General features: G+C 60.7%; 194 protein-coding genes, 1 CRISPR repeat array and 2 riboswitches (2 of these 197 cut by a window edge). Of the genes, 116 read left to right on the top strand and 78 right to left on the bottom strand.

Annotated features, from left to right (window positions below; genetic code table 11):
* Positions 1-608: the 3' portion of a histidine phosphatase family protein gene (locus tag CS919_RS04320; protein ID WP_099298252.1), read on the top strand. 193 nt of this gene lie to the left of the window's left edge; 608 of the gene's 801 nt are visible here — the last part of the coding sequence; its start codon lies off the left edge, out of view; its stop codon occupies positions 606-608.
* Here the strand turns inward: CS919_RS04320 and CS919_RS04315 are convergent.
* Entirely contained in the window at positions 605-955 is a 351-nt protein-coding gene (locus CS919_RS04315) for a metallopeptidase family protein (RefSeq protein WP_099298251.1), read from the bottom strand. The two genes, CS919_RS04320 and CS919_RS04315, sit on opposite strands and share 4 nt — an antisense overlap.
* Before the next feature lie 30 nt (positions 956-985).
* A complete protein-coding gene (locus tag CS919_RS04310) occupies positions 986-2,008 on the bottom strand; it encodes a septum formation family protein (protein WP_234990802.1) in 1,023 nt (340 codons plus the stop codon).
* 124 nt (positions 2,009-2,132) lie between these two features.
* Here CS919_RS04310 and serS point away from each other — a divergent pair, with 124 nt between their 5' ends.
* From serS to CS919_RS04215, 18 genes are all read left to right on the top strand, one after another.
* Positions 2,133-3,407, top strand: a complete 1,275-nt coding sequence (gene serS, locus CS919_RS04305) for a serine--tRNA ligase (RefSeq protein WP_099298250.1) — start codon at positions 2,133-2,135, stop codon at positions 3,405-3,407.
* 26 nt (positions 3,408-3,433) lie between these two features.
* Entirely contained in the window at positions 3,434-4,363 is a 930-nt protein-coding gene (locus CS919_RS04300; protein ID WP_234990801.1) for a lysophospholipid acyltransferase family protein, read from the top strand.
* Positions 4,360-5,232 (top strand): HAD family hydrolase, encoded by an 873-nt coding sequence (locus CS919_RS04295; protein ID WP_099298249.1) that lies wholly within the window; start codon positions 4,360-4,362, stop codon positions 5,230-5,232. Before CS919_RS04300 ends, CS919_RS04295 begins: the two co-directional genes overlap by 4 nt.
* A 69-nt stretch (positions 5,233-5,301) precedes the next feature.
* Positions 5,302-5,730 (top strand): TIGR02611 family protein, encoded by a 429-nt coding sequence (locus CS919_RS04290; protein WP_306345842.1) that lies wholly within the window; start codon positions 5,302-5,304, stop codon positions 5,728-5,730.
* A gap of 83 nt (positions 5,731-5,813) precedes the next feature.
* Positions 5,814-6,983, top strand: coding sequence for a UDP-galactopyranose mutase (gene glf, locus CS919_RS04285; protein WP_099298247.1), 1,170 nt, complete (start codon positions 5,814-5,816; stop codon positions 6,981-6,983).
* A gap of 248 nt (positions 6,984-7,231) precedes the next feature.
* Positions 7,232-8,080 carry a GDSL-type esterase/lipase family protein gene (locus tag CS919_RS04280; protein ID WP_099298246.1) on the top strand — a complete coding sequence of 283 codons (849 nt, stop codon included), beginning with the start codon at positions 7,232-7,234 and terminating at the stop codon, positions 8,078-8,080.
* Positions 8,081-8,190: 110 nt separating this feature from the next.
* Positions 8,191-10,248 (top strand): arabinofuranosyltransferase AftB family protein, encoded by a 2,058-nt coding sequence (locus tag CS919_RS04270; protein ID WP_143341751.1) that lies wholly within the window; start codon positions 8,191-8,193, stop codon positions 10,246-10,248.
* 129 nt (positions 10,249-10,377) lie between these two features.
* A complete protein-coding gene (locus CS919_RS04265) occupies positions 10,378-12,441 on the top strand; it encodes a glycosyltransferase (protein ID WP_099298243.1) in 2,064 nt (687 codons plus the stop codon).
* Between the two features lie 135 nt (positions 12,442-12,576).
* Positions 12,577-13,110: a phosphatase PAP2 family protein gene (locus CS919_RS04260; RefSeq protein ID WP_099298302.1), complete on the top strand. Its 534-nt coding sequence runs from the start codon at positions 12,577-12,579 to the stop codon at positions 13,108-13,110.
* An 8-nt stretch (positions 13,111-13,118) separates the two neighbouring features.
* Complete coding sequence (locus CS919_RS04255; RefSeq protein ID WP_099298242.1) at positions 13,119-14,144, top strand: decaprenyl-phosphate phosphoribosyltransferase; 1,026 nt, start codon at positions 13,119-13,121, stop codon at positions 14,142-14,144.
* A 161-nt stretch (positions 14,145-14,305) separates the two neighbouring features.
* Positions 14,306-15,331 (top strand): alpha/beta hydrolase, encoded by a 1,026-nt coding sequence (locus CS919_RS04250; RefSeq protein ID WP_099298241.1) that lies wholly within the window; start codon positions 14,306-14,308, stop codon positions 15,329-15,331.
* 448 nt (positions 15,332-15,779) lie between these two features.
* The gene (locus CS919_RS04245; protein WP_099298240.1) at positions 15,780-17,777 is read left to right on the top strand and encodes an alpha/beta hydrolase-fold protein; all 1,998 of its coding nucleotides are present in this window, start codon (positions 15,780-15,782) and stop codon (positions 17,775-17,777) included.
* 134 nt (positions 17,778-17,911) lie between these two features.
* Entirely contained in the window at positions 17,912-18,517 is a 606-nt protein-coding gene (locus tag CS919_RS04240; RefSeq protein ID WP_143341750.1) for a DUF732 domain-containing protein, read from the top strand.
* Between the two features lie 52 nt (positions 18,518-18,569).
* Positions 18,570-19,502, top strand: a complete 933-nt coding sequence (locus CS919_RS04235) for a cutinase family protein (protein WP_099298238.1) — start codon at positions 18,570-18,572, stop codon at positions 19,500-19,502.
* 163 nt (positions 19,503-19,665) lie between these two features.
* On the top strand, positions 19,666-21,522 hold the full coding sequence (locus CS919_RS04230) for a FadD32-like long-chain-fatty-acid--AMP ligase (RefSeq protein WP_099298237.1): 1,857 nt from the start codon (positions 19,666-19,668) through the stop codon (positions 21,520-21,522).
* Between the two features lie 194 nt (positions 21,523-21,716).
* On the top strand, positions 21,717-26,729 hold the full coding sequence (gene pks13 / locus CS919_RS04225) for a polyketide synthase Pks13 (protein WP_099298236.1): 5,013 nt from the start codon (positions 21,717-21,719) through the stop codon (positions 26,727-26,729).
* A 92-nt stretch (positions 26,730-26,821) separates the two neighbouring features.
* Positions 26,822-28,378, top strand: coding sequence for an acyl-CoA carboxylase subunit beta (locus CS919_RS04220; protein ID WP_099298235.1), 1,557 nt, complete (start codon positions 26,822-26,824; stop codon positions 28,376-28,378).
* A 108-nt stretch (positions 28,379-28,486) separates the two neighbouring features.
* The gene (locus CS919_RS04215) at positions 28,487-30,199 is read left to right on the top strand and encodes an AMP-binding protein (RefSeq protein WP_234990800.1); all 1,713 of its coding nucleotides are present in this window, start codon (positions 28,487-28,489) and stop codon (positions 30,197-30,199) included.
* A 12-nt stretch (positions 30,200-30,211) separates the two neighbouring features.
* On the opposite strand, the gene CS919_RS04210 is transcribed toward CS919_RS04215, so the two are convergent.
* A complete protein-coding gene (locus CS919_RS04210; protein ID WP_099298234.1) occupies positions 30,212-31,456 on the bottom strand; it encodes an MFS transporter in 1,245 nt (414 codons plus the stop codon).
* 84 nt (positions 31,457-31,540) lie between these two features.
* On the opposite strand from CS919_RS04210, the gene CS919_RS04205 reads away from it, so the two are divergent.
* Complete coding sequence (locus CS919_RS04205) at positions 31,541-32,425, top strand: LysR substrate-binding domain-containing protein (RefSeq protein WP_099298233.1); 885 nt, start codon at positions 31,541-31,543, stop codon at positions 32,423-32,425.
* Between the two features lie 72 nt (positions 32,426-32,497).
* Here CS919_RS04205 and CS919_RS04200 read toward each other — a convergent pair whose 3' ends face one another.
* The 6 genes from CS919_RS04200 to trmB form a co-directional block, all read right to left on the bottom strand.
* Positions 32,498-34,597 (bottom strand): PhoX family protein, encoded by a 2,100-nt coding sequence (locus CS919_RS04200; protein ID WP_099298232.1) that lies wholly within the window; start codon positions 34,595-34,597, stop codon positions 32,498-32,500.
* A 185-nt stretch (positions 34,598-34,782) separates the two neighbouring features.
* Complete coding sequence (locus CS919_RS04195) at positions 34,783-35,202, bottom strand: DUF3054 domain-containing protein (protein ID WP_099298231.1); 420 nt, start codon at positions 35,200-35,202, stop codon at positions 34,783-34,785.
* A 21-nt stretch (positions 35,203-35,223) separates the two neighbouring features.
* Positions 35,224-36,285 (bottom strand): lysylphosphatidylglycerol synthase transmembrane domain-containing protein, encoded by a 1,062-nt coding sequence (locus CS919_RS04190; RefSeq protein ID WP_234990799.1) that lies wholly within the window; start codon positions 36,283-36,285, stop codon positions 35,224-35,226.
* Positions 36,285-38,567 (bottom strand): MMPL family transporter, encoded by a 2,283-nt coding sequence (locus tag CS919_RS04185; RefSeq protein ID WP_099298230.1) that lies wholly within the window; start codon positions 38,565-38,567, stop codon positions 36,285-36,287. The genes CS919_RS04190 and CS919_RS04185 overlap by 1 nt, the downstream gene beginning before the upstream one ends.
* 83 nt (positions 38,568-38,650) lie before the next feature.
* On the bottom strand, positions 38,651-39,313 hold the full coding sequence (locus CS919_RS04180) for an NYN domain-containing protein (protein WP_099298299.1): 663 nt from the start codon (positions 39,311-39,313) through the stop codon (positions 38,651-38,653).
* A complete protein-coding gene (gene trmB, locus CS919_RS04175; RefSeq protein WP_099298229.1) occupies positions 39,310-40,119 on the bottom strand; it encodes a tRNA (guanosine(46)-N7)-methyltransferase TrmB in 810 nt (269 codons plus the stop codon). The genes CS919_RS04180 and trmB overlap by 4 nt, the downstream gene beginning before the upstream one ends.
* Positions 40,120-40,152: 33 nt before the next feature.
* On the opposite strand from trmB, the gene CS919_RS04170 reads away from it, so the two are divergent.
* The 4 genes from CS919_RS04170 to CS919_RS04155 all read left to right on the top strand — a co-directional run bounded on the left by CS919_RS04170 (position 40,153) and on the right by CS919_RS04155 (position 44,955).
* Entirely contained in the window at positions 40,153-41,004 is an 852-nt protein-coding gene (locus CS919_RS04170; protein WP_099298228.1) for an AtpZ/AtpI family protein, read from the top strand.
* A complete protein-coding gene (locus CS919_RS04165) occupies positions 41,004-41,372 on the top strand; it encodes a DUF6802 family protein (RefSeq protein ID WP_099298227.1) in 369 nt (122 codons plus the stop codon). Before CS919_RS04170 ends, CS919_RS04165 begins: the two co-directional genes overlap by 1 nt.
* Positions 41,373-41,479: 107 nt before the next feature.
* On the top strand, positions 41,480-43,303 hold the full coding sequence (locus CS919_RS04160) for a phosphoenolpyruvate carboxykinase (GTP) (protein ID WP_099298226.1): 1,824 nt from the start codon (positions 41,480-41,482) through the stop codon (positions 43,301-43,303).
* A 206-nt stretch (positions 43,304-43,509) separates the two neighbouring features.
* On the top strand, positions 43,510-44,955 hold the full coding sequence (locus CS919_RS04155) for a YeeE/YedE thiosulfate transporter family protein (RefSeq protein WP_099298225.1): 1,446 nt from the start codon (positions 43,510-43,512) through the stop codon (positions 44,953-44,955).
* Between the two features lie 12 nt (positions 44,956-44,967).
* Here CS919_RS04155 and CS919_RS04150 read toward each other — a convergent pair whose 3' ends face one another.
* The 5 genes from CS919_RS04150 to CS919_RS04130 form a co-directional block, all read right to left on the bottom strand.
* Entirely contained in the window at positions 44,968-45,690 is a 723-nt protein-coding gene (locus CS919_RS04150) for a DedA family protein (protein ID WP_306345841.1), read from the bottom strand.
* A gap of 31 nt (positions 45,691-45,721) precedes the next feature.
* Positions 45,722-46,381: a lipase family protein gene (locus tag CS919_RS04145; protein WP_099298224.1), complete on the bottom strand. Its 660-nt coding sequence runs from the start codon at positions 46,379-46,381 to the stop codon at positions 45,722-45,724.
* Positions 46,382-46,573: 192 nt separating this feature from the next.
* Positions 46,574-48,844 (bottom strand): 3-hydroxyacyl-CoA dehydrogenase NAD-binding domain-containing protein, encoded by a 2,271-nt coding sequence (locus CS919_RS04140; protein ID WP_099298223.1) that lies wholly within the window; start codon positions 48,842-48,844, stop codon positions 46,574-46,576.
* A gap of 53 nt (positions 48,845-48,897) precedes the next feature.
* On the bottom strand, positions 48,898-50,127 hold the full coding sequence (locus CS919_RS04135; RefSeq protein ID WP_099298222.1) for an acetyl-CoA C-acetyltransferase: 1,230 nt from the start codon (positions 50,125-50,127) through the stop codon (positions 48,898-48,900).
* Between the two features lie 245 nt (positions 50,128-50,372).
* Positions 50,373-51,200: a class I SAM-dependent methyltransferase gene (locus CS919_RS04130; RefSeq protein ID WP_099298221.1), complete on the bottom strand. Its 828-nt coding sequence runs from the start codon at positions 51,198-51,200 to the stop codon at positions 50,373-50,375.
* Between the two features lie 52 nt (positions 51,201-51,252).
* On the opposite strand from CS919_RS04130, the gene CS919_RS04125 reads away from it, so the two are divergent.
* Positions 51,253-52,431 carry a glycosyltransferase family 4 protein gene (locus tag CS919_RS04125; RefSeq protein ID WP_099298220.1) on the top strand — a complete coding sequence of 393 codons (1,179 nt, stop codon included), beginning with the start codon at positions 51,253-51,255 and terminating at the stop codon, positions 52,429-52,431.
* On the opposite strand, the gene CS919_RS04120 is transcribed toward CS919_RS04125, so the two are convergent.
* Together CS919_RS04120 and pgfA are read right to left on the bottom strand one after the other, a co-directional pair.
* Positions 52,346-54,046, bottom strand: a complete 1,701-nt coding sequence (locus tag CS919_RS04120; protein ID WP_099298219.1) for an MmpA family trehalose lipid delivery protein — start codon at positions 54,044-54,046, stop codon at positions 52,346-52,348. The genes CS919_RS04125 and CS919_RS04120 overlap by 86 nt on opposite strands.
* A gap of 158 nt (positions 54,047-54,204) precedes the next feature.
* Positions 54,205-55,428: a cell envelope lipid trafficking protein PgfA gene (gene pgfA / locus CS919_RS04115; RefSeq protein ID WP_099298218.1), complete on the bottom strand. Its 1,224-nt coding sequence runs from the start codon at positions 55,426-55,428 to the stop codon at positions 54,205-54,207.
* A gap of 164 nt (positions 55,429-55,592) precedes the next feature.
* On the opposite strand from pgfA, the gene CS919_RS04110 reads away from it, so the two are divergent.
* Positions 55,593-56,768: an acyltransferase family protein gene (locus tag CS919_RS04110; RefSeq protein WP_099298217.1), complete on the top strand. Its 1,176-nt coding sequence runs from the start codon at positions 55,593-55,595 to the stop codon at positions 56,766-56,768.
* On the opposite strand, the gene CS919_RS04105 is transcribed toward CS919_RS04110, so the two are convergent.
* From CS919_RS04105 to CS919_RS04095, 3 genes are read right to left on the bottom strand one after another with little or no spacing between them, the layout of a single operon-like run.
* Positions 56,699-60,205, bottom strand: a complete 3,507-nt coding sequence (locus CS919_RS04105; protein WP_099298216.1) for a DUF3367 domain-containing protein — start codon at positions 60,203-60,205, stop codon at positions 56,699-56,701. The genes CS919_RS04110 and CS919_RS04105 overlap by 70 nt on opposite strands.
* A 45-nt stretch (positions 60,206-60,250) precedes the next feature.
* The gene (locus CS919_RS04100) at positions 60,251-60,460 is read right to left on the bottom strand and encodes a DUF2613 domain-containing protein (RefSeq protein WP_099298215.1); all 210 of its coding nucleotides are present in this window, start codon (positions 60,458-60,460) and stop codon (positions 60,251-60,253) included.
* Between the two features lie 53 nt (positions 60,461-60,513).
* Complete coding sequence (locus CS919_RS04095; RefSeq protein ID WP_099298214.1) at positions 60,514-61,089, bottom strand: universal stress protein; 576 nt, start codon at positions 61,087-61,089, stop codon at positions 60,514-60,516.
* Between the two features lie 38 nt (positions 61,090-61,127).
* Here CS919_RS04095 and CS919_RS04090 point away from each other — a divergent pair, with 38 nt between their 5' ends.
* Together CS919_RS04090 and CS919_RS04085 are read left to right on the top strand one after the other, a co-directional pair.
* Entirely contained in the window at positions 61,128-62,381 is a 1,254-nt protein-coding gene (locus CS919_RS04090; RefSeq protein WP_099298213.1) for a glycoside hydrolase family 3 N-terminal domain-containing protein, read from the top strand.
* Positions 62,382-62,536: 155 nt separating this feature from the next.
* Positions 62,537-64,273 carry a VanW family protein gene (locus CS919_RS04085; RefSeq protein ID WP_442333885.1) on the top strand — a complete coding sequence of 579 codons (1,737 nt, stop codon included), beginning with the start codon at positions 62,537-62,539 and terminating at the stop codon, positions 64,271-64,273.
* Between the two features lie 128 nt (positions 64,274-64,401).
* Here CS919_RS04085 and CS919_RS04080 read toward each other — a convergent pair whose 3' ends face one another.
* Together CS919_RS04080 and CS919_RS04075 are read right to left on the bottom strand one after the other, a co-directional pair.
* The gene (locus CS919_RS04080) at positions 64,402-64,785 is read right to left on the bottom strand and encodes a hypothetical protein (protein WP_099298212.1); all 384 of its coding nucleotides are present in this window, start codon (positions 64,783-64,785) and stop codon (positions 64,402-64,404) included.
* 49 nt (positions 64,786-64,834) lie between these two features.
* On the bottom strand, positions 64,835-65,185 hold the full coding sequence (locus CS919_RS04075) for a hypothetical protein (protein ID WP_099298211.1): 351 nt from the start codon (positions 65,183-65,185) through the stop codon (positions 64,835-64,837).
* 641 nt (positions 65,186-65,826) lie between these two features.
* Between CS919_RS04075 and dcd the strand changes: the two genes are divergently transcribed.
* The 5 genes from dcd to CS919_RS04050 all read left to right on the top strand — a co-directional run bounded on the left by dcd (position 65,827) and on the right by CS919_RS04050 (position 71,031).
* Positions 65,827-66,393, top strand: a complete 567-nt coding sequence (gene dcd, locus CS919_RS04070; RefSeq protein WP_099298210.1) for a dCTP deaminase — start codon at positions 65,827-65,829, stop codon at positions 66,391-66,393.
* 84 nt (positions 66,394-66,477) lie between these two features.
* Positions 66,478-67,290, top strand: coding sequence for an ABC transporter ATP-binding protein (locus CS919_RS04065; protein WP_099298209.1), 813 nt, complete (start codon positions 66,478-66,480; stop codon positions 67,288-67,290).
* On the top strand, positions 67,287-67,976 hold the full coding sequence (locus tag CS919_RS04060; RefSeq protein ID WP_099298208.1) for an ABC transporter permease: 690 nt from the start codon (positions 67,287-67,289) through the stop codon (positions 67,974-67,976). The genes CS919_RS04065 and CS919_RS04060 overlap by 4 nt, the downstream gene beginning before the upstream one ends.
* Positions 67,969-69,588 (top strand): glycine betaine ABC transporter substrate-binding protein, encoded by a 1,620-nt coding sequence (locus CS919_RS04055; RefSeq protein WP_099298207.1) that lies wholly within the window; start codon positions 67,969-67,971, stop codon positions 69,586-69,588. The genes CS919_RS04060 and CS919_RS04055 overlap by 8 nt, the downstream gene beginning before the upstream one ends.
* Before the next feature lie 108 nt (positions 69,589-69,696).
* Positions 69,697-71,031 carry a UDP-glucose dehydrogenase family protein gene (locus CS919_RS04050; protein WP_099298206.1) on the top strand — a complete coding sequence of 445 codons (1,335 nt, stop codon included), beginning with the start codon at positions 69,697-69,699 and terminating at the stop codon, positions 71,029-71,031.
* 96 nt (positions 71,032-71,127) lie between these two features.
* Here CS919_RS04050 and CS919_RS10945 read toward each other — a convergent pair whose 3' ends face one another.
* The 5 genes from CS919_RS10945 to CS919_RS04030 form a co-directional block, all read right to left on the bottom strand.
* Positions 71,128-71,262 (bottom strand): hypothetical protein, encoded by a 135-nt coding sequence (locus tag CS919_RS10945; protein ID WP_268803746.1) that lies wholly within the window; start codon positions 71,260-71,262, stop codon positions 71,128-71,130.
* A 27-nt stretch (positions 71,263-71,289) separates the two neighbouring features.
* On the bottom strand, positions 71,290-71,568 hold the full coding sequence (locus CS919_RS10820; RefSeq protein ID WP_234990798.1) for a hypothetical protein: 279 nt from the start codon (positions 71,566-71,568) through the stop codon (positions 71,290-71,292).
* A 105-nt stretch (positions 71,569-71,673) separates the two neighbouring features.
* Positions 71,674-72,927 carry a pyridoxal phosphate-dependent aminotransferase gene (locus tag CS919_RS04040; protein WP_099298205.1) on the bottom strand — a complete coding sequence of 418 codons (1,254 nt, stop codon included), beginning with the start codon at positions 72,925-72,927 and terminating at the stop codon, positions 71,674-71,676.
* A gap of 66 nt (positions 72,928-72,993) precedes the next feature.
* Positions 72,994-73,665 carry a hypothetical protein gene (locus CS919_RS04035; protein ID WP_099298204.1) on the bottom strand — a complete coding sequence of 224 codons (672 nt, stop codon included), beginning with the start codon at positions 73,663-73,665 and terminating at the stop codon, positions 72,994-72,996.
* A 156-nt stretch (positions 73,666-73,821) separates the two neighbouring features.
* Positions 73,822-74,784, bottom strand: coding sequence for an alpha/beta hydrolase (locus CS919_RS04030; protein WP_099298203.1), 963 nt, complete (start codon positions 74,782-74,784; stop codon positions 73,822-73,824).
* Between the two features lie 261 nt (positions 74,785-75,045).
* On the opposite strand from CS919_RS04030, the gene dnaK reads away from it, so the two are divergent.
* Positions 75,046-76,896 (top strand): molecular chaperone DnaK, encoded by a 1,851-nt coding sequence (gene dnaK / locus CS919_RS04025; protein WP_099298202.1) that lies wholly within the window; start codon positions 75,046-75,048, stop codon positions 76,894-76,896.
* Positions 76,896-77,537 carry a nucleotide exchange factor GrpE gene (gene grpE / locus CS919_RS04020; RefSeq protein WP_099298201.1) on the top strand — a complete coding sequence of 214 codons (642 nt, stop codon included), beginning with the start codon at positions 76,896-76,898 and terminating at the stop codon, positions 77,535-77,537. The genes dnaK and grpE overlap by 1 nt, the downstream gene beginning before the upstream one ends.
* Before the next feature lie 78 nt (positions 77,538-77,615).
* Here grpE and CS919_RS04015 read toward each other — a convergent pair whose 3' ends face one another.
* Positions 77,616-78,716, bottom strand: a complete 1,101-nt coding sequence (locus CS919_RS04015) for a hypothetical protein (RefSeq protein ID WP_099298200.1) — start codon at positions 78,714-78,716, stop codon at positions 77,616-77,618.
* A gap of 272 nt (positions 78,717-78,988) precedes the next feature.
* Here CS919_RS04015 and dnaJ point away from each other — a divergent pair, with 272 nt between their 5' ends.
* Both dnaJ and CS919_RS04005 read left to right on the top strand, forming a co-directional pair.
* The gene (dnaJ, locus tag CS919_RS04010) at positions 78,989-80,215 is read left to right on the top strand and encodes a molecular chaperone DnaJ (RefSeq protein ID WP_099298199.1); all 1,227 of its coding nucleotides are present in this window, start codon (positions 78,989-78,991) and stop codon (positions 80,213-80,215) included.
* Positions 80,216-80,228: 13 nt separating this feature from the next.
* Positions 80,229-80,684, top strand: a complete 456-nt coding sequence (locus CS919_RS04005; protein WP_099298198.1) for a heat shock protein transcriptional repressor HspR — start codon at positions 80,229-80,231, stop codon at positions 80,682-80,684.
* Between the two features lie 23 nt (positions 80,685-80,707).
* Here the strand turns inward: CS919_RS04005 and CS919_RS04000 are convergent, their stop codons facing one another.
* The 3 genes from CS919_RS04000 to CS919_RS10705 are packed head-to-tail and all read right to left on the bottom strand — an operon-like array spanning position 80,708 to position 83,990.
* Positions 80,708-82,300, bottom strand: a complete 1,593-nt coding sequence (locus tag CS919_RS04000) for an amino acid permease (protein ID WP_099298197.1) — start codon at positions 82,298-82,300, stop codon at positions 80,708-80,710.
* 59 nt (positions 82,301-82,359) lie between these two features.
* A complete protein-coding gene (locus CS919_RS03995) occupies positions 82,360-83,670 on the bottom strand; it encodes an alpha/beta hydrolase (protein ID WP_159460952.1) in 1,311 nt (436 codons plus the stop codon).
* Positions 83,667-83,990 carry a hypothetical protein gene (locus CS919_RS10705; protein WP_159460951.1) on the bottom strand — a complete coding sequence of 108 codons (324 nt, stop codon included), beginning with the start codon at positions 83,988-83,990 and terminating at the stop codon, positions 83,667-83,669. The genes CS919_RS03995 and CS919_RS10705 overlap by 4 nt, the downstream gene beginning before the upstream one ends.
* 187 nt (positions 83,991-84,177) lie before the next feature.
* Between CS919_RS10705 and CS919_RS03990 the strand changes: the two genes are divergently transcribed.
* Positions 84,178-85,086 (top strand): carbon-nitrogen hydrolase family protein, encoded by a 909-nt coding sequence (locus tag CS919_RS03990; RefSeq protein WP_099298296.1) that lies wholly within the window; start codon positions 84,178-84,180, stop codon positions 85,084-85,086.
* On the opposite strand, the gene CS919_RS03985 is transcribed toward CS919_RS03990, so the two are convergent.
* Positions 85,087-86,481 (bottom strand): ferredoxin reductase domain-containing protein, encoded by a 1,395-nt coding sequence (locus tag CS919_RS03985; RefSeq protein ID WP_099298195.1) that lies wholly within the window; start codon positions 86,479-86,481, stop codon positions 85,087-85,089. It abuts the gene before it with no gap.
* 22 nt (positions 86,482-86,503) lie between these two features.
* A complete protein-coding gene (locus CS919_RS03980; protein WP_143341748.1) occupies positions 86,504-87,196 on the bottom strand; it encodes an AMIN-like domain-containing (lipo)protein in 693 nt (230 codons plus the stop codon).
* Between the two features lie 186 nt (positions 87,197-87,382).
* Between CS919_RS03980 and clpB the strand changes: the two genes are divergently transcribed.
* Positions 87,383-89,986, top strand: a complete 2,604-nt coding sequence (clpB, locus tag CS919_RS03975) for an ATP-dependent chaperone ClpB (RefSeq protein WP_234990797.1) — start codon at positions 87,383-87,385, stop codon at positions 89,984-89,986.
* On the opposite strand, the gene CS919_RS03970 is transcribed toward clpB, so the two are convergent.
* Entirely contained in the window at positions 89,987-90,658 is a 672-nt protein-coding gene (locus CS919_RS03970) for an alpha-ketoglutarate-dependent dioxygenase AlkB family protein (protein WP_099298193.1), read from the bottom strand. It abuts the gene before it with no gap.
* Positions 90,645-91,133: a Cys-tRNA(Pro) deacylase gene (gene ybaK / locus CS919_RS03965; RefSeq protein WP_200818336.1), complete on the bottom strand. Its 489-nt coding sequence runs from the start codon at positions 91,131-91,133 to the stop codon at positions 90,645-90,647. Before ybaK ends, CS919_RS03970 begins: the two co-directional genes overlap by 14 nt.
* A 311-nt stretch (positions 91,134-91,444) precedes the next feature.
* Here ybaK and exaC point away from each other — a divergent pair, with 311 nt between their 5' ends.
* The 4 genes from exaC to CS919_RS03945 all read left to right on the top strand — a co-directional run bounded on the left by exaC (position 91,445) and on the right by CS919_RS03945 (position 95,814).
* Entirely contained in the window at positions 91,445-92,965 is a 1,521-nt protein-coding gene (gene exaC, locus CS919_RS03960) for an acetaldehyde dehydrogenase ExaC (RefSeq protein WP_099298192.1), read from the top strand.
* Positions 92,966-93,180: 215 nt separating this feature from the next.
* Positions 93,181-94,491, top strand: a complete 1,311-nt coding sequence (locus CS919_RS03955; RefSeq protein WP_228073476.1) for a sodium/glutamate symporter — start codon at positions 93,181-93,183, stop codon at positions 94,489-94,491.
* 11 nt (positions 94,492-94,502) lie between these two features.
* Entirely contained in the window at positions 94,503-95,360 is an 858-nt protein-coding gene (locus tag CS919_RS03950) for a sulfurtransferase (RefSeq protein WP_099298190.1), read from the top strand.
* 10 nt (positions 95,361-95,370) lie between these two features.
* Entirely contained in the window at positions 95,371-95,814 is a 444-nt protein-coding gene (locus CS919_RS03945) for a hypothetical protein (RefSeq protein ID WP_099298189.1), read from the top strand.
* Here the strand turns inward: CS919_RS03945 and CS919_RS03940 are convergent.
* Complete coding sequence (locus tag CS919_RS03940) at positions 95,792-96,649, bottom strand: SDR family oxidoreductase (RefSeq protein ID WP_099298188.1); 858 nt, start codon at positions 96,647-96,649, stop codon at positions 95,792-95,794. The genes CS919_RS03945 and CS919_RS03940 overlap by 23 nt on opposite strands.
* A 107-nt stretch (positions 96,650-96,756) precedes the next feature.
* Positions 96,757-96,850: riboswitch (glycine riboswitch) on the top strand.
* A gap of 182 nt (positions 96,851-97,032) precedes the next feature.
* Here CS919_RS03940 and gcvP point away from each other — a divergent pair.
* The 11 genes from gcvP to CS919_RS03885 all read left to right on the top strand — a co-directional run bounded on the left by gcvP (position 97,033) and on the right by CS919_RS03885 (position 108,990).
* Positions 97,033-99,933 (top strand): aminomethyl-transferring glycine dehydrogenase, encoded by a 2,901-nt coding sequence (gene gcvP, locus CS919_RS03935; RefSeq protein WP_099298187.1) that lies wholly within the window; start codon positions 97,033-97,035, stop codon positions 99,931-99,933.
* A gap of 41 nt (positions 99,934-99,974) precedes the next feature.
* Positions 99,975-101,153 carry a glycine cleavage system aminomethyltransferase GcvT gene (gene gcvT / locus CS919_RS03930; RefSeq protein WP_099298186.1) on the top strand — a complete coding sequence of 393 codons (1,179 nt, stop codon included), beginning with the start codon at positions 99,975-99,977 and terminating at the stop codon, positions 101,151-101,153.
* A gap of 75 nt (positions 101,154-101,228) precedes the next feature.
* Positions 101,229-101,612 (top strand): glycine cleavage system protein GcvH, encoded by a 384-nt coding sequence (gene gcvH, locus CS919_RS03925; RefSeq protein WP_099298185.1) that lies wholly within the window; start codon positions 101,229-101,231, stop codon positions 101,610-101,612.
* 16 nt (positions 101,613-101,628) lie between these two features.
* Positions 101,629-103,152, top strand: coding sequence for a TtfA family protein (locus CS919_RS03920; RefSeq protein ID WP_099298184.1), 1,524 nt, complete (start codon positions 101,629-101,631; stop codon positions 103,150-103,152).
* A gap of 61 nt (positions 103,153-103,213) precedes the next feature.
* Positions 103,214-103,762 (top strand): orotate phosphoribosyltransferase, encoded by a 549-nt coding sequence (gene pyrE / locus CS919_RS03915; RefSeq protein ID WP_099298183.1) that lies wholly within the window; start codon positions 103,214-103,216, stop codon positions 103,760-103,762.
* On the top strand, positions 103,755-104,444 hold the full coding sequence (locus tag CS919_RS03910; RefSeq protein ID WP_234990796.1) for a lysoplasmalogenase family protein: 690 nt from the start codon (positions 103,755-103,757) through the stop codon (positions 104,442-104,444). Before pyrE ends, CS919_RS03910 begins: the two co-directional genes overlap by 8 nt.
* Position 104,445: 1 nt before the next feature.
* Positions 104,446-105,114: a TrmH family RNA methyltransferase gene (locus CS919_RS03905; RefSeq protein ID WP_099298182.1), complete on the top strand. Its 669-nt coding sequence runs from the start codon at positions 104,446-104,448 to the stop codon at positions 105,112-105,114.
* A 53-nt stretch (positions 105,115-105,167) separates the two neighbouring features.
* Complete coding sequence (locus CS919_RS03900; protein ID WP_306345840.1) at positions 105,168-106,331, top strand: glycoside hydrolase family 76 protein; 1,164 nt, start codon at positions 105,168-105,170, stop codon at positions 106,329-106,331.
* Positions 106,332-106,460: 129 nt separating this feature from the next.
* Positions 106,461-107,495, top strand: a complete 1,035-nt coding sequence (gene fbaA / locus CS919_RS03895; protein WP_099298181.1) for a class II fructose-bisphosphate aldolase — start codon at positions 106,461-106,463, stop codon at positions 107,493-107,495.
* Between the two features lie 7 nt (positions 107,496-107,502).
* On the top strand, positions 107,503-107,952 hold the full coding sequence (locus tag CS919_RS03890) for a DUF3151 domain-containing protein (protein WP_099298180.1): 450 nt from the start codon (positions 107,503-107,505) through the stop codon (positions 107,950-107,952).
* A 9-nt stretch (positions 107,953-107,961) separates the two neighbouring features.
* A complete protein-coding gene (locus CS919_RS03885) occupies positions 107,962-108,990 on the top strand; it encodes an endonuclease/exonuclease/phosphatase family protein (RefSeq protein WP_099298179.1) in 1,029 nt (342 codons plus the stop codon).
* A gap of 174 nt (positions 108,991-109,164) precedes the next feature.
* On the opposite strand, the gene CS919_RS03880 is transcribed toward CS919_RS03885, so the two are convergent.
* Positions 109,165-110,196, bottom strand: a complete 1,032-nt coding sequence (locus tag CS919_RS03880; RefSeq protein WP_099298178.1) for a putative endonuclease domain-containing protein — start codon at positions 110,194-110,196, stop codon at positions 109,165-109,167.
* Between the two features lie 333 nt (positions 110,197-110,529).
* Here CS919_RS03880 and CS919_RS03870 point away from each other — a divergent pair, with 333 nt between their 5' ends.
* Positions 110,530-111,771: an FUSC family protein gene (locus CS919_RS03870; RefSeq protein WP_099298177.1), complete on the top strand. Its 1,242-nt coding sequence runs from the start codon at positions 110,530-110,532 to the stop codon at positions 111,769-111,771.
* Here the strand turns inward: CS919_RS03870 and CS919_RS03865 are convergent.
* Positions 111,768-112,637 (bottom strand): hypothetical protein, encoded by an 870-nt coding sequence (locus CS919_RS03865; protein WP_200818335.1) that lies wholly within the window; start codon positions 112,635-112,637, stop codon positions 111,768-111,770. The two genes, CS919_RS03870 and CS919_RS03865, sit on opposite strands and share 4 nt — an antisense overlap.
* A gap of 172 nt (positions 112,638-112,809) precedes the next feature.
* Between CS919_RS03865 and CS919_RS03860 the strand changes: the two genes are divergently transcribed.
* A complete protein-coding gene (locus CS919_RS03860) occupies positions 112,810-114,099 on the top strand; it encodes an adenylosuccinate synthase (RefSeq protein WP_099298291.1) in 1,290 nt (429 codons plus the stop codon).
* On the opposite strand, the gene CS919_RS03855 is transcribed toward CS919_RS03860, so the two are convergent.
* From CS919_RS03855 to CS919_RS03805, 10 genes are all read right to left on the bottom strand, one after another.
* The gene (locus CS919_RS03855; protein WP_099298176.1) at positions 114,096-114,275 is read right to left on the bottom strand and encodes a hypothetical protein; all 180 of its coding nucleotides are present in this window, start codon (positions 114,273-114,275) and stop codon (positions 114,096-114,098) included. The genes CS919_RS03860 and CS919_RS03855 overlap by 4 nt on opposite strands.
* 225 nt (positions 114,276-114,500) lie before the next feature.
* A complete protein-coding gene (locus tag CS919_RS03850; protein WP_099298175.1) occupies positions 114,501-114,731 on the bottom strand; it encodes a hypothetical protein in 231 nt (76 codons plus the stop codon).
* Positions 114,732-116,098: 1,367 nt separating this feature from the next.
* Positions 116,099-122,230: direct repeats of the CRISPR family, unit length 29 nt; unit sequence GGGATCATCCCCGCGTGAGCGGGGAGCAC.
* Between the two features lie 44 nt (positions 122,231-122,274).
* Entirely contained in the window at positions 122,275-122,628 is a 354-nt protein-coding gene (gene cas2e / locus CS919_RS03840) for a type I-E CRISPR-associated endoribonuclease Cas2e (protein WP_099298173.1), read from the bottom strand.
* Positions 122,625-123,584, bottom strand: coding sequence for a type I-E CRISPR-associated endonuclease Cas1e (cas1e, locus tag CS919_RS03835; RefSeq protein WP_099298172.1), 960 nt, complete (start codon positions 123,582-123,584; stop codon positions 122,625-122,627). The genes cas2e and cas1e overlap by 4 nt, the downstream gene beginning before the upstream one ends.
* Positions 123,581-124,237, bottom strand: a complete 657-nt coding sequence (gene cas6e, locus CS919_RS03830; RefSeq protein ID WP_099298171.1) for a type I-E CRISPR-associated protein Cas6/Cse3/CasE — start codon at positions 124,235-124,237, stop codon at positions 123,581-123,583. The genes cas1e and cas6e overlap by 4 nt, the downstream gene beginning before the upstream one ends.
* Positions 124,237-124,935 (bottom strand): type I-E CRISPR-associated protein Cas5/CasD, encoded by a 699-nt coding sequence (gene cas5e / locus CS919_RS03825; protein ID WP_099298170.1) that lies wholly within the window; start codon positions 124,933-124,935, stop codon positions 124,237-124,239. The genes cas6e and cas5e overlap by 1 nt, the downstream gene beginning before the upstream one ends.
* Complete coding sequence (gene cas7e / locus CS919_RS03820; protein ID WP_099298169.1) at positions 124,932-126,071, bottom strand: type I-E CRISPR-associated protein Cas7/Cse4/CasC; 1,140 nt, start codon at positions 126,069-126,071, stop codon at positions 124,932-124,934. Before cas7e ends, cas5e begins: the two co-directional genes overlap by 4 nt.
* 76 nt (positions 126,072-126,147) lie before the next feature.
* Positions 126,148-126,783: a type I-E CRISPR-associated protein Cse2/CasB gene (gene casB / locus CS919_RS03815; RefSeq protein WP_099298168.1), complete on the bottom strand. Its 636-nt coding sequence runs from the start codon at positions 126,781-126,783 to the stop codon at positions 126,148-126,150.
* Positions 126,776-128,467 (bottom strand): type I-E CRISPR-associated protein Cse1/CasA, encoded by a 1,692-nt coding sequence (gene casA / locus CS919_RS03810; protein ID WP_099298167.1) that lies wholly within the window; start codon positions 128,465-128,467, stop codon positions 126,776-126,778. The genes casB and casA overlap by 8 nt, the downstream gene beginning before the upstream one ends.
* Positions 128,468-128,535: 68 nt before the next feature.
* Positions 128,536-131,301 carry a CRISPR-associated helicase/endonuclease Cas3 gene (locus tag CS919_RS03805; RefSeq protein ID WP_099298166.1) on the bottom strand — a complete coding sequence of 922 codons (2,766 nt, stop codon included), beginning with the start codon at positions 131,299-131,301 and terminating at the stop codon, positions 128,536-128,538.
* A gap of 477 nt (positions 131,302-131,778) precedes the next feature.
* Here CS919_RS03805 and CS919_RS03800 point away from each other — a divergent pair, with 477 nt between their 5' ends.
* Complete coding sequence (locus tag CS919_RS03800) at positions 131,779-133,404, top strand: AMP-binding protein (RefSeq protein WP_099298165.1); 1,626 nt, start codon at positions 131,779-131,781, stop codon at positions 133,402-133,404.
* Here CS919_RS03800 and CS919_RS03795 read toward each other — a convergent pair.
* Positions 133,401-134,024 (bottom strand): TetR/AcrR family transcriptional regulator, encoded by a 624-nt coding sequence (locus CS919_RS03795; RefSeq protein ID WP_234990795.1) that lies wholly within the window; start codon positions 134,022-134,024, stop codon positions 133,401-133,403. The genes CS919_RS03800 and CS919_RS03795 overlap by 4 nt on opposite strands.
* Before the next feature lie 19 nt (positions 134,025-134,043).
* On the opposite strand from CS919_RS03795, the gene CS919_RS03790 reads away from it, so the two are divergent.
* Positions 134,044-135,006 carry a nucleoside hydrolase gene (locus CS919_RS03790; RefSeq protein ID WP_099298163.1) on the top strand — a complete coding sequence of 321 codons (963 nt, stop codon included), beginning with the start codon at positions 134,044-134,046 and terminating at the stop codon, positions 135,004-135,006.
* Between the two features lie 65 nt (positions 135,007-135,071).
* Here the strand turns inward: CS919_RS03790 and CS919_RS03785 are convergent, their stop codons facing one another.
* Entirely contained in the window at positions 135,072-135,296 is a 225-nt protein-coding gene (locus CS919_RS03785; protein WP_099298162.1) for a hypothetical protein, read from the bottom strand.
* Positions 135,297-135,586: 290 nt separating this feature from the next.
* Between CS919_RS03785 and CS919_RS03780 the strand changes: the two genes are divergently transcribed.
* Positions 135,587-135,793, top strand: coding sequence for a hypothetical protein (locus CS919_RS03780; RefSeq protein WP_099298161.1), 207 nt, complete (start codon positions 135,587-135,589; stop codon positions 135,791-135,793).
* Here the strand turns inward: CS919_RS03780 and CS919_RS03775 are convergent.
* Both CS919_RS03775 and metE read right to left on the bottom strand, forming a co-directional pair.
* Entirely contained in the window at positions 135,790-137,328 is a 1,539-nt protein-coding gene (locus CS919_RS03775) for an SDR family oxidoreductase (protein ID WP_099298290.1), read from the bottom strand. The two genes, CS919_RS03780 and CS919_RS03775, sit on opposite strands and share 4 nt — an antisense overlap.
* 128 nt (positions 137,329-137,456) lie before the next feature.
* A complete protein-coding gene (gene metE / locus CS919_RS03770; protein ID WP_099298289.1) occupies positions 137,457-139,739 on the bottom strand; it encodes a 5-methyltetrahydropteroyltriglutamate--homocysteine S-methyltransferase in 2,283 nt (760 codons plus the stop codon).
* A gap of 28 nt (positions 139,740-139,767) precedes the next feature.
* Positions 139,768-139,927, bottom strand: a riboswitch (cobalamin riboswitch).
* Positions 139,928-140,134: 207 nt separating this feature from the next.
* On the opposite strand from metE, the gene CS919_RS03765 reads away from it, so the two are divergent.
* Genes CS919_RS03765 through CS919_RS03755 form a run of 3 tightly spaced genes read left to right on the top strand, consistent with a single transcriptional unit; the run spans position 140,135 to position 142,684 of the window.
* The gene (locus CS919_RS03765; protein WP_099298160.1) at positions 140,135-140,881 is read left to right on the top strand and encodes a glycosyl transferase family 9; all 747 of its coding nucleotides are present in this window, start codon (positions 140,135-140,137) and stop codon (positions 140,879-140,881) included.
* Positions 140,878-141,558, top strand: a complete 681-nt coding sequence (locus CS919_RS03760) for an energy-coupling factor transporter transmembrane component T family protein (RefSeq protein ID WP_099298159.1) — start codon at positions 140,878-140,880, stop codon at positions 141,556-141,558. Before CS919_RS03765 ends, CS919_RS03760 begins: the two co-directional genes overlap by 4 nt.
* 10 nt (positions 141,559-141,568) lie before the next feature.
* Positions 141,569-142,684 carry an ATP-binding cassette domain-containing protein gene (locus CS919_RS03755; RefSeq protein WP_200818334.1) on the top strand — a complete coding sequence of 372 codons (1,116 nt, stop codon included), beginning with the start codon at positions 141,569-141,571 and terminating at the stop codon, positions 142,682-142,684.
* Here the strand turns inward: CS919_RS03755 and CS919_RS03750 are convergent.
* Positions 142,653-143,063, bottom strand: coding sequence for a Rieske (2Fe-2S) protein (locus CS919_RS03750; protein WP_099298157.1), 411 nt, complete (start codon positions 143,061-143,063; stop codon positions 142,653-142,655). The genes CS919_RS03755 and CS919_RS03750 overlap by 32 nt on opposite strands.
* A gap of 83 nt (positions 143,064-143,146) precedes the next feature.
* On the opposite strand from CS919_RS03750, the gene CS919_RS03745 reads away from it, so the two are divergent.
* Positions 143,147-143,920 (top strand): MerR family transcriptional regulator, encoded by a 774-nt coding sequence (locus tag CS919_RS03745; protein ID WP_099298156.1) that lies wholly within the window; start codon positions 143,147-143,149, stop codon positions 143,918-143,920.
* Positions 143,921-143,931: 11 nt separating this feature from the next.
* A complete protein-coding gene (gene purT, locus CS919_RS03740; protein WP_099298155.1) occupies positions 143,932-145,143 on the top strand; it encodes a formate-dependent phosphoribosylglycinamide formyltransferase in 1,212 nt (403 codons plus the stop codon).
* Here purT and trhO read toward each other — a convergent pair.
* Genes trhO through CS919_RS03725 form a run of 3 tightly spaced genes read right to left on the bottom strand, consistent with a single transcriptional unit; the run spans position 145,130 to position 148,097 of the window.
* Positions 145,130-146,068, bottom strand: a complete 939-nt coding sequence (trhO, locus tag CS919_RS03735) for an oxygen-dependent tRNA uridine(34) hydroxylase TrhO (protein ID WP_099298154.1) — start codon at positions 146,066-146,068, stop codon at positions 145,130-145,132. The genes purT and trhO overlap by 14 nt on opposite strands.
* A gap of 45 nt (positions 146,069-146,113) precedes the next feature.
* On the bottom strand, positions 146,114-146,659 hold the full coding sequence (locus tag CS919_RS03730; protein WP_099298153.1) for a GNAT family N-acetyltransferase: 546 nt from the start codon (positions 146,657-146,659) through the stop codon (positions 146,114-146,116).
* A gap of 22 nt (positions 146,660-146,681) precedes the next feature.
* On the bottom strand, positions 146,682-148,097 hold the full coding sequence (locus CS919_RS03725) for an FAD-dependent oxidoreductase (RefSeq protein WP_099298152.1): 1,416 nt from the start codon (positions 148,095-148,097) through the stop codon (positions 146,682-146,684).
* Between the two features lie 215 nt (positions 148,098-148,312).
* On the opposite strand from CS919_RS03725, the gene CS919_RS03720 reads away from it, so the two are divergent.
* The 9 genes from CS919_RS03720 (at position 148,313) to CS919_RS03680 (ending at position 157,926) form a co-directional block, all read left to right on the top strand.
* Positions 148,313-149,989, top strand: a complete 1,677-nt coding sequence (locus CS919_RS03720) for a nitrite/sulfite reductase (RefSeq protein ID WP_099298151.1) — start codon at positions 148,313-148,315, stop codon at positions 149,987-149,989.
* Entirely contained in the window at positions 149,986-150,201 is a 216-nt protein-coding gene (locus CS919_RS03715; RefSeq protein ID WP_099298150.1) for a hypothetical protein, read from the top strand. Before CS919_RS03720 ends, CS919_RS03715 begins: the two co-directional genes overlap by 4 nt.
* 265 nt (positions 150,202-150,466) lie before the next feature.
* Positions 150,467-151,309 (top strand): phosphoadenylyl-sulfate reductase, encoded by an 843-nt coding sequence (locus CS919_RS03710; protein ID WP_099298149.1) that lies wholly within the window; start codon positions 150,467-150,469, stop codon positions 151,307-151,309.
* The gene (gene cysD, locus CS919_RS03705) at positions 151,309-152,235 is read left to right on the top strand and encodes a sulfate adenylyltransferase subunit CysD (protein WP_228073446.1); all 927 of its coding nucleotides are present in this window, start codon (positions 151,309-151,311) and stop codon (positions 152,233-152,235) included. The genes CS919_RS03710 and cysD overlap by 1 nt, the downstream gene beginning before the upstream one ends.
* On the top strand, positions 152,235-153,473 hold the full coding sequence (locus CS919_RS03700) for a sulfate adenylyltransferase subunit 1 (protein ID WP_099298147.1): 1,239 nt from the start codon (positions 152,235-152,237) through the stop codon (positions 153,471-153,473). Before cysD ends, CS919_RS03700 begins: the two co-directional genes overlap by 1 nt.
* Positions 153,474-153,478: 5 nt before the next feature.
* Positions 153,479-154,174 (top strand): sirohydrochlorin chelatase, encoded by a 696-nt coding sequence (locus tag CS919_RS03695; RefSeq protein ID WP_099298146.1) that lies wholly within the window; start codon positions 153,479-153,481, stop codon positions 154,172-154,174.
* Positions 154,171-155,154, top strand: a complete 984-nt coding sequence (locus tag CS919_RS03690; RefSeq protein WP_099298145.1) for a sulfite exporter TauE/SafE family protein — start codon at positions 154,171-154,173, stop codon at positions 155,152-155,154. Before CS919_RS03695 ends, CS919_RS03690 begins: the two co-directional genes overlap by 4 nt.
* A gap of 219 nt (positions 155,155-155,373) precedes the next feature.
* Positions 155,374-156,702: a phosphate acetyltransferase gene (gene pta / locus CS919_RS03685; protein ID WP_370737745.1), complete on the top strand. Its 1,329-nt coding sequence runs from the start codon at positions 155,374-155,376 to the stop codon at positions 156,700-156,702.
* 9 nt (positions 156,703-156,711) lie between these two features.
* Positions 156,712-157,926 carry an acetate kinase gene (locus CS919_RS03680; RefSeq protein WP_099298144.1) on the top strand — a complete coding sequence of 405 codons (1,215 nt, stop codon included), beginning with the start codon at positions 156,712-156,714 and terminating at the stop codon, positions 157,924-157,926.
* Here the strand turns inward: CS919_RS03680 and CS919_RS03675 are convergent.
* From CS919_RS03675 to CS919_RS03665, 3 genes are read right to left on the bottom strand one after another with little or no spacing between them, the layout of a single operon-like run.
* Positions 157,923-160,220, bottom strand: a complete 2,298-nt coding sequence (locus tag CS919_RS03675; protein WP_099298143.1) for a serine/threonine protein kinase — start codon at positions 160,218-160,220, stop codon at positions 157,923-157,925. The genes CS919_RS03680 and CS919_RS03675 overlap by 4 nt on opposite strands.
* On the bottom strand, positions 160,213-161,316 hold the full coding sequence (locus tag CS919_RS03670; protein WP_099298142.1) for a transporter substrate-binding domain-containing protein: 1,104 nt from the start codon (positions 161,314-161,316) through the stop codon (positions 160,213-160,215). The genes CS919_RS03675 and CS919_RS03670 overlap by 8 nt, the downstream gene beginning before the upstream one ends.
* The gene (locus CS919_RS03665) at positions 161,316-162,689 is read right to left on the bottom strand and encodes a GlnX family signal transduction membrane protein (RefSeq protein ID WP_099298141.1); all 1,374 of its coding nucleotides are present in this window, start codon (positions 162,687-162,689) and stop codon (positions 161,316-161,318) included. Before CS919_RS03665 ends, CS919_RS03670 begins: the two co-directional genes overlap by 1 nt.
* Before the next feature lie 89 nt (positions 162,690-162,778).
* Here CS919_RS03665 and CS919_RS03660 point away from each other — a divergent pair, with 89 nt between their 5' ends.
* Both CS919_RS03660 and CS919_RS03655 read left to right on the top strand, forming a co-directional pair.
* Complete coding sequence (locus CS919_RS03660; protein WP_099298140.1) at positions 162,779-163,810, top strand: ABC transporter ATP-binding protein; 1,032 nt, start codon at positions 162,779-162,781, stop codon at positions 163,808-163,810.
* A gap of 3 nt (positions 163,811-163,813) precedes the next feature.
* On the top strand, positions 163,814-164,623 hold the full coding sequence (locus CS919_RS03655; RefSeq protein WP_099298139.1) for an ABC transporter permease subunit: 810 nt from the start codon (positions 163,814-163,816) through the stop codon (positions 164,621-164,623).
* Positions 164,624-164,629: 6 nt separating this feature from the next.
* Here the strand turns inward: CS919_RS03655 and CS919_RS03650 are convergent, their stop codons facing one another.
* The 5 genes from CS919_RS03650 to CS919_RS03630 form a co-directional block, all read right to left on the bottom strand.
* Complete coding sequence (locus CS919_RS03650; RefSeq protein ID WP_099298138.1) at positions 164,630-165,163, bottom strand: MarR family winged helix-turn-helix transcriptional regulator; 534 nt, start codon at positions 165,161-165,163, stop codon at positions 164,630-164,632.
* A gap of 203 nt (positions 165,164-165,366) precedes the next feature.
* Positions 165,367-166,893, bottom strand: coding sequence for a cardiolipin synthase (gene cls, locus CS919_RS03645; protein WP_099298137.1), 1,527 nt, complete (start codon positions 166,891-166,893; stop codon positions 165,367-165,369).
* An 8-nt stretch (positions 166,894-166,901) separates the two neighbouring features.
* Positions 166,902-167,666, bottom strand: a complete 765-nt coding sequence (locus CS919_RS03640; RefSeq protein WP_099298136.1) for an exodeoxyribonuclease III — start codon at positions 167,664-167,666, stop codon at positions 166,902-166,904.
* Between the two features lie 10 nt (positions 167,667-167,676).
* Entirely contained in the window at positions 167,677-168,750 is a 1,074-nt protein-coding gene (locus CS919_RS03635; protein ID WP_099298135.1) for an N-acetylglutamate synthase, CG3035 family, read from the bottom strand.
* A complete protein-coding gene (locus CS919_RS03630; protein ID WP_099298134.1) occupies positions 168,743-169,393 on the bottom strand; it encodes a peptide deformylase in 651 nt (216 codons plus the stop codon). Before CS919_RS03630 ends, CS919_RS03635 begins: the two co-directional genes overlap by 8 nt.
* A 61-nt stretch (positions 169,394-169,454) precedes the next feature.
* Between CS919_RS03630 and CS919_RS03625 the strand changes: the two genes are divergently transcribed.
* The 3 genes from CS919_RS03625 (at position 169,455) to CS919_RS03615 (ending at position 171,750) form a co-directional block, all read left to right on the top strand.
* Positions 169,455-169,682: a DUF3263 domain-containing protein gene (locus CS919_RS03625; RefSeq protein WP_234990793.1), complete on the top strand. Its 228-nt coding sequence runs from the start codon at positions 169,455-169,457 to the stop codon at positions 169,680-169,682.
* Between the two features lie 75 nt (positions 169,683-169,757).
* Positions 169,758-170,504, top strand: coding sequence for a LytR C-terminal domain-containing protein (locus CS919_RS03620; RefSeq protein ID WP_099298132.1), 747 nt, complete (start codon positions 169,758-169,760; stop codon positions 170,502-170,504).
* A gap of 67 nt (positions 170,505-170,571) precedes the next feature.
* Entirely contained in the window at positions 170,572-171,750 is a 1,179-nt protein-coding gene (locus CS919_RS03615) for a glutamate--cysteine ligase (RefSeq protein ID WP_099298131.1), read from the top strand.
* Here the strand turns inward: CS919_RS03615 and CS919_RS03610 are convergent.
* A complete protein-coding gene (locus CS919_RS03610) occupies positions 171,747-172,388 on the bottom strand; it encodes a hypothetical protein (RefSeq protein ID WP_099298287.1) in 642 nt (213 codons plus the stop codon). The genes CS919_RS03615 and CS919_RS03610 overlap by 4 nt on opposite strands.
* Before the next feature lie 205 nt (positions 172,389-172,593).
* Complete coding sequence (locus tag CS919_RS03605; protein WP_200818333.1) at positions 172,594-174,003, bottom strand: dipeptidase; 1,410 nt, start codon at positions 174,001-174,003, stop codon at positions 172,594-172,596.
* 234 nt (positions 174,004-174,237) lie between these two features.
* Between CS919_RS03605 and groL the strand changes: the two genes are divergently transcribed.
* The 3 genes from groL (at position 174,238) to ppk2 (ending at position 177,629) form a co-directional block, all read left to right on the top strand.
* Positions 174,238-175,881 (top strand): chaperonin GroEL, encoded by a 1,644-nt coding sequence (gene groL, locus CS919_RS03600; RefSeq protein WP_099298130.1) that lies wholly within the window; start codon positions 174,238-174,240, stop codon positions 175,879-175,881.
* A 456-nt stretch (positions 175,882-176,337) separates the two neighbouring features.
* A complete protein-coding gene (locus tag CS919_RS10700; RefSeq protein ID WP_159460950.1) occupies positions 176,338-176,475 on the top strand; it encodes a PorACj family cell wall channel-forming small protein in 138 nt (45 codons plus the stop codon).
* A 254-nt stretch (positions 176,476-176,729) separates the two neighbouring features.
* Positions 176,730-177,629 (top strand): polyphosphate kinase 2, encoded by a 900-nt coding sequence (gene ppk2, locus CS919_RS03595; protein WP_099298129.1) that lies wholly within the window; start codon positions 176,730-176,732, stop codon positions 177,627-177,629.
* Here the strand turns inward: ppk2 and CS919_RS03590 are convergent.
* The 3 genes from CS919_RS03590 to CS919_RS03580 form a co-directional block, all read right to left on the bottom strand.
* Complete coding sequence (locus tag CS919_RS03590) at positions 177,626-181,609, bottom strand: Pls/PosA family non-ribosomal peptide synthetase (RefSeq protein WP_099298128.1); 3,984 nt, start codon at positions 181,607-181,609, stop codon at positions 177,626-177,628. The genes ppk2 and CS919_RS03590 overlap by 4 nt on opposite strands.
* On the bottom strand, positions 181,610-182,089 hold the full coding sequence (locus CS919_RS03585) for a MarR family winged helix-turn-helix transcriptional regulator (RefSeq protein ID WP_099298127.1): 480 nt from the start codon (positions 182,087-182,089) through the stop codon (positions 181,610-181,612).
* A gap of 120 nt (positions 182,090-182,209) precedes the next feature.
* The gene (locus CS919_RS03580; RefSeq protein ID WP_099298126.1) at positions 182,210-182,524 is read right to left on the bottom strand and encodes a rhodanese-like domain-containing protein; all 315 of its coding nucleotides are present in this window, start codon (positions 182,522-182,524) and stop codon (positions 182,210-182,212) included.
* A 91-nt stretch (positions 182,525-182,615) separates the two neighbouring features.
* Here CS919_RS03580 and CS919_RS03575 point away from each other — a divergent pair, with 91 nt between their 5' ends.
* The 5 genes from CS919_RS03575 to CS919_RS03555 are packed head-to-tail and all read left to right on the top strand — an operon-like array spanning position 182,616 to position 186,256.
* Complete coding sequence (locus tag CS919_RS03575; RefSeq protein ID WP_159460949.1) at positions 182,616-183,239, top strand: DUF4178 domain-containing protein; 624 nt, start codon at positions 182,616-182,618, stop codon at positions 183,237-183,239.
* Between the two features lie 4 nt (positions 183,240-183,243).
* The gene (locus CS919_RS03570; RefSeq protein WP_099298124.1) at positions 183,244-183,789 is read left to right on the top strand and encodes a DUF2617 family protein; all 546 of its coding nucleotides are present in this window, start codon (positions 183,244-183,246) and stop codon (positions 183,787-183,789) included.
* Positions 183,786-184,199, top strand: a complete 414-nt coding sequence (locus CS919_RS03565) for a DUF4247 domain-containing protein (protein WP_099298123.1) — start codon at positions 183,786-183,788, stop codon at positions 184,197-184,199. The genes CS919_RS03570 and CS919_RS03565 overlap by 4 nt, the downstream gene beginning before the upstream one ends.
* A gap of 45 nt (positions 184,200-184,244) precedes the next feature.
* Entirely contained in the window at positions 184,245-184,691 is a 447-nt protein-coding gene (locus CS919_RS03560) for a DUF350 domain-containing protein (RefSeq protein WP_099298122.1), read from the top strand.
* A complete protein-coding gene (locus CS919_RS03555) occupies positions 184,679-186,256 on the top strand; it encodes a polyamine aminopropyltransferase (RefSeq protein ID WP_099298121.1) in 1,578 nt (525 codons plus the stop codon). Before CS919_RS03560 ends, CS919_RS03555 begins: the two co-directional genes overlap by 13 nt.
* A 22-nt stretch (positions 186,257-186,278) precedes the next feature.
* Here CS919_RS03555 and CS919_RS03550 read toward each other — a convergent pair whose 3' ends face one another.
* Positions 186,279-186,761, bottom strand: a complete 483-nt coding sequence (locus tag CS919_RS03550; RefSeq protein WP_099298120.1) for an inorganic diphosphatase — start codon at positions 186,759-186,761, stop codon at positions 186,279-186,281.
* 113 nt (positions 186,762-186,874) lie between these two features.
* Here CS919_RS03550 and dacB point away from each other — a divergent pair, with 113 nt between their 5' ends.
* The 21 genes from dacB to CS919_RS03445 all read left to right on the top strand — a co-directional run bounded on the left by dacB (position 186,875) and on the right by CS919_RS03445 (position 209,744).
* Positions 186,875-188,275: a D-alanyl-D-alanine carboxypeptidase/D-alanyl-D-alanine endopeptidase gene (gene dacB, locus CS919_RS03545; RefSeq protein ID WP_099298119.1), complete on the top strand. Its 1,401-nt coding sequence runs from the start codon at positions 186,875-186,877 to the stop codon at positions 188,273-188,275.
* A gap of 10 nt (positions 188,276-188,285) precedes the next feature.
* Positions 188,286-189,386 (top strand): tRNA lysidine(34) synthetase TilS, encoded by a 1,101-nt coding sequence (gene tilS / locus CS919_RS03540; protein ID WP_099298118.1) that lies wholly within the window; start codon positions 188,286-188,288, stop codon positions 189,384-189,386.
* Positions 189,387-189,403: 17 nt separating this feature from the next.
* Positions 189,404-190,030 carry a hypoxanthine phosphoribosyltransferase gene (hpt, locus tag CS919_RS03535; RefSeq protein ID WP_370551560.1) on the top strand — a complete coding sequence of 209 codons (627 nt, stop codon included), beginning with the start codon at positions 189,404-189,406 and terminating at the stop codon, positions 190,028-190,030.
* A 58-nt stretch (positions 190,031-190,088) separates the two neighbouring features.
* Positions 190,089-192,545: an ATP-dependent zinc metalloprotease FtsH gene (ftsH, locus tag CS919_RS03530; RefSeq protein WP_099298117.1), complete on the top strand. Its 2,457-nt coding sequence runs from the start codon at positions 190,089-190,091 to the stop codon at positions 192,543-192,545.
* Positions 192,545-193,129 carry a GTP cyclohydrolase I FolE gene (gene folE / locus CS919_RS03525; protein WP_099298116.1) on the top strand — a complete coding sequence of 195 codons (585 nt, stop codon included), beginning with the start codon at positions 192,545-192,547 and terminating at the stop codon, positions 193,127-193,129. Before ftsH ends, folE begins: the two co-directional genes overlap by 1 nt.
* Positions 193,130-193,209: 80 nt before the next feature.
* Positions 193,210-194,094 (top strand): dihydropteroate synthase, encoded by an 885-nt coding sequence (folP, locus tag CS919_RS03520; RefSeq protein WP_099298285.1) that lies wholly within the window; start codon positions 193,210-193,212, stop codon positions 194,092-194,094.
* 33 nt (positions 194,095-194,127) lie between these two features.
* Complete coding sequence (folB, locus tag CS919_RS03515; RefSeq protein WP_099298115.1) at positions 194,128-194,496, top strand: dihydroneopterin aldolase; 369 nt, start codon at positions 194,128-194,130, stop codon at positions 194,494-194,496.
* A 10-nt stretch (positions 194,497-194,506) separates the two neighbouring features.
* Positions 194,507-195,100, top strand: coding sequence for a 2-amino-4-hydroxy-6-hydroxymethyldihydropteridine diphosphokinase (gene folK, locus CS919_RS03510; RefSeq protein WP_234990792.1), 594 nt, complete (start codon positions 194,507-194,509; stop codon positions 195,098-195,100).
* Positions 195,101-195,105: 5 nt separating this feature from the next.
* Complete coding sequence (locus tag CS919_RS03505; RefSeq protein ID WP_099298114.1) at positions 195,106-195,591, top strand: DUF3180 domain-containing protein; 486 nt, start codon at positions 195,106-195,108, stop codon at positions 195,589-195,591.
* Positions 195,588-196,742 (top strand): DUF6779 domain-containing protein, encoded by a 1,155-nt coding sequence (locus CS919_RS03500; protein WP_099298113.1) that lies wholly within the window; start codon positions 195,588-195,590, stop codon positions 196,740-196,742. The genes CS919_RS03505 and CS919_RS03500 overlap by 4 nt, the downstream gene beginning before the upstream one ends.
* 29 nt (positions 196,743-196,771) lie before the next feature.
* Complete coding sequence (locus tag CS919_RS03495; RefSeq protein ID WP_099298112.1) at positions 196,772-197,683, top strand: Rossmann-like and DUF2520 domain-containing protein; 912 nt, start codon at positions 196,772-196,774, stop codon at positions 197,681-197,683.
* Positions 197,684-197,688: 5 nt separating this feature from the next.
* On the top strand, positions 197,689-198,651 hold the full coding sequence (gene panC / locus CS919_RS03490; protein WP_099298111.1) for a pantoate--beta-alanine ligase: 963 nt from the start codon (positions 197,689-197,691) through the stop codon (positions 198,649-198,651).
* Between the two features lie 56 nt (positions 198,652-198,707).
* A complete protein-coding gene (panD, locus tag CS919_RS03485) occupies positions 198,708-199,133 on the top strand; it encodes an aspartate 1-decarboxylase (RefSeq protein ID WP_099298110.1) in 426 nt (141 codons plus the stop codon).
* A 102-nt stretch (positions 199,134-199,235) separates the two neighbouring features.
* Positions 199,236-199,718, top strand: a complete 483-nt coding sequence (locus tag CS919_RS03480) for an RrF2 family transcriptional regulator (RefSeq protein WP_099298109.1) — start codon at positions 199,236-199,238, stop codon at positions 199,716-199,718.
* A gap of 57 nt (positions 199,719-199,775) precedes the next feature.
* Positions 199,776-200,981: a globin domain-containing protein gene (locus CS919_RS03475; RefSeq protein ID WP_099298283.1), complete on the top strand. Its 1,206-nt coding sequence runs from the start codon at positions 199,776-199,778 to the stop codon at positions 200,979-200,981.
* A gap of 69 nt (positions 200,982-201,050) precedes the next feature.
* Positions 201,051-202,673, top strand: coding sequence for a lysine--tRNA ligase (lysS, locus tag CS919_RS03470; protein WP_099298108.1), 1,623 nt, complete (start codon positions 201,051-201,053; stop codon positions 202,671-202,673).
* Between the two features lie 291 nt (positions 202,674-202,964).
* A complete protein-coding gene (locus CS919_RS03465) occupies positions 202,965-204,383 on the top strand; it encodes an acyl-CoA dehydrogenase family protein (protein WP_099298107.1) in 1,419 nt (472 codons plus the stop codon).
* Between the two features lie 51 nt (positions 204,384-204,434).
* A complete protein-coding gene (locus CS919_RS03460) occupies positions 204,435-205,646 on the top strand; it encodes an acyl-CoA dehydrogenase family protein (protein WP_099298106.1) in 1,212 nt (403 codons plus the stop codon).
* A gap of 96 nt (positions 205,647-205,742) precedes the next feature.
* Positions 205,743-206,777 carry a pyridoxal-phosphate dependent enzyme gene (locus CS919_RS03455; RefSeq protein ID WP_099298105.1) on the top strand — a complete coding sequence of 345 codons (1,035 nt, stop codon included), beginning with the start codon at positions 205,743-205,745 and terminating at the stop codon, positions 206,775-206,777.
* The gene (locus CS919_RS03450) at positions 206,765-208,288 is read left to right on the top strand and encodes an FAD/NAD(P)-binding protein (RefSeq protein WP_159460948.1); all 1,524 of its coding nucleotides are present in this window, start codon (positions 206,765-206,767) and stop codon (positions 208,286-208,288) included. Before CS919_RS03455 ends, CS919_RS03450 begins: the two co-directional genes overlap by 13 nt.
* A gap of 16 nt (positions 208,289-208,304) precedes the next feature.
* Positions 208,305-209,744 (top strand): type III PLP-dependent enzyme domain-containing protein, encoded by a 1,440-nt coding sequence (locus CS919_RS03445; RefSeq protein ID WP_099298103.1) that lies wholly within the window; start codon positions 208,305-208,307, stop codon positions 209,742-209,744.
* A 7-nt stretch (positions 209,745-209,751) separates the two neighbouring features.
* On the opposite strand, the gene CS919_RS03440 is transcribed toward CS919_RS03445, so the two are convergent.
* The gene (locus CS919_RS03440) at positions 209,752-211,515 is read right to left on the bottom strand and encodes an AMP-binding protein (RefSeq protein ID WP_099298102.1); all 1,764 of its coding nucleotides are present in this window, start codon (positions 211,513-211,515) and stop codon (positions 209,752-209,754) included.
* A 429-nt stretch (positions 211,516-211,944) separates the two neighbouring features.
* On the opposite strand from CS919_RS03440, the gene CS919_RS03435 reads away from it, so the two are divergent.
* Positions 211,945-214,626 carry an ATP-dependent Clp protease ATP-binding subunit gene (locus CS919_RS03435; protein WP_099298282.1) on the top strand — a complete coding sequence of 894 codons (2,682 nt, stop codon included), beginning with the start codon at positions 211,945-211,947 and terminating at the stop codon, positions 214,624-214,626.
* A gap of 144 nt (positions 214,627-214,770) precedes the next feature.
* Positions 214,771-216,294 (top strand): PepSY-associated TM helix domain-containing protein, encoded by a 1,524-nt coding sequence (locus tag CS919_RS03430; protein ID WP_099298281.1) that lies wholly within the window; start codon positions 214,771-214,773, stop codon positions 216,292-216,294.
* Positions 216,295-216,355: 61 nt separating this feature from the next.
* Here CS919_RS03430 and CS919_RS03425 read toward each other — a convergent pair whose 3' ends face one another.
* Together CS919_RS03425 and CS919_RS03420 are read right to left on the bottom strand one after the other, a co-directional pair.
* Positions 216,356-217,879 (bottom strand): lipase family protein, encoded by a 1,524-nt coding sequence (locus tag CS919_RS03425; RefSeq protein WP_099298101.1) that lies wholly within the window; start codon positions 217,877-217,879, stop codon positions 216,356-216,358.
* A 133-nt stretch (positions 217,880-218,012) separates the two neighbouring features.
* Complete coding sequence (locus CS919_RS03420) at positions 218,013-219,014, bottom strand: HhH-GPD family protein (RefSeq protein ID WP_099298100.1); 1,002 nt, start codon at positions 219,012-219,014, stop codon at positions 218,013-218,015.
* 61 nt (positions 219,015-219,075) lie between these two features.
* Here CS919_RS03420 and CS919_RS03415 point away from each other — a divergent pair, with 61 nt between their 5' ends.
* Positions 219,076-219,726, top strand: coding sequence for a carbonic anhydrase (locus tag CS919_RS03415; protein ID WP_099298099.1), 651 nt, complete (start codon positions 219,076-219,078; stop codon positions 219,724-219,726).
* Positions 219,727-219,801: 75 nt separating this feature from the next.
* Positions 219,802-220,482, top strand: coding sequence for a hypothetical protein (locus tag CS919_RS03410; RefSeq protein ID WP_099298098.1), 681 nt, complete (start codon positions 219,802-219,804; stop codon positions 220,480-220,482).
* On the opposite strand, the gene radA is transcribed toward CS919_RS03410, so the two are convergent.
* Both radA and CS919_RS03400 read right to left on the bottom strand, forming a co-directional pair.
* Complete coding sequence (gene radA / locus CS919_RS03405; RefSeq protein ID WP_099298097.1) at positions 220,479-221,879, bottom strand: DNA repair protein RadA; 1,401 nt, start codon at positions 221,877-221,879, stop codon at positions 220,479-220,481. The genes CS919_RS03410 and radA overlap by 4 nt on opposite strands.
* Before the next feature lie 77 nt (positions 221,880-221,956).
* A complete protein-coding gene (locus CS919_RS03400) occupies positions 221,957-222,544 on the bottom strand; it encodes a hypothetical protein (protein WP_143341746.1) in 588 nt (195 codons plus the stop codon).
* Between the two features lie 238 nt (positions 222,545-222,782).
* On the opposite strand from CS919_RS03400, the gene CS919_RS03395 reads away from it, so the two are divergent.
* Genes CS919_RS03395 through cysS form a run of 4 tightly spaced genes read left to right on the top strand, consistent with a single transcriptional unit; the run spans position 222,783 to position 226,173 of the window.
* Entirely contained in the window at positions 222,783-223,379 is a 597-nt protein-coding gene (locus tag CS919_RS03395; RefSeq protein WP_099298095.1) for a CarD family transcriptional regulator, read from the top strand.
* Between the two features lie 18 nt (positions 223,380-223,397).
* A complete protein-coding gene (locus CS919_RS03390) occupies positions 223,398-224,234 on the top strand; it encodes an IspD/TarI family cytidylyltransferase (protein WP_099298094.1) in 837 nt (278 codons plus the stop codon).
* A gap of 9 nt (positions 224,235-224,243) precedes the next feature.
* Positions 224,244-224,732, top strand: a complete 489-nt coding sequence (gene ispF / locus CS919_RS03385; RefSeq protein WP_099298093.1) for a 2-C-methyl-D-erythritol 2,4-cyclodiphosphate synthase — start codon at positions 224,244-224,246, stop codon at positions 224,730-224,732.
* A 4-nt stretch (positions 224,733-224,736) separates the two neighbouring features.
* Positions 224,737-226,173, top strand: coding sequence for a cysteine--tRNA ligase (gene cysS, locus CS919_RS03380; protein WP_099298092.1), 1,437 nt, complete (start codon positions 224,737-224,739; stop codon positions 226,171-226,173).
* On the opposite strand, the gene CS919_RS03375 is transcribed toward cysS, so the two are convergent.
* Positions 226,170-227,570 (bottom strand): MFS transporter, encoded by a 1,401-nt coding sequence (locus CS919_RS03375; protein ID WP_099298091.1) that lies wholly within the window; start codon positions 227,568-227,570, stop codon positions 226,170-226,172. The two genes, cysS and CS919_RS03375, sit on opposite strands and share 4 nt — an antisense overlap.
* A 69-nt stretch (positions 227,571-227,639) precedes the next feature.
* On the opposite strand from CS919_RS03375, the gene rlmB reads away from it, so the two are divergent.
* The gene (rlmB, locus tag CS919_RS03370; RefSeq protein WP_099298090.1) at positions 227,640-228,620 is read left to right on the top strand and encodes a 23S rRNA (guanosine(2251)-2'-O)-methyltransferase RlmB; all 981 of its coding nucleotides are present in this window, start codon (positions 227,640-227,642) and stop codon (positions 228,618-228,620) included.
* A gap of 87 nt (positions 228,621-228,707) precedes the next feature.
* On the opposite strand, the gene CS919_RS03365 is transcribed toward rlmB, so the two are convergent.
* The 3 genes in view from CS919_RS03365 to CS919_RS03355 are tightly spaced (at most 33 nt apart) and all read right to left on the bottom strand, a layout consistent with a single transcriptional unit that may run on beyond the window.
* On the bottom strand, positions 228,708-229,631 hold the full coding sequence (locus CS919_RS03365) for a metal ABC transporter permease (protein ID WP_099298089.1): 924 nt from the start codon (positions 229,629-229,631) through the stop codon (positions 228,708-228,710).
* On the bottom strand, positions 229,628-230,329 hold the full coding sequence (locus CS919_RS03360) for a metal ABC transporter ATP-binding protein (RefSeq protein ID WP_099298088.1): 702 nt from the start codon (positions 230,327-230,329) through the stop codon (positions 229,628-229,630). Before CS919_RS03360 ends, CS919_RS03365 begins: the two co-directional genes overlap by 4 nt.
* A gap of 33 nt (positions 230,330-230,362) precedes the next feature.
* A protein-coding gene (locus CS919_RS03355) for a metal ABC transporter solute-binding protein, Zn/Mn family (RefSeq protein ID WP_099298280.1) crosses the window boundary here: on the bottom strand, positions 230,363-230,686 show its 3' end. The gene runs 654 nt beyond the window's last position; 324 of the gene's 978 nt are visible here — the last part of the coding sequence; its start codon lies beyond the right edge, outside the window; its stop codon occupies positions 230,363-230,365.

Here is a 230,686-nt window from a genome sequence, read left to right as displayed (position 1 = left end):
CAGCGGTGCTGCTCGCGGACAGTTTCGTGGCGGGCGGAGGCACGCTGGCGTCCACTGCGGAGGGGTCGGATTTCGCCTCCGGGTTTGCGGGCAGCGGCCTTTCTCCTATTTCCGACGCCACCTCCACCGGCTTCGGCTTGAGTCACACCGAGCAGGTCTCCACACTCAGCGATATCGCGGAGATCGCCGCCGGCGACTACGAGATGCGTAACGACGAAGACGCCCACGAGGCCTACCACCGCGTGCTATTCCGCTGGCTGCACGGCGAGCTGGAGGTGCCGGTAGATGGGGCAAAAAACGGCGCGGAGATCCTGAGCGCATACATCGCGCAGATCATGAGCGTGCTGAACGCGTTGCCGGAAGGCACGGACGTGGCGGTGGTCAGCCACGGCGCGATCATCCGCTTCATCGCCCGCTACTTGGGCGGGCTGGATCCGGAGTGGGCGTTTGCGGGATACCTGGCGAACACGCACTTCGTGGAGCTGGACGTGCCGGACAACGTTCGCGAGCTCGCGGAGGCAGCGCAGGACGAACCTGACGCAGTGGAGGGAGCTTTTAACATCGCAGAGTGGGGAACCCTAGGCACGCCGGATAAGCTAGAGTGCTAGCCCCAACCGAGTTCGTGGAGGCGGGCATCGTCGATGCCGAAGTGGTGCGCGAGCTCGTGAATCACCGTGATGGCCACCTGCTCTATGAGTTCTTCCCGGCTGTTCACGGCCTCGCACAGGGCGAGCCGGAAGATGGTGATCTTATCCGGCAGTACGGAGGTGTATTCGCTATCGCGATCCGTCAGCGCGATGCCCTCGTAGAGCCCCAAGATGTGGGGATCGAATTCGTGGTAGTCCTCCGTGATGATGGCCACGTTGTTGACGTTGTGCAGCAGTTGTTCCGGAATTCGACGCAAACCTTCGTCCACCAAGTCTTCGAACTCTTCTTCGGAAATGTCGATGGACACGGCTGCCTCCGGGGGTTTGAAAACTGACGCTTAGGGCGCAGCTGGGGCAGGGGAGGCAGCCGCGGCGTTATTGCGCAGCGGGTTGCGCGGAGGCTGCTTGGCCGGTGGGTTGCCGTCGATGGTGAACCCTTGGCGTACGTCACCATTCAAGTTGGCGAATCCGCCGTCCGGGCGGCCGAACGTCAGCGCACAGTTGACGGTGCGGGAACCTGCGGCCCAAGACTGGGATTGGATGGTGGTCCAAAACGGGGTCAAGGTGGAGTTGTACAGCGCGTCATCGCCGCCCAAGTAGTTGCGAGCTGCCTCGGTACACCGCTGGTTGAGGTACTCGTTTTGCTTGCCGATATCTGGCCAGTCCTGCGGGAAGTCCTCGCCCAGATTGACAACATCCGTGACCTGCCAGGAGTGATCCTCGTTACAGGGGACTTCCACAGGAGAATCGTTGATGACCTGCACACAGGTATCGGCGGGGAAGGCGCGGGCCTGGTCGGATTCTGCAGCCAGGCCGACGGTTTCCGTGGAACGACCCTGCGCATCCTGCACCATGACTCCGCACAACATGGTGCGGTCGCCCTCTGCCCAAGCGCTGGCCGGAGGCAGGATGGGGGAGATCGTGTAACGGCCCTCTGGATCCAGCTTGCCGTTCAAGTAGTCGAGGGTGGGGCCCACGCAGAGCTCTTCGGTCAATTGTTGCTGGCGTTCGAGGCTGGGGTGCTCAGCGTCTTCGTCGAACTCACTGGTGGGGTACTGGGAGAGATCCTCGCGCGCGCTGATCTCAAAGCGGTGCTGCTCGGCGCATCCCACGGTGGTGAAGTCAGAGTTGGAGCCATTTTCGCCTGGTCGCCAGTTCAAGCACGAACCCGTGTCCGCATCGGTGAAGGCTGCCAGTTCCGCTTCTGCGGGTTCAGAGGTGGGCGTGGTGGCCAATGGGGTGGAGCCCTCGGGAGCCATCGATCCGTAGGCCGCTGCGCCTACGCCGCCGCAGAGCGCAGACACGAGAATAACGGTGGCGGCGCGCGAACGTCGCTTCCATGTCGGCTGGCTGATGCTCACAGGAATCCACTTCCGGTCGGGGAATCACTCTTACTTTGATGTTTCATTCAACACCCAGTGGGGCAGCCCCACCAACTGTGGAGTAAGTGCGTCTAGTGCGACCACTATAGCTAAGCTATGGGACATGATCGATCTTAAGTTCCTGCGTGACAACCCTGACTTGGTCCGCGCCTCTCAGCGCACCCGCGGAGAAGACGAGGGGCTGGTGGATCAACTACTCGAGGCAGACGTGCGCCGCCGCGATGCCATTGCCGCTGCTGATGCTGCTCGCTCCGAGCAGAAATCCTTCAGCAAGGAGATGGGCCAGCAGATGCGCACGGCCTCTGACGAGGACAAACAGCGCCTACGCGAAGAAGGCAAGGCCAAGGCTGAGCGCGTCAAGGAGCTGGAGGCCGTGCTGGCCGCCGCCGAGCAGGATGTCCACGACTTCCAAATGAAGCTGTCCAACGTGGTGGAGGACGGCGCTCCCGCCGGCGGCGAGGATGACTTCGTTGTCCTCGAGCACGTGGGCACCCCCCGTGAGTTCGACTTCGAGCCCAAGGATCACCTGGAGCTCGGCGAATCCCTGGGTCTGATCGATATGAAGCGCGGCACCAAGGTCTCCGGCGCCCGCTTCTACTTCCTCACCGGCGACGGCGCTCTGCTGCAACTGGGCATGCTGCAGTTGGCTGCGCAGAAGGCAGCCAAGGCAGGGTTCACGTTGATGATCCCACCCGTGCTGGTACGTCCAGAGATCATGGCCGGAACCGGCTTCTTGGGCGCGCACGCAGACGAGATCTACCACCTCGAGCAGGACGATCTGTACCTCGTAGGTACCTCGGAGGTTGCCCTAGCCGGTTACCACTCAGATGAGATCATCGACCTTTCCGAAGGTGCTATGCGCTACGCGGGATGGTCGTCCTGTTTCCGTCGGGAAGCCGGCTCCTACGGCAAGGACACCCGCGGCATCATCCGCGTCCACCAGTTCGACAAGCTGGAAATGTTTGTTTACTGCAAGCCCGAAGAGGCTCGCGAACAGCACCAGCAGCTGCTGGCGATGGAAAAGGAGATGCTGGAAGCCGTACAGGTTCCGTATCGCGTGATCGACGTGGCAGGTGGAGACCTCGGCTCGTCCGCTGCCCGCAAGTTCGATACTGAGGCATGGGTGCCTACCCAGAACACCTACCGCGAGCTGACCTCCACTTCGAACTGCACCACGTTCCAGGGACGCCGTCTCAAGACCCGCTACCGGGACGAGGCGGGCAAGGCACAGACCGTGGCTACCCTTAACGGCACGCTGGCCACTACCCGCTGGTTGGTCGCCATTCTGGAGAACAACCAGCAGGCAGACGGATCCGTGGTGGTCCCCGAAGCGCTACATCCGTTTGTGGGCAAAGATATTCTTTACCCCAAGAAATAAGCCCACCAACTAGGGAGCATCGCAACGTGGCTACATTCGATTTCGCCGAGGGCTTCACCCCGTCTTCTGGGCACCCAGAAAGCAAAGAGCCCATCTACGGGCGCACCATCATTCCGCTGGCCAAGCTGTGGATGCGCTTCGGCCAGCGGCTGCAGATCTTTTTGAAGAACCCGGAGAACCTACCGCGGGAAGGCGGCGCGATTCTCGCCGTCAACCACACCGGCTACTGGGACTTCGTCTACGGTCCCATCCCGGCTCACTTCAACGGTGGCCGCCTGGTGCGCTTCATGGCGAAGAAGGAAATCTGGGACTCTCCCGTGGCCGGCCCGCTGATGAGCGCCATGCGCCACATTCCTGTGGACCGTGCTGATGGCGCAGCGTCCGTGAAAGAGGCGGTTCGCCGCTTGCGCGGTGGTGAGCTGGTGGGCATCTTCCCTGAGGCCACCATTTCCCGCTCCTTCGAAATCAAGGAACTGCGCCAAGGTGCTGCTGTCATCGCTGAAGAAGCTGAGGTTCCGCTGATCCCGATGATCATCTGGGGTTCCCAGCGCATTTGGACCAAGGGCCACAAGCCCACCTGGTTCCCCAAGGACGCCAAGCTGGTGATGGTTGTTGGCAAGTCGGTTCCTATTTCCGACGACAGCGTCGAGACCACCGAACGTCTGCGCGCAGCTATGCAGAGCCTGCTGGAAGAAGCCCGTGAGGAATACGTCAAGCGCTTCGGCCCCATGCCGGAGGGCGAGTTCTGGGTGCCCAGTGTTCTAGGAGGCTCGGCTCCCACCTTGGAGGAAGCCACCATCCAGGATCGCCAGGATCACGAGAATCGTAAGAAGCAGCGGGCAGAAGCTGAAGCGGCTGCGAGTGGGCGTCGAAAAGAAGAACAACAACCTCAGCCCACGGGCATTAATAAGGTGTTGGCGCCTGTGACGCGATGGATCAAGAAACTGCGCAAATGAGGCGGCAGCTGCGCACCTTGCATGCAGCGTTAGAGCTGGTGCCGGCGCCGTTGTTCGTGGTCTCTGACCTGGACGGCACGCTGCTGGACAGGCGAGAAAGAGTCAGCCCCCACATGCGCGAGGTGGTGGGGCGCATGGCCGAACAAGGAACCGTGTTTACCCTGGCCACCGGTAGGCCCGCGCGCTGGGTGCTGCCCGTGATTGAGCAACTTCCGGTGCAGCCTCTGTGCGTGTGCGCTAACGGCGCGGTGGTTTACGACAGCGCCAAGGACGAGATTGTCCGGGCGATGGAACTGGATTCCGCCACGCTGCGCACGGTGATTCAGCGGCTGACCGCGGGCGCGGAAGGCACTGCGTTGCACGGTGCAGGGTTTGCGGTGGAACGTGCCGGGACCAGCGCTTTTGACCGCGCGGACGAGCTGTTCTGCGTGACCGAGGGCTACGATCACGCGTGGCTCTCGGACGAGCACAAGGTGCTCAGCACCGAAGACCTCATCGCCCAACCGGCGGTCAAGCTGCTGGTACGCAATGAAAACGTCAGCTCCCAAGAGCTCTTTGACGCCGTGGCACCGCGGCTGGATCCGCGGGAAGTGCACGCGACGTTTAGCTGGGGCGGCGGCCTGGTGGAGATCAGCGCGCCGGGCGTGTCCAAGCGCACCTCGCTGGAGTGGATCGCCGAGCGACTGGGCGTGCAGGCCACGGAGACCATCGCGTTTGGAGATATGCCCAATGACCTGGAGATGCTGGGATGGGCTGGCACCGCCGTGGCGATGGGCAATGCGCACGACGACGTGAAAGCGGCCGCGGATTTGGTGACGGCGAGTAACAACGACGATGGTGTGGCTGCGGTGCTGGCGCGGTGGTTCTAACAGGCGTGCTTCCAGCGGGAATGATCCGGGCAGCGGAGTTCGGGGAGTAGATTCAACACCGTGTCAAAAATGGGCGAGGCAGTCACGCGCAAGGTGGATCAGATCCACCGTCACCACGCGCGGATGAAAGACCGCAAGTACGGGTGGGCGGTGCGCCCTGTAACGCTGATTATCGGCTGGCTCGTGGTGATAGTGGGGCTGGTCACCATTCCTTTCCCCGGCCCGGGCTGGTTCACCGTCTTTGTGGGCATTGGCATTTTGTCTTTGGAACTGGAGTGGCCCAACCGGCTGCTGCGGTGGGGGATCCGGCAATATGACCGCTTCGAGGCATGGTGGAAACGGCAATCCCGCGGCGTGCGCATCCTGGGCATCGTCCTGCTGGTGATGCTGATCTGGGTAGTCTTCGCCTGCATTTTTTGGGTGATGTGGCAGTGGGGAATGCTGGACTGGGCCAAGCCCGCCCTGCAGCCGTGGGTGGACAAGCTGCCCTGGGCATAACTGTGGTGAACAGCATCCACTGAAGAGCAACCGCGGCTGTGTCGGCACCGTGCGAATGTGTTTCTGGGCGGTAGTCTGTCCGCATGAGCGAAAACGGCAAGTATGACCTGATCGTCGTGGGAAGCGGCTTTTTTGGCCTCACCGTGGCAGAGCAAGCGGCAAGCAAGAAGGGGGCGCGCGTTCTGATCGTGGAAAGGCGCCCCCACATCGGTGGCAACGCTTATTCCGAAGCAGAGCCACAGACGGGTATCGAAGTTCACAAGTACGGCGCCCACCTGTTCCACACCTCCAACAAGCGAGTGTGGGACTACGTCAATCAGTTCACCGATTTCACTGATTACCAGCACCGCGTCTTCGCGATGCACAAGGGAACGGCCTACCAGTTCCCCATGGGACTGGGCCTGATCAACCAGTTCTTTGGCAAGTATTACAGCCCAGATGAGGCACGCCAGCTGATCAAGGAGCAGACCGATGGCCTGAACCCAGATGATGCGCAGAATCTGGAAGAAAAGGGCATCTCCCTGATCGGCCGCCCGCTCTACGAAGCGTTCGTCCGCGATTACACCGCCAAGCAGTGGCAAACGGATCCGAAGGAACTGCCGGCGTCGAATATTTCCCGCCTGCCCGTGCGTTACACCTTCAACAACCGCTACTTCAATGACACCTACGAGGGCCTGCCTGTCGAGGGTTACACCGCGTGGCTGGAAAACATGGCCAAGCACGAAAACATTGAGGTTCGCCTGGACACTGACTGGTTTGAGGTGCGCGACGAACTGCGTGCGGAATCCCCAGATGCTCCCGTGGTCTACACCGGCCCACTGGACCGTTACTTCGACTACTCCGAAGGCCGCCTGGGCTGGCGCACACTGGACTTTGACATGGAAGTGCTGGATACCGGCGATTTCCAGGGCACCCCGGTGATGAACTACAACGATGCCGAGTTCCCGTACACCCGTATCCACGAGTTCCGTCACTTCCACCCGGAGCGCGAGGACAAATACCCCGCGGACAAGACGGTCATCATGAAGGAGTTCAGCCGCTTCGCGGAAAACGAAGACGAGCCGTACTACCCAATCAACACTCCGGATGACCGCGAGAAGCTGCTGGCCTACCGCGAGCTGGCCGACCAGGAGACCAACCAAAGCAAGGTGTTCTTCGGCGGACGCTTGGGCACCTACCAGTACCTGGACATGCACATGGCCATCGGCTCCGCGCTGAGTATGTTCGATAACAAGCTGGACGAGTTGCTTTAAGCTCTGCCGCTTGTGATCGCCTGCGCTGTGCGCGGGCGATTTTTGGTTCGGTCGAGAAAACCAGTGTCCTGGGGTTAAGATTTGAAGAACTGCAGACATAACATTGTGCGGCGCTGAATCGATCTAAGAAACGGTGCCCACAGCCGGCATGGCATGTGAAGAGGACATCGCCTGCGGTACGTTGTGGCTCAACGAGCCGGTGCGCAGACCACCGGCACACATGACGTTTTCTGATCGGAGATCTATCCATGCATTCACAGCGCATTGGCCTGCCCGCCAAGCTCGTTGCCGCGTTGGTGGCAGTGTTCAGCTTTGTGGCACTCGCCCCGGCTGCTCAGGCTGCTCCCACCAACATTGTCCTTTTTGGCGATTCCCTGATCGCTAATCCAGCGTTCAACATCGCTGAGGTCATGCAGGGCCCCGGCAAGGTGACCCCCAACGTAGCTACGGAAGGACGTTGCCCTCGCGGCGCCAAGCGCATTGCTTCCGAGCTGCAGGCGCAGACCGGCATCAAGGTGGAGGACTTCGCCTGCACCGGTGCGGCTGCCTTCGCGCCACTGTCCGGCGAGAAGCGTCTGGTGACCCAGGTCAACCAGGCCTTGTCCCAGGGCAAGCTGAATGCAGGAACCCGCAACGTCATGGTGCAGATTGGCATCAATGACACGTGGAAGGCTCCGAACCTCTACGACGTGCAGCGCGATGAGTACGTCAAGGAAGTTCGTCGCCAGATGGATCGTGTCCGCGCCGCTGCGCCCAACGCGAAGATCACCATGCTGGGTTACCCGGAGATTATCGATCGCGCTGGTAACTCCTGCTGGGTGCACTGGAATGGTGTGAATCAGCCCCCAATGGTGATTCCTCCGCTGAACAGCGCACTGGCTGCGGCACATGATTGGCAGCGCCAGGCTGCGCGCGCCGTTGGCGGCAACTGGCTCAACCTCGAGGCTGCTACTCGCGGCCACGGTTCGTGTGCGCCGCGTGACCAGCGATGGGTTGCCGGAGTGATCGATAACTCCTCTAAGCCGTACAACATCACTACTCACTTGACTCACGAGGGCAACCGCGGCGTTGCAGAGGTTCTCGCTCGCAATCTGTAAGTAGTCTGAACAACTACGTTTTGTCGGGGAGCCCAACTACGGTTCCTTCTTTTTCGTGAGTGGGCGCGATCCACGCGCCGTGCTCCTGGGTCAGTAAGGCCAGCCAAGTAATGACTGTGATTGAGGGAAACCCTTCCTCTCCAAAGGCCTCTCCGCGTGCGAGGTCGGCGAAGCAGCCGAAGAATCTCACCATGCTCACCACGGTGGCGTGGGCTGTGCCTCTGCTGATCATTGCGCTGATTGCGGGGTGGCAGCGCCGGTGGATCAGCGATGACGGATTGATCGTCCTGCGCACCGTCCGCAACCTGCAGGCGGGCAACGGTCCGGTGTTCAACGCGGGCGAGCGCGTGGAGACCAACACCTCCATGCTCTGGCAGTACTCCATTTATCTGTTAGCCGAAATGACCGGCGGACGCTTGGAGACGGTTTCCCTGTGGATGGCCCTGATCCTGACGGGCCTTGCGGTGCTCATTGGGGTGCTGGCCACGGGCTTGCTCTACCGTTCCCGCAGTCTGATTTTTGTTCCGCTGGGCATGGTGGTCTACCTGGCCATCCCCGCCGCCCGTGATTTTGCGACGTCCGGCTTGGAGTGGGGACTGTCCATTTTTTGGCTGTCCGTGCTGTGGTTGCTGTTGGCGCTGTGGGTACGGGAAGGCGCGCCCGCTAGCTACCAAGCAGCACCTTTGAGCAGGCACGCGAAGGTGAGCGCGCAAAAGCCCCGAGCAATCTACGGCCTCGCATTCTGGGCCGGCGTGAGCTGGTTGGTTCGCCCCGAGCTCGCCTTGTATGGCGGAATCACCGGGCTGATCATCCTCATCGCGGCCCGTTCGTGGGCGCAGCGCGCGGTGATCCTGGCCGTGGCTCTGCCCGCTCCTCTGGCGTATCAGATTTTCCGCATGGGTTACTACGGGGCGATCGTGCCGCAGACCGCGGTGGCGAAGTCCGCCAACGAGGCCCTGTGGGGACGCGGCTGGGATTATGTGGGCAACTTCGTCAATCCTTATGGCCTGTGGTGGGCGTTCGGTGTGTTGGCGTTGGTCACCGTCGCATTGGTCTGGTTCGGTCTGCGTACCCAGCCGGTTGTTTTTTCCGACGCCAGTCTCCCCTCGCCTCCCCGCCTCCAGCGTCCAGCCACGGCGATCGCCATTCTGGTGGTGTGTGCGCTGCTCCATTTCACCTACGTGATCCGCGTGGGTGGAGACTTCATGCACGGCCGTATGTTGCTCATTCCGCTGTTCGCGATCCTGTTGCCACTGTCCGTGGTGCCGTGGGTGGACCTGCGCGGAACTAGCATGGTGATCCAACCGGTGCTGGTGGGGGCTGGTTTTCTGTTCTGCCTCGGGTGGGCCATCTTTGCGATCAATCATCCCGTGACGTATTCCTCGGCAGGGGTTGAAGGCATGAATGATTTGCATGTGGTGGACGAGCGCACTTATTGGATGTACACCACGAAGAACTCGATGGAGCAGCCGCCCTTGTACGCCTCCGATTACATGGACATGGCCTTGATGAATGGCTACGCCGAGGCGAACGAGGAGTGTGCGGAGCAGCGTGAAGGCGATCCCGCATCCCCTGAGGCCCGGCAGTGCTCCGGAGCGCTGTTGTCCGTGGGCAACGTGGGGCCGAACGGTGAAGATGACTGGATTCTGGTGGGCGCCGTGGGCTTAAACCCTGCAGATCAGCCCGTGATTCCGGGGCCGGTTCAGGGATTTGAAGACCTGCAATATCACCCCATGACGGTGAGCTTTTTGAACCTGGGCATGACGGGCATGATGGCACCGTTGGATACCCGCGTGGTGGACCCGATGGGCCTGGCCAATCCGTTGGCCGCACGCATGCCACAGATTGAAAATGGGCGCCCCGGTCACGATAAGTATCTGCCGCTGGAGTGGCAGATGGCTGATTCCAGCGTGTATATGCCCTTCCTGCCGAGCTACATCGATGGGGAAGAAGTCACTGAGATCCGGTCGATCCTCTACACCGAAGACTTCGTGGAACTATTCCACGTCTACCGCGAGCCGATGAGTGCGCACCGGTTTTGGGACAACCTCAAGTACTCTCTGACCACGTCGCGGACGCTGAAAATCTCTGACGACCTGGACGATTACGAGGGGGTGCAACCTATTCCGGATGCCCAGATTGTGTGGCCGCAGGCCGACCACAAGTAATTGATCGGGTCGCCTGCGTGCGACCAGCGTGATCGCGTCAAGGGGTGTGGCGAACAAAGCCATCCTGGGGCGCATGGGGGATAATCGAGACTGTTCTATTGTCTACTCGCAAAGGTCAGCGCTCCTCACATGTCTGATTCCACCCTAGGAACTGCACACAAAGCATCCGCTGCGATCGATACCACCCGCCTGGGCCGCATCATCTTGCCTAAGCGTGGCGAACCGTATGACGTGCGTTCGCTTTACATCGTGGAAAACGAGGCCGTACCCGGCCGAGTCACCGCACTGTCCCGCACCGAGGCAGTCATCCCTGCTGGCATCGAGGTCTCCTTCGAGACGTACTTCAATGCTTTCCCCGCTAGCTACTGGCGCCGCTGGTCGCAGCTGACCGAGGTGGAACTGCGAGTAGACCTCACTGGCGATGCTCGCATCGACCTGTACCGCTCCAAGATCGATGGTTCCCGCATCGCTGTGACCGGCGGAATCGTGGAAACAGACGAGTCCGGACGTGGCCAAGCCACCTTCGTCATCCCCCTGGACCAGTTCGAGGATGGCGGATGGATTTGGTTCGACATCACCTGTGAGACGGAAACCGTCATCCACTCCGCTGGTTGGTACGCCACCAAGGAGGCCGAAGGCCAGGTTCTGAAGTCCGAGGCGACCGTTGTTGACGTCGAAACAGGAGAAACCACAACCTACGCCGCCGGTGACGTGCTGCCCGCCGCAGCACCACAGGTCACGGTGGGCATCCCCACCTTCAACCGTCCCACGGATGCCGTCGCCGCACTCGAGGCGTTGGCCAGCGACCCGGAAGTGGACGCGGTGATCGAGGCGCTGATCATGCCGGACCAGGGCAATCAGCACCCCGCCGATCAACCGGGATTCCCTGACATGGAGCAGCACTTCGGCGATCGTCTGCGCATCGTCGAGCAGGGCAACCTCGGCGGCTCCGGCGGCTACTCGCGCATCATGTACGAAGCACGCCACAAAACCCGCGGTACCAAGAGCCCATTCATCCTCTACATGGACGATGACATTGCCATCGAGCCAGACTCCGTGCTGCGCTCCCTAGCCGCCGCCCGCTACGCGAAGTCCCCGATGCTCATCGGTGGACAGATGCTCAACCTGCAGGAACGTTCCCACCTGCACACCATGGGTGAGGTCATCGACCGCGGATCCTTCATGTGGACCGCCGCACCGCACACGCACTACGACCACGATTTCTACAAGCACCCCTTGCGCGACCGTGGACGCAGCAATCCTGAGCGCGATGCCAAGGGCAACGTCATCGGCGAGACGAACTCCCGTGACCTGCACCGTCGCATTGACGTGGACTACAACGGCTGGTGGATGTGCATGATCCCGCGCGTGGTCGCGGATACGATCGGCCAGCCTTTGCCGCTGTTCATCAAGTGGGACGACGGCGAGTTCGGTCTGCGCGCCAAGGATGCCGGATTCCCCACCGCCTCGTGGCCTGGCATCGCGATCTGGCACATGGCTTGGTCTGACAAGGACGACGCCATCGATTGGCAGGCGTACTTCCACCTGCGCAACCGCCTGATCGTGGCCGCCATGCAGGGGCACGATAACCCCCGTGGCCTAGTCATCTCCATGGCGAAGGCCACCGCCAAGCACCTGCTGTGCTTGGAATACTCCACCGTAGCCATCCAGAACGAGGCGATGAAGGACTTCCTCGCTGGCCCGGAGAACCTTTTCGGAATCTTGGAAACCGCGCTTCCTCGCATCAACACGTTGCGCAAGAATTTTTCCGACGCCACGGTGATCCGTTCCGCCTCCGATTTGCCTGCCCCTTCGGGCGGACCAGCTGGTTTGCTGAATATCCCCGTCACCCCAGTGTCCAAGGTCAAGACTTTGGCGCAGGGCTTGCTGAACAATACGCGCCCAGCTGAGGCTCGTCACCACGAGGTGCCGCAGGTGAACCTGCCACCGATAGAGGCCCGGTGGTTCAGCTTGTCTCGCATTGACGGCGCAACTGTCACCACCGCTGATGGCAAGGGCGTGGTATTCCGCAAGCGCGATCGCGGACAGATGCTGGCTTTGGCCAAGGAATCTGCGGCGCTGCAGAAGCAGGTAATGGATCGTTTCGACGAGATGCGTGAGCGCTACCAAGCCGCTCATGCGGAGCTGACCAGCCGCGAAGCGTGGAAGCAGATCTTCGAGCCAGAAGCCTGAAAGTCAGCGCGAGCAGAAAGAGGAGAGAAGACCCGTACCGTGAGTAGTCACACCGATGTTCCGAAGCAGTTCCGTCAGCTTCCATCCGTGGCAGTGCGCGCCGCCGCGGCGCTGCCCGCCGTTAAGGGCGACCCTATGGGGGAGACCCGCATTCTGATGGAGTTGCAGCGAGCACTGGGCACCAAGCCCGGCGTACTGCCTGCCGCACGAGGCCTCAGCCACTTCGGCGAGCACGCCTTGGGCTGGTTTGCCCTGAGCGGACTGGGCTGGGTGACAGAAAAGGAGGAGGCCAAGAAGCAGGAATGGCTGGCGATGGGTGTTTCTGCCTTCTCTGCACACGCGGCTTCGGTGCTTCTCAAGCGTGTGGTGCGCCGCCCTCGGCCACATGCCCGTGGCGTGCAGATCGGTGTGGCAACGCCTTCTAAGCTGAGCTTCCCTTCATCCCATGCCACTAGCTCTACCGCGGCGCTGGTCTCGCTTTCCGATATCACCGGAAACCCCGCTCCACTCGTGGGCGTGCCAGTCATGGCGCTGTCCCGACTGGTGCTGGGCGTACACTACCCCTCGGACGTTGCGGTGGGCAGTGTGATCGGCTGGGCTACTTCAAAGGCCACGCGCCGCATGATGGTCAACAACGACGAACCACAACAACCGAACCTCAACAACTAGGAGAAACGGTGAGCGAAAGCACCAGTGAGCCGAAGGCAGAGTCGTTTTTGGGCTCTGAGCCTCACACCTCTGGCTTGGAAGCCAACCGGAACACGAGCGTTGGCACGGATGCCAAGGGGCCGCAGGCGCCGAAGAATCTGCTGGACGGAATGATCAAGGCACTTCGCCCCAAGCAGTGGGTGAAGAACGTCTTGGTGGTCGCCGCTCCGTTGGCCGCTGGTGGCGAGGCGTTGTTCTCCACGCGCGTTGTACTGGACGTGGTCATCGCATTCGTGGCTTTCTGCTTTGCAGCAAGTTCGATCTACTTGGTCAATGACGCGCGTGATGTGGAAGCCGACCGCGCGCACCCCACCAAGCGTTTCCGCCCGATCGCCGCAGGTGTGCTGCCTGTGGGGCTGGCCTACACGATGGCGGTGGCGCTGATCCTGGTGGCCATCGGCGGCAGCTTCTTGGCTAGCTCTGGTGCTGGACTGGCGATCGTGGTGAGCGTGTATATTGCGCTGCAGCTGGGTTATTGCTTCGGTTGGAAGCACCAGCCGGTGATCGATATTGCTCTGGTCAGCTCTGGTTTCATGTTGCGTGCGATGGCTGGTGGCGTGGCCGCGGACATTGAGCTTTCCCAGTGGTTCTTGTTGGTCGCAGCGTTCGGCTCGCTGTTCATGGCGGCGGGTAAGCGGTACGCGGAACTGAAGCTCTCGCTGCGTTCCGGTGCCAAGATCCGCAAGTCCCTCGAAAGCTATACACCGACCTACCTGCGCTTCGTGTGGACGCTGTCCGCGACTTCCGTGGTGCTGTGTTATGCGCTGTGGGGCTTTGATCTTTCGCAGACCGTCGATGGGGCAGCGGCGGTGTGGTACCAGGTGTCCATGGTTCCGTTTACCGTGGCGATCCTTCGCTACGCGGCGGACGTGGACCGTGGAGAAGGCGGTGCGCCGGACGAGATCGCACTGTCTGACCGCACCCTGCAGATTCTCGCTGTGGCATGGCTGGCTACGATCGCCATCGCTGTCTACGTGGTGCCTGCCCTAAATTAACCAACACGTGACCTTTTCTTAGAGGTTGTTTTTAAGTTGTGACCTGCGCCGTCTTCGGATTCTCCGGAGGCGGTTTCTTATGTCTTTCTTAGCAACTAGTTGATTAGGTAACTTTTTGGTAACGTACTAAGCCGTTCATTGATGTGTAGAGAGAAGATCATATGACTACTTCGTCTAGAAAGCTTGGAGCACCCAAAAAGCTGGTGTCCCTGCTGCTCGCTTTAGCGACTGCGCTGGGAATGGCTGTGGTGTCCGCTCCGGCTGCCTCCGCTGACAATCGCGGCCTGCTGCGTTCGGGCTGTTCATGGAGTGACTACAAGTTCTACGTGCAGAACTGCAGCGTGTGGTCCCCTGCCATGGGAGAGCGTATTGACGTGCAGATCCAGGCTGCCGCAGGTGGCGGCAATGCTGGTCTCTACCTGCTGGATGGACTGCGCGCCCGCGATGACTGGAACGCGTGGACGTGGGACGGCGGAGCCCCGCGAAAGTTCGTGGACGATAACGTGACCCTCGTCATGCCAGTAGGTGGACAGGCTCAGTTCTACGCGGACTGGATTGGTCCGTGGAACGGCACCAATGGTCCAAGCAAGCCTCGTTGGGAGACCTTCCTGACTCGCGAACTACCGGGATACCTGCAGCAGAACTTCGGCGTCTCGCGCACCAACAACGGCATCGTTGGTCTGTCTATGGGCGGCACCGCTGCCATGAACCTGGCTGGCTACCACCGAAACCAGTTCAAGCACGTCACCTCAATGTCCGGCTACCTGAACCCCACCTGGCCAGGCATGTACCTGGGCATCCAGGCGGCAATGCTGGATTCCGCCGGCCCGGGCGCGCAGATCTGGAACATGTGGGGCGGCCCGCTGGACCCACTGCGCTGGCGCAATGACCCAACCATTCAGGCGGCATCCGGCCGATTCGCCGGTATGCCGATGTACATCTCTTCTGCTGCCGGCGTCACCGGCCCCCGGGAGAACATCTTGGCTGACCCTATTGGTGTGACCTCCGGCGTGCTGTTGGAGTGGCTGTCCCGCACCTCTACCGCCAAGTTTGAGCTGGCGGTGCGCGCTGGTGGCGCTAACCCTGTGGTGAGCTACCCTACCGTGGGTATTCACTCCTGGCGCTATTGGAGCGATGAGCTTTCCAAGGCTCGCCCAATGATTAATAGAACCCTGGGCGCCCTCTAGTCTTCGGATCTGGGTCTCAGGGTAGAGATCCGTAGACCTCAACAAAATGCCGACTAACCACATGGTTAGTCGGCATTTTCCGTAGCTGTAGGGAGGTTGGGGAGTAGGGTTGTTAACTAACTGTGAGAAACATTCCCTAATGTTTGACCCCACAAAGCGCTTTGCTAGACTAACCTTAAACTTAACCTTGAGGTTTACGGTGTGTTGCGCCAACAAAAGTACGTTTGCTTGCCATAATGGCTAGCGTTACACGCCGAGAGTTGTAGTCGGAGCAGGCGGGGAACCTGTTCCGGTGGCAGCGAATCGTTAGTTACTGCTGGGCATGACTGGTTGTGCGCAAAACTTTTCACGCGATCCAACCAGCGCACTCGCCGGCTTTATGTAACGATTTCATATATTCATCACGTTTTAACGCTTGTAAAACTGACGCTCAGAAGGAAGTCCGAACATGCGCTTTGCCGCGATCCTTTCCCGCCGCACCCGCACCGCTGGGATGCGTAATGGCCGCCGCAAGCCGGTAGCCGCACTGGCCCTGCCCGTCGTCGCTGCACTGGCCCTGCCTCTGCTTCCAGCAGTCGGCGGCCAGCCGGTACTACCTTCCGCTCAGGCCCAGGGCCTGAGTAGAAACCTGGGCCCAGGCTTTGACACTGACTACCTCAAGCCGGACTCCATCCCAGATCGCACCCCAATTGACGTCACCGAGCAGGTTCTCGACGGCCTGCCAGAGGGCGTGTCCGTGGACCGCGTGGAGTGGATCACCGACCGCTGGGCAAACGTCTTCATCAACTCCGCAGCCATGCCTGGCGAGCCAATCAAGGTGCAGATCCTCCTGGCTCGCGACTGGTACTCCAACCCAAGCAAAACCTACCCATCCGTATGGGCGTTGGACGGCCTGCGCGCCCGCGATGACGAGTCCGGTTGGACCCTAGAGACCAACATCGCCTCGTACTATGCAGACAAGAACGTCAACGTCGTCATGCCAGTCGGCGGCGAGTCCTCTTTCTACTCCGACTGGCAGCAGCCAGACAAGGGCAAGCACTACAAGTGGGAGACCTTCCTGACCAAAGAACTGCCAGCCGTGCTGCGCGAAGGATGGCGCTCCACTGACAAGCGTGCAGTGGTCGGTCTGTCCATGGGCGGAACCGCCGCGATGAACCTCGCCGAGCGCCACCCAAGCATGTTTAACTTCGTGGGATCCTTCTCCGGCTACCTAGACACCACCTCCTACGGCATGCCGCAGGGAATCGGTGCAGCTACCCTGGATGCTGGTGGCTACGATGCCCGGAAGATGTGGGGCCCCTACGGCTCCCAGGGATGGATTGATCACGATCCAAAGCTAGGCGTCGAAAATCTGAAGGACATGTCCGTCTACGTCTCCTCCGGAAACGGCAACGCAGGACCATTCGACCGTCCCGGCCCGCTGCCTGGCATGCCTGACAACTACGCCGGCATGGGCTTGGAGGTCATGTCCCGAATGACCACCGAGACCTTCCTGCGCTACGCCAAGCAGAAGAACGTTAACGTTACCTCGGCATTCCGGCCATCCGGTACCCACTCTTGGCCATACTGGCAGTTCGAAATGACCCAGGCGTGGCCACACATGGCCAATGCCCTGGGTGTGCCACAGGAAGACCGCGGCACCGAATGTTCAGCGAAGGGTGCTATTGGCGCTGGTCTGAGAAAGGTACCGCAGCTGGGCGCATGTACCTCCAACGAGTACAACGGCCCACGCGGCGGCAAGATCCAGGACTTCCGCGGCGGACGCGCGTACTGGTCTCAGGCCACCGGTGCTCACTACCTGTGGGGTCGCATCGGTGCCCGTTACTCCGAGATGGGCGGACCGACCTCCTGGCTGGGTTACCCACTATCTGAGGAAATTCAGGTTCCAGGCCGCAACGGCTACTTCGTGAGGTTTGAAAACGGCAACATCTACTGGAACGCCAACACCGGTGCGTACGCAGTCAGCAAGGACATCATGGCTGTTTGGGGACCGGCTGGCTGGGAAGGCGGCAAGCTGGGCTACCCAATCGCCCAGGACGAGCCAATCGCTGGCAAGGGTGTGCAGCAGAAGTTCCAGAACGGTGTCATCGCCGTGGGAACCGATGGCAAGGGCAACTACGTCCAGGGCGAGATCGCCAAGAAGTACACCGAACTGGGCGGACTGAACTCCCCACTAGGCGTGCCAACCTCCGGCGAGCTCGATGCGAAGGGCGGAAAGTTCTCCAACTTCACCGGCGGCGCCATCTACTGGAGCCCAACTACCGGCGCGCACGTGATCTACAACGGAAAGATCCGCGATGCATGGGCGCAGGAAGACTGGGAGCGGGGCAAGTACGGCTTCCCAATCTCCGACCAGACCGCAATCCCTGCCGGTGGCAACGAGGTCAAGTTCCAACACGGCGTGATCCGCGAGGTCAACGGCAAGGTTCAGAAGACCCTCAACTAGTAGTCACCACCGCTGGCGCGTCTGAACTGAAGCGCGACAGGCTTGCATGACCCCGAGCGTCAGCTTCTTTTCACCCAGGGAAGCTGGCGCTTGGTTTTTACTCCAATCCCTCCAAAGATTCCTCGGGAGAGCACGTGAATACTGTCCGACAGTCCACCGCACCATCCACTTGCAATGACTCGGTGTCCGCACCCCGGTCGCGCCGTTCCTGGCGGCTGGCACTCGTGGCTGTGACCACCCCTGTCTTGCTGGCTGCCACCGCCGCCTGCGGTGATGATTCCACCGTGGACAACTCCGAGCAGGCTACCAACACCGGCGTGCCCAGCGTGAGCTCCAGCGCCTCCCCAGAATCTGACGCTCCAGAGTCCTCCTCCAGTGCCGCTGCTCCAGCTCCCGAAGCGGGTAACTCCGCCCCGGATGCCAATGACTCCGGTGCGGAAGAAGTGGACCAAGTCCCCGCAGGCACGGGCCGCAGCGAAGAGGACCAGAAGTACCTCGAAGAGCTGAAGAATAATGACATCGACCTCTCCAAGGTGGACGGTGCCTCCGATCCAGGCGGCGTGGAAGACCAGCTCATTGCCGCAGGCCGCGGCTACTGCACGGCTAAGGCAGAAGACCGCCCAGACGTCTTCACCGCGCTGGCAGCAGGGCAGCTACAGACCCAGGGCATCGTAGACAAGGATCCGCAGGAGATCGAAAAGGTCATCGTGGATGCCGCAGACTCCGCGTACTGCAGCTAGATCACATCCGATTCACCCCGGCCACAACCGGGACTAAGGACAATCACCCATCATGCGTAAGCTCCTCACAGTGATCGCTGTGATCATCATTTTGCTGGCCATCGTTGTTGGCGTCGGACAATGGATGAACTCCAACAACAACGGACCGAACAACCCCATCCCCGGTGCGCCCAACGGCGGCACGGAAGAAACCGAGGCGCAAAACCCACCCGGATGTTCGGCCTACGAGTTCATCTCCGCGCCCGGAACCTGGGAATCCAGCGCCACGGATGACCCGATGGATCCCACGGCCAACCCGCGCTCGCTGATGCTCTCCGTGACCAACCCGTTGAAGGAGCAGCTGCCGGAAGACCAGGTCAAGGTGTGGACGCTGCCGTACACCGCGGAATTCCGCAATGTCAACGCGATGCAGGAGATGTCCTACGACGATTCTCGCCGCGAAGGCTTTGACCGCATGGCCGCCGAGCTGCGCGCGACCCACGAGGCGTGCCCTGCCACCAAGTTCATCATCTCCGGCTTCAGCCAGGGTGCAGTGCTTTCCGGTGACATGGCCGCTGAGATCGGAAACGGTCGCGGGCCTGTTCCGGCGTCTTCCGTGGCCGGTGTTGCTTTGATTGCCGACGGCAGATTCGAGCGTGACAAGGGCAATTTCATTGGCAACACCAAAAACACCGGCGTGGGTGCGGAGATTTCCCTCAACATCGTCAATGGCTTGGTCCAGCCGATTGTTCCCGGGGCGACGATGCGCGGCCCGCGCCCGGATGGCTTCGGCGAGCTGAGCGACCGAGTGAACAACTTCTGCGCGCCGGGGGACATGATCTGCGATTCGCCACGCGACTTCGGAAATGCGCTGCAGCGAGCCCGCGAGCTGGTGGGCGATAACGCGGCGCACGCGCTCTATGCCTCCAACCCGAACGTGATTCCGGAGCAGACGGTTCCGCAGTGGATTGTGGATTGGGCGCGAGGAATCGTCACGGCTGGCTAGCCGGAATGGTCGAACTCGGCCAGTAGTTGTGATCTACTAACTAACTAGAAGCGTGAACGCATTCGGATGGGGTAAACCCTCGTCCGGATGCACCACGAGGTGACACCCCAAGCACCACTGACAAGCACTCCGTTTTACCCACCTACTAGCAGGAAGTTCCAGTATGGATATCAATGCGGCAATGTCCCAGTTCTTCGACGAGCAAGGCAAGATCAACGTGCCGGAGCAGCTGACGCTGTCCGGCATGTGCGAGATGCTCTACACCATGGCGCAGATGGAAGGCGCCACGGAAGAGACTCTGATTCGCTACTGGGACTTCAGCCAGTCCCGTGAGGGTCAGGTCCATGAGATCACTCGTGCGCAGGTCAACACCCGCATCAAGGCCGTGTGCGTGCGCCTGCAGCAGGTGGCGCAGCCGGGGGACCGCGTGGCCATTCTGGCCAACAACTCACCGGAGTACCTCTATGCGTTCCTGGGCGCCATGTACGCCAAGATGGTGCCAGTCCCGCTGTACGATCCGAACGAGCCGGGCCACACCGGCCACCTGAGCGCGGTGCTGGGTTCCTCCGAGCCCACCGTGGTACTCACCAACAAGCAGTCCGCGGCCGCTGTGCGCAAGCACTTCGCGTCCACCCCAGCGGCAGAGCGCCCTCGCGTGCTGACCGTGGATGCGCTGCCGGATTCCCTGGCTGACGAGTGGGTGAACCCGATGATGGCGATCATGGCGGATCCGTCCCTAGCGCCAAAGTCCTCGGACGAGGCTTTCCTGCAGTACACCTCCGGATCTACTCGTACCCCAGCCGGCGTGATCCTGACCCACAAGTCCATCGTGACCAACGTGCTGCAGATCTTCTCTGCGGTCAACCTGCAGTCTCCGATGCGCTTGGCCACGTGGTTGCCGCTGCACCATGACATGGGCATCATCTTGGCGGCTTTCGTGGTGCTGCTGGGAGTTCCATTTGAGCTGATGAGCCCTCGCGATTTCATCCAAGACCCAGCGCGTTGGGTGCGCCAGATGAGCAAGCGCAATGATGAGGAAAACCTTTACACCGTGGTGCCTAACTTCGCCATGGAGCTGGCAGCACGTTACGCCAATCCGGAGGATGTCGCGGAGCTCAAGGACCTGGATCTCAGCCGCGTAGACGGTGTGATCAACGGCTCCGAGCCCGTATCCAAGGCAGCCGTGGATAAGTTCATGGAACTGTTCGGCAACTACGGCCTCAAGCGCGAGGCAATGCGCCCTTCTTACGGCCTAGCAGAGGCCACTCTCTTGGTGACCACTCCGCACATTGGCGAGCGCCCTGTCACCCGCTGGTTGGGCCGCGATGCGCTGGCAGCTGGTACTGCGGAGATCGTGGAAGCAGACGGAGAAAACGCAGTGCCACTGATGTCCGTGGGCCAGGTGTGTGCACCGCAGGTTTTGGCCATTGTGGACACGGAAACCGGCCAGGAGCTGGAAGATGGCAACGTCGGTGAAATCTGGGTGCACGGCGATAACATGGCTGCTGGCTACCTGAACCGCGAAGAGGAAACCAAGGAGACCTTCCGTAATGAGCTGCCGAAGGGCAAGCGACTGGCGGAAAACTCCCGCGCGTATGGAGCCCCAGAAGATAACTGGATGCGCACCGGTGACCTCGCCGTGATTGTGGACGAGAACGTGTTCATTACCGGCCGCCTCAAGGACCTCATCATCGTGGCCGGCCGCAACCACTACCCGCAGGACATCGAGGCCACGGCGGAAGAGGCCACTAAGCAGATCGCGCCGGGCGTGCTGGCTGCGTTCTCCATCAGCACCGACGATGTCGAAGGCCTGGTGATCATCGCCGAGCGCGATCCGGAGGCCGACGAGTCCGGGGACGCACAGGCCATCGATGCCGTGCGCGCCGCCGTCACGAAGAAGCACGGCGTGCAGCCAGCTGATGTGCGCATCATTGGCGTTGGAGAAATTCCCCGCTCCTCGGCACACAAGATTGCCCGCCGCGTGGCCGCGAAGGCTTACAACGAGGGTGTGTTCAACTAAAGCTGTCTCGCTGCGCACTACGATGTAGCGTGGCAACCGCTAAAAAACGATAGTTTCCCTGTGGCCTGAAAGACACGGCTCGCACACCAGCGATCATGAGATCTTTTGAGCCTCGTCAGCGGGGCGTTCTGATCCCGACACCCAAAAATAAGATCGACGACCCGCGATCACCGCGAAGGAAGGAATTGGTCCGCATGGCAGATAGCAGCGTGACTCCACGTCCCACGACAGTTCAGCAGATGCGCGAATGGCTGCGGAACTGGGTGGCGGAGACCACTGGACTGCCTGCTGATCAGATCACTGATGACCGCGCGATGGAGGAGTTTGGGCTTTCCTCTCGCGATGTCGTGGTGCTTTCGGGTGATCTGGAACGCCTGATGGGCGTGTCTCTGGACGCGACCGTGGCGTATGAGTTCAACACGATCAATGCGCTGTCTGACTTCGTGATCAACGGCCGTCAGCGTCCCACTGCCTCTACTGGTCAACGTTCGCACTCCGGCGCGCAGCTGAGCCCGGAGGATCGCGACGTAGCGATCGTGGGCATCGCGGGCCGGTACCCGGGAGCAAACAGTGCACGCGAGATGTGGGACATGTTCGTGGGTTACAAGTCCGGCGTGGGCGAGCTACCTGCCGGCCGTTGGTCGGAGTATGCCAACGATGAAGAGATGGTTCGTCGCATGGACGAGGCCGTCCTGACCGGCGGTTACATCGAGGACATCGCTTCTTTCGATGCGGAGTTCTTTGGCTTGTCGCCGTTGGAGGCCGCGAACATGGACCCGCAGCAGCGTATGACGCTGCAGCTGACGTGGGAGGCGCTGGAGGACGCGGGGATTCCTGCGAACACCTTGCGCGGCCTTCCCGTGGGCGTGTTCATGGGTACCACCAACAACGATTACGCCATGTTGATCAGTGCGGATCCCAAGGAAGCGCACCCGTATTCTCTGACGGGCAATTCCTCGTCCATCATCGCCAACCGCATCTCATATGCCTTTGATTTCCGTGGCCCGTCCGTGGCGCTGGACACGGCGTGTTCTTCTTCCTTGGTGGCCATCCACCAGGCAGTTCGTTCTTTGCGCGATGGTGATTCTTCCGTGGCGATCGCCGGCGGCGTGAACCTGCTGGCCAGTCCTTTTGCCACGGTTGCATTCTCTGAATTGGGCGTGCTGAGCCCCACGGGTGGCATCCGCGCTTTCTCCGAGGATGCAGACGGCATCGTGCGTTCGGATGGTGCTGGTGTGATCGTGCTCAAGCGTCTTTCGGATGCTCGACGCCAAGGCGATCACGTCCTGGCAGTGATCAAGGGCTCTGCAGTCAATTCCGATGGACGTTCCAATGGCCTGACCGCGCCTAATCCTGATGCCCAGGTAGATGTTCTGCACGCAGCGTATAACGATGCGGGAATCGATCCCACGCTGGTGGATTACGTGGAAGCCCACGGCACGGGCACCATTCTCGGTGATCCGATCGAGGCCACCGCACTCGGCGCCGTGCTGGGCGAGGGGCGCGATGCCGCCTCGCCCACACTGCTGGGCTCCGCCAAGACCAACTTCGGGCATACGGAAGCCGCTGCGGGCGTGGCCGGAGTGATCAAGGTGGCCATGGCGATGCGCGAGGGCATGCTGCCGCCGTCCTTGAACTACACGGGCCCCAATCCGTACATTGATTTCGACCGCACCCGCTTGGAAGTAGTCGAGGACGGCCGCGAATGGCCGGAGTACTCCGGCCGAGCCGTTGCGGGTGTGTCCGGCTTCGGCTTCGGTGGTACGAATGCGCACGTGGTGCTGGCCGCCCCGGATGATGCTGATGCCAATGGGCAAGCCCACGCGCAGGATCAGGATGAGACCGCCACCGCTCCCGTGGGTTTGGATACCGCGGATTCGGCGGGCGTGGAGCCCACCTACCTGTTGCCGGTGAGCGGACTATTGCCGTCCCGGCGTCGGGCTGCAGCCACTGACCTGGTGGCGTGGCTGGAGGAAAAGAAAAACAGCAACCCACAACCAGCGCTTGCGGACGTGGCCCGCGCCCTGGCCGGGCGCAACCACGGCCGCTCCCGCGGCGTGGCCCTGGCGAAGACCTGGGACGAAGCACTCGACGGACTGCAGCGCATCGCGGACGGCAAGCAGACGGGACAAACCAAGTCCGCGGACTCGCCGAACGCTCTGGGCTCCGTGTGGGTCTACTCCGGCTTCGGCTCCCAGCACCGCAAGATGGGCAAGGACCTCTACGAGCTCTCGCCTTTGTTCGCGCAGCGTCTGCAGGATATCGACGAGGTTGTCCAGCAGGAATCGGGCTGGTCGATCGTGGAGAAGATCCTCGATGACGAGCAGAACTTTGACTTGGAATCCGCGCAGGTGGGTATCACCTGCATCCAGATCGCGTTGACGGATCTGCTGCGCCACCTCGGCGCGCGTCCTGCGGCTGTGGTGGGGCAGTCCATGGGCGAGATCGCTGCGGCCTATGCCGTGGGTGGTCTGAGCATGTCCGATGCCGTGCGCATCGCCTCCCACCGCTCCCGCCTGATGGGTGAGGGCGAGCAGCTGCTGCCAGAGGACAAGCAGGGCGCGATGGCCGTGGTGGAATTCGGTGTGGACGAGCTGGCCAAGTTCACCGAGAGCCACCCAGAGTTCTCTACCGTGGAGCCTGCGGTGTTCGCCGCGCCGGGCATGACCACCGTCGGTGGCCCGCGCGAGCCGGTGAGCAAACTGGTGGAGCACCTCGAGGGCGAGGGCAAGTTCGCTCGTCTGTTGGACGTCAAGGGTGCGGGTCACACCTCGATGTTGGACCCGATCCTGGGCGAACTGCACTTCGAGATCTCCGACATCGAGCCGCAGCCAATTTCCGTGCCGCTGTACTCCACGGTCGATCGCGGCCGAGTTTATCAGCCGGGTGAGACGCTGCACGATGCCGAGTACTTCGTGCGATGCACCCGCCAGCCGGTGTGGTTCTCTGAGGCCTCGGGCAAGCAGTTTGACGACGGCTACCGCACCTTCGTTGAGTTCGCTCCCAACCCCGTGGCGCTGATGCCGCTGATGAACAACGCGTTCGCCCACAACGCGGGTGAGTCCAAGCTGCTGTTCGCGCTCAAGCGGAAGGAGCCGGTCTCCGATACCGTCAGCAACCTGCTGGCCGAGCTCTACGTGCAGGGTCAGGACATCGATCTCAAGGCGCTAGTGGGCACCGGCGAGTCTGCCGACGTGCCGGGCGTGCGGTGGAACAGCAACGCGTACTGGACCAATGCACGTCCTTCGTCTGGTACCTCCGTGGATCTGCCGGGCACCCGCGTGAACCTGCCGGGCGGATCGATCGCCTATTCCGTGTCTGCGGACATCGTTCCTTCGATGCTGGCGTTGAGTGAGGCGATTGCCGCGGATCTGGATTCCTCCGCCGCAGTGGTGGCCTCCCAGGAGCATTCCCCGTTGTTGACCTCGGGCATGCTGACCGCTGTGGTGTCCAAGTCCTTGGGTGGTTGGGCCGTCAATATTCACGACGCCGAGTCCTCCGCCATGCCGCTTCTAGGCGAGGCTTTCATCTCTACCTCCTTGCGCGACGCCGCCCCCGATGCCGTCTCCGGTGTGGCTGGCGCTACAGGTGCAGGATCGACCGCAGGTAGCACGGGCAACGTATCCGCCGGTGTAGCAGAATCCGCGAAAAAGGGCGTGAACGCCAACCGGCTGCCGGAGGTGGATGCAGATGCGCAGCGATGGAACCCAGACTCCGGACAGAGCGTCGCGGATCGCCTGCGGGAGATCGTCGGCGAGGCCATGGGCTATGACGTGGAAGATCTGCCCGGCGAGCTGCCGCTGATCGATCTGGGTCTGGACTCCCTGATGGGTATGCGCATCAAGAACCGCGTGGAATACGATTTCGATATTCCTCCGCTGCAGGTTCAGGCGCTGCGTGACGGTTCCGTGGACGATGTGATTGCCATCGTGGAGCAGATGGTTAATGAACGGCACTCGGCGGGCGCCGGTGCAGCTACCGAGGCCGAACTCGAAGGCGCGCCACACGCAGCGGCTGCTGAGTCCGCTGAGACTACCGAGTCCTCCACGTCGCCGGACGCCTCTGAAAAAACCACGGACTACACCGCCACCGCGGGCGGAGTGGCTCCGCGTGATGCCTCCGAGCGCATGGTGTTCGCTACCTGGGCAAAGATAACCGGCAAGGCTGCCGGAGGTGTCACCTCCGAGCTACCAGATATCAGCCAAGAGCAGGCAGAGGCACTGGCCTCACGCCTGTCCGAGCGCTCCGGCGCCACCATCGAAGCTGCTGATGTTCTGTCCGCCACCACCCTGGAGCCACTGAGTGACAAGGTCCGCGAGGAGTTGGAAGCCGAGGTAGAAGGCAATATCCGCGTGCTGCGCGGACGCTCCGCAGAGGCTGACGAAGCAGGCATCTCCTCGGTGTTCATGTTCCATCCCGCCGGTGGATCCTCCGTGGTCTACCAGCCGCTGGTGAGACGACTAGCTGAGAACATGCCAGTGTTTGGCGTCGAACGACTCGAAGGACCGCTGGCCGAGCGCGCCGAGGCCTACCTTGACGAAATCATCGAACTGTCCGGTGGCCTACCCATCGTGCTCGGTGGATGGAGCTTCGGTGGCGCCTTGGCTTACGAAGTCGCCGCGCAGTTGGAGAAGCGTGCCGCAGCAGGGGAGAAGACCGCAGAAGTGCAGCGCATCGTCCTGCTGGACACCGTGCAGCCGAAGAACCCCGCGCAAGATACCGCCGAGGAAATGCACGCCCGTTGGGATCGCTACGCGGACTTTGCGCAGCGCACCTATGGGCTGCCCCTCGAGGTTCCCCATGACTTGCTCGACGAAAAGGGCGAAGACGTCATGATGGAAATGTTCCAGGACATGCTGGCCTCCCCAGCCCTGGCGCAGATGGGGCTGCCCGCCGGTGTGCTCGAACATCAGCGCGCCAGCTTCGTGGACAATCGCATCCTGGAATCCCTGAGCTTTGCCCAGTGGTCTGAGGTCAACGTTCCCGTGACGCTGTTCCGCTCCGAGCGGATGCACGACGGAGCCATCGAGCTGGAGCCGGCCTATATCGAGGTTGCTCCGGACGGCGGATGGGGACAGATCGTCGCAGACCTGGAAATCGTGCAACTCCATGGCGATCACCTCGCTATCGTGGATGAACCAGAGATCGCCACCGTGGGTGCGGTGATCAGTAAGCACCTGCAGGAAGACGCGCAGAATAGGACGTAGTTGGCGTCGGAAAAAACACCGATTCCATCCGCGTCCGTGCGCCCACCAGCCCGCACCTAGACAAGACCGACGAGAAGGAAGCCCCAAGCACCGTGACTGACACCACAGCAACGACGGCGGAAAAGCTCGAAGAGCTGGGTCGACGCCTCGAAAAGGCCCAAGACCCCGGCTCGGAGAATGCGAAGGCCAAGCGCGACGAAGCTGGCCTGACCACGCCGCGCCAGCGCATCGACGCGCTGCTAGACGAGGGCACCTTCATCGAAATTGGCGCGCTGGGGCGTACCCCGGGAGACCCGAACGCGCCCTACGGCGACGGCGTGGTGACCGGATACGGCCAGATCAACGGCCGGACCGTGGCCATTTATGCGCACGATAAGACTGTCTACGGCGGTTCGGTGGGCGAGACCTTCGGCAAGAAGGTCGTGGAGATCATGGACATGGCCCAGCGCATCGGCTGCCCCATGATTGGCATCAATGATTCCGGTGGCGCGCGTATTCAGGACGCAGTGACGTCCCTGGCGATGTACTCCGAAATCGCCCGACGTCAGCTGCCCCTGTCCGGCCAGAGCCCCCAGATTTCCATTCTGCTGGGCCCGTCTGCCGGTGGTGCGGTGTACGCGCCCGTGACCACGGACTTCCTGGTAGCAGTGGATAAACGCACGCAGATGTTCGTCACGGGCCCCGCCGTGATTGAGTCCGTGACTGGCGAGAAGGTCTCCCACGAAGAGCTCGGCGGCGCTCACGCGCAGGCCCGCAACGGCAACATTTCCTACGTGGCACCCAGCGAGGAAGAGGCGTTCAACTACGTCAAGGACCTCATGGAGTTCCTGCCGATGAGCGTTTACGACGAGACACCAAAGTTCTGGGCGCCCTCCGATGACCCTACCGAGCGCGACGAAGAGCTCTCCAGCGTGATCCCCGATGATCCGAACGCGGGATACGACATGATGGAAGTCCTCACGCGTATCTTCGATGACGAAAACGTGCTGGAAGTCCAGGACGAGTACGGACAGAACGTGTTCACGGGATTCGCTCGCGTGGATGGGCAGGCCGTGGGCGTGGTGGCCAACCAGCCGATGGTGCTTGCCGGATGTCTCGACGCAGACGCCGCGGACAAGTCTGCGCGATTCATTCGTATCTGCAACGCGTACAACATTCCGCTGGTCTTCGTGGTGGACACCCCGGGCTACCTGCCTGGCGTGGAGCAGGAGAAGGCGGGATTGATTCACCGTGGCGCGAAGCTGGGCTTTGCCATGGTGGAGGCCTCTGTGCCGAAGGTGACTGTGGTGGTGCGCAAGGCCTTCGGTGGCGGTTATGCGGTGATGGGTTCCAAGAATCTCGGCGCCGATGTGAATCTGGCGTGGCCAACCGCGCAGATCGCCGTGATGGGCGCGGAGGCTGCCGTGGTGATGATGCAGGGCAAGCAGCTGGCGGCCATGCCGGAAGAGCAGCGCCCCATGGCCAAAAAGATGTTCATGGACTTCTACAATGCCAATATGACCAGCCCATACGTGGCTGCAGAGCGTGGTTACATCGACGCGGTGATCGAGCCGTCCGAGACCCGCCTGCGCTTGCGGCAGTCCATGCGCCAGCTGCGCAACAAGAACTTGCTGGAGCCGGAGAAGAAGCACACCATCATGCCGATGTAGCCAGGTCTGAAATCCGCCAGGACGGTGTGCTTCTTGGCAGTAACACTTTTCTGGGCAAAAACGTTATATGCATAGTAGTTCGTTCGACGTTTGTACAAGGAAAAATTTGTGGCTATTGGAATTCCCAGTATCTCGTCTGTCCTCAACCGCGCTAAGAAGGCGGTGTATACAGCTGAAGGTCTAGCACTGGACGTCGCGACAGTCTCTACCGGAATCTGGGGAGTGCTGCGCTCCGGCATGGTGGTGCAGGGCACGGGTCTGTGGGGGAAGATCGTGCTGGGGGGTGGCATCGCGAAGTATGGCTTCACTTGCGGTCGCCAGGTCTGGTACGCGGCCTATGCGGAGCCAAACCGCACGGCAATTATCGATGACATGGGTGAGATCACCTACCGCGGGCTTCGCGATGACGCGCAAGCTTTGGCACGTGTATTTCAGTCTAAGGGTATTGGCAAAAAAGGTCGTGTGGGCGTGATGGCCCGCAACTCTCGCGTCATCCCAATGGTCCTGGCCGCCAAGGCCTACTCGGGGGCGTCCATCTACTTGCTGAATGTGGCGAGTTCGCCTTCTCAGCTGCAGGAATTGATCCGCGAGCACCATCTGGATGCAGTCTTCGTGGATGAGGAATTTGGCCAGCATCTGCCCGCGGAATGGAATGAGTGTGAGGTCTTCATCGCACACGCTGAAGACCTGCAGAATCCGCAGGGCGCCAACCCGCAGTGGAAGAGCTTTCAGCAGCTGATCGATACTGCTCCAAGCAAGAAGGAAGAAAAGCTTCCGTTCCGCCCGCACCAAGGCAGCATCGTGATCATGAGCTCTGGCACCTCGGGCACGCCGAAGGGCGTTCGCCATCGTGAGCCCCTAGTGCCGATTCCGCTCATCTCCATCATCCCGCGCATCGGATGGCAGGCGAATCTGACTGTGCAGCAGACCGCCTCGTTGTTCCACAGCTGGGGTTGGGCTAACGTCAACATCTTGATTGCGCACCGCTGCACGGTGATTTTCCGTCGCAAGTTCGACCCAGTACAGGCCATGGAAGACCTGCAAAACTACAAATGCCAGGCCATCATCACCTCTCCGATCTTCATAAAGGAGCAGCTCAAGGTCGCCCAAGAGGGTAACTACGAAGTCCAGCCGCTGGAGTTCATCGTGTCCTCCGGCAACGTGATGCACGAGGATTTGGTCACCGGCCTGGTCGAGGAATTCGGTCCTGTGGTGCGAAACTTCTACGGCTCCACGGAGAACTCGGTGGCTACCATAGCCGATGCCAATGACATGGTGAATACCCCCGCCACAGTGGGCAAGCCTGTGGCGGGCGTGCGCCTGCGCATCTTGGATGAAAATGGCAAGAGCCTGGGGCCTAATCAGCCCGGCCGCATCTACTGTCGCGGTATTATGAGCATGCGTAACTACACCAACGATCGGGACAAGATGGTGGAGCAGCGTGGCCTCCTCGAGGTGGGAGACCGCGGTTACCTGGACGAGGAAGGCCGCCTCTACGTTCTAGGTCGCGCCGATGACATGATCATCGTTGGCGGTGAGAATGTTTACCCTCGCAGCGTGGAAGAGGTTCTGTTTTCCATGCCGGGTATCCGTGACCTCTACGCCAAGGGTGTTGATGACGACGACACCTTCCAGCGCATCAAGCTTTGGGTAGTCCGCGACGATTCTCCAGAAGGGGAAGCGCTGACGGAAGAGTCCATTCAGCAGTGGGTCCGAGAGAATCTCTTGGAGCCTGCGGTTCCTCGTGACGTGGTCTTCATGGTTCGTCTGCCGCGCAACCCGACCGGAAAGGTTATGCCGCGCGAATTGCCAGTGGGCTAGACCCTATTCTAATTATCGGCGGGCGAAGCGTGCGCGTACTGAGCCCGGTCCGCCGAGGGTCAGTGAGACAACAAAAGCGATCGCAAAGAGCGCGCAGAGCCATGCAATCAATGCAGGCCATCCGTGGTGGAAAAAGAATCCGGATACCCAGCCGATGAGGGACGAGCCCAAGTAGTAACTGAGAATGTACATGCTCGAGGCTTCCGCTCGATCGGAAGTAGCTGCCAGCCCCACCCACGAACTGGCAGTGGAGTGCGCCGCGAAAAACGATGCAGTAAACAGCAGCGTGCCTACTAGCGTGGCCCACAGCCACGGCGCAAGCAGCAGCGCCAGTCCCGCGATGGCGATGAGTAGGGACCATGTGAGCACCGCGCCTCGGCCGAACTTCTCGATGTAAGTTCCAGCACGCGCAGATGACCACGTGCCGGACAAGTACATGATGAAAACGAAGGCGGCCAGCGATGCGGGAAGCCCGAATTCACTGATCAGGCGAAACCCCAGGAAGTTGTAGAGCGAGACGAATGCGCCCATCATCAGAAAGGGCAGAAGAAAGAGCTTGAGCAACGAGTGGTTGCGCAAATGCCCGCCTAGGGCGGAAAGCTCATGCGAGAAGGTGATCTGCTTCGGATGAAAGTTGCGTTGAGCTGGTAGCATGACGGCCGTCAGGATCGCGGTGAGGAAAGCGAATATAGCGCCCGTGAATACTGCTCCGCGCCATTCGAAAAACTCCAGCGCGGTTCCTGGAATGAGGCGGCCGATGAGCCCGCCCAGTGTATTGCCCGCGATATAGAAGCCCATCACTTTGGACAGGTGCTTCGAACTGATTTCCTCAGACAAATAGGCCATGGCCACTGCAGGCACGCCTGCGATCGCCAAGCCTTGAACCGCACGAACAGCGATGAGTGAGCCTATCGATGGCAGGAATGCCAACAGCAGAGAAATCAGCGTGGCCACCAGCACAGAAATTTGAATGACCCGGCGCCTACCGAAGCGCTCGCTGATGATGCTGGTGGGAATCACGGCGACGGCCAATGCACCGGTGGTGGCGCTGACCGTTAGTGCTGCAAGGGTGGGGTTGATGCCAAAGGACTCGGTCAAATTCGGCAGTACTGCTTGCGTCGCATATAAGGCGTTGTATGAGGCCAGCCCGGCACACAGCGCACCAACCATCGCCCGACGATAACCTGGATCCTCCGGGGTCAAGCCGTCGGCGGGCGAGAAGTCTGGGGAAGTCTCTTGCGCTGAGTGCGAAGTCATACGTTCCATTGTGAAGGACGGCGATAGTTTCTATAAATGCAACGATCGTGTCTATATGTCCCGATCTCTGCAATAATATTGCCCATGAAAGAACTGAGGTGGTTCCTCGACATGGCGGAGACCCAAAACATGGTCGATTCCTCCGTCAAGCTGGGCGTGAGCCAGTCTGCACTCTCTCGAAGGCTCGCGGCACTGGAAAGCGAAGTGGGAGCGCCGTTGTTTGATCGGCACGGCAGGCACCTATCGATCAACGAGTGCGGCAAAGCGCTAGCCAAAAGTGCGACCGAGGCCACCGGAGTGTGGCAACGCGGAGTGGAGGAAGTCCATCGGCTGATGGACCCAGAGCGTGGAACCGTGCGCCTGGATTTCATGCACTCGTTGGGAACGTGGCTGGTGCCGGATTTGGTGCGCTCCTACCGGGAAGATCACCCTCATGTGACATTCCAGTTGGTCCAAGGTGCGGCACAGACTCTCATAGACCACGTCTTAGCAGGAGAGGCTGACGTGGCGCTGGTGGGGCCCAAGCCCACGGCGTTCGTGGAATCAGGGGAGCTGGGGTGGAAGCAGCTCGCCACACAGCGGCTCGCGCTTGCCGTTCCGGCGCAGCACATGTGGGCGGATCGCGAAAGCATCAACTTGAGCGAGGCCGCATACGAAGACTTTGTGGCAATGCTGCCGGGCTATGGCACTCGCATGTTGCTGGATGAGCTCACTGCGCGCGCCGGGTTCCGCCCCCACCTGGTGTTCGAATCTATGGAGCTGACCACCTTAGCGGGGCTCGTTTCTGCCGGGCTGGGCGTGGCCTTGCTTCCGCTGGGTGATCCGAACATCGTGACCCCAGGAATGCACCTGATTCCGCTGCGAGAAAAGCGGGAGCGGGAATTGGGGATGGTGTGGAAAGCGAAAACCTCAGCTGCGCTAGCAGCCGAGGCGTTTCGAGACTTTGTGTCCGAGAGGGCAGAGGTCTAGAGAGCTCTACTCATCCCTCGGAGTGACCCCCAGAGAATTCACCGGACCATCCACCGGGGGCCAGCGGAATAACTAGGCGCCGATGGTGCCCATGTCATCCTTCCATGCCACCACGGTGGCAGGGCGAGTGAGGGAATCGCCACCATCTGGCCAGTGGGAAGAGGTGTTTTCCACGGTTGCTTCGTCGTCTTCACCCGGGTGCTGGACGTTGACCAGGACGCGCTTTTCGAAGACCAGCGGGCCGCAGGTCTCTGCACCGGCAGGAACGGTGAGGAACTGCTTGGTCAGGCCGCGGGCATCGCCCTCGAGGGCCACGGCGAACAGGCCGTCGTTGGATTCCAGGGCGTTTCCGTCGGTGGACACCCACAGGTTGCCGAAGGAATCGAAAGTGAGGTTGTCCGGGCAGGAGATCGGGGAGACCTTGGACTTATCAAAGCCACCGAAGTAGGTCTCAGCTGCCTCTGGATCGCCACAGACCAGCAGCAGGTTCCAGGTGAACTTCTCGCCGGTGTGATCGTCATCCAGCTCCAGCACCATGCCGTTCTTGTTCTCCTGGATAGGAGCCCACTCGGCGATAGGCGCATCGTCCTTGCCTTCGCGGTTGGCGCCGCGGTACTTGTTGTTGGTCAGTGCTGCGTAGACCTTGCCGGTGGTTGGGTGCGGCTCAACGTCTTCTGGGCGGTCCATCTTGGTGGCGCCGGCCTCATCGCCCGCCAGGCGGGTGTAGATGATGACCTCTTCAGCAGACATGCCATCGATGTGAGACTCAGCGGAGCCGTCAGCCTTTACGGTGACCAGCTTCTTCCACTCGCCGTCGCCATCATAAGCGCCGTCTTCTGGCAGCTTGCCGGACTCGGAGAAGTCATCGGAGTTGCCGTTGAAGGTCGCCACGTACAGGGTGCCTTCGTCCAGGATCTTCATGTTCTCTGCGCGGTCAGCGTCCGTATTGCCGGAGCGCATCTTGCGGGAAGAGACGAACTTGTAGAGGTACTCGAAGCGGGAGTCATCGCCGGAGTACGCAATCACGGAACCGTCGCCAGTGACGTGGATGTTGGAGCCCTCGTGCTTGAAGCGGCCCAGCGCGGTGTGCTTCACCGGGGTGGACTCTGGATCCCAGGGGTTGATCTCCACCACGTAGTTGAAGCGGTTGGGCTCGTTTGGCTCCTTGCGAACGTCCCAGCGATCTTCGAAGCGCTCCCACTTGCGCTGGGACTCTGGGTCCTCGATGCCGTAGCGCTTGAGGCGGTCGCGGGTCTTTTCGTCCTTGACCTCCTCGCCTCCGGCGAAGTACTGGTCCACGTTTTCCTCACCGGACAGGATGGTTCCCCATGGGGTCACGCCACCGGAGCAGTTGTTGAAGGTGCCCTCCACCATCTTGCCCTCGGGATCCTTGGTGGTCTTGACCAGGTCATGGCCCACGATTGGTCCGCGCAGTTCGAACGGGGTGTGGCCGTGGATACGGCGGTTGTACTTGCCCATGACCGGCTTGAGGCTGCCGTCCTTGTCGTTGCCCTCAACCTCCACGACAGACAGGCCGTGGTTGGCCATCTCGATCATGACCTGTTCTTCGGTGGGGTTGTCCGCATCGTAGTCGCGGAACATCTGCTGTGGGGTGGTGTACTCGTGGTTGGAGACCAGCAGGAAGCGGTTGTCCTGACCCTCGATTGGCAGCAGGGCGGCGAAGTCATTGTTGAAGCCGTACTGGCGCTTGGCATCTTCCACGTTCTGGTTGTCCACGGACCATTCGCCCGCGCCGTCTACCACCTTGTCGCCCCAGCGGATGACGACCTTCTGGGAGTAACCGTTGGGAACGGTCACTGCGTCCTCGGTATTGGGTGCAACCATCTCGAAGTTAAGGCCCTGTGGGGTAGGGACATCTGCAGCGGAGCTGGAGGTCGCGGAGGCATCGGAGGAGTTGGCGTCGAGCCCATTGCCATCCGAACATGCGGCGATGAAGGACGCACCACCCACGGTGACCACAGCGGCGCCACCGGTGCGCAACGCGCTACGGCGGGTGAACTCACGGTCCATCAGATCGCCGAAGTAGGTGTTTTTCGACGTGTTCGGAACTGGCTTGCTGCAGGCATCACCACACTTGTACAGGCAGGTGCGGTGGGAACGGCTGGAACGGAAGTCCAGCTTGGTCAGCAAATTACGGCCCTTAAGACCCATGGAAATCTCCTCGTCACAGGAGCACCGTCGATTGCGGTGCGGTAAGTAGTCAACTTGAACGAGGTAGAGCCTATGGGATCAGTAAGAACTGACTTTGGATTCAATATGTACGTTGGGTAACCGAAAAATGGCGAAATAGTAACTTAAGGGGAACTTTCGCCTCGGGTAAAGATTTTTTCCCGACGTCAGGAGCGCCCCGCCCGCGCCCTGAACAAGCGCGCCACAAGTCGCCATCCCCACAGCAGAAGAGCGCTCATTACGCAGGCCACGATCACAAAAGACCAGTGGGGGAGGCTTCCGTTACGCAAAGTCCACACGCCCAGTCCCACCACGACAGCGCCGACCCACACCGGCAGCACCGTGGACAGCTCATGGCCAGAACGGCTCCCCATCATTCCCCACCACAGCAGAGCCCACGCGACCAGCACGCCCAGCCAAAACGGCCAGGTGGTGTTCAGCCAGCCCAGCACGTTGAGTGGCATATCCGCACTCTGGTGAGCCACGCGAGCGAACAGCCCAAAGGCGGCGATGGCGATGAGATCTGCGACAAAAGCCGTCAGGACTGTCTTACTGCGAGCTGGTTCCGTGCTGGCGGAGGTAGTCATAACCTCATTGTAGGACGCGGGTTAGGCCGCGCTCGAATATTTCGCCTCGTCCGAATGCAGCGGCTCCGTATCCAGCACCGGCTTGGCCAACTTCGCGCCGAAGTACACCAGCCACCCCACCAGGGTGAGGCCGAAGAAGTTCAGCATGCGGTAGACCAGCACCGCCGCGAAAGCGTGCACGGAAGTCATCGCCGCCAGACCCACCAGGGAGGTAGTCAGAGCCACGTCCACAGTTCCGAGCCCGCCGGGTGTGACCTGTACCTGGCCCACCAGTTTCGACGCCAAGAAGCTCAACACCACGCCCGCGATGGGTGGCTCGCCGCCGATGGCCATGATGCAGGCCAGCAGGCAGGCGATCTCTAGCGCCCAATTCATCATTGAGTAGAAAATGGCGGCCGTCAGCTTGTTCAGCGGCAACTCCACGGCGGAGAGCTGATCGGAAAAGCTCTCGATGGCCGGGGTGAAACGATCCTCCGGCTGGTTGCGCCAGCTGTTGAATGCGCGCGCCCGCGCTACCAGCCACGCCTCGACCTGTTCGGGGTGCTTGGCCACCCAGTTGGTGGCGAAAGCCAGCGCCAGCAGGCCTACCAGAGAGAGTGCGAGGGTGACAGGTTTGACGGTCAGCCCCAAGAAAAACACGCTGCCCAAGGCCAGTACGGCCATGCCGGCACCGGCCAGGGCGCCGGACAGGATCATGTACCAACTGGCGATAACCGGGGTGGCGCCCCACTTCATTTGCTCGCGAAAGATCATCGCGGCGCTCAGCGCGGGACCACCGGGGAACGAGGAGCTCCACGCGTTAGCGGCCAGGCCCAAAACGTTGACAGCTCGCCGCTTGACGTTGACTCCCGCCGTACGCAGCAGTACCACCATGACTTCGGCCTGAGCCATCATGGATAGTCCCACCAGCACAATTGCGGCCAGCACCCACCGGAAGTCCGCATCCTGCAGTTCCCGCCAACCATCGCCAATGAAGTGCAGGTGATCGCGACCAAAAAAGACGAGGGCGGCCAGGACAATCAAGACGAAGCACGCTTGAAAGCGCTTTGTCTTGACTACCTTCCGCACTGTCTGCCAATTCACTACCGGGCGCCGCCTTCGTCGTTCATCCGCTTCATCAGTTCAGAAAAAGGCACGTTGCGAGTGTGCTCCACCACGCCGCCATCACGGCGGCCAGCGGTCAGGGCCCGCTGCTGCCGCGTTGCTGCCAGCTCAGCCACGGTCAGCCGAGACTCGGAGGAAGCCAGCTGCTCGTTGTGCCCCACCTTCTCGGAGAGCTTCTTGACCCAACCAGGTGCCCACCAGTTGTCCTCGCGCAGCATGTGCATCACCGCTGGTACCAACAACATGCGGATGACCGTGGCATCCAGGATCAGCGCGATCACCATGCCGAAGGCAATGTACTTCATCATCACGATGCTGGAGAACCCGAACGCACCACACACTACGATCATGATCAGCGCCGCAGCGGTGATGATGGAACCAGTGGTGGCAGTACCAAAGCGAATGGCCTGATCTGTTGTGGCCCCGCGGGCCCGGGCCTCCACCATGCGGGAAACCAGGAACACCTCGTAGTCCGTGGATAGGCCAAACACGATGGCAACAATCAACACGAGTACAGGACTCATCAGTGGGCCTGCGGTGTAGCCAAAGAAGTCGGCGCCCATGCCGTCGACAAACAACAACGTGAGCATGCCTAACGTGGCACCCGTGCCCAAGACATTCATGATCACGGCTTTGGCAGGAATGATCAGGGAACCGAAGATCATCGCCATGAGAACGAAGCTGACCAGCACGATGTACAGCAGCATCCACGGCAGCTTCTCGAACAGCGCGTTGATGGACTCCACCTCGAGGGCTGGGGTGCCCGCGACCATCACGTTGGCGCCATCGACCTTCAGATCATGCAGGTAATCCACGATCTCGCCGTAGTCATCGCGGTCGGCGATGGATGCAGACAACACCGTGACGTTGTCCTTGGTCGCCTGGGCCACCTGGAATGGCGCAGCCAGGCCCTCCACCTGATTGGCCTGCTGGTAGACCTGGCTGACCAACGCAGGCTCGCCTTCGATGACCAGCTTCACCGGATCGGTGCGGAAGGTAGGGAAGTTCTCGTCGAAGTGCGCCTGCGCCACGCGCGTGTCATTAGCGGGAGGCAGGTAGGTCTCGTTGAGGCCACCCAGCTTGATGCCGGACAGCGGAATGGACAGAGCCAGCAGGCCCGCCACCAAGAAGAACGTCACCAGCTTGGAGTGGCGCATGGCGAAGCTCGGGATCTTGCCCCACACGCCGCTGACCACCTCAGAACGCTTGCGTGTCTGCTTCTTGATAGCCCACCGGTCAATGTTGGATCCGAGCATCGCGAAGATGCTGGGCAGCACAGCAACAGACAGAATCGCGGCCAAGCCGACCGCAGACATTGCGCCGAAGGCCACGGATTTGAGGAACGCCTGCGGGAAAATCAGCAGGCCGGACAGCGCAACCGCCACCATTAGCGCACTGAACACCACCGTCTTGCCCGCCGTGGCCGTGGTGTTGCGCACGGCCACCCGCACGTCATTGCCCTCGGCCATCTCCTCGCGGAAACGGGAGACCATGAACAGGCCGTAGTCGATCGCCAGACCCAAGCCCAGCAGCGTGACCACGGATTGGGCGAACACGTTGATCTGCGTGTACTCGGCCAAAATAGCCAGCACACCCGCCGAGCCCATGATGGACAAGATGCCCACCAGCAGCGGCATGCCGGCAGCAATCACACCGCCAAACACCAGCAGCAACAGCACACCCACCGCAGGTAGAGCCACCAGTTCGGCGCGCTTAATATCCTTCGACATTCCCTCGTCGAGGGCATCAGAGACGGCAGTCGCGCCCGCCACTTCAACGCTCACACCGTCGACAGAAATGTTGCGCAGGTCATCCTCTACCGCCCGAAAGTTGGTGAGGACGTCCTCTCCCGTTCCTGCCATCGCGATCGACGCAAACGCCGCCGTGCCATCTTCGTTAGCTAGCTGCCGCGGACCGTTATCGAAGAAGCTGGTGATGGGACCCAGATTCTCTGCATGCTTTTGTTGCACCGCGTCCAGCTGCTCCGTGACGGAGCGCTTAACCTCGTCTGTGACCGCTCCGCCAGGCTGCTCGCTGCGCACCAACAGAATGACGTCGCCGGAATCATCGCGGCCAAAGACCTCTTCCTCCACCGCCGCAGCCTGCGTGGACTGGGAGTGAGGATCGTCCCAACCCTCTTGGCTCATCCGATCGCCCAACTGGGTGCCGAAGATAGCGAAGAGCGCCACGATGGCTGCGATGATCACCAGCGGGATGACTCGGCGGAATCGGTATGCGATATCGCCCCAAGTGCTGAACATCCGTTGGGTCTCCTTATGAATAGAGGTCAATCACGTCATATTTGCGGGTGCGCGGTCACGAGGGCACGCAGCCAGGCAATTTTTTAGTCCAGCAGGGTCAGCAACGAACGGAATGGTTGCAACCACGCACCGGCTTCTGGCAGCGACTCAAGGTTCACGCGAGGTAGAGGTTCTCGGAAGACTCCCTCGATCTCCTCCAGATCCACAAAGTCTATGACTGAAGAATCTACAGCCCAAGTGGTGTGTTCTTGGAAACCAATGACCGTCACCGGTATGTCGTCTGCCAGTTGCTCCAGCAGTTCCTTGAAGTTTCGGCCGTCCGCGCTGGCAACGATCACACCGTCTAGAACGCCTTCGGCTTGGCGTCGACGAATATGGGCCACCATATCCTCATCAACGTCCGTATCTTCCTCCACCTTGGGTTTGGCAAACACCGCAAAACCCACGTTGCGCAGGGCATCCACCCATGGACGGATCACATCGGCATTACCCGGAACCACGTTGGTGAACACCGTGGCCTCAGGGATGACCGGGCTGCCGAACTCCTCCTCCATGTCCTGGGCCAGATCGATCAGCCAACGCCCCACCGCATCGAAACGCGGGCGGAAAGAGGAGGTGGGGCGATTGCCTAGAATCGAACCCAAACCCATGTCCATGTTGGGCGCGTCCCACACCAGCAGCAGGCACGGATCCTGCTGCGTGGAGGAGCCGAGACGGTGGGAAAACTCGGAATCGTGGTCATTCATCGCTTCCGCCACAGGTACTCCTTGATGACGTGATCCTTCTCCAAGCCCTTGCCCTCAAACTTGGTAATGATCTGGCGATCCGTGAGTACGGGAATATCGGATTGATCCTCCGGCCATCCCAGATACTCCAGCTGTGGCTCAACCTCGACGAGCTCGTCGATCCACTCCGCGTAGTCCGCGTGATCCGTGGCCACGTGCAAGATGCCACCCGGGCGCAAACGCTCCGCGATCAGGTGCAGCGTGCCCGTCTGGATGATGCGCCGCTTGTGGTGACGAGCCTTAGGCCACGGATCCGGGAAGAACACCCGCACTCCCGCCAGCGAGTTCGGCTCGAACATGCGATGCAGCACTTCCACGCCATCGCCGCGAACCAGGCGAATGTTGTCAATGCCTTCGCGCACGGCCGCGCCCAGCAGCTTGGCCAGGCCCGGACGATAGATCTCCACGGCCACGATATTGGTGTCCGGTTCTAGCGGCGTCATCGCCGCAGTGGACGTGCCCGTACCAGATCCGACCTCCACGATGGTGCCGCCAGGGGCCTGCCGTCCGAACCATTCGTCCAGGTCAATGACCTCATCGGAGAGCACTTTGCCACGCTGTGGCCAGTTCTCTTCCCACATGGCCTCTTGGTTATCCGTTAGCGTGCCCCGGCGGAAGCTGAAGCTGCCCAGTCGCGGATAGTCGCGACCATCGTTAAACTCAGTCTGCGGAGGGCGACCATGGGGGAGTGCGCCCGCGCTATCGGCAGACTGCATATCCGATGCGTGTACTTCTGGGGAGTTTTCGGGTTCATTCATCCCGTACATTGTTGCAGATTACGGGGACTATTAGGGGATCACATGAAGAAGATTGCGGTCATTGGGCCGGATCAACGCACGGTGCATGCCGTGGCCAGCCAACTGACGCGGTGCCGAGCCGTGGTCGGGGCTGGTCCGCAGGACGATTTAAACGGGGTAGTTGCCGTGGTGGGGGCGTGGACCCCGGAGGACCAAAAGGTGGTGGATGCCGTGTCCCAGGCCATGGGCGCGGTGATGCTTTACCGGCCGCCGCGCTCTCGCTCCGCGGAGCCGGAGGGACGGGCCTGGCAGGAGCAGCCAGGCGTGTATCACTGCGCCACCGTCGCGGACGTGCAGGAAGCCGTGGACACCATCGTCTTGAATTCTCAGCGCTGGCTGGCCGATGCGCGCCGGGCGGACCTGGAGAGGTCAGAGCGGGTGCGCGTGGCGGTGAAGTTGGAGATGAACAGGGTGGCGTCAGAAATCATTCAAGACCCACAGCTCGCCGATTCCGCCGCTGCTCACCGCACCTACACGCAACATCTGCGGGTGGCGCTGCTGCGGCAGGGAGTTGCGTGCCCCACGTTCACGGAGCCGGAATCGCGCGAGTTGGATGCAGGCCGGGAGGCGCGCGTGCAGCAGATCATTGCGCTGGTAGCGGGCCTGATTGGTGGACTGGCGCTGGGCTTTGCCATCGGGCGTGCGCTGGGGCAACCGCTGTGGGGTGTGTTGGCTGGCGTGGTTCTGGCGCTGTTCGGCGCGGTGGCTCGCGTGTGGATGGTGCAGGCTGCGGAGCGCAAGGCGCGGGCGGCGCAGCGAGCGGTCGCGCTCAAGGAGGCGTGGAATGCCCTGACTGCGGACGTGCTCGCTCGCGTGCAGATTCCTCGCGTGGCCGATGCAGTGGGTGGTCGGTGATGTTCTTTGATTTCGACGCCAACCCCTTGGCCCCGCAACTTCCCCTCGAACCGCACTCCGGACAGCCCGGGGGTGAGCACGGGCTCGTCATGGACGTGCACGGCACGGACTACCGCGTGCCCGCGATGGAAGACGAGGAATCCGCCACCTTTACCGATGAAGAGGGCATGAGCATTCTCGCGGATACCGACGGTGACGGGCGCATTGACTACGTCTCACATGTGACTTTTGACGGGCAGTGGTCCGCATGGCGGTGGAACGATCCCGCCCAACACGCGCTAGCAAATCCCCCCGAAAATGCCACGACTCGTGCCGAAACATGGCACGAGGAGAGGTGGATATGTGTTGAACGGGGGGAATGGGGCTAGGCTGTTAGGGAATGCCACAGTGTATGGGCTCACAAAGTTATTTCTTGTGCGCCTTATATAGATAATCTGGGTGTGAGAAGCAGCATCCAACCCGAGGGAGAGATTCAATGACCATCCGTGGGCTCGTGGGCGAAGCGCCAACCAACCACAAGGAAATGCTGGAGTGGATCGAGAAGAGCGTTGAGCTTTTCCAACCGGACGCTGTGCGTTTCTGTGACGGTTCTGACGAAGAGTGGAACCGGCTCGCGGAGGAGCTAGTCGAAGGCGGCACCTTGGTGAAGCTGAACGAAGAAAAGCAGCCAAACTCTTACCTCGGTCGTTCGAACCCAGCCGACGTGGCGCGCGTGGAATCCCGCACCTTCATCTGCTCCAAGAATGAAGAAGATGCTGGCCCTACCAACAACTGGGTAGAGCCAGAGAAGATGCGTGAAGAAATGCGTGAGCACTTCGCCGGTTCTATGCGTGGCCGCACCATGTACGTCGTGCCTTTCTGCATGGGACCCATCACCGATGAGGATCCCAAGCTGGGCGTGGAGATCACCGATTCCCCATACGTGGTGATGTCCATGCGCATCATGACCCGCATGGGCAAGGAAGCCCTGGACAAGATCGGCGAAAACGGCGGCTACGTCAAGGGCTGGCACTCCGTGGGCGCACCTCTGGACGAGGGCGAGCAGGACGTTCCTTGGCCATGCAACGAGACCAAGTACATCACTCACTTCCCTGAGGATCGCGAGATTTGGTCTTACGGCTCCGGCTACGGCGGTAACGCCATCCTGGCGAAGAAGTGCTACGCCCTGCGTATCGCTTCCGCCATGGCTCGTGACGAGGGATGGATGGCTGAGCACATGCTCATCCTGAAGCTGGTCTCCCCAGAGGGCAAGGCCTACTACATCTGTGCTGCTTTCCCCTCTGCGTGTGGCAAGACCAACCTCGCGATGATCCAGCCCACCATTGAGGGTTGGACCGCCGAGGTTGTGGGCGATGACATCGCGTGGCTGCGCTTCGGCGAGGACGGCCGCCTGTACGCCGTGAACCCAGAAAACGGTTTCTTCGGCGTGGCTCCAGGCACCAACTACTCCTCCAACCCGGTTGCAATGAAGACCGTGGAGCCAGGAAACACCCTGTACACCAACGTTGGCGAGACCGACGAAGGCAGCGTGTGGTGGGAAGGCCTGGAGAACCGCCCAGATCACCTCATCGACTGGTTGGGCAACGAGTGGACCCCGGATTCCGGCGAGAATGCTGCGCACCCGAACTCCCGCTACTGCGTGCCTATCGCGCAGTGCCCAACCGCAGCGGAAGAGTTCAACGATCCCAAGGGTGTTCCTGTGGATGCGATCCTGTTCGGCGGACGCCGTCCGGACACCGTGCCACTGGTGACCCAGGCTCGCGACTGGAACCACGCCACCTTCATCGGTGCCACCCTGGCTTCCGGTCAGACCGCTGCAGCTGCTGAAGCTGCTGTGGGCTCCCTGCGCCACGATCCAATGGCCATGCTGCCGTTCATCGGTTACAACGTGGGCGATTACCTGCAGCACTGGATCAACATGGGCAAGAAGGGCGGCGACAAAATGCCGGAGGTCTTCTTGGTCAACTGGTTCCGCCGTGGCGAAGACGGCCGCTTCCTGTGGCCAGGATTCGGCGAGAACTCTCGCGTGCTCAAGTGGGTCATCGACCGCATCGAGGGCAAGGTGGATGCCAACGAGACCGTGGTGGGCAACACCGCCTGCTTCGAGGATTTGGACACCGACGGCCTCACTGAGACCGAAGAGGACATTCGCGAGGCTCTGTCCGTGAACCCAGAAGAGTGGGAGCGTGACCTCGCGGATAACGAAGAGTGGCTGAAGTTCATGGGTCCAAAGGTTCCATCCGAGGTCTGGGATGAGTTCGAGGCTCTGAAGAAGCGCATTGCGGAAGTAACTCAGTAACAGCTGGTTTTCTTTCTCAAGTCGGTGTGGATCGCCTTCGGGTGATCCGCACCGGCTTTGTGCTGTGTGTGGGCAGTTGGCGTGGCGGTGGGTACCTGCGGGCAGGAACTAGACAGATCGGTATGTCTGGAATAGGGTGGCACTCCTGCGACGTTGATAAGAGTCTGCAGGAAAGAGACCCCCGAAACATCCACGAAGGACTCCCCATGCTTCTCACCGGCCTTGCGCTCGGCGCAGTCCTAGGCTTCGTCATGCAGCGTGGACGCTTCTGCGTCACCGGCATGATCCGAGACATCTTTACCCAAAAAACTTGGCGTGGCTTCAATGCCCTGCTCATCGTCATCGCCGTGCATGCGGTGGGCTTGGCGGTTCTGAGTAGTGCCGGTGTCATCGATGCGCAAGCAGATACGTTTGCGCCGCTGGCCGTGGTGATCGGCGGTGTGATTTTTGGCATGGGCATCATCCTGGCGGGCGGTTGCGCATCGGGTACGTGGTACCGCTCCGGTGAAGGCTTGGTGGGTAGCTGGATCGCCCTGTTCATGTACGGCGTGTCCGCAGCAGCTATGAAGTCCGGAGTGCTCACCGGATTCTCCGACGCAATGAAGTCTTGGAGTTTTGAGGCGACCTCGGTGCAAGCAAGCCTGGGCATTTCGGTGTGGTGGCTCGCCATCCCATTTGCGGCGCTGGTCGCAGGCTTGACCGCGTACTTCCTCAAGCAGGAAAAGGCTCGTCCACAAATGGCCCAGCTCGCGCCGAAGAAGCAGGGTCTTGCACACCTGTTGGCCGAAAAGCCGTGGCACTTCTACTCCACCGCGCTGATCGTGGGCCTGCTGGGCGTTATCGCCTGGCCGTTGTCCGCCGCCACTGGTCGTGACAGTGGCTTGGGCATCACCACTCCTACCTCGGATACATTGCGCTTCCTCGTCTCCGGTGACAGCGAGCGCTTGAATTGGGGCACGTTGTTGGTGCTCGGCCTGCTGGCGGGCTCCTTCGTGGCAGCAAAGGTTTCCGGCGAGTTCCGCGTGCGCGTGCCGGATGCCACTCAGTCCGTGCGCTCCGTCTTCGGCGGTCTGATGATGGGTGTGGGCGCTTCCCTGGCCGGTGGCTGCACCGTGGGCAACGGAATGGTGCAAACTTCGCTGTTTGGCTACCAGGGCTGGGTTGCGCTCGCATTCATTGCTGTTGGTGTGTGGCTGGGTGCCAAGTTGTGGCTCAAGCCAGCAGAGTTTGCGGTGGCGGGCTCTGAGCCTGAGCTTGATGATGCCGATCCACGTGGAAGCAGCAAGGTCACGGTTGATTTCTCCCGCGCTCCGCAGGGCATCCTCGACGGTGGTTCCGGTGTTCTTACCGCGCAGGGTCCTGTGGTTGCTGTTAATTCTTCTTCGTCCGACGCCACACTCGCCTCCGGTCTACGTGTTATCGAACCGGGTCGCTACGCCCTCGATACGCTCGGCGCGGTGTGCCCATTTCCGCTGATCGAGGCCAAGGATGCGATGAGGCATTTGGACTCCGGCGAGGAGCTGGTCATCGATTTCGATTGCACCCAGGCCACAGATGCCATCCCTCGATGGGCCGCTGTAGATGGTCATGAAGTCACGAACTTCGAGGCCACGGGGGATGCTGGCTGGACTATCTCGGTGAAGAAGGGCTAGTGGTTTTAGGCCCTAGCCTTCTTCAGTCTGGTTCTTCTGGTGCTTACGTTCCATCTTGGCGTACGCCTCGTAGGTTTCGCGGGCGCGTTGCTCGCGCTCTGCGCGCTGTTCGGGGGACTCGTGACGTCGTTTATAAGAACGGCGAACCAAGAAGAACACGGCGACCACGATGATAAGAATCAGAACCACATAAATCACAGTGGAATACTGATCCATGAAATCCGTGACCTGGTGCCAGTTGGCGCCCAGGCTCACGCCCAACCAAATCAGCAGTGCGTTCCATAGCGCGGAACCCGCTGTGGTCCACAGTAGGAATTTGCCCATCGGCATCCGATCCACACCCGCGGGAATGGAAATCAAACTGCGTACGCCGGGGATCAGACGTCCGGTGAATACGGAAAAAGAACCGAACTTGTCGAACCAGAGGATCGCCTTGTCCACATCTTCGCCCTCGGTGAGGGGCATTTTTTCCGCGATGGCTCGCAACCTGTGGGCGCCCACGGCCGCGCCCAGCCAGTAGAGGATCAAAGCGCCGACAACCGAACCAACGGTGGCCCAAATAAAGGCTGCAATGGCATTGAGATCACCTTGGGTTGAGGTGAAGCCAGCCAGCGGTAGGACTAGCTCAGAGGGGATGGGAGGAAACACCGTCTCCAGGAAGATGGCTAGGCCCACTCCCGGGGCTCCGAGCAACTCCATCAGATGTACAACCCAGTTGACGATATTGTCGAACAAACTTAAAACCCTCTGTCTACTTAATTCGCGTTCACGGCAGTAGCCCCCATATTAGGGCAACATGCTTTTCGAAAAGTAACCAGAGGGTCCGAGCGGGGGATCTGTGCGGAAGTTGTGCGGTTAGTGGCAGACAGTGCCGGGGGATGGGGTGGTCTCGCCAGATGGGCGTTCCAGCTCCCACTTGGTCAGCGCCGGTGGTGTCCAGCACCTGCTGGCTGAACTCCGATTCGCCCTCGGCGCTAGCGTTGATGTCCGTCACTTCACCAAGGAACGGCACCATGCCCTGGGCACTGCCTCCGCCCTTGCCGCAGGTCTCGCCCCAGGTGCAATAGCCTTCCGCCTTGAGCTGCTTGTCTAGAGCCACTAAAGCTCCGATGTTTTCGATGGTGCCGTGGAGGAACACCACGGGACGTGGGTGTTCTGGTGCGGGGTGGCAGGTGGGATCGTTCATGACCTTCGACGCCGCCCTCGTGCCATCCAGCGATCCGATGGATCCTTCGGCCGAGCCGTCTGCTGCGGAGCCGGACAGGGATCCGGACGAAGCTGAAGAATCTGCCTGGGTTGGGTTGTCGGCCGGAGTGTCCGTCTGCGCGGCAGCGGTTCCGAAGGTGCTGAGGCCGAGTGAGGTTGCCAAGATCATGGCGGATGCCATGCGGGACATGCCCTTGTGAGGCTTGCGTGGTGTGATCATAGATGGGTCATAAGCACTGTTCAGGGCGCATTTCTCTCCGAGCGTTACTGAGAATTCACCCCTGAAAGCTGAGAAAACCCCACCGGCAACAATCTGAAAATATTCAGACGTGCTGGTGGGGAATTCTGGTTCCTGAGAGTGGCCTGCCACCCCCGTATCCTCTGGTTAAGAGGAGAAGAGAGTGTGCGGGACCTAGTTCTTCAGGGAAGCAGGAGGGTTGAAGCGCTCGCCGTACTTGGCTGCCAGCTCCTCGGCGCGAGCCACGAAGCCCTCGATGCCGGTGGTTGGGTAATCGCCACCATCGGCCACTGCAACCTTGCCCTCAGGCAGCGCAGCCTCGGCAGGGCGGTCGTAGTTCTTGATGTACTGGCGGGTACCGCCGGTCCACGCTGGGAAACCAATGCCCATGATGGAGCCGATGTTGGCATCCGCATCGGACATCAGAACGCCTTCGTCGACAACCTTCTGGGTTTCCAGAGCCTCGGAGAACAGCATGCGCTCGATCAGGTCGATCAGCACTGGGCCGTCGCCGTGTGCGGTCTCTAGGCCGGTGCCGGATACGGCAGTCTCGGCGTCGGGAACAGAAACGGAACCCGCACCCAACTTGTCCCACAGACCGCGCCACAGACCTGCACGGCGGCCGTCCTCGTTGTACTCGTAGAAGCCCTTGCCCTCGAGCTTGCCTGGGCGGTCGTACTCGTCCAGCATCTTGTCCACGATCGCGGTCACTCCACCATCGTCGACGGTCTCGCCAGCAGCTTCCTGAGCAGCCTTGGTCTCCGCACCGATCTTGCGGGCCAGCTTCAGGTTCAGCTCGTCCTGCAGCTGCAGTGGAGGAGCAGGGTAGCCAGCCTGGCGGCCAGCAGCCTCGATCACGGCAGGATCCACGCCCTCGGCCAGCATGCGCATAGCCTCGTTGAGGAAGAAGCCAATCACGCGGGAGGTGTAGAAACCGCGGGAATCGTTGACCACAATCGGGGTCTTGCGGATCTGCTTAGTGAAGTCCAAAGCAGCTGCCAGGGTCTCATCGTTGGTCTGCTCGCCGCGGATGATCTCCACCAGAGGCATCTTGTCCACAGGGGAGAAGAAGTGGATACCGATGAACTCCTTCGGGCGGGAAACGCCCTCGGCCAGCTCGGTGATCGGCAGGGTGGAGGTGTTGGAGCCCAGCACGCAATCGCTAGGAACAGCAGCCTCGATCTCCGCCCAGACCTTGTGCTTGAGCTCGGTGTTCTCGAAGACAGCCTCGATGACGATGTCGCAATCGGACAGGTCAGAGTAGTCGGTGGAAGGCTTGATGCGATCCAGCAGAGCCTTGGACTTCTCTTCGGTGGTCTTGCCACGGGACAAGGCCTTTTCCTCCAGCTTGACGGAGTAATCCTTGCCCTTGTCAGCAGCTTCCTGCTTGATGTCCTTGAGGACAACCTCCATGCCGGACTTTGCCGCCACATAAGCAATGGCAGCGCCCATCATGCCGGCGCCCACCATGCCCAGCTTCTTGAACTGCTTCTTTTCCACGTCCTTCGGACGGGAGCCTCCACCGTTGCAGTACTGCAGGTCAAAGAAGAATGCCTGCATCATGTTCTTGGAGGTGGAGCCGGTGATCAGGTCCACGAAGTAACGAGTCTCCACCGCGGTGGCTTCCTCGATGTTCTTCAGCTGGGCACCTTCCACAGCAGCCTTGAGGATGGCCTTTGGCGCTGGCATGGGAGCGCCCTTGATCTGCTTGGTGATGGTGGCTGGGAAGCTGGGCAGAATGGCTGCCAGCGCTGGAGTGGTAGGGGTACCACCGGGGATCTTGTATCCCTTGACGTCCCATGGCTGTGCAGCTTCTGGGTTTTCCTGGATCCACTTCTTGGCTGCATCCAGCAGCCCGTCTGCGGAGACCACGTCGTCGATAAGACCGGTCTTCTGCGCATCGGCAGCACCGAACTGGCGGCCGGTGGTCAGGACCTTCATCAGGGCTTCCTGCAGGCCGAGCATGCGAACCACGCGGGTCACGCCGCCGCCACCTGGTAGCAGGCCGAGGGTGACCTCTGGCAGGCCGATCTTGATGCCCCTGGCATCGGAGGCGATGCGGTGGTGGGTCGCCAGGGCGATCTCCAAGCCGCCGCCCAGGGCAGCGCCGTTGATCGCTGCCACGACAGGCACGCCGATGGTCTCCAGCGCGCGCATGGTGGCCTTGCTGTCATTGAGCTGCTTGGTGAGCTCTTCGGCGTCCGCTGGGGTGGACTTGATCATGTTCTTGATGTCGCCGCCAGCAAAGAAGGTGGACTTGGCAGAGGTCAGGATGATGCCCTTGATCTCTCCGGACTCCACTCCAGCCTTGGCCTTGTCCACGATTTCCGGGAAGTCCTGGAAGAACGTCTGGTTCATCGTGTTGACCGGCTGGTTGGGGTCATCCATGGTCAGGGTGAGGATGCCGTCTCCGTCAATCTCCCACTTGAACATGTTCTCGCTCATTGTTTCTCCTGTGATGTTTCGTGCTTGTCTCGAAAGAAAAGGGGAGTGTGCGCTTAGACGCGCTCGATGATGGTGGCCACGCCCATGCCGGCTGCGACGCAGAGGGTGATCAGGGCGTAGCGGCCGCCGGTGCGGTGCAGCTCATCCACGGCGGTGCTGGTGATGATCGCGCCGGTAGCGCCAAGTGGGTGGCCCATGGCGATGGCGCCGCCGGAAATGTTCAGCTTCTCGTCGGGGATGTTCAGCTCGCGCTGTGCGCGCAGAACCACGGAGGAGAATGCCTCGTTGATCTCCCAGACATCGATGTCTTCTGGCTTCAATCCGGCCTTGGCCAGTGCGGCGCGAGAGGCTGGGGCTGGAGCGGTGAGCATAATGGTGGGTTCCACGCCGTAGGTGGCAACGGAGACCACGCGAGCGCGAGGCTCGAGGCCGAAGTCCTGGCCAGCCTTTTCGGAGCCGATGGCCAGCAGGGCTGCGCCGTCGACGATGCCGGAGGAGTTACCAGCGTGGTGCAGGTGGTCGATCTGCTCGATCTGTGGGTACTTGGTCTGGCCGACTGCGTCGAAGCCACCCTGCTCGCCGATGGTGGCGAAGGCGGGGCGTAGGCCGGACAGGGATTCGACTGTGGTGCCAGGGCGGACGGTCTCGTCGCGGTCCAGCAGGGTCACGCCGTTGATGTCCTTTACGGGAACCACGGTGCGGTCGAAGCGACCTTCCTGCCATGCCTGAGCGGCGCGCTCGTGGGAACGTGCGGCGTAGGCGTCCAGGTCATCGCGGGTCTTGCCATCCAGCGTGGCGATGATGTCTGCGGAGATGCCCTGCGGGATGAAATCGTTGTAGAAGTTGGAAGCTGGGTCGAGTGCCAGTGCGCCACCGTCAGATCCCATTGGCACGCGGGACATGGACTCCACGCCGCCGGCGAAGACCATGTCATCCCAACCGGAGCGGATTTTCTGCGCCGCGAGGTTCACGGCGGTCAGACCGGATGCACAGTAGCGGTTGATCTGCAGGCCGGTGGCCGAGTACGGAAGGCCAGCGTTGAGGGCGGCGGTGCGGGCGATATCCATGCCCTGGTCGCCGACGGGGGTTACACAGCCAGCGATGATATCGCTGATGCGGGTGGGATCAATGCCTGGGTTGCGCTCGATGAGCGCTTCGATCAGTCCACTGAGCAGGTCGACTGGCTTTACCGTGTGGAGGGAGCCGCCTGGCTTGCCCTTGCCACGTGGGGTGCGCACTGCGTCGTAGATGAAGGCCTCTGGGGCGCCAGTGTTACTGGTCATGACGTTCCTTAGGTTCCAATCGTCGGAGGTTGGGAGCCTGTGTTTGGGTGGTTGAGGTCCGTCTTTGTGTATCGACGTTTCTTATTGACGCCACTTCGGGCATCTCAGCGTGTCTCACACCCTTGCACGGGCATCCTTGTGTCATGGATCACTGTACCGAACAATGCTGAAAATAGTTGTATCTTAATCAGCTTACGTACCCCCACGTGTCGCCTTCGGGCGTCGGGTGCCCACGGTAACGCGCACTAGTTCTTGCGGAACACTAGAACCAAGTTAGAAACAGCAAACTCCCGCAACCCCGGAACGTGAACCATCCACCACGCCCACCACGGGTGATAGCGCGGGAACGCGGCCAGTAGTTCCACATCGTCCGCCGCAGCCCGCTTCCCGGCCGTGACGTCCTCCGCGTAGCGCAGCCCCTCGCCGCAGCCCACGTCGAACAGGCTCTCGCCCCACCGGTTCTTCGGCTCCTTTCCGTGCTTCTTCTTATAGCGCCGAGCCGCAAATTCACCGCCCACGTAGTGCTGCCACAACCCAGTCTCGTGGCCGCCGAATGGGCCCAGCCACACGGTGTAGCTGTAAATCACTACGCCGCCGGGCTTGGTCACCCGCAGCATCTCGTCCGCCATGCGCCACGGGTCCGGAACATGCTCGGACACATTGGAGCTATAGGTGACATCGAAGGAGTTGGATCGAAAAGGCAGATCCAGGCCGGACCCCCGGACGGAGGATTGCAGTTGGATACCCGCGGCAGACATTTCTCCCACGTCGGGTTCGCAGGTGATGTATTCCGCCCCAGCGTCGGAAAATGCCACCCCGAAGTACCCCGGTCCACCGCCCACGTCGAGGATCCGGGTTCCCCGCAGGGTGGCATGACCAGCGGGATCGGCACCTTGCCACAGTGCGGAGATCAGCTCGACTGTGTCGCGCGCCAGCAGTCCGTAGAACTTGCCCGGGGCTGTCTGCTCGAAGCGGAAGGCGCCCAGCAAGCCCAGCGCGCGCGTGAGGGTGGCGCGCTTTCTCCAGGTGCGCAGTGCCGTGGGGGTCAACCATTCCGGCAAGTTTTTTCTCATTGTGGGCAATCCTCCAGCGCAACGTCGGTTTAGCGGTAAGGTACTACACATCATGAAAGTAGTACTTCTTTGCTGGCGAGACACCGATCACCCCGAGGGTGGAGGCAGCGAGACGTACCTCGAGCGCGTGGCGCAGTACCTGGCTGATCAGGGCCATGAAGTGGTCTTTCGTACCGCGATGTACCCGGGGGCGCAGCGGTGGGAGATGAAGGGCCAGCCCAATGGCCCCACCGTGCTGTTTTCCCGCGGTGGCGGCAACCTGACGGTGTACCCTCGCGCCTGGCTGGCACTGCTCGGCGCGCGTTTCGGCATCGGCCCGCTGAAGGATTTCCGCGATGCAGATGTGGTGGTGGACACGCAGAACGGGGTGCCGTTTTTCGCCTCGATCTTCGCGGCCGCGCCCACGGTGGTGCTGACCCATCATTGCCACCGCGAGCAGTGGTCTGTGGCTGGGCCATTCCTGTCCCGCTTGGGCTGGTTCATCGAGTCGCGAATCTCCCCGTGGGTACACCGCGCGTCCCGCTGGGTCACGGTGAGCGCGCCGTCCGCCGACGAACTCGTTGAACTGGGCGTTCCTGCTGGCCAGTTGGATATTGTGCGCAACGGAGTGGATCCCGTTCCCCATGTTCCTTTTTTGCCCGACGCCAACAAAGACACCGTCCACCTCGTGACCCTGTCCCGCCTGGTGCCACACAAGCAGCTGGAGCACGCCATGAACGCTGTGGCGGGTTTGCGCAACCGTCACCCGAACATCCGCTTGGACATTATCGGCGATGGCTGGTGGGCAAAGAATCTGCGCGAATACGCCCGCGAGCTGGGCATGGAGGGCTTGGTTCGCTTCCATGGACACGTGTCCGAGGAGATGAAGCACCGGATCTTGGAGCACGCTGACCTGCACGTGATGCCCTCCCGCAAGGAAGGCTGGGGCCTGGCTGTGGTGGAGGCCGCGCAGCATGCGGTGCCGACAGTGGGATATAGCTCGTCAGCTGGCCTGCGGGATTCCGTAGTGGATGGAACCACTGGATTGCTGGCCGGCAGCGAGGGCGGTTTCATCAACGCGGTGGAGTGGATGATGGATCATCCGGAACAGCGCGTGGAGATGGGCCGAGCAGCGCAGGAACGAGCTGCGCAGTTTAGCTGGGAGGCTACTGGTCAGGCGTGGGAGCGAATTCTTTTCGACGCCACAGCACAATCTGCCACACGCTCAAGCACAGGCCGAGGCCAAAAATAAACCAGTAAAGTCCCACGCCGAGGAAGATCGGCAGGGAAGAGTTTTCGTGGGCGTGGGGCGTGGCATCCGCGATGTGGTAGAGCTCGTAGCGGTCTGACTTCACCACCACCTGGTGCTGAGCCAACAGCTGATCCATTGCGCTGGTGTCCGTGCCGTTTGCGATGGAATCGCGGTCCACGAGGACCCAACCCACGCTGTTTTCCGCGAGGTGATCCTCGCCGTTCATCGTGTCCTGCAGCAGGGCGATGGCTGTAGGGTCGCCGTCCACGAGTTTGTCGTCGACGATAAGGAAACCTGGATCGATGGGGTTGCCTGGGAGCAGCTTGAGGGCGGGGTCCACGACGGGTCGTCCATCCTGCACGCGGTAGTTGCCCGGCGGCAGTAAAAGGGTGGAGGAGTGCGTGGGTTGGGATACTGCGTTGACGATCTGTGTCCACTCCGGGGCCAGGCGCTGAGCTTTCAGCGGGGACATCTCCGCAGGCAAGGCAGGCACGGTGAGCACAATGAGTATGCCCGTGGCGGAGGAAACCAGCCAGCGCCCTGAATTCAGCCACCCGGCGATCACTTGCACCGCGCGTGCCAGCAGTAGCGTCATCCCCGGGACGGCCAATGCCACGAACTTCTGGGAATCCCGCAACAGTCCAGCTCCCGGCATGCTGTCCATCAGCAGTCCCATCACTGAGACCCCGGCGGACGTGGACAGGAGAAACGGCACAACAATCGCCAACGCCGCCACCACCAGCACTCCACTATGCCTCCGAATAATCTCCCGCGCGCCCCATGCGCCCATTACCATAAGCGCACACAGCAACACCCCAATGGCCGCGGACCAGCCAGTCCGGGAATCCGGGACCGCCTCCGAGTTCCATATCCCCCCCAACCCCATCAGCGCACCCAACGTGCCCACTCCGGATTCCGCACGCGCGGCAAAGGCTGCAGCGGAGGAGGAATCGGCACTGACGTCGGACCCATTAAACACAGTGACTAACAACCAGGGCGCAGCGAGGAACAACTGCGCGCCCGCGACCAACCAGCTGCGGGCGCACGCCAGCGCGATGACCCCGCCCAACATCCATCCGGTGGGGGTAAACGCCGCGATGCCTAAGAAGAACAGCATGGGGCCGCGCTGCTTAAACGTGCTGGTATAGGCAATGGCGGGCAGTAGCCACATGGCCACCACGATGCTCCACTGGCCTTGGAGCATGCGCTCGATCGTGAAGGGATTCCACACTAGCAATAGGGAGGCGACCATCTGCACCGGCAGGCTCGCGCCCACCGTGCGGCGGACCCACCATGCGGTGTAGACCATGCCCGCCATGGCGCAGAACAACACCATGGCGGCCACAATCCACACCGTGGACAGCGGCGGCAGGAATACGGACAGGAGGGTGTCCTGCGGGATGGCGCGGGGAGCGCTGGAGGAGAGGCCCTCGTTGAGGTCATTCAGGGGCATGCGCGCCGGGATCATCATGTCCCGCACCATGAATGCGTAGCCGGAGCTAGGGGTGGCGAAGGCCAGCCAGAACGGCCACAGTGTCGCCGCGGAGACCAACAGCACCCAGAGGGGAAGAACCGCTTTGGTGGCGCGGGCTGAACGCAGCGAGGTCAAAGGCACGGATTCATCCTAATGGCAGGGCAGACAAATACGAGACCCCGCTACCACGTTGGCTGACGAGCGAAAGCTGTCATGGAGGTCAGGACCACGGCGGTCTTGAGCTCGAGAGTGCGTGGGAGCGGGGTCTCGCGGAGTAAAGCGGTGAAGCTCAGTAACTACTAGGAACGACGGTGCAGGATGAAGCCGAGCACCAGGAAGATGATGCCGACGATCGCCAGGATCCAAGGCACTACGGTGCCCATGGTCTGCATGCGATCCAGGCCGTCCTTAGCCTTGGCCATCTGTGCATCCATGGATGCCTGATCCCACTTGCCAGGGAAGTAGGTAGCGGTGCGTTCAGGGTTAGCGATCTCTTCTTCGCGGTTTTCTGGTTGAGCGATCTCGTCTGCTTCTTCCTGATCCTGCGCGTAGAACTGCCAGATTTCCTCGCTACCCTTGACGATCACGCCGGTGTCCGGCTGGACCCAGATGTCGCGGTTCACGGTGTAGAAGCGAGACATCTCCACGTCTGGCAGAGCATCTTCATCGTCCTCGCTTTCCTTTTTGGAGGCAGCACCTTCGTGGATCTCGTCGCGCTCCAGACCCCACTGCTCAGCAGGGAACTTCAAGCGGAGGGAGGACAGGGAGTTCTTGTCAACTTCGGAGAGCTCGCCGTCTGCTTCCAGCATCTGACGAACGTTAGGGTACAGCTCGGTTGGCTCCACGGTCTGCTGGAAGTGGTAGACCTTTTCGCCGTCCTGCTCAACTTCTTCCACGAAGTCGATGTCCTTGGCCTGCAGCACCTGGTAGTCGAAGTATGGGTAGGACTTGCGGTCCGTGCCCATGGGGAACTGGTACTGGATGCCGGAGCGTACGAATGGCTCGTTGGCACTGGTGAAGTCCTCGCTTGGCTCAGCCGCCTGCTCCGGAGCAGCGTTGGATGGCTGGATATCGATGGTGGAGACGGGTTCGTCCACCGGCATCTGAGTTTCGCGATCCAGGGTGATGCGCTCGATAGTTGCGTTCAGCAGGTTGCGAGGCTCGTCGCGGTCCGTGCGGAACAGTGTAGTACCTACCTCGAGAGTCACCTCCTCCTTGTTGGAAGGCTCCTGACCCACGGTGAAGCGCTGGGACTTCAGTGGAGTGCTCGTGCCGATGAAGCAGCTGAACTGAGGGGTCTTGCCGCGGCATTCTGGCTTGTTGGCGTGCTCAGGCAGTGGCTTGTTCTGGCCGAGCGCTGCCGAGTCCAGCAGGTTGGATTCCACCTCATTGGTACCGGTGGTGGACACCAGGTTCAGCGGGAGAACCCTACCCTTTGGAACTACGTAGGTGGGCAATGCGATGGCCAGTACTAGCGCTGCAGCACCCAGTACGATCAACACATAGGAGAGAATTTTCTTCATACAATTTCCTGACCTTGCTAAACGTTCGGGTCTCGTGCTGCGGATTGGCAGCTCACGATTGTCCTTACTTTAGCCAAAGAAATGAAATTAGTTGGAATAATAGAAATTTTTTTCTCCATCGGCGTGTTACTGGTGTGACCTCGGTTAGGATTGCCCCGATCACTATGGACACCAAACCCACCCCTTTCTTGCCCGCCCTCGAGGGTCTTCGCGCCATCGCCTGCTGCGGCATCATTGTCACGCACGTGGCTTTCCAAACCGGAGCGGACACCGGTTCCCTGATCAACCGCATGTTGGCGCGCACGGATTTCTTTGTCCCCGTGTTTTTTGCCCTGTCTGGGTTTTTGTTGTGGCGGCGGCACCGTGCTGATTTTTCGTGGAATCTCTTCGACGCCAGCAATCGCCGGACCGTGCTCGGTTACTACGTCAAGCGCGTGGGCCGCATCATGCCCGCGTATCTGGTGACGGTGGGCGTGGTCTTGCTGCTATTCCCGGTGGCGGGAAATCCAGAGTGGTGGCAGATGCTGTCCAATGTCTTTTTGGTGCAGATCTATGTGGAGGGCGGTCTGCTGGGCGGCTTGACTCACCTGTGGTCGCTCTCCGTGGAAATGGCGTTTTATCTGGTGTTGCCGCTGATCGCGGTGCTGTTCGGCCGACGCTCCTGGGGGATCCGCGTGCTGTGCATCATCGGCCTGGCACTGATTTCCTATGGGTGGGCGTTCATCCCGGCTTTCGCTTCGGCACCTGGCCCGGGAGCTCTGAATCCGCACATCATGCCGCCGGCCTTTGCTGCGTGGTTTGCCGTGGGCTTCTTGTCCGCAGAGCTGGAGGGGCGGATCACCCCGCGGGCGCAGACGCTCATCGCCCGGTGCCGCCCACTGTTTTGGGCCTTTGCCGTAGCAATGTTGGCGGTGGCGGCTAGTGACGGTCCGGAGGGGCTCACGCACGCGGAACCCGCAGAGTTTGCACGCCGAACGCTGTACGGCACGCTCTTCGCAGCCGCGCTGATCATGCCGTATGCCCTGTCAGGGCGATCGCGCTGGCTGGAGAGCTCCTGGATGCAAGCGCTGGGCCGTTGGAGCTACAGCATCTTCTTGTGGCACATGTCCATGCTCTCGCTGGTCTTTCCGCTGCTGGGCATCGGTCTGTTCCAGGGCTATACCGCGCTGGTACTCGTGGCCACTTTTGTGCTCACCGTGCCCGTGGCCGCGCTGAGCTATGCAGTGGTGGAGGAGCCCGCGCGCCAGTGGATCAACGCGTGGTGGCGCGATCAGCGGCGAAAGTGGGACACAACCACCGCCAGCAAGGACACCGCAAAAGCTACTGTGACCAGCCAGTAGTCACCGGCGTAGCTGCTTGTGCCCCACGGGTGGCGCGCGGCGATCACTGTGCCCAGACCGAAGCTCCCCAGCAGTGTCCACCGCACTATCGTGCCGAAAGAGCCCGGGCCGGAGGATTCATCGCGTTGCGCTGCGTAGAACGCATCACGTTCGGTGCGCATGAGCGGAATCAACCCGCGGTGGCGTCGGAAAGAAAAGACCGCAACGCCCACCAACAGCACGGCTAGGGCTAGCCCCGCGGCCAACCAACCCTGGTAGAGGCCGGTGGCGGCGAAGGACATGGAGAATGTGCCGGACGCGCCCGCCGGGACGATCCACCCCTGCTGCCACCCGTTAACGGTGATCGGCTGCAGCTCGGTGGAGCCATCAGCGGATTCCAGAGTGCCGATGCGGCCGGGGTTGGCATCGCTCGGGGCGAAGATGATTCGCTCCTGCGGGGCAGCGGCGATCTCGTACTCATCGCCATTGACTTGCGCGTCGCCGCCAGAAGGGGCCGCGCCCGAACCTCCGCTGACCGGCAGTGGCGTGGCCGCAGGAGCATTGCGCACGGCCTCGGCCAGCAGCGGCTCGGCGGCGGTGAGAGAAACCCACCGGGCCGTGGTGCTCACGGAGTGCTCGCCAGCGGTCAGGCTCACGGTATCCCCACACGAGTGCTCATCGCCGTCGACAATCACCTTCGCGGGCACGGGGCGAGAATCATCCGTGCAGTTCGGAGTGCCAATCACCACGTGCGTCTCGCCGTCTTGACCCACCCCGAGCCCCGCATCGCGCTCGGGGACGGTGAAGGTGCGATGCATCGTGCCTTCGGGAATCTCCTGCCCGAACACCCAACGGTTGACGGCCGTGGGGTTGGCATCGGCCGGCTGCGGGACGGTGATGCGACGCTGCGGTGTGATGTCCTCGCCGGAACGCCCGTCGCGCAACGTCACCTCAGAAATTCCCAGGTCACCGAACGCGCTGAGGATCGTCAGGCGCACCGCATTGGCCTGGCCCACGGGAATCTTCACCGCGGTCGGCTCATCCGGCGTGGTGGTGACTGTGGTGGAGGTGCGCACGGCATCCTCGGTATCCGCCTCCGAATGGGGATCGGACTCACCCTCGCGATACAGCGAGGTGACCTGGATGCGCGCCGGGGCACCTTGGGTCTGGAATTCCACCTGCAGGCGGTTCTTCCACGCGGGAAGCTGTACCTCCATCCACTGTCCCGAGGACACGCCGTTGGCCGGACGCCACGCCGTGGAGGTGTCCGAATCCACCGCCGCATTCAATCCGCTGGCAGTATCCGCGCCGGAGAAGTTGGTGGGATCAGCCGCTGAGCTGCTCGCCGTGATGGCGCCGGTGGTCTCAACATGGGTGATGCCATCGTTGCTGGCGGAGGGGTAGAGATCGCCCACCGGGTAGTCGCGCACGGGATTGAGCAGGCTGGATTTATCGTCCGTGGCCAGGATCTCCGAGTCCGCGTCCACGACGTTGCCGTAGTTGTGGTCCCGCAGCGCCGGCGTGTCCGTGACGGTTTGAATGTCGTTGGTCTCCGTGTTGTCCGACGCCAAAACCCGCGTTCTCGGTGCTTCCGTCCTTCCCAAGGCACTATCGGCCTCCGCGAGGCGCGGCATGGCCTCTGGTCCAGCGGCGACTACCTCAGCGTTGTCACGGTCTATGACTCGCAGGTCCCCCGCGGTCGCTGAGGTTGCCTCGGCGTTACTGTCCATCTGTGGTGGGGTGATGCGGAAGATCTGGATGGCGGGCATGGAGCCATCGCCGCCTTCGCCCTCTCCAAACGTTGCGACTTCCTCGAAGCCGGGGGAGTTGTGCAACGTGCGCAGGATAGCTGTGGCGCCAGGAGTGTTCGCGGACTTGGTGAGGTCTGTACGGATGACCACCTGCCCCACGCCTTGGTTCCACAAAGTGGCCGCGAGCGTGCGGATTTCTGCGCCTGATTCGAGCTCGCGCTGTACACCGTCCAACGCGCGGATGGCCTCTGGCTGAACCAGGGGCACGGAATCGCGCACTACCCAGGGGACTTCCAGCAGGGGCTGGGCCGGCTCATCGCGGGTATTTCCCCAGGTCTGGCGGGCAAAGCGAGCCTTGGGCAGGATCATGGTGCGGGAGATCTGATGCTGGGTATCGCCCACTCCGGTGGCGTTCTCGTTGAGCCAGGAGGCCGTCTGCTGCCAGTACTCCGGTACGGCTTTGAAGCCATCGGCGGGCGGGATGCGCCCAGACCAGGCGGTGGCAGTCACGATGGCGATGAGCAAGCTGGTGGCTATGCAGCGCACCACCGTGGGATTTGCCTCTGGATTGCGCCACTGCGCCCATCGTTGCTTGGACAGCCCTGGCCAGGTCAGCGAACGCAGGCTATGAGCGATGCCTGCCACAAAGGCGAGGCGCACTAGTGGATCGAATTTATGGAGGTTGCGCAGCGGGGCGCCGGCGCCGTCCAGGAAGTTGCGATAAGCGCTACTGAGAGGCGAGAAAGGATCCACGGCAAGCGTCATCGCCAGCACGCCGAGGAAGAAGATCACCAGCCAGCGGCGGGCGTAAGGGAGACTGCGTTGCTTCAAGCCCCACAGGCCGATGAGCGCCACCACCAGGGTGCCGACGATAAACACGGACTCGGTGGACTGAGCGAATCCGCCCTCACGCTCAGGCGACAAAAAGGGTGTCCAACTGGTGGTTCCGCGCAGGACCTCCAGCAGGTTCAGCCAGCGGGTGGTCAGTCCTGCGGATTCAATGAAATCTGTAAAAGGTGGGGAGTAGCTGCCCAGCACCAGCAGAGGTCCCACCCACCAGAAGCTCGCCGCGATGCCCGCGGGAACCCACCACGCGCCGAAGTAGGCGGCAGTCTTCCGCTCGGCAGGATTGGCAAAGGAAGCGAGCCACCACAGAGCAGCGGGGACCACCACAACGGCTGTTGCCACTGCATTGACGGCTCCCAAGGCCAAGATGGCCAGGGCGGATGCCAGAGCCATGAGGCGGATGTATCCCCGGTTAGTGGAACGCATCGCGCAGACCACGGGTACTAAAACCCAGGGGGCCACGGCCATGACCCACGCCTCGGAGCTAATGGCTCCTAGCGTGGCGAGGATGCGCGGGGATAGCGCGTAGAGGATCGCGGCGATGATTCGCGAGCTGCGGGAACCGATGCCCGCGCACTCCAGAAGCTTGATGATTCCGGCGAAGGCGATGAACAGCAACAGGCCCCACCAGAGGCGCTGAACAATCCACCCGGGAACCCAAGAAAGTAACGCAAAAAGCAGGCCATGGGGGAACAAATACCCATACGCCTGATTCTGTAACTGCCCGAGGGGGAAAACATCCGTCCACGGGGAAAGTGCTTGCCCTAAAAAGCCCCACGGGTCTGCTGTGAGATCGTGCTTGGTATCAGCAACGGTGAGACCGGGGGCTTGGAGAAAAGCGAGAGCTAGCCACGCAAGCAGCGCAACTAGCCAAGACTGAGAGGTGAAACGAGTAACTTTACTCGCCTAGCCTTCAATACGGCCGCCGTATTGGACGGAGCCCAAGAAAGCGTTATCCCTGTTCACTGCGATTTCTTCAGCAGAGGGGAGCTCGGTGTCATCGGCAGCGGCACCCGCACCGAAGGCGGCAAGGCCACCGAGGATCACGCCGACGACAGCAGCTGCGATCGCTGGGCCAACTGAGCGGCGTTGTTGTGGCTCGTTCTCAAATGCCATGTCCGAATTCCTATTCCTAAGTGATGCGTTAAGCGGGTGAAGCGAGGGCTGAATTATTCCTGACTATCCTCGCCAACTCCGGGCGGAACAATCAACACTGGACAGCCCGCATGTTTGATGATGCTATCCGAGACACTTGACTGAAGTATTGATTTCCAGCCAGAAAGTGCCCTAGTTCCGGAAACAATAAGGTCAACCTGCAATTCTTCAGCAGCATCGACGATAGCGCTCCAGATAGCTGTGGATGATTCTACCAAGAAAGGTTCAGTATCAAAGCCATTTTGGCGAGCTAATTCTACGCCCTCCTTACAGATCTTCACCGCCTCCGCATAAGCAGGGTCTTCCTCGGTGGACTCATGGCTGCCATCCTGTGACCAATCGTGCTGCATCATTCCGCTCATTCCCGCAGCTCGGGCTGCCTGTCGATGGATCGGTTCCCATACCGTGAGGATGTACGCGCGATCCATGGAGAGGAACTTGGCGGCGTATTCAATCGCGGAGCGAGACTGCTGAGAACCGTCATACGCGATCAAACACACCTCGCCTCCTGTTGCCTGTGCACCGGCAGAAGCTGGCGCTGCGGAGGCATTCGACTCGGAATACTGAGAGGACTCTGTGTGCTCGGTCATGATTCTCCTTGTCTGTTAACAATGTCTAGGTTAGTAGTATGCGCCGAAAATTAGTTGTACTTTCCGTCTTGGCATTGGCCGGATGTTCCTCCACCGCCGAGCAGCCCCAGGCCACGCAGAGCAGTGTCACCGTATCCACCTCTGAATCATCAGCCTCGCAGAGCCAAGAAAATAAACCCTTTTCGGACAATCCCACCCTCGCGGAATGCCGCGGATTGATGGCAGATAGTAAGGAACAAGCGCGCGCCACTGCGGAGGACTGCATCCGCGCCATACCCGCAGAGGACTTGGCCGGTTCCCTGCTGGCGGTGGGCGTGACCGACTATGACCAAGCCGAACGCGCCGTGGATCTGGGCGTGCGTCACCTCTTCTTGGGCACGGGCACGGACTTCTCCATGCTCAACGGACACGGCGATCCAGCCCGTTCCCTGGCATCCCTGCAAGAGCGGGCCGGGGGAGAGCTCGTCATTTCCGTGGATGAAGAAGGCGGCTTGGTGCAGCGACTCAGTGATGTGACGGGCGAGTTGGCGTCGGCACAAAAGATGGCCCAGGAACACACGCCGGAACAGGTGCGCGGCATCATGTTCGAACACGGCAAGAAGCTCCGTGACCTCGGTTTTACTATGGACTTTGCGCCGGTACTGGACCTGGCAGGTGGGGAAAACATTGAGGATAACGCCATTGGTTCCCGCGCATTTAGTGCAGACCCGACCGTGGTGGCTGACTACGCGACGGCTTACTCGCAGGGGCTGATGGACGCAGGCATCACGCCCGTAATGAAGCACTTCCCAGGTCACGGGCACGCGACCGGCGATTCTCACATGGGGACCGTGACCGCGCCGCCGCGCGAGGAAATGGAAGCGGCGGACATGGTGCCGTTTGCAGAACTGTCGCGACTGCCGGGCATGGCCGCGATGGTGGGGCACATGCAGACCCCGGGGATCGACGGCAAGGGGACCGAAGGCGCTCAGACTCCGGCGTCTCTCAATCCAGCCGTTTACCAGCTGCTTCGTGCGGGAGGATATTCCCCTAGTGCGCGCGGAGGTGCCGCTGCTGCATTTAATGGGCCAATTTTCACTGATGACCTCACCGGCATGAAGGCCGTGACTGATTCGCATCCAGGACCCGAGGCTGCGGTAGTGGCGCTGCAAGCCGGGGCAGATCAGGCGCTCACCGCGGCGGGGGCGATCAGCGTGGACGATACCGTCGCGGCTGTTCGGCAAGCGATCGTCGACGGAAAGATCAGCGCCGAGCACGTGCACGAGGCAACTATTCGCGCTCATCTGAGTTAATTCACAGGTGAAAATTCGCCGGGCACACGCAAGTTTTTTGCCACGCAAATTCCCAGCACACGTGGACAAGCGTTAAACTATCCACGAGAAATGCAGGTTTATCGACCGCAAAGACGCGTATTGAATGTGAATTGGTTGCGAAGCAGGAGGCTTTCGTGAAAGTCGGGAAGCGACCACAGCACGGGCGCGCACAACGCCGCCGGGTGCCAATCTGGGCGTGGATCCTGGTTGCCATCGTGGGCATCGCGGGAGTCTCCTATGGCGTGGACCTGATCATGTCCGAAGGTCGCGTGCCCCGCGGAACCACCGTGGGCGGCGTAGCCATTGGCGGCATGACCGAAGAGCAAGCTGAGCAGCGGCTTCGCATCGACTTGGGCGATGAGGTGCGCGAGCCCGTCATCGTTAATGCCGGCAATATGTCCAGCACCATCCAGCCTTCGCAGTCTGGGCTGCAGGTGGACTGGGGTGCGACCGTGGATCAGGCGGGCAGGCAGCCGCTGAATCCTATCGAGCGCGTGCGCAGCCTGTTCGAAGAGCGTGAAGTGGGCATCATTTCCGCAGTGGCCGATGGTCCCTTCAATCGTGCGATGGATCGTCTCTCCCGTGATCTGACTCGAGATCCGAAGAACGCGGCACTGGCCGTCAATGATCTGGGCAAACCAGACGTGACCGACGATGAGCCTGGACAGACCATCGAAGCAGAGGAGCTGCGGGAAAAGGTCTTGAGCGAGTGGTTGAGCACCAACCACACTGTTACCGGTGAAGCCGAAGTCACAGAGGCCAAGATCACCACAGAAGATACGGACGAACTGATCCGGGACGTGATCAACCCCGCCACCTCGGCGCCCATCACCTTCTTCGGTCGCGACGAAGTCAAGGGTGAAATCAAGCCCACCGATATGGGACGCATCCTGACTTTTGTTCCGGACGTTCCGGAGAACAAGAAGCCGGAATTGGCCGAAAGCCTCAAGCCGAGCTGGAATAACGAGGCAGCCCAGCAGGTTTTGCAGGAGCAGCTGGGTTCCACAGAAAAGGAATTCCGCAATGCGAGCTTCAGCCAGTCCGGCGGATCGTTGAGCGTGATTCCTCACCAGGACGGCGTGCAGATCAAGTGGGATGAGACCCTGGGCGATATTTCCGATAAGGCGCTCAACACTGACAAGCGCAATTGGCAGGTGGTTTACGAGGACAAGCCGGCAACGTTCACCACTGACGAAGCGGAAAAGGCTTCCTTCGACGAAGTGATGGGCGAGTTCACCACGGGTGACTTCTCCGGTCCTTCCGGAGTGAACATTGCCCGTACCGCGGAAATGGTCAACGCCGCCTACGTGTTGCCCGGCGAGACCTTCAGCCTCAACGGTTACACCGGCCCGCGTGGTACGGCGCAAGGCTTTGTGGAGTCTGGAATTATCATTGATGGTCGCGCTTCCGAGGCCGTCGGTGGTGGCATCAGCCAGTTTGCGACCACGCTGTATAACGCCAGCTACTTCGCGGGTATGGACGACGTGGCACACACCCCGCACTCCTACTACATCAGCCGCTACCCGGCTGGGCGCGAGGCGACTGTGTACGAAGGTGCCATCGACCTGCAGTTTAAGAACCCCTTTGACGTTCCGGTGCAGATTGAGAGCTTTGTCAGTGGCGATTCTGTCACCGTGAAGATCAAGGGCAAGAAGCAGGTGGAAGTGGAATCCATCCCTGGTGGTCGCACCAATCCGACGCAGCCGGAGAAGCGCACCGTGGATAAGGACGATCACTGTTCGCCGTCCTCTGGCGCCCCTGGTTTTACGACGACAGATACGCGCGTGATCAGGGATCTGAATGGTCAAGAGTTGTCCCGAGAGACGCAGACCACCGTGTATGACCCGCAGCCGATTGTGACCTGCGAGTAGCGCTGGTGTAGTTTCCGCGCATTGACTGGCGGCTGGTGCCATAGAAAATCTGCCTCCGATCAGTGTTGATCGGAGGCAGATTTTTGATTCACGGGCGGCGAGCGCCGCGGGTGAGTCAGCGTAAGAACTTAAACGATGATGCCGCGGTTCTTCAGCTCGTTGGCGATGCCGATGCCGATGCCAACGACGGTGCCGGTGACAGCAGCGATGGTGCCCCACTTGAAGATGGGAGCCCATGCTGGCTGGTTCTCGGTCTGGGTGGAGCCGAAGATGTCCTCGCCGGACACGCCCTGGTCAGCGCCTAGGATGTTGCCGATCTTCCACAGGAGGTTGGAGGAACCGGTAGCGGAATCCTCGTTGGTGGAGCCCTCGGTGGTGTTCTCGGAGGAGGACAGCGCAGCGGAGGAGTCAGGGGTCTCGGTGTTCTCCTGTGCGCCTGCAACTGCGGTGCCGGACAGGGTGATTGCGGAAGCGGTGGCCAGAGCCAGTGCAGCCTTGCGGAAGTTGTTCATGAAAATATTCCTTCTCTTATTCGTGGTGGAAAGTGGTCCGCTGAAGCTATTACTTAGCGAGGAAGTTGGCGTAGATGAAGTTGGCTGCTGGAGCAATGACCAAGCCGAAGATGGAGGCGGCCACGCCTGCAACACCTACGCCGTACATCAGCTGAGCCCAGAGCGGCTGGTCGCCGAATCCGGACTTGTCGGAGCCGAAGATGGCACGAGGATCAGCTTCTTCGCCGAATTCCAGGGCATCGCCCAGGGAGCCAGCGGAGGAGCCGGTCTCGGAGAGGTTGACGTTGGACTCTTCGTTTGGCAGGGCGCCGCCGTCCTGAGCACCAGCGACGGTCATTCCGCCAAGTGCGACGGTGGTGGCGGTGGCGATGGCCAGAGCGGAGTTACGGAGCTTACGCATCTTGGTAAACCTTTCAGGTGAGATGAATGAAAGCCGAAGAATGCGAAACTTATTTAGAACCAGTCTTTCCGGGAGGTTCTTCGCATCCTGACAACAGGAACAATACAGCTAAATTTCAGATATTGCACCAAAAAAGAAAAATTGATTGTTGTGCATTGATGGGCCAGAGATGCTCTCTGAGTTTCTGCTAACAAGGAAGCAAGAATGCTGTTACTTAAAGTTCACCTCCATTTATACCGCAGTTCTTAATAACTTCATTAACACTTCCTGAATCTTAATTCAGCACATGTGAGGTGAGGTTTTGTGTGAGATGCAGGGAAAACGCCGATTCTCGCCGAGGTAATCTTAATCTATCGAAGGCTGCAGTTTTAACAAATTCTTAGGTTTAAACCCGAAAAAAGAACCTTGCATTGTTTAACAGAATGCAGAACCTTAAAGCCCTTCTTGAGACTGTAAAAATCTGGCAGGCCTTCGGTGGTGATTCAAATCACGAGGGGAGTTCGCTAAAAAACAGAATCCTTACCCCCCCCAAATGTGCAGCATTTTTACAACGCTGCGCAAAAGTGGGCCCATGGCTCATCGGATCGCACCAATTCCCCATAGTCCGGAAGCCAGAGTAGTGCGCACGGTATCCTAGGGTTGTGCTTTTATCTGATCGAGACCTCACAGCAGCCATCGAGGCTAAGCGCCTCGTATTGGATCCCTTCGATGCATCAATGATCCAGCCTTCAAGCATCGACGTGCGCCTGGACGGCTTTTTTCGCGTGTTCAATAACTCCAGGTACACGCACATCGATCCCAAGCTTCCGCAGGAAGAGCTGACCACCCTGGTGGAAGTTGAGGGTGACGAGCCTTTCATTCTTCATCCCGGCGAGTTTGTTCTGGGTTCCACGCTGGAGCACTTCTCCATCCCGGATGATCTCGCGGGACGTTTGGAGGGGAAGTCCTCGCTGGGTCGGCTCGGTTTGGTCACTCATTCGACGGCAGGCTTCATCGATCCGGGCTTTACCGGCCACATCACGCTGGAGTTGTCTAACGCGGCAAACTTGCCGATCGCCCTGTACCCCGGCATGAAGGTGGGGCAGCTGGCGATCTTCAAGATGACCAGTCCGGCAATTAATCCTTATGGCTCCGGCCCATTGGGATCCAAGTACCAAGGGCAGCGCGGTCCCACCGCATCCAAGGCGTACTTAAATTTTCAGAACTAGGCACGTTTTGAGCCATTCGGGGTAGGCTTGAACAGTCAATCTTTTGGCGCACGGACCATCCATCTCACCCCTTGAGGGCTCATTGTGATCACCTTTCAGAACGTCAGCGTTCAATTCCCCGGCGCCAGTGGCCGCGCGGTGGATCAGTTCAGTCTTGAAGTGCCCACCGGTCAGACCACCGTCTTCCTCGGTAGTTCGGGCTGTGGCAAGACCACACTCATTCGCTGCGTGAACCGGATGGTGCAACCGACCAGCGGCATGGTGCTCATCGATGATGAAGATGTCTCGAATCGACCACCGATCCAGCTGCGCCGCTCAATCGGCTACGTATTGCAGGATGCGGGTCTGTTGCCACATCGCACCGTGGGATTCAATATCGGCACGGTGCTGCGCCTCAACGGCGTATCCAAGGCGGAAGCAGAAAAGCGCGCACGGGACACTGCAGCCCAGGTGGGACTCACCGAGGAGCAGCTGGCCCGCTATCCGCACGAGTTGTCGGGTGGCCAGCAGCAGAGAGCAGGCGTGGCTCGAGCGCTGGCAAGCGATCCCAACATCCTGCTGATGGATGAGCCCTTCGGTGCCGTGGACCCGATTGTTCGCCGCGAACTTCAAGAGTTGATGCTTGAGTTGCAGGAACGCCTGCACAAGACGGTCATCCTGGTTACCCACGACGTCCGCGAGGCCTTCACCCTGGGAGACAATGTGGTGCTGCTACAGGAAGGCGCGCACATCGCGCAGCAGGGACCTCCGGAAGATATCGCCACCAAGCCAGCCAATGACTTCGTCCGCAGCTTCATTGGCATCGACGATTCCACCTACCGAGTCATGACCGTCAACGGCCAAGACGTGGTGGTTGATGAGTTTGGTGCGGTTATTGGGCCATTGGAACGCTCATGAATTGGCTGACCACCAATTGGGATACGGTGCTGGATTTGGGGGTGAGCCACCTGTGGCTTGCCTTGCCACCAATCGTGTTGACCTTCTTTGTTTCCTTGCCGTTGGGCTGGGCCGCCTATCGCCTCTCGGCGCAGAATACGTCGCGGAAATTTCTCGACGGCGGCGCGATCATCATCGGCTTGACCAGCATCCTCTACGCCATTCCTTCCTTGGCGCTGTTTCTGCTGCTGCCGATGATCTTTGACTCTCCGATTCTCAGCCCATTCAACGTCATCAGCGCGCTGTTTCTCTACGGGATGGCGCTGCAGACTCGCGTGGTCGCGGAATCGTTCACGGCGGCGTCGGCAACACAATCGGCGGCCGTAGGCGCATCGAGTGCGCTTGGCTACTCAGAGGGACAACGGATTTGGAACGTCGAGCTGCCGCTGGCAGGGCCAGGCATTCTGGCGGGCATGCGAGTGGTCAGTGCGTCCACCATCAGCATGGTCAGCGTTGGAGCGCTGGTGGGTGTCAGTAGCCTCGGCGATCTGATCACTCAGGGGTTCCTACGCAGTTACCCGGAGCAAATCATAGTGGGAACGCTGGCGATCGTGGTGGTGGCGCTGCTCATGGACGCGATTCTGGTTGTTTTAGGGCACATTTTGATGCCGTGGCAACGAGTTCTGCGGGAGGCCGGTCATGCTTAGCGATTTCTTTAATGCCACCGTGGGCCAACGAATATGGGAGCACGTGTGGCTCTCACTTCTGGGCCTCGTTCCGGCGATCCTCATCGCGGTGCCGTTGGGGCTGTTCATCGGGCATACCGGGCGAGGCCGTGCAGTTGCCGTGGCCATGTCCGGCGGATTGCGCGCAATCCCTTCGCTGGGTCTGCTGACTGTCCTAGCGTTGTTCTTGCCGGGCGGGGCGGTGGATCGGGCGTGGCTGCCATCTATGATCGTGCTGCTGATCTTGGCCATTCCTCCGATCCTGGCTGGCTCCTATGCAGGCGTGCAGCAGATCAAGCCAAGCGTCATTGATGGCGCGCGAGCCACCGGACATTCGGAAATGCAGACTCTCCGCTCGGTGGAGATTCCGCTGGCTCTCCCACAAATTCTCGATGGTATTCGCAGCGCAGCAGCCCAGGTTGTGGCCACTGCCACGCTATGCGCCTATATCGGTGCGGGTGGCTTGGGCAGGTATTTGATCGATGGACTGGCTCAGCGCGATACCCACATGATGCTGGTGGGCGTGGTGTGGGTCATCGTGCTGGTCATCATTTTGGAGGCGATGCGCATGCTGCCACCGCATCCGCCGGAGCAGTCGTCGACGCGTGTCGGGGAAGCTCAGGGAGACCGGCGCGGACTCCCGTTGTTGGTGGCCGTGCTGAGCGCAGTCCTGGTGGTGGCCATTGTGGCCGGGGGAACCGTCTTTGGTGGAGCGCGCAGCGGGGACACAGTGCGCGTGGGCGCAGCAAATTTCCCGGAAAGCGAAATTATCGCTCAGATCTACGTGCAAGCGTTGGAAAAGCAGGGGATCCACGCAGAACTGGTTCCTGGGATTGGTGCGCGCGATGCCTACCTGGCAGCTTTGGAAAACGGTGAGATCGATATCGTTCCGGAATACGTGGGCAACGTGGCGCAGTACTACGCAGAATCCCCGGGAGCGCCGCAGGTGGATCTGGGTCCAGGCACAGACACTGAACAGGCCGTCTCCGCTTTGAACGAGGTGCTTCCCGCAGGCCTGAGCAGCGGTCCAGTGGCACCCGGCGAGAGTAAGGACAGCTATCGCGTGCTGCCAGAAGTTGCGGAGCAATATGGCCTACAAACCTTGGGAGATCTCCGCAAACTGGTGGCGGGCAATGGTGGATCACTGAAAATCGGTGGATCGCCCGAAATCGAGACCCGCAGCTATGGTCCACCGGGACTGGCCTCCGTGTATGGGGTTCCAGCGGAGAGCATGCAGTTGGTGCCTATCAGCGATGGCGGAGGCCCGCTGACCGTCCAGGCTTTGTTGGAGAAGTCCGTGGATACCGCCGATATTTACACCACCACGCCGGTGCTCGGGCCAAACGGCCGGGAGGTGGAACTGGTGGAGCTGCAGGATCCGAAGCTGTTGATTCTCCCGCAGAATGTGGTGCCGCTGTCCCGCGAGGACAGCATGACGGAGCAGATGCGTGAGACCTTACAGAAGGTGCAGGACAAGCTCACCACGGAAGAGCTCAAGCAGATGAACTTGCGCAATTCCGGCCCAGAGAAGGCGAACTCTTTGCGTATCGCACGGGATTGGTTGAAAAACAATGAAGTGAGCGCCGAAAACTAGGCCGAGAATAGGTTTTGCTTAGCGGCCCTGTGGGCTAGGCAAAGTAATGACTAATCATTTACCTTCGTTTCACCGTTAATTCACTTGCGCTCGGTAGCATCAACACCTATGCGTATGACTGTGTTTGGCACGGGATACCTGGGCGCTACCCACGCCGCCTGCATGGCGGAATTGGGGCACGACGTGCTAGGTGTGGACGTGGATGAGGCAAAGATCAAGTCCCTCACGGAAGGCAAAGTTCCGTTCTTCGAACCCGGCCTTCCAGAGCTGCTGCAGCGAAACCTAGATAGCGGGCGATTGGGGTTCACCACGGATTACGAGGAAGCCGCGCAGTTCGCCAACGTGCACTTCATCGGCGTGGGCACTCCCCAGAAGAAGGGCTCTTATGCCGCGGATACCACGTACGTCCGCGCTGTGGTGGAATCCTTGGCGCCGCTGATCGAGGGCGAGCACCTCGTGTTGGGAAAGTCCACCGTTCCCGTAGGAACCGCAGCACAGCTGCAGGCCTTGGCAGACGAAAATACCAACGATGGCGCTTCTATCGAGGTGGCCTGGAACCCAGAGTTTCTGCGTGAAGGTCACGCAGTCAAAGACACTCTGCGCCCAGACCGTATCGTCCTGGGACTTCATGAAGGCGGCAACGCGGAAGCACTAGCCCGCGAGGTATACGCGGACGCTCTGCAGCAGGACACCCCTTTCCTTGTCGTCGACCTTCCCACGGCGGAGCTGGTCAAGGTCTCCGCGAATGCCTTCCTGGCCACCAAGATCAGTTTCATCAACGCGGTCAGCGAAGTCTGCGAGACCGTGGGTGCGGACGTCACGGCGCTGGCAGATGCCATTGGCCTAGATGAACGCATCGGTCGCAAGTTCCTCGGCGCTGGCCTGGGCTTCGGCGGAGGTTGCTTGCCCAAGGACATCCGCGCTTTCATGGCGCGCGCCGGCGAGCTGGGCGCAGACCAAGCAATGTCCTTCCTGCGCGAAGTAGATGCCATCAACATGCGGCGTCGCGAGAAGATGGTCGAACTAGCACGCCAGGAACTGGGCGGCTCCCTGTTGGGTCGAAACGTCACCGTGCTGGGCGCAGCCTTCAAGCCCAATAGCGACGACGTCCGCGATTCACCTGCCCTGAATGTGGCCGGATCCCTGTCTCTCAGTGGTGCCGCGGTGACGGTCTTCGACCCAGAAGCTATGACCAACGCACAGCGCTTGTTCCCCACGCTGAACTACGCAGAATCCATCGAGGAAGCGCTGCGCGGCGCGGAGATCGTACTGGTTGCCACCGAATGGAAGGAATTCCAGGAGCTGGATCCGGAATGGGCTCGTACCCTCGTGGCGGGCGAGCCAGTGCACGGAAAGCCCATCGTGATCGACGGACGCAACTGCCTGAATACCGAGGCATGGAAGTCCGCAGGTTGGGAGTTCCGCGCTCTGGGTCGCGGTTAATTGAATTAGCCCAACGGTGTCGCTAGGGCATACGAAAAACGAAGCAGTCCAGCGAGAAACTCGCTGGACTGCTTCGTTGCTTAGTACTTCAGTGACCTACCACGCAGGTGCATCGTCCATGCGCAGCTCGGAGTACTTCGCCTCCGGGACGGAGGAGGTGTACGGCCGGTCCTCTGGCTGCCATGAGTGATCCTCGCTGCACTTGCCATTCTGGTTGTTGCTATCCAGCATGGTGAATCCCCACACCAACTTGCCCTGCTAATGCGCAGGCAACTCACAGGGGCCGTCCACCTGGTTGAGCTTCCAGTACACCTCGTAGACGTAGGAGAACCCGTACTGCTGGGTTAGGTACTTCGCCAGCTCGCCTTCTCCCTTGACTTTTGCGTTGGTCTCGGTGGTCTGTCGGCGAAACGTGGTCACCGGGTGTGTGACGGGAACGCCTTCGTCATTCCAGCGCTGTGGCAGCTGGAAATCACCGGAGAACGTGCCCGCTGCTGCGTCTGCAGCTCGGCGAAGAATGCGCAAATTATGCGACAATCTGCAAATAGTGGTGAATAACACAAAACCCGCCCGAGGTCTACCCTCGAGCGGGTGCGTTTTGCGAAACCTGCCCTTAGTAAAGGCATGTTTCGTGACCGAGCATTACTGCTTGTAGCTGGACAAAAAGTTGCCCAAACGCTCGATAGCGCGCTCCAGATCACGAGCCCACGGTAGGGTCACCACACGGAAGTGATCCGGGGTCGGCCAGTTGAATCCGGTACCCTGCACCATCTGAATTTTTTCTGCACGCAAGAGATCGAACATTAACTTCTCATCGTCGTGAATCTCATGCACGTTCGGGTCCAGCTTCGGGAATGCATACAGCGCGCCCATAGGCTTCACGCAGCTCACACCGTCGATCTCGTTGAGCTTCTCCCACGCGGCGTTGCGCTGCTCCAACAGGCGACCGCCCGGCAGCACCAGGTCATCGATCGATTGTCGGCCGGAGATCGCCACCTGGATGGCATGCTGTGCTGGAACATTCGGGCACAAACGAGTGCTGGCCAGCAGGGTAATACCTTCGATCAGGCCCTGCGCGTGGTGCTTCGGGCCGGTGATAACCATCCAGCCAGCACGGTAGCCGGCCACGCGATACGCCTTGGACAAGCCGTTATAGGTGATGCACAGAAGATCTGGGCAGAGGCTGGCGATGTTGATGTGCTTGGCGTCGTCATACAAAATCTTGTCGTAGATCTCGTCGGCCAGGATCAACAAAGAATGTTCCCGAGCCACGTCCACAATCTTCTGCAACACCTCGCGGGAGTAGACCGCGCCCGTGGGATTATTCGGGTTGATGACCACGATTGCCTTGGTGCGCTCGGTGACCTTCGCCCGGATGTCCTCGATGGACGGGTTCCAATCATCTTCCTCGTCGCACAAGTAGTGCACGGGCTTGCCGCCAGCCAGGGATGTCGCAGCGGTCCACAGTGGGTAGTCGGGGGAGGGGATGAGCACTTCGTCGCCGTCATTGAGCAGCGCCTGGGTGGTCATCGTGATCAGCTCGGATACGCCGTTGCCCAAGTAGACATCTTCCACGTCAAACGTGGGGAAATCTGGGATGACCTCATAGCGCGAAAATACCGCGCGACGTGCGCTGATGATGCCCTTCGATGTGGAGTAACCCTGCGCTGTAGGCAGCGCCGCAATCATGTCGCGCATGATCACATCCGGCGCCTCAAAACCGAACACGGCAGGGTTGCCAGTGTTGAGCTTGAGGATGCGGTGGCCATCCGCCTCCATACGTTCCGCCTCGGAATTAACCGGTCCGCGGATTTCGTACAGAACGTTTTGCAGCTTGGTCGATTGATCAAGCGTGCGCAGTTCGCTGGGTCGAAGGGGTTTACTCATTCTTCCCATTGTGCCAGTTGGTCGAGGCGGAATCTAACCCTTGGGAGGGATTTTCCGAATTATGAGACGGAACAACTAACCGTTGCCACCGGCATTACCTGTGTCGTTGCCGCCACCGTTTCCGGTTCCTGCGTCGCCGCCAGAGGTGGGCGTGGGCTCCGGTGAGGGGCTGGGATTAGCGGATGGGGCAGGAGGTGCCGAGGTAGTAGGTGCGTTCGGGGCAGAGGGCTCAGGCTTGGGGGAATCCGACGGTTTTGGCTTGGAGCTGGAAGGCTTCGGCTCGGAAGTTTGGGGCTCCTCGGTGGACGGCTCAGCCGGCGCCGGGGGCACGTAGTACTCCGTGTAGACCGAACCGGCAGTGCCGTCACCGCCGCCAATCTCTGGGGCATCGTCCCATTTGCCGGTCGTTGTCGCGGCCGGGTGCGGAGGAGACAGCGTGGTGTCTCCTCCGGTGAAGGAGTCCCGGCCCACGTCCAGGGTCTTCATCATGAAGAAGGCCAGGATGGACAGCAGAATCGCCATGATGATGCCCACGCAGACCACCCATGCCCAGATAGGCATGATGCTTTGGGCTTTGTCCATAAACCGGTCAAAACGGGAAGATTCTTGCTCTTCAGTGGCGGTTTCTGAACCGGAGGTACTCACGGTGGCTTCAGGCTTCCTTGTTTCTTCCGGCAGGGTCTTTTTCTCCTCGCCGGGTTGAGATTGGGGGTTACCAGCGGACATCTGCGGGTCTCCCTTACGCATATTCGACGGCGAGCTTCCTAAGCGGCAATGCTCTGGCCTGCAGGCCAGAATCGGCATTACCCAATTCAACTCATGGTAGTCCACGGGAGGCGTGGAATCTGAGTTTGGGGACGGCCGTCCTGTCCAAAGGTGCGGAGTTTCAGACTGCGAAACTATCTATTTTTGGCTGGTCACAAGCGCAATCATCTCCTTGCGCGCTGCTTTGGCCTCGCGTGATTTTGTGAGGTGGAACATGTGCACTCCACCCGCTTGGGGATGCAAGGTGGCAGAGATTCCGGCTTCGTTGAGGCGGTCGGTGAGCGCGGTGGCGTCGGGAAAAGAAAGATCCCTGTCCCCGCACCACACGTCCACCGTTGCGCCGGCCAGGACTTCCTGCCACCTTTCCACCGGGAGGTTGAGCGGGGAGACGGTGGGATGCGCGGTGGCGTGACCTGGGTCCGTGATGCCCGCGTGCACGAGGCCCTGGGCCCACAAGTTGCCTTGAGGTCGTAGTTGGGTGGGATCGAGGATGGGGTCAGCGTCCTTATATTTTTCGACGCCAGGGTTGCTCAAATCCAAGTCCACCCACGGTGCGTTGAGTATGAATTGCCGGGGCGCGGGAAGGCTGGAATCTGCAATAAACGTGCCGAGGGCGAGGCTGCCACCGGCGGAATCAGCGATGAGGGAGATATTTTCTGGACCGTGATCTTCGACCAATTGGGCGTAGACGGCAGAGATGAGATCTAAGCCGTGAGTGCAGTTGTAATCCGGGATGAGGCCGTACAAGGGGATCTCTACGCGAAGCCCGGCCTCGGCCATCTGGGCGATGAAATCCCAGTTCCGTGCCTTGATTGGCTGGGCAAAGCCGCCGGGGATTAAGTACAGCACGGCTTGGGTGGCAGCATCCGCGGCGGGGAGTTCGCCGAGGGAATCAGCGTGTGGATCGTAGTGGGTGATGTCCGTGGCGCTGGTTTCCGCGAATTTCATGGGGGCCACTGAATAGACCTCGAAGCCGTTGACTTCGCGGGAAGATACGGCGAAGTGCTGCCGGAGCGCGTGGGGTGGCTCGGCGGGGAGGGTGGTCTGTGGTTCGGAGGAATCTGTGGAGAACAGAGAGGCGAACCGATCCAAAAAGCTCATGGTCCTAGGTTAATTGAAAACTCTTGGAGGATATCGCTGCAGGTGGGAAGGGGTTGGGAAAAATTTTTGGAAAAAGTTGAGTGAATCGGGAACAACTTTGGGTGGCCGTGAGTTGTATAGGATGTCAGCTAGTTGAGCTGGACGGACTCAAGTTAGTTTGACGCAAAGAAAATTTTGCGGATACTGGATGTCAGTACTTGAGTCTGAGGCACTAAAGGCTCAAATAAAATACACCGTTCACTTACATAGGAGGACAAAGAAATGGGACGCGCAGTAGGCATTGACTTGGGAACCACCAACTCTGTGGTTTCCGTATTGGAAGGTGGCGAGGCAACCGTTATCGCCAACTCCGAGGGAGCACGCACCACCCCTTCCGTGGTCGCATTCGCTAAGAATGGTGAAGTTCTCGTCGGACAGTCCGCCAAGAACCAGGCGGTCACCAACGTCGATCGCACCATCCGCTCCGTCAAGCGCCACATGGGCACTGACTGGACGCAGAACGTCGACGATAAGGATTACACCCCACAGGAAATCTCCGCTCGCACGCTGATGAAGCTCAAGCGTGACGCTGAGTCTTACTTGGGCGAGGACGTCACCGATGCGGTGATTACCGTTCCTGCATACTTCAACGACGCTGAGCGTCAGGCAACCAAGGAAGCTGGACAGATCGCAGGACTGAACGTGCTGCGCATCGTCAACGAGCCCACTGCGGCTGCACTGGCTTACGGCCTGGAAAAGGGCGATAAGGAGCAGACCATCCTGGTCTTCGACCTCGGTGGCGGTACCTTTGACGTCTCCCTGCTGGAGATCGGCGACGGCGTGGTAGAGGTTCGCGCTACCGCTGGTGATAACAAGCTGGGTGGCGATGACTGGGATCAGCGCATCGTCGACTGGCTGGTAGAGAAGTTCAAGAGCGCTAATGGGATCGACCTGACCAAGGACAAGATGGCTCTGCAGCGTCTGCGCGAGGCTGCTGAGAAGGCAAAGATCGAGCTGTCTTCCTCCCAGCAAGCAAGCATCAACCTGCCATATATCACGGTGGATGCAGACAAGAACCCACTGTTCTTGGACGAGACCCTGACCCGTACCGAGTTTCAGCGCATCACTGAAGATCTGCTGGAGCGCACCAAGGTTCCTTTCGAGAAGGTTCTCAAGGATGCCGAGGTAGATGTCAAGGACATCGACCACGTTGTGCTGGTGGGCGGTTCTACCCGTATGGCTGCAGTTTCCGAGATGGTCAAGGACCTGACCGGCGGCAAGGAGCCAAACAAGGGCGTTAACCCAGACGAAGTTGTTGCCGTGGGTGCCGCTCTGCAGGCCGGCGTGCTGCGTGGCGAGGTCAAAGACGTGCTGCTGCTGGACGTCACCCCTCTGTCCCTGGGCATTGAGACCAAGGGCGGCGTGATGACCAAGCTCATCGAACGCAACACCACCATCCCAACCAAGCGTTCGGAGACCTTCACCACGGCTGAGGACAACCAGCCTTCCGTGCAGATCCAGGTCTTCCAAGGTGAGCGCGAGATGGCTGCTCACAACAAGCTGCTGGGATCCTTCGAGCTGGGCGACATCGCTCCAGCCCCACGCGGAGTTCCACAGATCGAGGTCACCTTCGATATCGACGCCAACGGCATCGTCTCCGTGTCCGCCAAGGACAAGGGAACGGGCAAGGAGAACACCATCCGCATTCAGGATGGCTCCGGACTGTCTCAGGAAGAGATCGACCGCATGGTTAAGGATGCCGAGGCTCATGCAGACGAGGACAAGAAGCGCCGCGAGGAGCAAGAAGTCCGCAACTCTGCAGAGACCATGGCTTACCAGACCCGCAAGTTCGTCACCGACAACGAGGACAAGATCTCCGAGGAGCAGAAGAACAAGGTCGAGGATGCTGCCAAGGCTGTTGACGAAGCCCTGAAGGGCGATGACATCGAGGCCATTAAGGATGCAGTGGAGAAGCTCTCCGCTGAGTCTCAGGAGATCGGCAAGGCCCTCTACGAGCAGGAAGCTGCAGCAGATGCTGAAGGTGCCGCTGCAGGCGACACTGAGGGTGCGGCAAACGAGGACCCTAACGTAGTCGACGCAGAGGTTGTCGATGAGGAGGATGACAAGAAGTAATGGCTGAGACTGACTGGACTGACAATCCAGGCGACCCATCCGCCACGGATGAGGAAACCTTGGATGCGACGGAAGCCAACGACGTAAACCCGGAACCTGCCGACGTTGATGCCGTGGACCAAGAGGTTCAGGACATTCTCTCTGGAGAGGAAGGCGCTGAAGAAGACGCTTTTGCGGATGCCGTTGCTGACGAGCAGGAACTCGCTGAGGAAATGGATGAGGAAGACCGCCTGCGCAAGCAGGTGGAGGAAACCACTGATGACCTCAAGCGCGTGACCGCTGAGTACGCCAACTACCGACGCCGCGTAGAGCGCGATCGCGTGGCAGTAGCGGATAACGCCCGCGCAGATGTGGCAGACAAGCTGCTGCCTCTGATGGACGATCTTCAGTTGGCAGAATCTCACGGAGATCTGACCGGCCCGCTGAAGTCCACCTACGACAAGCTTCAGGCTGTGCTTGGTGGTCTGAAGGTCGAGGCCTTCGGCGATGAAGGTGACGAGTTCAACCCCGATCTCCACGAGGCCGTGCAGGACACGTCTTCCGGCGAGGTCAAGGTGCTGGGCACCGTCTTGCGCAAGGGCTACCGCCTGGGTGACCGGGTGCTACGCACCGCGCTGGTGATTATCACCGATCAGCAGTAAATAGCTGTTTAGATCAGGAAGGGCTCCTGCCGGCAATGTGCTGGCAGGAGCCCTTTGTTGTGTAGGAATGGAGCGCGTTTACGCCACCGGCGGGGGAGTGGGGCCGTCTGGGCCATTGTCGTCCGGATCATCAGGATCGTCCGAGGGGCTGCCAAAGCCCTTCATCCAATCCTCCGGCGCGTCAGGCCCCTCATTCATCTGCGCCATCAGATACGCCGTGGGCTTGATCTGAATTTCCGTTTGCTGCTCGCCGGGCTCCGGCATCTTGATATCGGAAATTGTCTCAATCTGACCCTCGTGCCACAGGTGCAGGCGAGGGCTGATCTTGTCCGGGGACTTGAAGTATTCGTCCGCGGACGCCGTGGCCAGCAGACCGATGGTGTGGAATAGTTCCATACCTGCGGTGACGTCACGCACCAGCATTTGGCCGGTCGAAGGCATGGTAAACAGCACGCCGGAATCCATATCGATCTGCGGGAGGAACTTCTCAATCAGCTCCTCCAAGAAGATAGGGGCGCTGCCGATATATGGCGAGGTGCCCTCAAAAGCCCATACCTTTTCCTTAGGGCCCGGCGAGATCTCGTTGACATGCAGGTCAGAATCGATGAGCTCCTGCCACAGATTCCGGTAGCCCATACGGTACAGATCCTCGACGGGGCCGCGATCCGCCATGGTCTGTTCGTTCAGCGGGAACGTGGCGTGCATGCTCACCTTGCGGTCGCGCTCCGTTGCTGCCTGCCGTGGCTGGGGCGGTGTGGGTTCTGCACCGTCGCGCGGCATGTCCAACGTGAGGCGGATCAGCGTATCGGCGCTAAACGGACGCACCGGCGCGTGGGGCTCGAAGTCTGCGGTTCCGCCAGATGCTTCGGCGATCTCCAGCGGCTGCAAAGTCACACGCATGCGACGGTAGAATTCCGCATCTTCCAGCGTCGAGGGGTCAAACACCGTCAGGTACGGGCTGGAATTGACGTTCACAGGCGTGCTGGCGCGAGCTGGAACTGGCTCAACCTCCGCCTCAGTGGGGGTTGGCTCCTCCGGAGACTCGGGGGAAGAGCTGGAAGGGGGCGGGGTTGGCGTCGAAAAAGAATCATCCGAACTTCCCTGCGGCCGTGCGCTGGAGGAATCTGAGGCGGAATCGCCAAAGAGACGTTTGAACCAGTTGTTCCTGCGGGCACTCATACCTCCACCCTAACGAACCGCAGGACAGGCATTGCCCTCACCGCCCTAAAGACATGCTGGGAAAGCCATGAGAGAGGCTGTGGGAAAAGGAGGTGGAGAATTGGGGAATTAATAAGTAGAGCGCCGCGTTAGGTTGAGTAGATCAAAAAAGTTAAGCGGGGTAGACTCAAGAATATTGAGTGAGTGCGTGTAAGGCCTTTACGGCAAACACTTGGGCAGAACAGCCACTAAACGCACGCACGCCGCAGCAAATTCTATGAAGGAGAATGAGGATGTCACAACAGGAGTGGGTAGATAAGGACTACTACCGCGACCTGGGTGTGTCCTCCAGTGCGAGCGCCGAAGAAATCAAGAAGGCGTATCGCAAGATTGCACGGGAGGATCATCCAGATAAGAAGCCAGGCGACGCAGCAGCAGAAGCACGGTTTAAGACTGCCTCGGAAGCGTATTCCGTGGTGGGAGACAAAGAACAGCGCAAGGAATACGACGAGTTTAAGCGGCTCATAGCCTCTGGCGGCTTCGGCATGAGCGGAGCCGGCACACGCAGGAGCTCCGGAATGGGCGGCATGGGCGGTTTCGGCGGCTCCGGCGCCGGATTCGGCAGCTCGTTTGGTGGTGCCGAGTACGACATGTCCGACATTTTCGGAGGCGGCGGCCTCGGCGATGTCTTCGGTGGCATGTTCGGCGGCGCAGGCGCTGGAGCGGGCGCGTCTGCAGGACGCGGCGCCACGCACAGCACCGTGCGGGATCGCGGCTCGGATGTGGAAACCGAGATCACCTTGGAGTTCCGCGAGGCCACCAAGGGCGTGACCATCCCCATCCGCCTGACCAGCCCCGCCCCGTGCGCCACCTGCCACGGCTCGGGCGCCAAGGAAGGCACCTCGCCACAAACGTGTGGGCAGTGCCACGGCAGCGGAATGGTCAGCGAGAACCGCGGATCCTTCGGATTCTCGCGCCCCTGCGAGGCCTGCGCCGGGCAAGGAACCATCATCAAGGAACCGTGCCCAGACTGCCACGGCGAAGGCCGTCAGACCCGTCCGCGCACCATCACCGTCCGCGTGCCCGCGGGCGTTGTGGACGGTCAAAAGGTGCGGCTGGCCGGGCAAGGTGCCGCTGGTCAGCGCGGAAAGCCAGCGGGCGATCTGCTGGTCACGGTGCACGTGAAGAAGGACAAGGTCTTCACTCGCAGCGGCGACGACCTCAAGTTGACCGTGCCGGTCAGTTTCTCCGAGCTGGTCCTCGGTGGAGCCGTGACGGTGCCGACGCTGGACTCCCGAGTTCGCGTGCGCATCCCGCAAGGCACCGCTGATGGCACCACCCTGCGGGTCCGGGGACGCGGCGTGAATAAGCGCAACGGCGCCAGCGGCGATTTGCTGGTGACCGTCAAGGTGGAGGTGCCCACGGACCTCGACGAAGGCGCGATGAGCGCACTGCGCAAGTACTCAGAAGAGGAAAAGCGCAGCGGCTTTGATCCGCGGGAAAACTGGGAAGGTAAGTGACAGGTGATCCATCATGAACAGCAATTCCCAGAATTCCGATAAACAAGGCGAGAATGCAGCCCGCAAAGGCACGCACGAGGTCTTCGTGATCTCCGTTGCGGCGGAGATCACGGGTATGCACGCACAAACCTTGCGCACGTATGACCGGATGGGGCTGGTCTCTCCGCAGCGCACCCAAGGCGGCGGGCGCCGTTACTCTCGTAAGGACATCGAGGACTTGCAGGAGATCCAACGGCTTTCGCACGAGGAAGGTGTCAACCTCGCGGGTATCCGCACCATAATCGAGCAGCAAAATCGCATTTCCGAGTTGGAGCACGAGGCCGCGCAGCTACGCAAGAAGCTGGCAAAGGCTCAGCAGCAGATGCGGGCGGAGAGCTCGGCGTCGGGAAGAAACCGGGGAGAAATCGTCCACGTGCCACGCTCCACGGCAGTGGTGATGTGGGAACCGCGGCGGCGCAAGCGGGATTAAGTGTCCTGCTGGCTGCGGCCTGCCTATAGCGAAACGGAGCCCGTCAGGATGCCGTAGAGCGTGTAGAGCGCGCAGGCGGTGATCAGTGCGGCGATGATCCACTCGAAAAGGTTGAAGATGCGTCCGCCCGCGCGCACGCGGGTGATCACGTAGATGATCAAGCCTGGCAGCACCAAGAGTGTGCCCAGCAGGACGAACTTCAGCTCTGCGGCGTACAGCAGCCACAGTGAGTACAGGAATGCGACCAGTCCCAGCACCAAGTGGATGGTGTTGGTGGACGAGCTGACCTTCGGGCCGGAGAGATCGAACTTTCGACCCGCGTCCGGGTGTGCGATGCCTTCTCCGCGCGTGGAGAGGAATAGCAGGTAGAGCGCCGAGAATACGTAGGGGAGCAGGTAGAGCGAGGTGGCCAGCTGCACCATCGTGGTGTAGGTGGACTCGTTGAGGTAGAACACCACGATGAACGCCTGGATCACCACGGCGGAGCACAGCTGAGAGACTACGGGGGCGCCCAAGGAATTGGTCTTGCCGATGATCTTGGGCAGCAGTCCGTCCTGAGCCATCAAGGTGATGGGCTCGGCGCAAAGCATCTGCCAGGACACGTAGGCACCCAGCACGGAGATGCACAGGCCGATGCTGATCAGTCCGGCGCCCCAATCGCCCACGGCAGCCTGAAGAACGGATCCCATGGAGTTGTCTCCCATGGCTGCGAGCTCCTCGCGGGAAACCACACCGAAGCTCAAGAAGCTGACCGCCATCAGCAGGACAAAGACCACCACAAAGCCGATGAAAGTGGCGACGGAGATGTCCTTACGGTGACGAGCGCGCTTGGAGTACGTGGAGGCCCCCTCCACGCCGATGAAGGCCCACACAGTGAACAGCATCATGCCCTTGACCTGGTCCATCAGCGTTGCGGACTGGTCTTGGTTCTCGCCGAAGGTGGCAGCATGACCCCAGAAATCTGCGGTGAATACCTCGGGGTTGAAGCCCACGAAAGCCACCAAGACCAAGAAGGCGATGATCGGCAAGATCTTGGCGACCGTGGCTACCACGTTGAGGATCGCGGCCTGGCGCACGCCGCGGGAGAGCACAGTGAAAATCACCCAGGTCAGCAGTGAGGCGGCAAAGGCCTGCACGAGCGGGCGAGAGCCGTCAAAGATGGGAAGAAAGAATCCCAACGAGCTGAAGAACAGCGTGGCATATCCCACCTGTGCGATGATCGTGCCCAGCCAGTAGCCCCAGGCGGAGGCGAAGCCAATGAAATCTCCCAGCCCAGCGCGTACATAGGCGTACACGCCGGAATCCAAGTGGGGCTTGCGGGTGGCGAGTGCTTGGAATACAAACGCGATGCACAGCATGCCCACGCCGGTGATGGCCCAGCCGATCATCGCCGCGCCGGGCGAGGCCACGGACGCAACGTTTTGGGGGAGCGCGAAGATGCCCGCGCCCACGCAGGAGCCCACGATGAGGCTCACCAAGGTGCCCATGCGCACGGTGCGAGGATCGTCGACAACCAAAGTTTCGGCGGTGCCTGGCGCGGGCTCACTGGATGCGGGAACTGCAACGCCATTAGTTGGGTTAGACCCATTATTTGAAGTCTTCACCAAAAGAACCATAGTCAATGGAATCCGATTTGTTGAATCATCGCACCACAACACGCCGTCTTGCCGACTAATCATTGCCTGCCGCTGGTCAGATCCAGCGCGGGATCCCACAAATAAGAACTGTGCGTGTCCGTATCCCCGCGCCCCAGAATGTAGAGATCCATGAGCCGCTTCCACCGGTACTCGGACCACCCCGGTGCTCCTTCTGTGCCAAAGTCCGGCGACGAAGGATCCGGGCCGTGGGCCCCAAATTCTGGACCGGTGGCCAGCTGGATCAGGTCTCCCGGAACGTGGTGGCTCTCCACGTGCGCTGGTCCTGCAGAATTCGGCTCCTCAGAGTTCAGGCGCAGATCGTCGGCAGAATGCGCCCCCACGCCAGGGCTGCCCACGAACGTTACGTCATCTGCCTCTAAACCTGGCCCGTCCTGCGTGGCAGCCGTGCCCACGACCACCGAGCCGTAGCTGTAGCCCACCACATTCAACTTCGCCTCCGGGTTTCTCTCCCGCAACCCTCGCTGAAACGCTCGTAAGTCTGGTGCAGCCTTGTGGGCCGCCGAGCTGCCGATTGCCCCCACGAGGTTCTCCGGAGCGCGATACCCGTGCCATGCCACCACTGCAATGTTTTTCCCCTCGGCGCGAGCTCGCTCTACCTCCTGTATCGCCCATTGTGAGGTATTGTGCATCGCGCCCTCGCTACTGGACCCCACGCCGGAGACAAACGTGGTGATGGATTCCGCCGCGTCCACATCGCCCACCACAAATACCGGCCCCGAGGCGGTTTCCAGCCGTGTGACCTGTGGCGAGTCAGCTGCTTCCCTAGACATCGCCGCGGTGGTTCCCGCGGGTACCGGAGGAAGCTTGCGCGTCATTGGCATGGTGTTTGTTTCCGACGCCAAGGCGCTCACCGCACCACCCGAACCGGAGTCCAGCGCGCGAACCAGTGCCACGGCGCTGGTGAGAATTCTGGTCAAAGTTTCTGCCATGGCCTGGGCACTCATACCCAGTCCCGGGATCCACGCGAGGGCGTGCGCGCTGACGTGTCCCGCAGGCGTGACCGGCATGAATACCGCACGGGCTGTGGATAGCGCCGCGCTGACGACGCCTTGTGCCAGCTGAAGTATCTGGATATATGCACCGGCCACGATGCTGACGGACTGCGCAGAGACTCCCAAGACGTCCAGTTGGTTCAGCGAGGCATCCAGCCGATGGGTGGCGGCATCGGCCGCTGGTCCTATCCACTGTTCGTTCGCTGACCACTCGGCTTGCTCTCTGGCATCCCCAGCCTGTTGGCTGAGCACCTTCCCGGAGCGGGCGACAACGTCGGCGGTATGCGCTGCATCTCTAGTTTGGGCGCCCTCGATGGAGTACACGGTGACATTCATCGGCACAGCCCCATGGCCATGGACTGAGAGGCAGACGTTTCCTGCGCCCGCACGCTGCTGACGTACCTTCCGATTTGTTCTGCCGTTGCGTTCGTCATCGTGGCATGGGCGGAACCGGCGCGTGTAAAAGCCTCGCAGGCTTGGTTGACCGCCGTCATCATCATCTCGCCCGGCAAGGTCCATCGAGGAGCTTTCCCAATTTCCTCGGCTGCCTGCCGTGCCACAGAAGCAGCCTCCTTAATCTCCCCGGCCCGCTGCTCCACTGCCGTGGGCAGCAGCCACATCTGTCCCAAGCCCGCGAGGGCACTTTCCCAAGCCATAACCCTGACCCCCCTGATGGCGAATGTTCCGCCACCAATCTCAAACACCATCTCTAATACCGATCCGGGATCAGACTAAAGACAGCCCGGGACAACTCGGCCACGCTTCCATCACGCACCTGTGGAAGAACCCAGTTATTCACAGGTAGTCGAACATCCCCTTGAAATCGGCGCTAGGCTGGTGCTCATGCGAATTGCAGTGATTCAGATGATCGCCCAGCCGGACGTTGAAACTAACCTCGCGCTGATCCGCAAATACATTGCGGCGGCTGCGGCGAACCGTGCTGACCTGGTGGTTTTCCCGGAGGCGGCGATGTTCCCCTTCGATAACGGCCGCTTGGATCAGATCGCGCAGCCTCTCGATGGGCCTTTCGCTACCGCCGTGGTGGATACCGCGCGCAAGCACAACATCACTGCTGTTGTGGGCATGTTCACCCCTGCCGATACGGTGTACCGCCATCCTTCGGGGGACATTGTCGAAGAGCTGCCGGAGGGCGCAGGCCAAGCAAACAAGATCCGCCGTGTGTACAACACGCTCTTGGTTGCGGGGCCAGACCTGGTGACCTCCTATGACAAGATCCACACCTACGATGCCTTCGGATACTCAGAATCGGACACCGTCAAGCCCGGCACTCGCCGCATCACCTGTGAAGTCGCAGGCGTGACCGTGGGTCTTGCGACCTGCTACGATATTCGCTTCCCTAACCACTTCATTGACTTGGCCAACGCGGATGCCAAGGTCATCGTGGTTCCAACCAGCTGGGCGGACGGTCCTGGCAAGCTTGATCAGTGGCGCACTCTCACCGCTGCCCGCGCGCTGGATTCCACCAGCTACCTCGTGGCCGCTAGTCAGGCGCGCCCAGGAACCCCTGATCGCTACGGCCGCGCAGATGGCCCTACCGGCATTGGTCACTCCGTAGTGATCGGCCCAGATGGAGCCAAGCTGGCGGAGACCGGCTATGCCGCGCAGGTGTTGACGGTGGATATCGATCCGAACTACGTAGACAAGGTGCGCAAGAGCTTGCCTGTTTTGGCTGGTCACCTGCGCGAGCGCCAGCTCGAGGACATCGTGGTGGCCGTGGGCGACGAGCGCTAGCTAGCTCAAGTAGTCCCAATCGGTCGGGATGCCGAGGATCTGTTCTTCTGGCACCCCGGCCTTTGTGTTTAGTTGCTCGATCGCGTGGCGCACCATTTGCTGCGATCCCACCACGATGAATTGATGATCGGGCAAGTACTTGGAGCTTTCTAGCGTGACCTCGAGTGCCGTGCCCTCCGTGAGCAGGGAATTGCGTGTGTAGTGCTGCCGTTCCTCGCGGGGAAGCCCGGTGGCCTCAGAGGGGTTGGTCCCCGCAGGCACTTCGAATTGCTGCACCACGGGAGTGAAACGCAGCCAGTCGAAGGCGCGCGCCAGCCCCAGTAGACCTTGGAGTTCGTAGAGCTGGCCCGGGTTGTGCGCGCCCCATACCAGGTGGGTGCGGCGTGGTTTCGCGCCGGGCGTGGGGGCCGTGGAATCCTTGCCAGGCACAAATCCCAGGCCATTGCCGAAAACTTGTTGCAGCACCATCGCCCGGGCAGGTGCGAGCCCGCCGTCTTCCGCGATGATGATCAGGTCCTTGTCTGCGTGCTGTTGCCAGGTGGGATCGTCATTGTGGAGCCCCAATGGCGCGCCGTGGGCATCGGTCGGTTGTGCGGAGATCACCCACTCGTCTCCGACCGACGCCAGGCTCGCCGCAGCCTCCAAGAATTCCCGAGTGCCCGCGTCCGCGCATTCAGCGTCTTTAACCACGTGTAGTTCCAGCATGCCGTCTGGGTTGCTGGGCATCGCGGAATATAGGGGGCGCCATAGCAGCGGGGTGTAGGGAGTGCGGACCAGAAGCGGCTCGCCCGCGGCGTAGGCAAGGGGAGTGCTCAAGTGCATGCGCACCACAGATACTGAGGAATTACGATGCTCGATCTCTACGATCTTGCCTCGGGCGGTGACGGGATTGATGAGGTCAGAGGGCCCCGCCGAAGCTTCCCGGTCTTCGGCTTCTGCGCACCCCTGGGCCATGATGCTGCACCCCAGATACGCCACATCCTTGAGTGCCTTCACTCCGGCTGGGCTGACTTTGTTGTCAGTATCGCCGGGGCGGACGTAACGGTCGATCGTCTCGCCGATGGCAGTGGAGAGTGGCTCGTAGTGCTCGGAGCGGAAGCCGTGGCGTCGGAAAGAATAACCCAAGGTAAACAACAACGTGGCGGCGGCGTGATTGAACTCCGCACGCGCATCCACGCCCTCTTCAAGGAAGCTGAGTAGGCGGATGAAGAAGCCGGTGTCTTGGGGAATGGTCTGCCCGAAGTGCGTGGCCTGCGCTGGGTCGGGGGAGCCTGCGCGGCGGGGCAGATCGACGGGTGACGGGGTGATCCTGCTGCTCATCAGGGCAGTCAGGGTGCCGAAAATGATCTCAGCGCGGTGGGCGCGAGCAGCATCAAAGGCGGCAGACAGAGACATAATACGTATTGTGGCACATGCTTTATTGGTTGTGTGTGATGTCTATGACCAATCTCTTGGGAGCTTCCAGGTAGGTCACTGAAAAGGCAGTTGCGGGATGGTTGAGACCGGCAAAATACTGGCCACGGGCTTCGAAAGCGCCTGCGTAATAGACCTGATTGATGCCCGCTGCTCGGCGCATGGTGGAATCCTGCACGCCCGTAGGTAGATCTTGCGGACCTGTGTCTGAAAGGTTGTAGGTGACCCCTTCCACATTGACCTCCAGGTAGGACTGGCCGTCCACGTTGACGCGATGGCCGGAGGCTTGTTGGAGGGGCTGGCCAACGTAGCGTACGAGCCAGCCGGGCTTGCCTGTGCCCTCGAGGTCAAAGACGAGGCGATCGAAGCCAGAATGTTCGGCCACACGAATGTTGGTGACTGTCAGTGATGCCGGGTCGTCGGGGGAGGACACCGGCATGCTGCGGGCGGTGGCGAGTTTCGGGGTGCCTAGTGGTGATTCTGATTCTGGGGCCTCTGAGGTTGGGGATGCCGAGGTGGTGTCGCTGGTCGGAGTGTTCGTTGCGGTGCTGGTGGCGGTCTCGGTCGCTGTCGAGGTGGCTACGGAAGTCTCAGTGCTGGTGGGGACAGTCTCTGAGCTGCCACATGCGGTCACGGTGAGCAGCGCGACGGCGGGGATTGCTAGGGAAAGTGTGCGGTAGAGACGACGAGACAACATGTATTCCACGGTACGCGACCACCTTTCCGCAGATGTGACCTAGATCATAGTAAATACTTAAGTTGAGCGGAATAGACTCAACAATATTGTGGTTGAGTGAGATGTACTCAAGTATTGTTTGGGTAGACACAATCAAGACCGAACAACACCACAAAACTCACGAGCTGTCAGGAGGGAGAACACACCATGAACAGCTTCACTCCAACCACTAATACGCAGGCTGCCCTTCAGGCCGCACTGCAAGATGCTTCCGCCAAGGGCAACCCGGACATCCGGCCAGCACACCTGCTGGTAGCCCTGCTGGAGCAAGAGGATTCTATTTCTCAGCCTGTCTTGGAAGCCGCCGGGGTTAACGTCCCGCAGCTGCTGAGCAAGGCGCGAGATCTTACTGCTAGTTACCCACAAGCCACCGGTTCGGATATGGCCAACCCGCAGTTCAACCGGGATGTGCTCAACGCGCTGACCGCGAGCCAGGAGCTGGCCAGCGAGCTCGGCGATACGTACGTGTCCACCGAGGTTCTGCTCGCGGGCATTGCCAAGGGCGATTCTGATGCCGCCAAGCTGATGCACCAGGCCGGTGCAACGTATGAGGCCGTGCGCGGAGCTTTCGAGTCCGTACGTGGTAATCGCAAGGTCACCACGGAAGAGCCCGAGGGCCAGTTCCAGGCTCTCGAGAAGTACTCGCAGGATCTAACCGCCCGTGCACGTGAGGGAAAGATTGATCCGGTCATCGGCCGTGATCAGGAAATCCGTCGCGTGGTGCAGGTACTGTCCCGCCGTACCAAGAACAACCCAGTTCTTATCGGCGAGCCTGGCGTCGGAAAGACGGCCATCGTGGAGGGGCTTGCCCGCCGCATCGTGGCTGGCGACGTGCCTGAGTCCTTGCGTGGCAAGAAGCTCATTTCTCTGGATTTGGGTTCCATGCTGGCCGGCGCGAAGTATCGAGGCGAGTTTGAGGAGCGCCTCAAGGCTGTCCTCGACGAGATCAAGGAGGCCGAAGGGCAGGTCATCACCTTCATCGATGAGCTGCATACCATTGTGGGCGCAGGCGCCGGTGGCGATTCTGCCATGGACGCAGGCAACATGATCAAGCCGCTGCTGGCCCGAGGTGAGCTGCGCTTGGTCGGTGCCACCACCTTGGACGAGTACCGCAAGTACATCGAAAAGGATGCCGCACTGGAGCGTCGCTTCCAGCAGGTCTACGTGGGCGAGCCAACCGTGGAGGACACGGTGGGCATCCTGCGCGGACTCAAGGAGCGCTACGAGGTGCACCACGGCGTCCGCATTCAGGACTCCGCGCTGGTCGCCGCCTCCACCTTGTCGGATCGCTACATCACCAGCCGCTTCCTGCCGGATAAGGCCATCGACCTCGTCGACGAGGCCGCCTCCCGACTGCGCATGGAGATCGACTCTCGCCCAGAGGAGATCGACAGCGTGGAGCGCATCGTGCGCCGCATGGAGATCGAAGAGATGGCACTGTCCCAAGAGCAGGACGCTGCCTCGAAGGATCGCCTGGTGCGCTTGCGCTCCGAGTTGGCCGATGAGAAGGAGAAGCTCTCCGCGCTCACCGCCCGCTGGGAAAACGAAAAGGGCAGCATCGATAGCCTCCGCGCGTACAAGGAGGAGTTGGATGAACTGCGCCGCGAGTCGGAAATCGCGGAGCGGGAAGGCAACTTCGCCAAGGTTGCAGAACTGCGTTACGGACGGATTCCTGACGTCGAAAAGAAACTCGGCGAAGCCGAAGAAGCCGTGGCCAAGAATCAGGGCGAGATGATGCTGACCGAGGAGGTCACGCCAGACACCATCGCTGATGTGGTCAGCGCGTGGACCGGCGTTCCTGCAGGCAAAATGCTGCAGGGCGAGACCGAGAAGCTGCTCAACATGGAACTGGTGCTGTCCGGCCGCGTGGTGGGACAGTCCAAGCCGATCACGGCTGTATCGGATGCGGTTCGCCGTGCTCGCGCAGGTGTGGCAGATCCGAACCGGCCTACTGGCTCGTTCCTGTTCCTCGGCCCCACGGGCGTGGGCAAGACCGAGCTGGCCAAGGCGTTGGCAGACTTCCTGTTCGACGATGAAACCGCCATGGTGCGCATCGATATGTCCGAGTATGGCGAGAAGCACTCCGTTGCTCGCCTGGTGGGAGCACCTCCGGGATACGTTGGTTACGACGCTGGCGGTCAGTTGACCGAGGCTGTGCGTCGTCGTCCGTACACCGTCGTGCTGTTCGACGAGGTGGAAAAGGCCCACCCAGATGTGTTCGACGTGCTGCTGCAGGTTCTCGACGAAGGTCGCCTGACCGACGGCCAGGGACGAACCGTGGACTTCCGCAACACCATCCTGATCCTCACGTCCAACTTGGGCGCAGGTGGAACCGATGAGCAGGTCATGAACGCAGTGAAGGCCGCGTTCAAGCCGGAGTTCATCAACCGTCTGGATGACGTGCTCATCTTCGAGCCGTTGTCTGAGGAGCAGCTGGAGGACATCGTCAGCATCCAGGTGCGCGGCTTGGCCGAACGCTTGGCTGCCCGCCGCTTGGAGCTGGAGGTTTCCGAGGAGGCCAAGAAGTGGCTCGCCGAGCACGGCTACGATCCTGCCTACGGTGCTCGTCCGCTGCGCCGGCTGATCCAAAAGGCCATCGGCGACAAGCTGGCCAAGCTGTTGCTCGCAGGAGAGATCCGCGATGGCGACAAGGTGCGGGTGGATTACACACCAGGCACCGGCGAGGCAGAGGGCGATGCGTCCCTCGACGAGCTGGACATCTACTCCCTCGGTGGTTCCGAGGAAGAGTAGCTAGTGAAGTTGGCGGAAGGTCACGTTAATCCGACCCTCCGTCAGCCCGCATCCCGCGGGCAGCGTGTTGTCACGCACCGCGGGAACTCCGTGGAATGCGAGGCGCTTAGGCCCTCCGAAGACGATGATGTCCCCAGAGAGAAGTGCCACGTCATTCCACGGCTTATTTTTGTTGTCCACCCCGCCAATCCGGAAGGTTGCTTCGTCGCCGATGGAGATGGACACGATCGGCGCGGGGGAATCTTCGTTGGCGTCCTGGTGCATGCCCATGCTCGCGCCGGGCGGGTAATAGTTGATCAGCGCCATATCCGGCCGATATGTTTCCACCCACGGGGTCAGGGCTGGATCCAATGCGGCGGCATCGCGGAGCGCGCGTACGGCCATGTTCTTCAAGTGCGGCGGCAGCGGTGGCACCGGGTGGCCGTCCACGGAATCCACGTAGCGGTATGGGTTCGTCTGCCAAAACCTGCCCAGGTGCAGCATGTGAACAGACATTTGCCCGGAGCGCAGCTGTGGCTTACGCATCGCCAGTGGGGTCCCAGCTACCTGCCTGGCAGTCTCCCGAAACTCGTCCACGACAGCCCGTTGTTGTTCCACAGCTAGCCAGTTCGGCAAGTGGACCACGCCCTCGGCGACCTGCGAGTCATCCCGCGGCAGCTCAGCAAACAGCATGGTGCACGTCCGCATATTTCGCGCCGGTGACCGCAGCGAGATCGCTCGGCGCAATGATGATCTGCGTGCCGATTTCCCCAGCGGACACATAGATTTCCGGCAATTCCATTGCGGAAGAATCGATAACGGTGGGCAACGCCCGCTTCATTCCCACCGGCGAGCATCCGCCGCGCACATATCCCGTCAGCTGCTTGAGCTCCTTCCAATCGAACATCTTCACATTCTTCACAGCAAAGTGTGCAGCCACTTTCTTGAGATCCAGCTGTTGATCCGCCCCGATTACCGCCACGAAGTGCTGTTTCTCCGAGCTCTCCACCACCAACGTCTTGAAGATAACCTCCGGTGCCACTCCCAACGATTCCGCGACGTGCAGCGCATCGATCCCGCCGCCGGTCTCGTAGCGAGACATCGAGTATGACACTGTGGCGCGGTCTAGCTGCCGCATGGCGTTAGTTTTGTGGATCTTCCTGGCCACGAGTACACCGTCCTTGAGAGCATGCGCCGTTCTTTTTTCCGACGCCATGCCCGAGTCTAACCCCCACCGGTCGCGAAGCATTCGAGCTCCGTGCACCCCCGCTCACAGGAACCCTTCGCGGCCGGAGAAAAGCCCGTACCAGCGGTTTCTTTTATTTTCGCGAGGGCAGATATATGTACAGCTAAACACATATTTTTATCGCCAGGAGGTTGGCGTCGAAAAAGAAGAAAACAACACCGCTGCAGACAGTACGGTGGTGCTACCACTTTGGTGTGCAAAAGCACCTTCCCTTACCCCGCAGGAGGTACCCCATGACTGTCTATTCAGATCCCGGAACGCAAGGCTCCATCGTGTCCTTCAAGGACCGCTATGAAAACTTCATAGGCGGTCAATGGGTGTCGCCGGAGGATGGCGAGTACTTGGACAATGTCTCTCCAGTCAGCGGAAAGAAGTTCTGCGAGGTGCCGCGTTCCAAGCAGGTAGACGTGGACAAGGCCATCGAGGCCGCGCACAAGGCAAAGGATGCATGGGGCAAGACCTCCGTGCAGGATCGCTCCAACGCGCTGCTGAAGATCGCGGATCGGCTGGAAGAAAACCTCGAGGCGCTCGCGGTGGCGGAGACGTGGGATAACGGCAAGGCCGTGCGCGAGACGCTCGCTGCCGACCTGCCGTTGGCCGTGGATCACTTCCGCTACTACGCGGGTGCACTGCGCGCGCAGGAGGATCGCACCTCGCAGATCAGCGAAGATCTGATCGCGTACCACTTCAACGAGCCGCTGGGCGTGGTGGGGCAGATCATCCCGTGGAACTTCCCGATCCTCATGGCCGCATGGAAGCTGGCACCGGCGCTAGCGGCCGGTAACGCCGTGGTGCTCAAGCCCGCAGAGCAAACTCCCGCTTCCATCCTCATGGTCGCCGAGCTCATCGAAGACGTACTCCCCGCTGGCGTGCTCAACATCGTCAACGGCTTAGGCGAAGAAGCCGGAGTGGCTCTGACCAGCTCTGATCGCATCGATAAGATCGCTTTCACCGGTTCCACCGAGGTGGGCAAGACCATCAACAAGGCCGTGGCGGACAAGCTCATCCCCGTGACCCTGGAGCTGGGCGGCAAGTCTCCATCCGTGTTCTTCAGCGATGTGATGGATAAGGATGACTCTTTCCGCGAAAAGTGTGTGGAGGGCCTGGCCATGTTCGCGCTGAACCAGGGCGAGGTGTGCACGTGCCCGTCCCGCGCGCTGGTGCAAGAAGACATCGCCGACGAGTTCCTGGCGCTGGCCGTGGAGCGCGTCAAGAACATCACCATCGGCAACCCGCTGGATACCGACACCCAGATGGGCGCCCAGGCGAGCCAAGATCAGATGGACAAGATCACCGGCTACCTGCAATCCGGCCCCGAAGAGGGCGCCGAGGTGCTGCTGGGTGGAGATGTCAACACCATCACCGGCCGCGAGGACGGCTTCTACGTCAAGCCCACCATCCTCAAGGGCAACAATGACATGCGCTGCTTCCAGGAGGAGATCTTCGGCCCAGTGCTGGCAGTGACCACCTTCAAGGACTTCGACGATGCCATCCGCATTGCCAATGACACCGAGTACGGCCTCGGCGCCGGAGTATGGTCCCGCAACGGCACCACCGCGTACAAGGCCGGGCGCGCTATCCAGTCCGGTCGCGTGTGGGTGAACAATTACCACTCCTACCCGGCTCACGCGGCCTTCGGAGGTTACAAGAAGTCCGGTCTGGGTCGCGAGACTCACCTGATGATGCTGGATCACTACCAGCAGACCAAGAACCTGCTGTGGTCCTACGACGAGAACCCCACCGGCCTGTTCTAGCTACCGGATCGTTTGCCCCCGCACCGGTAAGTTAGGACGATGCTGCATGCGGGGAATACACTCACCTCATGATCTCGCGCGCATCTAGCGCGAGTTGGTTGCAGATTTCAGCGCCACCCACCTCACACGTACAGAGGTCGGTGGCGCTGAAATCGTGAGTATTGAGGAGACCTCGAGTGGAGTATTCCGTATTTGATCTGCTGGTAGACGTGGGCATGATCTCCGTGTTGTTGATCGTGGGCACGTTCATGCGACGCCACTTCGGTTGGTTCCGCAGACTCCTCATCCCTGCACCCATCACCGCCGGCCTCCTCGGCCTTCTGCTCGGCCCCGAAGTCTTGGGCATCATGCCCTTCTCCGATGCGCTGGGCGATTACTCCACGCTGCTGATCGCGGTGGTTTTCGCATCCATGCCGTACTCGATGAGCTTTGATTCGCGCGACATCTCCAAGGCCAAGAACATGTGGTCTTATTCCGCGTCCATGTTCTTGGGCCAGTGGGGTCTGTTTGTCCTACTTGGTGTGTTTGTGTTCACGCCGGTGTTTGGCACCGAGGATTGGTTCGGCATGATGTTGCCGGTCGGCTTCGTAGGTGGTTTCGGTACTGCCGCCGCGGTAGGCGGAGCGTTGGATTCGATTGGTATTTCCGACGCCGCTTCTCTCGGATTTACTTCTGCCACCGTGGGAACGCTGGCGGCGATCGTCGGCGGAATCATCTACGCTAACTGGGGCATCAAGACTGGTCGCACCACGACCCTGCCGAGGAAGCTGCCGTGGGAGCTGCGTTCCGGAGAGATCACGAAGAAGGCCAACCAGCCGTCTATCGGCCATGCGACCACGAACCCTTCCTCCATTGAGCCACTGGCTCTGCACGCGGGATTCATTGCGGTGACTGTGACCATCGCGTACTTCATCAAGCAGGCGATCCAGCATCAGTTTGAGACTGTCTCCATCCCGCTGTTCGCGATGGCATTCGTGGTGGGTATCGGCGGCAAGATCTTCCTGAAGCTGATTCGCCGCCCGGAGTACTTGGATCCCACCACCGTGAAGTCCATGTCCGGTGCGTCCACGGACTTCCTGATTGCTTTCGGCGTGGCCTCCATCGTGCCTGCTGCAGTGGCCAGCTACGCGGTGCCACTGGCCGTGATGTTCGTGGTGGGAATCATCTACTGCACCCTGTACTTCTTTGTGGCTTCCCCTGTGTTCTTTGGCGAGAAGTGGCTGGAGCGCGGCATCTTCGGATGGGGATGGGCAACGGCAGCAGTGGCCACGGGTATTGCTTTGCTGAAGATCGTGGATCCGAAGCTGGAATCCGGAGCGCTGGACGAATACGGCATCGCTTACGTGGGCTACGCGCCGATTGAGATTGCGGTGAATATCTTCGCGCCGATTGCTGTGATCGCTGGATTCACGATGGGATTCGGCGCGATCACCACTGTGGCGGCGATCGTGATTTTCGCTGTGCCATTTGTGCTGGGTTGGTTGCCAAAAAAGGCCAGCAGCGCGCAAAGCCAGCGATCCCTTTAAACTGGTGAATTATGAGTGAAACCACTTCTCACCAAGAAAGCCCATTCGTTACCGGCGAAGAGATGTTTTCCAGCTTCACCGCAGGTCAACGAATGACCGTCTTGGACTCGCACTGGGCCAAGACCGAGAATTCAGCGTGGGAAGCCTACGTGGGGCAGCACATCCCGGGGGCGATGTTCTGCAACCCACTAACCCACCTGGCGGACATTCCTTCGCGCAAGCTGGGACGCAACCCACTGCCCAACGTGGAAGACCTGCAGCGCAGCTTCCGCGACTGGGGAATCTTCGGCGACAAGCCCGTTTATATCTACGATGCCGGCCCCAACATCTTCGCCGCTCGCGCTTGGTGGGTCTTCCGTTGGGCCGGGCTGCAGAATGTCCACATCCTCAACGGTGGCACCCCGGCCTGGGAGTCCGCTGGTGGAGATGTTGCCGGTGGCATCGGAGCTCTCCGCGGGCGCGGAACCGCAGAAGTGAAGCCGGGGGGAATGCCGGAACTGCTGATCGATGACGTCGAAAATTGGATGCATGACCACCTCCTCATCGACGCGCGAGAGGAAAGCCGCCACCAGGGCGTGCGGGAACCATTTGATCACCAGGCCGGACACATTCCCGGCTCGATCAATATCCCCGTCACGCGCCTGCAGGATTCCCGTGGCCGTGTTCTCTCACCGGAGGAACTGCGACACATCCTGCAGATCCACGGCGTGACCGAGGGGACCAACGTGGCGGTATACTCCGGATCCGGTTTGCACTCGTCTTTGTTCGTTGCGGCGATGGAACATGCGGGCCTGTACGGGGCGAAGAACTTCATCGGCGGATGGTCGCAATGGGCGGCGGACTCTTCGAGGGCCATCGAGCGCGGTTAGGATCATCCTCATGATGAGGCGTGTATTCGCAGGGTTGGCCGTGGTGGGGCTGTTGTTGCTGGCCACCAACAACACGGCACCTGTTGCTGCGCAGCTGGTGCGGCCCACATTGGCGGCCTTTTTTGTGATCATGCTGTTTATACAGACGTGGCCGCTAGCAATGACGGTACGCGGGCATTTCGGGAAATCACGCCACCCAGTCAACAAGATGTACTCGTATTTCTCCGCGTTGGGCATCGCCGGCACCTTGGGCGTGGCTCTAGTGGTGTTTTTGAACGACTCGGACGGTTCGCTGGACTTGGTGCTGATCCTGTCTGGTCCCATGATGTTCTTGGGCATCGTGGCCTCTGCCGTGCTGGCCTTCTTCGCCACTCCGTGGCGCGATTGGACGTACAGCGAGGGAACGTCCAATTCGGACGGCAAAAAGCGCGCTAGAGACCGTGCTTCCGGTTAATCAGCCCGTGTAGCGCTTCGCTGGGCAGCACGCGGGCTAGAGGAAACACCAGCTGTGCTTTGGAACCTGCAACGTAGAGGGGGCGGGGGCGTTCATCGGTGATGGCCTTGAGGATTTCCTCGGCCACACGCTCTGCGGAGATGCCGGTGGCTTCGTTGCGGTCGAGCTTGCTGAGCATGGTCTGGAATTCGTCGCCGTAAGGGCCTTGGGGATCCACGTACTTGCTGCGGCGAGCTGACAATCCCGTGTTGATAGATCCGGGCTCCATCACGGACATGTCGATGCCAAAGGGGCGGAGTTCGCGTCGGGAAGAAAACGCGAATCCCTTGATCGCGGCCTTGGATGCCACGTAGCTGGAACGGAACGCCAGCGGGAAACTGCCGAGCATGGAGCCGACCATCACGATCCGCCCGCGACCTGCAGCGCGCATGGTGGGCAGCAAACGCTGGGTGAGTTCGATGTGGCCGATGACGTTGATCTGGAATAGACGCTCTAGGGCTTCGCGTGGCAGCTCTTCGAGGGGGCCGGACTGGCTTTCGCCTGCGTTGTTGACCAGCACGGACGGGGTGCCGCGCTGCAACACTTCTTCGGCAAAAGTGGTGATGCTCGCGGGCTCTTCGAGATCCAATGCCAGGTACTCCACGCCGGGAATAGGATCCACCACGTTGGCGGGGTTGCGGGTGGTGCCGATGACGTGGAAGTTCCCGCTCTTGAGTTGTGCAAGAGCGGCGGCAGTGGCAGCGCCAATGCCGGAGGAGGCGCCGGTCACCACGGCCACGCCCTCGGTGGGGACGGGAAGTGCTGGGCTCGCGAAGGGGAGGGATAGTTTTGCCATAGGCACTATTGTGGCGCACGGCGGAGTGAAGGGGGGTCAGACCGCGAATTATATGGCGAGGAACCCATGCAGGTTAGTATGTAGACGAACAACTCAATACGCCGTTATCAGCTGCAGTGGGAGAGGCCGAGCTACGCGCCGGCCGCCGACGGAGCAAACCCTCCCCAGGACACTCTCAGGCACCCGAACCGCCGCAGCGAGGCACCTCTGGAAAGAACTCTGCGCCCTCGTCTGCGCGGTAGTCGCCGAAGGAGAAAGGCAGCGTGGTCATGCTGAAGCTCTCAGGCTCTCAAGACAGAGTGGGGAGGACAAACGCCCGTGCAACCACCATGCGCTCTTTCTGAATTTTCGGAGATGGCGCGTGACAACCGGAGAATCCATTTATGGCACACGCTGCACCTTTTGTCCCCCGTCACATCGGCCCCAACGGCTCCGATACCGCTGAGATCCTCGAGTTCCTCGGTTATGAATCCACCCAGGCTCTCGCCGAATCCGCGATTCCTTCCACCATCGCGCAGCAGGGCGCAATTGGCCTTCCTGATGCCCTCAACGAGCAGGACACCCTTGCCGCACTGCGCGCGTTCGCAGACAAGAACGTGCAGAAGAAGCAGCTGATCGGCAACGGTTACTACGACACGATCACCCCAGCTGTGATCCGTCGCAACGTCACCGAGAATCCAGGTTGGTACACCGCGTACACCCCGTACCAGCCAGAGATTTCCCAGGGCCGCTTGGAGGCGCTGCTGAACTTCCAGACCGCCGTGCAGGATCTCACCGGCCTGCCGGTTGCTGGCGCGTCCTTGCTGGATGAGGCCACCGCCGTGGCTGAAGCAGTGCAGTTGATGGCCCGCGGCAATGCCAAGGCCTTCAAGAAGGGTGGCGTGGTGCTGCTGGATACCGCGCTGCACCAGCAGTCCATCACCGTGACTTTGGCTCGCGCTGAAGCTGCGGACATCCCGGTGGAGCTGGTTGAGATCACCGATGATTTCGATTTCTCCGCCTATGAAAACCTCGTGGGCGTGGTGATTTCCAACCCCGGCACCACCGGTCGCGTGCGCGATATCGCCCCGCTGATCGCCGCAGCGAAGGAGTCCGCCGCACTGGTCACCGTGGCCTGTGACTTGATGGCTCAGGTGTTGCTGACCTCCCCAGGTTCTCAGGGCGCGGACATCGCCGTGGGTTCCGCACAGCGCTTCGGCGTTCCACTGTTCTTTGGTGGCCCGCACGCCGCGTTCATGGCTTGCACCAACGCGCTGGAGCGCAAGCTGCCGGGCCGCATCGTCGGCGTATCTAAGGACGCCGAGGGCGCACCTGCCTACCGCTTGGCTCTGCAGACCCGTGAGCAGCACATTCGCCGTGAGAAGGCGACCTCCAACATCTGTACCGCACAGGCCTTGCTGGCCGTGATGGCCGGTTTCTACGCTGTCTGGCACGGCCCAGCTGGCCTGCGCGAGATCGCCACGGATATCCACGGCCGCGCAGTGTCGCTGGCCGTCGCTCTGTCCGAGGCCGGCCTGACCCTGGCGCACGATACCTTCTTCGATACCGTCACCGTGCAGGTCTCTTCCGCCGATGAGATCGTTGCCAAGGCCGCCGAGGAAGGTTTCAATCTCCGCCGCGTCAACGACGAGTTCGTGGGCATCTCCGTGGGCGAGTCCACCACGGATGCGGACATTGCAGCCCTCACCGCCGTGTTCACCGGCAAGCAGGCAAGTGTTGATTCTTCTGATTTCGACGCAAACTCCGGCCCGCTCGGCGATGCAGATCTGCTGCGCACGGATGACATCCTGACGCACCCGATCTTCCACAGCATCAGCTCTGAGACCCAGATGATGCGTTACCTGCGCATGCTCGCTGATCGCGACCTCGCGCTGGATCGCACCATGATTCCACTGGGTTCCTGCACCATGAAGCTGAACTCCGCGATCTCCATGGAGCCCATCACCTGGCCAGGTTTCGCCGGAATTCACCCGCATGCGCCTGCCGAGCAGGCGCAGGGCTGGTTGGAGCTCATCGAAGATCTGGAGCAGCGTCTGGAGAAGATCACCGGCTACGCCAAGGTATCTGTCCAGCCCAACGCTGGCTCCCAGGGCGAGTTCGCTGGTCTGCTGGCCATCCACCGCTACCACCTCTCCCGCGGCGATGATCAGCGCGATATCGTGCTGATCCCGGCTTCTGCCCATGGCACCAACGCGGCTTCCGCTGCGCTGGCTGGCCTGAAGGTGGTTGCTGTGAAGAACGCCGAGGACGGATCCGTGGATCTGGATGACCTGGATGCCAAGCTGGAAAAGTACGGCCCACAGACCGCAGCCATAATGATCACCTACCCGTCCACCCACGGCGTGTTCGAAGAGCAGGTGCGCCAGGTGTGCGAGAAGGTTCACGCTGCAGGTGGTCAGGTCTACATCGACGGCGCGAACTTGAACGCGCTGGTCGGTTTGGCTCAGCCGGGCGAATTCGGTGGCGACGTTTCCCACCTGAACCTGCACAAGACCTTCACCATTCCTCACGGTGGTGGCGGCCCGGGCGTGGGCCCAGTGTGCGTGGCCGAGCACCTCATCCCATTCCTGCCTTCTGACCCTTCCGCGGATCTGCCCGAGGGCGAAGACGATTTCTCCGCTGGCCAGCCGGTTTCTGCGGCGCACTACGGCTCCGCGGGCGTGCTGCCAATCACCTGGTCCTACATCGCACTCATGGGTGATGAGGGCCTGACCGAGGCATCCCGCATGGCCCTGGTAAACGCCAACTACATCTCCCACAAGCTGGAAGATCACTACCCAACGCTCTACAAGGGCGATACCGGCCTGGTGGCCCACGAGTGCATCTTGGATCTGCGCGAGCTGACCAAGCAGTCCGGCATCACCGCAGCTGATGTGGCCAAGCGCCTCATGGACTACGGTTTCCACGCGCCAACCCTGGCCTTCCCCGTGCCCGGCACCCTAATGGTCGAGCCAACCGAATCCGAGGACAAGGAAGAGCTGGACCGCTTCATCGAAGCGATGATCAGCATTCACCGTGAAATCCAGGAAGTTATCGACGGCAAGGTCGCCGCCGAGGATTCCGTGCTGCGCCACGCACCGTTCACCGCGTACTCCGTCACCCGCGATGACTTCGAGGACGCTGTCTCCGGCGGTCACTTCACCCGCACCCAGGCCGCGTTCCCCGTGGAAGGCCTGCGACATACCAAGTACTTCACGCCTGTGCGTCGAATCGACGATGCCTACGGCGACCGCAACCTCGTGTGCAGCTGCCCGCCCCTGGAAGCTTTCGACATCGAGAGCTAATAGCTCTCCGGACCAACCAACCCTCAAGCGAAAGGCACTCGATGAGCACCGAGAACACTGATTTGAAGCACACCGCGCTGCACCTGGTTCACAAGAAGCTGGATGCGCGTTTCACCGACTTCGGTGGCTGGGACATGCCCCTGAAGTACAGCAGCGAGCTGGAAGAGCACCGCGCGGTCCGCGAAGCCGTGGGCGTGTTTGACCTCTCCCACATGGGCGAAGTTCGCGTGACCGGACCGCAGGCCGCGGAGTACTTGAACCACGCGTTCATCTCCAACATCGCCGCCGTGAAGGTGGGCAAGGCTAAGTACTCGATGATCTGCACCGAGCAGGGCACCATCATCGATGACCTGATCACCTACCACCTGGCAGAAGACGAGTTCCTGGTCATCCCCAACGCGGGCAACGCTGATGCCGTGTTCGCTGCGATGCAGGAGCGCACCGAAGGCTTCGATGTCACCGTGACCAACGAGTCCTTCGAGACCTCCATGATCGCCGTGCAAGGCCCCAAGGCCGCTGAGGTCATGGTGGATGTAGTGGAAAACGTCACCGATGCTCCTGAGGCATCCGGCGCGGGCGATACCGTGGCCACCGCCATCGAAGGCCTGGGCTACTACGCCGCATTCCGTGGCATTGTGGCCGGTCAGCCGTGCATCATCGCGCGCACCGGATACACCGGTGAGGATGGCTTTGAGATCATCGTGGGCAACGATGGCGCCGAGGCCGTGTGGGCCAAGGCCATGGCGAAGGCCGGCGAGCTGGGTGGCAAGCCGTGTGGCTTGGCCTGCCGCGATACCCTCCGTTTGGAGGCGGGCATGCCGCTGTACGGCAACGAGCTGTCCCTCGAGCTGACCCCTGTGGATGCTGGTCTGGGCATCCTCGCAGCAACCAAGTCCAAGGATTCCTTCGTGGGCTACGATGCGATCGTCGCTGCCAAGGAAGAGGGCACCAAGCAGGCTCTGATTGGCCTGGCGGGCGAGGGTCGTCGCGCTGCTCGCGGTGGCTATGAAATCTTCACCGCCGAGGGCGAGCAGGCCATCGGCAAGGTCACCTCCGGCGCGCTGTCGCCGACACTCGGTTACCCCATCGCCATGGCGTATGTCTCCACCGAGGCCCAGGACAACGGGGTCACGGAAGGTGCCACCGTGGAGGTTGATATCCGCGGCAAGCGCCACCCGTACACCGTGGTTAAGCTGCCGTTTTACACCCGCGAGAAGTAACCCCATTTCTGTCTAGCGCTGGTGTAAAGTCTTGACCAGCGCATTAACAATTCACGCTTTGATAGGAGCTCCAATATGGCTACGTTGCCTACCGAATACCTGTACTCCGAAGAGCATGAGTGGGTGAATTCCACCTCTATCTCTGAGGGTGACACCGTGCGCGTGGGCATCACCCACATCGCTGCTGAGGCGCTGGGTGAGATTGTTTTCGTTGACCTTCCTGAGGTGGGTGACGAGGTCGAGGCTGGCGAGGCGTTCGGCGAGGTCGAGTCCACCAAGTCTGTGTCTGACATCTACGCTCCCGTTTCCGGCGAGGTTGTTGCAATCAACGAGGAGCTGGCCGATAACGCTGGTCTGGTCAATGAGGATCCGTACAACAATGGTTGGTTGTACGAGGTCAAGGTCACCGAAGCTGGTGAGCTGATGGATTCCGGCGAGTACGCCGCTGCCAACGAGTAATTTTCGTTAGCTACTTATGAGCGGTTCGGGGTTTGCCCTTGTTTTTGGGCTGTTGCTGCTCGGCCTTGCCGTGTGGATGCTTCGTCGTGCGAATTCCTCTTCTTTTCGTGCCTACGCCAACCCCGAGCCGCTTTCGCCTTCCTCTTTGTCCCAGGAGGATGAACGTCCGCCTGACTCCGAGATGGATTCCTGGCTGGAGGACGATCCCGAGCCAGAACCCGAATCGGAGCCAGAGCCTGCGGTGGACTCAGTCGCGGAGGAGACTTCCGGTTCTGGTGGACTGAGCTTCGGCGGGGCGCGCAGGAAGCGGCGCGCGTGGGCTTCCGAGCACGGCTTTGAGTATGCGAAGGAAGATAAGTCCCTGGCTGCGGCATGGCCGCGGTCCGTGGTGGGGGCTGGTCATGATTCTGAGGGCTCCCCGGTGGCGCGCGACGTGGTCAGCGGTTTCACCGAAGGGCATTTGACGCACTTTGCGGACGTGGGTGGTCACACCCTCGTGGCAATGCGCCGCGTGGATCCGTCGCCGGTCAGTGTGCATTATTCCACGGAGTTGCCGATGCCCGAGGGCATGCGCCGCATTGAGCCGCTGGACCAGCCTCCGTTTGTGGCTTATACCTCGGATGTTCGCGCGTTAGACCGTATGCTCGACGCGCGGGTGGAGGACGGCCTGCAGGCGTTATCGCAGGTTAGTAGCGAAGTGGTGTGGGAAGCGGACTGGCTGATCCTGCGGATCTCCCGAAAGTTGGACGTGAGCGTCTGGGACAAGATCCTGCCGCACGTGCGGAGCCTCGCGGACGCGGCGATGGTGCTGCCACCGGAGAGCTTGAGCATTCCGCTGGAGATGGACCTCGCCGACCAGACCCGCCCCATGCCAGGAGGAGCTTTGGTCATTGAGACTCACACGAAGGCGGTGGGCGCTGGCGTCGACAAGGAAGAAAACCTAGACGACGAAATGGCCGGCGGACACTTGCGTGCAGTACCCGACGTGGAGCCGGTGGGCGATGTCGTGGCGGGGGAGGCTGCAGAGGACGCGTTGGAAAACGAGCGGCCGGACATTACCCGTCCCGCTGAGCCTGTGGTGTTCCCTTCGCGATCCACGGGGCGCAGCGAGGGCGACCCGGAGCGATTAGAGGATTTCCACGTCGCGGATGCAGACGGTGCCGATCCGGAAGGGCACCTGCCTAAGCTGGGCGAGGATCCGGAGCACATCCAACCATCCACCGCGCGCCGAGCGCACGTCATTCGCTCGGACGAGGAGCACGAGGCGACGATCTTTGACGAGTACTCCGCCGATGATGCGGCGCACGAGGAGCCCGTGACGCCGTACCTGGATAGTGTGCAGCCGGCCGAGGGCGTGAAGTACGCCGAAGAAGAGGAAGCACTGTCTCACATTTCCCGGCTGCGGCGCGATCATCGGCGCAGGTCAGGCGGGGGACGTCACCGCGCCCCCGATGCTCGGCATGCGCGGCCGGAGCCAATCGAGGCAGTGGAGACAGAAGATATTGAGACGGTTGACGGTGAGATCGTCGACGAGGACTAGGTTTGTCCCGCCCTCTACTAGACTCTCGGGGAGAACCCGATCACAGTGGAGGAACCCTTAGATGTCCGCAGAAATTAACGCAGCGAACAAGCAGCGCCTCGCCGAGCTGGTCAAGGAGTTGGCGATTGTGCACGGCAAGGTTACCTTGTCCTCTGGCAAGGAAGCCGATTACTACGTTGACCTGCGTCGCGCGACCCTCCACCGCGAGGCATCCAAGCTCATCGGCTCGCTGCTTCGTGAGCTGACCGCGGACTGGGATTACGCCCACGTTGGTGGCCTGACCTTGGGCGCGGATCCCGTGGCGACCTCGATCATGCACGCGGGCGATAACGTGGATGCTTTCGTGGTGCGCAAGGAAGCCAAGAAGCACGGCATGCAGCGTCGCATTGAGGGCCCCAACATCGAGGGCAAGCGCGTACTCATCGTGGAGGACACGACCACCACCGGCAACTCCCCGCTGACCGCCGTGGCCGCTGCAAAGGAAGCGGGCGCGATCGTGGTGGGCGTGGCCACCGTGGTGGACCGTGCGACCGGCGCCAAGGACGTCATCGAGGCCGAGGGCGTGGAGTACCGCAGCCTGCTAGGCCTGGAGGATCTCGGCCTTGCCTAACCTGCGCCCGGCGTATCTTGCCGCCGCCGCGTTGTCCGTGGTGGCCGCCGCCATTCCTTCCGACGCCACCACCCGCCGCGTTAAGCCCACACTTATGCCGCTACTTGTGGCATCCAGTGCGCTGTTCAGTAGCGCCTCGAATCGTCGAGCTGCGGCGAACAAGCCGCTGGATACTGGGCTGCTCGTCGCGGGACTTACTGGCGGCTGGGTAGGGGACATCGTCCTCATGGGTAAGGGTTCCCGAAGTGAAGATCCTGCCGTTCGCGCGAGCAATCTCAACCGCGGCAGCGCGGCCTTCGCCATTAACCAGCTGGCCTATCATGCGCTCTTCTTGCGGGCAGGCGCACGGATTACTGGAAGGAATGTGGCGCTGAGGATTCCGGCGATGCTGGGTGGCATTGGGTTGGCGTCGATAAGAAACAAAAAAGCTCTACCAGCGGCGGTGGGCTACGGCACCGCCCTGGCGACCACCAGCGTGCTGGCACAGGATTCGCGACCCGATGCGGCGCTGGGTGGAAACCTGTTCGTGGTCTCCGACGGACTGATTCTGGGGCGGCTGACGCTGCTGCGCAATGGCTCGCGCCTGGACGCGCTGACCGACAGTGCCGTGATGGCCACCTACGTGGTGGCGCAGATGCTGCTGGTGGATCGGTTTGCCGAGTACATCGTGGGAGGGAAATAGCGTGGACGAGGAAAACAAGCCCGGCCCCACCGAATGGAACGCGCACCCCGTGGGCGTGGGCCCGTGGGAGGACGAACACCCCGGTGAGCCCCGTCCCACCGAGCAGCGCTACGACCCAGAACTGCTGGACGAAGGCGATAAGCGCAACGTGGTGGACGCTTACCGCTACTGGACGCGCGAGGCGATCGTGGAGGACATCGATACCCGCCGGCATCCGCTGCACATCGGTATCGAAAACTTCGAAAACGATTCCAACATCGGCACCGTGGTCCGCACAGCGAACGCCTTCGCCGTGGATACCGTCCACATCGTGGGCCGCAAGCGATGGAACCGACGCGGCGCGATGGTCACCGACCGCTACCAACACCTCATACACCATGCGGATGTCAGCAACGTGCTGGAATACGCCAAAGCCCACGACCTGACCGTGGTGGCCGTGGATAACACCCCCGGATCCGTGCCGCTGGAAACCGCCGAACTGCCCGAACGCTGCCTGCTTCTGTTCGGCCAAGAAGGCCCAGGCGTAACCCACGAAGCGCAGACGGGCTCGTCGATGACGGTATCCATCGCGCAATTCGGTTCCACCCGTTCCATAAATGCGGGTGTAGCAGCGGGTATCGCTATGCACGCATGGGTGAAGCTCCACGCAGATCTGCGCAATAGCTGGTAATTCTTGAGGGAGAAAAGCGCGCAAGAATTGCCCGAGGAAGGTGTCTGAAAACGGTGGACGTGCCGGTTCGTTGGGAATATAGAGCAGACCTCGCTGAACAGGCGGTGACTGAGCGTCATACCACCCGCCTGTGGGGACTCCCGCGCACAAATCTGGCCGTTATCGCCTGGCCACCAACCACACGCGATAAGTTCTTCGTCCGCTGGCACTACTGGTGGCAAGCGCACTACCTGGACAATCAGGTGGACGCGGCACAGCGCCGATGCACTAAGTCCCGCATCCAGACGCTGCGTCGCACCATCCGCGCGATCAAGATCCGCAACCTGAGCAAGCTGAGCAAGAACAACTACTACGACGACAAAGCCTGGCTCGCTCTCGCCCTGACCCGCGCCGAAACCCTGCCCAAGTTTGGAGCCATCCGTGGCCGCAACGAACTGATTCAGAACATCTTCGATGGCGTGGACAGCCTCACCGGTGTGCTGCCGTGGCGCACCAACGAGAACTTCTACAACGTGCCCACCAACGGCCCCGCCGCGATCCTCGCTGCGCGAGTGGGGGAGCTGGAGCTCTCCGAACACCTAGTGGACTGGGTTTTCGATAACCTCATCAGCGAAAAAGGCTTGGTCATGGACGGCCTGCACATGCGCATGCACGGAGCGCAGAACGCCGTGGATACCCACTCCTACTGCCAAGGCGTGATGCTGGGTGCGTGCACGGAATTGGCCATCGCCCAGCGCAATCAAGCCGGAGTGCAGACCGGCGAGGTCTCCAGCGTGGGAATCTCGCACATCACCCGCGTTCACCAGCTGGTGGAGGCCGTGGATGAGCACATGGCCAACAAAGTCGGCGTGATCAACTGGCGCACCGGCGGCGGCGACGGCGGCCTGTTCAACGGAATTCTCATGCGCTACCTCGCACTCGTGGCCACCTCCTTGCCCGGCACCAGCGAAGCTACCCAGCGCACACGCCGCCGCGCCAAGCAGCTGGTGCTCAACACCGCCGAAGCCATCTGGCTGAGCCGCCTGGAAGTAGACGGACTGCCTGTGTTCAGTGCCAACTGGGAAAAGGACGCGGTGCTGCCCCAGGCCGGCGGCCTGATCGGCGCTACCATCGCCGGCGCCGTGGCCAGCTCCGACATCGCCGAGCGGGACCTGTCCGTGCAACTGTCTGGATGGATGGCCATGGAAGCCGCGGCCAAGGTGATGCTCGCGGAGTGAATTCGGAGCTGGCGTCGAAAAACAAAACAGCCCCCAAATTGGGCCTAACACGGACAACCCCAACCCCACAGCGCCTGCGAAACAGGCATAATCCAGGGTAGAAAGTCTGCAAACTCACAGGAGGCATCCATGCCAATTGCAACCCCGTCTCACTACCAAGACATGCTCGACAAGGCCAAGGAAGGCGGCTTCGCATACCCCGCGATCAACTGCACCTCCTCGGAAACCATCAACGCAGCCCTCAAGGGCTTCGCAGACGCTGAATCCGATGGCATCATCCAGTTCTCCATCGGCGGCGCAGAATTCGGCTCCGGACTCAACGTCAAGAACACCGTCGCAGGCGCCACCGCCTTGGCAGCATTCGCACACGAGGCGGCAAAGCACTACGGCGTGAACGTTGCCCTGCACACCGACCACTGCCAGAAGGAAAAGCTGGACAGCTACGTCCGCCCACTCCTGGAGATCTCCCGCAAGCTCGTGGAAGCCGGCGAGAACCCGCTGTTCCAGTCCCACATGTGGGATGGCTCCGCAGTGCCCATCGATGAGAACCTCGAAATCGCCCAGGACCTGCTGGCTAAGTCCAATGCAGCCAACATCATCCTCGAGGTAGAAATCGGCGTGGTCGGCGGCGAAGAAGACGGCGTGGAAGCCAAGGCTGGCGCCAACCTGTACACCACCGAAGAGGACTTCCGTAAGACCGTCGATGCCCTCGGCACCGGCGAAAACGGCCGTTACATGCTGGCCGCAACCTTCGGCAACGTCCACGGCGTGTACAAGCCAGGCAACGTGAAGCTGCGCCCAGAAGTCCTGGACATGGGCCAGAAGGTAGCCTCAGAAAAGCTCGGCCTGGATGCCGGCTCCCAGCCATTCGACTTCGTCTTCCACGGCGGCTCCGGCTCCGAGAAAGAAAAGATCGAAGAAGCACTGCGCTACGGCGTGATCAAGATGAACGTGGACACGGACACCCAGTACGCGTTCACCCGCCCTGTCGCTGGCCATATGTTCAGCAACTGGGATGGCGTGCTCAAGGTCGACGGCGAAGTGGGCAACAAGAAGGTCTACGACCCACGCTCCTACCTGAAGAAGGCAGAAGAGGGCATGAGCGCCCGCGTTGTGGAAGCCTGCCAAGACCTGCACTCCGCAGGCACATCGACCGCTAAGTAAGGCATATATGAGTGAGCAACTACGTGGCGGGCGGGACCTCTTCGGCTCCGAGAAGCCAGAGGTTCGTCTGCCAGAAGAGCTGGCCACGGCAGTAAACGCCGAGGTCGCGGGCGCCAGCGTGGAAGCGCTGGAAGCCTTGGCTGAGGAGAACCCGAAGGACAGTGGCGTGTGGGCAGCGTTGGCCACACGCCACCTGACCGCCGGTGACGCTGTGACCGCATACGCCTGCGCGCGCACCGGCTACCACCGTGGCCTGGATGCGCTGCGTGGCAACGGTTGGCGCGGAACCGGCCCCGTGCCGTGGGATCACATGCCGAACCGTGGCGTGCTGCGCGCCATTGGCGCGCTGGTTTCTGCGGCGCGCGCAATCAACGAGGAAGAGGAAGTTATCCGCTGCCTCAACCTCCTGCATGACTGCGATCCAGCTGCCGCTCCCGCGATGCGTTTGCTGGATTAGTTTTCCGCCGTGCGTAGAGCTGCCGCGGTAGTCGTTCTGGCGGTCTCGCTGCTGTGGTTGTCCACGGTGGCGTGGCCGCCGGGGTTGACCGCGACGTGGCCGTACGTGGGGTTGTTGCAGGCCACCGTTTTTGTGGCCGCCGTGGGAGCGGTTTTTGGTATTGGTCTGCTGAGTTCTTTTGCGCGCGCGGGGGCGTTTGCTCTGGTCGCGCTGCTTCTTGTGGTGGTTGTGCCGCGCGTTCCCGCCCCTTTTCTTCCCGACGCCAACTCTTCCACCCTCCGCGTCGTCGCCCTCAATACCTACTTTCAGCGTGCTGAGGATGCGCAGATTGTTGAGAGGCTTGAGGAGCTGGATCCGGACGTGGTGATCCTTTCTGAAACGAGCCCGGAGGAGACCGCGGCGGTAATTGAGGGGACGGGGCTGGTGGCTGCTGATGTGGGTGGCGGTGCTGGTGCGGGCGGTGACGGCGGTGACCTGGCTGGTGGTGCGGGTGGTGACCTGTCTGGCATTCGTCCCGGACCAAGTGGCGCCGAAGGGGTAGCCATCTTGGTGCGGCCTGAGCAGGATTATTCATCTCAAGGGGACTTGGGGCTGACACAGTTTCAAATGCCGTCGGTGCTGCTGGGTGGTTCGGGTGGTTCGGGTGGCTTGGGCAAACGGCCAGCCGGAACTCAGATTGTCGGGGCGCACCCGTTGACGCCCATGCCGGATACCGTGGAGAGCTGGGATCAGGGGCTGCAGAACCTCGGTGGCTGGATTGATGAGTTTGTGGCTGAGAACCCGACGGAAGAGGCGGAGTCTGCGTCGAAAGGACTGGTCGTGGCGGGAGACTTCAACGCCACCCGGGCGCATCCCCGCTTCCGTGCGCTGGGGATTCAGGACTGCACCGGGCATCTGGCGCACACTCCGACGTGGCCTGCGAAGCTTCCCGTGCTGCGGCTGGATCACATCCTGACTACCGGCCAGTGCCATGACGGCGGGCAGTTTAGGGTCGCGGGGACGGATCACCGCGGCGTGTGGGCGGACATCACGCCGTAGCCTCGCTGCCCAGACTGCTCACACTGACAGCCTTGATTCAGCGCCCAGGCTCAGCGCCCAGATTCAGTGCCCAGATTCACAATTCTTCCCCAACAAGTTTGCAGCCTTAGCGTTTCCTCAGGTCGATGTTGCTGGTGGGATTTGGCGGGAGCAGTTGGGGAAGAATTGTGAAACCTAGTCATTGCTCCACGCCAGGCCGCCCGCCCTCCACCGGCTTGGACTAATCCCCAGCGGGGAGGCGCGCAGCCTTTCCAGTATTTCCTGGATCTGCAGGAGGAATAGGTCCGAGCGGAAGGAGCTGGCGTCCACGCGAAAAACCACAAAGCCCTCGTTCTGCAGCAGCTTTTCCCGCACTCTTTCGGCATAAAGTACCTGCTCGGTGGTCATCGACTGCCGCGAGTTGCCGTTGAGGTGATACTTCTCCGCGCCGTCGTATTCCACGATGAGGCCGCAGGCGAACATGAAATCCACGCGCCCCAGAACCATCCCTAGGTCGTTGATGATCTCGACTTGTTGATAAGGCGCGGGGAGGCCGGCTTCCCACATGCGGATCTTGAGTTCGGATTCCCGCGGGCTCTCAGAAAAGCGCGTGACCAGTGATAATGCTACCTCTGCCGCCGGCTTGCCGTGCCGCTCTCGCAGCAGTTCGGCAACTTCCCGCATGCTGATGTCCTGGTGTCTCAATGCGGATTCAATGCCTACGACAGCCTCATTCAGTGGGCACCACAGCGCCAGTTCTGCACACATATCTGCCGGGGAGCTCACCCTCAGGTCGCCAAATTCGGTGCGCATCAGCAAGCTGCGCGTGCGGTGGCTGGCGGGGAGTTTTCGTGTGCGGACGGGGAGGGGAGTCTCAGCTCTGAGCTGGTCCTTGAGTGGGCGCGGGGGAGGGCGTAGACGGCAGGTGCTTGATTCTGAGCCGAGTTCGATGGGCAGAGTTGTGGGGTGGTGAGTGGGCGTGGCTAGCCCGAGCAGGGCGGCAGCCGAGCGGCCGATGACAGTCAGCTCGGGCTGGCATAGTGCTTCTGCTGCGATTCGTGTGTGGAGCTGCTGCTGTGGGGTGAGCGTGTTCCATCGCTCGCGGATGACATATGCACCGGGCCGGATTCTGGAAATGCGAAACTGCCTGCGCAGCGTGGCGATCTGCTTGCGTTCTGCAGCATTGAGATGGCGAGTGATGATCAGTACGCCCCCGAGTACCTTCATTCTCCTTAAATTGGCACACGTCTTGGGGGTTTGCTGGGTGAGGGCTCGCCCAGATTCACAATTCTTCCCCAACAAGTTTGCAGCACTAGCGTTTGCCTAGGTCGGTGTTGCTGGTGGGATTTGGCGGGAGCAGTTGGGGAAAAATTGTGAAAGTCGCGCCCAGCACGGCCAGCAGCGCACGCTCGCCAGAACCAGCCCAGAACACCCAACCCCCATGCCCCCCACATTCTGCAATGAGCAAAACTGCCACCGAGCCCACCGAGCCCACCGAGCCCACCGAGCCCACCGAGCCCACCGAGCCCACCGAGCCCACCGAGTATGGTGAGAAGCACCATGGTTGAGAAAGCTGATGGTGAGGATTTCACCGGAACCGCCCGCGCGCGCCTGCGTCACCTCGTGCGCCGCAGTCCTGGCGTGCGCGCTGCCGCCAATAACCTCAGTCGCATGGCCCCGCGCCAGTCCATCATCCGCGTCCGCGAGACTTTGATCTTTGCCATTCAGTGCGCCATCGCCGCTGGTCTGGCGTTCTGGACTGCAGAAAATATCTTCGACCACCACAATGCTTTCTTCGCGCCGATCGCCGCCGTCATCAGCTTGGGTGTCTCCGGCGGTCGCCGCACGCGCCGCTCCTTCGAGCTGGTGCTCGGCGCCACCGTAGGTGTGGGCGTGGGCGACGTGGTGATCCACTTCATCGGCTCTGGCTATTGGCAGGTATCCGTGGTGGTGTTCATGGCCATCATCGCGGGCACGTTTGTGGATCGCGCGGGTATGGTCGCCATCCAGTCCGCCTCCACTGCGGTGTTGATCGCCACGATCATTCCGCCGGGCACGTCGGGGGCTTTCGACCGAATGCTCGACGCCCTCGTCGGCGGTTTGTTGGGCTTGTTTGTGCTGGCCACGATTCCGAATTCCCCACTGCGCCCCGCGCGCCGGGAGATGGCCACGCTGATTTCCAAGGCCACGCTGGTCTTGGATGACGTTGCCGCGGGCATCGAGGTGATGGACGTGGAAGTCATCTCCGAGGCTTTAGAGACTGCCCGCGGCACCCAGACCAGCGTGAATGTCATGCTTTCAGAGGCCGGCGGCGGCTCGGAAGTGGTCGCGCTCTCCCCGATTTATTGGACCGCCAAGCGCCATTCGCGCTCCATGACGCGCATTCTAACGCCCGTGGATAACATCATGCGCAACACCCGCGTGCTCACTCGCCGCGCGGGGATCATGGTGGGCGATAACGTCCGCCCGAAGGAGGAGCTGATCGCGCTGATCCGCGGCATTTCCAACGAGCTGGGCCACCTCGGCGCTCTGTATGAGCGCGGAGGCACGCGCGGTACTCGCGAGGAGATGCAGGAGATCCCGGAGATCGTGCACAATCTGCAGTGGCTCGCCGCGCAGGCCAGCCCGGCGTTGGCGGAGGGCGCGGGCCTGTCCGGCACTGTGGTGCTGGCGCAGTGCCGGAGCATCATCGTGGACGCCCTCGAGGTCTGCGGGTTTTCTCACGAGTCCGCGATGGCCGCACTCGTCCCGACGGTGGAAACGCCTCGGCAACCGCCCGAAGTGCGCGGCTGGGAGAGCTAGTTCCGCACGAACTGCCCGTCGCGCAAGTGCCGGTAGAACGTCACGGATTTCAGCGCGCGGGGGTGCGCCAGGCCGTCGCGCGTGACCTGCAGGTCAACCCCTCCTGTTTGCAGCGCCCGTCCTTCCAGCACCGGCGGTTGGATGTTTTCTTTCCGACGCCAGCGCGTCCACCATCCACCCTTCTTGTTCTCTGGAGCGGGCAGCGGAACCGCGACGAGCCCTGGGGCGCCCATCGTGGGCATCATGCGCAGGCCGTGGGTGAAGGCGGACATCTGCGCGCGCTGCGGGTCGTAGTTGTACAGCACACTGGAATCCACGATCGCCTCGCCGATCATCTCCCCGCTCGCGCCATTCGGGCCGGTGATCTCTGCAGCTCCGAGGACTACCTGGCCGTGATCGTCGCGAATCAAAGTGGTGGGGCGAACCGCGGATTCGAGGGCGAATTGTAGGTGTTGCTCGGGGTTGGCGTCGGGAAGAAGACCCCAATTCCGGGCGACCGGGGAGGTGTCTGGGAACAAGGGGATGAACGCGACCTGGACCCAGAGGGCATCGATGCGCATGAGTTTGGCGACGATGGTGGCCAGGGCGGCGTCGGAGCCGTGGACGATGAGGCGGACGCGCTCGGTGACTTCGTGCGGGTCTGGCTGCGGCGAGCCGAGGTGTGCGACGTCCGGCTGCGTGGCGATGTCCTCCAGGCTGGGCGTGCTGCCGCGGACGAAGCGGGTGGGCAGTTCGTCGAGGAATTTCAGATCGCGGCGGCCGGGGAGGCCGGGGAGGTCGAAGGTGCGGACGTCCTCGTGCCCCAGGCCTGACGGGGCGGCGAGGGGCCGGACCGGGGAATCGCCACAGAACACGTAGAGGAGCATGCTTCTGATACTAGGGCGGGGCGAGACAACTCGGTAGGGGGTGCGCGGCGGGCTGGCAGGATCTGGCGTGCGGGTTGTGCCGATGCCGTAGAATGAACAAACGTCTATGGAGGGCGCGCGTTTTGTGCTGCCCTTTCACCATGCTCGAGCTTGTAAGGACGTGTCTGCGCTCATGGCAGCAATCATTGTCGTCGGTGCCCAGTGGGGCGATGAAGGTAAAGGCAAGGCTACCGATATTCTCGGTGAGCGTGTCGATTACGTAGTCAAGCCTAACGGTGGCAATAACGCTGGTCACACTGTGGTTGTGGGCGGCGAGAAGTACGAGCTGAAGTTGCTTCCCGCGGGCGTGCTTTCGGAGAACGCGACCCCCATCATTGGCAACGGTTGCGTGGTGAACCTGGAGGCGCTGTTCGAAGAAATCGAGGGCCTGGAGGCTCGCGGCTGCAGCGCGTCCCGGCTGCGGGTTTCTGCGAATGCGCAGCTGGTGGCGCCGTATCACGTGGCGATTGACCGCGTGGCGGAGCGATTCTTGGGTAAGCGCGCGATCGGCACGACGGGTCGTGGCATTGGTCCTGCGTATGCGGACAAGGTCTCTCGCGTGGGCATTCGTGCGCAGGACTTGTTGGATGAGTCCATTTTGCGGCAGAAGATTGAGTCCGCGCTGGAGCAGAAGAACCAGATTCTGGTCAAGATCTACAACCGTAAGGCCGTGGACGTGGAGGAAGTGGTGCAGTACTTCCTGTCTTTCGCCGAGCGTTTAAAGCCCATGTTGATCGACGCCAGCACCGAGCTGAATCTTGCTCTTGACCAGGGCAAGAAGGTGCTCATGGAGGGTGGCCAGGCGACGATGTTGGACGTGGATCATGGCACGTACCCGTTTGTGACGTCGTCTAACCCGACCACCGGTGGTGCCTGCGTGGGCTCGGGTATTGGCCCGACGCGCATCACTGCTTCGCTGGGCATCATCAAGGCCTACACCACGCGTGTGGGAGCGGGACCGTTCCCGACGGAGCTGTTTGATAAGTGGGGCGAGTTCCTGCAGACCACGGGCGGCGAGGTGGGCGTGAATACGGGCCGCAAGCGTCGCACGGGTTGGTACGATTCCGTGATTGCTCGCTACGCCTCCCGGGTCAACGGCTTCACGGACTTGTTCCTGACCAAGCTGGATGTGCTGACGGGCATTGGCGAAATTCCGATCTGCGTGGCTTATGAGGTGGACGGCGTGCGTCAGGAGGAGATGCCGATGACGCAGACCGAGTTCCACCACGCCACCCCGATCTACGAAACCATGCCGGCCTGGGATGAGGACATCACAGAGTGCCGCACGTTCGCTGACCTGCCGGAAAAGGCGCAGGATTACGTCAAGCGCCTAGAGGAGCTGTCCGGCTGCCGGATCTCCTACATCGGTGTGGGGCCGGGCCGTGATCAGACCATCGTGATCCACGACGTGCTGGAGAGCTAGCTAGTCAATCCGTATGCGAGCCCGGCTAGGCAGGCCAGGCTCGCGAGGGCGGTGAGGGTCTTGATCTTGGAATTGCCGTAGGGATCCGAGAAGTGTTCGACGAGGGCGACGATCACGAAGATGATTGCAGCGATGACGAGCAATATTCCGCTGAGTATGTGGATGAGGTTTGACATTAGGAGTATTCGTTTTCAAAGAGCATGGTGTGGGGTGTCTCAGCCTGAGAAGGCGCTCTCCGCACTGAAGGAGTGGAGTGTGCTCGCCCCTCCAAATCGTCCTTGGCTGTGGTCTCGACCGTTATTTCGGTGTCCAAGAGTCCTGTCGTCAGGGTGCCACCGCCCAACACCTAATGAATAGCGCTGGTGATCTTTGAGCGGAAGTCTAAAGACGGAAGAGAGCGGTCAGTCTGCGAGCGAATCGACGTAATCTTGGAGTTCTCTGGGCCGCGCCTCGATTGCGGAGCCCCATATCTCCACCGTGCCATCCGGGTGCACACCTGCGGGGCAGGTGCCTGTCATTTCCGAATCGGGGAAAACGTAGATCACTCCGGAAGGGGCGCGGTAGACATTGGGGCGAGTATCCCAGCCGAAGCGCTTCTTCACTGTGGCCCTCGCTGACTCAGTACTAATCATCTGTTGCTTTCTTCCTAATCGTGGCGGTTCGCCGAGTATGCAGTGCAGAGAGTCCAGGGGGAGTCAAGCTTTCCTGCATCAACATTATGAGATTTTTGATTTGAGTAGCGGTATATAGGAATTACGCTGCTTTTTCGGTGTCTTTGTTCCTATTTAAAATTTCGCTTCCGTGACCCTTTTTGGTCGGTAGCTTTGCTGTGAGTTGCATCCTTGCGCGAACCGGGTACGCACACCTTGCCCGTCCTTATGACCGCGAAGGTGTGAACCTCAGCGGCCCGGCGGTGAAGGCGAACGCGCGTGAGCGGTCTATGGCTAACCTGCGGAAGCTGCAGGCGGTGGATAGCCGTCTCGGGGATCAGCGGCCCGTGTGGCCGAAGGTGTAGCGGATGAAAGTTCCGGAGACGATGACTAGCGGCGCGGATCCGAAGGTGGTGTTCGGGCCGGAGGTGACGAACCGGCTGGTTGCGCACACTGTGTATGGGTGGCGTGATCGTGACCTGAAAGGCTTTGGCCGTGTGCCTCATACGGAGTCGGTGCGGATGGGCCACACGTGGGATACGGGGCGTGAGGGAGCGTCGAGGTTCCCGACGGATTGGACGGAGCAGGATATTGCGGACGCGTTGGTAGTGACGGTGGAGAACCCGGACCGAGTTGATGGCCCACGGGAGTCGAAATGTATCCACTTCAAGCAGGTCAGGGGCGAATGAGTTAAGGTTTCCTATTCCTTAAATGAGGGTAAGGTGTATTCCTGCGATCTTGGTTGCCTATCCCGTTGTTAAGCCCCCGAGGAAGAAGGTGAAGGATTTTCAAGACCGATGAGGAAGCGTACGAGTGGCTTGACGCGCTCGTCCCTGCTTCCGTAGACCGCGATTACTCCGAACTTTCCCGGGGTGCAGGTGAAGTCGAGGATGGTGTGTTCGAGCTCGCGCTGCAAGCGTCTTATGAAGGCTACTGCCTCTTGCTGCGGTGGAGCGTATCGAGAAGGAGTACCCCGGGGCGTGGGTTATTGAACTCCTCCGAAAAGACATTAAGGACGGGACGAACCCGACCGCCACCGCCGAGGCTTAGACTCCTGCTCTAAGATCACCAGCGCTTCTCACTGGGCGCTGGGCGGCAACATCCAGCCGAAAGCCCGCAACCCATAGGGGCGCGATGGGGTGCCGCAATAGCGACAACAATCACTCCCGGCATGACAGGTAGGGCGGAGCAGTTCCCGTTTCTCCGGTGCGGTGCCCAATTGGGCCGGATGTGCGTTTCTCACGATGCGGCGAGTCTCCGTTTAAATGATTCGGAAGGAGACTGCGGATCCTTCGCGACCGTGCGCTCGGGATTATCCCTGCCAATGCACGGGAACTGGCACTTGACCTGGGATCATCCTCGCGTGAGCGGGGAGCACAGCAACAGGGGCTGGAGTGATCTCAGCGACTGGGGATCATCCCCGCGTGAGCGGGGAGCACCTGGCCTGCGCTACATGGAGGAAATCGCGGACGGGGATCATCCCCGCGTGAGCGGGGAGCACTGGGAAGTATGCGACTGGTGGTGTTCTCCCCGGGGATCATCCCCGCGTGAGCGGGGAGCACTCGTACTTGTGCGCAGCGCTCCCGCTAGCTCCGGGATCATCCCCGCGTGAGCGGGGAGCACACGTTCCGCATGTCCTGGACCGTGGACGATCTGGGATCATCCCCGCGTGAGCGGGGAGCACATCTTAGTGAAGCTAACTCGTCATTCGGCACTGGGATCATCCCCGCGTGAGCGGGGAGCACCCAAGTCGTTCAGTGGGGCGACCAGTAGCGGTGGGATCATCCCCGCGTGAGCGGGGAGCACTCCATACGGTCAGCGGTCGTGCCCCACGCGCCGGGATCATCCCCGCGTGAGCGGGGAGCACCAGGAGTCAGGATCATTCCGATGCTCTTCCGGGGGATCATCCCCGCGTGAGCGGGGAGCACGCGCCGATCTAGCTCCGAATCGATGCGGGTAAGGGATCATCCCCGCGTGAGCGGGGAGCACGCGCACACGGTGGAGGTAGACGGAGTACCGCTGGGATCATCCCCGCGTGAGCGGGGAGCACGCGCACACGGTGGAGGTAGACGGAGTACCGCTGGGATCATCCCCGCGTGAGCGGGGAGCACGTTCCATGCTTTGCGGCATTTTTATGCGTCGAAGGATCATCCCCGCGTGAGCGGGGAGCACTAGAATACGAAGCCTGCCATTCATTCTTGGCCGGGATCATCCCCGCGTGAGCGGGGAGCACCATGATCCCCCATATTTGCAGGGGCATCGTCTGGGATCATCCCCGCGTGAGCGGGGAGCACCTGAAGCAGGAGCACTCGCGCCTGTGGGCGCTGGGATCATCCCCGCGTGAGCGGGGAGCACAACAACCTTAAGAACGGTCAGAATGTGGGGCCGGGATCATCCCCGCGTGAGCGGGGAGCACGATGGAGTGCCCGCCGCAGCATTGGAATCCCAGGGATCATCCCCGCGTGAGCGGGGAGCACAGTCTGCTGTGTATGAGGTTGTGCCTACTAGCGGGATCATCCCCGCGTGAGCGGGGAGCACTGAGTTCTTCTCGCCAACTGGCGGACGTATCGCGGGATCATCCCCGCGTGAGCGGGGAGCACGCCCCTGCGCTCCATGTCTCCCAGTCATCGGTCGGATCATCCCCGCGTGAGCGGGGAGCACGCCCCGGTAGGAGGCTTAGGCGGCCCGTGCCAGGGATCATCCCCGCGTGAGCGGGGAGCACCCAATTTATAGCCTTTTAGCAGGTGGGATGGGGGGATCATCCCCGCGTGAGCGGGGAGCACTTCTACTGTGCGTATGGCGTTGAATCGTACTGGGGATCATCCCCGCGTGAGCGGGGAGCACACCTCATAGGACTCCACAACAGACACGAGCCCGGGATCATCCCCGCGTGAGCGGGGAGCACCTAGGCAACACACAGCCGGGCGATGGTAGACGGGGATCATCCCCGCGTGAGCGGGGAGCACACGCCTTCAAGGTCACCACGGTCTGCCAGTGCGGGATCATCCCCGCGTGAGCGGGGAGCACAGGAGCGAGAACAATGAACCCATCCCGTTCAAGGGATCATCCCCGCGTGAGCGGGGAGCACATCATGCTGAACCGGCGGTTGAACTGCGAGTCGGGATCATCCCCGCGTGAGCGGGGAGCACATGCGTACCGCGTTGGCTGGTGTGGTGAATTTGGGATCATCCCCGCGTGAGCGGGGAGCACCGCACAAGCGTGAACGGCACGGACTACATCGGAGGATCATCCCCGCGTGAGCGGGGAGCACTTATCGCGCTGCATCAACTGTGCGATGCCGTAGGGATCATCCCCGCGTGAGCGGGGAGCACCTTCTTTATGCGTCCCTATTTGTGGGATACCACGGATCATCCCCGCGTGAGCGGGGAGCACAACCTCATTGCCCAGTCAGCATCGACTGGATCAGGATCATCCCCGCGTGAGCGGGGAGCACCACTACATCCACACAGGAAAGAAAGACCATGCGGGATCATCCCCGCGTGAGCGGGGAGCACCGCGGAGGGTAAGGCTAAGGACTCTGAGACGAGGGATCATCCCCGCGTGAGCGGGGAGCACAAGCCGCACAGCCACACGCGGTGTAAATCTACGGGATCATCCCCGCGTGAGCGGGGAGCACCTTCTTTATGCGTCCCTATTTGTGGGATACCACGGATCATCCCCGCGTGAGCGGGGAGCACCACTACATCCACACAGGAAAGAAAGACCATGCGGGATCATCCCCGCGTGAGCGGGGAGCACCGCGGAGGGTAAGGCTAAGGACTCTGAGACGAGGGATCATCCCCGCGTGAGCGGGGAGCACAAGCCGCACAGCCACACGCGGTGTAAATCTACGGGATCATCCCCGCGTGAGCGGGGAGCACGGCGGCCCTGCTGCTGGCGCTAACCACCCACAGGGATCATCCCCGCGTGAGCGGGGAGCACCCAAATAATCGTCAGTCAGAGACAAATCACCCGGGATCATCCCCGCGTGAGCGGGGAGCACCAGACCAATATGATGCGACAAAGACGCGGACGGGGATCATCCCCGCGTGAGCGGGGAGCACGACTATGGAGACGGGTACATCACCAAAGCAATGGGATCATCCCCGCGTGAGCGGGGAGCACGGATCGAGGCGGTGTTGGGGTCTGCTGAGCAGGGGATCATCCCCGCGTGAGCGGGGAGCACGGAGTATTCCCTGATCACGGGCCGTGGATTGTGGGATCATCCCCGCGTGAGCGGGGAGCACCTTTTCGGGGTGTTCCGTTTTTGCCTGTGACTGGGATCATCCCCGCGTGAGCGGGGAGCACGAAGAACAGCAATCGCACCACAGACTCTAATCGGGATCATCCCCGCGTGAGCGGGGAGCACGCGACGATGTTTGCCACCACGCCATTGCCAGCGGGATCATCCCCGCGTGAGCGGGGAGCACGCCCGTGGCGCTGCAGCAGGTGGTATGTCCGCGGGATCATCCCCGCGTGAGCGGGGAGCACATGCCTGACAATGCCGAAGATCGAGAAGATCTGGGATCATCCCCGCGTGAGCGGGGAGCACGCCTGCTGCGGGTATGAATATTGACCAGTTGAGGGATCATCCCCGCGTGAGCGGGGAGCACGCATGAGATTGAGAAGCTGCAGCAGCAGGTCGGGGATCATCCCCGCGTGAGCGGGGAGCACTTCAAGGGAACCAAAGACCAACTACGCGCCCTGGGATCATCCCCGCGTGAGCGGGGAGCACATAGGTGTGCTGCTCACTGCCGTGTTCGGCTGGGGATCATCCCCGCGTGAGCGGGGAGCACACCGCAGGTTGGGTTTGGTTCTTATCCCACTGTGGATCATCCCCGCGTGAGCGGGGAGCACCAGAGGTTTGAAAAAGTAACCAAGGCTGGGGTGGGATCATCCCCGCGTGAGCGGGGAGCACCTGCCCGGCTGGAAGCAGTGGGGCAACGGCGACGGATCATCCCCGCGTGAGCGGGGAGCACAAAGTGTAAGCCTTGTCGCCACCGTCAGCGAAAGGATCATCCCCGCGTGAGCGGGGAGCACCCACCACCCATCCACAACGCCATACACAAAGGGGGATCATCCCCGCGTGAGCGGGGAGCACACTTCTACCGCGTCGATTCGCCACGCGATCGACGGATCATCCCCGCGTGAGCGGGGAGCACTTCGCTTCGAGTCTGACACTTCCGCTCCTGACGGGATCATCCCCGCGTGAGCGGGGAGCACCTCGGTCGTGGTTTGGACACGCTGAAGGGCTGGGGATCATCCCCGCGTGAGCGGGGAGCACACAACAAGGGCATTAAGAGGGCATGGAACGCCGGGATCATCCCCGCGTGAGCGGGGAGCACACTAGCGATGACTAGCCCCTCTGAAATCCACTGGGATCATCCCCGCGTGAGCGGGGAGCACGCATAGGCAATATGGCGGGCGCTACTGCGCAGGGGATCATCCCCGCGTGAGCGGGGAGCACAGGAAACCGCACACCCAAAAAATGCGCGCCCGGGGATCATCCCCGCGTGAGCGGGGAGCACAAGGAGGGCAAACAGAAAAAGAATCTCTACTCGGGATCATCCCCGCGTGAGCGGGGAGCACACAACCCCGGAGATGCAGAACGCTGCTCGTTGGGGATCATCCCCGCGTGAGCGGGGAGCACGAGAAGGCCGGTTCCTACGATGACCTCAACGAGGGATCATCCCCGCGTGAGCGGGGAGCACTGGGCAATACCCGTGATCTCCGCAGACGAAGCGGGATCATCCCCGCGTGAGCGGGGAGCACATATTCCGTTCACGATGGCGCTCGCCCCTGAGGGGATCATCCCCGCGTGAGCGGGGAGCACTGGTACCTGAATACCTGTAGTTTTTTACCATTGGGATCATCCCCGCGTGAGCGGGGAGCACTTGGAGCGGATGGAGATCACCACCACTGACGGGGGATCATCCCCGCGTGAGCGGGGAGCACTGTAGCTGCCATATGGGCAGGGGATCACGGGGGGGATCATCCCCGCGTGAGCGGGGAGCACCCAGCCACACAGGGTCGCCGCGCCAGTTGGGTGGGATCATCCCCGCGTGAGCGGGGAGCACTCTGCTCGCACTGGCATCATGTTTCGCGTCTCGGGATCATCCCCGCGTGAGCGGGGAGCACCATTGGGGTGTGCCCTCCGGGGGTCGGGGTGTGGGATCATCCCCGCGTGAGCGGGGAGCACTCGGGCGGTTCCACGCTGCAAGAGATCACCACGGGATCATCCCCGCGTGAGCGGGGAGCACAGGGACATGGGGGTTACTTCCTTATGGGTTGGGGGATCATCCCCGCGTGAGCGGGGAGCACTCCGCACATGGTGGCGACGCCGGTGCGGGATAGGGATCATCCCCGCGTGAGCGGGGAGCACCAGCCTAGCCCCTCCGCCACATGGTGAGTGTTGGGATCATCCCCGCGTGAGCGGGGAGCACTGAGGCCTGGAGATAATGGCCAACACAGGGGTGGGATCATCCCCGCGTGAGCGGGGAGCACGCCTGATCGACCGCAAGCATTCGACGGGATCGGGGATCATCCCCGCGTGAGCGGGGAGCACCTTGCGGGATTCTTCCTCCCGCTTCTGCGAACGGGATCATCCCCGCGTGAGCGGGGAGCACGGGGCGGCGTACTCCGGTTCAGGCGCGTATGCGGGATCATCCCCGCGTGAGCGGGGAGCACCCCTTAAGCACATCGGACATGCGCACCAGGTCGGGATCATCCCCGCGTGAGCGGGGAGCACCGCCGCCCGAAACGCCGTTTCCCACTGGGATAGGGATCATCCCCGCGTGAGCGGGGAGCACGGATGATGCAGGGATTGTGTTTGATCAGGAGGGGGATCATCCCCGCGTGAGCGGGGAGCACTCGGAGTCCGGGCACGGCGACGAAGCGGGCGTGGGATCATCCCCGCGTGAGCGGGGAGCACGACCGATGAGGAGAAGGCTCAGGCGTTGGCTGGGGATCATCCCCGCGTGAGCGGGGAGCACCCATCAAATCCTCAGTGGAGATAGCGTCAGGCGGGATCATCCCCGCGTGAGCGGGGAGCACCGAAGGTTGTTAAATGCCTATCAATCAGCGCTAGGATCATCCCCGCGTGAGCGGGGAGCACGGCACGATGACTGGCGATACTTCTAGATCGTGGGGGATCATCCCCGCGTGAGCGGGGAGCACTTCGAGGATGGCGTCCCAGAAATGATCAGCCAGGGATCATCCCCGCGTGAGCGGGGAGCACATGCTCGCTGCATGAAGATCGCTTCGAAGATTGGGATCATCCCCGCGTGAGCGGGGAGCACGTGGTCGAGCGCAAAAGTACTTTCATCGAGCAAGGATCATCCCCGCGTGAGCGGGGAGCACTCTGCCCAGTAGTAGGCACCCATACCTGCCTGGGGATCATCCCCGCGTGAGCGGGGAGCACAGACCAGGGCTGTGGCGCTGCATCACGTCGATGGGATCATCCCCGCGTGAGCGGGGAGCACACTAAATGACCAGCGTGTATTCGATCCCAAATGCTGATTTTACTTCACTTTCGCTTTCGTCTGGCGTTCGCCCTTCTGCGTGAAACATGTGACCAACCTGCCTTGGTTTTGCTAGGTGCTGAGGCAGCGGGTCGAAGTGGCAAAATCAGACCATCGAAGTCCCTCATCTCCCATTGAGAATGGTGAGTGCGAATCGCAAAACCTTGTTCCTGTGTTGAGTCTGGGTAGGTCATGACTGCTTTACCAGTCGAGACATTCTCCCGAACTAAGTTCCATAGATTGTCTCGAACTCTCGCATTCACCTTCCCTACGAATACATTGGGGTGTACCTCGAACAGCCATCGGGTGAGGTGGCCTCTCAACTTTTGCGGGACTACCGAAACAACTAGCGTGATCACATTTCACCAGCGCCCTCTGCGTAGTTGTGGCCACTGACAGCATCTTCGCCTTTTTCATCCCAAAGCGAAACGACGTCAGCAAGGAATTCGATTTCTTGCTCATCGGGTTCCAGTAATAAGTACTTAATATCTTGAGTAATTCTCGCAACAATCTTTTCTTGCTTGAATTTATCCCTCATGCGTCGGCGCACAACTGCAGATAGATCGAGGTTTGTTTCTTCTCCCTGGTCGTATTGAGCGATTAGTTCAAAAGCCACGGAGGTTGCAAGTTCAGTTTTGTATAAGTCGGCAATGTCGAAGACAAATCCACGATCATGACCGTTGTGAACAAAGCCCAGCCCGGGCGAGCATCCAAGCGCCACAATCACCGAATGTGAAACGCCGTAAACACAGGTATTTGCTGCTGTGAGCGCTTGATTTATTGGGTCTGAATTTCCGAAATCATTTGGATCGTAATCTCTTTTCTTCCATTCGACGCCAAACTCGCGTGCTGACTCCGCGTAGATCTTGCGAACTCGCGCACCTTCTTTTCCGCGTAGTTGCTGCATAGTCAGACCAGACGTGTCTTCACCGGGAAAGCGCATGTCGTACATTGCGCGTGCAACATCGAGTCTTTCGCGTCGGTTAGATACTTTGTGGGCCTGCGCTTCCAATAGCCGATGGGTACGCGCAAGTGGCCGTCCATGGGCGTAGTATCGGACGCCTTCTTCGCCTACCCACACCATCGAGCAGCCGGATTCAGCTGCAACGACGATGGATTGATGGGTTACTCGCGTTCCTGGACCGAGGAGTAAAACTGCAAGGGCAGAAACTGGAACATGGACTACTCCGCGCTCGTCAGTTGCAGTTAGAGCGCCTCCATCTCGGCCGAGTGTGCAGTGCTCGAGATACAAAAATGATATTCGGTCTTCAGCCCTATTGAGGTCTTTGGGCTGGGGCGGTGGTAGGCCAATCACGGTGTCACTCTTTGTATCGGCGCCAATGTGAGCAGGCCGCAACCGTAGGCTTTTGCTTTCCCAACTCCCTCAACGAGTACTCGTTGTAGTTTCTGTGGGTCCGTCACCGTGAGTGTTCCCTCAAAAGTGCAAGAAATAACTGTGATTCGGTTTCCTTTGTTTGGGAATTCCAATTTCTGACTTTTTGTCACTATTGCGGTGGGCTCATCGACAGATTTCCCAAAATCTGCACCCATTTCCTCTGCGCGGGAAAGTAACCACTGGAGTTGATTGCGTGGACCGATTTCTGCCTTTCGCCGTTTTTTTCCGTTGGTGTCGGTGACAGTTCGGGTGGGGTTTGCCGTGAGCTTGAAGTGGTACTGCTGTCCGGCCATCAGCCGGTCGAGTAGTGCCGAGTAGTCACGTGAATCCCAAGTTTGCTGCTGTGACCAACCCGCTTGCTCCTGAAGAACTTCAAAGGATGGGACTTGCGGAGTAACTGTGTAAAGCGTTACTTGGTCAGCTTCCTTTTCAATTCGCCACAAAGAGCGCCGTTCAGCCAAAGGATCAGAGTGATACGTGCATTCAACGGCGGCATGCAGCATTTCAGGGTTAGCGAGAAAAGCACGGGTCTTTCTTCGATGCGGATTTAGGTACATACGCGATAGGTACATCAGATGCCTCCTAGTAACTGCATCGGATTGTGACTTCGGCTTTCGTTTGCAGAAGCTTTGCCTTCTATACGCACGAAGCCATGCACCACAGGGCGGAGGTTGTACGCGCGCTGTGACGTCGAAAAACTAAGAGGGGTGTCTCTCAACAGATTTTCGGCAGATTCACCTGGCAAAATATCCCTAGTAAAAGGCAAAAGTGCACCTTGAGTGATACGAGGATCATTCTTGGAAACCAGCCATTCTGCATTTTGCAGTCCTTTTTCCAAGGTGCCCTCGGAAATGATTCCCTTGATAGGACGCGAAGTGGGGCAAGAGCGCCGTCCAAGGAACAGGGGGAACGCAGGCGATGCAAGTGCGTGAGCTAAGTCCTCGAGAAGCAACCGTTGACCTTCAAATATCGCAGTGAACTTTGCATCCTGCAGGTAATAGCGATTTGTCAACGGCTTACTTTTTGATGTTTGCCAATCAGTCTCGGTCTGGAAATCACGGAGTACAGTGCCAGGTGAATCGACTCGAACTCCAAACCTGAGGCCGGCAAGGTCGGTGATGTCAGTTTCGCGCGATCGGCCTTGTGCAGCAGCCAGTAACCCAATTACTCCCGACTTTGTTGGACGGGATTCTGTCTCGCGGACAGTGAATCTTGAGGAACTTCCCCAAGATTGTAGGGGACCCTCGAGTTGAAGTGTCAGGGTGGTCATTTCTTGAGCACCTCAGCGACTCCAGCGACTAGGTGATCGAAATTCACTGGGGAGGAATTTGAGGTGAGTAGTTCGCGTGCCTCATCAGAGGTCACCGTTTTGGTGGACATATGCAGGCTGTTATCAGCACGTTGCCCGTATTCATCTGACACAGCTTCGCGGTACTTTGCTAGGGCATCGATGGAGTTCTTGATTGCCGAATCTCCGGTCTCGACTGCAGCTTCGAATGCGTTGACTAGGGAATATGGCTGTTGTTCCCCAACTTCGGCCAAGACGAGGTCCGGGCGGGTGCGATTGGCAAAAGTATTGACCTTGCCGGTGGGCATGCTCAAGGTGAAAGCTTTGATGAATGCGTCAACACATCGAACCGCTGCATCCTTGTCGCCGATGTTAGAAACCAACTGATCAAAGTTGATACATGCATAGCGGTACAAAGTCGAAGAGACGAATTCCACAGTGCCGATCATGCCAGCACCCGCATTGTCCTCGGGGGCAAGGTCGTCTACAGCTGTGAAGTAATCAAATTCCGCATTGGCACCATGAGTAGAAATTGCGTGCATTACCTGACATGCAGCATCGGTATTGAGCTCAGGTGCATTAGCCAGCATGCGACCAAAGAGGGAGACATCAAATGCCTGCTCTTCTTGAAATGCCTCGCGAATCGCCTTCTTGGTCGGCTTTTCTCCGTCAGCCAGAAGAATTGCGAGGTCCGCCAGCGCATTGATCTCAGAGCGGGACAAGAAGATCAAATATTCCGACTTAGGGAGTGGTTCGGCGGCATCAATATCAGCGTCCTTGGCATCCTTTGCCTTCTTGAGTTTCTTTTCGTTGATCTTGAAGCCAGCCTGAGTGAAAATATCTTGCGCATACTTCACCGCAAGTTCGTCTTCAATCTCGCGTTTGGACTGAACAGCTTTGGCAATTTCGCCAACTACCTCTAGGGTGCGGACACCGAGTTCAGAACGATCCAAGTGATCAGAAAATTCATTGCGCATTGCGCGCTTCCAGGCCTGACTTGATACGCGGTGACGCTTGACTCCGCCAAACATTGCGGACTTGGGTGATCCCGTGTCGTCGCGGTTGATGCAGGATGGGGGAACAGATTGGAGAGCGTGGATCTGGATGAAAGTGGTCATGATTAGGTCCCTTTCTGGGGTTGTAGTTTAGAAAACCGATAGGTTGAAGACTCTGATTGAGAATCCAGTGAGGTCGTTAAAGGGGTGAACCCTCTGGAGTGACATTGGATGTTTCGTCATCGTCCGTATTGTGGATCGGACGAGTGTATAGCTGGCGGCTCCACTTCAAGCGGACTCCATTACGATGCCCCTCTTGGGAGAGCCACCAGAGGTCCTCCGAAAGTTGCCCGTAATCAAACGGGATAGATTCAGTACGGAGCTGCTGAATTAAGCCACGAAGGTGAACGGAAATTTCGTCGAGAGTATCCGCAGTCAACAGAGCTTTGATTCGCCTCATCAGGGGACTGTCGTCTACTGTCTCCACACCAGTGGTCATCACGAATTTTTGGAGTGCAGATCCAAAACCAATCCCATTTTGATGCACGGGACGGGTCGCGGATTGAGCGTGTAATGCGAAAAGAGAAACCGTAAGGTGAGCGATGTTTTCGCCACGACTAGGGTTGTTTCCAGCGCCTTCGAGTCTTTCGGGGAGCCCTGCAAGAGTGATGGCGTAGACATCAGGCACCGAACCGGCTGGCTTTCCTACCGCGCGTCGGAGATTGGCAGTATCTCTGAGCGCGGAAGGGGCACCACTTTGGAGCCTTTCTTGAAGGCGGGTCACTTGTTGAGTGACATGCGCTCTCAATTCTTGCGACGGTCTTGAATTATTCATTGCTTTCTCCTGATAGATCTTGTTTAGATAATTCTTTTCCTATGGCTTCGCTAAGTGCGTAACCCAAGAATTTCTCGGCGGTTGCGGCATTTATACGTTTGTCATCCACCAATCTTCCGTGCCACACTTGGAGACTTTGCTGGGAGAGGAGATTGCTTGCTACTTCGCGGGCCAGTCTCTTTAGAAACTGTTGCCAAAGTGACATTTGCTCATCGAGTGCTACTCCAGGCTCTAGCTGGAGTAGCCACTTTCTGAATTCCGGGTCGACTTCTGAATAGAAGCGTGACCGCACATCTTCGACTTCAGCGTCGCTAAGTTCTCGTTGCCCGACTGCAGCACGGAGGTTTTTGTAATACCGAATCAGGGCGTAAGCGACTCGATCTGTCATCGATACGGCCAATTGGGCGCTTTTCTGTAGCTCTACCTGTTCATCGTTCAGGAGAGCCGACGGGACAGAAATGTGATCTGCGATGATGTTGGCGTACGAAGATGAATTAGCTCCGTACTCCATAGACATCATGCGAATGTGGATCGGGTAAGTCTCCGCCAGAATTTCTTCTCGCAATAGAACAGAAATCCAGGACACGGTGCTGGCCGGCCTTTGTAAATCGCTTCCCTGGCCGATGCCCTTTTGGACCTTTGGGGGATCATTGTTCGGCAAGATTCCGTTGAGCGAACGCCACAGTGCTCTACCCTGCTGCAGCTGAAAAGGCATATAACGCGGGGTTTTGTACTTTTTTGACTGAGGCTCGCTGAAACGCCATGGCGTCATCTGTTCTACTCCGTGTTGAACGACATGTCCGACTGGATCGCCATTTGCCACAAGGCAACCAACTGCTTGTCCATTGTTCCACTTGATGCGGATTCGTCGCTGCTGCCACGTGAACAGTTCGATGGGGCCGTTTGCAAAATTCTCTGCGTCTAGGCCACCAGAGTAGTGAGAGGATTTGACGGGTTTCTCATCCAGAGGAGTTTTTTCCCAAGGCGGAAGGTCTTCGTCAGTTTCATGAGTTGATTGGCCGTCAAAGTTCTCCATCGCGATGTAGTTCAAAAGAATGGTCTCGTGAAGGTTCCTTCCCTCCACGATTGTCGCGCCTATCCAGCCTGCCCAGCCGGTCCCGATAGGGTATCCACGCCCGCCTTTCACTCGAGGATCGCCGACTGCACCTGATTTGATGCCCGAAAAGTCCCAAGCCATGGTCGTGATAAGCATGCGTGCTGCTAGCGCGGGGGTGGCTGCTCGCAGGTCAGTCGCCATTGTGAAGAGAGACCCAGGCTCGGCGACATCTGGAAACAAGAGACTAATAGGCTTCCATTCATTGTTGGAAGTGTGAAGATTCGCGACCTGGAAAAATGGGGTGACAGAGTCCATGATGTCGAATCGGTCGTGAACCTTGTTGGAATAGGCGACAACTTCGGTATCGAGGAGACTTGAAGCTTTCCATTTTTCTTCCCAATGATTGAGTGCATCGTTCAGATTTTCCGCCTTCGACTCCACCCAACTTCGATGAAGGATCGCGAGCAGAATTCTGAGCAGAGCAAAATCCGTTAAGGGAAGCTCAGTGGCCAGAGATGAATAGCTCTTTGAATTTTCAAATAGTTTGAGGATGCTGACCGTATCAATTTCTCCGTCTACTTTACGGACGGAGATCCAAGGTTGATCCATCAAGTTGAAGGAATGCATGACCCTACTTTCGTAATGATTTTGGGACTGAGAGGACTGTTTATAATCTGAATGAAAGGTTTTGCTTTTTAATGGACTCTAGTCACCAGCAGTCCTTCCTCTTGGTCGTAAGTGACCTGCACCTGACTGAGAGTCTTCTGTAGATTCTCATCCAATATAAGAGGGAGTTGATGCTTGAGAATCGGTGTGTTATGCCAACCACCGAAGGATCCTTCGGCCTCCAATTCCTCAATGTCTTCGTCTCTCAAGAGGTAGCCAGGCATACGGACTGAGCACCTGGCGAGGTGCCGTGCGATAGGGTAATCCAACGCAAAATCACCATCTACTTCGAAGTCTGCAAAGTCCTCACCGGCATCGTGTAGAGGGTAGACCCTTCCGCCAATTTGCTGTACAAGAATGACTTCAATGGACTCGTCGATATCGCGGACTTGGCTAGTGTCGTTTTCATCCGCTTGAGTCATGACCACACTCCAATTACTCACGATGTTCGACGCGGGGGAGGGGAGCAATGCATTACTCGCCCGAAGTCTTTGTTGCGTTCGGAACTCTTTTTCTTTTTCTTTCGCTTTGTCGACGACACTCATCCATTCTTCCGGAAATCCCAACTCTTCGAAAGGAGAATCGTAAACTTGGCCTATCAAATTGGCGATATCGTGAGGACTTGAGAGCGAACCGTTCGTTGACTTCATATGCTGCTTTAGTGCCCAGGTGGATAGGAGCAAACGGTATTCTCTGTAGACGGCAATGATCCCGTTTGGGAAGTTGGGGGCGGTGTCATCTGCAAACTCCACGCCCATGATGTTCGCTCGGGGAGTAGTCATTGTGATGGGCCTGAGTGAATTATTTGCTTCGTGCCGATGGAGACGACCGACACGTTGAATGACAAGATCAATCGGCGCAATATCCGTATACATGAGGTCGAAGTCAAGGTCGAGGCCCTGCTCTATCACTTGGGTAGATACCACGATGAGTCGCTGGGGGCGATGGTCATTATTCCTACCAAGTTTTGCTACTAATTCAGCTTCTCGCTGTGCCCTGTGAATTGTCATGAATCGGGAATGGAGGAGCATAAGTTCATCGTCTGAGAGACTTTGCTCTTTGAAGGCGCTATAGAACTCTTGCGCCCTGGTGACTGTGGAACAAATGACTGCTATGCATCCTCCATCAGCAGATTCTTCCGTAATGCGTGCGGCTAATTCAGATGGGCATCCGTCTGTAAACGAGATCTGCGTGACTTTTTTGGTGCCGTCTGTATGTGTTTTAATACTCTGGCAGTCGAGATTGGTGACCATGGTAATGCGTGGGTAGAGGCCCGGATTTTCAAGGGTTGACTTATCGATCTGCGAAAGCACTCTTTTGGTCCTATTTCGCGTCCCGCATCGGTAGGCTTCTGCCAATTCTGTCCTGCGTTCTGCTGGAATGGTTGCCGACAGAGCGATAACTGGCACCCCATAGCGCCCCATCCAAAATAGGGCCCGGCAGAGGTACATGATCATGTAGTCATCGCTGGCGTGAATTTCGTCTAGGATTACAACTTTATCGGCTAAGCCGAGGTGTCGAAGCATGACGTGTTTCGATGCCAGTGCCGAAAATAGAAATTGATCGATTGTGCCGACGACGATAGATCCCAGTAGGCCTCTCTTATTATTAGTGAACCAGGAGTTTGCTTCTGCTGCGGCATGTGGGTCTTGGTCATCGTAGATTTTACTGATTCGGGTTTCGGATAGAAGGTCACTGTATTCAGAGTTAAGTGATGACTTCCCGTGTGCTAACACCATGTTTGTGGGGAGCCTTCCTTCCTTATAGCCGCTCTTGATCCAGTCGACTACTTGGGTGAACATGGCATTGGAATTCACTTGGGTTGGTTGGCCGAAGTAGATCCCTTGGAGATCGAACTTATGGGCGAGCAGTTCGGCGGCCATAAGAGCAGAGGCAGTCTTGCCACCTCCAGTCTCGTTTTCCAGGATGATCAAGCCTGGTTCCTGCATTTCGGCAACCATCTGCAAAAAGCTTGCTTGAACCGGTCGTAGATTGGTGCCTTTGGGCAATCCAAATCGATGTGCGAAATCCTCCATGGGGTTGTCGCCGGGCGACCATGTGGCACCCCATTGGATTCTTTCCTCAGCCCGATGAGATCGCATTTCCGGCTGGTCGATTTCACACCGGTCGTGCGGAAAATATGACTGGTTCGATCCGAGCCAGTCGGAAACGATGACTAGAGCGGTTATTAGAACAATGTCATCAACTTGCCACTCGATGGCAGCCAATTTTTCAAGATCAGACCGGGTCAATTTAAGCGACTCGACCATGGTGTCGAAGAATTCGTTGCGGGCATCATGCCAAATTGTCGATTCGGACTTGAAGCCAAAGTTGCGTTGGAAGTCATCATCAGAGGCAAAGCGGCCATGATGGCCGCCGACAATATCGAACCAGCCTCTTTTTGATTTTCGATTGGTTGGTAGAGAACTTTCTTCAAACCACTTCAGCAATGCCCAACCTCCAACGAGTGAGTGGGGATTACCGCTGCTGGTTTGGCCGATCGGCACCTCGGGGAAACCTCTAGCTGAAAGTGGTTGAAAGAGATGGTCGACCTTCTGCTGGAAAAAAGAGGATATTTTGCCGGAGTCGTGAACAGCGCAAGCGAACTTGAGAACCTTCTCGATAGGTATCCCGAAGCGTTCTGACATGGAGTTTTGTCTGGAAGAGCTGACGAATTGGTTCAGCGCAATGTGAGACACGAGGGCGACATCGAGACTGTGTGTGACGACAGGGAAGCCTTCGCCCGACGGTTCTATAGTCTTGGCCCAAAAGTGGTGTAAGTGGTGAGTGGGCATTTTTCCTTAATTGTGAACTAGGTTCTAATTGTAGGAGCTTTTCATCAAACATTGATGATGGAAGTTGTCTGCGTAGCGGTATTGCGCAAGTTTCTTTCATTCTGCCTAGGCCTAAGACGAAGGGCAGCTGTATTGGCTGATAATCGAACAAAAAGACGAAAACTGCATGGGTTTTCCTGCAGAGTCCGTCTTTTTATCCCCGCGTGAGCGGGGAGCATTTCCCAACGGTTAGTACCTATGGGTCATCCCGAAGCGTTTCGGGAGCAATCCAAACGTACAGCACGCAGTTACCGTCAATTGGGGCTGGGAAATCGTGAGGTCTCTTGACTGCCTGGCGATTTGCGCAAACCTGCGCCTACCTTGCCTGTCTTGGATAAAGTGAACGGCATTTAGATAGCCAGTCAAAACTAAACCGGCTACCTTGATATCCACCGCAGCAATCCCGCCAGCCCAGCCAGGTCCCACCGGAGGTCACCCATGCCCATCAAGAGCTCGCGCCCTAACGTCGTTATTCCCGAAGGCTCTGTCTATGAGCTCCTGTTTGGGAACCTCGATCCAGCAGATGAAAACCGCATTGCCATCATCGATAGCGCCACGGGCAGCGAGACCACCTATGGCCAGCTCAAAGCGATGATCGATGCCTTCGCGGGAGCGCTGACAGCCCGCGGAGTGCAGCCACATGACGTGGTTGCTCTGCATTGCCCGAATACGCTCATGTTTGCCGTCGTCTTCCATGGAATCCTCCGCGCCGGTTCCACCGTCACCACCGTGGCCTCGCTGGCGACAGCACAGGATATCGAAAAGCAGCTACGGGATTCGCAGGCCAAGCTGGTCATCACCACCTCAATGCTCGGCCCAGCAGGTCTCCAGGCTGCCGAGGCAGTGGGGATCAGCGAAGACAACGTCATCGACCTGACTGCCCCTGCGGGAGAGGTGACCACATTCCAGTCACTCCTCGCCGAAGGCCACCAGCCTCCCGAGGTGCAGATCAATGGAGCCACCCACATTGCGGCGCTGCCGTACTCATCCGGAACCACGGGCAACCCTAAGGGCGTGATGCTGAGTCACCGCAACCTCGGCGCGAATATCGCTCAGCTCATTCCCGCGCTGGACACCGTCGGCCTGCGGCGGGATTCCACCGTCATGGCCGTGCTGCCGTTCTTCCACATCTACGGCATGAACGTGCTGCTCAATAACACTCTGGCAGCCCGCGCCACCTTGGTCACCGCCCCCAAGTTCGATCTCCCGCAGTTCCTGGAGCTACACCAAAAGCACAACATCGACTTCTCGTTTATCGCCCCGCCCATCGCCGTGGCACTGGCCAAGCATCCCATCGTGGATAACTACGATCTCTCCGCGCTGAAGAACATCCAATCCGGCGCCGCCCCGCTATCCCGCGAACTCGCCGACGCAGTCGAAAAGCGCCTGAATGTCCACGTGGTGCAAGGCTTCGGCATGACAGAGGCCAGTCCCGTGACCCACAACTCCATCTGGGGAGTCACCCCAATTGAATCCATCGGCGCGTCCGTGGCCAATACGGAATGCAAAGTGGTGGATCTTGCACAGCCGGACCTGCCGGAAATCCTTCCACCTTCGCAGGGCGATCTGCGCAGCGCAGCAGGCGAAATGTGGGTCCGCGGGCCACAAGTCATGGTCGGCTACCTGAATAATGAAGAAGCCACTCGCAACACCCTCACCGAGGACGGCTGGCTGCGCACCGGCGATGTGGTGGAGTACGACGCCAACGGTATCGTCTTTGTGGTGGATCGCGCCAAAGAGCTCATCAAATACAAGGGCTACCAAGTGGCACCCGCCGAGCTGGAGGCACTCCTACTGGGACGCGAGGACATCTCAGACGTGGCCGTGGTGGGATTTACCCGCCCCGAAGATGGCGAGGAAGTGCCGCGTGCGTTCATCGTCCCGCAGGCGGATTCCGCTGGTCAGACACTCGTGCTGGATCCCGAAGAGATCATGGCGTGGGTCTCCGAGCGCGTCTCTGGCTACAAGAAGGTCCGCATGGTCGAGTTCACGGATGCTATCCCTAAGTCCGCGACCGGCAAGATCCTGCGCAAGGAGCTCAAAGTGCGGCCGGTGACCAGCTAGTCCGTCTTCAGCCCGAGCGAGCGGAACCAAATATCGTCGATGGTCTTGGCGACGCGTTCTAGTGTCTCGTCGCTGTCGTCGAAAAATCCCTCTACCCAGGTGTAATACGCCAAGCGGGAGATCATGACCGACAGTGCGGTGGTGAACATGAACGGGTCAGCGATCGGGTAGACTTCCCCGCGCTCGGAGAGTTGCTCAATGACTCGCCTGTTGCGGTCGATGTAGCGGCGGATGCGCGCAACCCGGTGATCGTAGATCTGCTCGTCTAGGTGAGCGGCTTGCTCCAACAAAGCCATGACCTTGGCATTTGCGCGATACCCGACGAGGTAGGCGCGGTTGGAGGCGCGGAGAGCGTCTGCATAGGAGATGCGGTTGAAGTCTTCTTCCAGTGGCTCATCGGAGGCGTTCCCGATCTCCGCCTGCACCTTCTGTAACACGGCGGCCAGCAACTCTTCGCGGTTTTCGAAGTAGGTGTACAGCGTACCCACGGAACAGCCGGCTTCGCGCGAGATGTCGGTGAGCTTTGTGGCGTGGTAGCCGTCGCGGACGAACACCGTGAGCGCGGCGTCCAGAATCGAATCGCGACGCTCCTGCCCTCTATCGGTTAGTTCGTTCGTCATGGCCAGTATCCTAGCGTTCATGAACAGGCCTGTGGTGATCGCTGACGTGGATACCGGCATCGATGATGCCCTCGCTCTTGCCTGGCTGGGCAGTTTGCACGCGCGTGGAGCGATCGACCTGACGGTGACTACTTCTGCAGGAAACTGCACTGTTTACGATGCCGCACGCAACTCCAACGCGGTGCTGCGCATGACGGGCTCTTCCGCACGCGCGATTCCAGGATTGCCTGCTCCGCGCCACTTACCTTTGACTACTACTCCGGAAACGCACGGTCCGCGTGGGCTGGGGTATTGGCAGGATCACTCACCGCAGGACGAGCCCGATAAGGGCCACAGTCTGCTGGAAACCTGGCGCAAAGCCGCGCCGACGCACGTGCTGGTAGCCGGTCCTGCGACTAACATCGCCTACGTTTTAGATCATGCGCCACGGCTGCTGGAGAACTGCCAGGTGACGTTCATGACGGGCGCATTTAGTTATCCTGGTAACACTACTCCGTCCGCCGAGTGGAACGCGTGGGTCGATCCGCACGCCCTCAAACATGTGCTCGAGCAGTGGCCCGCGGGTGCTCCGGCGCCACGAATTTGCCCTCTCAACGTCACAGAGCAGGTTCTTTTGACCCCTGATCGTCTGCGTCCGATGTTGGCCAATCTTCCCCTTCGTCGTGCGGAATTGGTTGATCTTTTATCCGATGCCACTACCTTCTATTTCGAGTTTCATCAATCCGTTGGGGTGGGGTATAAGGCGCAGATCCATGACTTGGCTGCGGCTCAAGTGATGCTTGCCGAGGCGCTTCATCTGCAGATAGGCCATTGGCTGCGTCCGGCAACGGTGGATGTGGAAGCAGACTCCGAGCTGATGAGGGGTACGACGGTCGCGGATTGGGACGGCAGCTATTGGGGCCGGCCAGCTAACGCCCAGGTGCTGACGGCTATTGATGCGGATAATGTGCTGGATCTTCTGGACCGCGAGCTGCATAGCTGATACCCGGGTGGGCGGGGCGTTTAGCTCTCGCGGGTGTGTTTCACCGTCATCGCTAGAGAGCTCTTTCAACTGAACCCGTGGACGAGGAACAGAACCATGAATAGCACGGCAGAAGCCGTGGTCAGCGACAGCAGTTCGGGGAGCAAATAAATCAGGATCACGGCGATGCTGATAGCCAAGCCGCCGAGTGAGCGGACTCCCCGCCATGCGTCGACCAGCTCGATCAAGCCAACTGTGAGTGCTCCCCAGATCCACATGGATGCGGTGTGGCTGTAATCCTTGGAATCCACGTTGGGTATCTTCGGCGTTGGTGCCTGCGCAATTGTCCGCCATGAGGGTTTTCTGCCCGACCTCCAGCTGGGGTTCGACAGGGAGGTTGGGGCGAAGTCCAGAAGTGTCGACCATATTTTATGGATTGTGTCCTTGTGGCGCTCTAGGAGCAATCGCTTTCATTAATGGGAGTCCATGTCATCCGCCCCTGCAAGGACTGTCTGCTTTAATGCACAATGGATTGAGGTGCCCCACAGGGGTACTCCTCAGATGTTCCGACACCCAAAAGGGATAGTAAGGAAGTATTGCAATGACTCAGTACCGCATTCTTGATGCAGAACAGAATGTTGTTCAGACAGCCGATTTAGAATCCAACGAGAAGGCATACGACTGGTTCAAGGATCAGTCCAAGGCTGATGACTCTCTAGGTTGGGGTCTTGAAGCCAATATCGACGGTGAGTGGGAATTCCTCGATCAGTCCGAGGGTGGCACCAACCTCACCGGATCTGATAACTAGTTCCTAGCCTTCGCTCGCTGTGATGCGGCCTTAAGAATATTGCGCCGCATCACAGGGAATATAAATGTGTGGAACGGGTAGACGGCCCACCAGTAAAGCCGCCCTTGGAAACCTTGGGGGACGTAGGCGACTCGCTGGATATAGTGGCTTCCGCCTTCGGAACGTCGTTGAAGTTCCAACGTCAGCCACGCGCTTCCATCGACCTTAAACTCTCCTCGCAGTACCAAGCGATGAGGCCGGTCAATTTCCATTACGCGCCACCAGTCGACCCTGTCGCCGATGCTCAAACGTTGTGGATCGCGGCGGCCTCCGAGCCCTGGGCCTCCTACGAGCTTGTCCAGTAAGCCCCTGATTTTCCACAGTAGCGGCGCTGAATACCATCCGTTGGGACCGCCGATACCCTCGATAATAGGCCAGACTTCTTCTGGGGACAGATCCGTGTTCTCGGTTCGGACATCTCGGTAGATCCTGCCCCCGGCCCAATCTGGGTCTGTCGGATAAGAATCCTCGGGGTGTGGTTGGTTCTTCCAACCCTGATACCACGAGGTAATGACATCACCACTCTTTTCCCGTTTCAGGGCTCGCTTCACCGCATCCTTATAGCTTGTGAAGCCTCCGGGCGGATCGGGGATGAACTCGGCGATCCGGTGATCCTCAGTGACAGCATCTTCAGCCATTGATTGGGCAAGCGGGATAGCTAGATTGGAAGGTACTGGAGTGACTAGACCAATCCACATACCAGATAACTTATCCATGGGCAGAGGGATGGGTATGGCCCCAATGAGCCGGCGATAACCCTGAACTGAGCCGTAGCCACGAAGCAAGTCCGCGAATGTCTGTACTTCACCATTGCCCACATCAAGAGGCTCATTGACGGCTTCATCCAAGTCACTTGCGTTGACTAGGTAGTAGAGGGCATCTCGGATCGCCAGTGGTTCGATCTTGTTATTAATCCATTGAGGGGCGACCATCACGGGCAACTTTTCCGTGAGATGGCGGATTATCTCGAAGGAGGCAGAACCTGAACCAATGAGAGTAGCTGCTCGTAGGATGATTGCCGGGACAGGGGATTCGAGCAAAATCCGGGCTACCCGTTCACGGGAGCGCATGTGCTTGGACAGTTCTTCCAACGGTTTATCCCGGGGGTGAAGTCCGGAAAGGTACACGATCTGCTGGACGCCGGCTTTTGCGGCCTCTGAAGCGATATTCCGAGCGGTCTTCTCCTCCGTTTTCTCGAAATCTTCCTCGCCGGCCCCCATTGAATGCACGAGGTAGAGCAACACATCTACATTATTGACCGCTTCGGCGACGCTGTGCGGATCTGTGAGGTCAACTTCTACAGCCTCCACGTCAGAGAACCATTGAAAGCGCTTAAGGCTGTCTCGATGTCGTGATGTGGTCCGAACAGTAAATCCAGCAGCGAGTAGTTCTGGTACAACGCGTCCACCGACATAACCAGTTGCTCCAGTCACGAGGATTCGACGATTGGGATGAGAAGCAGTGTGGTCAACAGTAGTTTTCATTTCTTGGGACATGTACCCCACCCTATGCACATTGCTGCACAAGGGGGGCACAGTCTGGACTCCTCACCGCAAGCGTCGCCAACGATGTCACAGAGATCAGGGCTAGCAAATCTGCACGGAGCCAAATTCGGCGGATCGGATTAGGCGCGGACCCTAGCCTTATGCGCTGCCGATACCAAGACCTCAAGGGAAGCGGTGGTCTCATCCCAACCGCGAGTCTTCAGACCGCAGTCCGGATTGACCCACAGCAGGCGCGGATCAACGCTGTCCAGCGCTGCGGATAGTAGTTCGTCGACCTCGCTCTGCGCAGGTACGCGAGGGGAGTGAATATCCCACACGCCGGGACCCACGCCCAGCTCGTAACCTGCGTCCTTCAGAGCCTCGAGGACCTGCATGCCGTTGCGGGCTGCCTCGATGCTGGTGACGTCTGCGTCCAGGTTGCTGACAGTATCGATCAGCTCGTTGAACTCGGAGTAGCACATGTGAGTATGCACCTGAACCTCGTTAGGAGCAGACGCAGTGGCCAAGCGGAAGCTGCCCACGGCCCACTCGAGGTACTCCGGCTGATCCTCCTTGCGCAGCGGCAGCAGCTCGCGGATGGCAGGCTCATCTACCTGAATGATCTGCGCACCGGCAGCAACGAGGTCATCGATCTCGTCCTGCAAGGCCAACGCGACCTGATCTGCAGTGGTGCCCAGCGGCTGATCATCGCGCACAAAGCTCCAGGCCAGCATGGTCACGGGGCCAGTCAGCATGCCCTTGACCGGCTTGTCCGTGAGGTTCTGCGCCACCTGGTACCAGCTGACGGTCATGGCCTCGGGGCGGTGCACATCGCCAAAGATGATTGGCGGGCGCACGCAACGGGAACCGTAGCTCTGCACCCACGCGAACTCGGTAGAAAGGTATCCCTCCAACTGCTCGGAGAAGTACTGCACCATGTCGTTGCGCTCCGGCTCGCCGTGCACCAGCACGTCCAAGCCCAGCTGTTCCTGGCGACGGATCACATCAGCGACCTCGTCCTTCATTGCCTGATCGTAGGCGGCGGCGTCGATGTCACCCTTGCGGAACTTCGCGCGAGCCGCGCGGATCTCCTGGGTCTGTGGGAACGAGCCGATCGTTGTCGTCGGCAGCGGCGGCAGATCCAGTGCCGAAAGCTGGGCCTCGCGGCGCTGGGCCACAGGATCGCGGTGGCGATCGGCCTCAGTGATGGCCTCGGCGCGCTTGCGGACCTCGGCGTTGTGGGTCAGTGGGGACTCGGCGCGAGCAGCAATCGCTTTGCGGGAAGCTTCCAGAGCCTGCTCGTCGGCGTCGGTCGCCTCGCCACGCAGGGCGCGGGAAAGAACTGCCACTTCCTGGATCTTTTCAGTGCCGAAGGCCAGCCACTCCACCACATCGGGGTGCTCCGCGCGCAACCGGGTCTCGCGGTCCAGGTTGTACGGCACGTGTAGCAGAGAACAGCTCGTGGACACGGCAACTGGTCCGCGTTCCGCCAAACCACGCAAGGTCTCCAGCGCAGCATCCAGATCGGTGCGCCAGACGTTACGGCCATCCACCACGCCCACCAGCAGCAGCTCTTCACCGTTCCACGAAGGCAATTCAGCTCCGCCGTAGACCACGTCCACGCCAAACGCCTGCACGCCCGTACCGGACAGAGCCTTGATGGCCTGATCTCCATCACCAAAGTAGGTCTGCACCAGCAACTTCAGGTTGGATGCTGCAGCCAGCTTTTTGTAGCCTGTGCGTACCTTTTCCAGTACGTTAGGATCAATCTCAGTCACCAGAGTTGGCTCATCCAGCTGCAGCCACTCCACACCGCGGTCAGCGATACGCGGCAGCAAGCGAGCGTACGTAGCAAACAGCTCGTCCAGGTGATCCAGCGCAGAAGAGCCATCAGTGGTGCGCGCCAAGCTGAGGTACGTCAGTGGGCCCACCAGCACGGGGCGCACCGCGGTGCCCGCACGGTTGACCTGATCAGCGATGTCCTGCAGGAACGCGGAATCTTCCAAGCTAAACGTGGTGGAAGCAGACAGCTCTGGCACGATGTAGTGGTAGTTCGTGTCGAACCACTTCGTCATCGCGGAAGCAGGGAGCTCCGAGGTTCCGCGGGCCGTGGCGAAGTAGCGGTCGATGAAGGCGGGCAGGCCGTCATTATCGTGATCCGCGATGTCTTGGACGCGCTCTGGAAGAACTCCGAGAAGAGCGGAGGTGTCCAGAGTGGCGTCGTAAAAAGAACGTCCGGAAAAGGCCACCGAATCAAGACCTGCGGACAGTGCGGCGTCCGTGTAGTTGTTGGTCAACAGGGTGGCTGTGGAGGCGAGATGGCGACCGGTGGAATTGTCCTTCCAGTAGCCTTCGAGTGCCTTTTTGAGCTCGCGATCAGGGCCAATGCGTGGAACCCCGGCGATAGTTGCATGAATAGTCATGTGTGTCTGATCCTCGTCAGTCGACTTCGTGTTCTTGATGCAGCCGGCAGGCATTCGGACTTAACGCACGGAATTACGGCGAGGAAATACACCCCGGCAGCAAAAGGCATGCGCATACCGTTGCGGGACAGCTCCGGATTCTCACCGGATTCCCCTGCAGTGTTCACGCCAGGCCTCTCACCTTGTCCGGGGCTCCAGAAGGTGGACCAGTTCGGCGTGAACCGGTTGCTACACAAGAGCAAACACTAGACAGCTCGGTCTGTCAAACCTGTGCTCCAGAAATTTGACGTTTCCGCAGGTTTAGCGCACGATTACACTCGAATTACTTCCGGCCCCGAGGTGACATAGGGGCATTCTTTTAGCGACCCCCGCGACGAACCCGCAAGGACACCGCCATGTCACCCACTATCTCCCGCGCGCTGCTGATCATCTCCGGCGTGCTCATCGCCGCCACGTGGCTCTACCTCGTGCTGACCCAGCCCACCGATTCAGACTGGGGCGCACTCGCAGATTCCCGCAGCTCGACCATCGCTTTGGTCGGTTTTGTGCTGCCGGCGATCCTGGCGCTTATCGCCGTGATCCCTCGGCTTCCTGTGCGTACCTTGACGCTGCTGCCGGTGGCTTTGGCGTTGAACATCGTGGTGGGTCAGGTAGTAGGCACCATGGGTTTGCCGCTGCCGCTGTACTTCGATTCCTTTGGAACAGTGCTGGTGGGCGCGCTGGCTGGTCCCGCTGCGGGATTGGTCACGGGTGTGCTGTCTGCGCTGGTGTGGGGCACTTTTAACCCCACCGTCGTGCCATTCGCTGCGGCCTATGCGTTTGTGGGTGCGGCGGCAGGACTTTTGCGCCGCTGGTGGAAGGGATCGTGGTGGCGCATCGCCTTGGCCGCGGTCTTGGTGGGATTCGTGACCGCGTTGCTTTCCGCGCCGATCGCCTCGTTCATTTTCGGTGGCACCGCGGGCACGGGCACGGGCCTGCTGGTGAGCTTCTATCGCTCGCTGGGCTTCGACACCCTCTTCGCCGTATTCCTGCAATCCTGGACGTCTGATCCTTTGGACAAGCTGATTGTGTTTAGCGTCATTTGGCTGGTCATCCGCGCCCTGCCACAACGCACCCGAAAGACGTTCGCCGCCGATTCATGAACCCTCTCACTCCGCTGACGTTCGCGGCCTGCACAGCGATTATTGTGCTGGCCGTGGATTCGTGGATGCTGTCCGCGGCAGTGATTGCGCTGGTCACGGTGTGTTCTCTTCTTTTCTCGGCGTCAAGGCGCTCCCTGCCCGCAGCTCTTGCCATCGGCATTCCGGCGTGCCTCGGATTCGTGCTGATCTACGCGCCGTTCGGCAACGAGCCGGGTTGGTGGATTGTGACTCGTGACGGCCTCAGCGTGGCCGCGCACTTGGGTCTGCGGTTTCTGGCGGTGACGATGGTCGCGTTGGCGGGCATGAGCCTGGTGAACTTGGATCGGCTCATGCTTGCACTGCAGCCGCGGGTGCCAGCGCCGATGCTGTACGTGGTGGGTTCCACGGCGCGGCTGTATCCCATCGCGCGCAATCGTCTGCAGAACATTCGCCAAGTGCACCAGTCGCGGGGGATCGATACCTCCACGCTTAAGGCGAAGTTGAACATGGTGCTACCGCTGATCGTGGGGCTGGTGGATGACGCAGCTCAGCGCTCCCGGCCGTTGCAGCGTCTAGGTGTGGGCACCCCAGGGCCGCGAACCGTGCTGCACGACGTGTCAGACAGAACTGTGGAAAAGGTCCTGCGCTGGGCAGCGCTGGCTGTCACCCTGGCCGTACTTGTCTCGATCCTCATTTAGGATGAGCCACGTGACAGTCACTACGCATATTTGGGCGCCCTCGGGCACGGGATTATCGGAGCACGCCTGGCAGTTGGCGGAATCCACCGGTGCCGCGTGGGTGGGCAATAATGCCTCCGCCCACATCACGCTGTTGCGCTCTACCGTGGAGGAAGAGCTGGCGGTGGGGATGGAGCAGCGTGGCGTCGAAAAGGAAACGATGCGGACGAGGATCCAGGAAGCCTTGACGCTGTGGGGCCTGCGGGAGGCAGCAGGGCAGGATCCGACCACGCTGTCGACGGGTCAGACACGGCGCTTGGCCATTGCTGCGGCGTTGCTGACCAGGCCGGACGCGCTGGTTCTGGATTGCCCCACGGATGGGTTGGACGCAGACTCCGTGGAGACGTTGCGCGCCACATTGCGCGATTTTCCGGGCGAGGTCACCGTGTATGACCGCGTGTGTGGAGCCCTTTTTTCCGACGCTAACTCCCACCTGACCCTCACTTTCGATGGCGAGTTAAAGCCGTGGGCGGACGAGGTGCCGCGCGGGGAATGCGGTGAAGCGAAAAGCATTGGCGAGGTAGTTTTCCGGGCCGAGGACGTGCGGATACGTCGGGCACACGAGGTGGGGCCGATTGATCTCGAGGTGCGCGCGGGGACGGTGACACACCTGGCGGGGCGCAACGGCTGCGGCAAAACGTCCCTGCTCATGGCGGCGATGGGGCTGCTGGACTACGCGGGGACCATCGACGTGAACAGCGCGGGCTGGGCGCCCACGCCACTGGACGAGTCCATCACGCAGCGCACCGCTCTGCGAGAGGTCTCGCAGGGGGCGGGGGAGAAGGCCGGACGCGAAGCGCTGGAGTTTGTGGGACTGGAACAGTACGCGGAGCAGCATCCGTTGGACATGCCGGCCTCGGCGCGGCGCATGCTGCTGGTGGCGTGCGCAATGGCGCGGAAACCGCAGGTGCTGCTGCTGGACGAGCCGACCGTGGGACTAGATACCGCAGGCTACGGGTGGCTGGCACGAGTGATGCGCGCCTACGCGGACCAAGATAACCGGGCCGTGCTGTGGACCTGCCACGATGCGGAATTCGCCGGGCGGGTTAGCGACGTTAGTTTGTCACTTCCACAGAATCGCCGCTGACGGACACGGACTTCGCCGCAGTCAGGGGCTTGCGGGAGGGACCGTCCACCACGTCGCCGGTGGAAACGTCGAAGCGGGAGTAGTGCTTCGGACAGGTAGCCACGGTGGTGCCCTGAAAGTCCTCGATTTTGTCGATCGTTCCGCCCGCGTGGGGGCAGGCAGTGGAAAAGGCGGTGAACTCGGACTCAGCGGGGTGGCCGATGACCCAGCCGTCGATGATGGTCGCGCCACCCACGGGGATGTCCGTCTTGGAGGCCTTGGCCACCACTTCCTCGCCTGCACATGCAGCGAGGAGGGCGCCGGAGGCGGTAGCGGCGGTGGCGAGGGCAACTCCGCGGAAGAACTGGCGGCGGGAGCAGGGAGTAGGGTGAGCGCTCATAGTTTTCATTATTGCCCTGTCAGCGGGGGTTTTCCAATCAGGCCTTGACCCTCACGCTGCGTCACGCTGAAGAATCTGGAGTCATGTCGGAACAAGATGAGTGCACCGTCGGTGAAGCGGCACAGTATCTCGGGGTCAGCGTCCGTACGCTGCACCACTGGGACCATATCGAGCTGCTATCTCCGGGATGGCGAACCTACGGAAACTATCGTCTCTACACCCTCGAGGACTTGAAGCGAGGCCAGCTGATTCTCATGTATCGAGAAGCAGGGATGCCATTGAATCAGATCGCAGAGGTACTCGATGGTGGCGAAAATCTCCGAACGCATCTTCTTCGGCAAAAACATCTACTCACGCAGAGGCTCGACAGCGTGCATCGCATGATGCTTGCAGTTGATAATCTGCTCGATCTCCAAGAGGAGAATATGACAACGGACAAAATGAGGAAAATTCTAGGAACTGATTGGGATCCGAAATACCAGCAGGAGGCCGAGAAGCGCTGGGGCGATACCCAAGAATGGGAACAGTCCCAACAGGCGATGAAGTCCATGACGGAAGTCGATTGGGCAGCTACAAAGGAAGCCAATGAGCAATTGGCTAAAGAATTGGTGGCCGCGGAGAAGGAAGGCGTCGAACCAGGAAGCAACCGCGCAAACGAACTGGCAGAAAGGCATAAGGACACGGTGGACCGCTGGTACCCCTGCTCGTACGCCAAACAAGTCATCTTGGCCCGGATGTACGTGCACGACGAGCGCTTCGCTGCGACCTATCGGTACAAGACTCAATACCTGTTGAAAATCGTAGAAGCGAACGCTCAGGCGCACGGGGTAGACCTGAACAACGTCCCCTGGGGGTAACATATAACCCCATGTACACCCCGGAATCCGTTGGAACCCCGCTGTCTGACAATGCCACCACCGTGCTGCTGCTCGGTTCGGGTGAGCTCGGACGCGAAGTGACCTTTGCTTTGCAGCGACTGGGCGTTGAGGTGCACGCGGCCGATCGCTACGAGGGCGCACCTGCTCACCACACCGCGAACTACGCTCACGTGCTGGACATGACGGACGGGGAGCAGGTGCGCGAGCTGGTGGAGCGCGTGCGCCCGGACTTTGTGGTTCCAGAGATCGAATCGCTGGCCACCAAGGAGCTAGAGCGCATCGAAGAGGAGGGGTTGGCCACCGTCATCCCTACCGCCCGCGCGGCTCGGCTGACCATGGACCGCGAAGGCATCCGCGATCTCGCCTACCACGAGCTCGGACTTCCTACCAGCGCTTATGCCTATGCCTCGTCCTACGACGAGCTATACCAAGGCGCGGAAGAAGTGGGATATCCCTGCGTGGTCAAGCCCATCATGAGTAGCTCCGGCAAGGGGCAGAGCTACGTAGCGAACGCGGACGAACTCTCCGGTGCGTGGGAGTACGCCATGTCCGGCGCACGCGTGAGCAATCAGCGCGTGATCGTGGAGCAGTTCATCCCCTTTGACTACGAAATCACGCTGCTGACCATCCGCTCCATCGACCCGGAAACCGACCGCGATGCCACCTGGTTCTGCGAGCCCATCGGCCACCGCCAGGACCGGGGCGATTACGTGGAATCCTGGCAGCCCGCCGCGATGAGCGAGACGGCGCTGGATAACGCCCGCAGCGTGGCCGCCCGCATCACCAACGAGCTGGGCGGCAGGGGAGTGTTCGGTGTGGAGCTGTTCATCAAGGGTGATGACGTCTACTTCTCCGAAGTCAGCCCGCGCCCGCACGATACCGGCATGGTCACCATGGCCACCCAGCGCTTCAGCGAGTTCGATCTCCACGCCCGTGCGATTCTCGGACTGCCCATCGATTCGACGCTCGTCTCCCCGGGCGCTTCCGCCGTGATCTACGGCGTGGACAGCGACGGTCCGGTCTCCTTCAGCGGCCTGGCCGATGCGATGAGTGTCCCCGAGACCGACGTGCGGTTGTTCGGTAAACCGGAATCTTTTTCTCGACGCCGAATGGGCGTGGCCATCTCTACCGCCGAAGACGTTGCCCAAGGGCGCGAACGTGCCGTTTCGGCAGCAGAGCGTGTGAAGGTTAACCCGAGCTAGCTGCCACTTGTGCGCCCACCTGGGCGCACTCCTCGGAGCCACAGTGAGCCGTGGCGGGGTTGGACGCGCAGTCATCGCACACTAGCGTCTGCTTACGGCACTGCTCATTGACACAGTTGTGGAACAGGTTTGTGGGGGCCTCGCAGTGCTTGCAATGGCCCAGCTGCTTGGCATCGTTGGAAAACTCCATGTGCATGCGCTTATCGAAGACATACAGCGAGCCTTCCCACAGGCCCTGGTCGCCGAATTTTTCGCCGTAGCGGACGATGCCACCGTCTACTTGGTAGACCTCCTGGAAACCACGGTTCTTCATCAGCGAAGACAAAATCTCGCAACGGATGCCGCCCGTGCAGTACGTGACCAGGGGCTTGTCCTTGAGATCGTCATACTTACCGGACTCGATCTCCTTGATGAAGTCATGCGTGGTGTTCACATCAGGGACAATCGCGTTTTTGAACTTGCCGATCTGCGCTTCCATGGCATTGCGTCCATCGAAGAAGACCACCTCGTCGCCGCGCTCTTCCACCAGTTTGTTCACAGCTTCCGGCTTGAGGTGAACGCCTCCGCCGACCACACCGTTGGCGTCGACCTTTAACTCATCGGGGGTCCCGAACGCCACGATCTCGTCACGGACCTTGACCGAAAGCTTGGGGAAATCTTTCGCGCTGCCCTCAGACCACTTGAAGGCCATCTTCTTGAAGCCGGGATACTCTCGCGTCTTGCGTGTGTACTGCTTGCAGTTGCCCAGCGAACCACCGACCGTGCCGTTGATGCCGTGCTTGCTGATCAGGATGCGGCCGGTCAGACCGAGCTGCTCACACAAGGTGCGCTGCCAGAGCATCACTGCCACGGGATCCTCGATGGGAGTGAAACAGTAATACAGCAGGATGCGGGATTCCAGGATGTCGGTCGCGGTGGTTGCCATGCCTGAAGATATTAGTCCTGGTGCAGGCCAGACCCCAATTTGGAACTAGTCCAGAACCAGCCGCATCTCCACGTGCTCCACACCGTCCACCTCGAAGGTTTCGCCGACGGCCTCGGCGCCGTAGGACGCGTAGAACTCGGTGAGGTATGTCTGCGCCTCGATCTTGACTACAGAGCGCTGTGTGGTGGGATCCAGCGCAGCCGCCCGTCCACGGCAGACCTCGAGGGCTTGCTCGACGATCTGGCGGGAAATGGCGTAGCCACGCATGTCTGAGGCCACGCAAAGGCGACCGATGTGCTGCTCTTCTGGAGAGCCGAAGACACGAGCGGTGCCGACGAGACGCAAAGGGCTGGCTGGATCGGGGGCACCGAATGGATAGTTGGGGCCTGAGCCCGGGTGCACGTAGGCCAAGATGTGTTGCGTATTTGGGTGGATATCAGTGTCATCAATCTCAGCGAACGGGGCGCGCTGTTCGTTGACGAAGATGTCCACACGCAGCTTGTACAGGGCGTGCACCTGCTGAGGAGTCATGTTGAGAACTGCTCGACCAGTCAGGTGTACCTCTGGCTTGTCAGGATCCGGTTGCGTCATAGCCGAGTAGTTTACCGATCAGCTATTGCTCTCGGGAGAACTTGACCATATCGTCCCATTCGCGCACCTTCTTGCGCTCGCGGCCTTCGGCTTCGCCCAGCTCACGCTCGTACTTGTCCAGTGCGTACCACCCATTCCAGGTGGTGTAGGTGATGCCCTTATCGGCCAAGAATTCCTCGACAGCTTCCAGCTCTGGCTTGGCGGGAGCTAGGCCCAGGCCGTCGGCGTGATCAGACAAAAGGTTGGCGACAGCCTCGTTGGCATCGCCCTTGGTGTTACCGATCAATCCCACTGGGCCGCGGCGGATCCAGCCGGTGGCGTACACACCGGTGAGACGCTCGCGCTTTTCCGCCTCGGGATCGGCGGACCCGGGAACGCCAGCGATGCCGTCTGCGGTGGGACCTTCGGTGAGCACGCGGCCACCGACGTTAGGCAGCACGTTTTGGCGCTCGTCCCAAGGGAGATCGGCTTGCTGGTCGGACTTGTAGCCTACGGCGCGGTAGACCGCACCCACTGGCCATTCATTGAACTTACCGGTGCCGCGCACGCTGCCGTCGCCGGTGAGCTCGGTGCGCTCGGTAACCAGGGAGACCACGTTGCCGTTGTCATCGGTCTTGACCTCGTGTGGAGACTCGAAGAAGTGAAGGTAGAGCTTGTGTGGAGCACCCTTCGGCTCGGCGATGGCGTACTGCTCCAACAGGGTGCACACCATGTCCTGGATCTTGGAGGCACGGCGGGCTTCCTCGGAGCCTTCGTCGTAATCGATGTCTTCCGGATTGACGACAACCTCGATAGTGTCCGAGTGGTTGAGTTCCTTTAGCTCCAACGGCGTGAACTTCGCTTGGGCAGGGCCACGACGGCCGAAGACGTGAACTTCCTTGGCCTGGTTGTCCTTCAGGGAGTCATAGACGTTGTCCGGGATTTCGGTAACGCGCAGTTCATCGCCAGTTTTGGCCAGCACACGAGCCACGTCCAGGCCCACGTTGCCTACGCCGATGACGGCCACGGAGTTGGCATCAAGCGTCCACGCTGGCTCGAAATCCGGGTTTGCGTCGTAAAAACCCACGAACTCGCCGGCGCCGCGGGTGTGCTCGCCGCCAGGGATGTTGAGATCGCGGTCGTCGGTCGCACCGGTGGCGTAGATGACGGCGTCGTAATAACCCTTGAGGTCCTCGAGGGTGACGTCCTTACCCACGTTGACGTTTCCGAACAGGCGAATCTCCGGCTTATCCAGCACCTTGTGCAAGGACTTGATGATGCCCTTGATGCGTGGGTGATCGGGGGCTACGCCGTAACGGATGAGGCCGAATGGGGCGGGCATGCGCTCAAAGATGTCGACAGCCACGTCCTGGTCTGATTTGGTCAGAGCATCCGAGGCATAAATTCCGGCGGGTCCGGATCCGATGACGGCAACTCGTAGCGGGCGGTTCTCAGCCATGAATTCTTCAGTTTCCTTATCAAGGGTGGGGACGTGTGATTGCTTATCTCGTTATCACGTAAAGCGTACCGAATGGGTACGTAGCGCTAGGCCTGAACTATAGACAGAGTGGTCTAGGTAAGGCAAGTTTCGGCTATCTTGCGTCTGTGAACCGAGCGGTCTATTGTTGGCTTCTCGTAGACAGGTTGGTCTATTATTTCCACCGAAAGGCGACGATGACTACTGCACCGCAGGCCACTCGAGCCAAGCGCAAGCCACGCCCGCAGGGACAGTGGCTGGTAGACGGCACGAATCCGCTCAATAATGACGAGCGCATCAAGCAAGAAGATCCCGGTGTCGCCGTGATGGAGCGCATCCGTAACATCTACTCCAAGCAGGGATTCGATTCCATTCCTGCTGAGGACCTCGCACCTCGTTTCAAGTGGGTGGGCATGTACACCCAGCGCAAGCCAGGGCTGGACGGCACGCAGACCTCCACTCTGACCAACGCGGAGCTGCAGGACAACTACTTCATGATGCGCATCCGCCTGGACGGTGGACAGGTAACCACCGAAGGCTTGCGCACCATCGGCGAGATCTCCAGCAACTTTGCCCGCGGCACCGCAGATTTCACCGACCGCCAGAATGTGCAGCTGCACTGGATTGAGATCGAAAACGTCCCAGAAATCTGGGACCGTCTGGAAAAAGTTGGCCTGAACACCATGTTTGGCTGCGGTGACGTGCCCCGCGTCATCCTCGGCTCTCCCGTTGCAGGCATCGCTGCCGACGAGTTGGTAGATGCCACGCCCGCGATCATGGACATCAAGGAGAACTACCTCCCGCGGGAAGAGTTCGGAAACCTGCCGCGCAAGTTCAAGACCGGCATCTCCGGCAACCTGCGCCAAGACATCACCCACGAGATCCAAGACGTCGCCTTCATCGGGTCCACCCACCCAGAGCATGGCCCTGGATTCGACCTGTGGGTTGGCGGCGGACTGTCCACCAACCCCATGCTCGCGCAGCGCGTGGGAGTGTGGGTACCGCTGGAAGAAGTCGCTGAGACGTGGGCCGGCGTGGTCCGCATCTTCCGTGACTACGGCTACCGCAAGGTGCGCAACCGCGCCCGCTTGAAGTTCTTGGTTGCGGACTGGGGAATCGAAAAGTTCCGCCAGGTGCTCGAGGACGACTACCTGGGCAAGAAGCTCATTGACGGGCCGGAGCCAGAAGTGGCGCCGGGCTACCGCGATCACGTGGGTATCTTCGAGCAGGCAGACGGCAACTTCTACCTGGGTGTTAAGCCGACCGTCGGACATACAGACGGTGGGCAGCTCCAGCACCTCGCCGACCTGGCCGATAAGTACAGTGTGACCCGCCTGCGCACCACGCCGGACAAGGAACTGCTGTTCCTCGACCTGACCCGCGAAAACGCGGATAAGTTGGCCGCGGAACTCGAGGACATTGGACTGAGTGCCAAGCCCAGCGCATTCCGTCGAGACATTATCTCCTGCACCGGTCTGGAATTCTGCAAGCTCGCCCACGTGGTGACCAAGCAGCGCGCAATCGCGCTGGTCGACGAGCTGGAAGACCGCCTTGGTGACCTCGACGTGCCACTGAAGATCAGCCTCAACGGCTGCCCAAACTCCTGTGCACGTTCGCAGGTCGCGGACATCGGGCTGTCTGGCAAGGTCCTCACCAACAATGAGGGCGAACGTGTGGAAGGTTTCCAGGTTCACCTCGGCGGCGCCGTTGGACTGCGCGCCGGATTCGGCAAGAAGGTGCGCGGCAACAACGTCTTCTCGACTGACCTGGGTGACTACGTGGTGCGTGTCGTCGAAAACTATAAGGACGGCCGCGAAGACGGAGAGTCCTTCGGCGAATGGGTCGTGCGAGCCGACGAGGAACTGCTGGTATGAGCGTGCCGGACGAGGACTCGCTGCCGTCGGTCAACGAACAGATCGGCGGCAGGACGGGGCACCCCAACGCCCGCCGAGCCACGGTGAACTTCTGCCCGTACTGCATGGGGGAGAACTTGTTCCCGGACACGGAAACCGACAACGCGTGGCAGTGCCGCGAGTGCATGCGCGTGTTCTCGGTGAAATTCCACGGTTTGCTCAACCAGGGCTAGTCCTTACGGGCCAGCCGGGATTCGGCGAGCGTGATCCCCAGGCTAATCGCTACGCACGCCGTGGCGGGCCCGGCGTAGAACAGACTTCTTTCCGCTTGCGGTTTTGGGACTGACGATATACCTGACCAGCAATTCGTCAAATTTAAGGCTCGCTGTTGAAGGAATGGACAGATTGGTCTATTCTTGTCCAGGAACAAACAGACAGACTGGTCTGGATAGGGCGTTGACGAGCGTCATGAACGACAAGCAATGAGAAGAGGAACGCATGAGTGTGCCAAACATCTCGGGCATGAGTGGCCAAGGAGGTGCAGGTGGCTTCCTCGGGCTGAATGGCGTTGGCAACAACGATCAACAGGCTGACTACCGGGACCCAGAGACCAGCCCCAAAGGTGGCGACACCTCGACCACCCCCTTGAGTGACGAACAGCGCCAAGCGCACGTCGAACTCGTTGCCAAGTGGGGCCAGCAGCTGGAAACCGCTACCGCCGAAGAGATCATGGAATGGGCAGAGGAGCACCTCGAAGGCCCCATTGCCGTGACCATGAGCATGCAGGACACGGTCCTCGCGGAACTCGCCGAGGGACGTCTGCACAGCGGCGAACTGGTCTTCCTAGACACTGGCTACCACTTCAAGGAGACCATCGAGACCCGCGACAACGTGGAACAGCGCTACCAGCTGCCATTGAAGACCGTCGAGCCAGTTCTCAGCCGCGAAGAACAAGACGAGACCTATGGGCCGCGCCTGTATGCCAGCAACCCCACCGCGTGCTGCCGTATGCGCAAGGTCGAGCCATTGGCGCGGATGCTCAATCCCTTCGAGGCATGGATCAGCGGCGTGCGCCGTGTCGATGCCCCCACGCGAGCAACCACTCCAGTGCTCGAGGTTGACCGCACCGGGCGCCTCAAGATCAACCCCATAGTGACCTGGACGGACGAAGAGGTAGAGCAGTACATCACTGATCATGACCTCATCATCAACCCACTGACCAAGCAGGGATACCCATCCATCGGATGCGCTACCTGCACCCTGCCAGTGGCCGAAGGCGAAGATCCACGCTCCGGCCGTTGGGCCGGAACCAACAAAGTAGAATGCGGGCTCCACACCTAATGACGACTCAGACACAAAACCCCTCCACCAGCGTACTTTCACCGCACCTGGCGGCACTGGAAGCGGAATCCATCGAGATCCTGCGCGAAGTAGCCGGGCAGTTCGACCGTCCAGCGTTGCTCTTCTCCGGCGGCAAGGACTCCGTTGTGGTGCTGGAACTAGCCAAGCGAGCATTCGCTCCGGCCGCCGTGCCATTCGAACTGCTGCACGTAGACACCGGGCACAACTTCCCGGAAGTTATCGAATTCCGCGACAGGATCGCCGAGGATCCACGCATCACCCTGCGCGTGGCGCACGTGCAGGATTGGATCGATTCCGGCGTCCTGCAGGAACGCCCAGACGGCACCCGCAACCCGCTGCAGACCGTTCCCCTGGTGGAGACCATCCAGGAGCAGAACTACGACGCAGTCCTGGGCGGTGCACGCCGTGACGAGGAGAAGGCTCGCGCCAAGGAGCGCGTTTTCTCCGTGCGCGATTCCTTCGGCGGATGGAACCCTCGCCGTCAGCGCCCTGAGCTGTGGGGCCTGTACAACGGCCGCCACCAGGCGGGAGAGAACATCCGTGTGTTCCCGATCTCCAACTGGACCGAGGCAGACATCTGGGATTACATCCGCGACCGCGAGGTGGAAGTTCCGCAAATCTACTACGCCCACCAGCGCGACGTGTTCGAGCGCGGCGGCATGTGGTTGACCGCGGGTGAGTGGGGCGGCCCGAAGGAGGGCGAGGAGATCGTCACCAAGACCGTGCGCTACCGAACCGTCGGCGACATGAGCTGTACCGGTGCCGTGCTCTCCGATGCCACCAGCATCGAGGACGTCATCGACGAGATCCGCCAGTCCACCACCACCGAGCGTGGTGCCACCCGAGCTGATGACAAGCTCTCAGAATCTTCCATGGAAGACCGCAAGAAGGAAGGTTACTTCTGATGACCACCGCAGTCACCAATTTGCCCACGCTGCGCCTGTGCACGGCCGGTTCCGTGGATGACGGCAAGTCCACCTTCGTCGGACGCTTGCTCTACGACACGAAGTCCATCCTTTCGGACCAGTACGAGTCCGTGGAGCGCGTCTCTACCGCCAAGGGTCTTGAGAATCCTGACCTGTCCTTGCTGGTCGATGGCCTGCGTGCCGAGCGCGAGCAGGGCATCACCATCGACGTGGCTTACCGCTACTTCGCCACGGACAAGCGCAGCTTCATCCTGGCCGATACCCCAGGCCACGTGCAGTACACCCGCAACACGGTCACTGGCTTGTCCACGTCCGAGTTGGTCATTGTTCTTATCGACGCACGCAACGGCGTGATTGAGCAGACCCGCCGCCACCTGCGTGTGGCATCCATGATGAAGCTGTCTCACGTGGTGGTGGCCGTCAACAAGATTGACGCTGTGGACTACTCCGAGGAGATCTACAACCAGGTTGCAGATGACATCCGCACCCTGACTGACGAGCTCGGTCTGAACCACGTGGACATCGTTCCTACCTCCGCCCTGCTGGGTGACAACGTGGTGGAACGCTCCGCCAAGACCCCGTGGTACGATGGTCCTTCCGTGCTGGAGATCCTGGAAAAGGCCACCCCAGGTGCGGAAAATGACAGCGTCAACCGCGAGTTGCGCTTGCCGATTCAGATCGTGATTCGCGAGCACTCCTCCGATTACCGCGGCTATGCCGGACGTTTGACCGCCGGTGCGGTGGAAGTGGGCGATACCGTCAACGCGGGCGGCCGCGAGGCAGTCGTGGCGGGCATCGACTCGCCGGAAGGCGAGCTGCAGCGCGCTGTCCGTGGGCAGTCTGTGGTGATCCGCCTGGATCGGGACATCGACCTGTCCCGCGGTGACATCATCGCCGGCTCGGACCTCCCCGAGCCAACTAATCAGCTCACCGCCACGGTCTTCCACCTCTCGGAGATCCCGGTTCGCCTGCGCTCCAACGTGCTGCTGCGTTATGGCTCTGCCACCGTGCGCGCTCGCGTGGACGAGGTTATTGAGCGCATCGATGCGCCTCAGGGTGGCTCGGAGGAATTGGTTCTCAATGACATCGCGCGCGTGCGCGTGACGGTCGCTGAGCCGTTGCCGTTTGAGCAGTACCGCCGCGGCGGCCGGGTGGGTAGCTTCCTGCTGATCCAGCCGGGCACCGGCGATACAGTGACCGCCGGATTGATCGACTAATTCCTATGTCTGCTTCCTCTGCTCCCGTCATCGTGTTGGCTCACGGATCTCGTCATCCGTTAGCTGATCAGGCCATCCATCAGGTGGCTGAAGCGGTGGGCGCAGAGGCGGCGTTTCTGGACTTTTCTCCCCGCACCTTGGAAAACCAGGCGCGGCTGCTGGCCGCGCAGGGGCATAAGGACATTAGTGTCCTTCCATTGCTGTTCACCGATGCTTTTCATGCTCGCCATGATGTGCCGGAGACGGTGGCGGAAACGGAACGAGCCCTGGGCGTGAACATCACTGTCACGGATTCCTTGGGCACGGGAGAAGACATTGCCGAGCTACTCGTAATCCGAGTTCAGCAGGCACTGGCGTATCAGCGATTCACCAACATCGTGATCTACGCCGTTGGCTCTAGCAATAGCGAAGCCAACCAGGCTGTGGCGGATCTTGCGCACAGCGTGGGGCAGAGGCTGCGAATGCCGTGCGCGGCTCTATTTGCCACTGGTCGTGGCGGAGGAGTCGCCGCTTTAAGCGCACATTGCGCAGAACATGGGCCCACTCACGTGGTTCCACTGTTCGCTGCCCCCGGAACGCTCTGGGATATGGCCGTGGAAAGCCGCATCCCGAATGCCAGCTTCGGTACCCCGCTGGGTACGGAATTGGCCGGAGTAATTGAGCACAGGCTCCACCAGGTAAAAGGACTCGAATCCCGATGAATAAACTCTTTCTCTTTGCTGTCGCAGGCCTGTTGGCCCAGTTGGTGGACGGCGCGCTCGGCATGGCCTTTGGTGTTACTGCCACTACTGTCCTGCTGTTTTCTGGCCTCACCCCCGCGCATGCCTCTGCGGCCGTGCACTTCGCGGAGATGGGCACCACGCTGGCTTCGGGTGTATCCCACTGGAAGCTGAAGAACGTGCACTGGCCAACGGTCTTCTGCCTGGGCGTGCCCGGTGCCGTGGGCGCGTTTGCTGGTGCCACGGTGCTTTCGAACCTGTCCACGGAGTCCGCGCAGCCGGTGATCACGGCGATCCTCGCGCTGCTGGGCTTTTATGTGATGCTGCGTTCCTTCCTGTTGCCGTGGAATCGCACGCAGGCTGCGGAAAACGCGAAGCAAGGTCACGGTCCTGCCGGCCCGCCGTCTGCGAAGTCCCGGTTGAGTCTCGCGGGGCTCGGAATCGGCGGTGGCTTCCTGGATGCTTCCGGTGGCGGAGGGTGGGGTCCTGTGACCACCTCCACGCTGATGGGTTTGGGCAAGGCTGAACCGCGAAAGATCATCGGTACGGTCAGCGCCTCTGAGTTCCTGGTTTCCTCTGCAGCTTCGGCGGGCTTCATCTTCGGCTTAGCGGGAGAGCTGCAGGAAGTGTGGCGCCCCGTGGTGGGCTTACTGATCGGTGGCGTGATCGCCGCTCCGATCGCCGCGTGGCTGGTGACCAAGATCAAGCCACAGGTGCTGGGTGGTTTCGTGGGCGGCTTGCTGATGCTGATCAACATCCCTCGACTGCTCAGCGCGTCCAACGATGTTGCTATCGCTATAGCCATTATTGCCGCGGTGGGCATCGTGGCGCTGGTGTACTCCCGTCGTTCCCGGATGCTCGCCAAGCCTGCAGGGGATAGCGAAGAGCAGAAGGCCGAGCAGGCGCAAAATGAAGAGGAAAAGGTCACGGTACCTGCGTATTCCCGCCACTCTGCGGGCTGAGCTTCTCGCCTATAGAGTGATATTTTTCCAAAACCCACGGGGGTGTGAGCCACTTCACGCCTCCGTTTTCTTTGCTCTCCAAACCTTTCACCTCAGGCACAATGGACAGCGACAAGTGCCACGAGCCGAAAGGGACAATCACCCGTGACCAACGCCACCGCTCCAGCCATCCGAGCAGTCTTAACCCCCGTCGCCAGCGCCGCCATCCGGCGCGACGCCATCTTAGAGGCTACCGGCGATTCCTCGCACGATCTCTTTTCCACCGTCGACCCGGTCACCGTTGATTTCTCCGATTCCCTCGATGCTGCCCTAAAGGCTGAGGTCCCCCTCCTGGTTTCCTCCGGTGCTCCCGTGAACGACGCCAGGCTCGCGGACGCGACCGGTGCCAACCTCATCCTGGTGGGAAATAACGAAGACGATCTGGAGCACATCCTCATCCTCAACGATCGCCTCGAGCGCATGGGTTACTCCGTCGCCGGGTACATCCTGCTGGAACCGGCCGGTGGCGAATTCGAAATGACCTTCGACCAGGCGGCTCAGCTGGAGCGTCGAGAGCAGAAGATCGGGCCAGAGCTATTCGAGCGCAACCTCATCGACAAGGCCCGCGCCCAGCAGGCGCACATCGTGCTGCCCGAAGGCGACGATGACCGCATCCTCGAGGCCGCCCACCTCCTGCTGGAAGACGAAGTATGCAAGCTGACCATCCTCGGAGACCCAGAAGCCATCAAGGCGCGGGCTGAAGAATTGGGGCTGGATATTTCTGGCGCTGGCGTCGAGGATCCAACGGCGGGTGACCGCCTGGAACAGTTCGCAGAAGACTTTGCTGAACTGCGCAAACACAAGGGAACCACCGTCGACGAGGCCCGCGAGACCATGAAGGACATAAGCTACTACGCCACGATGATGGTCCACCAGGGCCTGGCGGACGGCATGGTCTCTGGCGCGGCGCACACCACCGGGCACACCATCAAGCCCTCGTTCCAGATCATCAAGACCGCCCCGGGTTCCTCCGTGGTGTCCTCGATCTTCCTCATGGTCATGGACGGAGTGCTGTGGGCGTTCGGTGACTGTGCGGTCAATCCAGATCCGACGCCAGAGCAACTGGCAGAAATCGCCGCCGTCTCGGCCCAAACGGCGCAGCAGTTCGGGATTGAGCCTAAGGTGGCGATGCTTTCCTACTCCACCGGAACCTCTGGTGCGGGCGAAGACGTGGAAGCCGTGGCTAAGGCCACCCAGATCGCCAAGGACAACAACCCAGATTTGGCTGTGGACGGGCCGCTGCAGTTCGATGCCGCCGTGGTGGAAACCGTGGGGCAGAAGAAGATGCCCGGCTCCGACGTGGCAGGCAAGGCCACCGTGTTCGTCTTTCCGGACTTGAACACCGGAAACATCACCTACAAGGCCGTCCAGCGCACCGCAGACGCGCTGGCCGTGGGGCCAATTCTGCAGGGGCTGAACAAGCCAGTCAACGATCTGTCCCGCGGCGCGACCGTGCCGGACATCGTCAATACCGTCGCCATTACCGCCATCCAGGCCAGCACAAACTAAGGAACCGCCATGTCTACCCAATATGCCCTCGTCCTCAACTCCGGATCCAGCTCCATCAAGTTCCAGGTGCTAGACCCCAAGGCTGATTCCACCGAGCCGCCATTCGTCTCCGGCATCGTGGAAAAGATCGGGGAGAAGAATGGTCACATCAAGATCCAGACCGAAACCACGAAGATGGAGGACACTCGCCCCATCCTTTCGCACTCCGTGGGACTGGAGCGCGCCTTCGGCATGATGAGCCTTCTGGGCGTGGGCCCGCAGGAGCTAGACCTGCGTGCGGTAGGCCACCGCGTGGTGCACGGCGGCGAGGAATTCCACGCCCCCGAGCTGATCGAAGGCGACGTGCTGGACCGCCTCAAGGCGCTGATTCCACTGGCCCCGCTGCACAACCCGGCCAACATTGATGGCATCGAAAACGCCCAGGCCCTGCTGCCGAACGTTCCCCACGTGGCGGTCTTCGATACCGCCTTCTTCTCCACCTTGCCCGAAGCAGCTGCGAACTACGCGCTGAATGCCGAGGTGGCCCGCGAGCACAATATCCGCCGCTACGGTTTCCACGGCACCAGCCACGAGTACGTCTCCCGCCAAGTGCCCGGCCTGCTGGACAAGGATCCGTCCGAGGTCAAGCAGATCACGCTGCACCTGGGCAACGGCGCATCGGCAACGGCGATCGACGGTGGCAAGGCCGTGGACACCTCCATGGGTCTGACCCCACTGGCGGGCTTGGTGATGGGAACCCGCACCGGCGATATCGACCCGGGCATCATCTTCCACCTCACCCGCTCCACCGACATGGACATCGATGAGATCGATAACCTGCTCAACCGGAAGTCCGGCCTCAAGGGCATGGCAGGAGTCAACGACTTCCGCGAGTTGCAGAAGCTCGTCGACGATGGCGACAAGGATGCCAAGCTGGCCCACGACGTCTACATCCACACCCTGCGCCGCTTCATCGGTTCTTACCTGCTCAACCTCGGCGGCGTAGACGCCATCACCTTCACTGCTGGTGTAGGAGAGAACGCTGTGGGAGTGCGCCGCGATGCGCTGGCAGGTCTGGAGAACTTCGGTATCGAGATCGACGACGCCCGCAACGCCAACGAAGAAGGCATCGAAGGCGCCCGCAAGATCTCTACTGATAACTCCAAGGTCAAAGTCTTCGTAGTGCCTACCAATGAAGAGCTGGCCATCGCCCGCTACGCAGACGAGCTGGCCAACCAGGCCTAGAACAGAGTCTGGGGGCGAATCATGTTCGCCATCTCGATCAAGCGATAGCGGTGGCGAGCAAAGGGGGACTGGCGTGCCAGCGAGCGCAAGCTCGCTTCCACGCCAGTGCGCAGGCCACGCTCGTTAAAGGGGACGTCAAACAACGAGGCACGGCTGATGGGGGTCTTGCCCAGCGAAGAGCGTTCGCGGATCCACGTCAGACCAGCGGACATCACCGCTAGCCGTACCTGCTGCAGGCGCGGCTCGTTGGTGGGGAGCAGCTCCAGGCGCCGGGCAGCGCGGCGGATACGGGACTCGGAGAGCGAGCCCGTGGAACCCACCAGCAGCAAAATAGTGGTCAAGCGGGCCAGGCGCTGGTGACGGGAGTTCTGCGGCACGCGATCCAGCGCGGCCACAGCCGTATCCACTAGACCTTCCGCATTGAGCTGGCGAGCCAGACCGAACGCACTGGAAACGGTGGTGGGGTTGGTAGCCCACACCAACCCGTAGAGCCGCATCGCGTGGAAGCGCAGCGCGATGGGATCCTGGGTGATGTGATCCCAGGAAGGGACCGAGGAGTAATCGTCCACGGGCACGCGCTGCGCGAAGGCGAGCGCAGAGGCGGCGCGCGTGGTCTCCTGATTGAGTAGCCGGACGTTGTTCATGCCCTGCTGCTGCAACAGCAGCTCGTCGGTGGCGGCGAGAGCCAACTTGGGCGCCGGCTCGCCCGGCAGAATATTCAGCACCCGGTTGAAGTAACTCTGCGCGTTGACAAAATCCGAGGACAACAGCGCGGCCACCCCGGAGTGCCAGTGGTAGCGCCAGTCATTCTTCAGCCGGTCAGAGAGCTCATCGAGCTGGCGGATCGCCTCGCCCGTCAGACCCAAGTCCAACTTGGCGCGCACCATCGACAGCGGGATCTCCACCGAGCCAGACATCTCCGGCTGCTTCATGGCCATCTCAAGGGTGTAGAGCACCTCGGAAGGCTCCGTGTACGAAGCCGCGGAGAGTAGGCCAGCGCCGGGATCGTCAGAATCCGTCAAGGGAGTGGGCAGCGCGGCCACGATCTCCGGGGCAGAGATCTGCACCGAGCGCTTAATACCGTCCAGCAGCTGATCCGTGCGGAACACGATGTGCTTGGTGCCGAACGTGGAACGCTGGGCCGTGAAGCGCGTGTACAAGTGCGGGTAGTGGCGACCGTCGCGAATGGCCAGAATCTCCCGCAGCACACCCATCAGCTGGTTGGACATCGCCGCAGCGGTGGGGAAGCGCGCCTCTGGATCCGGATGGGTCGCGCGCAGCAGCAGGCGATACAGCGAGAGGTATTCGCGGAACAGTGGCTCTTCGTCTGGTGTGGGCAAGCCCGGCGCGTACACGCCGTTTTCCACGGGAAGCTTCACGATCAAACTGGCCAGCGTGCGGCCCACCGTGTAGATATCGCTGGCCACAGTGGGACCAGTGGTAGAGACTTCCGGAGCTTGGAAACCCTTGGTGCCGAAGATGTGCCCAAAGGCACCGATGCCTGTCACCGCACCCAGGTCGATGAGCTTGACCTGGTCCTCCGTGATGATGATGTTGTCCGGCTTCAAATCGTTGTAGACCACCCCGCGAGCATGCAGGTAGTCCAAGGCGGGCAGAACTTCCAAGATGTAGCCGATGGCCGTATCCACATCCAGCGTGCCGTTCATCTTCCTGCGACGGGAGCGCAGCGACGGCCCACCCACGTACTCCATGACGATAAAACCGCCCTCGGAGCGGGGGTCATCGATGAAGTTGAAAATCTTGACGATTCCCGGGTGAGTGATCTCCGCCAAGAAGGCACGCTCGGATTCCGCCACCGCACGCTCGTGCGCGCTCTGGGCAGCCATCATGCCTTTGAGCACCACATAGCGATTCGCCACAAAGTGGTCCGTGGCTAGGTAGATCCACCCCAAGCCACCGTGGGCGATGGGGCCAAGCACCTCGTACTGGCTCGCCACAATATCGCCGGGCTCTAGCGCCGGCGCTTCCACACCACGGGCTACCGCCTCCGCCGGGTCGATGGTGGCGGTCTCAGGATCCGTCGGAGAGACGAACGGCAGCTTGACCATGCCGCCAGCGACCGTGGCACCGCGCCGGTGAATTCCACGGCGCTGGCGGAACGTAGACAAGGCCTCGCGCCGGGACTTTTCGCCCGAATCCACAGTCAACGGGCCGGTGGTGGCCTCCGTGTCGAACTCGTCATCGTCATCCGCAAAAGGGTCAAAAGGGACGGCCTCGGTGTGCGCCTCAGTCTGGGCGGAATCCTCGTGCTCCCGTGGATCTGACTCACTCATCGAAATCCTCCCGTGTCATCGTGCCCATACTGCGGCTGGCGGTCGTATCGCCATTGCTGCGCAACCAGTCCGCACGTGCCTGGCTGATGTCCTGCTCCTCTTGCTCGGAGCGATACTTCATCGGCAGCGATTGCGGTGAGCCCAGGTACTCCTGCATCCATTTGTCGTACAACTCATCCCAGGTGCCATCGGATTGAATGCGTTCCAAAGTGGAGTTGACCTGAATGACCAGCCCCTGAGCCTTGCGCCCGGTGGTGGGGGCGGGCATGCCCACGCCGTAATAGCTCACAGCATCTCCGGTATCGATAACCTCTGTGTACGGATCTTGGGCTTGGAGGCCGGAGAGTATGGCGTCGTCGGAAAAAATCGCATCGGCTTGGTTGCGCTGCATGGCCATCAAACAATCGGTCCACGTGCGCGTCAGCAACAGCGCGCCGATGTTGTTATCCACGATGGCTCGAGCCGGGGTGGAATCGCGCGTGGCGCACACTGTTTTGCCCTCGAGATCCTCCATGCCCGCGATGCCGGAATCGCCCAAGACCAGCAGTTTGGTGTGAACGCCCAGGTAGGGCACCGAAAATTCGGTGGTGTACTGGCGATCCTTGGTGATGGTCCAGGTTCGTAGGACGAGGTCGACGTCACCGTCGCGGAGGGCTTCATCTCGACGCCGATTCTCCACATAACGGAATTCCACCCGGTCTGGATCACCGAAAATATCGCGGGAAATCTCCCTGGCCAGGTCGATCTCGAAGCCCTCGAGCTCGCCACTCAACGGGTCACGAAAGCCCATGCGATTCAGGTACTGGCCCACGCCAACGATCAACCGACCGCGCTCGATGATCGCGGGGATGCGCTTTTCCACCGCAGCCGCATCGGGGCGGATCGAACCCCACGGGTCTTGCTTGCTGGACGGGGAAGCCGCGAAATCCTGCAGGTCATCACCACGGACAATCTCTGAGCCCACCGGCAGCTCGTTGACTGTGCCCTGCGTGTGCACGTCAGGCCACACCGGAGGGGCGGTCGTAGCCGCCGAACAAGCAGACAGCAGGCTGAGAATCGTGACTGAGCCGATGACGGCGCGGGCAAGTTTATGCATCACACGTACTCCTGCAGACGAGGACGGGTACCGGCGATCACGCAGAGGGCGGCGATGACGGTCAAGAACGTGACGATCTTGGTCACCCGATCCGCGGAAGTGCGCACGTCGTTGAGAACCACTCGCAGATCGTCACGCTGCTCAGAAATCAGCTCTTGCAGCTCGGAATCGAGGATCTCGAAGTTGGTCTCCGAGGACGTGGCATCGCCTTCGGCACCCAGGCTGATCTGCAACGCCTCGTTGAAATTGCCGTTTTGCATTTGATAGAGCGTCGAGGCGTGCGAGGAGTCCCACAGGCGCAGCGCCTCGCGGGCGTTATCGATCCGCGCAGGCGAATCCACATCGTCGCGAGTGGCCTCCAACGCCTCACCGATCTGAGCAATGCGCTGCGAATAGGTGTTCTGACGGCGCTCGTCATAGTCACGCTGCACCAAGCCCAGCGCCTCATCGGTGCGGGCCTGCTGGGCGGTGATGCGCGCCTGGGTGAGCTCCTGCAGCGGGCGGACCGTGCCATCTACTTTTTGCCAGCTCGTAGCCCAGGTCAGGGCCGAACTGCCCGAAGCCCAGAGCAAAGCCACGATCATCAACGCGGTGGCCAGCACAAAGCCCACGTTGATACGGCGATGGGTCTCCGCCGCCAGCCACACCTGCACGATTAGCAAAATGATCACGGCCGCAGCCAATCCGGACAGCGGGAACCACAGGGGCGTGACCAACTGCGCCTGCTGGTCAGAGACCCGGCGTGAGGTCAGCAGATGCAGCTCCTGGGCATTGGGAAGCAGCGTGCCCTGCATCAGAGCAGAGGCCTCCGTGAGATAGCTGGCGCCGATGGGATTGCGCACGCGGTCATTAGTCTGGGCCTGAGCCACCAGCGTGATGTACTTGGGCAGCTCCTGCTGGATGAGCAGCGTGATTTCCATCTCGCGGCTATCTACCTCTTGGATGCCGTGGCTGGCGCGCAAAATAGCCTCGGAGGCATCGCGCAAGGCCTCCGAATATTCCACCTGCGAGGCGTTATTCCCCTTGCCCTGCTTCAAAAAGCCCGTGGTGGCAATGGAATCAGCCACGGACAACTTATTGAATAACTCCTGGGCGGAATCAGCGAGGGGCTCCGTCTGAGTAATGAGGGTATTGACCTCATTCTGGCGCACCGTGGAGGAATACACCATCGCGCCGCCTGCGGCCAGAATGGCCAACACGCACACAAAGGAAACGAGAGTCATCACTCCCGGAGGCGTGACCGCCACCCGCCACAAGCGCTTGGGCGCCCGCCGAGCCGCCACCGCCATTCCAGACAAAGACCGGGATGGGCGGGATTGCGCAGAGTCACGATCCATCCATCGATCTGCGTCCAGCGCCGGGAGAGAGGGCATGCTTTTGGATTATATAGACCACAGTTGACTCCTCAACAATAAAATGACCACCCACGTCAATCAACTGCGTTTATGGCACTATGGATCGCATGATTGAAGCCAGCTCATTGACCAAACGCTACGGCTCCACCACCGTTGTCGATTCCCTTGATTTCGAGGTGAAATCCGGCATTGTCACGGGATTTCTCGGACCCAATGGAGCCGGTAAATCCACCACCATGCGCATGATGGTCGGCCTGGACAAGCCCAGCGCCGGACACGCGACCATAGACGGAAAGCACTACTCCGAATATAAGCAACCCCTGCGCAAGGTCGGCACGTTGCTGGACGCCAAGTGGGTTCACCCCAACCGCAGCGCGGCCAGCCACCTCAAGTGGGTCGCCGCTACCAACGGCATCCCTTCCAAGCGTGTCGATGAAGTACTGGGCCTGGTGGGCCTCAGTGACGTCGCTGGTAAGAAGGCAGGCAAGTTCTCCTTGGGTATGGGACAGCGGCTTGGTCTCGCCGGTGCACTGTTGGGCGATCCAGAGGTTCTGATCCTCGACGAGCCTGTCAACGGCCTAGATCCCGAAGGCATCCGCTGGGTGCGCTCCTTCGTGCGCACCTTGGCTGCGGAAGGCCGCACGGTGCTGATCAGCTCCCACCTGCTCTCCGAGATGGCGCAGACCGCGGACCACCTGGTGGTCATCGGCCAGGGACGCCTGATTGCTAATACATCCACCCACGAGTTCATCAAGTCTGCGTCGGAAACCCACACCATCGTGCGCTCCGACCACCTGGACGAACTCCGCGGCGCGTTGAAGGAAGAAAACGTCCGTTTCTCCGAGGCCAAGGACGAAGATGGGCGCGACACCCTGGTTGTCGACAACAAGGACACCGACTGGGTGGGCGCCGTGGCTTTCACCTACGGGCTGAAACTCAACGAGCTCAGTGAGCGCCGGGCCAGCCTGGAGGACGCATTCATGAACATGACCGGCGGCAGCGTGGAATACCAGGCCAAGGGCGGCGAAACGAACAACAACGGCCTGCTCGGTGGGTCAATCCCAGCGGGTGCGGTGGCATTCGCCGGTGATGCGAGCAAGCAGGACGAGCAGAGCACCGACAAGCAGGGGGAGCGCTAAACCATGAACCTCATCAAATCTGAGTGGATCAAACTATCTAGCACCAAGGCCCTGTGGGCTACCAGCATCCTGGTGGTGCTGTTCAGCGTGCTGTTCGCCCTGCTGATGGGCTTGGGCACCGGCGTGAACTTGAACGACGAGGAGCTTATGAAAGATCCGGAGCTCTACGCAGCTACGGTGGCTTCGATTTCCTCGACCCAGGCATTTACAGGACTGACTGCCTTTGGCTTGATCGTGATCATCATCCAGGCCTGCATGATGGTGACCTCTGAATACGGCAACGGCAGCGTGAAAACCACGATGCTGGGCACGCCATCGCGGTGGCCCGTGCCCGTGGCGAAGTTCTCGGTCTACGGCGTGATCGCCGCTGTGCTGGCGTTAGTCTCCCAGGTGCTGAGCCTGCTGACGATGCGCTGGATGCTGAGCATGCGCGTGGAGGATAAGCAGCTGTTGGACCCCTTGTCCTTCTCCGCCGATGGTGTGTGGCGCGAGATTGGAATGAACGTGGTCTACTGCGTGCTGGTGGTGCTGATGACCATCGGCGTGGGTTACCTGATTCGCCACACGGCGGGCGCGATTTCCCTGATGGTGATGTGGATTCTGATCGTGGAAGGAATCCTGATTGGATTCATTCCTTGGGTCAAGGACTGGCTGCCCCCATACATGCCGTTTAAGAACATGGACGCGGCTGTCTCCGGCACTGATATTGCGGACGCGCCGTGGGGCCACACGGGATCGCTGATCTACTTCATCGCGTGGGCCGTGGTGATTTTCGTGGCTGGCGTGATCGTGCTGCGCAAGCGCGACGCCTAGCCGGAGCTAGAGGCTGTCTTGATGGCGCTGAATGTCATCAATCAGCGTCTCGGCAGCGATGGAAAGATTGCGCAGGGCAGGCACGCCGCGGCGCAGCTTCGCGATATCACGGGCATCCATGCGGCGGGTGGCGCCGGCGATGAGTAGCGCCCATTCGTCGGTGATGGAATTGAGCATTTCAATGCCATCATCGGTGAGATAAAGATCCTGTGCGCGCTTATCGTGATCATTAGCCTGGCGCATAACCAAGCCGTTGTTCATGAGGCGGCGCACGGTGGCCGAGACGTTGGAGGCCCGAAGGAAACGCAGGCGCGCGATGTCCGAGACGCCGCATCCTGGGTGCTGAGCAACGAACTGCAGCACCTCGATTTCCGACTGGGAGATTTCTAGCTTCTGATTAGGGCGTTCCATCAGGCGGCGGGTTGCGGAGAGGAAGTCGTAGACGCTGGATGCGATCTCCGCGACGTCGATGTCTGGCAAGACTTCCGGGGCGCGGTATCCGCGGATTTGTTGCGCCTGGGGGGTGCTGCTTTCAGACAATGGTCTACCTTTCCTCGATACTTTTGTGCTGCTATTCGAGATTGTTTCTGGGTATAAACAGTGTACGGTATCGACCTTGCCGAAAATGCTATTAGGTCGCAGTGGTGGTTATTATTTTGTAACACTTCGCTTATAAGTGGAAGCGAAATCCATCAATTGGTTGAACTTAATTTCAACTGAATTTGTTACTACCTGGCTGCACGCTACTGCAACGAGCTGGTCAGACGGGCCACGTTGTCCACATAGCGGCTGTACCACGGCCGCTCACGCCACTGTTTGAGCGTGAGCTTCTTACACTTTTCCCGGTAGCTCTCCGCTAGTTCCTTGAGCTGTACCATCAGCTCGCCCTCGCCGGTCATCAGCGAGATTTCGTAGTTCAGGCCGAAGGATCGCATGTCCATGTTCGAGCTGCCCATCACCGCGACCTCCGCGTCCGCGATCATGAATTTGGCGTGCAGCACCGCGGGGGCAGGGTAGAGGTATATTTCGACGCCAGCCTTCAGAAGCTCCCGGTAGTAGCTAGCCTGGGCCCGTCCCACCAGAAATTGATCGGCCTTTTCCGAAACGTACAATTCCACCGTCACCCCGCGATAGCAGGCCGTGGTGATTGCCTCCAGTAATGATTCATCCGGGATGAAATACGGGCTGATTAGCTGCAATTTCTGCTTGGAATGATGAGCAATCGAGGTAAACAGGCGCAGGTTTGGCTCCGTGGTGAATCCTGGTCCGGAGGGGATCATCTGCATGATTTCCCGCCCGGTGTCCTGCGCGTTATCTGAGAGTTGCTGCTTGAACTTGGTGGGTGCCAGTAGGCCGAGCTCTTCGTTGCTCTCCGTGTACCAATCCACCGCGAACACCGAGTTGATGGTGTTAACGATGGGGCCGGTGACCTCGGCCATGACATCCACCCAGTGGCGGCCGGCCTTCAGGTTGGACTTCTTTAAGTAGCTGGAATCAATCATGTTCTGCGAGCCCACGAAGGCCTTGCGTCCATCGACCACCAGCAGCTTGCGGTGGTTACGCAGATCAGGGCGGCGGAAGCGCCACCGCAGCGGCTGCAGGGGCAGCATCAAGTGCCAGCGGATGCCCAGCTTGGTGAAGCGCTTGCCCAGTTTCCTATGGCCGGGGTACTTCATGCTGCCGACGTGATCGTAGAGCAGGCGCACGGGTACCCCGCGATCCACAGCCCGGCCCAACGCTTCGAAAAAAGGAGCGGTGGTGGAATCCCACGCCATGATGTAAATCTCCACGTTGACGTAGATTTTCGCCTCGTCGACCGCGCGAGTCATCGCCGCGATGGACTGCTCGTAATTGGGATGCAGAGCAAGCAGTGAGCCATCTAGCGCAGGGAGGGATGTCAATTCGCGGTTCAAGTGGACCAGGCTGAGTAATTCGTCCGTCAGCTCTGTGCCGTCTGGAATGTCTGGCTCATCCTGACCCAGTTCTCGCAGTTGCTCATTCGCGCGGTTTTGAATGCGGTGCCGGCGTCGATTCACATACGGCGAGCCCATGAGGAAGAACAGGGCGATACCCACGAAGGGGATCAGGAAGATGGCCAGCAGCCACGCCATCGCGCTGGACGGGCGACGATCCGCAGGCACCCAGCCCAAGGCGGCGATCTTCAGCGAATAGTCCGCCAGCACCAGCACGACTTGCCACCACTCAAGGTTATCGGTAGCAACGAACAGGATGTCATTGACGGACTGCAGCGGAGCGTAGAGCCATTCCATGGGCCGGCCTAATTGGTCTGGTAGTCGACGATGACCGGAGCGTGATCAGACGCGCCCTTGACCTTGCGCTCATCGCGATCCACTCGCGCATCGGTGGCGGTGATGCCCCGGGCGTACTGCAGATCGATGCGGATTCCCTCGCCCTTCTGGAAGCGCAGTGCTTGGTAGTCCCAGTAGGTGTATTCATCCTCGATGAGGGTGGTGGCTTGCGTCAGGCCGGCCTCCTCAAGCTTGCTCAGCGCCGCGCGCTCCTTCGGAGTGACGTGCGTTTTTCCCTCGAAGTAGCTGCGGTCCCATACGTCTTTGTCGCGCGGGGCGATGTTGAAATCCCCTACGAGGCAGAGCTTGTCCGGACCATTCGCTGCGTAATCCGCGAGCTTGTCTAGCCACGCGAGTTTGTAGGTGTAGTGCGGGTCGTGGATCTCCCGGCCGTTGGGGACGTAAAGACTCCACACTGTCACGCCGCCGCACTCCGCGCCGATGGCGCGGGCCTCGAGATCCTGGCTGGCCTCCAGATCCTTATCGAAGCCGGGCTGGCCGAAATCGTGCGAGACGTTCTCCAAACCGACGCGGGAGAGGATGGCCACGCCATTGAAGGAGTGCAGGCCGAAGTGGGCCTGTTCGTAGCCAGTGTCCGTGAAATCTGGGAACTGGGCGTCGGTGCACTTGGTTTCCTGCAAACAGAGCACATCAACATCCGAGCGCTCGAGAAAATCGCGAACGCGCTGCTCGCGGGTGCGGACGGAATTGATGTTCCAAGTGGCAATACGCATGCCCAACACTCTAGCGCGCGGGCAAGACGCGGACGGTTCGATGCCGATGATGGATGGAAAAACCTAACCGGTGGTACAAGGCTTGGCCCGCGGTATTGGAATCGATGACTTCCAAATAGGCGTGATCGGCCCCGCTGGCGACTCCCCAGCGCAGCATTTCATTGCCCAGGTAGGTGCCGAGGCCTTGGCGTCGGAAAGGCTCCGCGACCTCGACCGCGGAGTAACCCAGCCACGTCCTGCTACCGCCCTCGGTGACCGTGCCGCGCGTGATGGCGGCGAGTTGGCCCTCGACGGTAAGGCGACCGAAGCTCAGCGTGCCGTTGATGCGGGCGCTGAGCAGGTCGAGCGCGTGACGAGGAAGTGGTTCGCCGCGGAAGTGGTACATGCTCAGCCACTCGTCATCGGGCTGCTCGTCCACGTGGAACTCGAGGTTGTTCAGGGGAGCGGGCATGGAGGGGAGTTCGGTGTCGAGGTCTCCGGGATCAGGTAGCTCGCGCGTCATGATGACGATTTCCGGGCCGCGCGTGCCTGGGATGTTCTCTGCCGCGCGGCCCAGCCGATCGGGCAAGAGCAGCTGTGTGGGTAGTTCGTGCGCGCGATAGAACTCGGAGATCTTCTCCAGTGGCACGGGCTGCAGCGCTGCGTGCGAGCCGATCGGCACCGCGGAGTTGGAGCGTTCCGTGATGCCGTCTCCTGCGCGAGCCAGCCAGCCGCCAATCTCCTCGTTGGCAATGCCGGGGAAGGCCTCCGCGATGGCCTGCTCGACCGCGCGGATATCGCTATTGCGCACGGGCTTAGCGGACAGCGTCTTGAGAACCACCACGCGCGCCGGGGAGATGGTGACCGCCGGGTCGCCGGATTGCGGCTCAACCTGCAGCGGGTTGGTGGAGATCAGCTCGCCGATGACGTCCGTGACCTTCGGGCGCGCAGCGCCTTGGCTATCTACGGCGTAGCGAACAATCACCCGCGCGCCGGGAATCACGCTGACGGGATCAGTGCGCCGAGACAGCGGAAAGGCGAACTGCTCCACCGTGCGCGCGCCCGCAGCGGCGGCGGTGTAATCGGTGGGGAAGTGGTTAGTCATCGTGACCGAAGGGATCCTTATCCACCCCGGGCATCCAGGTGCGCCCGCCCGTGTTCCAGCCCTCTGCCTTGAAAGCCTTCTTAGCCTGGCGTTTGTAACGGCCGATCAGCGCGTCCGTGTAGAGGAATCCATCGAGGTGGCCTACCTCGTGCTGCAGGCACCGTGCGAAGAATCCGTAGCCTTCCACGGATACGGGCTCACCGTGTTCATCCACGCCGGTCACGCGCGCCCAGTCAGCGCGGCCGGTGGGGAAGTCGTAACCGGGCACGGACAGGCAGCCTTCCTCGTCCGCATCCTCGTCTGGCATGGTTTCGGGGATGTCCGAGGTCTCAAGCACCGGGTTAATCACGCAGCCGCGGCGCAATGGACCGCCGTTGGCCTCAATCTGCTCCTCGGACAGGCGCTCGCCATCGGTGCCCTCGATGTCCGGACAGGCGTACACGAACAGTCGCTTGTCCACGCCCACCTGGTTGGCGGCCAGGCCCACGCCGTGCGCCTTATCCATGGTGGCGTACATGTTTTCCACGAGCTGCTGGATCTCTGCGCTGGGCTTTCCGTCGACCAGTTCGACGTCTTCCGTGGGCTGGTGGAGCACGGGATCACCGGCGATGACGATGGGCATGATGGTGGGCTGTTCAGTCATGCTTGCAATGTTAGCCGTGGTCAAGACAATGCCCTAGCAGCGCCTACTTAGAATGAGAGACGTGGATTCTTCGGAAAGTTTGTCTCAGCGCGAGCGCGCGATGCTGGACTTCGAGCGTCAGTGGTGGACGCAGTCCAGCAACAAGGCCGAGCGCATCCGCCAGGAGTTCGAGGTCCCTCCCGTGCGCTACTTTCAGCAGCTCAACGCCCTGATCGAGCGGCCTGACGCTTTGGCCTACGACCCGGTGACGGTGCGTCGTTTGTTGCGCCGTCGTGGCGATGAGGTGTGAGGTTTCTTTTTCTTTTCGACGCCAACTCGCGAGTGTCACGCTTGTGACCAGTGTGACAAGAGTTAATATTGTGGCGTGACTGATTCGAATCGACCACGCCATGCCCTCGACGACGACAGCTTCGACGAAGCCTTCGCCTTCGATGACACCGATGACGCCCCAGAAAACTACGACGACCACGACCCCGAAGCTGCCGGTGCGCCGAGCAGCAAGGTTCCCATGCGCGGACTGGGAATGATCCTGCTGGCCGTCGGCATCGTTCTGGTGGGCTGGGGAGCCTTCAGCCTCGCCGGAGGCGATGACGAATCCACCGAGCAGAACGCCGCCTCCACCGAGTCTGTGACCGAACAGGCGCAACAGCCCAGCCAGACGCAGCAGAGCGCAGCGCCTTCGCAGTCCCCGGAGAAGAACCCGAGCGAGACTCAGGGCCAGGAGCCCGCGGCGCCGGAGGCTGGCGTCGGAAATGAAGGGGCGGACGAACGGCAGGTCAACAAGGCAGACCAACAGGTCACCGTGTTGAACAACAGCCCAATCCAAGGCTTGGCGGGCGATACCGCCAAGACGCTGCGCGACAAGCAGTGGGACAAGACCAGCTTCGGTAACCTGCCGGACACCGAAGGTGCGTTCCCGAAGTCTGTGGTGCTGTACCCAGGCAACGATGCCAACGCCCGCGCGGCTGCCGAGCAAGTAGCCGCCGACCTGGGAATCGAGGTGCAAGCGCGCACCCCAGAGATCGACGGACGACTGGCCGCGGCGGACATGCTCGAGGGCGAAGGGCCAGCAGCGGTGGTCGTGGTGACCACCAACGACATGCCACGCTAAGGTGCGCGGACGGGCTCCCGATATACTGCACAAATAGTGCATGCCCCAGAAACGTAAGGACCCTTCCATGGATTTCCCTGGCTCACGGCCGACCGTCGGCATTGAATGGGAAGTGGCTCTGCTCGACCCAGCCACGCGCAACCTCACCCCGCAGGCGTCCGAGCTTCTGGAACTAATGGACCAGAAATTCCCCGACCACCGCGTCACCCGTGAATTCCTGGCTAACACCGTGGAAATGGTCACCGGGGTCCACGAGACGATCCCCTCCGCCGTGGACGACCTGTGCGAGCAATTGCAGCAGCTGTTCACCTGCGCGGACGAGCTAGGCGTGCAACTGTTCTCAGCGGGCACCCACCCATTCGCGGACTGGGGTGACCAGCAGCTCAGCGAAAAGTCCAGCTACCGGGAGATCATCGAGCGCACCCAATACTGGGGACGGCAGATGATCATTTGGGGCATCCACGTGCACGTGGGCGTGGGCTCCAAGGACAAGGTCTGGCCCATCATCAACGCCGTGATGACGCACTACCCGCACGTGCTGGCACTCTCCGCGAGCTCCCCAGCATGGGAGGGGCTAGATACGGGATACGCATCCAACCGCACGCTGCTCTACCAGCAGCTACCTACCGCGGGAACCCCGTATCAGTTCGCCAACTGGCAGGAGTGGGAATCCTTCAACGAGGACACGGACAGGTCCGGCGTGGTCAACCACACGGGATCCTGGCACTTCGACGTGCGCCCCTCCAAGTACGGCACGGTCGAGGTGCGCTTCGCCGATGCCACGATGGCCGTGTGGGAGCTGGCGGCGATCTCCGCATACATCCACTGCCTCGTGGTCCACTTTGAGCGCGCGTTCGACCGCGGTGAGGAACTGCCGACGCTACAGCCGTGGCACATCGCGGAGAACAAGTGGCGCGCTGCGCGCTACGGCCTGGACGCGGAGATCATCACCGACCGCGAGACCTCCGAGCGCTGGATCAAGGACGAACTGCGCGACTGGGTGGACACACTGCACCCGCTGGCCGAGGAGCTAGGTTGCGCCGCCGAGCTGGCGGACGTTCTGCGCCTCATTGAGCGCGGCGGCGATTATGAGCTGCAGCGCCAAGCCGCTCGCGATGCGGGAGCCGCGCTCGAGCCAGGCACTCGCACGCGCGGCGATGCCGGTGCGGAACAGGGCTTTACCCAGCCCGAAGCGTGGGTAGCCGCCGTGGACCTGACAGTCCGCACCCTGCGCGAGAGTCTTTAGAGGCCGTACAGACGGGAAGCCGCCGAGCACAGCGCGTTGGCGATCGAGTGATCTCGGTTCGCGCCGAAGCCCACTGCCCACATGCGCTTGGACTTGTGGGTGGTGTAGATGAAAGTCACGGTGGCTTCGAAGATGTCGTACTGGTGGAACTGCAGGATCTCCACGTTGTAGCCGTGATCAGCCAAGATCTGCGTCATCGCAGAAGAAGGGCCCATTGCGGTGATGGATGCCTGGGTGCCTTGACCTTCGGCGTTGAGGCCGGAGATGGACATCTCGAACTCGTGGCGCCCTGCGCGCAGGCGGTTGCTGCGCATGTACTCCACCCGGATCGCAGAGGGGGCGTAGGTGGAGATGAACTTCTTCCACTCCATGCCGCGGGCTTCCTGGCGCATGCCGGAAGGCAGGCGCTGTCCGAAGCGGGCGCGGAATGGATCCTCGGCGAAGTTGCGCGTGCGCATGCGACGCTTCTCGATGCGCGACGTGGAGGTGGTGGAGTAGGTCTTTGCCGTGGAACGACGCTTGGTACCCGAAGGACCAGACTTGGTCGCGGTGTAGGTGGGGTTGTTCCATTCCGATTCCGGGCGGGCGAATCGGATCAAAGTGGTGGCGTTCATAGTGCGCTCGTTTTCTTCAAACATCATTGTTAATCGGTCCTTACGTGCCAGATGTGGTTCCTGTGTTATCTGGACCGACGCTCATGCGGTTCACGCTAACCCCGGTAGTGGAGGGGTCAGTCCTCGCCTCCACCCGGGTTGGGTACTCGCATAAGAATGGTGCTCATGGGAAATAAACCTACTTCAAACCATCTAGTGGAAGCAAATTTCCCACATGTTGAGAAAATTGTTACGCACTTTCGGTGGCTGTTCGCGCCAAAAACAGCAGTTCCGCTGCGCCGATGTGGAGAATCTCCGAAGGATCAACGGACTCGTCCGCACTGTGGATGCGGCACAGCGGCTCCTCGATGCCGAACAGCGCCAGCTCCGCATCTGGGTACGCGGTGAGCAGCTCATTGGTCAGCGGAATGGAGCCGCCGCTGCCGGTCTCTACCGTGGACTTGCCGTAGACCTCGCCGATGGCCTTGCTGAAACGCTGGAGAGCGGGACCGGACGTATCGGCCCGGAACGCGGAGGCGACCGTGGAACGCTCGATCTCCATCTGCGCGTTGGGCTGGTGCCTTTCCAAGTGCGCAATCAGCGCGTCTTGGGCTGCCACTGGATCCATTCCTGGTGGCACGCGCAGGCTGACCTGAGCGGCGGCGCGTCCAGGCACCGCGTTAATCGCGTCCTCGACGCTCAGTGAATCCAGACCGGTCACGGTGATGGACGGACGCATCACGGTTAGATCATTGGCCGCGATGCCTTGCTCCGCGCCCAGAACCTCCACGCCGTCCAGCACGCCCGCGTTGCAACGGAAAGTATCCGTGTCCGGACCCACGCCTTCCCACACAGCGTCGGAGGTCAGTCCTTCCACGGCCACCAGGCCGTTGTCATCGTGCAGGGTGCCCAAAAGCTTGATCAGTTCCAGCAGTGCATCCGGAGCCGCGCCGCCGTACTGCCCGGAGTGCATGGGCTGAGCAATAGTGCGCAGCGTGACGGTGACGGGAGCGGAACCACGCAACGCGCTGCAGACGCTGGGCAGCCCCAGCTCGTCATTGCCACTATCGGCGATGAGGAACGTGTCTGCGCGGAACAGCTCCGGCTGGGCATGCAGGAGATCCTCCAGGCCGTATCCGCCGCGCTCCTCAGAACCTTCCACCACTACGCGGATGCCAATCTTGTCTAGCTGCTCGGAGCCGGCGTCGATCAACTCACGCAGTGCCCGCAACACGGCCAGGTGCATGACCACGTGACCCTTACAATCGGCGGCGCCGCGTCCGTACCAACGGCCGTCGCGCTCAGTCAGCGTCCATGGGTCTGCGGTCCATTCTTTTTCGACGCCACTTGGCTGAACGTCAAAGTGTGAGTACAAGAGAATGGTGGGATAGCCTTCCGCGGCTTCCTTGACTCCGATGACCGAGGTGGAGCCATCCGTGGTCTTGAAGGGCTCCACGGGAATGCCAGCGGCACGGAACTGCTCCACCACCCACGCGGCAGCGCCGGCGTTATGCTCCTCCAAACCCGGCACAGAATGGACGGACTGGAACGCCACCAGTTCCTTCAAGGACTCCCACACAAACGGCATGTGGGACTCGATGAGCTCATTGGTGAGCTCCGGGGTGATCTGGTCTGCAGAAGTTGGTAGTGCGATGCTCATGCCTCACACGGTACTCCGGCGCTGGACAGTCGACTGCGATGGCTTACACGCAAATCTTGCACTCGATATGGGGGAGTGCTAAAACGGTGGCTAGCACTTGAAGCATTTGAGTGCCAATAAATGCACCATCAGATGCAGTGAGAATGGATGTCGCGACATTCGTCCATTCGTGCCGTCGCGGGCGCTGGGTCTGAACCGCACGTGTCGCAAAACCAAACGGAGGATCACAGCCACATGGCTAAGATGATTGCATTCGACGAAGAAGCACGCCGTGGTCTGGAAAAGGGTCTGAACACCCTGGCAGACGCGGTCAAGGTAACCCTCGGTCCAAAGGGACGCAACGTCGTTCTGGAACGCAAGTGGGGCGCCCCAACCATTACTAACGATGGTGTCACCATCGCTCGTGAGATCGAGCTCGAGGATCCATACGAGAAGATCGGCGCAGAGCTGGTCAAGGAAGTTGCCAAGAAGACCGATGATGTTGCTGGCGACGGCACCACCACCGCAACCGTCTTGGCACAGGCACTGGTGCGCGAAGGTCTGCGCAACGTGGCTGCAGGCTCCAACCCGATGGGCATCAAGCGCGGTATCCAGGCTGGCGTGGAGAAGGTCACTGCAGAGCTGCTGAACTCTGCCAAGGAGATCGAGACCCAGGAGCAAATCGCTGCAACCGCCGGCATCTCCGCTGCTGATCATGAGATCGGCAAGCTGATCGCCGAGGCTATGTACAGGGTTGGCGATGGCCAGCTGAACAAGGACGGTGTAATCACCGTCGAGGAGTCTAACGCTTTCGGTGTGACCTTGGACGTCACCGAGGGTATGCGCTTCGACAAGGGCTACATCTCCGGTTACTTCGCCACGGACGTTGAGCGCGGCGAAGCTGTGCTGGAGGATCCATACATCCTGCTGGTGTCCTCCAAGATCTCCAACGTTAAGGACCTGTTGCCACTGCTGGAGAAGGTCATGCAGTCCGGCAAGCCATTGCTGATCGTGGCTGAGGACATCGAGGGTGAGGCTCTGTCCACCCTCGTGGTGAACAAGATCCGCGGCACGTTCAAGTCCGTGGCTGTGAAGGCTCCTGGCTTCGGCGATCGCCGTAAGGCGCAGCTGCAGGACATCGCCATCCTCACCGGCGGTCAGGTTATCGCGGAGGAGGTTGGCCTATCTCTGGAGACTGCTGACCTGCCACTGCTGGGTACCGCCCGCAAGGTTGTGGTGACCAAGGACGATACGACCATCGTCGATGGTGCCGGTTCTTCCGAGCAGCTGGCTGGCCGCATCAAGCAGATCCGCCAGGAGATGGACAACGCTGACTCTGATTACGACCGCGAGAAGCTGCAGGAGCGCTTGGCTAAGCTCTCCGGCGGTGTGGCCGTGCTGCAGGTTGGCGCTGCGACCGAGGTGGAGCTGAAGGAGCGCAAGCACCGCATCGAGGATGCTGTGCGTAACGCCAAGGCTGCTGCCGAAGAGGGCATCGTTGCCGGCGGTGGCGCTGCGCTGCTGCAGGCCGCTCATGTGCTGGATGACGGCCTGGGTCTGGAAGGCGACGAGGCTACCGGCGTGCAGATCGTGCGCGCTGCTCTGTCCTCCCCTCTCAAGCAGATCGCCCACAACGCTGGCCTGGAGCCAGGCGTGGTGGAGGACAAGGTCTCCAACCTGCCTGTCGGCGAGGGCCTGAACGCTGCATCCGGCGAGTACGTGAACCTGCTGGAGGCCGGAATTTCCGACCCAGTGAAGGTCACCCGCTCTGCTCTGCAGAACGCTGCGTCCATCGCGGCTCTGTTCCTGACCACCGAGGCTGTGGTTGCGGATAAGCCAGAGCCTGAGGCTCCTGCAATGCCAGGCGCTGATGAGATGGGTGGAATGGGCGGTTTCTAAACCTTCTGTTTCCTTGACGGCACCGTTTTCGCGCGTTCGGTTTTCTTCGTCCGACGCCACGGCGGTGCCGTTTTTTGCGTTTGAATCGGCGTCTGTTTTGCGGTGGCTGCGCATGTGACGAACGGGCTGCAAACATAAAGTAAACTAAAGGTAAACAGCAGGTCAGAGACTGTCATGGGGGTGCTTGGTGGGGGTATTTCAATCCGCTGTGTAACGCTGATGGACCAGCCAAGCTAAATCGCGATTCACCTGCAGATATATCGATTGGGTCACGGATTCATTGGTGGAACCTGAGAGCGACAATGGGGGAATCTGAAAATAATGCTTCTCTAGGGGTTGAACATGCTGCAGATCCGATTAAAGTAACCCTCGACAGCCTCACCAGGGGCGTCAAGGAAAAGAAACTAAAGTCCACTCGAAACCCGAGTGTGACGCCTCTGATTAGGGAGAAATATCATGGAAGCACCAGTAATTCTTGAGCAGCTCAGCGCCTTCTTCGGTGGATTCGGCGACATCTTCGGCGGACTGGGCGACCTGTTCTCCGGCATTTTCGCAGTCCTCGAGGTCATCGCTGGCTGGAACGCTGCAGAGTAATTCTGCCTTCGGTTGAACCGAAAATCCCCGGCACTTTCGTGCCGGGGATTTTTCTCTGCCCGAACGCCTGTGCGCGGGCAAACGGGGGAGCGTATGCTCTTCACCCCGCGAAGTAGACCACCCTCGGGATAGACTGAGAATTAGATATTGCGCTTCTCATCAAGCAATTTGTGCGCTGGGGAGCGGGTAGCGAATGAGTGCGTCGTCAACACGGCGAATGCGCGGAGCATACACAGTTTAAGGAGCGCTTAAGCATGGCCGATGACAATCAGGACGATTTCCACCTTGTAGACCTCGCCGCCACCGAGGGCTACCTCGTGGATGATTCCGATGAGGATGATCCCACACTGATTACCCCAGACGGCCACCGCGTAGATACCTGGCGCGATCAGTACCCTTATGACAATCGCATGAGCCGCGAGGAGTACGAGACCACCAAGCGCTCCCTGCAGATCGAGCTGCTGAAGTGGCAGAACTGGACCAAGGAAACGGGACAGAAGCACATCATCCTTTTCGAGGGCCGCGATGCCGCCGGCAAGGGTGGCACCATCAAGCGCTTCAACGAGCACCTCAACCCTCGCGGTGCGCGCACCGTCGCCCTAGAAAAGCCGTCCCCGCGTGAGTCCACCTCGTGGTACTTCCAGCGCTACATCGAACACTTCCCAGCTGGGGGAGAGATCGTCTTCTTCGACCGCTCCTGGTACAACCGCTCCGGCGTGGAGCGCGTGATGGGATTCTGCACCGAGTCCCAGCACGCAGAGTTCCTGCGTGAGGTTCCGATGCTAGAGAACATGATCCTCGGTTCCGGCATTTCTTTGACCAAGTTCTGGTTCTCTGTGACCCGCAAGGAGCAGCGCACCCGCTTTGCCATCCGTCAGGTGGATCCTGTGCGCCAGTGGAAGCTGTCTCCGATGGACCTGGCGTCTCTGGATCGCTGGGATGATTACACCCGCGCCAAGGAAGAGCAGTTCCGCTACACGGACACTAACGAGTCTCCGTGGATCACCATCAAGTCCAACGACAAGAAGCGCGCCCGCATCAACGCTATGCGTTACGTGCTGAGCAAGTTTGAGTACACCGGCAAGGATCACGAGCTGGTGGGCGAGCCCGATCCGAAGCTGGTCAAGCGCGGACGGGACGCCATCGGCGACTAATCCCGCCAGATCTCAATCGGATTGCCCTGCCACCTGGTATTTGGCGGTACGTGGTCGCCACGCATCACCAGGGAGGCAGGGCCTACTGCTGCGTTCTTCGCTAGTGCGGCAGCCGGAAGCGCCACTGAGTGTGGGCCCATCGTGGCGCCTTCGGCCACCGTGACCTCGTCCAAGCTCATCACGCGGTCCTGGAACAGGTGGGTCTGCACCACGCAGCCCGGCCCCACGGTCGCACCGCGGCCGATGCGCACCAAGTCCGCCTCCGGCAGCCAGTAGGAATCCATCCACGCGCCGCGGCCGATCTTGGCGCCCAGTGCGCGCAGGAAAATGTTCAAGCTGCCCGTGCCCAAGGTATGAGCCAGGAACCACGGGCCGGCCACGGTTTCCACAAACTGATCCTGCAGCTCGTTAAACCACACGAAGCCGCTGAACAGCGCGTGGTCGCCCGCCTTGATCTGCTGCACGCACAGCCACTTCATCAAGACAGTCACCAGTGCGGCAAAGAAGCCGGCACCGATGAGAATCAACCCTGACGTCGCAAAGAGAACCCACACACCACCGTGGACCAGCACCCATTGCATGACGGCCAGTACCGCCACGAACAGCATCGTGGACACCATGGGGGCCAACAGGCGCAAGGTTTCCACCACGCCGCGCGCGAATTTCAGCGTGAAGGTGGGGTTGTAGGTGCGGTTGTCGCCTTCCGAATCGACTTCTACTCGACGCAAACGCTCCGGCGGCGAACCCATCCAATTGGAACCAGCTTTGGTCTTTTTCGGGGTGGAAGAAAGCACCGCGACCAGCGAATTCTTCTTCAAATTGCGCTGCGGACCAGCGATGCCTGAGTTGCCCAAGAAGCTGCGCTTGCCCACGCGGGTGTGACCGGAGAGCATCCAGCCGCCACCGCCGAGCTCGTAACCGCCGACCATCGTGTCATCGGCGAGGAACGCGCCTTCCTTGACCTCGGCGAAACGCGGCACCATGACCGCGGTGGAGATCTCCGCATCCTTACCAATCTGCGCGCCCAAGCTGCGGAACCACAGCGGGGTGAGCTGAGCTGCGTACAGCGGGAACAGGTGCGTGCGGGCGGCGTCCATGAGCCGTTCGATGGACCAGATGCGCCAGCCACGGGCAGAACGCACGGGCACCACGCCCGGCTGCAGGCCCAGGGAGAGCGCGCGCACCAAAATCCAGGTCAAGCCCATGTACACCGCGAAGGCCAGGAGACCAGCCGGGGCGGCCCACAGGGCGGAGTACGCCAAGAAGCTGCCCAGGGAGACGCTGCCGGTGGCGCCCAGGTTGCTCAGGGAGAGTCCGAAGAAGACGAAGGCGGCAGCTGAGGCCAGCGCCAGCAGCGGAAGCAGGGACAGCACGATCGAGGTCACGCCGTAAATAGTGACCCATGCGGGGCGGCGCGGAGGGGCTTCCTGCGGCCAGTTGTTGCGGACCTTGCCCACCTTGCGGGCAGGCGAACCTGCCCACCTCGCGTTCGCCTTGACCTTCTTGCGCGCGGTGACGGCGCTGCCCGCCTCGATAGAGGCGCTGGCACCGATGCGGGCGCCGGGAAGAATCGTGCTGCGTGCACCAATGGAAGCGGCCTTGCCGATTTCGATCCGGCCCACGTGCACCTGGTCGCGTTCCACCCAATAGGTGGAAATGTCCACTTCCTGCTCCACGGAGCAGTAGTCGCCCAACGTCAGCAGTCCCGTGACAGGTGGCAAGGTGTGCAGCTGCACACCCTTGCCCACGTTGGCGCCTAGCCAACGGGCATACGTGGTGATCCAGGTCGCGCCGGAAACATCGCGGGCGCCGGAGGTATCGGCGATGCGCTCGGCAGCCCAAATGCGCAGGTGCGTGAAGCCGCCGCGACGGTACGTGCCGGGCTCGATGCCCGCGGTGACCGCGCGGATGAGCACCGCGGACAGCGGCAGACGGCCCAGCGGGGTCGCGAAAATCAGCACTGCGATGAGCACTAGCCACCACGGAAGGTTGCCCGGTCCCAGGGCTTCCACCGGCAGAGTGCCGGGCAGAACGTTGAGGCCCAAGATTTGCATGAGCCAGTTGCCCGCCAACAGCCAGGTCACCCACTGCGCGCCGGCCAAAGTCATGGCTGGCAGCTGAATGAGCGCCTGTGCCACGCGGGTACCAGCGCCCACCGGGATTACGGGTGGCAGTTCTGGAGTGTTCGGGGTGCCGTCCTCGCTGGAGGAACCGAGGAGTCCGGCGGAACCCGCAGAGCCATCGCCCACGAAGCTATCCACGTGCTCGGCGAAAGAGCCCAAGCGAGCGTGATCGTAGAGGTCGCGCACGGACACCTCGGGAACACGCTCGCGTACCTGAGCGATGAGCGTGGCAGCAGCCAGCGAGGTGCCGCCGAGGGTGAAGAAGTCCACGTCGGCGCTGAGAACCGTAGTGCCCAAGGCATCGGAGAACAGCCCGGCGAGCCATTCTTGCGTCGGGTTATCAAAGGACGCTTCGCCCTGCGACGGCAACGGCCACGGCAAGGCCTTCTTATCGACCTTGCCGGAGGTGGTCACGGGGAGGGAATCCAGCGCGCACAGGCGCGGGATCATCGCGGCAGGCAAACGGTCGCGCAGCTGAGTCATGGCTGCTGTGGTATCGAATCCCTCCGCGGAGCCTTCCTCTGGCGAGACGTATCCCACCAGCACTTTGTCACCGCCGCCGGTGGTTTGTACTACCACGGCCGCGCTGCGAACGTTGTCCAGGGAACTGAGCGCGGAATCCACCTCGCCCAGCTCGATTCGACGTCCGCCGATCTTGACCTGGTCATCCATACGGCCCACGAAGTACAGGCCGTCTTCTTCCAAGCGAACGTGATCGCCCGAGCGATACGCGCGATCCCATCCCAGCTCCGGCATGGGGGCGAACTTCTCCGCGTCCTTGGCTGGGTCCAGGTAGCGGGCAAGGCCTACGCCACCAATGATGAGCTCGCCGACCTCACCCATCGCCACGGGTTGGTTGTTCGCATCCACCACGGCCAGGTCCCATCCGCGTAGAGGCAGGCCGATGGACACGGGCTTGATGCCGTCCATCGTGGTGCCGCATGCCACCACTGTGGCTTCGGTGGGGCCGTAGGTATTCCACAGCTCGCGGGAGTCCGTGGCGAGGCGTTGCGCTAGTTCCGGAGGGCAGGCTTCACCGCCGAAGATCAGCAGGCGGACGGCGTCCAAAGCTTCATCTGGCCATAGTCCGGCAAGGGTAGGCACGGTGGACACGGCGGTGACGTCCTTGGAGATCAGCCACGGTCCCAGGTCCACACCGGAGCGCACGAGGGAGCGCGGGGCGGGCACCAAGCAGGCACCATTGCGCCAGGCCAGCCACATTTCCTCGCAGGAGGCGTCGAACGCAACGGACAGACCTGCCAGCACGCGATCCTCGGGGCCCAGCGGCTCGCCCTGCAGGAACATCTCCGCTTCCGCGTCCACGAAGGCCGCCGCGCTGCGGTTGCTCACGGCCACGCCCTTGGGCTTGCCGGTAGAGCCGGAGGTGAAGATGATCCATGCGTCCGTGTCCAGGTCCGGGCCGGTTTCGGTGACCTTTTTTCTCGACGCCAACTCGGCGCTGTCCGCGCTCATCTTCAAGCCGTCTGCGGTGTAGATGGCCTGCACATGTGCTTCGCCGAAGACGAGTTCGGCGCGTTCCTCGGGGTCGTCCGCATCGACCGGCACGTAGGCGGCGCCAGCGGCGATGGTGGAGAGGATGGCGATGTATAGGCTGCGCTGTCCGCTGGGCATGCGGATGCCGATGCGATCGCCGCGGCGGATGCCCTTGGAGGCGAGCCAGTCTGCGGTGTCTAGGACTTCGGTGAGTAGTTCGGAGTAAGTGATGACACCGTGGCCATCATCGATGGCTGGCGCGTCCGGGTAGCGCTGCGTGGTGTCACGGAGGACATCCAGCAGCGTGCGTGCGGTAGGAGCTTCGGGGGAGCGGAGGTATTGGCTAGGGATCTGTGCTGCCACTTATTCCTTCCCCTTCTGTCCGTCGGGGAGGGTCTCTGGGTTATCGGCCGCGATGATCTGCTTGGCCAGCTTGCGCAGGTGCTTGAGCTGCTTGGAGGTGGATTCATCCAGCGCTTTGTCCTCGGCGACCGTCACTAGGGGACGAAGGTTGGTGTACGCCTTGGTGCCCTTTTTGGTGATGGAGATAATCTGGCGACGACGATCATTGGGATCCTTGACGCGCTTGGCCAGCTGGCGATCCTCGAGGGAATCGACAAGGCGCACCATATCGGAGCGGTCCACGCCCAGGATTTCACCGAGGGTGGCCTGGGAGGCGGCATCGCCATCCGCGAGGCAGGTGAGAACCCAGTACTCCCGCAGGTTGAATCCTTGCTCCACAAGGGCGGTCTCGACGAACTCGCGAGTGCGCCTGCGGAGTCTTTCCAGTTGGAAAGATGGGGAGCTGAGGAGGTCTGCGGGGAGCGGTAGGGATTCTTGCATGTTTACAAGAGTAATCCCCAATATGGGACTTGTCTAACTGTGGGTGCTTCCAACTATTCGTGTATGCATCGGAAGAAACGCGCGAGCCGAGAGGCTCGCGCGACGTGGGGTTGAGGAGTTCTAGGCGTTATCGTCGGCGCGCACGATAGGCAGGCCGGAATCGCGCCAACCGGAGGTGCCGTTGGCCACGTTGATGGAATCGATGCCGTTGGTCTCCAGCCACTGCGCGGCACGAGCCGATCGACCACCGGACAGGCAGATGACGTAGATATCCTCATTCAGATCCAGCTCGCCGTAGCGGGCCTGGAGCTCGGAGAGGGGGAGGTTGGTCGCGCCCTTGGCGTGCCATTCCTCAAACTCATCGGCTTCACGCACGTCGACAAGCTGTGCGCCTTCGGGGACTTCGTTGGGCTGTACTGTTTCAAAATCGCTCATGCCTACCCACCATAGGCAAATGAGGTGCGTTGGTCACCCGCCTTACTCGCACCTACTGCCACTGTCTCGCCCATCAACTAGGGTCGGAGACATGAATTGGCTGTGGGTAATCGTCGGCATCCTAGTGGTACTGGGTGGAATTCTTTTCATCATGCAGGGGCTGAACAAGCGCAATGAAGAGCGTGGCAGGAACGCTCAGGCTCGCACGCCCAAAGACCCCTTCGCAGAGGTGGATGGGGCAAGTAGGTTCAGCCCGAAGAACATCGCCCCCGGCGCGATCATCAGGCATGGGCAAACGGACTACGTGGTCCGCGGTTCCCTCGAGATAAACCAAGGCCCCTACGTCTGGCACGAACACATGGTCGACGGCGGCAACGGCTCCCGCTACTTCTCCGTAGAAGTAGACGAAGGGACCCTAGAGCTAATCCTCTGGGAAAAGGGACCATCCTCCACAGAGCAAGAACCACCGTCGGAAACCGAGGTCAACGGCGTGCGGTTTCGGGAATCCGAACGCGGCCCTGCTCACTACCGCTCCACGGGAACCACCGGCCTAGATGCCTCCGGCGACATGCGCTATGTCGACTACGAAGTCGCCGGCGCAGATGATCCTCGCCGCCTCAGTTACGAAAAGTTTGGCGATGCTCCCTGGGAAATCTCCCTCGGCCACGTCATCTACCCAGGCGAGCTGACTGTCTATCCCGCGCCAGAACAGTAAGCCCATGAGCACTACGCAGCTTGCAGTCGCCCCGCAGGACATCAGTGCCGCATCCCTCGGCGTGCGCTTGGATGGACCCGCGCCCACCGTGCTGGTCGGCACGACGCTGCAGGGTTCCGGCGCGTGCTTTCGGCTCGACCTTGGCATCCTGGGAGCCTCCCATGTTGTCGACGCCACCCTGCTCGACGGCGGACAACCCTCCGCGCACCTTCGCGAAGAGATCAGCTGCCACGCGATGGAAGGTGGGATGGCGCTGGGTGATGGCGTCGAAAAGAATCAACGATGGGTAACAGGAAACTACCGCCTACGTGCGCGGACAGTGCAGCTGGGGACAGAAGAATTTGCCGAGCGAGCAGAGACGATTCTGCAGGCCGCTGAGGCTGAATCCTGGCTGGTCGGGAAGTTTCCCGGGGAAGGAAACCACCACCTCACGGCGCTGTGGGGAGAGGTAGAAGGCGGTACAGCGCGATGGAAAACGTGGCACTTCTATCCCGCGGAACTCACGGTGGTGGAAAGTGAGTCAGAGCTAACAACGGAGGTGCAGGCATGAGCTGGAAGATGAAAGTGGGCGTGGGCGCGCTGCTGATCGTCGTCGGCCTCGTGGTGATGCTCGCGGGATTTAACACCAAGGATTCGGTGCGCACCCACCTGCAGGACTCAGAGACCTTCACCTACGTTTCAGACAGCCAATACACTTGCACGGACGCGAAGGCTGCCTATGAAGAACTGCGCGCTCAGACCCGCCCGGAAGCCAGTAAGGAAGACCGCGGGAGCTACTACCTGCGCTATTCCCGCGAGATGGTCACCATCTCCCAGAGCTCCGGCTCATGCACCCTCCGAATTGAAGACCTGCGCCGCCTGAACAACGGACACTTCATCTTCCTGGGCACGGGCTTCTCGCCTGGTTCTCCCTCGAACTCGTCCGGAGGAACCGGCGGCAGCTTCTTCGGCAGCAAATAGTCCCCACACACGGCCAAGACAACAAACAAGAACAGGGTAAACACAATGAACGAGTACATTCTCGCCGCGGACTACCCCCTCGCAGAGGGCATCCTCGCCTCGGTGGTCTACTTCGCCATCGCGCTGATCGTGCTGGCGCTGTCCTTCTTCGTCCAAGACCTTCTGACCCCCGGCAGGCTGCGCGATCAAGTCTTTGTCCACCACCTGCCGAATGCCGCGGTGATGGCAGGAAGCCAGCTGATCGCGATTGGCATGGTGCTGATTGCCGCCATAGCTACCACTGAGCCGAACTTGGCCGATGGCATTCTGCACGTCGCCGTGTACTCCCTGTTAGGCCTGGCGCTGCAGACTTTCGTGATGGTGGCGGTGGAAATCGCCATCCCTGGGCGCTTCCGCAACTTGGTCGAAGACCGTAAGCTGCGCAGCTCCACGCTGGTTCTCGGCGTGCTGCTGGTGGTCGTGGGCGCGGTTAACGCCGTATGCCTGACATAAAGCCCAAGCCCGCCACAGATCGGGGATTGGTGCCCGGCCCGCGGCGGTTCTTCCTGTTGCTCTCCGTGGCCGCGTGTGCGGCTTCCGGGTTGGTCTACGAGCTGGCGTTGATCTCGCTCTCCACTAGCCTCAACGGCGGTGGAATTGTAGAAACGAGCCTGATCGTGGCGGGCTACGTGGCCGCGCTCGGCCTGGGCGCGCTGTGCGCCAAGCCGCTGCTGAAATGGGCGGAAACCGCCTTCCTGTGGGTGGAAGCCATCCTCGGCGTGGTCGGAGGGCTCAGCGCCACGATCCTCTACCTGGCATTCGCCGTCACCGGGCAGAGCTTGATTCTGCTGGTGCTGGCGACCTTGCTCATCGGCGCGCTGGTGGGCGCGGAGCTTCCCTTGCTGATGACGATGTTCCAGCGCGGCCGGATGGTGGACGCCAACGAATCGGGCTCCATTCTCGCGACCCTGAACGTGGCCGATTACGTGGGCGCGCTGCTGGGCGGCCTGGCGTGGCCATTCTTCTTGCTCCCCACGCTCGGACTGCTCCAGGGCACAGCCGCGGCTGGCTTGTTGAACCTGGTGGCCGCCCTTGCCGTGGCAGGCTTGGTGCTGCGATGGTCGGTCAAACGCACACATTTGGTGCTGGTGGCAACGGTGATCGTCGTTGCCATCGTGGGCCTGTCCGTGCTGATCGTCCGCTCCGACGGCGTGGTGGCGACAGCCCGCCAACGCCTATTCGAAGACCCGATCATCTACTCACAGCAAACGCAGTACCAAGACATCGTGGTGACCAAGGTCGGCAAGGATCGCCGCCTGTTCTTGAACGGTGGGCTGCAATATTCCACGCGCGACGAGTACCGCTACACCGAATCCTTGGTATATCCCGCCATCACGCCCAGCACCCAGCGCGTACTGATCATCGGCGGCGGTGATGGCCTCGCCGCTCGCGAGTTACTGCGCATGGATCACATCACGGACATCCAGCAGGTGGAGCTGGATCCGGAGATGATCCGGGTGGCCAACACCGTCCTGCGCGAGGACAATCGCGGTTCCCTTGAGGACCCTCGCGTGCACGTGATCACCGAGGATGCGTTCACGTGGGCGCGCGCTGGTGGTGGAGGTGTGCAGCCGTTCGACGCCATACTCGTGGATCTCTCCGACCCAGATAATGACACGATGGCTCGGCTCTATTCCGAGGAGTTCTACGGGCTGCTGCACAAAATGCTCCGGCCAGAAGGGCGGATGGTGGTGCAGTCCGGCAGTGCGTTCACCACGCCGGACGTGTTCAATCGCGTGCGCTCCACGCTGTCTGCGGCGGGCTGCGCGGACGTGGTCCCGTACCACGTACAGGTGCCTACTTTTGGCGACTGGGGCTTTAACATGTGCGCGCCCGCCAACACACAGTTGCAGGTGTCGAACACGGCACCTGAACTGCGCTATCTCAACGCGGAGACACTACGCGCTGCGGAGATCTTTCCCCCAGATAATCCGCTCATAGAAATGCCGCCCAACACGCTGGATCACCCGGTGATTGTCGAGGATCTGCGGCGCGGATATCGGGCGGCAGGGGAGTAGGTAAAAACCTACAGGCGAGGGCCTACTTGTAGCGGGCGATAGCCTCGTCGAGGATCTTCTGCGCTTCGGCCTTGTTGCCCCAGCCAGAGCCGGAAACTTCCTTGTTTGGCTCCAGATCCTTGTAGTGGACGAAGAAGTGCTCGATTTCGTTGCGGGTGAACTGATCGATGTCCTCGATGTCCTGGTAGCTCTCGAAGCGGACGTCGTCGATGACACACAGCAGCTTGTCATCGCCGCCGGCCTCGTCGGTCATCTTGAACACGCCAACTGGGCGCGCATTGACGATCACGCCGGGGAACACGGATTCAGGCATGATGACCAGCGCGTCCAAAGGATCGCCGTCTTCGCCCAGGGTGTGGTCGATGAAACCGTAGTCAGCTGGGTAAGCCATCGGGGTGAACAGGTAACGGTCCAGGTAGACCTTGCCGGTCTCGTGGTCAACCTCGTACTTATTGCGGGAGCCCTTGGGGATTTCGATGGTTACTTCGATGCTGTTGGAGCTCATGGTTAAAGCGCCACCCTTCGCGATACTCGTAGTGAATTAATTAAACAACGCGCCTATCTTATCGTGTCTCCCTTGCACCTGTAGATAAGGAGGCAACGCTAGAGTGGCTTGTTGTGAGTAGTCAGAAGACATCCCGCACCCGTTGGTGGATAGCCGTCACGATTTTCCTCGTGGTGGTTGCCCTCGTGGTGGCAGCTGGGCTGCTCTGGCACGCGGCAAACCGCTACGAGGTGCAGGCAGCACCGCGCAGCGAGCACACCTCGGCGCAGCCGGTGCTGGAAGCGCCGGAAGATTCCACCGGTGGGGCCGGTGAGCTGCCGGACGTGGACAGCGCGGTGGCCCGTACGGCGAAGGATCCAGCACTCGGTGAGCTGACCGCTGAGGTCACGGATTTGGCCTCCGGGGAGACGCTGTGGGCAAAAGACCAGGACAAACTGCGCACCCCGGCCAGCGTGACCAAGGTGGTCACCACGGGTGCGGCCACCTTGGCGCTGGATGACGACGAGCGCCTGGAAACTTACGTGGTCCAGCGCCGTCCAGGGGAGCTGATCTTGGTGGGCGAGGGAGATATCACCCTGTCCGCAGAACCCGGCAAGGGATTTTTTAGCGATGCGACCAGTGTCCGCGAACTGACGGACAAGATCCGCCCGCAGATCAAGGGGCAGAAGATCGATCACATCGTGGTGGACAACTCCGTGCGCGAGGGCGACCTGTTCAACTCCACGTGGGATACAGATGACATCGCCGGTGGCAACGTCACCAACCTGGATTCCGTGATGCTGAACGCTGGTCGCATCAACCCCACCGAGTCTTATTCGCCTCGTTCTACCGAGCCAGGCAAGGACGCCGCCCGGGTCCTCGCGGGCCAATTGGGCCTTAGTGACGTGACCATCGATGTGGAAAACGCCACCGCCGCCACCCCGATGACGGCATCCGTGGACGGCAACGCCCAGGATTCTCTGCCTGAGGATCTGACCTGGCTGGGCGGGGTGGAATCGGCTCCGTTGAACACCCGCATCCATGACACACTGGTGCACTCGGACAACCTGCTGGCCGAGGCCATTGCGCGCGAGGTGGCGGGATCTCAGGACGCGCCGCGGACGTTCGCGGGCGCCACCGAATCCACCCTTGCTGTGCTCCGAGACCACGGCGTGGATCTAGACAAGGCCGTGCTCAAGGACAACTCCGGAATGAGCACGTCCAACCGACTCAGCGCGCACCACCTGGATCAGGTGCTCTCCAACCACGATCTGCACTCACTGCTGGAGCAGTTGCCGGTCTCTGCGGTGGACGGCACCTTGGTCAACCGCTACGCCACGGGAAGTGGCGCAGAAGATTCCGCTGGCTGGGTACGGGCGAAGACGGGCACACTGTCTGGCGTCAATACTCTGGCGGGGACCATCACCACCACGTCCGGCCGCGTGTTGACCTTCGCGTTCCTGGCCACCGGCGAAAACATAGACGCCTCTAGGGCAGCCCTGGACCGCCTGGCCAACTCCCTGCGGGATGCCTAAACGCTAGGTCATGAGCCGCCCGCATATCTCCACCGCCGCCCACACCCAGCGCTGGCTGGAGTGGGTGCAGCGCGAACATCCCGGCATTCACGAGCAGCTCACAGGTAGCAATCCGCAATCCGTGGTGGTGGGCTTATCCGGTGGCGCGGATTCCTTGGCCTTGGTGCACGCGGCAATTCGCGCCGGGCTGGACGTGGAAGCCGTAGTGGTTGACCACCAGCTGCAAGTCGGTTCCGCTCACGTGGCCGCTAGGGCCGCGCAGCAGGCTGAAACTCTGGGAGCGCGCTCGCGCGTGGTGACGGTGAACATTGCAGAAACCGGTGAAGGGCCTGCTCGGGCTGCCAGGTATCAAGCGCTTGGGCAGGTAGCCGAGGGGCGCGGCGTGCTGGTGGCTCACACCGCCTCCGATGACGCGGAAGGTTTTCTCCTTGCGCTGGCACGCGGCTCCGGCACCGATTCACTGGCCGGCATGCACGCCCTGACCACCGAACACCCCGCCGTGCACTCCGGTGCCGGCTGGGTGGGTAGACCCTTACTCCACGCCACGAGAGCAGACACCGAACGCACCTGCCACCACGCCGAGCTGGACTTTTGGGTGGACCCGCACAACGAATCCGCCGATTACCTTCGCTCCCGCATCCGCACCAAATTGCTCCCGCAGATGCGGGCGATCCTCGGGGAGGCCGTGGTAGACAACCTCGCCGTGTCCTCGCGTTTGTTGCGGGACGACGCCACCGCCCTGGATCAGCTCGCTCGCCACCAGCTGCAGGCTATGGAGGACCAGCGGGGAGGGGAGAGGTTGGCGTCGGATAAAAACGATCAACCAGCACCACTGGATTGCCGAACCATCGCCACCGAGCTGGCCGCAGTGAGGCGACGGATCTATCGCGCATGGCTCGGCGAACACGTGGGGCCGTTGACGAATGCGCACATGGAGGCGATTGACGCGCTGGTGATCGCTTGGAGAGGACAAGGACCCGTCTCTGTCCCCTGGCCCACCCACTGGCCTACAATGAACCCAGCGAGGCGCACCACGCATCGATTGGTAGTGCGCCGCCAGAACAGGCAGCTATTTCTCGACGTGATTGCACGCCACAAAGAAACACAATGAGGATCGGGTTGACGGATATGCCCAGCAACAAGCCCAGCACCAACCTGCCCAGCACCAGCCTGCTGAGCGAAAAGAACTTCGACGTGCCCGCAAACCGCTACGGGGACGATCTGGAAAGCGTGCTGATCGATAAAGAAACGCTGGATGCGCGCATTCGCGAGCTGGCACAGGCCACCTCGGAGAAGTTCAAGGATTCCGATAAGGACCTCATCCTGATCTGCGTGCTCAAGGGAGCGGTCTTCTTCATCACCGACTTCGCCCGCGAGATGTCCGTGCCCACCCAGCTGGAATTCATGGCCGTATCCTCTTACGGCAACTCCACCAGCTCCTCCGGCGTGGTGCGCATCCTCAAGGACCTGGACCGCGACATCCGCGATCATGACGTGGTGATTGTGGAAGACATCATCGATTCCGGACTCACCCTGTCCTGGCTGATGAAGAACCTGCGCAACCGCCAGCCCCGCAGCCTGTCCGTGGTGACCTTGCTGCGAAAGCCCGATGCAGTGAAGGTGGACATCGAAAACCTCGCCGAGGTGGGATTCGATATTCCCAACGAATTCGTGGTGGGCTACGGACTCGACTTCGCGGAACGCTACCGCGACCTGCCATTCGTGGGTACGCTGCGCCCGCGCGTGTACCAGTAGACACAAGCACACAACGGTATAAAAACCAGCAGCGCCTTTTTACCTAACGACAGGAACTATGGATAAGACGAAAGTGCTGAGGATCGCGGGAATCGTCGCCGCCATCCTCATCGGCATCTACACCTTCTCCGTGCTCACGGATAGCACCCGCGGGTACGAGCAGGTCGAAACCTCAGTGGCGTTGGAACAGCTCAAGGACAAGAACGTCTCTGAGGTGCAGATCAACGACCGCGAGCAGCAACTGGAAATCAAGCTCAAGGATTCCATCTCCCTGGACGGGAAGGATGGCATCGAGCAGATCATCACCAGCTACCCGGCTCGCACAGGGGACCGGATCTTCACTGCCGTCCAGGACTCTGGGGCGGAGAAGTTCAATACCAACGTCACACAGGACAGCTTCCTCGGCTCCCTGCTGATGATGTTCCTGCCGCTGGTTCTGATCATGGGACTGCTGCTGTTCCTGATGAGCCGCATGAACGGCGGCGGCATGGGCGGCCCATTCGGCATGGGCAAGTCCCGGCACAAGGAGCTGAACAAGGACAACCCGGACACCACCTTCGACGATGTTGCCGGTGCGGACGAGGCAGTCGAGGAACTCGACGAAATCCGCGACTTCCTGTCCAACCCTGCGCGCTATGAGGAATTGGGCGCCAAGATTCCCCGTGGCGTATTGCTCTACGGCCCTCCCGGAACGGGTAAGACCCTGCTGGCCCGCGCGGTGGCTGGCGAGTCTGGCGTGCCGTTCTACTCCATCTCTGGCTCCGACTTCGTGGAGATGTTCGTGGGCGTGGGTGCGTCCCGCGTGCGCGACCTGTTCAAGCAGGCCAAGGAGAACTCCCCGTGCATCATCTTCGTGGATGAGATCGACGCCGTGGGTCGCCAGCGCGGCTCCGGCATGGGCGGTGGACACGACGAGCGCGAGCAGACCCTGAACCAGTTGCTGGTGGAGATGGATGGCTTTGGTGACCGCGAAGGTGTGATCCTTATGGCCGCGACCAACCGTCCGGACATCCTGGACCCTGCGCTGCTGCGCCCGGGCCGTTTTGACCGTCAGATCCCAGTGAGCAACCCGGACCTGTCCGGCCGTGAGCAGATCTTGCGCGTGCACGCTAAGGGCAAGCCGTTGGGCGCAGACGTGGATCTGAAGTCTCTGGCCAAGCGCACCGCTGGCATGTCCGGCGCAGACTTGGAGAACGTGCTGAACGAGGCCGCGCTCCTGACCGCCCGTGTGGACGGCAACGTCATCACTGGCGATGCACTGGAAGAAGCCACCGACCGCGTGATTGGTGGACCACGCCGTTCCACCAAGATCATCTCCGAGCAGGAGAAGAAGGTTACGGCCTACCACGAGGGTGGACACGCCCTAGCAGCATGGGCTCTGAAGGATATTGACCGCGTGTACAAGGTGACCATCTTGGCCCGTGGCCGCACGGGTGGCCACGCTTTGACGGTGCCAGAAGACGATAAGGGTATGTATAACCGCTCTGAGCTGTTCGCTCGCTTGGTATTTGCCATGGGTGGCCGCGCGGCTGAGGAGCTGGTGTTCGGTAACCCCACCTCCGGCGCATCGTCCGATATCGAGATGGCCTCCAACACTGCGCGCGCCATGGTCATGGAGCTGGGCATGAGCCCCAAGATTGGTGCGGTGAAGTACGGCACTGACGGCGGCGATCCTTTCCGCGCACAAGGCGGACAAGGTGGAGGGGAGTCTCGCCCAAGCCAGGAAGTCGCGGCACTGATCGATAACGAAGTGCGCGCACTGCTGGATAAGGCGCAGGCCACCGCCTATGCCATCCTGCGGGATAACCGCGAGTACTTGGACACTCTGGCGCAGAAGCTGCTGGAGAAGGAGACTCTGCGCCGCCCGGACTTGGAGGCCATCTTCGAGGGCATCGAGCTGCGCGAAATCTCCGACGTATTCCCGTTCCAAGACGTGGACCGCCCGCGGGATTACCGCGAGCCCGTCAAGACTCCAACCGAGCTGGCCAAGGAGCGCGGCGAGGAGCCACCGAAGCGCAACGACTTCTTCTCCGCAGCGCGCCGGGCACGCATCGAACGACGCAAGGAAGAACAGAAGCGCAGCTTGCGCGAAGCCCAGGAAGCCGACAAGGCATCGCGGGGTTCTGGCGATCACCACGATCACTTGTGGGGTGGCACCGATGGGCAGCCAGGGCAGAACAACGGAAAGCCAGAACACAAGGCCGTGCCACTGAGCGAGCAGCGCGGATTCCGCCTGCCGGACAACGAGCAGCCGGACAACCCGTGGACCTCGGACGATGCCCCGGTGAAGCGTCGGAACGGTGAGGATGTGACGCGCAACGAGCAGCCTCACAATGACTCACCACGCAGCGACTCACCACGCAATGACTCACCGCGCAGCGAGCCGCCGAAGCAGACCTTCCCGTGGGAAACCCCGCGCCAAAAAGGAACGCACAAGCACCGGGCGCCGGAAGGTGATGGTTACGGAGACCGCGAGACTTATCGCGACGGTGATGGAAAGAATGAGGAGAAGTAGTGGAGTCACGTCCTGAGTTTGACCAGCAGCGCGCAGAAGCAGCTATTCGGGAACTGCTGATCGCAGTAGGCGAAAATCCAGACCGCGAAGGTCTGCAGGAAACCCCAGCTCGCGTGGCTCGCGCTTATCAAGAGATCTTCTCTGGCCTCTACGAAGACCCCACTGAGGTCCTCAGCAAGACCTTCAGAGAGGACCACAGGGAGATGGTCATGGTGCGGGACATTCAGTTCTACTCCACCTGTGAGCACCACTTGGTTCCCTTCTTTGGTACCGCACACATTGGCTACATCCCGGGCAAGGACGGCAAGGTCACCGGGCTATCCAAACTGGCCCGCTTGGTGGACGGCATGGCCAAGCGCCCCCAGGTGCAAGAGCGCCTGACCACCCAGGTGGCAGATGCGTTGATGGAACGCCTGGATCCCGCCGGAGTCATCGTGGTCATCGAGGCCGAGCACTTGTGCATGGCGATGCGCGGCATTCGCAAGCCAGGAGCCAACACCATTACCTCCGCCGTTCGCGGCGTGCTGGAATCCAGCGCGGCGACCCGCGCCGAGGCCTTCAACCTCATTCGAGACGGCAAGTGACACAACCGAACAACTCCTTGGGAGCCGATGCTGTAGATCCCGCCGCAACTGCACCCGGCGTGCCCTCCCGCACGCTGGTGATGGGCATCCTCAACGTCACGGAAGATTCTTTTTCCGACGGCGGGGCCAACCCGGATACAGAAACCGCCGTGCGCAACGCGCTGGCGATGATTGAGCAGGGCGCAGACATCATCGATATCGGCGGGGAATCCACCCGCCCCGGTGCCACCCGAGTGAACGCGGAGCGCGAACAAAGCCGCGTGGTGCCGGTAGTGCAGCAACTCCGCGCGCACCCCGCAGTGGAAGAAAATGGCGTGTTGATCAGCGTGGATACCATGCGCGCGTCCACCGCCCGCGCCGCCGTGGAAGCTGGCGCGCACATCATCAACGACGTCTCCGGTGGCCTCGCGGACGAGGACATGCTGGAGGTCGCAGCCAGCGTGACCACCCCAGACGGACAATCCCCGCAGCTGTGCCTCATGCACTGGAACGCGGAGAGCTTTGCTGGCGCGGAGGGATACCGCTATCACGGCCAGGACATCGTGGAGCACGTGCGTGACTGGCTGCAAGACCGGGCGGACGCCGCGTTGGCCGCGGGTGTGTCCCCGGACAAGCTGATTCTGGATCCCGGTATTGGCTTTGCCAAGAACCCGCAGGATAATTGGGCGCTGCTGGGTGCAGTGAAGGCCATTGCAGATCTGGGGTATCCGGTGCTGGTGGGGGCCTCGCGCAAGCGCTTCTTGACCGCGCTGCGCCCGGGTGCGGATGGACAACCGGGGACCCCGGAATCGGCTGATGATGCCACCGCAGCCGTCTCTGCCTTAAGTGCGCACGCTGGAGCGTGGGCGGTGCGGGTCCATAAAGTTGCCCAGAATCGGGCGGCAGTGGACGTGGCCTACGCGCTGGCGTCGGGCAAAGGACCGGAGGTCGATGAGACCTGGCGAGCCCGGCGCACCGTAACCTAACCACCAACCAATTCACGCGAGGAGAAGCACACCGTGGCAGATCGCATCGAACTCATCGGACTGGAAGCCTATGGCTACCACGGCGTCTATGAGCACGAAAAGAACACCGGGCAGAAGTTCCTGGTGGACATGGTGGTGTGGACGGATTTCTCGCACGCCGCCAACTCGGATTCCATCGCAGACACCATTTCCTACGTGGATCTGGCCAACATTGCCGTGGAATTGGTACAGGGGCTGAGCAACGATCTCATCGAGACCCTGGCCACCAACATCGCGAACAAGATCATCGAGCTGGACGGGGCGATGGCCGTGGAGGTCACCGTGCATAAGCCCCAGGCACCAATCGACTACCCGTTTGCCGACGTGCGCGTGGTGGCGCGCCGTTCCTACAAGAACAAGTAGGAGGCAGCTGGTGTTGGCGTTCGTGGGACTCGGCAGCAACATGCCGGGAGAGGTGGCTTCTGTCGATGCTCAGCTGGTGCGCGCAGCCTCGTTGCTGGAAGACTCCGGGGCGGGGCGGATCGTGGAGCATTCGCGGATGTACGCCACGCCGCCGTGGGGAGTCTACGAGCAGGACGAGTTCCGCAATGCCGTCATCGCAGTGGAGACCGAACTGGAACCTTTGGACTTTTTGCATGCCTGCCAAGACGTGGAGCAGGCTGCGCAGCGCGTGCGCGACGTGCGGTGGGGCCCGCGCACCCTGGACGTGGATGTGCTGGCATTGTTTTCTTTTCTTTCTGACGCCACCGCTGTCCCCATCACCTCCGACGGAGCCTGGGGTGAGGAGCTGATTGTGCCGCACCCGTACGCGCATCAAAGAGCGTTTGTGCTGGTGCCATGGGCTGACCTCGAGCTGGCGGGCGCGCCCGGGGTGACGCTCAAGGGCAGGGGAGTGCACCAGTGGCTGGAGGAGCTGGCTGCCGCGGAGCAGGAGGAGGTGGCCGGCGTGCAGGCTGTGGAATCTGCGCAGTGGGATGTTCGGCTGTCTCGCGGGAGTTTAAGGTAGTAGCCATGAAGGAAATGCAGCCCACACCGCTGAGTGCCCTGGCATGGGGCACGGGGATCGCCGTGGTGATCGCATGGGCTGCCACGTGGGCTTTTTATGGTTCCTTCCCGCCCATTGAGCTCACCGCGTGCGTGTTCCTGTTTGTCTTTGCCGTGGCCTGCGCTGTGATGGGGTGGATGGTGCGCAAGCGGATTGACGAGGGGGAAATTGGGCAAGACAGTAGCCAGATGAGCCCGCTGACGGTGGCGCAATGGATGCTCATTGGTCAGGCCGTGGCGTGGATCGGAGCTGTGCTGGGCGGAGTCTATGCAGGTATTGGTATCCACGTGCTGTTGAACGCGGGACATTTGCAGGCGGCGGCTGATGACGTGCCAGGCGTGATTGGCGGCGTGGTCGGTGGCGTGTGCGCGGCGGTTGCTGGGGCGTGGTTGGAACGAGGTTGCGTGGCTCCGCCAATGGATCCACCTGCGCAAGGTAGGCTGAACGCATGAGTTTTCAGCCTCAACCTCAGCATGATCGTCAGGCTCGGCCCTCGCGGGAGCTCCGCGACGAGTCCTCGACCCGCGATCGCTCCGGAGATTCACGTCGCGGCTCCGCCGAGCAGGGCGAAGGGCGGATGTCCAAGCTGCTGATGTTCGGACTGCTGATCCTGGCCGTGGTGGCCAGCCTCCTGATGCTGTTCATGGACTCAGACTTCTGGTTGAAGATCGCCGTGATCGCGGCACTCTGGGCCGCTGTGTTGGGAGCTATTCTGGTCAGCCGTTACTCCAGCGCGCTGACCGCGGAGCGGGACCGCAACCGCCAAATGCAGCGCATGCACACCTCCGAGCTGCGCCGCGAGAAGTCCGAACACCAGCAGCGTGAGGCCATGCTGGAATCCAGCTACGAACAGCGCATGCGGGATCAGCGCGACGAGCACCTGGAGCAGCTGCGCCAAGAGCTGGTCGTGCTGCGTTCGCAGCTGACCAGCCTGACTGGACGTGATTACGGAGAAGAGCAGGCTTCCGTGCACGCTCGCGCTGAGCGCGTCCGCGAGCTGGGCGGCACCAGCACGCCACCGGCACAGCCACAGTCCGCACCTGTGCCGGATTCCAAGCCAGCAGCTTCTGCTGCTTCCCGTCCTGCGGCGGCATCGGCCTCCAGCGCTGCATCATCTGCAGCACCCAAGGGCAAGCACGGCAAGGCGACCACCAGCTTCTCCACCGGCTCTTTCGCTGCCGTGCGCTGGGACGGACAAGACACGCAGGAGACCACGCAGCTGCCACTGGTGGTAGACACCACCGCGATGGAAGACGAGCCTAAGCCAAGCGCTCCCGCTTCCTCTTTCGGCACTTCGGCTTCTAAGTCTGCATCCGCTCCGGCTACTGTGTCCGCTCCTGCAGCAGCCACTCCTTCTGCAGATACCGCAGCGCATTCCCGCCACAGCGCACCGTTGGAAACTTCCCACACCGGTGGGCGCCGTCGTGCCGATGCCGCGGAATCCGCCGCACCCCAGAAGCCGGCTGGTCAGGGTGGTCAGGGTGGCGGTCGGCGTCGGAAAAAGGAAGAAGACGCACAGGACACCGCACACGGACGTCGTCGCGCTGATGAATCCGGCGGCCTGACCGTGGCCGAGCTCATGGCTCGCTTTAAAGAAAAGTAAACGGGGACACGAGGCGCGAAGCACTCAACATGGACGATATGCAACAACCGCGACTGTCCGTGGGCGTGATCAGCGGCGGCGCGGTGGGGACCGCAGTCGCTGAACGGCTGGCAGCTGCCGGGCACCACATCCACGGGATCGTGGCGCGAGGAGATGCCTCGCGAGCGCGAGTGGCTGAGCGCTTGCCTAACACGGCAATCGTGTCGCTGGAGGAAGCCGCGCAGGCCGCGCTGGTGATCATCGCCGTGCCGGATACGGTGCTGGACGAGGTCATCGAGCAAGTCGCCGCCATCACCCGCGATGGACAAATGGTGGCGCACACCTCCGGCGCGCACGGGTGCGAGATTCTTCAGCCCATCACGGACACCGGGGCACTGCCACTGGCCTTGCATCCCGTGATGACTTTTGCGGGAAATGCCGATGACACCACGCACCTCATGGGCTGCGCATGGGGCGTGACCGCCGATTCTGAGACTGGAAATATGGTCGCCGAGCTGCTGGTTAGCTCCATGGGTGGGGTGGCCGTGCACGTTCCGGAAGCCAAACGCCCCGCGTACCACGCCGCCATTTCCTATGCGGCCAACTACGTGGTCACCTTGTTGTCCGACGCCCAACGCATGCTGGACCACGTCTTAGCCGAAGATCCCAGCTCGGGACCGCCCCCACACACCCCAGAATCCGCCACACTGCTGCGCACCATCGTGCCCGTGGCCGTGGACAAAGCGCTCAGCCAGCGGATGCACGGCCTGACCGGGCCCGTTGCCCGCGACGATGCCCCCGCAGTGATGCGCCACATCGAGGCTCTGCGCGCGCTAGAGAAAGACTCCGCAGCGGCGAACTTCACCGGCGCCTACATCCCCATGGCCGAGCGCACCGCGCAGATGCTGCACTCGCTAGAGGTAGAGCGGGTTCTCGCTGAGATGAGCATGCGACTACGCTAACCGGCATGGGAAATACGCAGTCGGCGAAGCAAGATTCAACCCCCGAGCTGGGCGCAGACCGAGGCTCTGACCAGGGCTCGTTCACGCCCGGGCAAGCCACGGTGTTCAACACCATCGAGGAGATCGGCACCCTCACCCGCGCCATGCGCAAAGTAGGCCGCCCGGTGGCACTGGTGCCGACCATGGGTGCGCTGCACGAAGGCCACCTTTCCCTGGTTAAGGCAGCTCAGCGCATGCCGCGTGCCGTGGTGGTGGTGAGCATCTTCGTGAACCCGCTGCAGTTCGCCGAAGGTGAGGACCTGGACGCTTACCCCAGGACGCTGGAGGCTGACGTCGAAAAATTGCGCGCCGCAAGCGTGGACGCGGTGTTCGCACCCAACGCCCGCGAGATGTACCCCAACGGCCCGCGCACCACCGTGCAACCGGGTGCGATCGGTGCGATCTTGGAGGGCGCTTTCCGTCCGACGCATTTTGCTGGCGTGCTGACCGTGGTGAATAAGTTGTTCCAGATCACGCACTGCGATCACGCCTACTTCGGGGAGAAGGACTACCAGCAGCTGATGGTCATTCAGCAGATGGTCAATGACCTCAACATGGGAGTGACCGTTCATGGCGTGCCGATTGTGCGGCAGCAGGACGGGTTGGCGCTGAGTTCGCGGAACCAGTACTTGTCGGAGACAGACCGGGAGCTCGCATTGACGCTGTCCGCGGCGCTAACGGCGGGTGCTTTTGTGGCTGAGGGCGGAGCGGAGAAGGTGCTTTCTACGGCGCGAGAGATCATTGAATCGGTGCCGGAGATTGAGCTGGACTACCTAGAACTGCGTGGTGCTGACCTGGGCGAGCCGCCGGAGATGGGGGATGCACGGTTGCTGGTGGCGGCGCGTGTGGGGAGCACTCGGCTCATTGACAACGTGAACCTGCCGTTGGGGATTGGGTTTAAGAATATTGAGGGCGAGGGCGAGGGCTAGGCGCGGCTCCTGGCTGGAATTTCCCGTTCGCGACTTGCAGGGTAAGGTATGGCGACGTGTTGCGCACCATGCTGAAATCCAAGATCCACCGAGCCACCGTCACCCAAGCAGACCTCCACTATGTGGGGTCCTGCACCATTGACGCTGACTTGATGGATGCCGCGGATCTGCTCGAGGGAGAGCAGATCGACATCGTCGATATCAACAACGGCAACCGCCTGACCACTTACGTCATCGCCGGCGACCGCGGTACCGGAGTGATCGGCATTAACGGCGCGGCTGCACGCTTGATCAGCCCGGGTGACCTCGTGATCATCATCGGATACGCGCAGTTCACGGCGGAGGATCTCAAGAATTATCATCCGCACGTGATCTTCGTGGATGAGGACAACAAGCAGCTGGAATCCGGGGAAGATCCTGCGCATGCGCCAGAGGGATCTGGATTGCTGAATCCTCGCCATCCGGACGATTCTGAAGACTAGTGTGAGCGTTAATTAACCTGCACCTTTTGAGGTGATGCAACTCACCCAAATTAAAGGTGTATCTTACTTACATCTTTAACCTCTGAGACTTAGGCTTAAACCATGCACCTGACCACCTTTGCTGATCTTGGACTTCGGTCCATGATGATCTTGGGAGATCTGCCGGAAGGGCAGCGCCTCACGATCTCTGCATTGGCACAGGCCACCAACGCTTCGGACAACCACCTTGCGCGAGTGACCGCCAAGCTGGTGGACATGGGCATGGTGACTTCCGTTCGCGGAAGAAATGGTGGGGTGTATCTGCCGGACACTGCCCGTGGGGCAAGCGTGGGGCAGATCCTTAGAGAACTGGAAGGCCCTGGGGAAGTAGTGGACTGTGAAGGCAATAAGCCGTGTCCGCTGGCTTCCCGAAACTGTGCGTTGCGCCATCGGTTGGCGGCAGCGCGCGAGGCCTTCTTCGTGGAATTAGATGGTGACACCATCGAGGATCTGGTTCGCGTCACACGTGCGGCAGCGCAACCTAACTCTGAGGACACCCACGGTTCCTCTGCTCCTCTCGGCCTGCCGAAGGTGCGAACCAGCTAGACAACTAGCCCCGTACCTCACGTGCGAGCGGTGCTGACCCCGGAAGAGACGAACCACATGTTCATTCAGGAAGCTCCGAACACCAACCGCACTGCACTGTCTGAGTCCAACGCGGAGATTATCCGCCAAACCCTGCCTGTCATTGGCGCGAACATCAACAACATCACCCCGATCTTCTACAACAAGATGTTCACCAACCACCCCGAGCTCATCGCGGATACCTTCAACCGCGGCAACCAGCGCTCCGGCGAGCAACAGAAGGCTCTCGCTGCCTCCATCGCCACGTTCGCGGCCATGCTCGTCGATGAAAACGCCCCTGATCCCGTAGAAATGCTTTCCCGCATCGGCCACAAGCACGTTTCGCTGGGCATCACTGAAGATCAGTACCAGATCGTCCATGACAACCTCTTCGCCGCAATCGTGGAGGTCCTCGGCGATGCAGTCACGCCTGAGGTCGCCGGAGCCTGGGATGAGGTTTACTGGCTCATGGCCAAGGTCCTCATCGACTTCGAAAAGGATCTCTACGCTTCCGCCGGTGTGGACGCCGGCGACGTGTTCATCAAGGCGGAATTGAAGGAAAAGACCCAGCTGAGCAGCCGCGTCACTCAGTACACCTTCGCTGGTCAGGGCTTTGATGAGGCGCTTCCCGGCCAGTACACCTCCATTGGCGTCAAGCTGGACGACGGCGCCCGCCAGCTCCGTCAGTACTCCCTGACCGCCACGGATGCAGAGACGTTCTCCATCGCCGTGCAGCAAGATGGCGAGGTCTCGAACTTTCTGCTGGAGCGCGTCAACGTTGGCGATACCGTGGACGCCACCCTCCCCGCCGGCGATCTCGTCTTGGACGAGAACACCGCGCCTCTCGTACTGGTCAGCCAGGGAATCGGTTCCACTCCGATGACCGGGATGTTGGCTCACCTGGTTGCCAACAAGGACCAGGTCGCGCGGGATGTTGTTGTTCTTCATGCCGACGCCACCGCTGACGATTACGCTCAGCGCGATGCCACCGATAATCTCGTTGCCGCCCTGGCAGAAAATGGCAGTGCCACTCACATCACTGCCTACCGCGACAACAACGAGATGCTCGATCTCAGCCAGATGAACAGGGATGGCCAGGTGCCCGCAGGCGCCCAGTGGTACCTGTGCGGAGGCAGCGGCTTCCTGCAAGACATCCGCGATCAGCTGGAAGAGAACAAGGAAACGCTGATTCCCACCAGCATTCACTTTGAGCTGTTCAGCCCGAACGACTGGCTAATCAGCTAGCCGAGGCTCTGATCTGCATAGTTACGGCGGGGTTAGAGGGTGTCTAGCGATGCAGTATCCTTGACTACCGTGACTGATGCATCCCAGAACCCCAGCAATGATTCTGCAAACGACCTGCCGGAACAGCTGCGCATCCGCCGAGAAAAGCGCGACCGGATCCTCGAATCCGGACGCGATGCGTATCCCGTCGAGGTGCCCCGGACTCACACCCTCGCGGAGATCCGCGCAGGCTGGATCGTGGTTAATCCTGAAGAATCGGAGAATGCTGCTGGAGGAGATGAGACTGGCGTCGAAAAGAAAGACGATGCACTCATCGAATTGGCACCCGGGGAAGAGACCGACACGGTTGTGGGCGTGGCCGGTCGCGTGATGTTCGTCCGCAACACCGGCAAGCTCGCATTTGCGACGCTGCAGGATGGCGATGGCACTGCGTTGCAGGTCATGCTCTCTCTGGCTGAGGTGGGCGAGGAAGCGCTGGCCTCTTGGAAGGCGGACGTGGACTTGGGCGACATGGTGTTCGTCGAAGGTCGAGTGATTGCCTCTAAGCGCGGCGAGTTGTCCGTGATGGCGCAGCGCTGGTCCATGACGTCTAAGTCTTTGCGCCCGCTGCCCGTGGCGCACAAGGAAATGTCTGAGGATACGCGCATCCGCCACCGCTATACGGACCTGATCATGCGTGAGCAGGCTCGGAACAATGCGATGACCCGCATCAAGGTCATGCGTTCCCTGCGCAACTTCCTCGAGTCCCGCGGGTTCCTCGAGGTGGAAACTCCGATGCTGCAGACCCTTCATGGTGGCGCTGCGGCACGTCCTTTCGAGACTCACTCCAACGCGTTGGACATTGATCTGTACCTGCGTATCGCGCCGGAGCTCTACCTCAAGCGCTGTGTGGTGGGCGGCATCGACCGAGTCTTTGAGGTCAACCGCAACTTCCGCAACGAGGGCGTGGATTCTTCACATAGCCCAGAGTTCGCGATGTTGGAGACCTACCAGGCCTATGGCACGTACGACGACGGCGCGAAGTTGCATCAGGACATGATCCAGTACATCGCCAAGGACGTTTTCGGTTCCACCACGGTGACTTTGGTGGATGGCACCGAGTACGACCTCGGCGGCGAGTGGAAGACCATGGAAATGTACCCTTCGCTCAACGAAGCTCTGCAGCGCAAGTTCCCAGGTCAGCCGGAAGTCACCACCGAATCCACCGTGGAGGAGCTCAAGGCTATCGCCGCGGAAATCGGGCTGAGCGTTCCTGCCAAGGGCGGCTGGGGACACGGCAAGCTCGTCGAAGAGATCTGGGAGCTGCTCTGCGTAGACCAGCTGGATGGGCCGGTCTTTGTCCGTGACTTCCCCGTCGAGACCTCGCCGCTGACTCGCGATCACCGCTCCAAGGAGGGCGTGACCGAGAAGTGGGACCTCTACGTTCGCGGATTCGAGCTGGCTACCGGTTACTCCGAGCTGATCGACCCAGTCATCCAGCGTGCCCGCTTTGAGGATCAGGCTCGCCTTGCCGCCGGTGGCGATGACGAAGCCATGGTGCTGGATGAAGATTTCCTGGCCGCCATGGAGCAGGGCATGCCGCCGACTTCCGGTACGGGCATGGGCATCGATCGCTTGCTCATGGCGCTGACCGGGCTGGGCATCCGCGAGACCATTTTGTTCCCCATGGTGCGCCCTGAGCGCGAAAGCTAACGCGCGATTGAGCTCTGAGTGTGGTGCCGCGCGTTAAGTAGCGCGCGTCACACTTTGGGATCAACTTTGCAGCACCCCACTTTTATCCCCCTGCTCTAGGTGAAACCGTCTGTTCAGTGGGGTTTTATTGTTCTTGAAGGTAATCCAAAGGCAGTTTTGGCTTATTAGTGGGTCTAAACTGGTTTATGCTAACGACATATGTATTCGCGTAGCCGTACTTTCGGTCGCGCGGGTAATACTCACCGCTCCAACAGTACAAAGAGAAGAACCATTGAAAGGTGGCCGCACAGCATGAGCGACCGTAATCGACGGAACGATTCGACTCCCGGCCTGAATGGCATCAAGCGGGACGCAATCGGAACCGCAATGCGTTACCTCACTCGCTTTACCGGATCCGAACTGGCCGATAAGTACGGCTTGGGACCCAGGGTTGATCGCGTGGCGTACGAATCCACGAAGACCGGCATGCGCACCCTCGGTGCCGTGAACCGTCAGTTCAAGAAGATCAAGGGCTCCGGCAAGCCAGTGCGCCTGCCTTCCCAGACCACTGACGAGAACAACGAGCCGACAACCACCGAGGCACCAAAGCCAGGTCGCGCTCCATTCGACCTGAACCCAACCGAAGATCAGCAGATGATCGTCGAGGCCGTGCGCGAGTTCGCTGAAGAGCGCCTGCGCCCGGTGGCTTCCGAGTGCAACGAGAAGTCCGAGCCTGCTGAGGGCCTGCTGGACACCGCTGCAGAGCTGGGTGTCGCACTGGTTAACCTTCCTGAAGAGTACGAAGGCATCGCCACCGCTTCCGGCGCTACCACCGGCGCGCTGATCGCCGAGGCTCTGTCCTACGGCGACATGGGCCTGGCAGTTGCCATCCTGGCGCCAGCCGGCGTGGCAAACGTCATCACCAACTATGGTGACGATGCACAGCAGAAGACCTACCTGCCATCCTTCGCAGGCGAGTCCGTTCCACCCGCAGCCGTGGTTGTTTCCGAGGCGCGCCCTCTGTTCGACCCATTCGTGCTGCAGACCTCTGCCAAGCGCGATGGCGATTCCATCGTCATCAACGGTGTCAAGACCATGGTGCCTAACGCCGGCGCAGCAGAGTTGTTCGTCGTCGCAGTGGAGCTGGATGGCGTGAACACCTTCGCCATCGTCGAGTCCGATACCGAAGGCGTAGTTGTGGAAGCTGACCCATCCATGGGTCTGCGTGGCGCCGCACTGGGTCGCCTCCTGCTCAAGGACGTTCGCATTCCTGCTGCCAATCTGCTGGGTGGCACCGAGGTTTCCGACGAAGACCGTACCGAGCAGTACGCAGAAATCATCCGCCGCTCCCGTCTGGGCTGGGCTGCACTGGCAGTCGGCACCGGCGAAGCAGTGCTGGAATACACCAAGAAGTACGTCAACGAACGCGAAGCCTTCGGCGAGCCAATCTCTCACCGACAGGCAGTGGCCTTCATGGTTGCCAACATCCGCATCGAGCTCGACGGCCTGCGCTTGCTCCTGCTCCGCGGCGTTTCCCGCCTGGACCAGGGTCTGTCCTACCACCGCGAAGCAGCACTTGCTCGCCGCTACGCATCCGACAAGGGCATGATCTTCGGCCTCGACGGCGTGCAGCTGCTCGGTGGACACGGCTTCACCAAGGAGCACCCAGTTGAACGCTGGTACCGCGATCTGCGTGCCATTGGCATCGCAGAGGGCGTCGTGGTTCTCTAACCCGCCACATCAAGTCAATTCACAAAGACGATCCGTTAAGAGGAAACATTCATGATTAATCTGGAACTTCCCAAGCGTCTGAAGGCGGGAGTCAACCAGGCGCACCAGGCTGCCTCCGAAATCTTCCGCCCAATCTCTCGCAAGTACGACCTGGCTGAGCACGAGCGCCCAGTGGAGCTGGACACCATGGCATCCCTCGTTGAGGGTATGGCCGATGCAGGTCAGTCCATGGCCGGCGCTTCCGGCGGCCGCGCTGATGCCAACAAGAAGCAGCGGGAAGGCGTCAAGAACGGCGGCAACATGGCCGCCGTCCTCAACGTCCTTGAGACCTGCTGGGGTGACGTTGGCTTGACCCTGTCCATCCCTTACCAGGGGTTGGGCAACGCAGCTGTTGCAGCTGTGGCCACCGACGAGCAGCTCGAGCGATTCGGCAAGATCTGGGCTTCCATGGCCATCACTGAGCCTCAGTTCGGCTCTGACTCCGCAGCCGTTGCTGCAACCGCAAAGCTGGACGGCGACGAGTACGTCCTCAACGGGGAGAAGATCTTTGTCACCGCCGGCGAGCGCTGCACCCACGTGGTTGTGTGGGCGTCCGTGGACAAGGACGCTGGCCGCGCAGCGATCAAGTCCTTCGTGGTTCCGCGCGATACGCCAGGCTTCGAACTGGTTCGCCTGGAGCACAAGCTCGGCATCCGCTCCTCCGACACAGCTCACTTCATCCTGGACAACGTGCGCATCCCTAAGGAGAACCTGCTCGGTTCCCCAGAGGTGGACACCAAGAAGGGCTTCGGCGGAGTGATGGCGACCTTCGACAACACCCGTCCAATGGTTGCCGCTATGGCCGTGGGTGTGGCTCGCGCTTCGCTGGAGAAGCTCCGCGAGATCCTCACCGACGCAGGCATCGAGATCGACTACGACGCTCCAGCATGGGCACAGTCTGCTGCCGCCGCTGAGTACGTTCGCCTCGAGTCCGACTGGGAGGCTTCTTACCTGATGACCATGCGTGCAGCATGGATGGCAGACAACAAGCTGCCTAACTCCAAGGAAGCTTCCGAGTGCAAGGCAAAGGCTGGTCGCATGGCTACCGACCTGACCCTACGCACAGTGGAGCTGGCAGGCGCTTACGGTTATTCCGAGCGTGACCTGCTGGAGAAGTGGGCACGCGATTCTAAGATCCTCGACATCTTCGAAGGCACCCAGCAGATTCAGCAGCTCATCGTGGCACGCCGTGAGCTGGGCTTGTCCTCCGCGCAGCTGAAGTAATTACTTCCTAGCGTTCATACACGTACAAGCCGTCCGAAATCACTCCGGGCGGCTTCTTCGTTCGTTATGCAAATTTTGCTACTAAGCTAGACAATCATGACCTTCAGCCCAGAATCGCCCATCGCCACGGACTTCCTCGAACTCACGGGGAACACTCCGTTGGTTGATTTAGGCAACCTCCTGCCAGCCAGCTCTTTGCGCATCGTGGCCAAGCTAGAGCAGTTCAATCCCGGGGGATCGGCCAAGGATCGCACGGCCAAAGCGCTCATCGAGCAGGCTGTACAGAACGGGCTCATTCCGGATTCTCCGGACGTGCACCTGGTGGAATCCAGCTCCGGCAATCTGGGTGTGGCGCTGGCCCGCCAAGCCGCGTGCCGTGGATGGACGTTCACCTGCGTGGTGGATCCTCGGGCCAACCGCACCACCTTGGCGACGATGCGCGCACTGGGAGCCACCATCGACATCGTGGCCGAGCCGGATGCAGAGACCGGCGATTGGTTGGTTGCTCGGCGCAAGCGCGTCGCGGAGCTGGTGGCAGCGGATCCCCGCACGATCAATTTGGATCAGTATTCCAGTCGCGCGGCCTTCGATGCTCACGATCACGGCACTATGAGCGAGATCGTGGCACAGCTAGGAGGCGCACCTGCGGCGGTGCTGGTGGCTATGAGCACTACGGGAACCATTGGCGGTTGTTTGCAGCATGTCCGCAGGATCGGCGCATCCACGCAGGTCATCGGTGTAGACGCCGCAGGTTCGGTGTTGTTCGGCGGCACGCGCGGGCCGCGCATGCTCCCCGGTTACGGTGCCGGTGCGGTTCCGGATCTTTCGTCCGACGTCACCCCTGACCGCATCATTCGTGTCCCCGACGAGCAGGCGGTAATCGGAGCGCGGGCGCTGACTCGTGCCGAATCTATTCTTCCCGGAGCCTCGGGAGGGGCGGTCATCGCTGCGCTGGGGCAGATCGCCGACCAGCTGGAACAAGAGCTAGGCACGGGTGCCACCGTGGTGGTGATCCTTCACGATTCCGGACCTGCCTACTTAGAGACCGTCTACGACGATGCCTGGGTGGAAGACAACCTGAAGATGGATCCCGCCGAGTGCGAGCGGAGGGTGCAGCAGTGGGCGCACTAAGGCTCGCGATCATCGGGGGAGGGCCGCGTGCACTGTGGGCGATCGAGGAGCTCGCGGCGCGGGCGGAGGAACTTCCTGCGTTGGACATTGATGTGTGGGAACCAGAACTCACCTGTGGGGCAGGCCGGGTATATCGCACTGATCAGCCCGCGTATTGGCTGATGAACTTGCGTGCCGAGGGCATCACCACGGCTATGGGGAGTTTCGTGGAATGGCGCGATTCCAAGCGGAAGGCAGGATTGCCCCTGGATCCGGGGCACTTTCCTCCGCGTCGCGTCGTGGGGGCGTATCTCGGCGATGCCTGGGCATGGCAAGTCAGCCATGCACCACCGACCGTCCGAATACGGCACGTCCGCAAGCACGTCACGGATATTCGCCGTGCCGACGATACGCGGCAAGAGCAGTGGAAAATCTCCGCAGCCTACCCGGAAGCCGATCAAGCTTACGAACTCTACGACTATGTCCTCGTGACCGTTGGTCATGCTCAAGCGTGGCAGGGAGCATTGCAGGGTTCGCGGGTTTTTAAGGAGCTTTGGCAGGTTCCAGACGGCGGGACTATCGGCGTGCGCGGGGCCGCGCTGACGTTTATCGACGTGATGCTGGCCGCCACCCTCGGCCGCGGCGGTTTATACGCTGCGGGAACGTATACCCCCAGCGGGCGTGAACCGATCCTGAATCCGGTCAATCGCTCTGGACGGTTCATGGAGGTCAAAGCCGTACCGGGCACCGCTCTGGATGGAATCGCCCTGCCCGCGCTCCCCGAATACGGCCAATGCATCGAGCGCTGCACGACTCTCGCGGAGCTCGAGGACGTGCTGGCTGATGCTGCGGCAGATTTCCTGCAGGCCGCAGGGGTGGAGACGGACCGCGCCGAGCTGTACAGCGTCCTGACCGGCGAAGATGCAACTGGCGATCCGGTGGCGGAGCTGCGGGTGAGCATTGACGTCGCCAATGGACAACGACCACCGGGCGCGGCCTGGGCAATCGGTGAGGCCTGGCGGCGCCTCTACCCACACATTGTTGCGCGCGCGAGCTTCGCGGGCCGCGACGATCTCCCCGGCTTCGGCACGCTGGCCCGTACCCTCGAACGCGTGGCTTTTGGTCCGCCGGCGGAGACTGCGGAGATCTTGTTGGCGGTCATTGAAGCAGGCCTGGTGCGGGTGGAGTGGATGGGCAAGCCTTGGATTCTCGACGCCTGGCTCACCCCAGATTCCGCTGAATCCCAAGATGTCCACGGCGTGATCGATGCCGTGATCCCGCCACCCGGCGTGGTTTCCGGCAGCCTGGCTGAGCAATTGGTGCAGCGCGGCTATGCGCGCATCCGGCGCGGCGCCGATGGATCCGCGCGCGGACTGGACGTGAACCCGGACGCATCCGTACCCGGGCAGCGTGGCCTAGCCGTGGTGGGGCGGGATGCGGAGGACACTGTCTTGGGGCTGGATACACTCAGCAGAACGTTGCATTCCACCATCCCCGCCTGGGCGGATTCCTTACGCCACCACGTGAATTGAGAAAGGTCCACAACACATGACTAAGCCACTTCCCACCCGTGGGCAGCCACCCTTGACCGCTCGGCTTGAGCCGTGGATGACCGAGCTTCTCGCCGATCCGCAGCAGTGTGCCGCGCTGATGGAGCAGTACGCCTCGCCGGTGAACGTGGTGTTTCCTGCCGTGTTGCCTCGCAATGCTGCAGAGCTGGTGGATGCGGGCGTATCGCGAGGGGTGGACGTGCGTGTGTTTTTTGCGCGGAAAGCGAACAAGGCACTGGGCTTCGTGGAGGCCGCGAGGGATGCGGGGCACGGCATCGATGTGGCTAGCGAGTGCGAGCTGCGGCAGGTGCTGGGGATGGGTGTGGAGCCGCAGCGGATCATTCTCAGCGCGGCGATCAAGCCCGATGCACTGTTGCAATTCGCTATCGCACAAGGAGTGACGATCTCCACGGATTCTCTGTCAGAGCTTGACAGAATTGCTGCGCACACAGTCGCCTTGAACGCGGAGGGGCAGAATGTGCGAGCTCAGGTGGCTCCGCGAATCGCTCCGGATCCGCAGCGGCTGCCGCCCACACGCTTCGGTGAGGTGGCACAGGAATGGATTCGAGGTAGCGTCGGAAAGGAAAAAGAGCATGTGGACGTGGTGGGCGTGCACGCTCACCTGCACGGATACGCCGAATCGGACCGTCGGGCTGTGCTCGCAGATTGCCTAGAGGTCATCGACGAGCTGCGCGAACAAGGGCAACGGCCGACGTTCATCGACCTCGGTGGTGGCGTGCCCATGAGCTACTTGGACAGCGCGGACGAATGGGAGGAGTTCACGAAGCAGCGACAGCTCGCCGTGGAGGGAAAGCCCACGCAGCTGCGCACGTGGAAAGACAACCCACTGGCTACTACGTATCCGTTCCATCAGACACCTACGCGGGGAGCCTGGTTGGAGGAGCTTCTCGACGGGGACATTCCAGGGTACGGGAACGCGGCAGATGCTCTGAACAGTAGGGAACTAGCGCTGCACCTGGAGCCGGGGCGGAGCCTGCTGGACGGTGGCGGAGTGATCCTCGCGCGGGTGGCTTTCGTGAAGAAGCGCAGTGACGGCGTGGACTTGGTAGGGCTAGAGATGAACCGCACGCAGTGCAAGACCACTTCGGACGATATCCTGCTGGATCCGCTGGTGGTGCCCACCACTCGCGCTGCCGAAGGCGCTGATGACGCTGAGGATGTGCGCAAAAGCAACCGGGGCCGCGCGTGCTATCTGGTGGGCGCCTATTGCATTGAGGACGAAGTCATCATCTGGCGCAGGCTCACCTTCCCCGAGGGCGTGGCACCCGGGGACTGCGTGGCGATCCCCAATACTGCGGGCTACTTCATGCACATCTTGGAGAGCGCCTCGCACCAGATTCCGCTGGCCAACAACGTGGTGTGCAAACAGGAAAGCGCCCTGGAGTTTTTCCAGGACGCGATCGATGGAGCTAACTGACTAGACGCTACTGGGCATCTGGCTGCGGCAACTCGCGAGGAACCACCTTGCCCACGGCGTTGCGTGGCAGCTTGTCCAAGAACACGAAGTAGCGCGGCACATTGTGGCGGGCCAGCTTCTGCTTGGTGGCGGACTTAGCCTTCTCGATGAACTCGTTCTTCTCTTCCTCGGAGATGTCATCGGCGGAGCGGCCCAGCAGTACAACCCAGGCGCACAGAGCCTGCGCGAACTGCTCGTCTTCCACGCCACGAACAGCGGATTCTTCCACCTCATCAAAGGCGTTGATGACGTCTTCGGTTTCCTGCGGGTAGACGTTCTCGCCGCCGGAGACGATCATGTCGTCACCACGTCCGGAGATGAACAGCAATCCGTCCTTGTAGTAGCCGAGGTCGCCGGTGGCCACCATGCCGTCGATGATTTCCTTATCGGTGCCGGGACGGGTGTAGCCCTCGAATAGCATGTTGTTCTTCACGAAGATGCGACCGATTTCCTCATCCGGCAGCTCGTTTCCATCGTCGTCAAGAATCTTGAGCGTGGTGGCCATCGGCGGCTTGCCCGCGGTGCGCGGGTGCTTCTTCATCTCTTCCGGACGAGCGATAGATGCCCAGCTGACCTCGGTGGATCCGTAGAGGTTGTAGAGGACATCGCCGAACTTCTCAAAGGTCTGCTCCAGCACCTTCGGAGGCAGCGCCTCGCCAGAGGTGGCAATGACCTTCACGCCGGAATCGAAGTTGTCCGGGGTGACGCGCAGCAGGCGATTGAGCATCGTCGGCACGATGGCGATGGCGTAGGGGCGAGTCTTCTCGATGAGCTTCAGCGCTGCTTCCGGCTCAAACTTGCGCTGCAAAATCATGGTGTTACGCAGGGCAAGCGCGAGCTGAATCTGCGCGAAACCCCAGGTGTGGAACATTGGCGCGACCAGGAAAACCGGGCGGTGATGACGCAGCGGAATACGGCTCATGATGCTGGAAGCCGGCATGTAGGACTTTGGCTCCGGACGACGCGCACCCTTCGGCGTACCAGTGGTGCCTGAGGTCAGGATGATGGTGCGCCCCATGCGTGGGAACTTGGGGAAGTCCTGGCTGGCCGGAGCCGTGCGCAGCACCTGGTGCAGGCTGGCCCACTCTTCGCGCCGGGTGGCGTAGTTGCCGCTGTCAATCGCGTCTTGAATGTTCGACGCAGGCTTCAGCGCTGCCTCCTGCTCGCGGGTAAAGCCGCCAGTATCGCCGAATTCCCAGGCCACGATCACGGGGCACTGCTCGAAATCACTGGGGAGCAGTGGGATGAATTCCTCGTCGATGAACAGGATGTCGATCTTATGTTCCTTGAGTACCGCGCGGGTCTGCTCGGCGGAGGCGCCGGTATTGAATAGGACGATGTCCGTGCCCAAGCGGCCGTGGGCGCACAGCGCCATGATGAGACCGCGGTGGTTGCGGGAGAGCACGCCGATGCGCATGCGCTCGCGCACGCCGGAGCGGAACAGGGCGCGGGTCAGGTTATTTACCTGATCATGCAGCTCCTGATAGGTGATGGATCCGCCGTCATCGACGATGGCGGTGTGGAAAGGATCCCGTGCTGCGGCGATGGCCAGCAGTCCGGTGGGCAGGAAACGCCACTGCGCTACGCCCTTGCCGACCTTGCCCAGAGCCAGCGGGTTGATGGGGCCGAGCACGCCCGAGCGGAACAGTGGCAACAGTCCCTTTGCCAGCGTTCCGGTGCTACCGGCCAGTTGCTTGGGAGAAAGAGCGGGGGACTGGGGTGAATTACTCAATGGATTTCCTTGTGGCAAATGAACGGATGGTCATTAGGAATGTGAGCGACTTTGCAAGACCAACGAAAAGCTACCAAAGTAGTGTTATATTCCTAAGTATTATTCCAGCCTAACGATGAAAAATAGTTTCCGTTAGGTAATTGGTTCAAAATGTGCAGCCCGGGGAGAATTTATAGGGGAGCTGCTGGCAATAGCGAGCAGGGGTGCGCCGAAAATGCACCGAAAATCGGGCTGTTCGCTGAAGGCGTACACTGCCTCGGTGATGCGAAGAAATGGCTATCTACCAGCGGTAACTCAAGCGCCAGGAGGGGGAAGAGGCGTCGAAAAAGAAGAACCCGCAACCCAAGGACCCAAAGCGCCTATGAGGTGTCCTGGCTTCGCACTAGGGTGGGGATCCACACCCAAAAGCAGCAGAAGAGGGAGATCACCATGTTTGAGAGGTTTACCGATCGTGCGCGGCGTGTAGTTGTCCTAGCCCAGGAAGAAGCTCGCGCCTTGAACCACAACTACATCGGAACCGAGCACATCCTGCTCGGCCTCATCCAGGAAGGGGAGGGAGTCGCCGCCAAGGCCCTGGAATCAATGGGGATTTCTCTGGATGCAGTCCGCACCGAGGTCAAGGAGATCATCGGTTCTGGCGGACACCCACCAAGTGGCTACATTCCATTTACCCCACGCGCCAAGAAGGTACTGGAGCTGGCTCTGCGCGAGGCGCTGCAGCTGGGCCACAAGTACATCGGCACCGAACACATTCTGCTGGGCCTCATCCGCGAGGGTGAAGGCGTGGCAGCACAGGTGCTGGTCAAGCTGGGAGCAGACCTTTCCCGCGTGCGTCAGCAGGTCATTCAGCTGCTCAGCGGCTACGAAGGCGGCGAAGGCGAAGAGGCTCCTGACGAGCCAGCCACCGCTGGCGTGGGTTCCTCCAGCTCCGAGCCCGCATCGTCCAAGATGGGCCAGAAGTCCAACTCTTTGGTGCTGGACCAGTTCGGTCGCAACCTGACCCAGGCCGCCAAGGACGGCAAGCTGGATCCAGTGGTGGGACGCGGTACGGAGATCGAGCGCGTCATGCAGGTGCTGTCTCGCCGCACCAAGAACAACCCAGTGCTCATCGGCGAGCCCGGTGTGGGTAAGACCGCCGTAGTGGAAGGCCTCGCGCTGGACATCGTGAACGGCCGCGTTCCAGAAACTCTTAAGGACAAGCAGGTCTACTCCTTGGACTTGGGCTCTCTGGTGGCCGGTTCTCGCTACCGCGGTGACTTCGAAGAGCGCTTGAAGAAGGTGCTTAAGGAGATCAACCAGCGCGGTGACATCATCCTGTTCATCGATGAGATCCACACCTTGGTTGGCGCTGGTGCTGCAGAAGGTGCCATCGATGCAGCCTCCATCTTGAAGCCAAAGCTGGCCCGCGGTGAACTGCAGACCATCGGTGCTACCACGCTGGATGAGTACCGTAAGCACATCGAGAAGGATGCCGCGCTGGAGCGTCGTTTCCAGCCCGTTCAGGTGCCGGAGCCATCCGTGGACCTGACCGTGGAAATCCTCAAGGGCCTGCGAGATCGCTACGAGGCACACCACCGAGTGTCCATCACGGACAGCGCACTGGCTGCCGCCGCGCGCCTGGCAGATCGCTACATCAACGATCGTTTCTTGCCTGATAAGGCAGTGGACCTCATCGATGAGGCGGGCGCCCGCATGCGTATCAAGCGCATGACCGCGCCGAAGTCCATCCAGGACGTAGATGACAAGATCGCCGACGTGCGCCGCCAGAAGGAAGCCGCGATCGATGATCAGGACTTCGAGAAGGCGGCAGCATTGCGCGACGATGAGCGAAAGCTCACCGAAGAGCGAGCGGAGAAGGAAAAGGCTTGGCGCGCCGGCGAACTGGACGAAGTAGCTGAGATCGGTGAAGAGCAAATCGCTGAGGTACTCGGCAACTGGACCGGCATCCCCGTGTTCCAGCTCACCGAGGAAGAGTCCGCACGTCTGCTGCGCATGGAAGACGAGCTGCACAAGCGCATCATCGGTCAGGATGACGCGGTGAAGGCTGTTTCCCGCGCAATCCGCCGTACTCGCGCAGGTCTGAAGGATCCGAAGCGTCCGTCCGGTTCCTTCATCTTCGCCGGACCATCCGGTGTGGGTAAGACCGAGTTGTCCAAGGCGCTTGCCGAGTTCCTGTTCGGTGATGATGACTCCCTCATCCAGATTGACATGGGCGAATTCCACGACCGCTTCACGGCCTCCCGCCTGTTCGGTGCCCCTCCGGGATACGTGGGCCACGACGAAGGCGGCCAACTGACTGAGAAGGTTCGTCGCAAGCCATTCTCCGTGGTGCTGTTCGACGAGATCGAGAAGGCGCACAAGGAGATCTACAACACCTTGCTGCAGGTTCTGGAAGAGGGTCGTCTGACCGACGGACAGGGCCGCGAGGTGGACTTCAAGAACACCGTGCTGATCTTCACCTCTAACCTGGGAACCTCGGATATTTCCAAGGCCGTGGGCATGGGCTTTTCTGGTTCCGGCGAAAGCTCCGAGGACACGCAGTACGAGCGCATGAAGCTCAAGGTCAACGACGAGCTGAAGAAGCACTTCCGGCCAGAGTTCCTCAACCGTATCGATGACGTGGTGGTCTTCCACCAGCTCACCCGTGAGCAGATCGTCCAGATGGTGGACCTGCTGCTGCGCCGCGTGGTTTCCTCTCTGGCCGCCAAGGACATGGGACTCGAAGTCACCGAGAAGGCCAAGAACTTGCTGGCCAAGCGCGGGTTTGACCCAGTATTGGGCGCTCGTCCGCTGCGCCGTACCATCCAGCGGGAGATCGAGGATGTCTTGTCCGAGAAGATCCTGTTCGGCGAGCTGGGCGCAGGCGAAATTGCCACTGTGGACGTGGAGAACTGGGATGGCGAGTCCAAGGGAACGGACGCGAAGTTCGTCTTCGGCTCCAAGGTCAAGCCATTGCCTACCATCGAGTCAGAAGAAGACACTCGGGCCGAAGAGGCGCAAAAGGCAGTGGAAAACGCTGCCGATTCAGATGTGCCAGAAAGCGATGACTTTACCCCCGAAGGAAATGAAGGCGGATCCAAGGAAAACGAGGATTCGAACACTTCCTCCTAAGGAAAATGCACAGCTAGATTCGCATCGGTGATTAGTCCCCAACCGGAGATCGGATTCAGTAAGGAATCCATCGACGGGTGGGGACTTCTCGTTTCTGAGACAAAAGTGGGGAACCACCGGCTGCAAAAATGCGACTAGTTGTCCGTGAATAATCAGCAACAGACAACTAACAAAGCATTCGGCGGACTCAAACCGCTGATCCGCAGGCTCCACTTCTACGCCGGAGTGTTCATCGGGCCATTCATCCTTGTGGCAGCTCTCAGTGGTGCGGCGTACGCGGTGGCGCCAACGCTGGAAAACGTGGTGTACGGGGACATCATCAAAGTTCAGCCGTCCTCGCAGACCGTGACGCTGCAGTCCCAGATCGACAGCGCCCGGGCGGCTTACCCAGATATGGAAGTTTCCCAGGTCTGGCCTGCGACTAAGGCCGACGATTCTACTCGCGTCCTGCTGGTGGACGAGAGCCTCGGTGAAGAACGCCTGCGCAGTGTGTTCGTGAATCCCGGCGATGGCAAAGTCATTGGCGACGAGCCCAGCTACTCCGGCCTCGGAGAAATGCCCCTGCGCCGCTTCATCTCCGAGATGCACGAAAGCATGTTCCTCGGCACCCCGGGAGAGATGTACTCCGAGCTTGCGGCCTCCTGGCTGTGGTTCGTGGCCCTCGGCGGACTCGTCTTGTGGTGGAGCCGCGTGGGTGGACGAAAGATCTTCACCGGTCTGAAGAACCCCACCAAGAAGCATCAGCTAGACGTTGCACTCGACGGCGAAGAAACGCCAGAGTCCACCCACGTGGCAGCCAAGCGCCAAAGCTTGTGGAACGGACAAAACAAGAGCCGCAACTGGCACGTCAAACTGCACGGAGAGGCCGGAACCTGGCTGCTCGTGGTGATGCTTGGCCTGTCCGCCACCGGCATCACGTGGTCCGCATTCGCCGGAGCTAACGTCAGCTCCACGGTCGATGCGATCCAGGGAGAACCGAAAAACATTGAGACCTCGCTGAATGGAGAGGAGGTGGCGTCGACCGGAGGACACAACCACGCCCAGCACGGCGGCATGTTGACGGACCACGAAGGGCAACCACTGACGGCCGAAGAGCTTTCCAGCCAGGCGCAACGGGTGCTCGATACTGCTCGGGACCAGGGGCTGACCGGCCCACTGCGCCTCTACCCACCGGAGGACAACCAACACGCCTGGCAGGCTAGCGAGCGCTGGGTGCCGTGGCGCACCACCTCTGATGCGGTGAGCGTCAATGGTGAAACCGGCGACGTGGTGGATACCCTACCGTTCTCTCAACTGCCACTGTTCAGCAAGCTGACAAGCTGGGGAATCTATCTGCACATGGGCATCATGTTTGGTCTGCCGCTGCAAATTCTGTTGTTCGTGTGCGCACTGGGAATCGCCGGGTTGGTTGTCTTTGGCTATATCGCTTGGTGGAAGCGCCGCCCGACCCGCAACGGTGTGGCAGGATTGCCTGGCCCGAACCAACCTTTGAGCGTGGTGGAATGGGTCATCGTGGGCGTATTGCTGGCCACGGTTGGCGTGTTCTTGCCGCTGTTCGGCATCAGCCTGGCGGTGATGATCGTGGTGGACCGCGTGCTGGCACGCCGGGCGGCCAAGCAAGCCTCCCCGCGCTTCACACAGAAAATGACCTTGCCCGCCGGCACGTAAGCGGAGAACACGGCCACGGTTAGCTTGACTAGCGAACTAGTTGGCGGGGATCAGCCGACCATCAAGGTCGGCTGGATCCGGAGGAGGAACCTAGCGAGCCAGGAACACCATCGATGATGGTTTCCGTATTAGCAGCCACGCTTCCGGGGGTGCTGCCTGCAGCCTCGAGGCCAGTAGGTTTCACATCCACGCCGGAGGGGATTTGATCGCACGGCGTGGTCTCGTAATTCTCGCCATTGATGACCTTCTCCATCCACACCATCGCTGGGGTCAGGTTTGTGAGCATGGGGAACACATGGTTGGTCAGGGGAGGCCCCAGGGGAATGTTTTGTTCTTGGTAATTCACCGGAGTGCCAGCCTCACACCACATGCGGGCCATACGACGCGACTGTTCCACGGGAATACTGTCATCGTTGGTGCCATGGCCCACGTACACGGGAACTGTAGGGGCACGCTCGCCGATCAACTGGCGATCCACCAGGGACTTCAGTGGTTCATCTTGCAAGATCTCCCACAGTGCGCGGCCGTCCTTGGTCAATGTGCTGGTATCCACAAACGCGTGGTTCGCGATTGACTGCGGGATGCATTCGTCCTTTGTTTGCTCGAGCAGCAGCTTGCCCTTTTCATTGAGTAGTTCGTCCATCAGTGGCTGCAGCTGAGGTTCGGTGTTGAGGAAGCCATTGACCGTGTAACCCAGCACGCCGGTGAGTGGGGACTTATCTACCTGCTTGGCCACGGAGTGCAGGTTGGCAGGCACGCCACCGGCGTAGCCCGTGACCAGGTTGAGCTCTGGCGCATAGGTAGGTTGCAGTTCCAGTGCGGCTGCTGAAGAGCCTCCGCCCTGGGAGTAGCCAAAGGTGGTTATGGGAGTGTTGGAATCGATTCCAGGAATTTTCAGATTCTCGGCTGCACGAGCCACATCCAGGGTGGCATTGCCCTGCAACACTCGGTTCATGTATGTGTGTTGCACGGAAGTGCCCAATCCATGCAGGTCAGTGATAGCTACGTTCCAGCCGCGAGCCAGAGCAGCAGCTACCGGAAGTGCTTCGTACTCCACGCCATAAGGCATCAGCTTGCTAGGGGCGCAGGCATCGCCTGAACCTTGAGTACCCGGAGCGATGGCCATCAGTGGACGTGGGCCCTTGCCCTTCCACGGCGAGGTGGGAGTCAGGACGGTACCGGTGATGGGGACTGTCTGTCCTTTGTCATCGGTGGACACGTATGCAACACGAGTAGCGGTGGAGCCAGTCCAGTCCACGAGGGGAACTCCGAGGGCGAAATTGGAAGGTTCTTTCTTCAGGATTTCTCCGGGCTCGCCTTCTACTGTCTCGGGAAGGGTGGAGTAAAAGTCACCCTGGTTGAGGTCAATGGATCCAGGAACTAAACCAGAGGCGCTGCCCACGGCCGAGCCCTGGCTGGAGGCCTCGACGCTGCCTTGATTGGCTTGTTCGGCGCTTTCGTAGAGAGAACCTTCTTGTGCTCCGGCAACTCCGAAGGTTGCGGACATTGAAGAAGCCGCCAGCAGTGTGGAGGCAAGCAGCGCAACGGTGCGATTGCGCGAGCGTGAATTTTTCTTGAGCGTCATGTTTGGAAACAATATTGTTTCCGCTCGGAACTTATGCGGAAATGAGAATAAATCTGGAATTGTTCGGAATTTAACCCCGTTAGGGGCGATCAAGCAGAAGTTTAGACTTTGAGTTGACGTTTCACCTTGTCAGCTAGCGTGGTAATCGGAAAGTCTTAGCTTTCCCGCTTCCCTCAGCCTCCACCAAGCCGTCCACGAGCAATGAATTCAGGCATCGCTCGAGCTGAATCTTGTCCTCCCACACGAGCGCTATGTCAGCAGAAGTTACTGTGTCCACGCCTCGCACCGCAGCCATAATTTTTCCCCTGACCTGTCGGTCAGTGCCAGCAAATTTCTGAACCCTCCCTTTAGCTGCGGCATTCTCCTCCGCCGTCGGCGCAGGCTTGCCTCGCGCCACCCACTGGCACTGAGACTCCACCGGACAAAAGTCACACGCCGGGTTCGCCGCTGTGCAAACCAGCGCGCCCAACTCCATCAACGAGGCACATAAAACGTTCGCAGCCTCGCGCTGAGAGGGATCGCCCCACGGTAGGGGACTGGCTGTTTGGTGACGAGTTTGGCGTCGTGCTAATGAAGGATCTTCATCCACGTACGGCAGCAACGAGGCCATATCCCACAGATCCCGAGCTCGCACCGGGCCCTGCAAAAACTCGCCTTCGACCAATCGGCGATACACCCGACGCACGTTCGTGTCCACCACGGGAACAGCCTGCCCGAACGCGAACGCGGCCACCGCGCGAGCCGTGTAGCTGCCCACGCCAGGCAACGCCTCCAATTCGGCCACGGTCGCGGGTACCTCACCGTCATGATTTTCGACGCAAGCCTGCGCGCATTCCTGCAATCGAAGCGCGCGCCGTGGGTATCCCAGATTCGCCCATAGGCGCAGGACATCGGCCTTCGGGGCGGTAGCCAGGTCCGCCGGGGTGGGCCATTTTTGCATCCACGCCTGCCACAGTGGCTCCACGCGCTTGACGGGAGTCTGCTGGGACATGACCTCGCTGACCAAAATTCCCCACGCGGACGTGTCCGGATGCCGCCACAGAAGATCCCGTCCGTGCTCACCAAACCAGCTGTTCAGAGCGCTAGCTAAGGCAGTGGGATCAATTGCGCAATCAGTGGCGTGGGGGTTGTTCATCGTGGGCTCATTGTGCCCTACCCGCTGGAATCTCGGTAGTCGAGCGTGCAGAATTGAGGACATGACAACTGAAGCACAGGCACAGCTCACCCCACAGCAGGCATGGGACCTCATGCAGCAAGGCAATGAGCGATTTATGGCTCAACAGGCCGACCATCCCCGCCAGGACGGAGAACGACGCGGCCTTGGCGAACACGGACAAAACCCACACGCCGTGGTGCTGGCGTGCAGTGACTCGCGCGTGCCGGTGGAAATCGTCTTTGACCAGGGATTGGGCGATGTCTTCGTGATCCGCACCGCGGGTGAAATCACGGACCTGTCCGTGTTGGCCTCGCTGGAATTTGCGGTGGACTCCTTGGGCGTGCCACTGGTTGTGGTGCTTGGGCACGAAAAGTGCGGCGCGGTGGCGGCGGCAGAAACCGCGCTGGATAAGGGCGTGATGCCTAGCGGTTTCCAGCGCGTGCTGGTGGAGAAGGTTACTCCGAGCCTGCTGAGTGCGAAGGCCGAAGGTTTGAGCGGCATCGAGAACTTTGAGCGTAACCACGTCAAGGAGATCGCCAACCACATCGTGGATCGCTCCCCGGAGATTCGCGAGCGGCTGAATGACGGGCGGTGCGCGGTGGTGGGCCTGCGTTACCGTCTCTCTGACGGCAAGGCGGAGCCCTTGGTGGGATACGGCCTGGATATCGGCGCGGAGACGGTGCAGCGCTAGCGAAGAAATCACTCTTGATTTCAGTGCGGTGTTGCTCCGTGATTTGGCTGCGCCTGGCCGGTAGTATCCGCTGGTGTGAGCGAGGATAACCGAGAAAAGCAGTTGCCCAAGGAAGTGTATGTGCGCCGTCGCGTTGCTGCGTTGGCGCTGCTCGTGGTGGTTGTGCTGTTGCTGTGGTGGATCATCAGTTCGCTGGGTGGCAACGATGATGGGGAGAATGCCGCGGCCACGGACAACATGGCTTCCTCGACGACTCCCGATATGACCTCGCCAAACGAGCCGCCGAACACGAAGAAGGAAACGGAATCAGCGAAGGAATCTTCCTCGTCTGAGTCTTCGTCCGAATCCAGCTCGTCCAAGAAGTCCTGTTCTTTGGCGGACTTGAAGGTGACGGCTCAGCCGGGTGCACAGACTTTCGGTGCGGCTCAGCAGCCCAATTTCTTCGCCAAGATCTCCAACCCCACGGATGCCGAGTGCGTGATTGATGCTGATGAAGATCAGCTGAAGTTCGAGGTGTTCACCCTGCAGAGCTACCAGCGTGTGTGGGCGGATCTGGATTGTAATAGCTCGGACGTTTCCGGGGATATCACCATTCCTGCTGGTGAATCCGTGAATTATGAGTTGAAGGCGTGGTCCAAGACCACCTCTGCTCCTGAGCAGTGCGATGATCGCCAGGCGGTGCAGCCGGGCTCCTACCTGCTGTACACGCACTTGGGTGACAACGTTTCTGAGCCTGCGACGTTCAACCTGAGCTAGCTCTTCATCGCGGCCTCTAGCGCTTGGTAGAGGTTGCGAACTTCGATGATCTTTATGCTGGAGCTGTGCTTTCCGGAGCCCGCGGGGACGATGGCCGTGTGAAAGCCCAGCCTTTCGGCTTCATTGAGGCGCTGCGTTAGCTGGGGCACGCTGCGCACTTCGCCTCCGAGCCCCAGCTCGCCCACCACGACCAGCCCATGGGGAAGGGGAGTTTCCGTGGCGGTGGAGGCCAGGGCCAGTGTGGTGGCGAGGTCCGCTGCCGGTTCCACAATCTTCATGCCACCAACAGTCGCAGCGTAGACTTCCTTGCGCGTCAGGTTGTGGCCTCCTCGCCGGGCCAATACGGCCAACACCATGGACAAGCGCGATGGCTCGATTCCCGTCACGTAGCGTTTGGGGAAGTTCATCTCCACAGGGATGGCGAGGGTCTGTATTTCGCCGAGCATCGCCCGGCGTCCATCCATCGCCACGGTCACGGCCGTGCCCACCACTGATTCGGTGCGGTGATGAATGAACAGCCCGGAGGGGTCCGCCACTTCTTCGATACCGTGCCCGGTTTGTTCGAAGCAGCCCACCTCATCCGTGGCTCCGAAGCGATTCTTGATGCCGCGCAAAAACCGCAGCGAACTGTGCTTATCGCCTTCAAAGTTGAGCACCACATCCACAAGGTGCTCGATGGTGCGAGGTCCAGCCACGGTGCCTTCTTTAGTGACGTGGCCGACGATGATGACGGGAATGCCCGTGAGTTTGGCTAGCGAGGTCAGGGTGGACGTGACGGCCTTAGTATGCGCCACGCCGCCGGCTACGCCCTCGACGTCGCTGGCGTGCATGGTCTGCAAAGAGTCCACGATCAGCAGGTCAGGTTTGACCGTATCGACGATGTCTATGGCTGCGGCCAGATCGTTTTCCGACGCCAAGAACAACCTGTCCAGCAATGCCCCCGTGCGTTCCGCACGCTGCCTTACCTGGCCCACGGATTCTTCCGCGGTGATGATCAGAGCGCTGCGTTCCATCCGGGCCCAACTGGCCGCAACCTCCAGCAGCAGCGTGGATTTTCCTACTCCGGGTTCGCCCGCTAGCAGGATCGCACTGCCGGGAACCACTCCGCCACCGAGCACGCGATCGAGCTCCTTGATTCCAGAAGAGAGGTGCTTGGCTAGCTCTGCGGAGATCTCCGTGATGGGTTGGGCGCCACTGCTGCCTGTGACGAGGCCACGGCCCTTGCGGGACGCTGCGCCGGAGCCCATCGAGTTGCGCAAGCCGGTGGTTTCGGCGAGGGTTCCCCATTCCCCGCAGGACGGGCATCGACCCATCCACTTGGACACTTGGTGTTCGCAGGAACTACATGTGAACACGGTGTGCCGAGAGTTCTTGGATGAGGTTTTTGCGGAAGGCATGCGCTCATAATAAAAGCCGCCCCGGACAAACGGGACGGCAACTCGCCTTTAATCGAACATAAACTCGAAAAAGGGGTTTAGTGAGATTCTTCGCTGTGGAATTCCTCAGGAGAAACAATCTCGTTAGCTGGGTTGCGGTAAGCCTCACCGGCGGTCGGGTGCTCTCCCACAACTGGAAGGTTGAGTTCTGCGGTGCCCTGATCGAAAGTGAACTTCGCTGGTAGGGACCCGCCGGGGTAAACGCCCTCGGTGGAGGACAGCTCAGGGGAAGCGTAAGTGGTGCATACGTTTTGTGCACCCTTCTTGATCTCAGCTACTTCGTCAGGGGTAGCGGCTACCAAGTTGCATCCAGGCTTGATGGTCTTGTCTCCGTTGACATTCGCATCCTTGCCGTCGATAGAAATGGACTGCAGGGTTGCGGACTCGCCCAGATTTTCCAGGTTGGAAGCGGTGAACTTCAGGTAAGAGTTGCCATCCTTGCCGATCACGATGGTGGCATCCCGCAAGGAGACGTTTTCCAAGTGACCGTTGGTGCCGTTCACGGCAGCGGCCTGGTTCGAGGTTTGAGTGATCTGACCAGCTCCGCAGGCAGTCAAGGCGACTGCGGATCCGGCGGCAACCAGTGCAAGTGCGCTGCGTGCAGCAAACGACTTCTGGAACTTCACGATGAGGTCCTCCATCTGAGGCGTCAAAAAGGCTATCTCTTCTCTGCAGTTAGCCTAACCCGTGACGGATCATTTTTCCTAGTCAAACCGAAGACTTTAGGGGAGAAGGCAGGGGGAAGGGGAACCCCTCAACGGCCTCAAAGTTGCTGTTGGGGTAGGATTAGCCGGTATTAAAAGGGCTTGGTATGTACAAGAAAATCCAAGCACACACTCACCCGAAGGGCAGGCTAAGACGCTGATGGAGTTCAAGGTCGGAGATACGGTGGTCTACCCCCATCACGGTGCCGCGGTCATCGAAGGTATTGAGCAGCGCGAATTCAAGGGCGACAAGGTGGACTACCTGGTCCTGCGCATCAACCAAGGCGATCTTTCTGTGCGCGTTCCCGCTGCGAATGCAGAGAAGGTGGGCGTACGTGACGTGGTGGGTGAAGAAGGCCTGCGCAAGGTCTTCTCCATGCTGCGCGAAACAGATGTGGAAGAGGCTGGCAACTGGTCTCGCCGCTACAAGGCCAACCAGGAGCGACTGACCTCCGGTGATGTGAACAAGGTTGCCGAGGTTGTTCGCGACCTATGGCGCCGAGACCAAGACCGCGGTCTGTCCGCAGGCGAAAAGCGCATGCTGGCCAAGGCACGTCAGATCCTAGTGGGAGAGCTGGCGCTGGCCGAGGGCGTGGATGACAAGAAGACCGATGCGATCCTGGAGAAGATGCAGGAAACCATCAAGCGTCATCGCGAAGCAGCCGAGGCCGCACGCGCCGCAGGCATCGACGAGGACGAGGATGCTTCCAAGGGGCCAATCGACCTCGACGAAGCGTTGGACGAAGACGACGAATAAGAAGCAGTAGCTCCCGCCGTGCCTGCCGTTTACGCACTCGTCGCCGCCGCCGGAAGTGGCAGCCGGCTGGGGTTTGACCAGCCCAAGGCTTTTGTGGAGCTGGCGGGACGCACTCTGCTGGAGCGCGCACTCGATGGTTTGGCTCGCTCTGAAGTAATTGATCACGCGATTATCTTGGTCAGTCCAGACATGCGGGAAACTGCGGAAAAGCTCATCCAGCAGGACTTTAATCGCGCCTCGTGGGCGGGGATGGCCGTCAGCGTCACTCTCGGAGGAGGCGAGCGGATGGACTCTGTGTGGGCAGGCCTCGAAGAGCTCGCCCGGCGTGAGGTACCCGAGGACAGCCTGGTGGCCGTGCACGACGCCGCCCGCTGTATGACTCCACCCGAGATGATCGCCCGCGTAGTGGATAGTGCGCGCTACGGGGCCAAGCATCAGGCATGGTCCGGGTCTGTTCCCGTGGTTCCTGTGGTGGACACCATTAAGGTGGTTGACCAGGCCCGCGCTGGATCCGCCGATGGAGAAATCCTGCTGGAACAAACCCCAGCCCGGGATACCTTGCGCGCGGCCCAAACTCCGCAGGTATTCCGCTTAGACGAGCTGCGGGAGGCAAACCTGGAGTACTTGGCAACGGTGGAAATCAGCTCGGCCCATGCGTCGAGAAACACGGGGAATCAACCACTGATGACCGCCACCGACGATGCCTCCCTGATGGAAATGGCCGGTAAGAAAGTCACTGCGGTAGACGGCGAACTGTTGGCCATGAAGATCACCACTCCGCTGGATTACCGTGTGGCCACGATGCTGCTGGCAGACCTAGAAGACACCGACAAAGGCACCACAGAAGAAGGTTAAAAAACAGACATGAGCATGCCCATCCCACGCGTAGGAATCGCCACCGATGCCCATCAGGTTGAGCCGGGAAAGCCCTGCTGGATGGCGTGCCTGCTGTTCGAGGAAGAGCACGGTTGCGAAGGGCACTCTGACGGTGACGTGGTGGCGCATGCGGTGGTGGATGCGCTGCTGAGTGCGTCTGGCTTGGGAGACCTCGGATCCTTCGTGGGTGTGGGGCAAAAGAAGTATGACAACGTCTCCGGCGCACAGCTGCTCAAAGAATGCCGTGAGCTGCTGGAATCCAAAGGTTTTCAGATTGGCAACGCGGCCGTGCAGATGGTGGGCAATCGCCCCAAAATGGGACCCCGTAGGGAAGAAGCAGAGTGCGTGATGGGCGAGATCATCGGCGCTCCCGTGCGTGTTTCCGCCACCACGACAGACCGCATGGGGTTCACCGGACGCGGGGAAGGCGTGGCGGCGGTGGCCACGGCGATCGTTTTTGAGCCTGACCTACAATGAGGGCGTGACTTTGAGAATCTACGACACCGCAACCCGTACACTTCGCGACTTCCAGCCAGTCCGGCCCGGCCACGCCAGCGTGTACCTGTGTGGAGCCACGGTGCAGTCCATCCCACACATCGGGCACGTGCGCTCCGGGGTGGCGTTCGATGTGTTGCGCAATTGGCTGGAGGCCAAGGGCCTGGACGTGGCCTTCGTGCGCAACGTGACGGACATCGACGACAAGATTCTCACCAAAGCCGCGGAGAACGGTCGCCCGTGGTGGGAGTGGGCAGCTACGCACGAGCGCGCCTTCAACTGGGCGTATGACCAGCTGGGCGTGACCCCGCCGTCCATCGAGCCGCGCGCCACCGGGCATATCCCGCAGATGATCGAGTACATGCAGCGCATCATCGATAACGGTTTGGGCTATGCCTCCGAGGGCAACGTGTATGCCCGCACCGCCGCGATTAAGAACTATGGGTTCCTTTCCGGGCAGAAGATCGACGAGATGGACCAGGGTGAATCCGCTGGTCAGGGCAAGCAGGATCCGCGCGATTTCACCATGTGGAAGGCCGCCAAGCCCGGTGAGCCCGCGTGGGACACCCCGTGGGGCAGGGGACGTCCTGGCTGGCACATCGAGTGCTCCGCGATGGCAACCACCTACCTCGGTGGCGAGTTCGATATTCACTGCGGTGGCCTCGACCTGCAATTCCCGCACCACGAGAACGAGGCCGCGCAGGCCCATGCCGCAGGCGATACCTTTGCCAATTACTGGATGCACAACGGCTGGGTCACCATGTCCGGTGAGAAGATGTCCAAGTCTTTGGGCAACGTGTTGAGCATCCCCAACGTGTTGAAGCTGGTTCGCCCTGTGGAGCTGCGCTACTACCTTGGCAGCGCGCATTACCGCAGCATGCTGGAGTATTCTGAGGCTGCATTGGCCGAGGCCGCAGCGGGTTACCGTCGTATCGAAAAGTTCGTTGTGCGGGCTTCTTCGTTGATTCCCGACGCCACCCCTGACGTTGCCGTGCCTGTCGGAGAGGTTCTGCCGGAGTTCGCTGAGAAGATGGACGAGGACTTGGCTGTGCCGCAAGCGCTGGCCATCATTCACGATGCCATCCGCCGCGGCAACAAGGCGCTAGAAAAGGCCGAGGCTGGGGACGCAGAAGCCAAGGCGGATGCCATCCGCATCGCCAGCGAAGTCCGCGCCATGACCGCGGTGCTGGGCGTGGATCCACTTAGTCACACGTGGCTGGAGTCCACCTTGGCCACTCGTGGTGGTTCAGATTCCGCGATGGGCGCGCTGGACGTGCTGGTCCAGGCGGAGCTGGAGCGCCGTTCCACCGCCCGTGCCGAGAAGGACTGGGCGGTTGCCGACGAGGTGCGCGACCGCTTGGCAGCTGCCGGCGTGGAGGTCACGGACACCGCCGACGGCGCGAAGTGGTCGCTGAAGGGCTAGTCAGCCAGCGCCTTCCCGCGCTGCTCCGGCAGCGTAAACGCAGCCAGCGCGGCAACCGCGAAAGCAATACCGAATACCGCGAACAGCAAGCCCTGGCCACCGAAGCTCAGCAGCGGTGGCACCGTTAGTGGCGCGAGGATTGAGGCGATACGGCCAAATCCCGCCGCAGCTCCCGTGCCTGTGCCGCGCAGGCTGGTGGGGTAGAGTTCCGGGCCGATCGCGTACAGCGCGCCCCATGCGCCGAGGTTGAAGAAGCTCAGGAAACAACCCGCCACGATGATTTGCCACTCGGCGTCCGCCAGCCCGTATCCGGCAGCTGACAGCGCCGAGCCCACCAGGAACGTAGCCAGCGTGGCACGCCGTCCCCACCGCTCGATCAGGAATGCGCTGACCGCGTAGCCCGGGAGCTGCGCGAGGGTGATGATCAGGGTGAACGTAAAGGACTTCACCAGCGTGAACCCTTGGGCGTGCAGCAGCGAAGGGATCCAAATGAACGCCCCGTAGTAGCTGAAGTTGATGCAGAACCACACCACCCACAGCGCCGCGGTCCGCTTCGCCAGCGCCCGCCCCCAAATCCCGGTGGCTTGTTCCACGGCGTGGTCGTGAACGATCACGGTCTCTTCCATCGCGTTGATTTTCTTCGACGCCAGCGCCGGGGATTCCTCAAAGGAGCGAACCACCGCTTCCGCCTCCTCGTGCTTGCCCTGAGACTCGAGGAAGCGCACAGATTCTGGCATGCCGCGGCGGATCACCACCGAGTACAGCGCAGGGATACATCCCAGGGCCAGGGCCCAGCGCCAGCCATCGGCGGAACCGCTGACGATAAATGTGCCGATCACCGCGGCCAGGATCCACCCCAGCGCCCAGAATGCCTCGAGCAGCACCACCATGCGGCCGCGCACTGCTCGCGGGGAGAACTCCGAGATCAGGGTGGAGGCCACGGGTAGCTCCGCGCCCAAACCGAGACCCACCAGGAAACGGAACACGATGAGTACTGCGAGGCTTCCGGACAGCGCGGATGCACCGGTGGCCACTCCGTAGATGATCAGGGTGGCAGCAAAAATCTGGCGGCGGCCGAACTTATCCGCCAGCAGACCGCCCAAGGTGGCACCCAAGGCCATGCCCACGAATCCGGTGGAAGCCAACCAGCTGGTCTGAGTGGTGCTCAGCGACCACTGCACAGACAGCGCGGCCATCACGAACGAAATCAAGCCCACATCCATCGCATCCATGGCCCAACCCACACCAGAAGTGCCCAAGATCCGCGCATGTTTGCGAGTCACAGGTAAGGAATCGAGACGCTCAGTCCGAGACGGCGAGGAGTTGGCGTCGGAAGAAAAAGGGGCTTGGCCCACGGGCGAATGTGCGGGGTCGCTACCCACGCCTCCTGAAGTCATGACTTGGGATAATACCCTTATCGGGGCGTGGGCGTTAGACTTGGCGGAGCGAAAATATAAGGGAGAATAATGGCTGGCAATTCACAGCGTAAGGGTGCCATCCGCAAAACAGAGCGGAAGGGCGCAGCCAAAGGATCCGGGGGACAGCGTCGGCGAGGCTTGGCAGGCAAGAAAGACACCCCGAAGGCAGAAGACAGGACCTACCACGCAGCGTATAAGCGCAAGAAGCAGCAACAGCGTCGCTCTTCCGGTGCGCACGACAACCGAGCGGCAATCCGTCAACGTCACGGCATGGACGAGCAGGTAGAACTGGTTGTCGGTCGCAACCCGGTGATCGAGTGCCTGCACGCGCAGGTGCCCGCGACGGCTCTGTACGTGGCAGAAGGCACCAAGAGCGATGAGCGATTGGCTGAGGCCGTGCACACCTGCGCGGACCGCGGCATCGCGGTGCTGGAAGTCTCGCGCCAAGAACTGGATCGGATGACCGGCAACGGCATGCACCAGGGTATCGGCCTGCAGGTACCTCCGTTCCAGTACGACGAGGTAGAAGACGTTATCGAACGCGTGCAGTCCACCGGCAAGCCCGGCATGATTGTGGCGCTGGACAACATCACTGACCCCCGCAACTTGGGCGCAGTGATCCGCTCCGTGGCGGCCTTCGGTGGGCACGGCGTGATCATTCCAGAGCGCCGTTCGGCATCCGTGACGGCCGTCGCATGGCGAACCTCAGCAGGAACGGCCGCGCGCCTTCCCGTGGCGAAGGCCACCAACATGGTGCGCTCGCTTAAGCAGCTGCAGCAGTCCGGCTACCAGGTCATTGGCTTGGATGCTGGTGGCGACCACACGCTGGATACCTACGATGGCACCACTCCCGTGGTGATCGTGGTGGGTTCCGAAGGCAAAGGATTGTCCCGCCTGGTACGAGAGACCTGTGACACGATCCTGAGCATCCCGATGGCCGGCAAGGTGGAATCCTTGAACGCATCGGTTGCTGCGGGTGTGGTTCTCAGCGAGTTTGCGCGCCAACGTCGCATGGAGACTGGCAAGTAACAGATGGCGCTGGGCTGCATCTTCGTGGCGCTGTCCTCGGTGCGTAACCGCCGCAAGAGCGCTTAGCTTGTATTCCCGGCCCGGGTTCTAGTGATGAGCCGGAGCCGGGTCATTGGGGTCTGCGTGATGGTGATCGTGGGGATCGAATTCACGCGCGCGGACCTCGTCTGCGTGCAGGCGTCGACCTTTCATCGACGCCACCGCCCGGCACACCAGGTAGATCACAAAAGAAATACTGGTCACGAACACACTGACCGGAAGACCTGGAGCCAGCGAGGCGATGAGACCGCCGACCGCAGCCGTCACAGAAAACAGGCCGGAAAGCACCACGGCCACCACGGGATTGGCGGTGATTTTGATGGCGGCGGCACCGGGCGTGATCAGCAGGGCGATGAGCAACAGCGCGCCCACCACCTGCACTCCTTGGCTGGCCACCACGCCGATGATCGCGGCGAAAACTAGAGCTAACGTGCGCACTTTCACGCCCGATGCGGCCGCCACGATCGGATCGACTGTCGCAAACAACAGTGGCCGCCACAGCAGAGCCATCACCACTACGACCGCTACCGAAAGCAGCGCCAGACCGCCCAGTGAAGAGTTGGAAACGCCCACGATCTGGCCGGTCAGAAGGCTAAACGCTTCGGTGGAACGGCCGGGGTAGAGGTGGATAAACAGCACGGATAGTCCCATGCCAAAGCTCAGCACCACCGCGACAATGGCATCTTGCTCGCGGTTTCCCAGCGCCGTCAGCACGAGTGCTGCCAGCACCGCGCCGAGTACCGCACCCCAGCTCACGCCAAAGCCAAACAACAGTGCGGCGGAGGCGCCCATCAGTGCGAGTTCACCCGTGGAGTGGGCCATGAAGCTCATCTTGCGCATGACGATCAGCGGCGCGATGGCGCCGGAGATGATGCCCAGCAAGAGTGCCGCGAGGATGGCGTTTTGTACAAAGTCGATGCCCAACAACATCTGCGTATCAGCCCACCAGGATCCGGTGTGAAACTCGCTCATACGACCACCAGTTTTCCGTCGACGTTGAGAACCTTTACCTCGGTGCGATAGAGCGCGGAGAGAGTCTCGGAGGTCATGATTTCCTCCACCGAGCCGATAACGTGTCCGTGTGGAGTGATGTACAGGACGCGATCAGTGACATCCAAAATGGGATTGATGCCGTGCGTGACGAACACCACGGCCGTGTTATGCTCACGTCTGCGCTGGTCAAGTAGGTGAACGGTGCGTTGTTGCGCGCGCAAATCCATGGAGAGCAAAGGCTCGTCGCACAGCAGCACCCGTGGATCGTTTGCCAGAGCCTGCGCTTGGCGAATGAGCTGCTGCTGTCCGCCGGACAGTTCCCCCACGCGAAGATCAGCCAGCCCTGTGGCGCCAACTTGCTCCAGTGCCGCGGCCACCTGGTGAGCAGATGGCCGCCGGTTCTTCACCACTCCGTGCGCCAGCGCTAGCCCCACCAGGTCCTTGGCGCGCAGGGGAGTTTGCGGATCAAACATCCGCTGCTGGGGAATGTAGCCAACGGGCCCGTCCACCTGAACGGAACCGTGCGTCAACGAGCGGGTGCCAAGGGCGACGTTGAGCAAGGTGGACTTGCCCACGCCGTTGGAGCCGAGCACGGCGAGGAACTCGCCGGGAGCGACCCCCAAGTTGAGGTCACTCCACAGCGGCTTCACCGCTGCATCGCGAAAAGTTAAAGGCATGGTTAAACAATCTACGCCGGTGGAGAATTGGTGCTACTCGGTGGCCTTTTCCAGGTCCTTAATGAAGTGATTGACGTAGTCAAAGTAGTCATCGCCGGAGTCTGGGGTCTCGTTGATATTGACCACCGGGATGTTCTTTTCTTCTGCCGCGCGGATCAGCTCTTGAGACGCTGCGGTTTGGGATTGGGTATTGGTGACCAGGAAATCCACGTGGCCGTCGTAGATCTCTTTCTGTGCTGCAGCGATATCGGCGGCAGAGGGCTCGGATTCCTTGGCCACTGCTTCTGCGAACCCGCTGGGGGTCACGTCATGAAGAGAAGATTCGCCCAATAGGTGAGAGGCCACGGGTTCGGTGAG

The sequence above is a fragment of the Corynebacterium dentalis genome, assembly GCF_900232865.1.
GTDB classification, from domain to species: Bacteria; Actinomycetota; Actinomycetes; order Mycobacteriales; family Mycobacteriaceae; genus Corynebacterium; species Corynebacterium dentalis.
The sequence above is the reverse complement of the archived record's forward strand: the minus strand, read 5'-3'. Positions and strand labels throughout refer to the sequence as shown.

Bases quoted from the DNA above. Each gene is read 5' to 3' on its own strand.
- CS919_RS10700 (WP_159460950.1), top strand. From the start codon at position 176,338: ATGGAAGCACCAGTAATTCTTGAGCAGCTCAGCGCCTTCTTCGGTGGA.
- CS919_RS03855 (WP_099298176.1), bottom strand. From the start codon at position 114,275: ATGTCAAACCTCATCCACATACTCAGCGGAATATTGCTCGTCATCGCT.
- purT (WP_099298155.1), top strand. From the start codon at position 143,932: ATGTACACCCCGGAATCCGTTGGAACCCCGCTGTCTGACAATGCCACC.
- CS919_RS03435 (WP_099298282.1), top strand. From the start codon at position 211,945: ATGTTTGAGAGGTTTACCGATCGTGCGCGGCGTGTAGTTGTCCTAGCC.
- CS919_RS03505 (WP_099298114.1), top strand. From the start codon at position 195,106: ATGAAGGAAATGCAGCCCACACCGCTGAGTGCCCTGGCATGGGGCACG.
- CS919_RS03570 (WP_099298124.1), top strand. From the start codon at position 183,244: ATGAGCACTACGCAGCTTGCAGTCGCCCCGCAGGACATCAGTGCCGCA.
- CS919_RS03565 (WP_099298123.1), top strand. From the start codon at position 183,786: ATGAGCTGGAAGATGAAAGTGGGCGTGGGCGCGCTGCTGATCGTCGTC.
- rlmB (WP_099298090.1), top strand. From the start codon at position 227,640: ATGGCTGGCAATTCACAGCGTAAGGGTGCCATCCGCAAAACAGAGCGG.
- gcvT (WP_099298186.1), top strand. From the start codon at position 99,975: ATGAGCACCGAGAACACTGATTTGAAGCACACCGCGCTGCACCTGGTT.
- pgfA (WP_099298218.1), bottom strand. From the start codon at position 55,428: ATGAAGAAAATTCTCTCCTATGTGTTGATCGTACTGGGTGCTGCAGCG.
- trhO (WP_099298154.1), bottom strand. From the start codon at position 146,068: ATGGCAACCACCGCGACCGACATCCTGGAATCCCGCATCCTGCTGTAT.
- CS919_RS04100 (WP_099298215.1), bottom strand. From the start codon at position 60,460: ATGGCATTTGAGAACGAGCCACAACAACGCCGCTCAGTTGGCCCAGCG.
- CS919_RS03675 (WP_099298143.1), bottom strand. From the start codon at position 160,220: ATGAGTGAGTCAGATCCACGGGAGCACGAGGATTCCGCCCAGACTGAG.
- cas7e (WP_099298169.1), bottom strand. From the start codon at position 126,071: ATGACCACTTTCATCCAGATCCACGCTCTCCAATCTGTTCCCCCATCC.
- CS919_RS03560 (WP_099298122.1), top strand. From the start codon at position 184,245: ATGAACGAGTACATTCTCGCCGCGGACTACCCCCTCGCAGAGGGCATC.
- CS919_RS03605 (WP_200818333.1), bottom strand. From the start codon at position 174,003: ATGAGCATCGCACTACCAACTTCTGCAGACCAGATCACCCCGGAGCTC.
- CS919_RS03445 (WP_099298103.1), top strand. From the start codon at position 208,305: ATGACTAAGCCACTTCCCACCCGTGGGCAGCCACCCTTGACCGCTCGG.
- CS919_RS04090 (WP_099298213.1), top strand. From the start codon at position 61,128: ATGCGCCGAAAATTAGTTGTACTTTCCGTCTTGGCATTGGCCGGATGT.
- CS919_RS03700 (WP_099298147.1), top strand. From the start codon at position 152,235: ATGACCACCGCAGTCACCAATTTGCCCACGCTGCGCCTGTGCACGGCC.
- hpt (WP_370551560.1), top strand. From the start codon at position 189,404: ATGCCCAGCAACAAGCCCAGCACCAACCTGCCCAGCACCAGCCTGCTG.
- CS919_RS04270 (WP_143341751.1), top strand. From the start codon at position 8,191: ATGACTGTGATTGAGGGAAACCCTTCCTCTCCAAAGGCCTCTCCGCGT.
- ispF (WP_099298093.1), top strand. From the start codon at position 224,244: ATGAGCATGCCCATCCCACGCGTAGGAATCGCCACCGATGCCCATCAG.
- CS919_RS03425 (WP_099298101.1), bottom strand. From the start codon at position 217,879: ATGACGCTCAAGAAAAATTCACGCTCGCGCAATCGCACCGTTGCGCTG.
- serS (WP_099298250.1), top strand. From the start codon at position 2,133: ATGATCGATCTTAAGTTCCTGCGTGACAACCCTGACTTGGTCCGCGCC.
- CS919_RS04055 (WP_099298207.1), top strand. From the start codon at position 67,969: ATGCTTAGCGATTTCTTTAATGCCACCGTGGGCCAACGAATATGGGAG.
- cls (WP_099298137.1), bottom strand. From the start codon at position 166,893: ATGGAATGGCTCTACGCTCCGCTGCAGTCCGTCAATGACATCCTGTTC.
- CS919_RS03805 (WP_099298166.1), bottom strand. From the start codon at position 131,301: ATGCCCACTCACCACTTACACCACTTTTGGGCCAAGACTATAGAACCG.
- CS919_RS03980 (WP_143341748.1), bottom strand. From the start codon at position 87,196: ATGTTGTCTCGTCGTCTCTACCGCACACTTTCCCTAGCAATCCCCGCC.
- CS919_RS04015 (WP_099298200.1), bottom strand. From the start codon at position 78,716: ATGAGTGCCCGCAGGAACAACTGGTTCAAACGTCTCTTTGGCGATTCC.
- metE (WP_099298289.1), bottom strand. From the start codon at position 139,739: ATGACTATTCATGCAACTATCGCCGGGGTTCCACGCATTGGCCCTGAT.
- CS919_RS04005 (WP_099298198.1), top strand. From the start codon at position 80,229: ATGAACAGCAATTCCCAGAATTCCGATAAACAAGGCGAGAATGCAGCC.
- CS919_RS03465 (WP_099298107.1), top strand. From the start codon at position 202,965: ATGAGCGACCGTAATCGACGGAACGATTCGACTCCCGGCCTGAATGGC.
- CS919_RS03555 (WP_099298121.1), top strand. From the start codon at position 184,679: ATGCCTGACATAAAGCCCAAGCCCGCCACAGATCGGGGATTGGTGCCC.
- CS919_RS03775 (WP_099298290.1), bottom strand. From the start codon at position 137,328: ATGTCCCAAGAAATGAAAACTACTGTTGACCACACTGCTTCTCATCCC.
- gcvH (WP_099298185.1), top strand. From the start codon at position 101,229: ATGGCTACGTTGCCTACCGAATACCTGTACTCCGAAGAGCATGAGTGG.
- CS919_RS04180 (WP_099298299.1), bottom strand. From the start codon at position 39,313: ATGAATGACCACGATTCCGAGTTTTCCCACCGTCTCGGCTCCTCCACG.
- CS919_RS03375 (WP_099298091.1), bottom strand. From the start codon at position 227,570: ATGACTTCAGGAGGCGTGGGTAGCGACCCCGCACATTCGCCCGTGGGC.
- CS919_RS03420 (WP_099298100.1), bottom strand. From the start codon at position 219,014: ATGAACAACCCCCACGCCACTGATTGCGCAATTGATCCCACTGCCTTA.
- CS919_RS03660 (WP_099298140.1), top strand. From the start codon at position 162,779: ATGATTGAAGCCAGCTCATTGACCAAACGCTACGGCTCCACCACCGTT.
- CS919_RS04040 (WP_099298205.1), bottom strand. From the start codon at position 72,927: ATGGGAAGAATGAGTAAACCCCTTCGACCCAGCGAACTGCGCACGCTT.
- pyrE (WP_099298183.1), top strand. From the start codon at position 103,214: ATGTCCGCAGAAATTAACGCAGCGAACAAGCAGCGCCTCGCCGAGCTG.
- cas5e (WP_099298170.1), bottom strand. From the start codon at position 124,935: ATGACCACCCTGACACTTCAACTCGAGGGTCCCCTACAATCTTGGGGA.
- CS919_RS04080 (WP_099298212.1), bottom strand. From the start codon at position 64,785: ATGAACAACTTCCGCAAGGCTGCACTGGCTCTGGCCACCGCTTCCGCA.
- CS919_RS03495 (WP_099298112.1), top strand. From the start codon at position 196,772: ATGGACGATATGCAACAACCGCGACTGTCCGTGGGCGTGATCAGCGGC.
- groL (WP_099298130.1), top strand. From the start codon at position 174,238: ATGGCTAAGATGATTGCATTCGACGAAGAAGCACGCCGTGGTCTGGAA.
- CS919_RS04095 (WP_099298214.1), bottom strand. From the start codon at position 61,089: ATGACCGAGCACACAGAGTCCTCTCAGTATTCCGAGTCGAATGCCTCC.
- CS919_RS04250 (WP_099298241.1), top strand. From the start codon at position 14,306: ATGACTACTTCGTCTAGAAAGCTTGGAGCACCCAAAAAGCTGGTGTCC.
- CS919_RS03670 (WP_099298142.1), bottom strand. From the start codon at position 161,316: ATGCATAAACTTGCCCGCGCCGTCATCGGCTCAGTCACGATTCTCAGC.
- CS919_RS03860 (WP_099298291.1), top strand. From the start codon at position 112,810: ATGGCAGCAATCATTGTCGTCGGTGCCCAGTGGGGCGATGAAGGTAAA.
- CS919_RS03575 (WP_159460949.1), top strand. From the start codon at position 182,616: ATGAATTGGCTGTGGGTAATCGTCGGCATCCTAGTGGTACTGGGTGGA.
- CS919_RS03940 (WP_099298188.1), bottom strand. From the start codon at position 96,649: ATGGCAAAACTATCCCTCCCCTTCGCGAGCCCAGCACTTCCCGTCCCC.
- CS919_RS03780 (WP_099298161.1), top strand. From the start codon at position 135,587: ATGACTCAGTACCGCATTCTTGATGCAGAACAGAATGTTGTTCAGACA.
- CS919_RS04130 (WP_099298221.1), bottom strand. From the start codon at position 51,200: ATGAGAAAAAACTTGCCGGAATGGTTGACCCCCACGGCACTGCGCACC.
- CS919_RS03550 (WP_099298120.1), bottom strand. From the start codon at position 186,761: ATGAGCTCCAACAGCATCGAAGTAACCATCGAAATCCCCAAGGGCTCC.
- CS919_RS04060 (WP_099298208.1), top strand. From the start codon at position 67,287: ATGAATTGGCTGACCACCAATTGGGATACGGTGCTGGATTTGGGGGTG.
- CS919_RS04110 (WP_099298217.1), top strand. From the start codon at position 55,593: ATGGACACCAAACCCACCCCTTTCTTGCCCGCCCTCGAGGGTCTTCGC.
- CS919_RS03630 (WP_099298134.1), bottom strand. From the start codon at position 169,393: ATGACTGAACAGCCCACCATCATGCCCATCGTCATCGCCGGTGATCCC.
- CS919_RS03480 (WP_099298109.1), top strand. From the start codon at position 199,236: ATGCACCTGACCACCTTTGCTGATCTTGGACTTCGGTCCATGATGATC.
- CS919_RS04165 (WP_099298227.1), top strand. From the start codon at position 41,004: ATGTTCTTTGATTTCGACGCCAACCCCTTGGCCCCGCAACTTCCCCTC.
- CS919_RS04160 (WP_099298226.1), top strand. From the start codon at position 41,480: ATGACCATCCGTGGGCTCGTGGGCGAAGCGCCAACCAACCACAAGGAA.
- casB (WP_099298168.1), bottom strand. From the start codon at position 126,783: ATGAATAATTCAAGACCGTCGCAAGAATTGAGAGCGCATGTCACTCAA.
- CS919_RS03850 (WP_099298175.1), bottom strand. From the start codon at position 114,731: ATGATTAGTACTGAGTCAGCGAGGGCCACAGTGAAGAAGCGCTTCGGC.
- CS919_RS04245 (WP_099298240.1), top strand. From the start codon at position 15,780: ATGCGCTTTGCCGCGATCCTTTCCCGCCGCACCCGCACCGCTGGGATG.
- CS919_RS10705 (WP_159460951.1), bottom strand. From the start codon at position 83,990: ATGGCTTGGGAAAGTGCCCTCGCGGGCTTGGGACAGATGTGGCTGCTG.
- dnaJ (WP_099298199.1), top strand. From the start codon at position 78,989: ATGTCACAACAGGAGTGGGTAGATAAGGACTACTACCGCGACCTGGGT.
- CS919_RS03680 (WP_099298144.1), top strand. From the start codon at position 156,712: ATGTCTACCCAATATGCCCTCGTCCTCAACTCCGGATCCAGCTCCATC.
- CS919_RS03580 (WP_099298126.1), bottom strand. From the start codon at position 182,524: ATGAGCGATTTTGAAACAGTACAGCCCAACGAAGTCCCCGAAGGCGCA.
- CS919_RS04280 (WP_099298246.1), top strand. From the start codon at position 7,232: ATGCATTCACAGCGCATTGGCCTGCCCGCCAAGCTCGTTGCCGCGTTG.
- CS919_RS03790 (WP_099298163.1), top strand. From the start codon at position 134,044: ATGAACAGGCCTGTGGTGATCGCTGACGTGGATACCGGCATCGATGAT.
- tilS (WP_099298118.1), top strand. From the start codon at position 188,286: ATGAGCCGCCCGCATATCTCCACCGCCGCCCACACCCAGCGCTGGCTG.
- CS919_RS03920 (WP_099298184.1), top strand. From the start codon at position 101,629: ATGAGCGGTTCGGGGTTTGCCCTTGTTTTTGGGCTGTTGCTGCTCGGC.
- CS919_RS04290 (WP_306345842.1), top strand. From the start codon at position 5,302: ATGGGCGAGGCAGTCACGCGCAAGGTGGATCAGATCCACCGTCACCAC.
- CS919_RS03985 (WP_099298195.1), bottom strand. From the start codon at position 86,481: ATGTCTCTGTCTGCCGCCTTTGATGCTGCTCGCGCCCACCGCGCTGAG.
- CS919_RS04210 (WP_099298234.1), bottom strand. From the start codon at position 31,456: ATGACTTCGCACTCAGCGCAAGAGACTTCCCCAGACTTCTCGCCCGCC.
- CS919_RS03760 (WP_099298159.1), top strand. From the start codon at position 140,878: ATGAACCCTCTCACTCCGCTGACGTTCGCGGCCTGCACAGCGATTATT.
- CS919_RS03800 (WP_099298165.1), top strand. From the start codon at position 131,779: ATGCCCATCAAGAGCTCGCGCCCTAACGTCGTTATTCCCGAAGGCTCT.
- CS919_RS04145 (WP_099298224.1), bottom strand. From the start codon at position 46,381: ATGATCACACCACGCAAGCCTCACAAGGGCATGTCCCGCATGGCATCC.
- CS919_RS03665 (WP_099298141.1), bottom strand. From the start codon at position 162,689: ATGCCCTCTCTCCCGGCGCTGGACGCAGATCGATGGATGGATCGTGAC.
- CS919_RS04195 (WP_099298231.1), bottom strand. From the start codon at position 35,202: ATGACTACCTCCGCCAGCACGGAACCAGCTCGCAGTAAGACAGTCCTG.
- CS919_RS04230 (WP_099298237.1), top strand. From the start codon at position 19,666: ATGGATATCAATGCGGCAATGTCCCAGTTCTTCGACGAGCAAGGCAAG.
- dnaK (WP_099298202.1), top strand. From the start codon at position 75,046: ATGGGACGCGCAGTAGGCATTGACTTGGGAACCACCAACTCTGTGGTT.
- trmB (WP_099298229.1), bottom strand. From the start codon at position 40,119: ATGTACGGGATGAATGAACCCGAAAACTCCCCAGAAGTACACGCATCG.
- CS919_RS04075 (WP_099298211.1), bottom strand. From the start codon at position 65,185: ATGCGTAAGCTCCGTAACTCCGCTCTGGCCATCGCCACCGCCACCACC.
- CS919_RS03690 (WP_099298145.1), top strand. From the start codon at position 154,171: ATGAATAAACTCTTTCTCTTTGCTGTCGCAGGCCTGTTGGCCCAGTTG.
- clpB (WP_234990797.1), top strand. From the start codon at position 87,383: ATGAACAGCTTCACTCCAACCACTAATACGCAGGCTGCCCTTCAGGCC.
- panC (WP_099298111.1), top strand. From the start codon at position 197,689: ATGGGAAATACGCAGTCGGCGAAGCAAGATTCAACCCCCGAGCTGGGC.
- CS919_RS04295 (WP_099298249.1), top strand. From the start codon at position 4,360: ATGAGGCGGCAGCTGCGCACCTTGCATGCAGCGTTAGAGCTGGTGCCG.
- CS919_RS04135 (WP_099298222.1), bottom strand. From the start codon at position 50,127: ATGACCAGTAACACTGGCGCCCCAGAGGCCTTCATCTACGACGCAGTG.
- CS919_RS04205 (WP_099298233.1), top strand. From the start codon at position 31,541: ATGAAAGAACTGAGGTGGTTCCTCGACATGGCGGAGACCCAAAACATG.
- CS919_RS03890 (WP_099298180.1), top strand. From the start codon at position 107,503: ATGAGTGAGCAACTACGTGGCGGGCGGGACCTCTTCGGCTCCGAGAAG.
- CS919_RS03475 (WP_099298283.1), top strand. From the start codon at position 199,776: ATGTTCATTCAGGAAGCTCCGAACACCAACCGCACTGCACTGTCTGAG.
- CS919_RS03955 (WP_228073476.1), top strand. From the start codon at position 93,181: ATGATCTCCGTGTTGTTGATCGTGGGCACGTTCATGCGACGCCACTTC.
- CS919_RS03745 (WP_099298156.1), top strand. From the start codon at position 143,147: ATGTCGGAACAAGATGAGTGCACCGTCGGTGAAGCGGCACAGTATCTC.
- glf (WP_099298247.1), top strand. From the start codon at position 5,814: ATGAGCGAAAACGGCAAGTATGACCTGATCGTCGTGGGAAGCGGCTTT.
- CS919_RS04235 (WP_099298238.1), top strand. From the start codon at position 18,570: ATGCGTAAGCTCCTCACAGTGATCGCTGTGATCATCATTTTGCTGGCC.
- folP (WP_099298285.1), top strand. From the start codon at position 193,210: ATGGGCATCCTCAACGTCACGGAAGATTCTTTTTCCGACGGCGGGGCC.
- CS919_RS03950 (WP_099298190.1), top strand. From the start codon at position 94,503: ATGAGTGAAACCACTTCTCACCAAGAAAGCCCATTCGTTACCGGCGAA.
- CS919_RS04170 (WP_099298228.1), top strand. From the start codon at position 40,153: ATGAAGAAGATTGCGGTCATTGGGCCGGATCAACGCACGGTGCATGCC.
- CS919_RS04265 (WP_099298243.1), top strand. From the start codon at position 10,378: ATGTCTGATTCCACCCTAGGAACTGCACACAAAGCATCCGCTGCGATC.
- CS919_RS03720 (WP_099298151.1), top strand. From the start codon at position 148,313: ATGACTACTGCACCGCAGGCCACTCGAGCCAAGCGCAAGCCACGCCCG.
- CS919_RS04200 (WP_099298232.1), bottom strand. From the start codon at position 34,597: ATGGGTCTTAAGGGCCGTAATTTGCTGACCAAGCTGGACTTCCGTTCC.
- CS919_RS03395 (WP_099298095.1), top strand. From the start codon at position 222,783: ATGGAGTTCAAGGTCGGAGATACGGTGGTCTACCCCCATCACGGTGCC.
- CS919_RS10945 (WP_268803746.1), bottom strand. From the start codon at position 71,262: ATGCTGGATAGCAACAACCAGAATGGCAAGTGCAGCGAGGATCACTCA.
- radA (WP_099298097.1), bottom strand. From the start codon at position 221,879: ATGCCTTCCGCAAAAACCTCATCCAAGAACTCTCGGCACACCGTGTTC.
- casA (WP_099298167.1), bottom strand. From the start codon at position 128,467: ATGCATTCCTTCAACTTGATGGATCAACCTTGGATCTCCGTCCGTAAA.
- CS919_RS03455 (WP_099298105.1), top strand. From the start codon at position 205,743: ATGACCTTCAGCCCAGAATCGCCCATCGCCACGGACTTCCTCGAACTC.
- CS919_RS04125 (WP_099298220.1), top strand. From the start codon at position 51,253: ATGAAAGTAGTACTTCTTTGCTGGCGAGACACCGATCACCCCGAGGGT.
- CS919_RS03970 (WP_099298193.1), bottom strand. From the start codon at position 90,658: ATGCTGTTTGCTGAGCTGCCGCGGGATGACTCGCAGGTCGCCGAGGGC.
- gcvP (WP_099298187.1), top strand. From the start codon at position 97,033: ATGGCACACGCTGCACCTTTTGTCCCCCGTCACATCGGCCCCAACGGC.
- CS919_RS03765 (WP_099298160.1), top strand. From the start codon at position 140,135: ATGTCACCCACTATCTCCCGCGCGCTGCTGATCATCTCCGGCGTGCTC.
- CS919_RS03795 (WP_234990795.1), bottom strand. From the start codon at position 134,024: ATGACGAACGAACTAACCGATAGAGGGCAGGAGCGTCGCGATTCGATT.
- CS919_RS03880 (WP_099298178.1), bottom strand. From the start codon at position 110,196: ATGAAGGTACTCGGGGGCGTACTGATCATCACTCGCCATCTCAATGCT.
- CS919_RS03415 (WP_099298099.1), top strand. From the start codon at position 219,076: ATGACAACTGAAGCACAGGCACAGCTCACCCCACAGCAGGCATGGGAC.
- CS919_RS03730 (WP_099298153.1), bottom strand. From the start codon at position 146,659: ATGACGCAACCGGATCCTGACAAGCCAGAGGTACACCTGACTGGTCGA.
- CS919_RS03655 (WP_099298139.1), top strand. From the start codon at position 163,814: ATGAACCTCATCAAATCTGAGTGGATCAAACTATCTAGCACCAAGGCC.
- CS919_RS03945 (WP_099298189.1), top strand. From the start codon at position 95,371: ATGATGAGGCGTGTATTCGCAGGGTTGGCCGTGGTGGGGCTGTTGTTG.
- cas6e (WP_099298171.1), bottom strand. From the start codon at position 124,237: ATGTACCTATCGCGTATGTACCTAAATCCGCATCGAAGAAAGACCCGT.
- CS919_RS04155 (WP_099298225.1), top strand. From the start codon at position 43,510: ATGCTTCTCACCGGCCTTGCGCTCGGCGCAGTCCTAGGCTTCGTCATG.
- CS919_RS04030 (WP_099298203.1), bottom strand. From the start codon at position 74,784: ATGAGCTTTTTGGATCGGTTCGCCTCTCTGTTCTCCACAGATTCCTCC.
- CS919_RS03500 (WP_099298113.1), top strand. From the start codon at position 195,588: ATGAGTTTTCAGCCTCAACCTCAGCATGATCGTCAGGCTCGGCCCTCG.
- ppk2 (WP_099298129.1), top strand. From the start codon at position 176,730: ATGGCCGATGACAATCAGGACGATTTCCACCTTGTAGACCTCGCCGCC.
- CS919_RS03585 (WP_099298127.1), bottom strand. From the start codon at position 182,089: ATGCAAGAATCCCTACCGCTCCCCGCAGACCTCCTCAGCTCCCCATCT.
- pks13 (WP_099298236.1), top strand. From the start codon at position 21,717: ATGGCAGATAGCAGCGTGACTCCACGTCCCACGACAGTTCAGCAGATG.
- ftsH (WP_099298117.1), top strand. From the start codon at position 190,089: ATGGATAAGACGAAAGTGCTGAGGATCGCGGGAATCGTCGCCGCCATC.
- CS919_RS03640 (WP_099298136.1), bottom strand. From the start codon at position 167,666: ATGCGTATTGCCACTTGGAACATCAATTCCGTCCGCACCCGCGAGCAG.
- CS919_RS04050 (WP_099298206.1), top strand. From the start codon at position 69,697: ATGCGTATGACTGTGTTTGGCACGGGATACCTGGGCGCTACCCACGCC.
- CS919_RS03360 (WP_099298088.1), bottom strand. From the start codon at position 230,329: ATGCCTTTAACTTTTCGCGATGCAGCGGTGAAGCCGCTGTGGAGTGAC.
- CS919_RS03750 (WP_099298157.1), bottom strand. From the start codon at position 143,063: ATGAGCGCTCACCCTACTCCCTGCTCCCGCCGCCAGTTCTTCCGCGGA.
- CS919_RS04185 (WP_099298230.1), bottom strand. From the start codon at position 38,567: ATGTTCAGCACTTGGGGCGATATCGCATACCGATTCCGCCGAGTCATC.
- CS919_RS03870 (WP_099298177.1), top strand. From the start codon at position 110,530: ATGGTTGAGAAAGCTGATGGTGAGGATTTCACCGGAACCGCCCGCGCG.
- CS919_RS03460 (WP_099298106.1), top strand. From the start codon at position 204,435: ATGATTAATCTGGAACTTCCCAAGCGTCTGAAGGCGGGAGTCAACCAG.
- fbaA (WP_099298181.1), top strand. From the start codon at position 106,461: ATGCCAATTGCAACCCCGTCTCACTACCAAGACATGCTCGACAAGGCC.
- CS919_RS03635 (WP_099298135.1), bottom strand. From the start codon at position 168,750: ATGACTAACCACTTCCCCACCGATTACACCGCCGCCGCTGCGGGCGCG.
- exaC (WP_099298192.1), top strand. From the start codon at position 91,445: ATGACTGTCTATTCAGATCCCGGAACGCAAGGCTCCATCGTGTCCTTC.
- CS919_RS03990 (WP_099298296.1), top strand. From the start codon at position 84,178: ATGCGAATTGCAGTGATTCAGATGATCGCCCAGCCGGACGTTGAAACT.
- cysD (WP_228073446.1), top strand. From the start codon at position 151,309: ATGACGACTCAGACACAAAACCCCTCCACCAGCGTACTTTCACCGCAC.
- CS919_RS03865 (WP_200818335.1), bottom strand. From the start codon at position 112,637: ATGCTCCTCTACGTGTTCTGTGGCGATTCCCCGGTCCGGCCCCTCGCC.
- CS919_RS03995 (WP_159460952.1), bottom strand. From the start codon at position 83,670: ATGAATGTCACCGTGTACTCCATCGAGGGCGCCCAAACTAGAGATGCA.
- CS919_RS03715 (WP_099298150.1), top strand. From the start codon at position 149,986: ATGAGCGTGCCGGACGAGGACTCGCTGCCGTCGGTCAACGAACAGATC.
- CS919_RS04260 (WP_099298302.1), top strand. From the start codon at position 12,577: ATGGGGGAGACCCGCATTCTGATGGAGTTGCAGCGAGCACTGGGCACC.
- CS919_RS03725 (WP_099298152.1), bottom strand. From the start codon at position 148,097: ATGGCTGAGAACCGCCCGCTACGAGTTGCCGTCATCGGATCCGGACCC.
- CS919_RS03615 (WP_099298131.1), top strand. From the start codon at position 170,572: ATGGATTTCCCTGGCTCACGGCCGACCGTCGGCATTGAATGGGAAGTG.
- grpE (WP_099298201.1), top strand. From the start codon at position 76,896: ATGGCTGAGACTGACTGGACTGACAATCCAGGCGACCCATCCGCCACG.
- CS919_RS03365 (WP_099298089.1), bottom strand. From the start codon at position 229,631: ATGAGCGAGTTTCACACCGGATCCTGGTGGGCTGATACGCAGATGTTG.
- CS919_RS04000 (WP_099298197.1), bottom strand. From the start codon at position 82,300: ATGGTTCTTTTGGTGAAGACTTCAAATAATGGGTCTAACCCAACTAAT.
- CS919_RS03610 (WP_099298287.1), bottom strand. From the start codon at position 172,388: ATGTTTGAAGAAAACGAGCGCACTATGAACGCCACCACTTTGATCCGA.
- CS919_RS04035 (WP_099298204.1), bottom strand. From the start codon at position 73,665: ATGCGTAAGGGAGACCCGCAGATGTCCGCTGGTAACCCCCAATCTCAA.
- CS919_RS04140 (WP_099298223.1), bottom strand. From the start codon at position 48,844: ATGAGCGAGAACATGTTCAAGTGGGAGATTGACGGAGACGGCATCCTC.
- CS919_RS03710 (WP_099298149.1), top strand. From the start codon at position 150,467: ATGAGTGTGCCAAACATCTCGGGCATGAGTGGCCAAGGAGGTGCAGGT.
- CS919_RS03695 (WP_099298146.1), top strand. From the start codon at position 153,479: ATGTCTGCTTCCTCTGCTCCCGTCATCGTGTTGGCTCACGGATCTCGT.